This window comes from Streptomyces sp. NBC_01465 (assembly GCF_036227325.1).
In the GTDB taxonomy this organism is placed as follows: Bacteria; Actinomycetota; Actinomycetes; order Streptomycetales; family Streptomycetaceae; genus Streptomyces.
Genome location: NZ_CP109467.1, coordinates 8,566,845 through 8,793,619, shown reverse-complemented (window position 1 = coordinate 8,793,619; position 226,775 = coordinate 8,566,845). Strand labels below are relative to the sequence as shown.

General features: G+C 68.9%; 204 protein-coding genes, 14 pseudogenes and 1 riboswitch (2 of these 219 cut by a window edge). Of the genes and pseudogenes, 116 read left to right on the top strand and 102 right to left on the bottom strand.

All coding sequences use genetic code 11. The features are described from left to right. The 3 genes from OG707_RS40790 to OG707_RS40780 all read right to left on the bottom strand — a co-directional run. Positions 1 to 2,334: the 5' portion of a chitobiase/beta-hexosaminidase C-terminal domain-containing protein gene (locus tag OG707_RS40790; RefSeq protein ID WP_443071457.1), read on the bottom strand. It extends 21 nt beyond the left edge of the window; the window shows 2,334 of its 2,355 coding nt (coding positions 1-2,334); its start codon is at positions 2,332 to 2,334; the stop codon falls past the left edge of the window. A 1,085-nt stretch (positions 2,335 to 3,419) separates the two neighbouring features. Beyond that, entirely contained in the window at positions 3,420 to 3,851 is a 432-nt protein-coding gene (locus OG707_RS40785) for an ester cyclase (protein WP_329127154.1), read from the bottom strand. Between the two features lie 149 nt (positions 3,852 to 4,000). After that, positions 4,001 to 4,927: an oxidoreductase gene (locus tag OG707_RS40780; protein ID WP_329127153.1), complete on the bottom strand. Its 927-nt coding sequence runs from the start codon at positions 4,925 to 4,927 to the stop codon at positions 4,001 to 4,003. A gap of 155 nt (positions 4,928 to 5,082) precedes the next feature. On the opposite strand from OG707_RS40780, the gene OG707_RS40775 reads away from it, so the two are divergent. Beyond that, complete coding sequence (locus OG707_RS40775; protein WP_329127152.1) at positions 5,083 to 5,757, top strand: TetR/AcrR family transcriptional regulator; 675 nt, start codon at positions 5,083 to 5,085, stop codon at positions 5,755 to 5,757. 127 nt (positions 5,758 to 5,884) lie between these two features. On the opposite strand, the gene OG707_RS40770 is transcribed toward OG707_RS40775, so the two are convergent. Then, positions 5,885 to 6,103 carry a hypothetical protein gene (locus tag OG707_RS40770; protein ID WP_329127151.1) on the bottom strand — a complete coding sequence of 73 codons (219 nt, stop codon included), beginning with the start codon at positions 6,101 to 6,103 and terminating at the stop codon, positions 5,885 to 5,887. 24 nt (positions 6,104 to 6,127) lie between these two features. Here OG707_RS40770 and OG707_RS40765 point away from each other — a divergent pair, with 24 nt between their 5' ends. The 4 genes from OG707_RS40765 (at position 6,128) to OG707_RS40750 (ending at position 7,896) form a co-directional block, all read left to right on the top strand. After that, entirely contained in the window at positions 6,128 to 6,532 is a 405-nt protein-coding gene (locus OG707_RS40765) for a YchJ family protein (RefSeq protein ID WP_329127150.1), read from the top strand. Positions 6,533 to 6,632: 100 nt separating this feature from the next. Further along, positions 6,633 to 6,902, top strand: coding sequence for a hypothetical protein (locus OG707_RS40760; RefSeq protein WP_329127149.1), 270 nt, complete (start codon positions 6,633 to 6,635; stop codon positions 6,900 to 6,902). A gap of 68 nt (positions 6,903 to 6,970) precedes the next feature. Continuing rightward, the gene (locus OG707_RS40755; protein WP_329127147.1) at positions 6,971 to 7,585 is read left to right on the top strand and encodes an RNA polymerase sigma factor; all 615 of its coding nucleotides are present in this window, start codon (positions 6,971 to 6,973) and stop codon (positions 7,583 to 7,585) included. Then, positions 7,582 to 7,896, top strand: a complete 315-nt coding sequence (locus tag OG707_RS40750; RefSeq protein WP_329127145.1) for a hypothetical protein — start codon at positions 7,582 to 7,584, stop codon at positions 7,894 to 7,896. The genes OG707_RS40755 and OG707_RS40750 overlap by 4 nt, the downstream gene beginning before the upstream one ends. Here OG707_RS40750 and OG707_RS40745 read toward each other — a convergent pair. From OG707_RS40745 to OG707_RS40710, 8 genes are all read right to left on the bottom strand, one after another. Then, entirely contained in the window at positions 7,886 to 8,839 is a 954-nt protein-coding gene (locus tag OG707_RS40745; protein WP_329127143.1) for a hypothetical protein, read from the bottom strand. The two genes, OG707_RS40750 and OG707_RS40745, sit on opposite strands and share 11 nt — an antisense overlap. A gap of 130 nt (positions 8,840 to 8,969) precedes the next feature. Continuing rightward, positions 8,970 to 9,665: a FadR/GntR family transcriptional regulator gene (locus OG707_RS40740; RefSeq protein WP_329127141.1), complete on the bottom strand. Its 696-nt coding sequence runs from the start codon at positions 9,663 to 9,665 to the stop codon at positions 8,970 to 8,972. 272 nt (positions 9,666 to 9,937) lie between these two features. After that, entirely contained in the window at positions 9,938 to 10,963 is a 1,026-nt protein-coding gene (locus tag OG707_RS40735) for an ABC transporter permease (RefSeq protein ID WP_329127139.1), read from the bottom strand. After that, on the bottom strand, positions 10,960 to 12,531 hold the full coding sequence (locus OG707_RS40730; RefSeq protein WP_329127137.1) for a sugar ABC transporter ATP-binding protein: 1,572 nt from the start codon (positions 12,529 to 12,531) through the stop codon (positions 10,960 to 10,962). Before OG707_RS40730 ends, OG707_RS40735 begins: the two co-directional genes overlap by 4 nt. A 94-nt stretch (positions 12,532 to 12,625) precedes the next feature. After that, positions 12,626 to 13,675 carry a substrate-binding domain-containing protein gene (locus OG707_RS40725; protein WP_329127136.1) on the bottom strand — a complete coding sequence of 350 codons (1,050 nt, stop codon included), beginning with the start codon at positions 13,673 to 13,675 and terminating at the stop codon, positions 12,626 to 12,628. A 74-nt stretch (positions 13,676 to 13,749) separates the two neighbouring features. Beyond that, positions 13,750 to 14,505 (bottom strand): SDR family NAD(P)-dependent oxidoreductase, encoded by a 756-nt coding sequence (locus tag OG707_RS40720; RefSeq protein WP_329127135.1) that lies wholly within the window; start codon positions 14,503 to 14,505, stop codon positions 13,750 to 13,752. Beyond that, positions 14,502 to 15,464 carry a dihydrodipicolinate synthase family protein gene (locus tag OG707_RS40715; protein ID WP_329127133.1) on the bottom strand — a complete coding sequence of 321 codons (963 nt, stop codon included), beginning with the start codon at positions 15,462 to 15,464 and terminating at the stop codon, positions 14,502 to 14,504. Before OG707_RS40715 ends, OG707_RS40720 begins: the two co-directional genes overlap by 4 nt. Next, positions 15,464 to 17,185, bottom strand: a complete 1,722-nt coding sequence (locus tag OG707_RS40710; RefSeq protein ID WP_329127130.1) for an IlvD/Edd family dehydratase — start codon at positions 17,183 to 17,185, stop codon at positions 15,464 to 15,466. The genes OG707_RS40715 and OG707_RS40710 overlap by 1 nt, the downstream gene beginning before the upstream one ends. 263 nt (positions 17,186 to 17,448) lie before the next feature. Here OG707_RS40710 and OG707_RS40705 point away from each other — a divergent pair, with 263 nt between their 5' ends. The 4 genes from OG707_RS40705 (at position 17,449) to OG707_RS40690 (ending at position 23,853) form a co-directional block, all read left to right on the top strand. Then, positions 17,449 to 18,147, top strand: a complete 699-nt coding sequence (locus tag OG707_RS40705) for a FadR/GntR family transcriptional regulator (RefSeq protein ID WP_329127128.1) — start codon at positions 17,449 to 17,451, stop codon at positions 18,145 to 18,147. A gap of 180 nt (positions 18,148 to 18,327) precedes the next feature. Beyond that, positions 18,328 to 18,951, top strand: a complete 624-nt coding sequence (locus OG707_RS40700) for a bifunctional 4-hydroxy-2-oxoglutarate aldolase/2-dehydro-3-deoxy-phosphogluconate aldolase (RefSeq protein ID WP_329127126.1) — start codon at positions 18,328 to 18,330, stop codon at positions 18,949 to 18,951. Continuing rightward, positions 18,948 to 19,913 carry a sugar kinase gene (locus tag OG707_RS40695; protein ID WP_329127124.1) on the top strand — a complete coding sequence of 322 codons (966 nt, stop codon included), beginning with the start codon at positions 18,948 to 18,950 and terminating at the stop codon, positions 19,911 to 19,913. Before OG707_RS40700 ends, OG707_RS40695 begins: the two co-directional genes overlap by 4 nt. A 211-nt stretch (positions 19,914 to 20,124) precedes the next feature. Next, complete coding sequence (locus OG707_RS40690) at positions 20,125 to 23,853, top strand: glycoside hydrolase family 2 TIM barrel-domain containing protein (RefSeq protein WP_329127123.1); 3,729 nt, start codon at positions 20,125 to 20,127, stop codon at positions 23,851 to 23,853. A 417-nt stretch (positions 23,854 to 24,270) separates the two neighbouring features. Here the strand turns inward: OG707_RS40690 and OG707_RS40685 are convergent, their stop codons facing one another. From OG707_RS40685 to OG707_RS40675, 3 genes are read right to left on the bottom strand one after another with little or no spacing between them, the layout of a single operon-like run. Beyond that, positions 24,271 to 25,815 (bottom strand): ABC1 kinase family protein, encoded by a 1,545-nt coding sequence (locus OG707_RS40685; RefSeq protein WP_329127121.1) that lies wholly within the window; start codon positions 25,813 to 25,815, stop codon positions 24,271 to 24,273. Beyond that, entirely contained in the window at positions 25,812 to 26,072 is a 261-nt protein-coding gene (locus tag OG707_RS40680; protein ID WP_329127120.1) for a hypothetical protein, read from the bottom strand. The genes OG707_RS40685 and OG707_RS40680 overlap by 4 nt, the downstream gene beginning before the upstream one ends. Before the next feature lie 27 nt (positions 26,073 to 26,099). Then, a complete protein-coding gene (locus OG707_RS40675) occupies positions 26,100 to 27,536 on the bottom strand; it encodes an oxygenase MpaB family protein (RefSeq protein ID WP_329127118.1) in 1,437 nt (478 codons plus the stop codon). Between the two features lie 202 nt (positions 27,537 to 27,738). Here OG707_RS40675 and OG707_RS40670 point away from each other — a divergent pair, with 202 nt between their 5' ends. The 3 genes from OG707_RS40670 (at position 27,739) to OG707_RS40660 (ending at position 31,497) form a co-directional block, all read left to right on the top strand. Then, the gene (locus OG707_RS40670; protein WP_329127117.1) at positions 27,739 to 28,566 is read left to right on the top strand and encodes a squalene/phytoene synthase family protein; all 828 of its coding nucleotides are present in this window, start codon (positions 27,739 to 27,741) and stop codon (positions 28,564 to 28,566) included. Between the two features lie 1,105 nt (positions 28,567 to 29,671). Then, a complete protein-coding gene (locus OG707_RS40665; protein ID WP_329127116.1) occupies positions 29,672 to 30,406 on the top strand; it encodes a TauD/TfdA family dioxygenase in 735 nt (244 codons plus the stop codon). A gap of 125 nt (positions 30,407 to 30,531) precedes the next feature. Then, entirely contained in the window at positions 30,532 to 31,497 is a 966-nt protein-coding gene (locus OG707_RS40660) for a phytanoyl-CoA dioxygenase family protein (RefSeq protein ID WP_329127114.1), read from the top strand. 209 nt (positions 31,498 to 31,706) lie between these two features. Here OG707_RS40660 and OG707_RS40655 read toward each other — a convergent pair. Further along, positions 31,707 to 31,913, bottom strand: a pseudogene (locus tag OG707_RS40655) (ISKra4 family transposase); the annotation flags it as partial. Between the two features lie 526 nt (positions 31,914 to 32,439). Between OG707_RS40655 and OG707_RS40650 the strand changes: the two are divergent. Continuing rightward, positions 32,440 to 33,423 carry an Ig-like domain-containing protein gene (locus OG707_RS40650; RefSeq protein ID WP_329127112.1) on the top strand — a complete coding sequence of 328 codons (984 nt, stop codon included), beginning with the start codon at positions 32,440 to 32,442 and terminating at the stop codon, positions 33,421 to 33,423. A gap of 821 nt (positions 33,424 to 34,244) precedes the next feature. Beyond that, positions 34,245 to 35,000 (top strand): class I SAM-dependent methyltransferase, encoded by a 756-nt coding sequence (locus OG707_RS40645; protein WP_329127111.1) that lies wholly within the window; start codon positions 34,245 to 34,247, stop codon positions 34,998 to 35,000. Between the two features lie 11 nt (positions 35,001 to 35,011). Here OG707_RS40645 and OG707_RS40640 read toward each other — a convergent pair whose 3' ends face one another. After that, positions 35,012 to 35,398, bottom strand: coding sequence for a hypothetical protein (locus OG707_RS40640; protein ID WP_329127109.1), 387 nt, complete (start codon positions 35,396 to 35,398; stop codon positions 35,012 to 35,014). A gap of 76 nt (positions 35,399 to 35,474) precedes the next feature. Here OG707_RS40640 and OG707_RS40635 point away from each other — a divergent pair, with 76 nt between their 5' ends. After that, positions 35,475 to 35,861 carry a histidine phosphatase family protein gene (locus OG707_RS40635; RefSeq protein WP_329128231.1) on the top strand — a complete coding sequence of 129 codons (387 nt, stop codon included), beginning with the start codon at positions 35,475 to 35,477 and terminating at the stop codon, positions 35,859 to 35,861. Between the two features lie 44 nt (positions 35,862 to 35,905). On the opposite strand, the gene OG707_RS40630 is transcribed toward OG707_RS40635, so the two are convergent. Next, on the bottom strand, positions 35,906 to 36,367 hold the full coding sequence (locus tag OG707_RS40630; protein WP_329127108.1) for an RICIN domain-containing protein: 462 nt from the start codon (positions 36,365 to 36,367) through the stop codon (positions 35,906 to 35,908). Between the two features lie 482 nt (positions 36,368 to 36,849). On the opposite strand from OG707_RS40630, the gene OG707_RS40625 reads away from it, so the two are divergent. The 3 genes and pseudogenes from OG707_RS40625 to OG707_RS42515 all read left to right on the top strand — a co-directional run bounded on the left by OG707_RS40625 (position 36,850) and on the right by OG707_RS42515 (position 39,642). Then, the gene (locus OG707_RS40625) at positions 36,850 to 37,311 is read left to right on the top strand and encodes a spore-associated protein A (protein ID WP_329127107.1); all 462 of its coding nucleotides are present in this window, start codon (positions 36,850 to 36,852) and stop codon (positions 37,309 to 37,311) included. A gap of 730 nt (positions 37,312 to 38,041) precedes the next feature. Beyond that, a complete protein-coding gene (locus tag OG707_RS40620) occupies positions 38,042 to 38,674 on the top strand; it encodes an HAD family hydrolase (RefSeq protein WP_329127105.1) in 633 nt (210 codons plus the stop codon). A 518-nt stretch (positions 38,675 to 39,192) separates the two neighbouring features. Continuing rightward, positions 39,193 to 39,642 (top strand): annotated as a pseudogene (locus OG707_RS42515) (hypothetical protein). A gap of 14 nt (positions 39,643 to 39,656) precedes the next feature. Here the strand turns inward: OG707_RS42515 and OG707_RS40615 are convergent. From OG707_RS40615 to OG707_RS40605, 3 genes are all read right to left on the bottom strand, one after another. Beyond that, the gene (locus OG707_RS40615; RefSeq protein ID WP_329127104.1) at positions 39,657 to 40,352 is read right to left on the bottom strand and encodes a hypothetical protein; all 696 of its coding nucleotides are present in this window, start codon (positions 40,350 to 40,352) and stop codon (positions 39,657 to 39,659) included. Positions 40,353 to 41,219: 867 nt separating this feature from the next. Continuing rightward, a protein-coding gene (locus OG707_RS40610; protein WP_329127102.1) for an IS3 family transposase occupies positions 41,220 to 42,382 on the bottom strand; the annotation gives its coding sequence in 2 pieces (ribosomal slippage) (positions 41,220 to 42,095 and positions 42,098 to 42,382; 1,161 coding nt in all). Positions 42,383 to 42,678: 296 nt separating this feature from the next. After that, positions 42,679 to 43,092: an arsenate reductase ArsC gene (locus tag OG707_RS40605; RefSeq protein WP_329127100.1), complete on the bottom strand. Its 414-nt coding sequence runs from the start codon at positions 43,090 to 43,092 to the stop codon at positions 42,679 to 42,681. Between the two features lie 68 nt (positions 43,093 to 43,160). Between OG707_RS40605 and OG707_RS40600 the strand changes: the two genes are divergently transcribed. Next, positions 43,161 to 43,472, top strand: a complete 312-nt coding sequence (locus OG707_RS40600; RefSeq protein WP_329127099.1) for an ArsR/SmtB family transcription factor — start codon at positions 43,161 to 43,163, stop codon at positions 43,470 to 43,472. Beyond that, a complete protein-coding gene (gene arsB / locus OG707_RS40595) occupies positions 43,472 to 44,566 on the top strand; it encodes an ACR3 family arsenite efflux transporter (RefSeq protein ID WP_329127098.1) in 1,095 nt (364 codons plus the stop codon). Before OG707_RS40600 ends, arsB begins: the two co-directional genes overlap by 1 nt. A gap of 41 nt (positions 44,567 to 44,607) precedes the next feature. On the opposite strand, the gene OG707_RS40590 is transcribed toward arsB, so the two are convergent. Next, positions 44,608 to 44,943 (bottom strand): TIGR02391 family protein, encoded by a 336-nt coding sequence (locus tag OG707_RS40590; RefSeq protein ID WP_329127096.1) that lies wholly within the window; start codon positions 44,941 to 44,943, stop codon positions 44,608 to 44,610. Positions 44,944 to 45,307: 364 nt separating this feature from the next. After that, positions 45,308 to 45,688, bottom strand: a complete 381-nt coding sequence (locus OG707_RS40585; RefSeq protein WP_329127094.1) for an ArsR/SmtB family transcription factor — start codon at positions 45,686 to 45,688, stop codon at positions 45,308 to 45,310. A 103-nt stretch (positions 45,689 to 45,791) separates the two neighbouring features. On the opposite strand from OG707_RS40585, the gene OG707_RS40580 reads away from it, so the two are divergent. The 8 genes and pseudogenes from OG707_RS40580 (at position 45,792) to OG707_RS40545 (ending at position 52,368) form a co-directional block, all read left to right on the top strand. Next, the gene (locus tag OG707_RS40580) at positions 45,792 to 47,174 is read left to right on the top strand and encodes an NAD(P)-binding domain-containing protein (protein ID WP_329127092.1); all 1,383 of its coding nucleotides are present in this window, start codon (positions 45,792 to 45,794) and stop codon (positions 47,172 to 47,174) included. A 43-nt stretch (positions 47,175 to 47,217) separates the two neighbouring features. Beyond that, positions 47,218 to 47,667, top strand: coding sequence for an ArsI/CadI family heavy metal resistance metalloenzyme (locus tag OG707_RS40575; RefSeq protein ID WP_329127090.1), 450 nt, complete (start codon positions 47,218 to 47,220; stop codon positions 47,665 to 47,667). An 8-nt stretch (positions 47,668 to 47,675) separates the two neighbouring features. After that, positions 47,676 to 47,912, top strand: a pseudogene (locus tag OG707_RS40570) (MFS transporter); the annotation flags it as partial. A 7-nt stretch (positions 47,913 to 47,919) separates the two neighbouring features. After that, on the top strand, positions 47,920 to 48,207 hold the full coding sequence (locus OG707_RS40565; RefSeq protein ID WP_329128245.1) for a hypothetical protein: 288 nt from the start codon (positions 47,920 to 47,922) through the stop codon (positions 48,205 to 48,207). A 289-nt stretch (positions 48,208 to 48,496) separates the two neighbouring features. Beyond that, a complete protein-coding gene (locus OG707_RS40560; protein WP_329127088.1) occupies positions 48,497 to 49,432 on the top strand; it encodes an ABC transporter ATP-binding protein in 936 nt (311 codons plus the stop codon). Continuing rightward, complete coding sequence (locus OG707_RS40555) at positions 49,432 to 50,280, top strand: ABC transporter permease (RefSeq protein WP_329127086.1); 849 nt, start codon at positions 49,432 to 49,434, stop codon at positions 50,278 to 50,280. Before OG707_RS40560 ends, OG707_RS40555 begins: the two co-directional genes overlap by 1 nt. 88 nt (positions 50,281 to 50,368) lie before the next feature. Then, positions 50,369 to 51,694, top strand: a complete 1,326-nt coding sequence (locus OG707_RS40550; RefSeq protein WP_443071456.1) for a sensor histidine kinase — start codon at positions 50,369 to 50,371, stop codon at positions 51,692 to 51,694. Next, positions 51,691 to 52,368: a response regulator transcription factor gene (locus OG707_RS40545; protein WP_329127085.1), complete on the top strand. Its 678-nt coding sequence runs from the start codon at positions 51,691 to 51,693 to the stop codon at positions 52,366 to 52,368. The genes OG707_RS40550 and OG707_RS40545 overlap by 4 nt, the downstream gene beginning before the upstream one ends. A 20-nt stretch (positions 52,369 to 52,388) precedes the next feature. Here OG707_RS40545 and OG707_RS40540 read toward each other — a convergent pair whose 3' ends face one another. After that, entirely contained in the window at positions 52,389 to 53,225 is an 837-nt protein-coding gene (locus OG707_RS40540; protein WP_329127083.1) for an undecaprenyl-diphosphate phosphatase, read from the bottom strand. A 182-nt stretch (positions 53,226 to 53,407) separates the two neighbouring features. On the opposite strand from OG707_RS40540, the gene OG707_RS40535 reads away from it, so the two are divergent. Then, positions 53,408 to 53,797: a BlaI/MecI/CopY family transcriptional regulator gene (locus tag OG707_RS40535; RefSeq protein WP_329127082.1), complete on the top strand. Its 390-nt coding sequence runs from the start codon at positions 53,408 to 53,410 to the stop codon at positions 53,795 to 53,797. A gap of 16 nt (positions 53,798 to 53,813) precedes the next feature. On the opposite strand, the gene OG707_RS40530 is transcribed toward OG707_RS40535, so the two are convergent. The 4 genes from OG707_RS40530 to OG707_RS40515 are packed head-to-tail and all read right to left on the bottom strand — an operon-like array spanning position 53,814 to position 57,315. Beyond that, complete coding sequence (locus OG707_RS40530; RefSeq protein WP_329127080.1) at positions 53,814 to 54,788, bottom strand: M56 family metallopeptidase; 975 nt, start codon at positions 54,786 to 54,788, stop codon at positions 53,814 to 53,816. 3 nt (positions 54,789 to 54,791) lie between these two features. Then, the gene (locus tag OG707_RS40525) at positions 54,792 to 55,157 is read right to left on the bottom strand and encodes a BlaI/MecI/CopY family transcriptional regulator (RefSeq protein WP_329127078.1); all 366 of its coding nucleotides are present in this window, start codon (positions 55,155 to 55,157) and stop codon (positions 54,792 to 54,794) included. Between the two features lie 44 nt (positions 55,158 to 55,201). Further along, the gene (locus tag OG707_RS40520) at positions 55,202 to 55,921 is read right to left on the bottom strand and encodes a polysaccharide deacetylase family protein (protein ID WP_329127076.1); all 720 of its coding nucleotides are present in this window, start codon (positions 55,919 to 55,921) and stop codon (positions 55,202 to 55,204) included. Then, positions 55,918 to 57,315: a glycosyltransferase gene (locus OG707_RS40515; protein ID WP_329127074.1), complete on the bottom strand. Its 1,398-nt coding sequence runs from the start codon at positions 57,313 to 57,315 to the stop codon at positions 55,918 to 55,920. The genes OG707_RS40520 and OG707_RS40515 overlap by 4 nt, the downstream gene beginning before the upstream one ends. A gap of 260 nt (positions 57,316 to 57,575) precedes the next feature. On the opposite strand from OG707_RS40515, the gene OG707_RS40510 reads away from it, so the two are divergent. Next, the gene (locus OG707_RS40510; RefSeq protein ID WP_329127072.1) at positions 57,576 to 58,496 is read left to right on the top strand and encodes an ATP-binding cassette domain-containing protein; all 921 of its coding nucleotides are present in this window, start codon (positions 57,576 to 57,578) and stop codon (positions 58,494 to 58,496) included. Next, on the top strand, positions 58,493 to 59,347 hold the full coding sequence (locus OG707_RS40505; protein ID WP_329127070.1) for an ABC transporter permease subunit: 855 nt from the start codon (positions 58,493 to 58,495) through the stop codon (positions 59,345 to 59,347). Before OG707_RS40510 ends, OG707_RS40505 begins: the two co-directional genes overlap by 4 nt. A 155-nt stretch (positions 59,348 to 59,502) precedes the next feature. On the opposite strand, the gene OG707_RS40500 is transcribed toward OG707_RS40505, so the two are convergent. Beyond that, positions 59,503 to 60,219 (bottom strand): FadR/GntR family transcriptional regulator, encoded by a 717-nt coding sequence (locus tag OG707_RS40500; protein WP_329127068.1) that lies wholly within the window; start codon positions 60,217 to 60,219, stop codon positions 59,503 to 59,505. A 154-nt stretch (positions 60,220 to 60,373) separates the two neighbouring features. Here OG707_RS40500 and OG707_RS40495 point away from each other — a divergent pair, with 154 nt between their 5' ends. The 5 genes from OG707_RS40495 (at position 60,374) to OG707_RS40475 (ending at position 65,988) form a co-directional block, all read left to right on the top strand. Then, the gene (locus OG707_RS40495) at positions 60,374 to 61,849 is read left to right on the top strand and encodes an MFS transporter (RefSeq protein ID WP_329127067.1); all 1,476 of its coding nucleotides are present in this window, start codon (positions 60,374 to 60,376) and stop codon (positions 61,847 to 61,849) included. Between the two features lie 71 nt (positions 61,850 to 61,920). Beyond that, positions 61,921 to 62,832, top strand: a complete 912-nt coding sequence (locus OG707_RS40490; protein WP_329127066.1) for an ABC transporter substrate-binding protein — start codon at positions 61,921 to 61,923, stop codon at positions 62,830 to 62,832. Next, positions 62,829 to 63,830 (top strand): ornithine cyclodeaminase family protein, encoded by a 1,002-nt coding sequence (locus tag OG707_RS40485; RefSeq protein WP_329127064.1) that lies wholly within the window; start codon positions 62,829 to 62,831, stop codon positions 63,828 to 63,830. Before OG707_RS40490 ends, OG707_RS40485 begins: the two co-directional genes overlap by 4 nt. Before the next feature lie 124 nt (positions 63,831 to 63,954). Then, on the top strand, positions 63,955 to 64,719 hold the full coding sequence (locus OG707_RS40480; protein WP_329127062.1) for an aspartate/glutamate racemase family protein: 765 nt from the start codon (positions 63,955 to 63,957) through the stop codon (positions 64,717 to 64,719). A 513-nt stretch (positions 64,720 to 65,232) separates the two neighbouring features. Next, positions 65,233 to 65,988, top strand: a complete 756-nt coding sequence (locus OG707_RS40475) for a class I SAM-dependent methyltransferase (RefSeq protein ID WP_329128227.1) — start codon at positions 65,233 to 65,235, stop codon at positions 65,986 to 65,988. A 128-nt stretch (positions 65,989 to 66,116) separates the two neighbouring features. On the opposite strand, the gene OG707_RS40470 is transcribed toward OG707_RS40475, so the two are convergent. Next, complete coding sequence (locus OG707_RS40470) at positions 66,117 to 66,689, bottom strand: barstar family protein (protein ID WP_329127059.1); 573 nt, start codon at positions 66,687 to 66,689, stop codon at positions 66,117 to 66,119. A 138-nt stretch (positions 66,690 to 66,827) separates the two neighbouring features. Here OG707_RS40470 and OG707_RS40465 point away from each other — a divergent pair. The 3 genes and pseudogenes from OG707_RS40465 to OG707_RS42510 all read left to right on the top strand — a co-directional run bounded on the left by OG707_RS40465 (position 66,828) and on the right by OG707_RS42510 (position 70,153). Then, positions 66,828 to 67,580, top strand: a pseudogene (locus tag OG707_RS40465) (transposase family protein). Between the two features lie 145 nt (positions 67,581 to 67,725). Then, positions 67,726 to 67,810, top strand: a riboswitch (ZMP/ZTP riboswitch). Between the two features lie 34 nt (positions 67,811 to 67,844). Next, positions 67,845 to 69,005: a phosphoribosylaminoimidazolecarboxamide formyltransferase gene (locus OG707_RS40460; protein ID WP_329127058.1), complete on the top strand. Its 1,161-nt coding sequence runs from the start codon at positions 67,845 to 67,847 to the stop codon at positions 69,003 to 69,005. A 60-nt stretch (positions 69,006 to 69,065) separates the two neighbouring features. Next, a protein-coding gene (locus OG707_RS42510; RefSeq protein ID WP_443071354.1) for an IS630 family transposase occupies positions 69,066 to 70,153 on the top strand; the annotation gives its coding sequence in 2 pieces (ribosomal slippage) (positions 69,066 to 69,524 and positions 69,527 to 70,153; 1,086 coding nt in all). 382 nt (positions 70,154 to 70,535) lie between these two features. Here OG707_RS42510 and OG707_RS40445 read toward each other — a convergent pair. Both OG707_RS40445 and OG707_RS40440 read right to left on the bottom strand, forming a co-directional pair. Beyond that, positions 70,536 to 70,713, bottom strand: a pseudogene (locus OG707_RS40445) (IS5/IS1182 family transposase); the annotation flags it as partial. 42 nt (positions 70,714 to 70,755) lie between these two features. Further along, positions 70,756 to 71,379, bottom strand: coding sequence for a hypothetical protein (locus OG707_RS40440; protein ID WP_329127056.1), 624 nt, complete (start codon positions 71,377 to 71,379; stop codon positions 70,756 to 70,758). A 90-nt stretch (positions 71,380 to 71,469) separates the two neighbouring features. Here OG707_RS40440 and OG707_RS40435 point away from each other — a divergent pair, with 90 nt between their 5' ends. Continuing rightward, a complete protein-coding gene (locus OG707_RS40435) occupies positions 71,470 to 71,889 on the top strand; it encodes a hypothetical protein (RefSeq protein ID WP_329127054.1) in 420 nt (139 codons plus the stop codon). Positions 71,890 to 72,158: 269 nt separating this feature from the next. Here the strand turns inward: OG707_RS40435 and OG707_RS40430 are convergent, their stop codons facing one another. After that, positions 72,159 to 72,644, bottom strand: a complete 486-nt coding sequence (locus tag OG707_RS40430; protein WP_329127053.1) for a TetR/AcrR family transcriptional regulator — start codon at positions 72,642 to 72,644, stop codon at positions 72,159 to 72,161. Between the two features lie 82 nt (positions 72,645 to 72,726). On the opposite strand from OG707_RS40430, the gene OG707_RS40425 reads away from it, so the two are divergent. After that, positions 72,727 to 73,788, top strand: a complete 1,062-nt coding sequence (locus OG707_RS40425) for an FAD-dependent monooxygenase (RefSeq protein ID WP_329127050.1) — start codon at positions 72,727 to 72,729, stop codon at positions 73,786 to 73,788. 78 nt (positions 73,789 to 73,866) lie between these two features. Here OG707_RS40425 and OG707_RS40420 read toward each other — a convergent pair. Continuing rightward, positions 73,867 to 74,142, bottom strand: a pseudogene (locus OG707_RS40420) (FAD-dependent oxidoreductase); the annotation flags it as partial. Positions 74,143 to 74,169: 27 nt separating this feature from the next. Further along, entirely contained in the window at positions 74,170 to 74,460 is a 291-nt protein-coding gene (locus tag OG707_RS40415; protein ID WP_329128225.1) for a WhiB family transcriptional regulator, read from the bottom strand. 273 nt (positions 74,461 to 74,733) lie between these two features. On the opposite strand from OG707_RS40415, the gene OG707_RS40410 reads away from it, so the two are divergent. Beyond that, complete coding sequence (locus tag OG707_RS40410; protein ID WP_329127049.1) at positions 74,734 to 75,411, top strand: DUF4232 domain-containing protein; 678 nt, start codon at positions 74,734 to 74,736, stop codon at positions 75,409 to 75,411. A 364-nt stretch (positions 75,412 to 75,775) separates the two neighbouring features. Here OG707_RS40410 and OG707_RS40405 read toward each other — a convergent pair whose 3' ends face one another. Further along, positions 75,776 to 78,577 carry a GNAT family N-acetyltransferase gene (locus tag OG707_RS40405; protein WP_329127047.1) on the bottom strand — a complete coding sequence of 934 codons (2,802 nt, stop codon included), beginning with the start codon at positions 78,575 to 78,577 and terminating at the stop codon, positions 75,776 to 75,778. 101 nt (positions 78,578 to 78,678) lie between these two features. Between OG707_RS40405 and OG707_RS40400 the strand changes: the two genes are divergently transcribed. Beyond that, positions 78,679 to 79,410 carry a siderophore-interacting protein gene (locus tag OG707_RS40400; RefSeq protein WP_329127046.1) on the top strand — a complete coding sequence of 244 codons (732 nt, stop codon included), beginning with the start codon at positions 78,679 to 78,681 and terminating at the stop codon, positions 79,408 to 79,410. A gap of 128 nt (positions 79,411 to 79,538) precedes the next feature. Here the strand turns inward: OG707_RS40400 and OG707_RS40395 are convergent, their stop codons facing one another. Together OG707_RS40395 and tnpA (OG707_RS40390) are read right to left on the bottom strand one after the other, a co-directional pair. After that, positions 79,539 to 81,200 carry an IS1182 family transposase gene (locus OG707_RS40395; RefSeq protein WP_329126923.1) on the bottom strand — a complete coding sequence of 554 codons (1,662 nt, stop codon included), beginning with the start codon at positions 81,198 to 81,200 and terminating at the stop codon, positions 79,539 to 79,541. Between the two features lie 136 nt (positions 81,201 to 81,336). Beyond that, a complete protein-coding gene (gene tnpA / locus OG707_RS40390; RefSeq protein ID WP_329128224.1) occupies positions 81,337 to 81,735 on the bottom strand; it encodes an IS200/IS605 family transposase in 399 nt (132 codons plus the stop codon). A gap of 38 nt (positions 81,736 to 81,773) precedes the next feature. Between tnpA (OG707_RS40390) and OG707_RS40385 the strand changes: the two genes are divergently transcribed. Next, a complete protein-coding gene (locus OG707_RS40385) occupies positions 81,774 to 82,946 on the top strand; it encodes an RNA-guided endonuclease InsQ/TnpB family protein (protein WP_329128222.1) in 1,173 nt (390 codons plus the stop codon). A gap of 74 nt (positions 82,947 to 83,020) precedes the next feature. Here the strand turns inward: OG707_RS40385 and OG707_RS40380 are convergent, their stop codons facing one another. Then, positions 83,021 to 83,473, bottom strand: coding sequence for a MarR family winged helix-turn-helix transcriptional regulator (locus OG707_RS40380; protein ID WP_329127045.1), 453 nt, complete (start codon positions 83,471 to 83,473; stop codon positions 83,021 to 83,023). Positions 83,474 to 83,582: 109 nt separating this feature from the next. Between OG707_RS40380 and OG707_RS40375 the strand changes: the two genes are divergently transcribed. Then, on the top strand, positions 83,583 to 84,494 hold the full coding sequence (locus tag OG707_RS40375) for an alpha/beta hydrolase (RefSeq protein WP_329127043.1): 912 nt from the start codon (positions 83,583 to 83,585) through the stop codon (positions 84,492 to 84,494). Positions 84,495 to 84,850: 356 nt separating this feature from the next. Here OG707_RS40375 and OG707_RS40370 read toward each other — a convergent pair whose 3' ends face one another. Both OG707_RS40370 and OG707_RS40365 read right to left on the bottom strand, forming a co-directional pair. Further along, positions 84,851 to 85,144 carry a DUF6247 family protein gene (locus OG707_RS40370; protein ID WP_329127042.1) on the bottom strand — a complete coding sequence of 98 codons (294 nt, stop codon included), beginning with the start codon at positions 85,142 to 85,144 and terminating at the stop codon, positions 84,851 to 84,853. A gap of 224 nt (positions 85,145 to 85,368) precedes the next feature. Then, a complete protein-coding gene (locus tag OG707_RS40365; RefSeq protein WP_329127040.1) occupies positions 85,369 to 85,989 on the bottom strand; it encodes a TetR/AcrR family transcriptional regulator in 621 nt (206 codons plus the stop codon). A 70-nt stretch (positions 85,990 to 86,059) separates the two neighbouring features. Between OG707_RS40365 and OG707_RS40360 the strand changes: the two genes are divergently transcribed. After that, positions 86,060 to 86,953: an NADP-dependent oxidoreductase gene (locus tag OG707_RS40360; protein WP_329127039.1), complete on the top strand. Its 894-nt coding sequence runs from the start codon at positions 86,060 to 86,062 to the stop codon at positions 86,951 to 86,953. A 209-nt stretch (positions 86,954 to 87,162) separates the two neighbouring features. Here OG707_RS40360 and OG707_RS40355 read toward each other — a convergent pair whose 3' ends face one another. After that, positions 87,163 to 87,909 (bottom strand): DUF2071 domain-containing protein, encoded by a 747-nt coding sequence (locus OG707_RS40355; RefSeq protein WP_329127038.1) that lies wholly within the window; start codon positions 87,907 to 87,909, stop codon positions 87,163 to 87,165. Beyond that, positions 87,906 to 88,238 (bottom strand): metalloregulator ArsR/SmtB family transcription factor, encoded by a 333-nt coding sequence (locus OG707_RS40350; RefSeq protein WP_329127036.1) that lies wholly within the window; start codon positions 88,236 to 88,238, stop codon positions 87,906 to 87,908. Before OG707_RS40350 ends, OG707_RS40355 begins: the two co-directional genes overlap by 4 nt. Before the next feature lie 553 nt (positions 88,239 to 88,791). Between OG707_RS40350 and OG707_RS40345 the strand changes: the two genes are divergently transcribed. Next, on the top strand, positions 88,792 to 89,241 hold the full coding sequence (locus OG707_RS40345) for a YdeI/OmpD-associated family protein (RefSeq protein WP_329127035.1): 450 nt from the start codon (positions 88,792 to 88,794) through the stop codon (positions 89,239 to 89,241). A gap of 201 nt (positions 89,242 to 89,442) precedes the next feature. Here OG707_RS40345 and OG707_RS40340 read toward each other — a convergent pair. Beyond that, positions 89,443 to 89,583: pseudogene (locus tag OG707_RS40340) on the bottom strand (transposase); the annotation flags it as partial. A 51-nt stretch (positions 89,584 to 89,634) separates the two neighbouring features. On the opposite strand from OG707_RS40340, the gene OG707_RS40335 reads away from it, so the two are divergent. Together OG707_RS40335 and OG707_RS40330 are read left to right on the top strand one after the other, a co-directional pair. Beyond that, a complete protein-coding gene (locus tag OG707_RS40335) occupies positions 89,635 to 90,849 on the top strand; it encodes an RNA-guided endonuclease InsQ/TnpB family protein (RefSeq protein WP_329127033.1) in 1,215 nt (404 codons plus the stop codon). A 61-nt stretch (positions 90,850 to 90,910) separates the two neighbouring features. Continuing rightward, positions 90,911 to 91,261, top strand: a complete 351-nt coding sequence (locus tag OG707_RS40330) for a GNAT family N-acetyltransferase (protein WP_329127032.1) — start codon at positions 90,911 to 90,913, stop codon at positions 91,259 to 91,261. A 183-nt stretch (positions 91,262 to 91,444) separates the two neighbouring features. Here the strand turns inward: OG707_RS40330 and OG707_RS40325 are convergent, their stop codons facing one another. Next, positions 91,445 to 91,840: a nitroreductase/quinone reductase family protein gene (locus OG707_RS40325; protein ID WP_329127031.1), complete on the bottom strand. Its 396-nt coding sequence runs from the start codon at positions 91,838 to 91,840 to the stop codon at positions 91,445 to 91,447. 164 nt (positions 91,841 to 92,004) lie between these two features. Here OG707_RS40325 and OG707_RS40320 point away from each other — a divergent pair, with 164 nt between their 5' ends. After that, on the top strand, positions 92,005 to 93,363 hold the full coding sequence (locus OG707_RS40320) for a S41 family peptidase (protein ID WP_443071455.1): 1,359 nt from the start codon (positions 92,005 to 92,007) through the stop codon (positions 93,361 to 93,363). 16 nt (positions 93,364 to 93,379) lie between these two features. Here the strand turns inward: OG707_RS40320 and OG707_RS40315 are convergent, their stop codons facing one another. Both OG707_RS40315 and OG707_RS40310 read right to left on the bottom strand, forming a co-directional pair. Further along, complete coding sequence (locus OG707_RS40315; protein ID WP_329127029.1) at positions 93,380 to 94,318, bottom strand: zinc-binding dehydrogenase; 939 nt, start codon at positions 94,316 to 94,318, stop codon at positions 93,380 to 93,382. Between the two features lie 53 nt (positions 94,319 to 94,371). Then, complete coding sequence (locus tag OG707_RS40310) at positions 94,372 to 94,785, bottom strand: nuclear transport factor 2 family protein (RefSeq protein WP_329127028.1); 414 nt, start codon at positions 94,783 to 94,785, stop codon at positions 94,372 to 94,374. A 148-nt stretch (positions 94,786 to 94,933) separates the two neighbouring features. Here OG707_RS40310 and OG707_RS40305 point away from each other — a divergent pair, with 148 nt between their 5' ends. Together OG707_RS40305 and OG707_RS40300 are read left to right on the top strand one after the other, a co-directional pair. Further along, a complete protein-coding gene (locus OG707_RS40305) occupies positions 94,934 to 95,845 on the top strand; it encodes a LysR family transcriptional regulator (RefSeq protein ID WP_329127026.1) in 912 nt (303 codons plus the stop codon). A 154-nt stretch (positions 95,846 to 95,999) separates the two neighbouring features. Next, positions 96,000 to 96,410, top strand: coding sequence for a nuclear transport factor 2 family protein (locus OG707_RS40300; RefSeq protein WP_329127024.1), 411 nt, complete (start codon positions 96,000 to 96,002; stop codon positions 96,408 to 96,410). Positions 96,411 to 96,490: 80 nt separating this feature from the next. Here OG707_RS40300 and OG707_RS40295 read toward each other — a convergent pair whose 3' ends face one another. From OG707_RS40295 to OG707_RS40285, 3 genes are all read right to left on the bottom strand, one after another. Beyond that, positions 96,491 to 97,921: a nucleobase:cation symporter-2 family protein gene (locus OG707_RS40295; RefSeq protein ID WP_443071454.1), complete on the bottom strand. Its 1,431-nt coding sequence runs from the start codon at positions 97,919 to 97,921 to the stop codon at positions 96,491 to 96,493. Next, complete coding sequence (locus tag OG707_RS40290; RefSeq protein ID WP_329127023.1) at positions 97,918 to 99,366, bottom strand: amidohydrolase family protein; 1,449 nt, start codon at positions 99,364 to 99,366, stop codon at positions 97,918 to 97,920. Before OG707_RS40290 ends, OG707_RS40295 begins: the two co-directional genes overlap by 4 nt. A gap of 98 nt (positions 99,367 to 99,464) precedes the next feature. Continuing rightward, a complete protein-coding gene (locus OG707_RS40285) occupies positions 99,465 to 100,412 on the bottom strand; it encodes an isopenicillin N synthase family dioxygenase (RefSeq protein ID WP_329128218.1) in 948 nt (315 codons plus the stop codon). 473 nt (positions 100,413 to 100,885) lie between these two features. Between OG707_RS40285 and OG707_RS40280 the strand changes: the two genes are divergently transcribed. Beyond that, entirely contained in the window at positions 100,886 to 101,047 is a 162-nt protein-coding gene (locus OG707_RS40280) for a hypothetical protein (RefSeq protein WP_329127021.1), read from the top strand. Between the two features lie 58 nt (positions 101,048 to 101,105). Here the strand turns inward: OG707_RS40280 and OG707_RS40275 are convergent, their stop codons facing one another. Then, entirely contained in the window at positions 101,106 to 102,530 is a 1,425-nt protein-coding gene (locus OG707_RS40275; protein ID WP_329127019.1) for a sensor histidine kinase, read from the bottom strand. Next, positions 102,527 to 103,261 carry a response regulator transcription factor gene (locus OG707_RS40270; RefSeq protein ID WP_329127017.1) on the bottom strand — a complete coding sequence of 245 codons (735 nt, stop codon included), beginning with the start codon at positions 103,259 to 103,261 and terminating at the stop codon, positions 102,527 to 102,529. The genes OG707_RS40275 and OG707_RS40270 overlap by 4 nt, the downstream gene beginning before the upstream one ends. 168 nt (positions 103,262 to 103,429) lie before the next feature. On the opposite strand from OG707_RS40270, the gene OG707_RS40265 reads away from it, so the two are divergent. From OG707_RS40265 to OG707_RS40255, 3 genes are read left to right on the top strand one after another with little or no spacing between them, the layout of a single operon-like run. Next, entirely contained in the window at positions 103,430 to 104,794 is a 1,365-nt protein-coding gene (locus tag OG707_RS40265; RefSeq protein WP_329127016.1) for a ferredoxin reductase family protein, read from the top strand. Between the two features lie 11 nt (positions 104,795 to 104,805). Continuing rightward, a complete protein-coding gene (locus tag OG707_RS40260; protein ID WP_329127014.1) occupies positions 104,806 to 105,243 on the top strand; it encodes an FMN-binding protein in 438 nt (145 codons plus the stop codon). A 34-nt stretch (positions 105,244 to 105,277) separates the two neighbouring features. Further along, positions 105,278 to 106,003 carry an FAD:protein FMN transferase gene (locus tag OG707_RS40255; RefSeq protein WP_443071517.1) on the top strand — a complete coding sequence of 242 codons (726 nt, stop codon included), beginning with the start codon at positions 105,278 to 105,280 and terminating at the stop codon, positions 106,001 to 106,003. Here the strand turns inward: OG707_RS40255 and OG707_RS40250 are convergent. Together OG707_RS40250 and OG707_RS40245 are read right to left on the bottom strand one after the other, a co-directional pair. After that, positions 105,931 to 106,737, bottom strand: a complete 807-nt coding sequence (locus tag OG707_RS40250; RefSeq protein WP_329127011.1) for a universal stress protein — start codon at positions 106,735 to 106,737, stop codon at positions 105,931 to 105,933. The two genes, OG707_RS40255 and OG707_RS40250, sit on opposite strands and share 73 nt — an antisense overlap. Positions 106,738 to 106,815: 78 nt before the next feature. Continuing rightward, positions 106,816 to 107,877 carry a zinc-dependent alcohol dehydrogenase family protein gene (locus OG707_RS40245; protein WP_329127009.1) on the bottom strand — a complete coding sequence of 354 codons (1,062 nt, stop codon included), beginning with the start codon at positions 107,875 to 107,877 and terminating at the stop codon, positions 106,816 to 106,818. A gap of 232 nt (positions 107,878 to 108,109) precedes the next feature. Between OG707_RS40245 and OG707_RS40240 the strand changes: the two genes are divergently transcribed. After that, positions 108,110 to 109,813 (top strand): sensor histidine kinase, encoded by a 1,704-nt coding sequence (locus OG707_RS40240; RefSeq protein ID WP_329127007.1) that lies wholly within the window; start codon positions 108,110 to 108,112, stop codon positions 109,811 to 109,813. A 38-nt stretch (positions 109,814 to 109,851) separates the two neighbouring features. Here OG707_RS40240 and OG707_RS40235 read toward each other — a convergent pair whose 3' ends face one another. After that, positions 109,852 to 110,850 (bottom strand): Acg family FMN-binding oxidoreductase, encoded by a 999-nt coding sequence (locus OG707_RS40235; protein ID WP_329127005.1) that lies wholly within the window; start codon positions 110,848 to 110,850, stop codon positions 109,852 to 109,854. A 109-nt stretch (positions 110,851 to 110,959) separates the two neighbouring features. Then, positions 110,960 to 111,646 (bottom strand): response regulator transcription factor, encoded by a 687-nt coding sequence (locus tag OG707_RS40230; RefSeq protein WP_329127004.1) that lies wholly within the window; start codon positions 111,644 to 111,646, stop codon positions 110,960 to 110,962. A 195-nt stretch (positions 111,647 to 111,841) separates the two neighbouring features. Here OG707_RS40230 and OG707_RS40225 point away from each other — a divergent pair, with 195 nt between their 5' ends. Continuing rightward, complete coding sequence (locus OG707_RS40225) at positions 111,842 to 112,426, top strand: Rv1733c family protein (RefSeq protein ID WP_329127002.1); 585 nt, start codon at positions 111,842 to 111,844, stop codon at positions 112,424 to 112,426. Between the two features lie 37 nt (positions 112,427 to 112,463). On the opposite strand, the gene OG707_RS40220 is transcribed toward OG707_RS40225, so the two are convergent. The 7 genes from OG707_RS40220 to OG707_RS40190 form a co-directional block, all read right to left on the bottom strand. Next, the gene (locus OG707_RS40220; protein WP_329127000.1) at positions 112,464 to 114,398 is read right to left on the bottom strand and encodes a PAS domain S-box protein; all 1,935 of its coding nucleotides are present in this window, start codon (positions 114,396 to 114,398) and stop codon (positions 112,464 to 112,466) included. Positions 114,399 to 114,523: 125 nt separating this feature from the next. Beyond that, on the bottom strand, positions 114,524 to 115,183 hold the full coding sequence (locus tag OG707_RS40215; RefSeq protein ID WP_329126999.1) for a CBS domain-containing protein: 660 nt from the start codon (positions 115,181 to 115,183) through the stop codon (positions 114,524 to 114,526). A gap of 49 nt (positions 115,184 to 115,232) precedes the next feature. Further along, positions 115,233 to 115,691 (bottom strand): Crp/Fnr family transcriptional regulator, encoded by a 459-nt coding sequence (locus tag OG707_RS40210; RefSeq protein ID WP_329126997.1) that lies wholly within the window; start codon positions 115,689 to 115,691, stop codon positions 115,233 to 115,235. A 152-nt stretch (positions 115,692 to 115,843) separates the two neighbouring features. Next, positions 115,844 to 116,374, bottom strand: a complete 531-nt coding sequence (locus tag OG707_RS40205) for a universal stress protein (protein WP_329126995.1) — start codon at positions 116,372 to 116,374, stop codon at positions 115,844 to 115,846. A 27-nt stretch (positions 116,375 to 116,401) separates the two neighbouring features. Then, complete coding sequence (locus OG707_RS40200; protein WP_329126993.1) at positions 116,402 to 116,908, bottom strand: flavodoxin domain-containing protein; 507 nt, start codon at positions 116,906 to 116,908, stop codon at positions 116,402 to 116,404. Between the two features lie 16 nt (positions 116,909 to 116,924). Next, positions 116,925 to 117,659 carry a CBS domain-containing protein gene (locus tag OG707_RS40195; RefSeq protein WP_329126991.1) on the bottom strand — a complete coding sequence of 245 codons (735 nt, stop codon included), beginning with the start codon at positions 117,657 to 117,659 and terminating at the stop codon, positions 116,925 to 116,927. A gap of 22 nt (positions 117,660 to 117,681) precedes the next feature. After that, on the bottom strand, positions 117,682 to 120,363 hold the full coding sequence (locus OG707_RS40190; RefSeq protein ID WP_329126990.1) for a bifunctional acetate--CoA ligase family protein/GNAT family N-acetyltransferase: 2,682 nt from the start codon (positions 120,361 to 120,363) through the stop codon (positions 117,682 to 117,684). 461 nt (positions 120,364 to 120,824) lie between these two features. Here OG707_RS40190 and OG707_RS40185 point away from each other — a divergent pair, with 461 nt between their 5' ends. Next, complete coding sequence (locus tag OG707_RS40185) at positions 120,825 to 121,664, top strand: universal stress protein (RefSeq protein ID WP_329126988.1); 840 nt, start codon at positions 120,825 to 120,827, stop codon at positions 121,662 to 121,664. A gap of 155 nt (positions 121,665 to 121,819) precedes the next feature. Here the strand turns inward: OG707_RS40185 and ppk2 are convergent, their stop codons facing one another. Then, positions 121,820 to 122,650, bottom strand: a complete 831-nt coding sequence (gene ppk2, locus OG707_RS40180) for a polyphosphate kinase 2 (RefSeq protein ID WP_329126986.1) — start codon at positions 122,648 to 122,650, stop codon at positions 121,820 to 121,822. A gap of 60 nt (positions 122,651 to 122,710) precedes the next feature. On the opposite strand from ppk2, the pseudogene OG707_RS40175 reads away from it, so the two are divergent. From OG707_RS40175 to gap, 3 genes and pseudogenes are all read left to right on the top strand, one after another. Continuing rightward, a pseudogene (locus OG707_RS40175) lies at positions 122,711 to 123,157 on the top strand (phosphoketolase); the annotation flags it as partial. 145 nt (positions 123,158 to 123,302) lie between these two features. Next, positions 123,303 to 123,929, top strand: coding sequence for a hypothetical protein (locus tag OG707_RS40170; protein ID WP_329126983.1), 627 nt, complete (start codon positions 123,303 to 123,305; stop codon positions 123,927 to 123,929). Between the two features lie 111 nt (positions 123,930 to 124,040). Beyond that, positions 124,041 to 125,063 carry a type I glyceraldehyde-3-phosphate dehydrogenase gene (gene gap, locus OG707_RS40165; protein WP_329126982.1) on the top strand — a complete coding sequence of 341 codons (1,023 nt, stop codon included), beginning with the start codon at positions 124,041 to 124,043 and terminating at the stop codon, positions 125,061 to 125,063. Between the two features lie 371 nt (positions 125,064 to 125,434). On the opposite strand, the gene OG707_RS40160 is transcribed toward gap, so the two are convergent. Then, a complete protein-coding gene (locus tag OG707_RS40160; RefSeq protein WP_329128216.1) occupies positions 125,435 to 126,601 on the bottom strand; it encodes an RNA-guided endonuclease InsQ/TnpB family protein in 1,167 nt (388 codons plus the stop codon). An 8-nt stretch (positions 126,602 to 126,609) separates the two neighbouring features. Between OG707_RS40160 and tnpA (OG707_RS40155) the strand changes: the two genes are divergently transcribed. The 3 genes from tnpA (OG707_RS40155) (at position 126,610) to ppdK (ending at position 131,106) form a co-directional block, all read left to right on the top strand. Then, positions 126,610 to 127,038 (top strand): IS200/IS605 family transposase, encoded by a 429-nt coding sequence (gene tnpA, locus OG707_RS40155; RefSeq protein ID WP_329126980.1) that lies wholly within the window; start codon positions 126,610 to 126,612, stop codon positions 127,036 to 127,038. Positions 127,039 to 127,491: 453 nt separating this feature from the next. Continuing rightward, the gene (locus OG707_RS40150) at positions 127,492 to 128,391 is read left to right on the top strand and encodes a universal stress protein (RefSeq protein WP_329126978.1); all 900 of its coding nucleotides are present in this window, start codon (positions 127,492 to 127,494) and stop codon (positions 128,389 to 128,391) included. Positions 128,392 to 128,430: 39 nt separating this feature from the next. After that, positions 128,431 to 131,106, top strand: coding sequence for a pyruvate, phosphate dikinase (gene ppdK, locus OG707_RS40145; protein ID WP_329126976.1), 2,676 nt, complete (start codon positions 128,431 to 128,433; stop codon positions 131,104 to 131,106). A gap of 326 nt (positions 131,107 to 131,432) precedes the next feature. Here the strand turns inward: ppdK and OG707_RS40140 are convergent, their stop codons facing one another. Beyond that, positions 131,433 to 132,629, bottom strand: coding sequence for an MFS transporter (locus OG707_RS40140; protein WP_329126974.1), 1,197 nt, complete (start codon positions 132,627 to 132,629; stop codon positions 131,433 to 131,435). Between the two features lie 469 nt (positions 132,630 to 133,098). On the opposite strand from OG707_RS40140, the pseudogene OG707_RS40135 reads away from it, so the two are divergent. From OG707_RS40135 to OG707_RS40125, 3 genes and pseudogenes are all read left to right on the top strand, one after another. Beyond that, a pseudogene (locus OG707_RS40135) lies at positions 133,099 to 135,282 on the top strand (MMPL family transporter); the annotation flags it as partial. Positions 135,283 to 135,922: 640 nt separating this feature from the next. After that, complete coding sequence (locus OG707_RS40130) at positions 135,923 to 136,573, top strand: sensor histidine kinase (protein ID WP_329126972.1); 651 nt, start codon at positions 135,923 to 135,925, stop codon at positions 136,571 to 136,573. After that, positions 136,570 to 137,226, top strand: a complete 657-nt coding sequence (locus OG707_RS40125) for a response regulator transcription factor (protein ID WP_329126971.1) — start codon at positions 136,570 to 136,572, stop codon at positions 137,224 to 137,226. The genes OG707_RS40130 and OG707_RS40125 overlap by 4 nt, the downstream gene beginning before the upstream one ends. A gap of 15 nt (positions 137,227 to 137,241) precedes the next feature. Here the strand turns inward: OG707_RS40125 and OG707_RS40120 are convergent, their stop codons facing one another. Both OG707_RS40120 and OG707_RS40115 read right to left on the bottom strand, forming a co-directional pair. Beyond that, positions 137,242 to 137,532, bottom strand: coding sequence for a WhiB family transcriptional regulator (locus tag OG707_RS40120; protein WP_329126969.1), 291 nt, complete (start codon positions 137,530 to 137,532; stop codon positions 137,242 to 137,244). Positions 137,533 to 138,197: 665 nt separating this feature from the next. Continuing rightward, complete coding sequence (locus OG707_RS40115; RefSeq protein WP_329126967.1) at positions 138,198 to 138,536, bottom strand: thioredoxin family protein; 339 nt, start codon at positions 138,534 to 138,536, stop codon at positions 138,198 to 138,200. Positions 138,537 to 138,782: 246 nt separating this feature from the next. Between OG707_RS40115 and OG707_RS40110 the strand changes: the two genes are divergently transcribed. Continuing rightward, positions 138,783 to 138,959 (top strand): hypothetical protein, encoded by a 177-nt coding sequence (locus OG707_RS40110; protein ID WP_329126966.1) that lies wholly within the window; start codon positions 138,783 to 138,785, stop codon positions 138,957 to 138,959. A gap of 33 nt (positions 138,960 to 138,992) precedes the next feature. Here the strand turns inward: OG707_RS40110 and OG707_RS40105 are convergent, their stop codons facing one another. The 3 genes and pseudogenes from OG707_RS40105 to OG707_RS40095 form a co-directional block, all read right to left on the bottom strand. Beyond that, a complete protein-coding gene (locus tag OG707_RS40105) occupies positions 138,993 to 139,364 on the bottom strand; it encodes a toxin Doc (RefSeq protein ID WP_329126964.1) in 372 nt (123 codons plus the stop codon). Then, positions 139,364 to 139,597, bottom strand: coding sequence for a hypothetical protein (locus OG707_RS40100; RefSeq protein ID WP_329126963.1), 234 nt, complete (start codon positions 139,595 to 139,597; stop codon positions 139,364 to 139,366). Before OG707_RS40100 ends, OG707_RS40105 begins: the two co-directional genes overlap by 1 nt. Positions 139,598 to 139,644: 47 nt before the next feature. Continuing rightward, a pseudogene (locus tag OG707_RS40095) lies at positions 139,645 to 139,931 on the bottom strand (MmyB family transcriptional regulator); the annotation flags it as partial. On the opposite strand from OG707_RS40095, the pseudogene OG707_RS40090 reads away from it, so the two are divergent. Further along, positions 139,874 to 140,276: pseudogene (locus OG707_RS40090) on the top strand (TetR family transcriptional regulator); the annotation flags it as partial. The pseudogenes OG707_RS40095 and OG707_RS40090 overlap by 58 nt on opposite strands. Before the next feature lie 47 nt (positions 140,277 to 140,323). On the opposite strand, the gene OG707_RS40085 reads toward OG707_RS40090, so the two are convergent. Next, positions 140,324 to 141,205: an alpha/beta fold hydrolase gene (locus OG707_RS40085; RefSeq protein ID WP_329126962.1), complete on the bottom strand. Its 882-nt coding sequence runs from the start codon at positions 141,203 to 141,205 to the stop codon at positions 140,324 to 140,326. A gap of 101 nt (positions 141,206 to 141,306) precedes the next feature. On the opposite strand from OG707_RS40085, the gene OG707_RS40080 reads away from it, so the two are divergent. Further along, positions 141,307 to 141,717, top strand: coding sequence for a winged helix-turn-helix transcriptional regulator (locus OG707_RS40080; RefSeq protein ID WP_329126961.1), 411 nt, complete (start codon positions 141,307 to 141,309; stop codon positions 141,715 to 141,717). 57 nt (positions 141,718 to 141,774) lie between these two features. Here the strand turns inward: OG707_RS40080 and OG707_RS40075 are convergent, their stop codons facing one another. After that, entirely contained in the window at positions 141,775 to 142,506 is a 732-nt protein-coding gene (locus OG707_RS40075; protein WP_329126959.1) for an SDR family NAD(P)-dependent oxidoreductase, read from the bottom strand. Positions 142,507 to 142,601: 95 nt separating this feature from the next. Between OG707_RS40075 and OG707_RS40070 the strand changes: the two genes are divergently transcribed. The 5 genes from OG707_RS40070 to OG707_RS40050 all read left to right on the top strand — a co-directional run bounded on the left by OG707_RS40070 (position 142,602) and on the right by OG707_RS40050 (position 147,261). Continuing rightward, the gene (locus OG707_RS40070; RefSeq protein ID WP_329126958.1) at positions 142,602 to 143,450 is read left to right on the top strand and encodes a LysR family transcriptional regulator; all 849 of its coding nucleotides are present in this window, start codon (positions 142,602 to 142,604) and stop codon (positions 143,448 to 143,450) included. Between the two features lie 261 nt (positions 143,451 to 143,711). Continuing rightward, positions 143,712 to 144,734: a hypothetical protein gene (locus OG707_RS40065; protein WP_329126956.1), complete on the top strand. Its 1,023-nt coding sequence runs from the start codon at positions 143,712 to 143,714 to the stop codon at positions 144,732 to 144,734. 280 nt (positions 144,735 to 145,014) lie between these two features. Further along, the gene (locus OG707_RS40060; RefSeq protein ID WP_329126954.1) at positions 145,015 to 146,022 is read left to right on the top strand and encodes an urea transporter; all 1,008 of its coding nucleotides are present in this window, start codon (positions 145,015 to 145,017) and stop codon (positions 146,020 to 146,022) included. Then, complete coding sequence (locus OG707_RS40055; RefSeq protein ID WP_329126952.1) at positions 146,012 to 146,545, top strand: hypothetical protein; 534 nt, start codon at positions 146,012 to 146,014, stop codon at positions 146,543 to 146,545. The genes OG707_RS40060 and OG707_RS40055 overlap by 11 nt, the downstream gene beginning before the upstream one ends. A gap of 260 nt (positions 146,546 to 146,805) precedes the next feature. Beyond that, a complete protein-coding gene (locus OG707_RS40050) occupies positions 146,806 to 147,261 on the top strand; it encodes a hypothetical protein (RefSeq protein ID WP_329126950.1) in 456 nt (151 codons plus the stop codon). A 157-nt stretch (positions 147,262 to 147,418) separates the two neighbouring features. Here OG707_RS40050 and OG707_RS40045 read toward each other — a convergent pair whose 3' ends face one another. Continuing rightward, a complete protein-coding gene (locus OG707_RS40045; protein WP_329126949.1) occupies positions 147,419 to 148,942 on the bottom strand; it encodes a hypothetical protein in 1,524 nt (507 codons plus the stop codon). A 313-nt stretch (positions 148,943 to 149,255) separates the two neighbouring features. Here OG707_RS40045 and OG707_RS40040 point away from each other — a divergent pair, with 313 nt between their 5' ends. Next, positions 149,256 to 149,750, top strand: a complete 495-nt coding sequence (locus OG707_RS40040; protein WP_329126947.1) for a hypothetical protein — start codon at positions 149,256 to 149,258, stop codon at positions 149,748 to 149,750. Positions 149,751 to 150,083: 333 nt separating this feature from the next. Here OG707_RS40040 and OG707_RS40035 read toward each other — a convergent pair whose 3' ends face one another. Beyond that, positions 150,084 to 150,665, bottom strand: coding sequence for a TetR/AcrR family transcriptional regulator (locus tag OG707_RS40035; protein ID WP_329126945.1), 582 nt, complete (start codon positions 150,663 to 150,665; stop codon positions 150,084 to 150,086). A gap of 101 nt (positions 150,666 to 150,766) precedes the next feature. Between OG707_RS40035 and OG707_RS40030 the strand changes: the two genes are divergently transcribed. Then, positions 150,767 to 151,918, top strand: coding sequence for an agmatine deiminase family protein (locus OG707_RS40030; RefSeq protein ID WP_329126943.1), 1,152 nt, complete (start codon positions 150,767 to 150,769; stop codon positions 151,916 to 151,918). On the opposite strand, the gene OG707_RS40025 is transcribed toward OG707_RS40030, so the two are convergent. Further along, positions 151,915 to 153,360: an extracellular catalytic domain type 1 short-chain-length polyhydroxyalkanoate depolymerase gene (locus OG707_RS40025; protein WP_329126941.1), complete on the bottom strand. Its 1,446-nt coding sequence runs from the start codon at positions 153,358 to 153,360 to the stop codon at positions 151,915 to 151,917. The genes OG707_RS40030 and OG707_RS40025 overlap by 4 nt on opposite strands. A 311-nt stretch (positions 153,361 to 153,671) precedes the next feature. Here OG707_RS40025 and OG707_RS40020 point away from each other — a divergent pair, with 311 nt between their 5' ends. Beyond that, the gene (locus OG707_RS40020; RefSeq protein ID WP_329126940.1) at positions 153,672 to 154,211 is read left to right on the top strand and encodes a hypothetical protein; all 540 of its coding nucleotides are present in this window, start codon (positions 153,672 to 153,674) and stop codon (positions 154,209 to 154,211) included. Positions 154,212 to 154,221: 10 nt separating this feature from the next. Here the strand turns inward: OG707_RS40020 and vanX are convergent, their stop codons facing one another. From vanX to OG707_RS40005, 3 genes are read right to left on the bottom strand one after another with little or no spacing between them, the layout of a single operon-like run. Then, the gene (vanX, locus tag OG707_RS40015) at positions 154,222 to 154,830 is read right to left on the bottom strand and encodes a D-Ala-D-Ala dipeptidase VanX (protein WP_329128215.1); all 609 of its coding nucleotides are present in this window, start codon (positions 154,828 to 154,830) and stop codon (positions 154,222 to 154,224) included. A gap of 14 nt (positions 154,831 to 154,844) precedes the next feature. Then, a complete protein-coding gene (gene vanA-Sc / locus OG707_RS40010; protein WP_329126939.1) occupies positions 154,845 to 155,885 on the bottom strand; it encodes a D-alanine--(R)-lactate ligase VanA-Sc in 1,041 nt (346 codons plus the stop codon). Continuing rightward, entirely contained in the window at positions 155,878 to 156,867 is a 990-nt protein-coding gene (locus OG707_RS40005; RefSeq protein WP_329126937.1) for a D-isomer specific 2-hydroxyacid dehydrogenase family protein, read from the bottom strand. The genes vanA-Sc and OG707_RS40005 overlap by 8 nt, the downstream gene beginning before the upstream one ends. Positions 156,868 to 156,994: 127 nt before the next feature. On the opposite strand from OG707_RS40005, the gene OG707_RS40000 reads away from it, so the two are divergent. Next, positions 156,995 to 158,338: a UDP-N-acetylmuramoyl-tripeptide--D-alanyl-D-alanine ligase gene (locus tag OG707_RS40000; protein ID WP_329126935.1), complete on the top strand. Its 1,344-nt coding sequence runs from the start codon at positions 156,995 to 156,997 to the stop codon at positions 158,336 to 158,338. Here the strand turns inward: OG707_RS40000 and OG707_RS42505 are convergent. Both OG707_RS42505 and OG707_RS39995 read right to left on the bottom strand, forming a co-directional pair. Then, a pseudogene (locus OG707_RS42505) lies at positions 158,286 to 158,543 on the bottom strand (GNAT family N-acetyltransferase); the annotation flags it as partial. The gene OG707_RS40000 and the pseudogene OG707_RS42505 overlap by 53 nt on opposite strands. 10 nt (positions 158,544 to 158,553) lie before the next feature. Beyond that, on the bottom strand, positions 158,554 to 159,714 hold the full coding sequence (locus OG707_RS39995) for a lipid II:glycine glycyltransferase FemX (protein ID WP_329126933.1): 1,161 nt from the start codon (positions 159,712 to 159,714) through the stop codon (positions 158,554 to 158,556). 120 nt (positions 159,715 to 159,834) lie between these two features. Here OG707_RS39995 and OG707_RS42500 point away from each other — a divergent pair. From OG707_RS42500 to OG707_RS39980, 3 genes and pseudogenes are all read left to right on the top strand, one after another. Then, positions 159,835 to 159,981, top strand: a pseudogene (locus OG707_RS42500) (response regulator transcription factor); the annotation flags it as partial. Continuing rightward, positions 159,974 to 161,056: a sensor histidine kinase gene (locus OG707_RS39985; RefSeq protein WP_329126931.1), complete on the top strand. Its 1,083-nt coding sequence runs from the start codon at positions 159,974 to 159,976 to the stop codon at positions 161,054 to 161,056. The pseudogene OG707_RS42500 and the gene OG707_RS39985, both read left to right, overlap by 8 nt. A gap of 212 nt (positions 161,057 to 161,268) precedes the next feature. Further along, a complete protein-coding gene (locus OG707_RS39980) occupies positions 161,269 to 162,360 on the top strand; it encodes an SMI1/KNR4 family protein (RefSeq protein WP_329126930.1) in 1,092 nt (363 codons plus the stop codon). A 28-nt stretch (positions 162,361 to 162,388) separates the two neighbouring features. On the opposite strand, the gene OG707_RS39975 is transcribed toward OG707_RS39980, so the two are convergent. Further along, positions 162,389 to 163,438 (bottom strand): aldo/keto reductase, encoded by a 1,050-nt coding sequence (locus tag OG707_RS39975; RefSeq protein ID WP_329126929.1) that lies wholly within the window; start codon positions 163,436 to 163,438, stop codon positions 162,389 to 162,391. Positions 163,439 to 163,547: 109 nt separating this feature from the next. On the opposite strand from OG707_RS39975, the gene OG707_RS39970 reads away from it, so the two are divergent. Beyond that, on the top strand, positions 163,548 to 163,997 hold the full coding sequence (locus tag OG707_RS39970; RefSeq protein WP_329126928.1) for a MerR family transcriptional regulator: 450 nt from the start codon (positions 163,548 to 163,550) through the stop codon (positions 163,995 to 163,997). Here the strand turns inward: OG707_RS39970 and OG707_RS39965 are convergent. Beyond that, on the bottom strand, positions 163,994 to 164,602 hold the full coding sequence (locus OG707_RS39965) for a DUF2461 family protein (RefSeq protein ID WP_329126926.1): 609 nt from the start codon (positions 164,600 to 164,602) through the stop codon (positions 163,994 to 163,996). The two genes, OG707_RS39970 and OG707_RS39965, sit on opposite strands and share 4 nt — an antisense overlap. A 488-nt stretch (positions 164,603 to 165,090) precedes the next feature. On the opposite strand from OG707_RS39965, the gene OG707_RS39960 reads away from it, so the two are divergent. After that, complete coding sequence (locus OG707_RS39960) at positions 165,091 to 166,245, top strand: RNA-guided endonuclease InsQ/TnpB family protein (RefSeq protein ID WP_329126925.1); 1,155 nt, start codon at positions 165,091 to 165,093, stop codon at positions 166,243 to 166,245. 145 nt (positions 166,246 to 166,390) lie between these two features. Here OG707_RS39960 and OG707_RS39955 read toward each other — a convergent pair whose 3' ends face one another. Further along, the gene (locus OG707_RS39955) at positions 166,391 to 168,052 is read right to left on the bottom strand and encodes an IS1182 family transposase (protein WP_329126923.1); all 1,662 of its coding nucleotides are present in this window, start codon (positions 168,050 to 168,052) and stop codon (positions 166,391 to 166,393) included. 104 nt (positions 168,053 to 168,156) lie between these two features. Here OG707_RS39955 and OG707_RS39950 point away from each other — a divergent pair, with 104 nt between their 5' ends. After that, the gene (locus OG707_RS39950; protein WP_329126922.1) at positions 168,157 to 168,513 is read left to right on the top strand and encodes a GNAT family N-acetyltransferase; all 357 of its coding nucleotides are present in this window, start codon (positions 168,157 to 168,159) and stop codon (positions 168,511 to 168,513) included. Here the strand turns inward: OG707_RS39950 and OG707_RS39945 are convergent. Together OG707_RS39945 and OG707_RS39940 are read right to left on the bottom strand one after the other, a co-directional pair. Then, positions 168,510 to 168,986, bottom strand: a complete 477-nt coding sequence (locus tag OG707_RS39945; protein WP_329126920.1) for a hypothetical protein — start codon at positions 168,984 to 168,986, stop codon at positions 168,510 to 168,512. The genes OG707_RS39950 and OG707_RS39945 overlap by 4 nt on opposite strands. Then, positions 168,980 to 169,573: a TIGR03086 family metal-binding protein gene (locus tag OG707_RS39940; RefSeq protein ID WP_329126919.1), complete on the bottom strand. Its 594-nt coding sequence runs from the start codon at positions 169,571 to 169,573 to the stop codon at positions 168,980 to 168,982. Before OG707_RS39940 ends, OG707_RS39945 begins: the two co-directional genes overlap by 7 nt. A 94-nt stretch (positions 169,574 to 169,667) precedes the next feature. Here OG707_RS39940 and pdxR point away from each other — a divergent pair, with 94 nt between their 5' ends. Then, positions 169,668 to 171,143: a MocR-like pyridoxine biosynthesis transcription factor PdxR gene (pdxR, locus tag OG707_RS39935; protein ID WP_329126917.1), complete on the top strand. Its 1,476-nt coding sequence runs from the start codon at positions 169,668 to 169,670 to the stop codon at positions 171,141 to 171,143. 300 nt (positions 171,144 to 171,443) lie between these two features. Here the strand turns inward: pdxR and OG707_RS39930 are convergent, their stop codons facing one another. The 6 genes from OG707_RS39930 to OG707_RS39905 all read right to left on the bottom strand — a co-directional run bounded on the left by OG707_RS39930 (position 171,444) and on the right by OG707_RS39905 (position 177,133). After that, the gene (locus OG707_RS39930; protein ID WP_329126915.1) at positions 171,444 to 172,328 is read right to left on the bottom strand and encodes a GH25 family lysozyme; all 885 of its coding nucleotides are present in this window, start codon (positions 172,326 to 172,328) and stop codon (positions 171,444 to 171,446) included. Between the two features lie 186 nt (positions 172,329 to 172,514). After that, complete coding sequence (locus OG707_RS39925) at positions 172,515 to 173,030, bottom strand: 2'-5' RNA ligase family protein (RefSeq protein ID WP_329126914.1); 516 nt, start codon at positions 173,028 to 173,030, stop codon at positions 172,515 to 172,517. A 108-nt stretch (positions 173,031 to 173,138) separates the two neighbouring features. Next, entirely contained in the window at positions 173,139 to 174,266 is a 1,128-nt protein-coding gene (locus OG707_RS39920) for an LLM class flavin-dependent oxidoreductase (protein ID WP_329126912.1), read from the bottom strand. 60 nt (positions 174,267 to 174,326) lie between these two features. Further along, positions 174,327 to 175,700 (bottom strand): NtaA/DmoA family FMN-dependent monooxygenase, encoded by a 1,374-nt coding sequence (locus OG707_RS39915; protein ID WP_329126911.1) that lies wholly within the window; start codon positions 175,698 to 175,700, stop codon positions 174,327 to 174,329. A 21-nt stretch (positions 175,701 to 175,721) separates the two neighbouring features. Continuing rightward, positions 175,722 to 176,939, bottom strand: a complete 1,218-nt coding sequence (locus OG707_RS39910; RefSeq protein ID WP_329126910.1) for an LLM class flavin-dependent oxidoreductase — start codon at positions 176,937 to 176,939, stop codon at positions 175,722 to 175,724. 77 nt (positions 176,940 to 177,016) lie between these two features. Further along, on the bottom strand, positions 177,017 to 177,133 hold the full coding sequence (locus tag OG707_RS39905) for a putative leader peptide (RefSeq protein WP_329126909.1): 117 nt from the start codon (positions 177,131 to 177,133) through the stop codon (positions 177,017 to 177,019). Positions 177,134 to 177,567: 434 nt separating this feature from the next. Here OG707_RS39905 and OG707_RS42495 point away from each other — a divergent pair, with 434 nt between their 5' ends. Both OG707_RS42495 and OG707_RS39900 read left to right on the top strand, forming a co-directional pair. Continuing rightward, positions 177,568 to 177,633, top strand: coding sequence for a putative leader peptide (locus tag OG707_RS42495; protein ID WP_362459411.1), 66 nt, complete (start codon positions 177,568 to 177,570; stop codon positions 177,631 to 177,633). 110 nt (positions 177,634 to 177,743) lie between these two features. After that, positions 177,744 to 178,478: a glutathione S-transferase C-terminal domain-containing protein gene (locus OG707_RS39900; RefSeq protein ID WP_329126908.1), complete on the top strand. Its 735-nt coding sequence runs from the start codon at positions 177,744 to 177,746 to the stop codon at positions 178,476 to 178,478. 74 nt (positions 178,479 to 178,552) lie between these two features. Here OG707_RS39900 and OG707_RS39895 read toward each other — a convergent pair whose 3' ends face one another. Next, positions 178,553 to 182,488 (bottom strand): glycoside hydrolase family 2 TIM barrel-domain containing protein, encoded by a 3,936-nt coding sequence (locus tag OG707_RS39895; RefSeq protein WP_329126906.1) that lies wholly within the window; start codon positions 182,486 to 182,488, stop codon positions 178,553 to 178,555. 313 nt (positions 182,489 to 182,801) lie between these two features. On the opposite strand from OG707_RS39895, the gene OG707_RS39890 reads away from it, so the two are divergent. Continuing rightward, the gene (locus tag OG707_RS39890; protein WP_329126905.1) at positions 182,802 to 183,683 is read left to right on the top strand and encodes a pentapeptide repeat-containing protein; all 882 of its coding nucleotides are present in this window, start codon (positions 182,802 to 182,804) and stop codon (positions 183,681 to 183,683) included. A 107-nt stretch (positions 183,684 to 183,790) separates the two neighbouring features. Here OG707_RS39890 and OG707_RS39885 read toward each other — a convergent pair whose 3' ends face one another. From OG707_RS39885 to OG707_RS39875, 3 genes are all read right to left on the bottom strand, one after another. Then, positions 183,791 to 184,327 carry a GNAT family N-acetyltransferase gene (locus OG707_RS39885; protein WP_329126904.1) on the bottom strand — a complete coding sequence of 179 codons (537 nt, stop codon included), beginning with the start codon at positions 184,325 to 184,327 and terminating at the stop codon, positions 183,791 to 183,793. Between the two features lie 61 nt (positions 184,328 to 184,388). Further along, the gene (locus OG707_RS39880) at positions 184,389 to 184,994 is read right to left on the bottom strand and encodes a dihydrofolate reductase family protein (protein WP_329126902.1); all 606 of its coding nucleotides are present in this window, start codon (positions 184,992 to 184,994) and stop codon (positions 184,389 to 184,391) included. A gap of 46 nt (positions 184,995 to 185,040) precedes the next feature. Beyond that, positions 185,041 to 185,784: an alpha/beta fold hydrolase gene (locus tag OG707_RS39875; protein ID WP_329126901.1), complete on the bottom strand. Its 744-nt coding sequence runs from the start codon at positions 185,782 to 185,784 to the stop codon at positions 185,041 to 185,043. Between the two features lie 89 nt (positions 185,785 to 185,873). Between OG707_RS39875 and OG707_RS39870 the strand changes: the two genes are divergently transcribed. Then, complete coding sequence (locus OG707_RS39870) at positions 185,874 to 187,832, top strand: acyl-CoA dehydrogenase family protein (protein WP_329126899.1); 1,959 nt, start codon at positions 185,874 to 185,876, stop codon at positions 187,830 to 187,832. 77 nt (positions 187,833 to 187,909) lie between these two features. Here the strand turns inward: OG707_RS39870 and OG707_RS39865 are convergent, their stop codons facing one another. From OG707_RS39865 to OG707_RS39850, 4 genes are all read right to left on the bottom strand, one after another. Further along, positions 187,910 to 189,325, bottom strand: coding sequence for a YVTN family beta-propeller repeat protein (locus OG707_RS39865; RefSeq protein ID WP_329126898.1), 1,416 nt, complete (start codon positions 189,323 to 189,325; stop codon positions 187,910 to 187,912). Positions 189,326 to 189,549: 224 nt separating this feature from the next. Next, positions 189,550 to 190,017 (bottom strand): hypothetical protein, encoded by a 468-nt coding sequence (locus OG707_RS39860; protein ID WP_329126897.1) that lies wholly within the window; start codon positions 190,015 to 190,017, stop codon positions 189,550 to 189,552. Between the two features lie 10 nt (positions 190,018 to 190,027). Next, positions 190,028 to 191,245, bottom strand: coding sequence for a condensation domain-containing protein (locus OG707_RS39855; RefSeq protein WP_329126895.1), 1,218 nt, complete (start codon positions 191,243 to 191,245; stop codon positions 190,028 to 190,030). 20 nt (positions 191,246 to 191,265) lie between these two features. Continuing rightward, positions 191,266 to 192,612: an MFS transporter gene (locus OG707_RS39850; protein WP_329126894.1), complete on the bottom strand. Its 1,347-nt coding sequence runs from the start codon at positions 192,610 to 192,612 to the stop codon at positions 191,266 to 191,268. A gap of 360 nt (positions 192,613 to 192,972) precedes the next feature. Here OG707_RS39850 and OG707_RS39845 point away from each other — a divergent pair, with 360 nt between their 5' ends. The 23 genes and pseudogenes from OG707_RS39845 to OG707_RS39740 all read left to right on the top strand — a co-directional run bounded on the left by OG707_RS39845 (position 192,973) and on the right by OG707_RS39740 (position 224,021). Further along, on the top strand, positions 192,973 to 194,355 hold the full coding sequence (locus OG707_RS39845) for a hypothetical protein (protein ID WP_329126892.1): 1,383 nt from the start codon (positions 192,973 to 192,975) through the stop codon (positions 194,353 to 194,355). Next, positions 194,352 to 195,407, top strand: coding sequence for a tRNA pseudouridine(13) synthase TruD (gene truD / locus OG707_RS39840; protein WP_329126891.1), 1,056 nt, complete (start codon positions 194,352 to 194,354; stop codon positions 195,405 to 195,407). Before OG707_RS39845 ends, truD begins: the two co-directional genes overlap by 4 nt. A gap of 77 nt (positions 195,408 to 195,484) precedes the next feature. After that, positions 195,485 to 196,105 (top strand): 2OG-Fe(II) oxygenase, encoded by a 621-nt coding sequence (locus OG707_RS39835; RefSeq protein WP_329126889.1) that lies wholly within the window; start codon positions 195,485 to 195,487, stop codon positions 196,103 to 196,105. 45 nt (positions 196,106 to 196,150) lie between these two features. Beyond that, positions 196,151 to 197,344: an ATP-grasp domain-containing protein gene (locus tag OG707_RS39830; RefSeq protein WP_329126888.1), complete on the top strand. Its 1,194-nt coding sequence runs from the start codon at positions 196,151 to 196,153 to the stop codon at positions 197,342 to 197,344. After that, the gene (locus OG707_RS39825; RefSeq protein WP_329126885.1) at positions 197,341 to 198,450 is read left to right on the top strand and encodes a pyridoxal phosphate-dependent aminotransferase; all 1,110 of its coding nucleotides are present in this window, start codon (positions 197,341 to 197,343) and stop codon (positions 198,448 to 198,450) included. Before OG707_RS39830 ends, OG707_RS39825 begins: the two co-directional genes overlap by 4 nt. After that, positions 198,447 to 199,058, top strand: a complete 612-nt coding sequence (locus OG707_RS39820) for a 2OG-Fe(II) oxygenase family protein (RefSeq protein ID WP_329126884.1) — start codon at positions 198,447 to 198,449, stop codon at positions 199,056 to 199,058. The genes OG707_RS39825 and OG707_RS39820 overlap by 4 nt, the downstream gene beginning before the upstream one ends. 4 nt (positions 199,059 to 199,062) lie before the next feature. Further along, positions 199,063 to 199,734, top strand: coding sequence for a hypothetical protein (locus OG707_RS39815; protein WP_329126883.1), 672 nt, complete (start codon positions 199,063 to 199,065; stop codon positions 199,732 to 199,734). Next, the gene (locus tag OG707_RS39810; protein ID WP_329126881.1) at positions 199,731 to 201,065 is read left to right on the top strand and encodes a B12-binding domain-containing radical SAM protein; all 1,335 of its coding nucleotides are present in this window, start codon (positions 199,731 to 199,733) and stop codon (positions 201,063 to 201,065) included. The genes OG707_RS39815 and OG707_RS39810 overlap by 4 nt, the downstream gene beginning before the upstream one ends. Then, positions 201,062 to 201,697 (top strand): tyrosine-protein phosphatase, encoded by a 636-nt coding sequence (locus OG707_RS39805; RefSeq protein ID WP_329126879.1) that lies wholly within the window; start codon positions 201,062 to 201,064, stop codon positions 201,695 to 201,697. The genes OG707_RS39810 and OG707_RS39805 overlap by 4 nt, the downstream gene beginning before the upstream one ends. A 37-nt stretch (positions 201,698 to 201,734) precedes the next feature. Beyond that, on the top strand, positions 201,735 to 202,631 hold the full coding sequence (locus OG707_RS39800; protein WP_329126877.1) for a TauD/TfdA family dioxygenase: 897 nt from the start codon (positions 201,735 to 201,737) through the stop codon (positions 202,629 to 202,631). Continuing rightward, positions 202,628 to 203,836: an aminotransferase class V-fold PLP-dependent enzyme gene (locus OG707_RS39795; protein ID WP_329126875.1), complete on the top strand. Its 1,209-nt coding sequence runs from the start codon at positions 202,628 to 202,630 to the stop codon at positions 203,834 to 203,836. The genes OG707_RS39800 and OG707_RS39795 overlap by 4 nt, the downstream gene beginning before the upstream one ends. Before the next feature lie 11 nt (positions 203,837 to 203,847). Then, entirely contained in the window at positions 203,848 to 205,212 is a 1,365-nt protein-coding gene (locus tag OG707_RS39790; RefSeq protein WP_329126873.1) for a hypothetical protein, read from the top strand. After that, positions 205,209 to 206,426: an acyl-CoA dehydrogenase family protein gene (locus OG707_RS39785; RefSeq protein WP_329126872.1), complete on the top strand. Its 1,218-nt coding sequence runs from the start codon at positions 205,209 to 205,211 to the stop codon at positions 206,424 to 206,426. The genes OG707_RS39790 and OG707_RS39785 overlap by 4 nt, the downstream gene beginning before the upstream one ends. Then, complete coding sequence (locus tag OG707_RS39780) at positions 206,426 to 207,034, top strand: AMP-binding enzyme (RefSeq protein ID WP_329126871.1); 609 nt, start codon at positions 206,426 to 206,428, stop codon at positions 207,032 to 207,034. The genes OG707_RS39785 and OG707_RS39780 overlap by 1 nt, the downstream gene beginning before the upstream one ends. After that, positions 207,031 to 207,882 carry an HAD family hydrolase gene (locus OG707_RS39775; RefSeq protein WP_329126870.1) on the top strand — a complete coding sequence of 284 codons (852 nt, stop codon included), beginning with the start codon at positions 207,031 to 207,033 and terminating at the stop codon, positions 207,880 to 207,882. The genes OG707_RS39780 and OG707_RS39775 overlap by 4 nt, the downstream gene beginning before the upstream one ends. Before the next feature lie 45 nt (positions 207,883 to 207,927). Continuing rightward, positions 207,928 to 209,325 (top strand): aldehyde dehydrogenase family protein, encoded by a 1,398-nt coding sequence (locus tag OG707_RS39770; RefSeq protein WP_329126868.1) that lies wholly within the window; start codon positions 207,928 to 207,930, stop codon positions 209,323 to 209,325. Further along, positions 209,322 to 210,173, top strand: coding sequence for a thioesterase II family protein (locus OG707_RS39765; protein WP_329126867.1), 852 nt, complete (start codon positions 209,322 to 209,324; stop codon positions 210,171 to 210,173). The genes OG707_RS39770 and OG707_RS39765 overlap by 4 nt, the downstream gene beginning before the upstream one ends. A gap of 2 nt (positions 210,174 to 210,175) precedes the next feature. Then, complete coding sequence (locus OG707_RS39760) at positions 210,176 to 212,014, top strand: non-ribosomal peptide synthetase (protein ID WP_329126865.1); 1,839 nt, start codon at positions 210,176 to 210,178, stop codon at positions 212,012 to 212,014. Between the two features lie 36 nt (positions 212,015 to 212,050). Then, entirely contained in the window at positions 212,051 to 213,346 is a 1,296-nt protein-coding gene (locus OG707_RS39755) for an ATP-grasp domain-containing protein (protein WP_329126864.1), read from the top strand. A gap of 34 nt (positions 213,347 to 213,380) precedes the next feature. After that, positions 213,381 to 213,443: pseudogene (locus OG707_RS42490) on the top strand (hypothetical protein); the annotation flags it as partial. A 40-nt stretch (positions 213,444 to 213,483) separates the two neighbouring features. Continuing rightward, the gene (locus OG707_RS39750) at positions 213,484 to 213,786 is read left to right on the top strand and encodes an arabinofuranosidase catalytic domain-containing protein (protein ID WP_443071453.1); all 303 of its coding nucleotides are present in this window, start codon (positions 213,484 to 213,486) and stop codon (positions 213,784 to 213,786) included. A 131-nt stretch (positions 213,787 to 213,917) separates the two neighbouring features. After that, on the top strand, positions 213,918 to 214,796 hold the full coding sequence (locus tag OG707_RS39745) for a YihY/virulence factor BrkB family protein (protein ID WP_443071452.1): 879 nt from the start codon (positions 213,918 to 213,920) through the stop codon (positions 214,794 to 214,796). Between the two features lie 342 nt (positions 214,797 to 215,138). After that, complete coding sequence (locus OG707_RS39740; RefSeq protein ID WP_329126861.1) at positions 215,139 to 224,021, top strand: non-ribosomal peptide synthetase; 8,883 nt, start codon at positions 215,139 to 215,141, stop codon at positions 224,019 to 224,021. Between the two features lie 72 nt (positions 224,022 to 224,093). Here the strand turns inward: OG707_RS39740 and OG707_RS39735 are convergent, their stop codons facing one another. After that, a complete protein-coding gene (locus OG707_RS39735) occupies positions 224,094 to 224,525 on the bottom strand; it encodes a nuclear transport factor 2 family protein (protein WP_329126860.1) in 432 nt (143 codons plus the stop codon). 89 nt (positions 224,526 to 224,614) lie between these two features. Between OG707_RS39735 and OG707_RS39730 the strand changes: the two genes are divergently transcribed. Next, positions 224,615 to 225,202 (top strand): TetR/AcrR family transcriptional regulator, encoded by a 588-nt coding sequence (locus tag OG707_RS39730; RefSeq protein ID WP_329126858.1) that lies wholly within the window; start codon positions 224,615 to 224,617, stop codon positions 225,200 to 225,202. Positions 225,203 to 225,379: 177 nt separating this feature from the next. Then, entirely contained in the window at positions 225,380 to 226,000 is a 621-nt protein-coding gene (locus OG707_RS39725; RefSeq protein WP_329126857.1) for a hypothetical protein, read from the top strand. Here the strand turns inward: OG707_RS39725 and OG707_RS39720 are convergent. Beyond that, positions 225,997 to 226,775: the 3' portion of a Gfo/Idh/MocA family protein gene (locus OG707_RS39720; protein WP_329126855.1), read on the bottom strand. The gene runs 463 nt beyond the window's last position; only the last 779 of its 1,242 coding nucleotides appear in the window; its start codon lies off the right edge, out of view — the gene reads right to left on this strand; it ends in the stop codon at positions 225,997 to 225,999. The genes OG707_RS39725 and OG707_RS39720 overlap by 4 nt on opposite strands.

Genomic DNA, 226,775 nt, shown 5'->3' with positions numbered 1-226,775 from the left:
GCTGGGAGTGGTGTTCGAGGCAGTGACCGCCCCGGTGTCGTTGATGACGTGGGTGATGGTGCCCACGCCGCCGAGTGAGACGGTCAGAGCGTTGTGGAACTTCACGCCCGGAGTGTTGGGCACCTCGAAGGCGTGGTAACTGTTGACCGCCGGGTTGACGTTGAAGTAGCAGTAGCTGCCGAGTCCCCACGCCTCATGGGTGGTGACGCCCGCGCCCACCTTGTAAGCGGCATATCCGTTGACCCCTGCCGCGCTCATCCACGCGCCCTGGTTGGGCACGTCGTACGGCATCTCGTTCTGGAAGAAGATCGTCTTGCCGTTCTGGCCGTTCCAGACGACCTCGTGCTTCTGGTAGTGCTCGACGAAGAGTCCGGTCGCCAGGACGCTGCCGCCGTTGACGATCACGCCGGTGTCCGCCGTGTTGGTCGTCCAGCCGAAGGTGCCCGCCTTGCCGTGGTCGGCTCGCCAGGCCCAGATGTGGTCGATGATCGTGTTGTTGCTGTTGACGATCAGGCTGGTTGTCGCCTTGCCGGCGATCTGGCCGCCGATCCGGAAGAACACGTCCTGGATGGTCGTCGGGTTGCCCGCGTGGCTGGCGGACGATCCGGTCGGGCCGACGGTCAGCAGCGCCGCCGAGTTGGTGGTTCCGGCGTCGATCAGCAGGCCCTTGAGACGGACGCCGTCCACGTCGGCGACCTGCATCGCGTTGACGCCGTTGTCCGGGACGAAGGTCGGGTAGCCGATGCCGAGGACGACGGTGTTGGCCCGGGTGATGTTCAGCGTCTGGTTCAGGTGGTAGACGCCCGGGGTGACGAACAGGTTGCAGCCTTGAGAAAGCGCGTTGTTGATGGTCGCCGCGGTGTCGCCGGCCTTGACCACGTAGAACTGGCTCATCGGCTGGGAAGTCCCGGGGGTGCTGCCGTTCGCCCAGCTCGCGCCCGAGGCGTTGGTCCGCAGCGACGGGAGGAACACACGGTATTTTCCGGCACCGTCGACGTACAGATACGGCACGTCACGGGAGACCGGGGTGGTGGCCAGAGTGGTCTCGGGCGGGTTGGGGAAGGTGTTCGCGGGAGCGCCGGTGGTGCCGGAGAAGACCATGTTCCACACGCCGCCGGCCCAGCTGCCCAGGTTGCTGTCCCGGGTGTACCACTGCTGCTGTGAGATGGACGCCGCCTGGCCGCTGACCTTGGTGTCGGCGATGTAGCCGCCGCTTGCCCAGCCGTAGCTGGCCGGGTAGAGCTGCAGGTCGCCGCGGACGTCGATCCGGCGGAACGGGGCGGCCTGGGCCACGGCCCAGCGGTTGCCGCCCACCGGATTGATGGCCAGGTTCTCGGCCGAGCGCCAGAAGTTCTGCGTCGCGTTGCCCGCGTCGGAGGCGTTGAAGGCGTCCACGGTGACGTGTCCGTTGATCGTCACGTCGTCCGGGTTCTGCCCGAGACCTGCCACCGAGGTGTAGTAGCCGACATTGTCGTCGACGGCGTATGTACCCGGCTTGAAGAGTTGTGCCACCCGGTTCTCGCTGAACTGCGCGGTGGCGGTGTCCTTCATCTGGGCGAACTGCGCGTCGAGCTGCGCCTGGATGGTGGCGCTCGACATGGTCGGGTCGTAGATGTGGACGTTTGGGCCGAAGTTCGGTGTGTCCGACTGGGTGGGGCAGCCGGCCGATGCGCCGATCGTGTACGTCGCGCTGGCAATCGCGGAGTTGGTGAGTCCGGACTTGATGGCGATGGCCTTGATGGTGGTGGTGGACGTGACGCTGATCGACGCGCTGTAGAGGGTGGACGCTGCGGTGGGGGTGGAGCCGTCACGGGTGTAGCGGATGCTCGCGCCCGGGGTCGCGTCGGCGAGCGTCACGCTCTGGGCCGATGCGTAGGTGCCCGCTGCCGGAGTGAAGGTGGGTGTGGCGACGGTGCCTGTTCCGCTGCCGCCCTGGGTGTACGTGAAGTGGGGGGTGTCGTACTGCGGTCCGCTCTTTTCGTAGGTGAACCAGTACTCCAGGACCGTTCCGTTGGCGAGCGAGCCGACGGTCTGAGTCCATGTGCCCGCATTGTTGGTCATACGGACGTTCTGTTGGTTGGCGCTGTTGACGAGGTAGTGCACGTCGACGTAGACCGCGGACGTGGTCGGTGTGAACGAGATCTGTGCCTGCGTCGAGCTCAATTGCGTGACGCTCTGGGTGTAGTCAGGCGCGGCTGCCGAGGCGGGAGCGGCGCTCTGGCTGAGGCCGAGCAGTCCGACGAGCGCGAGGAGGAGCGCACTCAGCAGGGCGATGACGCGATGGTGCGGACCTGGCAGGGGTCTCATGCGGCCGGGCGGGACGGTCGTGCGCATGGGCGGGGATCCTTTCGCCTGGTTTCGTGAAGTGAACACCGGATCAGCGCGGAAGAAGAGTGAAGACGGTCTCGACAATGCGCAGCGCATCGCCTTCCCAGGTCTGCAGACCTTTGAATCAACCTCTTGAGAACGCTCTCAATCTACGGATAGGCGAGGTGCTGGGTCTGTCAAGGCAGTGTTGAGTGACATCGGTGAACCGTCAAGACAATGGGCATACTTCAAGTCTTGAACGCTCATTACGCGCCAAGTCGAGCCGAGTTCGGCCACAAGAAAGGTCAGTTCGCGAGTTGCCGAAACTGACCTCCGGTGTCCGAGCCACCGAAATCTCGACCTCAAGGATCGACTTCCCGGCCGTCGGGACCTGCGCAGATGACGCTCTTCATCGGCATAACCAAACGGAAGACCCACTGGCCCGCTCCCGACGCGTGGGGCGTGAAGATCAAGCCGGTGAACGCCGCAATGCTCAAAGACCATTCCCGTCGCGTTCACCCTCCGGCGGCTCCAGGTGACCGTCCCGATCGCCGACCTGCCAGAACTGACCACGTACCCCACGATCACGTCGCTACCGCTCGATGCCGTCGCCCCCGCCGACTGGACTACCGTCGGCCGCTAAGGCTGTCCCGGAATGCGGTGCCGGGCTGCACGCCGTCACCGGTCAGCCCGAGCCAGGCCCTGCCGCCAGGAGGGCGCCGCCTGTCAGTCCTGCATGCAGACGAGGTATTTCATGCAGTGGAGGTTCCTGTCGGTGATGTTGCACGCCGTCATGGCGGCGGGGAAGATCGTGCTGCCGGGTACGGTCACGACGGATGCGGCAATGACGAGAGTTCGCCCGATACTTGGCAGGCGAACGGCGGGCGTCGGGGGCTATGCGCTCGTATCCCGAGACGTGGACCAGTGCCGGCATGCGTGCTCGAACACGACTCGGTCTGGGACCCAGCGGCGGTGGCGCCCAGCAGATGACATGGCGAGATATCCTCCTGCACCGGCAGCAGAGCGGCAGGTCCGACGCGTGATCACGTAACTTGGAGAATCTCCATGATCTTAGAAGCCGCACCCATCCCACATCTGAGTACTGGGCCGTGTCAGGCTCCGGATGGCAGGCTGGTGATGCCGAGCTGCAGGAGCATGTCGAGGATGTCTTCGACAAAGGTGCCCTCGGCGATCTTGCCGTCGCGGATGCGGTAGATCCCCACGCCGTTCCACTGTGCCGACTTGCCGGTGGCGGGCAGGCCCATGAACGGGCCGGTGTTGGCACCGCTGTTGGTGAAGAGTGCGACCACTGTGTTGCCGTCGGCAAGGAACTGGTGCACTTGCAGATTCATCCCGGAGAACGCACCGGTGGCGTTGGCCTCCGCGAACACCCGGTACTCGTCCAGGCCGTGGTGCTCGCCGAGGCTGCCTCCTCGCCAGATCATGTCCTGGGTCCAGTAGGTGTTGAGGACAGAAAGGTCGCCTTTGTTGACGACGTTGTCGAGGAACCCCTGGACGATGGCGATGTTGTCCTGCGTGCTCATGACGATGCTCCTTGGGTTGAGGATCGGGTGCAGAGGCAAGGGTGGAAGCGGGGCGAGATGAGTCCGACGACGGCGCGGCCTGCAGGGGGCCTGGTTGGAGCCGTGAAGGCTGCCGGACCGGAGACCGAGGGTGGAAAGAGCGCACCTGTTTAGTCGGCGGTCTCGGCTTCGGGGACGAAGGAGACTCCGGTGAGCTGTTCGCTTGCCGACCACAGGCGTTTGCCCTCGGTCGGGTCGTCGGCGCCCTTGGGGAGCTTGGTCGGCTTGGGGGTGCCAGAGGTCTGGTCGCGTCCGGCGGGGCCGATGAACTGGCCCGTACGGGCCTGCGGGCTGGTCGCCGCGTACAGCGAGGGCCAGGCGGCGCCGTCGGCCGATCCCATGAGCAGGCGTGCTGCGAGCGGAGTGAGGATGCGGCCGAGGGCGCCGGTGCCGTGCTGCTGGAGGCCTGTCATCGCCGATCCCGGGTGGACAACGAGCGCCTTGAGGGGACTGTTCGCGGTGCGGCGCGCCAGTTCGAGGGTGTAGACGACGTTGGCGCGCTTGGACTTCGCGTAGGCCCCCATGGCGCGGTAGCGCTGTTCGCTCATGAGGTCGCCGAGCCGGCCGATCGGCCATCGAGCGGCGATGGCACTGACAGTGATCACGCGCGGCGCGGCCGAGCGGCGCACGGCGGGCCAGATCTGGGCATCGAAGGCGAAGTGGCCGAGGTGGTTGGTTCCGACAGTCATCTCAAAGCCGTCGCGTGTGGTCTGCCGCTCGGGCAGGTTCATCACACCTGCGTTGTTGAACAGCAAGTCGATCGTCTCGGTTTCGGCGACCCTGGTGGCGGCCTCACGGACGGAGGCGAGATCGGAGAGGTCGAGGACGAGCGTGTCGACTTTGGCTCCGGGTCCAGACGCGCGCACGGCCTCGGCGGCCTGGTCGAGTTTGGCCTGGCTGCGTCCGGCCAGGATGACCCGGGCGCCGTGCTGGGTGAGTACGCGAGCGGTTTCCAGGCCGATACCGCTGTTGCCGCCGGTAATCAGGGCGGTGCGGCCGGTCTGTTCGGGGATGACATCGGGGGTCCAGTGGCTCATCACTGCCACGCTCCTGTCGGGTTCGTGCCCGGCCGCCGCTTGATGCGGCTCTCAGGCGTATCAGCTTTACAGACCGGGAGTCTCTTATGGCGTACCACCAAGTTAAGGGACCGGCGGTCTGATGTCAAAAGACCGCCAGTCTGTAACATGGCGGGATGACGAACTTCCAGCGCGCACGCAGTGAAGAACAGCGCGAGATCCGGCGTCAGACCGTTCTCGACACCACTGCCGACATGCTCGAGGAGATGCCCGTCGGTGAACTGAGCCTCAATGAGCTGAGCCGACGCGTCGGGCTGGCGAAGTCGAATGTGCTGCGCTATTTCGATTCGCGCGAGGCGATCCTGCTGGAGCTGCTCGACCACGCCTGGCAGCAGTGGACCACCGATCTGCCCGGCCTTCTGAACGCTGGGATCGATGCGGATGCCCCGCTCAGCCGGCGTGGAGAGCAGCTCGCCACCGCCATCGCCGCCTCCCTGGCCGAGCGCCGGATCCTGTGCGACCTCCTGAGCTCCCAGGCGAGCGTGCTGGAACACAACGTTTCCCCAGAGGTGGCCGCCCGCTCCAAGCGCGCGGCCGTGGCCAACGTCATCGCCATCGCCGAACCGGTCCGCCAGCACCTTCCCGAACTGGGCGACAGCGCCCCCCAATTGGTCGCGGCCATGATCATGACCATTGGTGCAGTGTGGACCCACGCACGGCCCTCCCCGGCCATGCTCGCCGCCTACAACGCCGACCCCTCCCTCACCGCGTACAAGCTGGACTTCCCGACCGCCCTGCAGGACATGCTGGCCACACTCACAGCAGGCACTCTCACCCGCATGACCGCCTAACAGGAGCCACGCAGTCGGGGACCCCCCGATTCCGTAGCCGCCGACAGGTGAGTGCTTCCACCACCCGAAACGTCAGCGGGCTCCCCGCCCACAAGCACGAGAAGCCCCAACTGCCCGCCTGTGCCGGTCAACCAGTCATCGCCGTCACGACCAGCGCAACAGCCGCACCGCACAGCAGCACCGCAAGCGGCCATTCCAGCGGGCCGCGCCCGGTACGCCTGCGCCACAGCACCAGCCACGTCTCTCGCGGCACGTGCTCGATGTGATGCTCACGCTGCTGGACGCGGCGCGGGAGGGTGCGGCACTTCCCGTACGGAGCAGCTGCGAACGCCCCGAGCCGGTGCACGCGCGGTAGCCGGGCACCGGCAGAATGACCGCCGTGCCCCGTACCACTGCCACGTCCCCCTGCCCCTGCGGACTCCCCGCCCCGTACGCCTCCTGCTGCGGCCGCTACCACTCCGGTGCGGCCGCGGCCCCCACGGCGGAGGCGCTCATGCGCTCGCGCTACAGCGCCTTCGTCGTCCAGGACGCCGCGTACCTGCTGCGGACCTGGCACCCCACGACCCGGCCGCCCGGCATCGAGTTCGACGCGGGTCAGCGGTGGCAGGGGCTGGAGATCCTGGAGGCGACGGAGGGCACCGCCTTCCACACCAAGGGGACGGTCACCTTCCGCGCGCGCTGGAGCTACCGGGGTGAGGCGGACTCGCTCCATGAGCTCAGTCGCTTCGAGCGGTACGAGGGTGCCTGGGTGTACGTCGACGGGGCCTTCGCATAGGCAATCCCCGACCAGGTCGCAACCTCGACCGGCGACGCACGTCTGGTGGGTTGAAGGCGCCCTTCAGACCCTGTTTCCGTCACCCCCTCGGGAGAACCTCATGTCCATGCACACCCGCCGGCGCACCTACCTGGGCGCCGTCACCGGTGTCGTACTGCTGGTCGGCGGCGGCTTCGCCGTGCAGGCCACCGCCGACTCCGGGGCGAAGGCGTCCCCCGCCGTGCAGCCCGCCGTCCAGCCCGCGGCGAAGCCCGCCGCGCCGGCGGCCACCGGCAGCCCGAAGGTGGTCGAGGCGGGCACGTCCGGCACCGGCACCGGCGCCGGGAACGCACCCCGGGTGATCGACCCCGGCCACGGCGTCAAGAAGTAACAGCGCCACAGGGGGCGGGCCGGTCCCTCCGCGGGCCGGCCCGCCCCTCCCGCAACGGATCGAGGCCCATGCAGTACGCCATACCCGCGGTGCGGCCCTGGTGGTCCCGCCTGCTCGCCCACATGTCCCAGACCGAGGGCGCACCCCCGCGAGGACGCCGCACACGGGTGACCGGCACACCGTACGACGACCGACCGCCGTCCACGCTCACCGAGCTCTACCGTGCGCGCCGCCTCGACATGGTGCGGCTCGCGCTCTTCCTGGTGGACGACCTGCACACCGCCGAGGACGTCGTCCAGGACGCCTTCGCCGCCATGTGCCGCACCTACGGCACATCGCTGCGCGGGCTCGACGATCCCCGGGCCTATCTGCACACCGCCGTGGTCAACGCGGCCCGCTCCGTGCTGCGCAGGCGGCGGACGGCCCGTTCCTACACCCCGCCGCACCAAGGGCACGGACCGCCGGTCGACGAGGCGCTGCTGCTCGCCGAGGAACACCGCCAAGTTCTCGCAGGCCTAGCACAACTGACACAGCGTCAGCGGGAAGTACTGGTGCTGCGCTACTGGTCGGAGCTGACCGAGGCTCAGATCGCGCAGACGCTCAATCTCTCGCGCGGCACGGTGAAGTCCACCGCGAGCCGCGCGCTCGACATGCTGGAGAAGAAGCTGGGGGACGACCGATGACGCCCACTGTCGAAGAGCGGCTGCAGGAGGCTCTTGCGGCCCGGGCCGCGCGCGTCACGTACGGCGGACTGCGCCGCGACGCACCCCCGCAGGGCCGGAGCTGGGGGATGCGCCGGGTGCGCATCGCCGCCTTCGCGGCGCTCGGCGCTGTGGCAGCGGCGGCGGCCGTCTGCCTGCTGGTCCTGCCCGGCGGCCCGCTGGACCCAGCCCCGGTGCCACCCGCCCGCACCCCGGGCGTCAGCGAACCGCCGTCGCCCACGCCCCCGGTCGGCCCCTCCAGCAAGTCCCCCCGCGTGATCGTCAGCCCGTAGGGCTCGTCGTTTGGATCTCCGGTAGTCGGCCAGGGCAACTGACCGGAGAGTCGATCGCGGTGTCGCTTGTGGCATCGGCGCGGAAGGCTACCGCACGAGCCCACTGCAGCAGTTCGAAGTGAGGGTGGTGCGGGGATGCCGGGCAAACGCGGAGCTGCAGGTTGTTGCCACCGGTGATGTCGATCAAGGTGAAGTTGCCATCCCGTGCGCCCAGGGCCGGCGGGCCCGGGGTTGGCCGGTCCTGCTCGGCGATCCAGGTCGCGCTGCCCCCGTCCCATTCCGATGAGGCGATGGTGAGGAGCGGGACCGCCTCGGTGCCGCACTCGGGGCAGGAGCGGTCGACTGGGTCGGTGGGGCTCCAGCGCGTCCAACCGCCGATCTTCCAGCCGGGGGCGGTGCAGAGGTTGTTCAGGTAGAGCTCGCCAAGGTCGTCCGCGTAGGTGTTATACCGCGCGGAGTCGATCGTCTCCCAGCGGCTCATGTCGTCCAGCTGGTCCCGAAGTTCCTTGCTCAGCTCCGAGGGGTTGGGGTATTCGACGACCTGCTCCGGTGAGAACAGGCACGGCTCTGGGAGGTACCAGCCATCCTGGACGATCGGCGGCTCGGGCGGTGCCTCGAGGACGTCGGTGACGGTTACGGAGGACCGCCAGAAGAGGGCGGTCCTCGGGTGTGCCATCTCGTGGTCGAAGGGGCACCAGAGGACTTGGAGCAGGTCCGCGTCGGACGGGCAGGGGAAGGGGATGTCGCGGGCGTACAACTGAGCGACGGGCACGAGAGAGATCGGGCCGTCGAACCACGGGCGGCCCACCCTGATCAGATCCAAGATCTCCTGTTCCTCAGGAGTCCGCTCGGGCGCCCAGGGATCGAGGTCAGGGCGCTCGGGCGCTGCGGTGAGGACTCGGCGCTGGAGCCGGATGTCGTCCGGGAGTGCAGACTCCCGCATCAGAACGCGTTGTGCTCGAGCAACTGACGAGGGGTGTGCAACTCGATCGCCTTCAGCGCGATTTCCGAATCCGCCTTCGCCGATGCCTCGCTCCCGCGCAGGGCATCGGACCGCACCGACCCGAAGCGGTTTAAAGCCCTAGGTCATGGCTGGTCTCGGTGAGGTGGCGGCTCATGGCTTCAGCTGCGGCGTCCGGGTCGCCGGCGACGACCGTATCGAGGATTTCCCGGTGCGCGTCGATGGTCTCCCCGTGGCTGCTGCCGCGCTGCTCCCGGCCCTGGAAGCTGGTGCGTCGAACATCCAGCAGGACGCCGTTCATGGCTGACAGGATGAAGGAGAGGACATTGGAGTTGGCGAGGTCGGCAACGGCCTGATGGAAGGCCAGGTCCGCGGCGATGAAGCCGTCGGGGTCGCCTGTGTGGTCGTGCATGGCGGCCAGCGCCTGCTCGGCCTCGTCGACCGTTCCGTGGCCGGCTGCGACTCGCGAGGCCGCGCGGCGGGCCAGCGCGCCCTCGATCACTTGGCGAGTATCGATCAAGTCGCGCAGGTCCATCGAGTTCTGGTTGAGGCGGAACTCCAGGATCTGCTCCAGGACCGCAGGAGAGGGCACCGCGACCCGGGCCCGCTTCCCCTGGCTGGAGACCAGGACACCTCGGGCTACCAGAGTGCGGATGGCCTCGCGGATCACCAGACGGTTCACCCCGTGCCGCTCGGCGAGTTCGCCCTCGGCCGGGACCTCGTCCCCGGCTTGGAGATCCCGCTGCTTGATCTCTGAGATGATCTCGCGCACGATCTGGTCACTCAGCGTGCTGCGCCCGATCGTCATGCGGCCTGCCCTCCGCGCCTGAAGGGCTGGAGCGCGGTGCAGATCGGCCAACTGCCGCCGTGCGGGGCCTGCGCCACCTGGGACACCTCACCGAGCATGCACGAAGCTCCTCTTCCTGGTACTGAGCGAGCATGACGATAACATTCGCTCCTCAACCTCGCAGCATAGCTTCCAGGTTGGTTCTTGGGCGGGCCTTTTCCCCGTCCGGGGAACCGAACGGGGTCCGGCCCTCTGCGGCAGGAGGGCCGGACCGGTGGGGACGGGTAGAAGGGTCAGCCGGGCAGACCGACGGCGCGTTCACCACTGCGGCGCTGCTGGATGACAACGGCGACGACCAGCAGGGTGCCCTGGGCGACGTTCTGCCAGAAGGCGTTGATGCCCTGGACGGTGAGTCCGTTCTCGAGGCAGCCGAGCAGCGCGACGGCAAGCAGGGTGCCGCCGATGCCGCCTTTGCCGCCCTTGAGGGCGCAGCCGCCGAGCGCGGCGGCGGTGATGGCCTTGAGTTCGAGGCCCTCGCTGCCGGAGGTGGGCTGCCCGCTGCCGGTGCGGGCGGTCAGCAGGATGCCGGCAACGGCGGCGACCGCGCCGATGAGGGCGTAGACGGCGACCAGGTACTTGTTGATGTTGATGCCGGACAGGCGGGCGGCGGTGTCGTTTCCGCCGATCGCGTAGATGTTGCGGCCGATGTCGGTGTACTTCAGGAGCAGGTGGACGGCGACGGCGGCCATGATGAGGATCCACACCATCACAGGCAGTCCGGCGATCTTGCCGCGGCCGAGGAAGATGAAGACGTCGTCGTTGAGGACGTATCCCTGTGCGCGACCGTTGGAGATCAGTTGGGCCAGGCCTTTGTACGCGGCGAGGCCGGCCAGGGTGGCGATGGTGGGGTTGACGCGTCCGTAGACGATGATCACGCCGTTGAGGATGCCGATCAGGATGCCGACGGCTATCGCTGCGGCCATGCCGGCGTAGGGGTTGGCGCCAGAGCTGGTGAAGGCCATGGCGGAGACGACGGAGGCGACTCCTGCCTGGGAGCCGACGGAGATGTCGAGGCCGCCGCAGATGATGACGACGGTCTGCACGATAGCGAGCAGTCCGGTGATGGTGGCGGCTTCGGCGATGACCTGCATGTTGGAGATGCTGAGGTAGTTGTCGTTCAGCACGCCGAACAGGCCGAGGACGATGACCAGGGCACCGATCAGGCTGAGGTTCTGTCCGCCGATGGAGGCCAGGAGGGAACGGGCGGTGCGGCCGGCGGGCTTGGAGGGCGCCGTCGGCCGGGTGGTGGTGATGGTCATGAGGTGGCTCCAGAGGCGGGTGGGATCGTGCTGAGGTCGTCGGCCATGGCGAGGGCGAGGATGGTCTCCTCGGAGGCGGCGTCCCTGCCGAGTTCGCCGGTGATCCGGCCGCCCTGCATGACGACAATGCGGTCGGCAAGGCCGAGGACCTCGGGCAGTTCGGAGGAGATCACCAAGATGGCGACGCCTTCGCGGGCAAGGTCGGCGATGATCTGGTAGATCTCCGCCTTGGCGCCGATGTCGATGCCGCGGGTGGGTTCGTCGAGGATGAGGAGCTTGGGCTTGCGGGCGAGCCAGCGAGCGAGGACGACCTTCTGCTGGTTGCCGCCGGAGAGCTTGCGGACTTCATGTTCGATGGAAGGGGTGCGCACCCGCAGGCGGTCGACGTAGTGCTGGGCGAGTTCCCGCTCGGCGCCGCGGCGTACGAAGCGCCAGCGGCGCAGCCGCTCCAGAACGACAGCGGAGGTGTTGTCGCGGATCGAGCGCTGCAGGAACAGCGCCTGGGCCTTGCGCTCCTCGGGGGCCAGGCCGAGCCCGGCCTTGATGGCCTCGCCGGGCCGTCCGGAGCGCAGTTGCTTGCCGTCGAGGGTGACGGTGCCGGAGCGGACGGGTCGGTCGCCGGCAAGAGCGAGGGCGAGTTCGGAGCGTCCGGCGCCGATCAGGCCGGCCAGGCCGACCACCTCACCGGCCCGGACCTGGAGGTCGATGTCGTGGACGTCGTCGGTGGAGACGCCCTGTACGTCGAGGACCAGTCGGTCGGTGGCGACGTGTTCACGGGAGAACATGGCGGACAGGTCTCGGCCGACCATCAGGCGGACGAGTTCACCGTCATTGGTGGCGTCGGCGTCGAGCACGTCGACCAGGGCGCCGTCACGAAGCACCGCTATCCGGTCGGCGAGGCGGAAGATTTCCTGCATCCGGTGGGAGACATAGATGACGGCTATGCCCTCGTCGCGCAGGCGGCGGATCAGGCCGAAGAGTGCCTCGACCTCGTGGTCGGACAGCGAGGAGGTGGGTTCGTCGAATGCGATCACCTTGGCTTGGCCGGTCAACGCCCGCATGATCTCGACGAGTTGACGCTGGGCCGGGGTGAGCTGGGAGCCGAGCAGGTCCGGGTCGAGGACGTCGGCAAAGCCGAGGCGCTCCAGATCGGCGGTGATGAGTCGGCGCAGTTCGGCACGGTCCAGGCGGCGGCCGGCACGGCGCGGCAGGGAGCCGGCGTAGACGTTCTCCGCGACGGAGACGTGCGGGATGATCTCGGGTTCCTGCGGGATGATCCGGATGCCTGCCCGGCGGGCGTCGGTGGGAGAGCCCAGGTCGATGGGCCGGCCGTGCAGCAGGACCCGGCCCTCGGTGGGCTGGTGGTCGCCGGTGAGGATCTTGAGCAGAGTGGACTTGCCGGCGCCGTTCTCGCCCATCAGGGCGGTGACCCGGCCGGCCGGGAAGTCGAGGGTGACGCCGGTGAGGGCCTGGACGGCGTCGAAGCGTTTGACGAGGTTCTCGACCCCGGCCCCGCTGCCGGGGCTGCCGGTGGCGGGAGAGGGGGGCCTCTCGGCGGGTGTGGTCATGGCAGGCCTCGCTGGAGAGTGTGGACGGTGGCGCGGGAATGGGTGCCGGGCGGCCCGCGAGGGAGGCGCGGTGCCGCACCGGCGGCCGGGGGTGTCAGCTGCAGGTGGCGCCGGCGCTCTTCCAGGTGGAGGCGTCGACCATGGTGGTGGGGGCGAACGCCTCGGCCGGCATCTCCTTGCCGTTCTTGAGCCGGTCGTACATGGTCTGGACGGCGAGCGCGCCCACGTCCTTGCCGTTGATGAACAGGGCGGCCTTCATGCCGGAGGCCTTGGTGCTCTGCCAGTCCTTGCAGGCCAGGTAGGCGCCGAGGCCGACACCGATCACGTCGTCGGCCTTGAAGCCGGCGTTGGCGAGCGCGGTGACGCCGCCCTGGACGTTTTCGTCATTGCAGCCCCAGACGATCCAGTGCTTGACGGCGGGGTTGGCGGTGACGGTCGCGGCGATCTTGTCCTGGGCGCCGGTCGGGGTGTTGTCGGTGGCGACGTCGATCTTCTTGACGCCGGAGCCTGCTGTGGCGGCGAAGGCGGTGTTGGAGGCCTTGACCCGGTCGCCGCAGACGGTGACGTCCTGCTTCCAGGCGGAGATGATCCGGGTGTCGGCCGCGCTCCAGCCTGCTTTCTTGTACTCCTGGGCGGCGCGCTTGCCCACCTCGCCGCCCATCTGCTGCCCGGAGAAGCCGATGCGGGGAATGAGCGCAGCCTTGTCGCAGGCCGCCGGGTCGGGGCCGGTGGCGCAGATCTGGTCGTCGGAGGTGAGCAGCGCGACCTTGGCGTCCTTGGCGATCTGGACGACCTGCGGGCCGGTGGCGGGGTCCGGCACCACGACGATCAGGCCGTTGGTCTTCTGCGCCACAGCGGACTGGACCTCGCTGATGGTCTTGTTGGCGTCATTGCCGAGGTTGACGATCTTCAGGTCGACGCCGAGCTCGGCGGCCTTGGCCTTGGCCCCGTCGGCCTCGCCGATGAAGTACTCCTGGTCGCCCTGCTTCTGCAGGTACGTCATGGAGATCTTCTTGCCGACGGGGGCCACGCTGGCGGAGGAGGACGTGGACTCCTTGCCGGAGGAACAGCCGGTCAGCACGAGGGAGGTGACCAGGGCGGTGGCACCGAGGGCGGCTGCTCTTGGGGAGGGTACGAGGGACATGTTCGGCTCCATGAGGGGTGAGAATCGTGCGGGTGGAAGGTGGTTGTGTGCTCCGGCCTGCGGCGGTGGTGCGCTCAGGCGAAGCGGGCGGACACGCCGCCGTCGACGGGCCAGTCGGCACCGGTGACGAAGCCGGAGGCGTCGGAGAGCAGGAACGCCACCACGGCGGCGACGTCCTCGGGGGTGCCGAGGCGGCCGAGGATGTGCTTGTCCAGGGCGTCCTGGCGGACTTGCGGGGGGTGCTGGGCGAAGTACTCGGCGAGCAGGTCGGTCTCGATGTAGCCGGGGCTGACCGAGTTCACGCGGATGCCCCGGGGTCCGACCTCCAGGGCGAGGCTGCGGGTCAGGCCCACCAGGCCGGACTTGGCGGCCGCGTACGGGAACATGCCGGGGCACGTCAGGGAGGCGTGCATGGAGGCGATGTTGACGATCGAGCCGTGCCCGCGGGCGAGCAGGTCGGGCAGGACCGAGCGCGCGACCAGCCAGGCGCCCTTGAGGTCGACGCCGAACACTTCGTCCCAGTGGTCGACCGTCATTGCGACGGGGTCGGCGTAGGAGTTGCGCCCGGCGTTGTTGACCAGGCCGGTGGCGGGCCCGATGTGGTCGCGAAGGGTGGCCACCGATGCCGCGACCAGAGTCTCGTCGGTGATGTCGCAGGCGGCCGCGGCGGCGTCCGGACCGAGGCGGTCGGCCAACCGTGCAGCCCCCTCGCCGTCGATGTCCAGCAGGCCGACCCGGGCCCCGGCGCCCACCAGGGTGGTTGCGATGGCCGCACCGATGCCCCGGGCGGCGCCGGTGACGAGGACGGTGTGGCCGGAGAGGTCGATCATGGGGTGATTCCGTTCAGGGCGGGGGTCAGGATCTCGTCGAACTCGGCGAGGAACCGGTCGACGCCGGCGATCTCGTGGGAGTCCAGGCCGCGCGCGGGGTGGCGGCAGTACGGGTTGTCGATCAGGCCGCGGCGGTACGAGATGAGCTTCTCCACCGCGATGATCAGCTCGACCTCCTGCATCCAGTACCCGAGGTGGGGCACGAGCCGGGTGTGCAGGTGCAGGGCTTCGTCGGGCGCGCCACCGTGCCAGAGCTCCCATATCCGCTGGTAGACCTCGGTGAAGGAGCAGCCCGGCTGTACCCCGGTGATGCCGCGCCGCAGGCCGTCGGCCAGTTGCAGGCCGGCGTAGCCGACAAAGGACCGCAGGGCGGGCGTGCCGCCGGAGAGGTCCTCGGCGAGGCGGCCGGGCAGCGCGGTCTCGATCTTGACCGCGACCAGGTTCGGGTTCTCCTCGGCCAGTCGTCGCAGCCCGTCCGCAGTGAACGACGAGCCGGTCTGGGCGGGCGCGTACTGAAGGATCACCGGCACGGGTGCGACGGCGGCCAGCACCGCGGTGACGTGGCGGCGAACCTCCTCGGCCGACGGCCCGAGGAAGTGGGGCGGCAAGAGGTTGATCGCGTCCGCGCCGGCCTCGACGGCGGCGGTGGCCCGTCGGACCGCGAGCAGGGTGGCGTGGTCGGGGATGGAAATCACGGCCGCCACGTCGGGCCGGGCACCGGTCAGGTCGAGGAGGCGGTGGGTGAGCAGTTCCCGCTCGGTGTCGTCGAGTTTGTGGAACTCGCTCGCGAAGCCGGGGAACATGACGGCACTCACGCCGGTGTCCAGGACGTGGCGCGCCATCCGGTCGAAGCTGTCGGGGTCGAGGTCGCCGTCGGCGGTGAACGGCACCTCGAGTACGGGCATGACGCCGCGCAGCAGATTCTCGGCCCCGGTCCGGTCGGTGTCGGTCGCACTCATCAGAAGGGGGCCTTTCCGGGCTGGTCGCCGCTGCGGCCGACCAGGAAGTCCAGGTCGACGCCCTCGTCGGCCTGCAGGACGTGGTCGACGTAGAGCCGGGTCCAACCGCGTTCGCCCTGCGGGGGGCGCGGCGGGGACGCCCAGGCCGTGCGGCGGGCCAGCAGTTCGGCGTCCTCTACATCCAGATGCAGGGTGCGGGCAATGACGTCGAGTTCGACGGTGTCGCCGGTGCGCACCAGCGCGAGCGGGCCGCCGACAGCAGCTTCGGGCGCCACGTGAAGGACAACGGTGCCGTAGGCGGTCCCACTCATGCGGGCGTCGGAGATGCGCACCATGTCGGTGACGCCCTGGGCGAGCAGTTTGGTCGGCAGCGGCAGGTTGCCGAGTTCGGGCATGCCTGGGTATCCGCGCGGGCCGAGGTTGCGCACCACCAGAACGGTGTCGGCGTCGACCGCGAGGTCAGGGTCGTCCGCGGCGTGCAGGTAGTCCTCGATGCTGTCGAAGACCAGGGCAGGGCCTCGGTGGTGGAGCAGTTCGGGGGAGGCGGCGGACTGTTTGATGACGGCCCCGCCCGGTGCCAGGTTGCCGCGCAGCACGGCCGTCCCGTTGTCGGCACTCTGGACGGGGTTGTCGAGGGCACGGATCACCTCGCGGTCCCAGATCTGGTGGCCGGCGAGGTTCTCGCCGAGGGTGCGGCCGGTGACGGTCGGCGCGGTGGGGTCCAGCAGGTTGCCGAGCTCGGCCATCAGGGCGGGCAGGCCACCGGCGTAGGCGAAGTCCTCCATCAGGAAGCGGCCGCTGGGCATCAGGTCGGCGAGCAGCGGGACGCGTCGTCCGATCTCGTCGATGTCGTCGAGCGCCAGCGGCACGCCGGCCCGGCCGGCGATGGCCAGCAGGTGCAGGACGGCGTTGGTGGAGCCTCCGATGGCTGCGTTGACGACCACGGCGTTGGTGAACGCCTTGCGGGTGAGGATGTCGGAGGGCCGCAGTCCCTCCCTGGCCAGCTCGACGGCACGGGCGCCGGACTGCTCCGCGAGCTGCGCGCGGCGGGCGTCGGCGGCAGGCAGGGCGGCGGCGGCGGGCAGTGAGAGGCCGAGCGCCTCGGTGAGGCAGCCCATGGTGGACGCCGTCCCCATCGTCATGCAGTGGCCTGCCGAGCGGGCCAGGCAGCCTTCGAATTCGTCGAAGTCGTCCTGGGTGATGCGCTTGGCCCGCAGGTCCTCGCTCATTTTCCAGATGTCGGTGCCGGAGCCGACCGTACGGCCGCGGAAGCGCCCGGTGAGCATGGGGCCGCCGGAGAGCGCGATGGCGGGCAGGTCGACGCTGGCTGCGCCCATCAGCTGGGCGGGCAGGGTCTTGTCGCAGCCGCCGAGCAGGACGACGGCGTCCAGCGGATTGGCCCGGATCGTCTCCTCGACGTCCATGCTCATCAGGTTGCGGAACATCATGGAAGTGGGCCGCATCAGCGGCTCGCCGATGGACATGGTCGGGAACTCCAGGGCCAGCCCGCCTGCCGCGGTGATCCCTCGGCGAACCGATTCGGCGAGGGTACGCAGGTGGGCGTTGCACGGGCTGAGTTCCGACCAGCTGTTGCAGATGCCCACCACGGGCTTGCCTCGCAACTGGTCTCGGGTGAGGCCGAGCTGGCGCATGTGGTGCCGGGCGATGAAGCCGGACTTACCGGGTTCGTCCCACCAGGTGGAACTGCGCAGGGGGCTCATGACTGACCGCCTGGGCGGGGTGCTGCGGCGTGCTGTCGGCGCATCGGTGCGCGCCTCCTCAGGAGTGCTCGGGATCCGGTCCACGAAAAGGAACCGGCGGACGACGAGGCCGACACCCGGAAAACGGGTGAGACGGTGGGCCGCCGGGTGGATGCGGTCGATCGTGGCGCTTAGCAGCTAAGCTGTCAATGCTTCTCTACATAACTTCTTAGCAGCTAAGCTCGGCCCGCTCCGACGCATCCGAACGAAAGGGGAATGGCCGTATGACCATCGCGAGGGGAACCCTGAGCGACCTCGTCGTCCGGGAGATCATCGGGGAGATCGCCCAGCGGCGTCTGCGGGCAGGGGACGAGATCCCCTCCGAGGGCGAGCTCTCCGAACGCCACGAGGTGAACCGGCTCGCCGTGCGGGAGGCCATCCGCATCCTGGTGGCCCGCGGGGTGCTGGCCTCCAGTCAGGGCAGACGGGCTCGTGTCGCCGTCCCCAGCCCGGAGGTCCTTGGGCAGATCCTGGAGTTCCGGCTCAATCAGAACTCCCTGGACGTACGGGACCTGCTGGACACCCGCCGGGTGATCGAGGGCGAGCTCGCCCGGCGCGCCGCGACGCGGATCAGCGTAGGCCAGGGCTCCGCCACCGGCGCGAAGCGCGCACTGGAGACCATGCGCGAGTCGGTCGCGGACAGCGAGGCCTTCGTCGTCGCCGACCTGGCCTTCCACGAGGCGGTGGCCGAACTCGCCTCCTCCGAGGTCTTCTCCTTCATCCTGGCGGCCATGAACGGCGCCCTGCTGGAAGCCCGGCGCGCCAGCTACCGCGGCCGGGAACGGCGCGGCAGCGGCCAGGGCGACACGATCGAGGCCCACCGGCGCATCCTCGACGCCATCATTTCGGGCGACGCCGAACGAGCCGCGGCCGCCATGACCGGCCACCTGGAGGAAACCAGCCGGGATCTCGGGCTCCTGTGAAGCCCCCGGATGGGCACTATCGCAAGACCCTTGGCAACTAGGCTGCTAAGAAGCTATAAGTGGACGGCCGGGGGCCCGTCGCGCCTTCGCCCCGGCGGGCCCGGTGACACCGCTGCCGGCATCCGCCGCCCCGCCGTGTCCGCCCCGGCCGCCGCCACGCCATCACCCAAGGAATCCGCCATGCTCACCGACCTGCCGTACCGGACGATCGCCATCGTGCGCGGGAACGACCGCCTTGCCGCACTGCGCACGGTCGTCGCCCTCGCCGAGGAGGGCATCACCGCCGCCGAAGTCTCACTCACCACACCCGACGCCCTCTGGGTGATCGAACAGGCCCGTCGCGAACTCGGCGCCGACGCCGCCCTCGGCGCGGGAACCGTACTGACCGCCGCCGACGCCGCCCGCGCCGCTGATGCCGGGGCGAGCTTCCTCGTCTCCCCCGGCCTCGGCACGGACCTGCGCCGCGCTGCACCCTTCGCGCTGCCCATACTGATCGGCGCCCTCACCGCCAGCGAGGTCATGGACGCCATCGAACACGGCGCCCTCGCCGTCAAGCTCTTCCCCGCCTCGCTCGGCGGCCCCGGATACCTCTCCGCCCTGCGGGACCCCTTCCCCCATGTCCCGTTCGTCCCCGTGGGCGGAGTCGACGCGAACATGGCCCGCGCCTACCTGGCCGCAGGGGCAACCGCCGTCGGTGTCGGCTCTCCCCTGATAGGCGACGCCGCCACCACCGGCGACCTCGCCCCGCTGCGCGCCAGGGTCGCGGCCTGGCGCACAGCGCTCACCGAGGAGACGGTGGCATGAGCGGCGCCGCCGCACCCGAGGTGGTGGTTGTAGGGGAGGCCATGGCCGCACTGCGGTCCACCGGCCCGATCAGGCTCGGCCCCACCATGGAAATGTCCGTCGCCGGCGCGGAGTCCAACGTCGCGATCGGCCTATCCCGCCTCGGCCACCGGGCCGCCTGGGTCGGCGCGGTGGGCAACGACGCGTTCGGCGCGCTGATCCTGCGCACCCTGCGCGCCGAGGGCGTCGACACCGCCCACGCTCGCACCGACCGGTGTGGGCGGCCCACCGGCCTGCTGATCCGCGAGAACTGCATCGGCGACGTGGCCAGGGTCGGCTACTACCGCACCGGCTCCGCCGGGTCCGCGATTCACGCCCGCGACGTCCTACCAGCGCTCGACCCTGCCGTACGGATCCTGCACCTGACCGGCATCACCCCGGCGCTGAGCGGGTCAGCCGCCGAATCGGCCCTCGCCGCCGCAAAGCGGGCCCGCTCGCTCGGCATCCTGGTCTGCCTGGACATCAACTACCGGGCCCGGCTGTGGAGTCCCGAACAGGCCGGGGAGGTCCTGCGGGACCTGTGCCGGTCCGCCGACGTCCTCGTCGCCTCCGCCGACGAACTGCACCTGGTCTGCGACGAGCCCGGTCTGAGCGAGGGCGACGCCGTCGCCGCGCTGCTCGCCCAGGGCTGTCGCGAGGTGGTGATCACCCGCGGCGCAGACGGCGCCGGCGTCACCACCGCCCTCGGCAGTGTCACCGTCGAGGCACGTCGGGTGCCCGTCGTCGACGTGATCGGCGCCGGCGACGCCTTCGTATCGGGCTACCTCTCCGGCATCCTCGACGGGCTCGACGCCGAGGCCCGCCTTCACCGAGCCGCTGCCACGGCCGCCTTCGCTGTCGCCACCCGAGGCGACTGGGAGGGCCTGCCCGTCCGGGACGACCTCGAACTCCTGGACCGGCCCGCCGGCACCACGCTGCGCTGACTGCCCCCTCCCCCAGGGAGCTCCACCGCCGACCACCGCCGCAGAACTTGCCGCGGTGGTCGGCGGCATGCTCGCGCACGTTCCGGCCAGGGCGTGCGGCGCCTGCGGCCGCCGAACCCCCGCAAAGAAACCTGCTGTGCGAGGTATTGCCGACGAGTACTCGCGTCCCTTATATCTGCTTAGAAGCTTAGCTGCTAAGAAAGGCATGTAGGTGACACCACCCCGCCGCACCACCACCCCGTCCGACTCCGACTCCGCCAGAGGTCTCCTCTCGCGGCGCGCCGCGCTGAAGGGCCTCGCCGCCGCAGGAATGCTCACCGCGGTCGGAAGCGGTGGCCTGTTCCTCGCCGCTCCCGCCGCAGCGGCAACAACCGCCCCCGAGATCCCGCCCCTGCCCGACACCGTGTCCGGTGTCGCTACCCCACAGGTGCCCGTCACCTCGGGCTGGCGCTACACCACGAACCCGCCCTCCTCGTTCTGGACAGTGGGCACCGACACCTCGGCCTGGAAGCAGATCAACGTGCCGGGCGAGCCAGCCCTCCAGGGCCAGACCGTCCCGTCCGGCACCGAATGCGCCTACTCCGTCAAGGTGACCGTCCCCGCTGACTACGCCGGCCGGCGCGTCATGCTGCGCTTCGACGGCGTCTACAACTACGCCCGGCTCTGGGTGAACGGCACCCTGGTCCGCAGCCACGACGGCGGCTTCACCACCTGGTACGCCGACATCACCTCACTGGTCACCCCCGGTCAGCAGGCCACCGTCACCCTCGGCGTCACCGACAAGCCCACCAGCATCGCCGGGCAATCCGACTACGCGCACCACATCATCGGCGGCATCCTGCGCGACGTGACACTGGTGGCCCTGCCCGCCGCCTACCTCACCCGGCTGCACGCCGACACCACGTTCGACTCCTCCTACGCCAACGCCACCCTCACCGTCACCGCCGCTGCCGCACTTCTACCGGCCGGCGCCAGCGGCAAGGTCGCCCTGACCCTGACCGCACCCGACGGCCAGCAGGTCGCCCTCTCGCCCGCCACCCTGACCCTCAGCGACACCGCGCCGCAGGCCTCAGTGGCGATCCCGGTGACCGCCCCGCGCAAGTGGGACGCCGAACACCCCAACCTCTACACCCTGAAAGCCACCTTCCAGGCCCAGGGGCAGAGCCAGACCGTCACCCGGCAGATCGGCTTCCGGCAGGTCAAGGTCCAGGGCAACCAGTTGCTCATCAACGGCAAGCCGGTGCACCTGCTCGGCGCCTGCCACCACAGCATCACCGAGACCCTGGGGCGCTCCACCACCCCCGCCCAGGAAGAACAGGCCGCCCGCCTCTACAAGGAGGCAAACTGCAACTTCATCCGTACCTCGCACTACCCGCCGACGCCGGCCCTGCTGGAGTGGGCCGACCGGCTGGGCCTGTACGTCGAGGTCGAGGCGCCCGTCTGCTTCCAGTACAGCACCGTCGACGACAGCGCCTACACCGATCAGTACATGGCGCAGTACGCCGAGATGCTGGAACGCGACCGCAGTCACGCCTGCGTCGTGGAGTGGTCGGTCGGCAACGAAAGCGGGATGGGCACCAACTTCGCCCAGGAGAACACCTACTCCCACCAGACCGACCCCTCCCGTCCCACCGTCTTCGAGGACGTCAGCCAGGCGAACGGCGGCAACCAGACCGACGTCTACAGCGGCCACTATCCGACCCTGACCAACTCCAACGGCAACGCCAACCAGCCCATCCAGTACGGCGAGTTCGCCCACGTGCCGTGCTACAACACCGGCACGCTGCGGGCCGACCCCGGCGCCCGGGACTTCTGGGGCCACAGCATCGCCAAACACGCCGCCAAGTTCCGTACCACCAACGGCGTGGTCGGCGGTGCGATCTGGGCTGCCATCGACGAGGTGTTCCACCTCCCCTCGGGGCCGGTCGGCTACGGCGAGTGGGGCATCATCGACCTGTGGCGCCGCCGCAAGCCGGAGTTCTGGCTGACCAAGAAGGCCTTCTCACCGGTGCGGATCGCCGACGGCGTGCTCACCGGACTCACCCCCGGCGCAGCGATCCCGGTGGCGGTCACCAACTGGTACGACCACACCGACCTCGCCGAACTGGCCATCAGCTGGCAGATCGGCAACAGGTCAGGCACCCTCACCGGCGTCAGCATCCCCGCGCGGCAGAGCGGGACGCTCACCGTCCCGGCCGGCGCCTGGTCCGCAGGCGACGTGCTACAGCTGACCTTCAAGCGCTCCGGGGCCCTCGTCGACGACTACAGCCTGTGGCTCAACACCCGCACCACACCCGACTTCCCTGCGGCCGGCGGCACGACCCCCACCGTCCAGGACACTACCGGCCGCATCACGGTCACCGGCGTCGACACCCCTTTCACTGTCGTCTTCGACAAAACCACCGCCCGCCTCGTCCAGGCCACCGCCGACAGCGCCCAGATCCTCACCGGCGGCCCCGACCTGGTCATCTCCCGCACCGTCCCCGGCGAGTGGGCGGGCAGTTCGGCGAGCGTCACCACCACAGGCGGTCAGGCGGTGGTCACCCTCACCGGCCGGTTCGGCCCCGTCAACACCACCATCAAAATCTCCATCGACGGCAGCGGCCTGCTCACCACCACGTACACCGTCGCCAACCCGCCCACCGGCTCACCCAGCGACATCGGCATCCGCTACACCCTCGCCGACGGCACCGACACCCTGGCCTGGCAACGCGATGCCCAGTGGACGGTCTACCCCAGCGACCACATCGGACGGACCACCGGAACGGCCACCAAGACCCGCGCCTCCGGCACCGACGGCTACCGCACCGAGCCGACCTGGCCGTGGTCCCAGGACACCCACAGCTATTTCCTGTTCGGCAAAAACAGCACCGCCCACTGGACCAACGACTTCCGCAGCACCAAGGCAAACATTCGACTCGCCAAGGCCACCGCCGGAACCTCCGGACCCGGCGCCCAGGTCGAATCCGACGGCAGCGACTCGGTCCGCCTCGAACCCGTCGAACCGATCGTCATCGACGACTCCTCGTCCCAGATCGTCTACACAGGAGCCTGGACCCACGCCGACGCGTCAAGCGGATACACCAGCGGGGACCTCTTCTCCACCGAGTCCTTCAGCAACTCCGCCGGGGCGACCGCCGAACTCACCTTCACCGGCACCGGCGTCGGTCTCTACTCCGCCCTGGCCGACAACCTCGGCATCGTCAAGATTTCCATCGACGGCGCCCAAGCCGCCACAGTCGACCTCTACGGCCCCGGTAAGGCCGCCGGCACGCTGGTCTTCCGCAGCACGGCCCTCACCTATGGACAGCACACCGTCAAGGTTGAGTGCACCGGCACCAAAAACAGTGCCTCCAAGGGCACTTACGCCCTGGTCGACGCGTTCAAGGTGGTCAGCTCGATCATCGACGACGCCTCGGGCCAGATCACCTACACCGGCACCTGGAGCCACGGCGACTCCTCCCAGTCCTGGACCTCCGGCGACCTGGGCCGCACCGAATCGTTCAGCCGGATCGAAGGCGACAGCGCCACCGCCACCTTCCGAGGCACCGGCATCCGGGTGATCGCCCCCAAGAGCTACAACCAAGGCATCGCCAAGATCTCCGTAGATGGCGACACCCCCACCCAGATCGACCTGTACGCCGCCACCAAGCAGTTCGTCCAGACGGTCTACGAGAAGACCGGTCTCGACGACGGCCTGCATACGGTGACGATCCAGGTCACCGGCACCAAGAACGCCTCGTCCTCCGACTCCTATGTCGTGCTCGACGCCTTCGACGTCATCACCGCCGACCCGTTCACCGGAGCCGTTCCCGGCGTCAACCTCGTCATCAGCTCCAAGCTCAACTACCCCGACCTCGCCTGGGGCAACTACACCGACCCGGCGATCACCCTGCCCACCAACTACAGCGCCACTGCCAAGCTGCGACTGCTCGGCTGACGAACCATCCGGGCATCTCCCACCTCAGGCCGAGGCTGCGGCCGGTCCCACGAGGCGACCGGCCGCGGTCCGCCCCTCCGCCCCTAACACCCTGTGTCGTCGGCCCCAACACCAGTCGGCGGACGGCAGTCGGCGGAGTGTGGGGCAGGAGGCCCTAGGAGACTAGGCGGTACATGATCTGCCGGAGCGACATCGGGAGCAGCTGCGCGTAGCGGGCCCCTTCCTGTAATGCGTGGCTCCTTGCCCCCGAGCCGATCGAGGCCGACGGGAGCCGTATCGCCGACAACACCGCTCCCGCCACTTGTCCTCACGGCCGTTCGAGACAGAGGGGAACTCCCGCTCTCCCTCTGTGGGTCGTTGAGGACAGCGAGCGTGGGGGTGACACCCGGGGGGCGCCGTCGTCAGGTTGGCGCGACGCTATGCGGGCCCGCGCAGTCTCGTCGCTCCTCGTACTCCGGAAGCGGTCACCCGACGCACTCCCCACACCGCGAGTCCCGCTGCCACCAGCGGTGCGATTCTCCGGCTGAGGATCCCGTTGCCGTCGGTGCCGATGCCGTGCCCGGGGAGCAGGCCGACCCGCATGGTCAGTTCGCGGTTTGACGCGTCCCGTAGCAGCGAGCGGAGCTGGTCGACGGTCGAGTTTCCCGCGACGATGAGTTCCAGAGCGCGGCGCGCTGTCTGCTCGCGGGAGAAGACATCGCGGGCCAGCTCCACCATTACGTCGGTGAGGGCGTCCTCGAAGACGTCCAGGGCCGAGAGTTCAGGGGCGATGCGGCGGACCGAGCCCTCGATGTTGGTGATCGATTTGCCGAGCATGCCGACCATCGGGCTGGTGCGGATGCCGCGGTGGGCGGCGCAGCGCAGGACGTTCGTGATGGCGATGCCGAAGTCGAGGTCCTCCAGGGCTGCCGAGGCGATGAGCGGGACGAGGCGTGCCAGGTCCTGCTGGAAGCCGGGCAGGTCGGCGAAGGGGGTGGTGCGGCCCATCTCGGTCCAGGCGGAGGCGAGACCGCGGGCATCGTTCTGGGCGAGGCTGGTGAGGGCCATGACGCCGAGCGAGCCGAGGTTGCGGTCGATGCGGCCGACCATGCCCCAGTCGATGAGGGTGGCGCCGTGGTCGGGGTGGACGAAGATGTTGCCGGGGTGCGGGTCCGCGTGGAACATCCGCTCCACGAAGTAGCCCCGGTACATGAAGGAGAGCAGGTCGCTGCCGATCCTGCGGCGCTGCTTGAGCGAGTACGCCGACAGGTCCGTATGGTTGAGGGACGTGCCCGGGGCCAGGGACTGGAGCAGGATCTGCGGTGTCGCCCGATGGACTTCTGGGACGTGGATGCCTTTGAAGTCCCGTGCCATACGCCGCCCTTGGGCCATGTGGCGGGCCTCGGCGGTGAAGTCGAGTTCGGGCTGCATGCAGTCGAAGACGACCTGGAGTGTGGCTTCCACGTCCAGGACCGAGTCGATACGGGGAACGGCGCGGCCCACGATCCTTGCCGCGCGCCGCAGTTGGGTCATGTCGGCGTAGACCCGGGCACGCGTGCCGGGGCGTTGGATCTTCAGCACCGCCACCCGGCCGTCGGCCAGGACGACCCGGTAGACCTGGGCGAGCGAGGCGGATCCCAGCGGCGTATCGGTGTCGATGTCCCGGAAGAGCGAGCGCCAGTGCGTCCCCAGCTCCTCGCGCAGCACCGGCTCGAAGACGGTGAACGGTTCCGTACGGACCGCGTCCTGGAGGTGCGCCAGTTCGCCGAGTACCGCATCGGAGACGACGTCCGAGCGGGTCGCCAGGACCTGGCCGACCTTCACCCAGAACGGGCCGAGTTGCTCGATCGTCTCCCGGATGCGGCGGGCCCTGCGCCGCTGGCCGGCCAGCGCCACCCGGTCGACGTCGATGCGTTCGCGCGAGGCGAGCACGTCGGAGACGAGGAGGGTCATCAACCGGGCGACCAGGAGATTGCGGTTCATGGAGCCGCCTGCTCCCCCGGTGCCCCGAACAGGCCGCGCTGCACCGGCAGGAACGCTGCGATCACCTGGGCCACCGTATCGAGCGTGCAGTCGGCGCCCGTGGACTCGTGCCGCACCCGCAACCGCTCGCCCGCCTGCAGCCGGGCCCTGAATTCCTCGGGGCTCACGAACTGGCCGCTCCCCCCGGTGTCCTTGAGCCGCCCGTCGCGGGTGCGCAGCAGTACGCGCAGAGGGCGGGGGTCATCAACATGTGCCATGGGGTCCTCCTGTCGGTGCGATGCGCCTCAGCGACCGAACAGGCGTGCGCCTGCTTCGAAGTCGGCCCGGACGGTGAAGAACTGCGTGAGGGCGTCGAGGAACTCGGGTTTGGTGATCTGCCCGTCCCCGTCGCTGTCGAGTTCGTGAAAGGCTCGGTTGAGGTCGGCCGAGTGCAGCTTGGGGCCGAAGACTGTTCGGTATTCGGCCATGTCCAGGTGCCCGTTGCCGTCGCTGTCCGCTGCGTCGAAGACTGCCGCCATCGCCGGCAACAGACCCTGTTGTACGTAAGGGGAGGCGGTGCCTGCGACCGGAAGGGTGGCTGTGAGGAACTCGGTCCGCGAGACGCGGCCATCGCCGTCGGCGTCGAGTGCGGACAGCTGTGTCCACCAGGCGTCGAAGGCTTCGTACACGCGCTGTTCCGCAGTGTCGCTCAGGTCGAGTGGCCAGCAGACGCTGCGAGCCATCGCGTAAAGGTCCTCGCGGGTGATGAAGTTGTCGCCGGTCTGGTCGAGGACGTCGTCGAAGAAGGTGGCCACGCGCGCGGATCGTACGTCGCGGGGTGTGCGGCGCGGTGTGGGCAGAGGGCGGCGGGCCGTGTGCGGCTGGAGCTGGCCACCACCGAGGGCAGTGGCGGCCAGCGGGAGGTAGCGTCGGCGCGCCGGCTGTCCGACCAGGGCCCAGCGGGCGCTGTGATGCACGAGCCACGACACCGCACGGTCATGGCCGTTCGCGCGCAGCCCGAGCCGACGGCGGTAGGTGTCCGGCAGGTCGGCCCGCAGGACGGAGCCCATGACCGCCCCGGCGGCGCGGGTGGCCAGATGCCACAGCGGCTTCGGGCAGCGGGCGAGCCAGTCCGGGGCGGGCACCGTGGCGTACAGCGCGCCCATCAGATGGCGGACCTCCGCGTTGTCTTCCAACTCCTCGGCGACCACCGCGTCCCAGTGGGCGCGGCACGCTGCCAGATCGCGTGGTACGACTTCGTCGGCGATGCCGAAGGCGACGGTGATCGTGCGCCACTCCGCCCACAGTTGCGACTCGGCGGCCGGGGAGAGCGGCCGGCCGCCGAGTCGCTCCATCTCCACCATCGCGTCGAAGAGGGTGAGGGCGATCCACAGGCGGCTCTCGTCATGCAGCCCGCTGTAGGAACGGCCCTGTTCATCGGTGCCGTTGATGTGCCGGTGCACACGGCGGATGCGGGCGAATTCCTTCTCCCGGGTGTCCTCGTCGCCGTAGGTGAGGCGCTGGAGGCTGTCCAGGGTCAGTTCGAGGCGGCGCAGCGGGCGGGTGCGGTACGTGGAGTGCTGGGCCAGGGCCGCTCCCCCGGCGGGCAGTGCCGCCTCCAGGACCAGGGCTCGGCCGGTGACCAGCAGCATCCGCCGCTGTCCGAGCAGCCTCCAGCACAGGGAGCCGGGGCCGGGCAGGGATTCGGGGTCTTCTTCAGGAAGTTCGGGGCGTTCGCTCACGCCGTGCAGGCTCCCTTCACTCCGCTCTCCACAAACACAGAAATACCAACTCTCCAGCTTTTTAACTCTATAGAGGTACAGAACACCAAAATTCTCTTTTGTTCGTCTCTGTACGCTTGCCCACAAATCAGCCAGGGTACAACCGAGTTGTCCACGTGCCCGCTGCTCACCGACTGGACAGGTATTGATCGACACCCGTGTCATGGAAACCCTGAAGAGCACGAGCAGGACGTTCTTCCTTCCGATCATGCGCCTCGACGGGGAGCTGAGAGAGACCGTCGCGGCCTACTACCTCGCCAACCGCGCTCTCGACGAGATCGAGGACCATCCCTGCCTGCCGCCGCACGCCAAGACCCGCCTACTGCGCGGCGTAAGCCGCCTCCTCCAGCAGGAATCCTTCACACCGGATGACCTCGATGAGTTGTTCCACCCGCACCTCGACCACCTGCCACCCGTCACCCGCCGCTTCCACGAGTGGGCCGTCACCCTCCCTCCCGCCGACGTGGCACCACGCCTGTGGGACTCCCTGGCCGCGCTCGCCGACCGCATGGCGGTCTGGGTGGATTCCGGATTCAGGATCCACGACGAGGCCGACCTGGACCGCTACACCTTCGCCGTGGCAAGCTCCATCGGCATCACACTCGCCGACCTGTGGACCCGGTACGCCGGAATCGTCACCTCACAGTCCGGGGCCGTCGCCTTCGGCCGCGCCGTGCAAGCGGCGAACATCGCCTGGAACCACGACGACGACCTGACCCGCGGCGTCGACTTCTTGCCGCCCGGCTGGACCGCCACCGACATGAGCCATTACGCGCACCGTCATCTCCCTGCCGCCCGCGCCTACACCGACTCCATCGCGGCCGGGCCGATCAGGGACTTCTGCGCACTCACCCTCGACATCTGCGACACCACACTCACCGCCCTCCAAGAGGGCACCCCCCTGGACCGGGAGACCATCACCTCACTCGCGGCCCGGTACGCGATCCGCGTACCGGAGACAACTGCGGAAACCGTCGCGAGGAAACGATGACCCGCGCCACAGCGCTCAGCACAGCTTTCCGCCGCCGGTCGCCGTGATGACGCGCAAAATGACCGAAGCGCCCATCGCTCCGCAGCCTGTCCCGATATGGCGGGTCGCCCGGGCCGGAGCCGCCCAAAGGGAGCCCTGGTTTCAGCGCAGCGGGTTGTGGTCCCGGATCTCGCTCAGCAGCGCAGCCCAACAACCTCGGCAGCCGCAGCCGCAGCGCGCAGGACGCGCCCCCACCAGATGCCGAGGATGCATCGCGTCCGCGTGAGCGAACACGACCTCTAAGGGGTTCGAATTCTCACGGGCAAAGGGCTACAACCTGGTTCGCCGGGGGCAGTTCCCGTGCCGCGTGCTCCGCATCGGCCGCAGCACGCGCGTCGTCACCGCTTCTCCACTCCGAGTCCTCGAAAGCGGCGAGCCGGAGTACAACAGCGCCCACAGCTGACACCGCACAGGATGGCGTCCCGCTGAGTGGTATAGCCGGTCTGTTTCTTGGAATGCGCGGGTGTCTGCCCGGGGCATGCACCCGCTGGTGGTGACTGCTTCCTGGCCAAGGGGCAGGCCATCGCGTAAGTCTCCCTTGGCCGCGGCCTCAACTTCCTGACGTGCTGCTGGATTCGGTCAGCTGACTCCGGCGCACTGGGCATACGTTCACTTTTCGCTGCCGGTGGAGTCAGATCGAGGAGCGCTACGGAGGCAGGTATCTTCCCTGTCACCCCCGAGGTGGGTCTGCGGGCGACCCTCGGCATTCTCGGAGCGAAACGTCGAGTGACGAACGTGTTGTCCGGCGCCGCCCTCCAGACCGCACCGGACAGACTCCTGTGATGGCGGAGCCTGGTTTGCATCCCGACGCCCAACGTCGCAGCCGGACGAGGGCGGGCGATGCGACGAACACTTATGCGTCCCGTTGGCGGGGAGTGGACGGGTGGACGCGCGCGAAAGATGGAAGAGATGTGACACCGTGGAGTGGGGAGAGCTCGTGAGCGGATCGAAGGCTGTCCGTGGCTCGGCCCTGTGGACGTGCGAAACACTGCGCCCCCAAGACTGGCTCCTGCCGACCATCCCGTCCCGAACGCCTCCAGGGCGCGTGTGGCCGGAAGCCCTCGCCATGGACGTGGACCGACGTCTTCGAACAGGGCCCGGCGTGGTGGTGCTGCGGGGACTGGACCTCGACGGACGCACCAATGAGCAGTGCGTCGAGCTGTGCCACCAGTTCCTCGCAACGATCGGGACGCCCTGGCCACGTTCAGGACGCAGCGCGGACGAACTACTGACCGCGGAGACGGCACCAGCCGCGCCGGTATCCCCGGCGTCGAGTCCTCGGGCTTCAGCGGGTGACACCCAGATGCTGGCCTTGCACACCGACCGGGCCACCCGCACCTACCAGCCCCGACTGCTCGCCGTGCTCTGTATCCAGCCTGCGGCTCATGGTGGGGAGACGATCCTGGCAAGCGGAGCAACGGTGCACGACCGAATCCTGGAACGGGATCCTGGGACAGTTCATCAGCTGACACACGACTTTCAGTTCGGCCGGGAAGACACTTTCGCACGGTGCTACCCGGTCTTCCAACGTGACTCCACAGGTCTACAGGTTCACTTCAACCGCTACTGGATCAGCCGCGGGCACCTGGAGGCGGACCTTCCGCTGACCCCCGCACAGGTAGCGGCTCTCGACTTCTTCGATCACCAACTCGCCGATGACCGGCTGCGCGTCCACATCCCATTACGCAGAGGAGATCTCCTGATCGTCGACAACTGGACCGTTCTCCACGGCCGCGCCCCATTTGTTGATCATCAGGGTTCCGGGCTGCGCCGCTGTTTGGCCCGCGCGTGGGCAGACTGACCCGCCAGGCCACTCCGCCCGCCCCCTCCGTCTCACGCAGTCGATGGATTGCGTGAGCAGAGCCAGTGACGAAGAGAGCCCACGGAACTCGATCAGTCGGCGATTGCGGCAAAGGAGCAGGTATTTTGGAACCCATCCCCACAGGCGAGCTTCGGATCGCGAACGGGTGCCTGTCGGACCCGGACCAGCTGCGTGCCCGGCTCGACGAGGACGGTTACCTCTACTTCACGGGGGTTCTCAACCGAGCAGCGATCCGCACCACAAGGACGGAGGTCCTGAGGGTCCTTATCGAGCAGAAGTTGGCCCACCCTTCCTTGCTCGAGCCGGTGTGGGCGGGGCCGGTCACGGCAGAATTCATGGAACACCACGAAGGGCCGCTCCAACGCCGCTTAGGTGAGCTGAGGTTGTGGGAGAACCTGGTCGCCTGCCCACCGATCGAGGTGTTCTTCGCGCGGCTCACCGGAGGGCCGACCGCATTCATCCCACTGGCGCGCTACAGGGTCGCACCGCCAGGCGGACTCACTGCCATCCATCGGGACGTGACCCTCAACCCGGGATTCAATATGGTCACGGCGTGGATTCCGCTGATGCGAACTGATCTGACGCTGGGGGGTCTTGCCCTCGTGCCGGGCAGCCATCGCGAAGGGATTGTGCACTCGGGGCTGGCAGCGCCGGCCGCAGCGTCTCAGGATTGTGCAGGGCAAACCCCTTCGCCGACCCCGCCAGGTCCATGGCTGCGGGCCTCGTACAAGCCGGGTGATGTGGTCCTCATGCACGAGGCGCTCCTGCACACCGGTCTGGCGAATCGGTCCCGCAAAAGCATCCGTCTCTCCGTCGACGTACGATTTCAGAACCCGGCCGCGCCAAAAGCCGTCATCGGCCGGATCACACGCCTCGAGACGGACCTGATCTACGTCCGCTGCGACGATGGGGACATGGCGATCCTCGCAGTCGACAGCTCAACCCTGCTTCGAGGTAAGGACGGGCGGTCCATTCCCCGCTCGGATCTGGCGAAATCGGATCTCCAGCCCGGTCTGCGTGTGCTGGCTGCACGCCGCGAGACAACCGCTGTCGTCGTCCGACCTCTCTAGTGTCGAGATCGAGCTCTACCTGGACAGCGAACCCCGCGAGGTCACCATTCCCGCCGACCTCGCCGCTGCCTTGGACCGCGAACCGGCGACGCAACTCTTCTTCGAATCCCTGTTCGTCCGCTGCCCCGGCCTCAGCCCGCTGCCGGGAGGCCTCCCTCAGCAGCTAGATCCGGGTTGAGCCCGGATCCTCTGAAGTGACGGTGTGGGGATCAAGCGGTGAGGCTGTAGTTCCGCTGATCGGGGCTGGGGTACAGGCGTTCGTGTTCGCGGGCCGCGTGGAAGTTCCAGTAGTCCTCGAAGTCGCCGTTCGTGATCAGTCCGCGAAGTCGGAGAACGGCTTCGGCGCCGTCGAGTCCCCAGCGGGCGCCGGTGATGTCGAGGCGGTCGGCGATCAGGTGGCGGCAGGCCCCTTCGACAGAGTGTCGGCATACGACGTGTTCGAGCAGACCTGGAGCCCGCCCATGCCGTTTCTGTTCCAACGCCGGTACGGCACCGAGGACCGGCCGCTGACCCGCAGCTACATCCGCGAGTGCCTGGTCGCGACCTCTCAGTCCGCTCAGATCACCGTGACCGGCGATCCACTCGAATGGCGCCCCCACGACTTCAGAAGAATCTTCGTGACCGACGCCATTCGCTCCGGACTGCCCGCGCACATCGCCGCGACCACTCCGCGCCCCTCTGAGTCGTCCGGGACTCCGGAGGAGAAGGCGCAGGACCCCAAGACGTCCGAGAACAAGAAGCCGGCTTCCAAGAAGTCTGCTTCCGGGGCGTCCGCCGCCGAGGCGCCCAACACGAAGGTCAGCGCGGACCTGGACGCTCCGGTGATCACGGAGGCGGTACGGCGTCGAGGCGCCGGTCGTCGAGACGGCCACGAAGAACTGGGCCGAGGAAGCAACCGCCTACTCCGCCACCGGCACGGGCACGCCCGACGCCGAGATCCAGGTGTGGGACGCGGCCAGCGACAGCGGGAAGGCCCCGGGCGGGGGCGTCACCGTCGACAAGCAGGGCCAGTGGTCCATCCCGCGTACCAGCCTCACCTCGGACGCAAAGGGCATGAAGGTCCGTCAGGTCCTCGACGGCGGTGAGTCGGACGCATCCGCGCTCCAGCAGTACACGCTCACCGCGCCCGTCGTCGACTCTCCCACCGAAGGCTCCGAAGCGACGGACCGCAAGCCGGAGTTCAAGGGCAAGGGCGCCAAGGGCGGCACCGTCACCATCGCCGACGACCAGGGTGCGACCCTGGCCACCGGCGCCATCGGCACCGACGGCACCTGGTCCGTCAAGGCGAAGAAGGACCTCCCACTGGGCGACCACACCATCACCGTCACCCACACCGCCGACGGCCTGACCTCCAAGGAGACGAAGCGCTCCTTCACCGTCAAGACCGACTCCGAGACGCCGGTCATCACGAAGGCGACGAAGAACTGGTCCGGCTCCGGCTCCTACTCCGCCTCCGGTACGGGCACGCCCGGTGCCACCATCGAGGTGAAGTGGAACGACCCTTGGGTCTCCCCGGGCGGCGGCACCACGGTCGACGGTGAGGGCAACTGGTCCTACCGGAACGCCTCCTACACCACTGACGGCGAAGGTGTGAAGGTCCGTCAGGTGACCAACGGCGAGGCTTCGGACGCGAGCAAGTACATGCAGTACACCCTCGCCGCGCCCACCGTCCTCACCCCCGGGAACGGCTCCGAAGTGACCGACCGCAAGCCGCAGATCACGGGCAGGGGCGCCAAGGGCGAATCCGTCGAGATCAAGGACCAGGACGGCAAGCTCCTGGCGACCGCGCTGGTCGGCGACAACGGTCTCTGGGCTACCGTCCCCGACGAGGAGCTCCCCCTCGGCACCATCACGATCACCGTCGCCCACTCCGCGGGCGGCCTGATCTCCGAGACGACCCAGCGGACCTTCACCGTCACGGAGTAATCAGCTCCGGGAACCAGGTCTGACGGAGTGCGCCGCCGGTAGTTCCGGCGGCGCACTCCGCGTCTGGCCCGAACCGTCGGCGCGTACGTCACACAGCCCGGCCTTGAAGGCGTGCTGACCAGTTGCGGCCGCAATGCAGACGTACCTACCGCTGACGGTGTCTCGCTGCGTCGACTCTCCGCGCACCACAAACCGGCTCTTGAGGGAGGCCCACAGCACCGTGCCCCAGCCGTGCCTCCCGTTTCGGGGCGGGCTCTTCAAAGTTCGCCCTCGCCGGTTTGCCCGATTCGCCCTTGAGTGGTGTGCATCGTGAAGTCGCAGGTCACGGGTCTGGGGCGGCAGCGGATCACCGCCCGCCGGAGTGAACTGGGCGCTCTCGCCGAGGAGTTGGGCAGCAACTCCAGGCGGCAGACCGAGCGGCACGAACTGGCGATCGCGGAGCGGAGTGTTGAACCGCCCGGCCGAGTAGGCCCGGGCCGATGCCGGGCTGTCGCTTCGGCATCGGCGAAGGTGGCCGGGCGGGCAGTCCTGCTCATCCCGCACCGCGGCGACGCGGTCGACGAGGGCGGGCGGCCCGGTGCAGGTCAGGGCGGTCGGCGAGCGGCTGGGGCTGGACGCCTCGGTACACAGCAAGCTGGAACCTTTGCGGGCGAAGATGACCAAGCTCGCCGCCTGGAGCGGGCCTGTCCTGATCTTGGGTCTTCCAAGAATCAGACACTGCCCCGTCAGAGCCATCCTTGCGAAAATCATTGGTGCCCGGCTTGCTCCGCTGATGGACTGACGTCCTACCGTGAGTCTGCCGCGTGACGGAGGTAGTGGTTGTGACAGGCTATGACGTGCTTGCCGAGGTGTACGAATGGCTCATCTCGGATGCAAAGTTGCCTCCAGCCGAGTTCGCCGCGTCGTTCGACGACGTGCTCAATCTCCTGCCGTCGAACGCTCACGTCCTCGACTGTTCGTGCGGAACCGGACAGTTGGCGGTTGGCCTCGCCGGTCGTGGCATGCAGGTTGTCGGAACTGACGCCAGCGAGGCGATGGTCCGTCGGACTGCAGAGTTGTCTGAGGAGTTCGGGGCATCCGTCCGGGCCGTACGGGCGAACTGGGAAGAGTTGCCCGACCATTTCCAGGACAACACGTTCGACATGGTGTTCTGCGTTGGCAACTCGCTTCACCATTCCGCGGGCGCGACAGGCAGGGGTGCTGCTCTGGAGTCAATGTCACGGCTTCTGCGCCCCGGCGGGCGCTTGGTACTCACATCCCGCACTTGGGAACTCGTAAGGGCCAGAGGTTCCCGGCTGGAGATCAGTGACCGACTCGTCCGCCGGAACGGTCGCGATGCCGTCGTGGTCTACCGCTGGGAAATTGCGCCGCATTGGGAGGAGGAGCACCGAATCGAGATTGCGATCGCGCAAGTTGATGCGACCGGGTTGGTTCTTGTCCGCTCGGAACTGCTGTCCTGCTGGCCCTACCAGTACGAGGAACTCGAAGTCGACCTGCACCGGGTCGGACTCCAAACGGAACTGAGCACGTTCGATCTTGAGGCCGAAAACTACATGGTGGTCGCGAGCAAGGTATAGACACCGGACTCTCAGTCCCTGGCCGAACCGCGCGGTTGCTCACAGGACGCTTGCGCCCTCTCATCGGTGCGGGTCCAAGTGGTCAACGCAACGCCTCGGACGAGGAGTGCTCGTCGATCAGACGGCGGTGGATCCGGGGTGACGGTGTGGCGCTGTTTCCTGGTCGCATCCAGATCAATGAGCAGGATCTCGTCAATCAGCAGCGTGAACAAATCCACCTTCGACAACCGCGCCGAAGCGGTTGTCGTGCGCGGCTGCGGCCAAGCCGCGGTCAGGGCCTTGTTGACCGTGCTCCAGGTGACGCCGTACTCGCACTGCAACGCCCGGTTCGACATGCCATCGCGCGAATCGCGCCGCAGCGCGGCGTACAACTCGACCTTCGACTGGCCAGGCGGCATCGGGGGTGCTCCTTTACCCAGCTTGACACCGCAACCCCGATGGTGACGTCAGAATTCGCGAACACCTTTCTGGGCCATCACCTGGTGCCGTCAGCTTTCACTGGTTCACGAAGCCTTCCTCAAGCTCGTCTTCGGCTGGCCCACCGACTCCACCACTCGCGTGCCCAGAGGCGAGAGCGGCCAGGAGGTACCGGAACGCTTCGACGTCGTCTACGAAGCCGTCCGCAGCGGCGCAGACACCGTGGCCATGGTCAGCCACGGAGTCGCGATCCGCGTCTGGCTCGCCGCCCGCGCCACAAACGTCCCCACGCACGACCTGGCAGACCGCGAACTCGACAACACCGGCATCGCCATCGCCGAACATGACGGCACCACCTGGCGCATCACCTCACGGGCCGGGAAGCGCCTGGGACCGTCTGGTAACGAGCCACACGGCAGTGGGCCAGGAGGCCGCCGGCTGTAGGGTGCCCGGCCCGCAGTGTTCTCCCAGCTCCCTGCCGTGCCTGCTCAGGCGTCTTGTTCCTCCCACTGCTGGGAGGAACCGCCCGAGCACGGGACGAGCTTGACGAGGTGCTTGGCCGTGTTCCCCTCGCCAAGACAGGTGTCGGTCACGTTGTTGACCAGCTGGAAGCCGACAGTGGTGGGGCTGATGATCCACAGGGCGGCCGGGTCATCGGCCAGGCACGGCTTCATGGTGGCGGCGCCGTTCCGGGCGACCAGGCACAGCCGGTCGCCCGCGTTCTGGCGCATCGCGGACAGCTGGAACGACGCTTCGTTGACGAGCCAGGTCTGGTAGCCGCCCTGGTTGCAGTCGGTGGCGTAGACGCCGTAGTCGGCTCGGTAATCCAGGCAGCGGCCCGTGAGCTTGTTCTTGAAGTGCACGTAGATGGATGTCGCGTTCGCGTCCGTCGTGCCCAGGCCCCATGCCAGAACCGCGGCCGCGCCCACTGCGGCAGCTCTCTTCAGCACAGCTGTCTCCTTTGCCCTCGTCGAGTGCGCAGAATGCGGTGCTCAGTAAACCAGTGACGGTGGCCGCCGGGTGGGGACCACGGCCGATCCGAGCGCTCGCGGCCCCTCCCCTGCTCCAACCGGCAATGGCATACAACAGCACAAGGCAGCAATGGCGTGCCGGTTCATTCATTGCGGCGGGCAAGACGCTGGGCCCAGCCGTGCCTCGCCGAGGTACGACACACGAGGAGTTGTGTCCCATGGTGATCATGCACATCGACACCCTTCGCCACGTCCTCGACGGCCGGCTCCCCACCCTGCACACCGTCCGCGCCCTCGCCCACTGCCGCTCTCTCGACCGCTTCGCACTAACTGTCCCGGTTCTGTCACAGCGGCGTCCCCCGGGGCAACGCCACGCCTCGGTGCCGGGTCTGACGACACATGGTGCGGGTGACTCGCCCGCGCCCTTCGGGGACAGCATTGAGGTACGGGGGAACAGAGAAATGAACGCTCTTGGACGGATCATGGCCGTGGCCACTGCGGGACTGGGCGCGGCCTGGCTCGCCGGCGGCACTGCTGCAGCCACCACACCGCTCACCGCGCCCACCGCGACCGTCAAGGCCGCAGCCGCCGTGGCGGCCTACAACAGGTCCTGCGGTGCGGGATACGCCGTCGTCAACTCCGCCGACATCGGCAAACTCGGCACTGTGTACCTCACCTACAGCGCCACCACCGGAGAGAACTGCGTCGTCACCGTGCGCGCGGTCAAAGGCGCCGCAGTGCACATGATCGCTTCGTTGGGGCTGGGCACCAATACCGCAGACGTCATCGACGACGGCTACTACACCAGCTACGCCGGGCCCGTCTTCCTCGACGGCCGCGGGATGTGCATGAGCTGGCGCGGCGAGATCAACGGTGAGGTCGCGGGGAAGAACTGGACCAACTGCGAAGCGCGCATCCGTTAGGCCTTGGCGGCCCGGGGAGCCTGGGGGCAGCCGAATGCCGTACGGCGCGCGTTGTCGACAGAGGCTCTCGGCACCCTTCCGACGAGGGGGGACGCTGGGCCGGCCCGGGAGTTGTTGACGTTCTCCACGCCCCGTGACCCGATCGAACTCGCACGGTTCGTGAGGCTGCGGGTACTGGACTCGGAGAAAGAAGTACTGGCTCAGCGGCCTCACAGCCGCGACCCGGTGGGTCAGGAGGAAGCTGGGGGGTGTTGCGAGTGGCGCACGACGTCGTCACCCCGGCTCATCTGACGCCTGCCAGCTTCCCGCTGGGCCCACCCGGGCGCGGGAACTCGACGCGCTGGGGATGGTGTGGTCGCACCAGGACCTGGCGTTCGAGGAATGCTTCAGCGCTGCCCGCAACTCGGCCAAGGTGGACGGGCGCTTTCCCCCCGGGTTGACGCCGGAATGATGGTCTCCACCCCGCCGGGAAGCAGGTCCAGCGGTCGGCACCACTCCGCCAGCGCCTCCGCGCCGACCTCGTCCGCGATCAGCTTCGTGGCATGCCGCTCAAGGGGCGACGCGACGAACACGTGGATGACGCAGCCACCCCCGAACCCGCAGTGTAGACAGCGGCGGTCGACGAAGGCGGTGCGATTCAGGAGGCGTGCACGCCGGTGGCCACAAGTCCTCGGCTGTGAGGCGGTCGTGGCGGCAGCAGCCGGCGCAGGGGCCGCCCTACGGTGTGGGGATGCGTGTTGTGGCGTTCGACATCGGCGAGACCCTCACCCGTGACGACCGGTACTGGAATGCGTGGGCGGACTGGCTGGGTGTTCCCCCGCACACGGTGTCCGCGCTCGTCGGTGCTGTTGTCGCGCAGGGCCGGGACAACGCGGACGCCCTGCGGTTGATCTCCCCGGGGATCGACCTGCCGGCGGCGTATGCGGCCAGAGAGGCGGCCGGCCGGGGCGAGTACCTCAACGAGAGCGACCTCTACCCCGACGTACGACCCGCTCTGGCCGGGCTCCGGGAGCGAGGTCTGCGGGTGATCGTGGCCGGCAACCAGACCGTGAAGGCCGGGAAGTTGCTGGAGGCCTTGGATCTGCCGGTCGATGTGCTCGCCACGTCCGCCGACTGGGGGTTCGCGAAGCCCGACCCAGCGTTCTTTGACCGGCTCATCGAGGAGGCCGCGGTCGACCCGCAGGACATCGTGTACGTCGGCGACCACCCGCACAACGACGTCTTCCCCGCCCACACGACAGGCCTGCGCACCGCACACCTGCGCCGCGGCCCCTGGGGCCACCTGTGGGCCAACGACCCCAAGGTGGTCGAGACCGCCGACTGGCGGATCAACTCCCTGACAGAACTCCTCGACCTGTTCTGACTCTCCGCCCACACGTACCGGCCACCACCCCCGACCACCCGTGGGTCGATGTACGCCCCCTGAGCCGCCCCACACCCGCCCAGGCCGCCAACTTCCCCACCCGTCACGCCCGATCCGCCCCTGTACCCGCCCACGAGCCCGCGCGCACGCTTCGAGGATGGGCGCTGGGGAGCAGCTCAATGCGTGTGACAACTGCGATGGGGACGGTGGACGCCTCGGAGTACACGACTGCGGGCTGAGCACCGGGCCGTACGCGCTGTGCGGTGACTGCCTCGATGGGGTCGTTGCGCACTGGCTCCGGCAGCGCTCCCACCCGCTGATGACGACCAGCACCATCGATCTGGCCCGCGGTCTCGGGATGGACCCACGGATGCTGAAGCGGCGTCTGGACGTCGCCGGCGAAGACGACACCGGCTGAGAACGGTCAGTCGACGAAGGAGCCGGCCTGGCTCCCTTGGTGTGTTGTCTTCTGAGGAAATTGGTTGCGGCAGGCTGTGCGGATGCGGGGATACTCCGTCATGAGTAGAGATGCCGAGGCCATCGTGCTTGCCCGTGGATCGAACGAGGTCATGCAACCGCTGACCCAGGACGACCCGGAACGCACGTGGCGAGGCCGCTTCGTCCCGATAGCGGGGCACTAGGGCTATGAGTTCGGATGGGCTCTGGAGCTCGAGAAGGAGCGTGCCCGCAAGGGCTTGCTCAAGCATCTGGAGTCGCTTCCGTGGCCGTATCCGCACACGGTGCAAGTCCTGCTTCGAGACCAGGACGACGACTGCTTCGGCCTGTGGACGTTCCAGGAGGGCCGGCTAGCGGAAGTCGCCATCCCGCGGACCGAGCGTTTCCACCAACCAGCACCGCCCAACGAGGACTTCGAACCCGACCCGGGCATGCTGCTGCGCACCGGCCAAGACACGAACCTGCCCGACCAGACCCCGGAATCCCTCCGCGACACCCGCCCACCTTGGTAGACCGCAGGCCCGACCTACAACGATGCATTCATAATGACCGCCGAGGAGGGGAAAAGATCCAGGAGGACCTTCAACAAGGCCCGGGTGGGAGGCCCTCGCTTGAGGGGGGGCGGAAACCGGGCCGCGGACACCCCTTGGAAGTAACTCAGACCCGCGTCGGCCGCACCGCCGAGGTCTGCGTCGGCAAAGGGCGCTGAGTCGGCGGTCAGCGCCTGAGTATGTAGTGCAGCACCCGGGTGCTGGCGTCCCGCTCCAGCAACCCCAGCGCTGTCGAGCAGTTCTATGACGTCCCTGGGGACGTAGACCGTGCGCGGCCGGTTGCATTTCGCGCACTCCGCCAGATCGACCTCCGTTGCGGGAGGGCACCGTCCGTCCTCCAAACCGAGCTCGGGCAGCAGCAACGTGGACCACTCCTGGATCCGCATGCCAGTCATCAGCGCGGGTTCGCTCGTCTCCCTGTTGCGGTGCGGACACCAACCGCCGAACGACTCATCCAGGACCGCGTCCGGCGTCAGCCCGCCGAATCCGACATCCCGCAGGAACGGGTACTGAACCAGCTCCATGTGACGGACCCGCAGGTCACGGCTGATCCCGCTGCCCAGCGCAGTGCTCTTCCCCGATGACCGCCAGGGCCTGTGGGCGACAGAGCCGTTGTCGTTCAGGAACCTGTAGAAGGTGCCGAGCGCCGCCGAGTCACGGTCCCAGGACACCTCCTCGACCGTCTCCTCGTCCTCGTCCGGGCGCTACTGCCGGAACTGCTTGATGTCCGCCTCCGTGGCCGACAGCAGGTCCGACCCCCTGGCCATCAGGAAGTGGAGCAGCATCAACAGGGTGAGCGCGTACGACTTCATCGTCTTCCGCGTCCATGCGGTCCAGAGCCATCGACCGGAACCACGTCGACAGCGGCTCGACCGGACGCATCGCGTCATCTAGCAAGATCGACGTACCCCGGGGAAGGCGATACCGCTCAAACAGCCGGGCCAGCTCCGCGCACCCCAGGCCCGCGACCTCTCCGGCCTTCCAGACCTTCCGCGTATCGGCGTAGAACAGCTGCACTTGATCTCCGGGGCGTCGGCAACGTTCCCAGGAACCTTCCGGTCGACCAACCGGATAATCACCCAACTGGCCACGGGGAGCCCACGGGACTCACCCGAAGGAGGCACCTTTCAAGTGTCTGGAGAACCATTGTTCTCCAGACTTTGACGTGACTCATGAGGCGTCGCGAGCACGAACGAGGCAGTTCCGGAGAGCGGCTTGAGCGAGATGAGACAGGTCCTCGCCGAGAAGGCGCGTGCGCGATCGCAGCAGCGAGGTACCGCGGCTACAAACTCACCCACTACCTGGTTGAGCCGCGCAGGCGAAGTAGGCGGCTGACGCCGCCATTGCCGTTCTTTCCGTTCCAAATCACGGCCCCAAACCAGAGAGGGAACCAGCGAATCGACTCCGGCAGGGGATACGTGAGGACGAGCCACACGCGGAACAGCGCGTTACCCACCACATAGCCGCCACGCTCTGCCTTCGAGCTGGCAGCCTGCCGCATCGATTGGGTCTGCTGCAGGGTTGGGTGACAGGTGTGGTCACGCGGCCCGGAGGGCCGGTGCAGTCATGACGATCTCGAACTCGACGGGGGTCAGCCGGCCGAGCGAGGTTTGTCTGCGGCGTCGGTGGTAGGTCCTCTCGATCCAGGTCACGATCGCGATCCGCAGTTCCTCGCGGGTGGCCCACTGCCGGCGGTCGAGGACGTTCTTCTGCAGCAGACTGAAGAACGACTCCATAGCCGCGTTGTCGCCCGCCGCCCCGACCCTCCCTATCGAACCGGCCAGCTGGTGGCCGGCGAGCGCCCGGACGAACTTCCGTGACCGGAACTGCGATCCGCGATCGCTGTGGACAATGCACCCGGCCACGTTGTCGCGGCGGGCAACGGCGTTGTCCAGGGCCGCGACGGCCAGCCGGGACTTCATCCGATCGTCGATGGAGTAGCCCACAATCCTCTTGCTGAAGCAGTCCTTGATCGCGCAGAGATACAACTTCCCTTCCCTGGTGGGATGTTCGGTGATATCGGTGAGCCACAGCCGGTTCGGGCCGTCCGTCGTGAAGTCGCGGCGGACAAGGTCGTCATGGACCGGCGGCCCCGCCCTCTTGGTCCGCCCGCGCCTCTTCCCGAACACGCTCCACCAGCGGTTGTCCCGGCAAATCCGCCAAGCGGTCCGGTCGCACATGCCAGATCCCACACTCCGGGCCTCGTCGGCCAGGAAGCGGTAGCCGAACTCGGGGTCGTCACGGTGGGCAGCGAACAACGCGTTCGCGCGGGCGGCCTCCTCGAACTCATCATGGGTCACCGGCTCCTCGAGCCAGCGGTAGTAGGGCTGCCTGGCGAGCTTCAGAACCCGGCACGTCACCGTGACGGGCACCCCGTCTCCGGCCAGCTCTTTCACGAGCGGGTAGATCCTTTTCCCGGCAGATTCGCCTGGGACAGGTAGGCCGCGGCCCGGCGCAGGACCTCGTTCTCCTGCTCCAGCAGCTTGATCCGCCGACGCGCTTCCCGTAGTTCCGCGCTCTCCTGGCTGGACGTTCCGGGCTTTGTCCCGTCGTCGATGTCCGCGCGGCGCATCCACTTCCACAGCGTCATCGCGTGGACCCCGAAGTCGGCGGCCACCTGCTCGACCGTTACGCCCGGGCCGCGGTTCCTCGCGACGCGCACGACATCCTCGCGGAACTCCTGGGGATAAGGCTTGGGCACAGCGACATCCTTCCCACCTGCCCTACAGGGCAAGCCAGTTCAGATGTCACCCGATCGTGCGGCAGACCCATTTCATGGCCATCCTGCGACGGTATGCGGCACCCCCACCATGCGCCTGAGTACGCCTACTCAACGGGCTTGCAGGTTGGGTGTGGTCGCCCCCTCAAGGGAGCACTCATCGGCTCCCTCATGCTCAGGACCACCCAGCCCGAAGCCCCCTGCTCGTGGCCGCCGTGATCCTCGCGGGCATCGCCGCCTTGACCGCTGTGCGGTGGGGGTGGTCTCGCCGTGGGCGTCTACCGTTGCGCGTCGATCTCCGTGACCAGCGACTCGATACGTGTGCGGATTTCGTCGCGGATGGGGCGTACGGCTTCGACTCCCTGTCCGGCGGGGTCGTCGAGCTGCCAGTCGAGGTACTTCTTGCCGGGGAAGATCGGGCAGGCGTCGCCGCAGCCCATGGTGATGACGTAGTCGGATGCCTGGACGGCCTCGGTGGTCAGCACCTTCGGCTTCTGGCCGGAGATGTCGATGCCGATCTCGCTCATCGCTTCCTCGGCGGCCGGGTTGACCTGGTCGCCGGGGAGGGAGCCGGCGGATCGGACCTCGATGCGGTCGCCTGCGAGGTGGGTGAGGAATCCGGCGGCCATCTGGGAGCGCCCGGCGTTGTGGATGCAGACGAACAGCACGGAGGTGAGCGGTGCGGGGTTCATGGCGGCCCTTCAGGGAGGAGGTCAGGGTGGACTGGTATCAGTCGAGGATGATGTGAAAGTATCAGCCCATGCTGACATCAGTCGATACTGACCTGATGCGGGTGCTGGCCGACCCGCTCAGGCTCCAGATCGTGACCCTGCTCGCCCACGAGACGCTGTGCACCACGCACCTGGTCGCCGAGACCGGAGCCAAGCAGACCAACCTCTCCAACCACATGAAGGTGCTGCGCGAGGCAGGTGTGGTGGACACCGAGCCGTGCGGCCGGTTCATCTACTACACGCTGAAGCCCGAGGTCATCGACGCGCTGGCCGGCTCTTTCGCCGCACTGGCTGCTGCCGCCCGGCAGACCGTGGAGACCGGCAGGAAGCGGGCCTGCTGATGACCTCCACCGAACCCGCCACGACCCGCACCACGAGCGGCGAGGAGGACGGGGGCGTCGCGAAGCTCTCCGCCCTGGACCGCTTCCTCGCCGTATGGATCCTGCTCGCCATGGCCCTCGGCCTCGGTCTCGGGCGCCTGATCCCCGGTTTGAACGACGCGCTCGCGAAGGTCGAGATCGGCGGGATCTCCCTGCCGATCGCCGTCGGTCTGCTGGTGATGATGTATCCGGTGCTGGCCAAGGTCCGTTACGACAAGCTCGACGCCGTCACCGGCGACACGAGGCTGATGGTGTCCTCGCTGGTCATCAACTGGATCGTCGGCCCTGCGGTGATGTTCGCGCTGGCGTGGATCTTCCTGGCGGATCTGCCCGAGTACCGCACCGGGTTGATCATCGTCGGGCTCGCCCGCTGCATCGCGATGGTCATCATCTGGAACGACCTGGCGTGCGGCGACCGCGAGGCAGCCGCCGTGCTGGTCGCGCTCAACTCGGTGTTCCAGGTCCTGGCGTTCGGCCTGCTCGGCTGGTTCTACCTCGACCTGCTGCCCGGCTGGCTCGGCCTGGGCAACGGCGAGCACCTCGACATCTCCCTGTGGAAGATCGCCCTGAACGTTGTCATCTTCCTCGGCGTACCCCTCCTGGCCGGGTTCCTGACCCGCCGGATCGGCGAGCAGAAGCTGGGCCGCGAGCGCTACGAGTCCAACTTCCTTCCCAAGATCGGGCCTTGGGCGCTGTACGGGCTCCTGTTCACGATCGTCATCCTCTTCGCCCTGCAGGGAAAGACGATCGCCTCGAAGCCGTGGGATGTCGCACGGATCGCACTGCCGCTGCTCGTGTACTTCGCGGTGATGTGGTTCGGGACCTTCGCGCTCGGCAAGGCGATCGGCCTCGCCTACGACCGCACCGCCACGCTCGCCTTCACCGCGGCCGGCAACAACTTCGAGCTGGCCATCGCGGTCGCCATCGCCACCTTCGGCGTCACCTCCGGCCAGGCGCTGTCCGGTGTGGTCGGCCCGCTGATCGAGGTCCCCGTGCTGGTGGCGCTGGTGTACGTCTCGCTGGCCTGGCGACGCCGGTTCAGGGTCTCCGCCTGACACTGTCGTCGGCCCGTCGCAAGGACGGGCCGACGACAGTGTCAGGGCAGTTCGACGGTGGCGGCGTCCACCCACGGGGCCAGAACACTGAAGGCGGCGAGCTGTTCCAGCGCCTCGTGCTCGGGAAGTTCGGGCAGGTCGGCCTCGTGGCTGTTGGGGTTACGGATCCCGGCGAAGCACCCCTCCCCAAAGGCCATCGCGCCGCGGTGGATGCTGCGGAAGGCGTCTCGGCGTCGACCTTCCTGGCGGCCGCCGTGACGGCCTCCCGGAAATGACCGCTCTGCCACAAAGACCGGGCACCCTCCCACACCCACGAAGTGGGGCGGCCGCACTGAGCTGCGGGGCCATGTCGCCCAGGTGCTCGCGGATCTCCGCATCGCGCCGCAGCACGGCCTCCGCGCGCTGGGCGGCCTCACGGTGCTGACACCAGCGATTGACCTTCTTGTTCCGCTCAACGCTGATCTGGGTGCGCCGGTTGGGCAACACCCGCGCCAGGATCAACTCCGCCACGTGCGCCCGCTCCGCGATCTCGGATGCCGGGCCACGGTTGGCGCGCTTGCTGGTGAGGACGCTCACTCCCGGCGGATCCGGGGGCCGGCACAGCTGCGTCAGGTCGAGGAACATCTTCAACTCGTTGCGCGCCCAGGCGACATCGATGCTCACGCCCCCAACATCGCGGCGGTCACTGACAGCCGAGCCCCTTTCCGCAGCGTCCCTGCAGCGGCTCCTCGTCGCGGGCGGTCAGACCCCAGCGCCCGAAACGGCGAGAATCTGGCCCATCGCGGCCAGCACGGACGGTTCGATGCGGTAGTACACCCAGGTCCCGCGCCGCTCGGAGGAAAGCAGTCCGGCGTCCTTGAGCTTCTTCAGGTGGTGGGAGACGGTCGGCTGCGAGACGCCGACGTCGGAGATGTCGCACACGCACGCCTCGCCGCCCTCGTGCGAGGCAACCAGGGAGAACAGCCGCAGCCGCACCGGATCGCCGAGCGCCTTGAACATCGCAGCCGTACGGACCGCCTCCTCGGCGCTCAAAGGCCGCTCGTTCAGCGGCGGGCAGCACGGCGCTACCGCCTCGTCCGGCTGGTTCAGGACCGGCAGCTCCACCACACTCGAATTCGACATGCATCAATATTGACATCCGTCGATGTCGCATGGCAACCTTCCTCATATCGACAGACGTCGAAACAGAAGATCGACGCCTCCTGACCTGCCCCTGGAGAACGTGATGAGCCAGAGCACTCCCGACGCCCTGCCGACCGTGGTCATCGGCGCCGGCCCCATCGGCCTGGCCGCCGCCGCCCACCTTCTCGAGCGCGGCATCGAACCGCTCGTCCTGGAAGCCGGACCGACTCCGGCCAGCGCGGTACGCGACTGGTCGCACGTCCGCCTCTTCTCCACCTGGGCCGAAGTCGTCGACCCGACCGCCGAGAAGCTCCTCGCTCCCACCGGCTGGACCCGCCCCGACCCCGACACCTACCCCACGGGCGGCGACTGGGCCGACGCCTACCTGCAGCCGCTCGCCGAAGCCCTCAGCGACAAGGTGCGCACCGGCACACGGGTCACCGGCGTCTCCCGCTCCGGGCGCGACCGCATCGTCGACGCCGACCGCGAGGCCCAGCCGTTCGTCGTCCACGTCGCTCACGCCGACGGCCGCGAGGAGCGGATCTTCGCCCGCGCCGTCATCGACGCCTCCGGCACCTGGGACACCCCGTCCCCGGCGGGCGGCAGCGGACTGCCCGCCCTCGGCGAGAAGGCCGCAAGCGACCACATCGCCTACCGCGTGCCCGACCTCAACACTCCTGCCGTACGCGCCCGTTACGCGGGCAGGCGCACCGCCGTCATCGGCTCCGGCGCCTCCGCCTTCACCGCCCTCGCCTCCCTGGCCGACCTCGCGAAGGCCGACGACGGCTCGGGCACCAAAGGGGTGTGGATCCTGCGGCGCGGCATCAGCAGCTCCACCTTCGGCGGTGGCGAGGTCGACGAGCTGCCCGCCCGCGGCGCGCTCGGCCTGGCCGCGAAGGCGGCCGTCGACGAGGGGCACGCGCATGCGGTGACCGGCTTCCGCACCGACGCGATCGAGCGGGATGCGGAAGGCCGCCTGGTCCTGGTCGCCGAGGACGGCCGCCGCCTCGATGCGGTGGACGAGGTCATCGTGCTCACCGGCTTCCGCCCCGACCTGACCTTCCTCGACGAACTCCGCCTCGGCCTCGACGAGCGCCTGCAGGCCCCCGTCGAGCTGGCCCCGCTGATCGACCCCAACCAGCACTCCTGCGGCACCGTCTACCCGCACGGCCACCGCGAACTGTCCCACCCCGAACAGGGCATCTACCTGGTCGGCATGAAGTCCTACGGCCGCGCCCCGACCTTCCTCGCCATGACCGGCTACGAGCAGGTCCGCTCGGTCGTCGCAGCCCTCGCCGGAGACACGGAGTCCGCCGACCGCGTCGAACTCACCCTCCCCGAGACCGGGGTGTGCGGCGGCGCCGGCCTCTTCGACACCCCCTACACCGAGGGGGCCGACGGCGGCGGCTGCTGCGCCCCGGCCCCCGCCCTGATCCAGCTCGGCGCTCCCGGCTCCGCCCAGAGCTCCGCCTCCGGCGGTTGCTGAACCGCACCTCGCACACGCCACCCACCACAACAGGAGGACTGTCATGTCCCGAGTGCAACTGGCTCTGCGCGTATCCGACCTCGACGCCTCGATCGCCTTCTACAGCAAGCTGTTCAACACCGAGCCGGCCAAACTCCGCGACGGCTACGCCAACTTCGCCATCGCCGAGCCCCCGCTCAAGCTCGTCCTCGTCCAGGGGGAGACCGGGCAGGACACCCGCATGGACCACCTCGGCGTAGAAGTCGCCTCCTCCGAAGACGTCCACGCCGCCACCACCCGCCTCGCCGGCCAGGGCATGGACACCACGGTGGAGAACGACACCACCTGCTGCTACGCGCTCCAGGACAAGGTCTGGGTCCACGGCCCCGGCCAGGAACCCTGGGAGGTCTACGTCGTCAAAGCCGACGCTGACACCCTCACCAAGCAGCCGCAGAGCACCTGTTGCACCACCACGACCGAACCCGCGGTGGCCGAGGCCGGCACCTGCTGCTGATCACCTCGATGACCGCCCTGCACACCGGCCAGGCCGTGCCCGGCACTCGGCGTCGGGCACGGCCGCGCGCCGCACTCCCCGCTCTGCGTGCCACCCAGATCACCAGCTGGGGCATCGTCTACTACGCCTTCCCCGTCCTCAACCCTCAGATCACCGCCGACACGCACCGACCCACGGGCGCGATCACCGCGGCGTTCTCCCTCGCCCTGATCGTCTCCGCCTTCGCCGGCATCGCCGTCGGCCGGACCCACCGTGACACTCAAGGAAGACCTCTTCTGGTCTGTCTCAGCCGACGAGCTGTTCAGCGTTGGCGCCGAGCCCCAGGCCCTCACGATCGTGCAGCTTTCGGAGTCGTGGCAACACCTTGAGGATCTACTTGCTCACGAGGACCGGGCCGTGGGTTACCACTTGGTGTGGCTTGCCAACGTGATCCGGGCGATCGGCCAGGACATTCCTAAACAGGGCTGCCGCGTCACAAACAGAGCATCAGGCGAAGCGCGCTTCATCCCAACCGACGGGCGGCGCCGGGCAGGGCGATGACGCTCATGCACACCGAGCGTGACCTCGGCGCTCACGACGACGCCAGCCTGCACGGTCACCGGATCGCGCCGGTGACTGTCCCTCTCGAACCGGTTCACCCTTCCCGATCCCGTACCCCAAGGTGTCCGCACCCCTGCCGCATGTCGCAGCGAGTAGGGCGCGTAGTACGCCGGTACCACCCTCGCGAGCACTGGTTCCATCCCTGGTAGCACGAGTCTCGACGCCTGCGCCCGTAGCGTTTCGACCGAGAGGCCGGGACGGTTCGGCCGCCACGACGTGAGGGTGAGCAATGATCGAGGCACACGGTCTGACGAAACGGTACGGGGAGAAGACCGCGGTCGACGGGCTGGAGTTCACCGTCCGGCCGGGGACCGTCACCGGGTTCCTCGGCCCGAACGGCGCGGGCAAGTCCACGACGATGCGCATGATCGTGGGACTGGACGCTCCCACGAGCGGCAGCGTGACCGTCAACGGCAAGCAGTACGCCCAGCACTCCGCCCCGCTGCAGGAAGTCGGCGCTCTGCTGGAGGCCAAGTCGATCCATCCCGGGCGCTCCGCGTTCAACCATCTCAACGCCCTCGCCCTCTCGCACGGGATTCCGCGCAGCCGGGTGGAGCAGGTGATCGAGCTGACCGGTCTGCAGTCGGTGGCCAAGCGGCGCGCGGGCGCCTTCTCGCTCGGCATGGGCCAGCGGCTGGGCATCGCGGCCGCGCTGCTCGGCGATCCCGCCACGGTCATGCTCGACGAGCCGGTCAACGGTCTCGACCCCGAGGGCGTGCTGTGGATCCGCAACCTGCTCACCGGGCTCGCCGCCGAGGGACGCACGGTCTTCGTCTCTTCCCATCTGATGAGCGAGATGGCTCTGGTTGCCGATCACCTCATCGTCGTGGGACGCGGTCGCCTGCTGGCCGACACCACAGTCAAGGACCTGGTCCGTGAAGCGGGCGGCGACTCGGTACGGGTGGCCACCGACGACCCCGCCCGTCTGCGAGAGCTCCTCGCGGGACCTGGCATCGCAATATCTGGGCAGGCGGGTTCCGAAGAGCTGAACGTTATCGGCATGACCGCCCGGGCCATCGGCTACAAGGCCGCCGAACACGGCATCGCCCTCTTCGAACTCACCGATCGCACGGTCTCACTCGAGCAGGCGTTCATGGACCTCACACGCGACGCTGTCGAGTACCACGCAACCACCGGCCTCGACCTCACCGGGAGTGCCGCCTGATGTCCTCCGCAACTGTCACCGATACCACCACAGTTCCCGCGCCGCCGACTGCCCATCCCGCGTACAAGGTCACCGGCCCCCGTGTCGTGCGCTCGGAGTGGGCCAAACTCTGGACGCTCCGCTCCACCTGGATCACCCTCGGCCTGGGACTGGTGTTCCTGGTGGCCTTCGGTCTCATCGCGGCCGCCCAGTACAAGTCGCGCATCGACTCCGGTCGGCACATGGACCCGGACTTCGCGTCGTCCACAGCATTGAGCCTTTCCCTGTTCGGCACCAACTTCGCTCAGCTCGCCCTCGGCGTCCTGGGTGTCCTGGTCACCGCGGGCGAGTACTCCACCGGGATGATCCGCTCCACCCTGGCCGCTGTCCCGCGCCGTCTTCCGGTGCTCTGGGCGAAGGCCGCGGTCTTCGGCGGAGTCGCTTTCCTCATGGCGTTGGTGGGTGTTTTCGCCACCTTTCTGATCGGTAGTGGCATCGTCGACGGCACGCCCGCAGCGCTCACGATCTCCGGCGGCGGCGTGGTGCGCGCTCTGCTGGGTGCCGGTCTCTACCTTGGCCTCGTCGGGGTGATCGGTACCGCACTGGGGGCATTGCTGCGGTCGGTGGCCGGCGGGATCTCCGTACTGGTCGCCTCGTTGATGCTGGTTCCCGGTCTGGTCTCCCTGCTGCCCACCTCCTGGCAGGACAACATCAGCCCCTACCTGCCGAGCAACGCGGGCGAGGCCATGTTCACCCTGCACCACGGCACCGACGTACTCTCGCCTGGAGCGGGACTCACGGTCTTCTTCGGCTGGACCGTGCTGGCGCTGGCCGGTGCCGCATGGCGCCTGGTACGCACGGACGCCTGACATTGCAGTTCTGAGGTGCCGTACCGCGGGGCTGTCCTCCGGGCAGGCCCGCGGCGGCAGTCGCCCCCTCACAGAAGACAGAGTCACCTTGACGAACGACGCCGCCGTCCACGCCGGAACGCATGGCGATCAGCCGTACGCGGATGCGGACCTCCTCGCGGGCCATCCGCTGGTCGCGTGGGGATCCCGCGCCGCTCAGCGGCTGCGCCGCGTCGATCGCAGGTGCCCGTGGGGCCTCGACACGGCGGTCGTGGTCTGCGCGTTCCTGGTGCTGTGCGTGCCCGATCTCGTCGGACATCCCGGCGGCCCGGACGAAATCCGCATCGACTTCACCCACCTCCCGCTGGCCGGGACCCTGGCGCTGCAAGCCGGGCTCGTACTGCCGCTGCTCTACCGACGCAGGAACCCCACAGTGGCATTCACCGCCATCTTGGCGGTGTTCCTGCTCCAGTGGTCGCTGGGAGTCTGGTTGCGCGCGGATGCAGCCCTGCTCGTCGCCCTCTACAGCCTGGTGCTGCACGGTCGTCTGCGTCACCTGCCCTGGGCGTGCGCCGGTATGGCAGGCGCCCTGGGTCTGGTCGCCTGGCGTTTCGCCGGCGCCGTATCCACGCCGGACGCTCTGTTCTTCCTGTGCAGCACCGCGGTCGCCGCCATCGCGCTGGGTTTTGCCGTACGGATCCGCCGTGCACAGCTGGCCGGACTCCGTGAGCGCGCGGCGCGTCTGGAGATCGAGCGCGACCAGCGCAGCAGGCTGGCTGCCATCACCGAACGTGCCCGGGTCGCCCGGGAGATGCACGACATCGTCGGTCACAACCTGTCCGTCATCATCACGCTGGCCGACGGTGGCGCGTACGCGGTCGAAGCCGCCCCCGAACAAGGCAAACAAGCCCTGGTCCTCATCGGTGACACCGGCCGCACGGCCCTGGGAGAACTGCGCCGTATGCTCGGTGCGCTGCGCGAGCGTACGGATTCCCTTCAGCTTGCCCCACAGCCCGGAGTCAGCGACCTCGAAGAGCTGTTCAGCCGTATCCGTGCAGCTGGACCGCATGTTGAATACCGCTTCAACGGCGACCCGGGAGCCCTGGACCGGGGCTTGCAGTTGATGGCCTACCGGATCGTTCAGGAAGCCCTCACCAACACTCTCAAACATGCCGGCCCCCACGCACAAGCGCAGGTCAGCGTCAGCGTCGAGCCCGGTCAACTGCGCATCCGTGTCGAGGACTCAGGCCCTCCTGGTGGGGCCGGCCGACTCCGGCCACCGCAAGCCGAGGGGCACGGGCTGGCCGGGATGACCGAACGTGCTGCCCTGTACGGGGGCACGCTCAACGCAGGACCCGGCCCCGGCACCGGGTGGACCGTGGAGGCCGTTCTCGATCTCACCCCGCTCCCCGAACCGTCAGGCACCACCACATGACCACTGTTCTGATCGTCGATGACCACCCACTGCAGCGTCTCGGCTTCCGCATGCTCCTGGAGAACGCGCCCGAGACCGACGTGGTAGGTGAGGCCGCTCACGGAGCCGAAGCCGTACGTCGCACCGCCGAGTTGTGCCCCGAGGTCGTCCTCATGGACATCCGTATGCCGGGGATGGACGGTATCGAAGCCACCCGCCGCATCGTCGCCGAAGGAGGGCCGTCCAAGGTCCTCGTGCTCACCACTTTCGACTTGGACGAATACGCGCACGCAGCACTGCGCGCGGGCGCCAGCGGTTTCCTGCTCAAGGACGCCCGTCCGGAGGAGCTGTTGGCCGGGATCCGATCCGTCGCCAAGGGGGATGCGGTCATCGCGCCGGCCCTGACACGGCGTCTCCTGGACACCTACGCCGACGGCCTGCTGGCTGGGCCCGAAGGACGGCAGGCCGAGGCAGACCCGCGATACCGGGCCCTCACCGAACGGGAACGGGAGATCCTGGTCGCCGTCGGTCAGGGCTGGACCAACGGCGAGATCGCCGAGCGTCTGGTGCTCGCCGAGTCCACGGTCAAGACACACGTCGGTCGCGTACTTGCCAAGGTAGGAGCGCGAGATCGCATCCAGGCCGTGATCCTTGCGTACGATCTCGGCCTCACACGGCCCCAGCCGCCCGATTAGGACGCGTACGCGTCCATCGGTCAGGCGTTGAGGACGCCGGTGCCCAGCAGAGCGAGCAGCAGGGCGCCAATGATGATCCGGTAGATGACGAAGGCGTTGAAGCTGTGCCGTGCGACGAACTTCAGGAGCCAGGCGATCGACGCATAGGCGACGACGAACGACACCACGGTGCCGACGATGAGTGGTGTGACGTCCATGCCGGCGCCGACTGCGTCCTTGAGTTCGTACAGGCCCGCACCGGTCAGGGAGGGAATGCCGAGGAAGAAGGAGAGCCGGGTGGCGGCCACGCGGTCCAGGTCGAGGATGAGGCCGGTGGACATGGTGGCCCCGGAGCGGGAGAAGCCGGGGAAGAGCAGGGCCAGGATCTGTGAGGAGCCGACCAGCATGGAGTCCTTGAAGGTGATGTCCTGCTCGCCGCGCTTGTGCCGGCCCATCTGGTCGGCCGCCCACATCAGTATGCTCCCGACGATCAACGAGGCGGCCACCACCCAGAGGGAGGCCAGCGGCCCGTCGATCAACGGCTTCGCCGCGAGGCCGACGATCACGATGGGGATGGTGGCGTAGATGACCCACCAGGCGAACTTGTAGTCGTGGTGCTGACGTTCGGAGCGGTTCGCCAGCCCTCGGCCCCAGGCGGAGACGATCCGCACGATGTCCTTGAAGAAGTACAGCAGGACTGCGGCGATGGCTCCGACCTGGATCACGGCGGTGAAAGCGACCACCGACGTGTCATCCACCTGGATGCCCATCAGCCCCTCGGTGATCTTGAGATGTCCGGTCGAGGAGACCGGCAGGAACTCGGTCACCCCCTCCACCACACCGAGGATCGCGGCCTGACCCACATTGATCGCGCTCATGCGCCGACACCTTCACTTGACGTAGCCATGGCGGACTTCTGATGCCGGAGACGATGGGTTCGAAATCGAGCGGCCCCGCCGACCGACCAGCGTGCGCGGCACGCCGGACGCACAGCGTATCTTCGATTCGCGAATAGAAGTCCAGTGGGTACGGTGAAGACCGCTCATGCAGGGAGGGCACCGTGAACGCCAGCCATCGACCGCCGGGCACAGGCGGCAAACGCCGCGCCAACGGGGCGCTGGAGGCGGAAATCCTCACGCTGCTGCAGACCTCCGAAGTGGCTCTGACCCCCGGCGAAGTGACGGAACGCCTGACCACCCCGCTGGCTCACACCACGGTGGCCACCACCCTCGCCCGTCTCTTCAACCGCGGAGTGCTGAAGCGCACTCCGCTCGGGCGCGGCTACACCTACACACCCGTCACCGATGAGTCCGGTCTGACCGCCAAACACATGCACCAAGTCCTGCGGAGCGGAAACGACCGGACATCCGTCCTGGCCCACTTCGTGGACGAACTCTCCGACGACGACGAGGAACTGCTGCGCCGGCTGCTGGACTCCACCGAGTCGTAGGTGAAGGGTGCCGCACCTACTCCTGGTGACACCAGTGAGGGCGCTGCGCGTGGGATCGGGGTTCTTGCTGCGAGGTGGTGACGTGGCAGGGGTGTTCCGGTGAGGCCGTGTCGAAGACCTGGTCGATGTCGCTGCCCGCGTGGGCGAGCGCGAGGCAGCAGATCGCCATCAGGGCGGCCAGGGATGTGACCACTCCGCGGCGCAGCGGGGCCGGCGGGGTGAGCAGGGCCTGGACGCGCTGCGGGACCGGGCCGCCGACCGCTGCCAGGGCTGCCGTGGGGGCGCGTTTGGCAGCCAGGGCGGCTCGGGCGACGGCGTGCGCCACGAGTTTGCGGCTGCCGACCGTGGTCGCGGCGGACTCGTCCGCCCAGCGCTCCATGACGTACGTCCCGGTGCGGGTCAGTGGACGGAGCAGCGGGTTGAGCGCCGCCGCCAGTTGCAGGACGAGGAGGAAGAGGTGGTGGCGGTGGCGGAGATGGGCACGTTCGTGGGCGAGCAGGGCGCGGCGTTCGTCGGCGTCGAGCGCCCGGAGCATCCCGGAGGAGACCACGACGCGGCCCGGGGCTCCGGGCAGGGCGAAGGCGGTGGGCACCGGATCGTCGACGACGGCCAGGTCGCCGGCAGCGGGCAGGGCGCGGCACTCGCGCCAGGCGTCGAGGAGGACGCGGACGTTGCGCCAGGAGACGACGGTGAGGGTGATCGCGCAGGCCAGCACCGCGCCCGCGCAGGCGGCGGCGACCGGCCGGTCGACCGGGGTGGCCCGGGCGAGGGCGCTCGGTGACCACTCCCCCTCGGCGGCGATCAGCGGGATCTGCCCGATCAGGGTCAGCGCGAGCATCGTGAGGACCGTCGCCCAAGCGCCGGCCGCGACCACGGCCGCACAGGTCAGGGACCAGGCGGCGGTGCGGGGCGGCAGTCTGCGGGCGGCCGCGGGGGCGGCGAGCGCGAGGGCAGCGCTGCCCAGGAGGGGCAGGGTGAGGCTGATCAGCACGGGTCAGTCCTCGCTCTGGCCGCGCAGCAACTGCTCCAGCAACTGCTCGTCCTCGGCGGGGAGTTCGGAGACGAAGCGGGCCAGTACGGCGGCCCGGTCGCCGCCGCGCTCCAGGAGGTCGCGCATCCCGGCGGCGGCGTGTCCGGCCTCGTCGCGTACGGGGGTGTAGAGGTAGCCCCGGCCTGCGCGCTCGCGGGTGACCAGCCCCTTGTCGTACAGCCTGGAAAGGATGGTGAGCACGGTGGTGTACGCGGGGTCGCCGGCCACCTTCTCCCGTACGACCCCCGCGCCGACCGGCTCCCCCGCGTCCCACAGCGCGGCAAGGACTTCGCTCTCCAGCTCGCCGGGCGCTCGTCGTCCTGTCTCCATGGGTCCGCTCCCCTGTGTTCTCGCGGTCGTCACCGCCAAAACTACTACGCCGTGTAGTGCTCTCGGAGCGGGCCGACCTCCCAGCCGCGCTCCGCGCAGGTGTCGAGAAGGCGGGGCAGCGCGGCGAGGGTGGTGCGCCAGGAGCCTGTCGTCGAGGTGCAGTCCGAGTCGTGGAGGAGGATCGTGCCGCCGCCGCGCAGATCGCGGACGACCGTGTCGTAGACGGAGCGCGGGGTGGCTTTGGCCCGCCAGTCCTCGCCCCAGGTGGTCCACAGGACGGGGGTGAGATCCAGGCGGCGTACGGCGAGATGGGCTGGGCCGGTGAGGATTCCGTACGGCGGCCGGAACAGGCGGGACGGGGTACCGGTGAGGTCACCGATGAGGCCGTCGGCGCGGGCGAGGTCTTCGTACGTGGCGCGGGGACCACGGAGCAGGAGGGGCTTGTGGGCCCAGCCGTGCAGGGCGATCTCGTGACCCGCCGCGGACATCTCCTGCACGAGGCCCGGTGAGCGCACCGCCATGGAACCGAGCAGGAAGAAGGTGGCGCGGATGTCCCGGGCGGCGAGCAGGCGCAGGAAGTGCGGGGTGGAGAGGTGGTCGGGTCCGTCGTCGAAGGTGAGGGCGACGTGCCCGGGGCGCCCGCGGCCGGAGAGGCCGGGCATGAGGCGGTTGCGCAGGGGGCCGAAGGTGGAGATCAGCGGACCGGCGTGCAGGGCGGTGGCGGCGAGGGCCGTCGTGGCCAGGAGGCGGCGGGCGGTGGTCATCGTACGTGTCCTTGAGGTCCTTCGTGATCGTCGTGATCTTCCAGGAAGCGCGTCACCGCGGCGAAGTGGGAGGGTGCGTCGGCGTAGGCCTCGGCCAGTGGAGCGCCGATCCCGAGGAGCGCGGTGAAGGCGAGTGCGGCAACCACGAGGGCGGGGCGTCGGAAGGTGCGGCGCGACGGAACAGGCACCGGTGCGGTAGCTGTGGCGGGGCGCGTCCTTCTGGTGCGCAGCCGATTCATGTACTCGGCCGCGAACACCGTTGCCCTCTCCGGGCTTGTTGCGGGGATCGGGGATGCGACGGTCGCGGCGGGGCGGAGGCAGTGCCTGGCTATGGTCTCGGCGGGGCCGCGCATTCCGGTGAACAGGGCCAGCCCCTGGGCCCGTTGGCGTTGTCCCGCCTCGCCTTCGTGGAGGTCGAGGAGTACGGACTTGAGGTCGGCCGGGTCTCGTATCCAGGCCGCAAGTCCCGCTTCCTGCAAGGCTGCCGCGTTGGTCCGGCCGTGGCCCGGTATGCAGCGGTAACTCGCGGTGGGGAGGCCGGCGGCGAAGGCTTCGAGCGAGGTGAGGCCGCCTGCGTTCTGAACCAGGACGTCGCAGGCATGCATCAGTTCGGGCATGTCCCGGATCCAGCCGAAGGCGTGGTCGATGCCGTCGGAGCGCAGCCGCTCGGCCAGGGCCTCGTTGCGGCCGCAGACCACGACGGGCACGGCGACACCGCTCTCGCGTATCTCCGCGGCCGCCTGCCGAATCGCGCCGACACCCCAGGAACCCGCCACCAGCAGGGCAAGCGAAGTGTGCGCGGGCAGGCCGAAACGAAGGCGGGCCAGGCGCCGGGTCTCCGCATCGCCGGGAACGAACCGCGGGTCGACCACCGGGCCGGACACCCGCACGCCCGCCGCACCGAGGGCGTGCGCCTGTGCTGCGGGGATCGGGTGAGCGGCCAGGTGGGCGTCGATGCCGGGGGCGACCCAGAGGCCGTGCACGGAGAAGTCGGTGAGGTACGTGAGCGCGGGTACGTCGAGCAGACCGCGCCGCCGCAGGGCACCGAGGACCTGGCTGGCGCCGGGGTACGTGGAGATCACCGCGACCGTGTCGGAGGTGATGGCACGCAGTGTGCGGCGCTCGGCGGCGCGCAGCAGGGGGCGGATCGCGGGGCCGGGACGGCCTGTGGACCCGGTGGCCGCGTAGATCCGCTGATAGCCGGAGGGTGCCCAGGTCAGGAGGTGGTGGTAGCTCCCGGCCAACAGAGCACCGAGGCGGGCGGGAAGCAGGTCGAGGAAGTCATGCCGGTCGACTTCGTACCCCAACAACCCGAGCCTGTCGGCGAGTTGGGCCGCAGCACCGTCGTGCCCCGCCCCCACACTCGCCGAGATGATGACGATACGTCCGTGCACAGCGGATCAGCCTCCGGGGGTTTTCGGCCTCGCAGGCAAGGAACAGGCAGGAGCGTGGGCCGTCCACCTGAAACTACTACACGTTGTAGAGCTAATGGAATACGCACCCCCCTGACGCATCGCCAGACCTGGGACGACGCAGAAGCACTTCGGCTCCGCCGCGATCAGCCTGTGGACGTACGCCTACGGGCGAAGGCTGCCGCGCGATTGCCGCCCACAGCCCCATGACCGGACGGGGCCCTCCCGGCAGGGTTGTCCCTGTGATCGAAGTCAACGAACTCACCAAGCGCTACGGCGGCAAAACCGCCGTCGACCAACTCTCCTTCGCCGTGCGACCGGGCCAGGTCACCGGATTTCTCGGCCCCAACGGAGCCGGAAAGACCACCACCCTGCGGATGATCCTCGGCCTCGACGCGCCCACCGGCGGACACACCAGCGTCAGCGGCGTTCCCTTTCGCAGCCACCCGCGCGGGCTGCGGCACGTCGGCGCCCTCCTCGACGCCGGCCAGGTACACGGCGGACGCACCGCCACGGCCCACCTGTCCGCACTGGCTCACAGCAACGGGATTCCACGACGCCGGGTGGACGAAGTTCTGCACGAGGTGGGCCTGGCCGAAGCCGCACCCCGCCGCATCAGCGGATTCTCGCTCGGCATGAAGCAGCGGCTCGGCATTGCCACCGCGCTGCTCGGCGACCCGCCGGTGCTGATGTTCGACGAGCCGGTCAACGGCATGGACCCAGAAGGCGTCCTGTGGATGCGCCGCCTCTTCCGGCGCCTGGCAGCCGAGGGCCGTACGGTCTTCCTCTCCAGCCACCTGATGTCGGAGATGGAACACACTGCCGACCAGCTCGTCGTCATCGGTCGGGGCCGGCTCATCGCCGCCGAGTCGGTACGGGACTTCGCCGCGCGCAGCACCCGCCTCAGCGTCGTGGTAGGCACGCGGCAGACCGCCGTGCTGACGGAAGTGCTGACCGCCGCAGGAGCAGAGGTCAAGCCGGAGGGGCCGGCGGACGCGGAGAAGCTCACCGTGACCGGTCTGTTGGCGGACCGGATCGGGGCACTCGCCTTCGAGAACCGGATCCAGCTCAGCGAGCTGACCACACGGACCGCCTCCCTGGAGGCGGCCTTCATGGAACTCACCACCAACAGCGTCGAATACCAGGCAGGACAGCCCCGATGACCACACCATCCTCGGCCGCCCCGCACATCTCGGCCATGGCTGCCGCCGAGCCGGCCGTCCGGTTCCGCCACCTGCTCGTCTCCGAATGGATCAAGGTACGGTCCCTGCGTTCCACCCCGTGGACCCTCGTACTGACCACCCTGTTCGTCATCGGATCCGCCGCTGTAGCGGCGCTGGCGGAAGCCGACAACCTACGGTCGCTGAGCCCGGCCGCGAGGGCCGATCAGGGATTCCAGGTGTTCGATGCTTTCCCGGCCCCCGGCTACATGACTCTGATGCTGGTTGCCGGCAGCGTCGGCGCCCTCAGTATCGTGAGCGAGTACAGCAGCGGCCTGATGCGCACCACCACCGTGGCCGTCCCCGCCCGTGGCGCGGTCGTACTGGCCAAGGCAGTCGTCACCGCCGCACTCTGGACCGCAGTCGGCACTCTCGTCTCCACCGGTTGCTTCCTGATCTCCCAAGCCATCCTCAACAGGCAGCAGGCGGGGGTTGCCCTCACTCATCCCGGAGTGCTCCGAGCGCTGGTGGCGTCCGCCCTGCTGGCCCCGGTCTGCGCACTGATCGGCCTGGGCTTCGGAGCTCTGATCAGACACAGCGCCACCACCATGGTCACCAGCGCCTTCATCCTGGTGATGCTGCCGACGATCTTCTCGGAGCGCACACGCTGGTCCGCCGCGATGCGTCACGCGATGCCGGCCACAGCCTGGAAGCGCTTGGTTCAGAACTGGCCGCCGGATCCCCATTCGCTCGCCCACAGCGCTTCCGTCCCCGGTTCGTGGGCCGTGTACGCGCTCTGGCCGCTCATCGCGGTCGTACTCGCTGTGGTCGTCGTGCGGCACCGCGACGTCTGAAGACGCTCAGGATGTGTTCAGGTTCGCGATGACAGGAATCGCCCCCCTCCCGAACTGGGTCCGAGTCGAACCTCCGCCAATTGTCTGCCGTGCCCTCTGTAGCCGCAGAACCTACGCACGAGGGGCGACGCACCGTTTTCGGACGCGGGCGGCGCCTACCTCCCGGACTGCTGCATCGCCGCGACGTCGGAAGACGACACACCTGGCACCTGCTGAGCAGTGCTGTCCAGCAGGCCGAGTGCCGCGGAGACGGCGGCCGTTGCGTCGCCCGTCTCGATCGCACTGGCGAGCGCGTCGTGTTCCGAGGCGCCGTCGGACGCGAAGTTGTGCAGGCGGCGGTCGTCGCGGACGCTCTCGGCGAGTGCGCGGCTGAAGCTCGCGTACATGTCGATCAGCAGGTCGTTGTGGGAGGCACGGGCGACGCCCAGGTGGAAGTCGACGTCCGCCGCGACGAACGCGGCCTGATCCCGGACCGCACTCGCCTCGGAGCGCTCGGTGAGCGCGCGCCGCAGCTCGGCGATATCCCCTGAAGTGCGGCGTTCCGCCGCCAGGTTGGCCGCGATGACGTCGAGGCCACGGCGGACCTCCAGCACGTCGCGTTCGCTCGCGTCGGTCAGCCGGCGGCGGAGGGCGACGTCCGCGGGGTCCGTAGCCACGACGAAGGTGCCGTCTCCCTGGCGGGTGGCGAGCAGGCCCGCGTGGACGAGGCCGCGCACGGCTTCACGGACCGACGCCCTGCTGACGCCCAGCCGTGTGACCAACTCCGCCTCGGTCGGGATGCGATGGCCGAGAGCCCAGTTTCCGCTGGAGATCTCCTCGCGCAGTTCCTGGGTGACTGTCTCGACCAGCGAGACGCGCTCCACTTTTTTCATCCCCGACCCCTCCCGGAAACATCAGACGACTGATAATCATACCTCCAGGCGGCCGAATTGAGGCCGCGCACCGCCCCGCGAACTACGGGTGGTGAGGACCGAGATCCCGGCTCGGCTGTCATGTCTGCGCATCCTCTCGAAGGGGGTCGGTCCGATGCATGATGCCTCGGAACCTGCAACGCACAGCCCGGCGGACCACGCCACAGCCGTGGACACCCGCCCCGCCCCGGTCACAGCGGACGCACTCTCGTCCGTCGGCCGGGCCCTTGACACGATCGGTCTGAACCGGGCCCACAAGCTCATCCTCGTGATGGTGCTGCTCGGCGCCTTCTTCGATGTCATGGAGGAGAACTCCCTCGGCGCGGTCGGCCCGGCGCTCAAGGACGTCTGGCACATCTCCACCACCGAGCTCGCCTTCCTGCAGACGGTCACGATCACAGCCATGATCGTCGGAAAGGTGGCCACCGGCGTCATCGGGGACTACAAGGGCAGGCGCTTCGCCCTGGCATTCAACCTCTTCCTCTACTGTCTGGGCGCCCTGCTCTGCGCTCTCGCCCCGAACTACGCGGTGCTCGCCGTCGGCCGGTTCGTGGTGGGCGTCGGCCTCGGCGGGGAGATCGCCGCCGGCATGACACTGCTGAGCGAGCTGGTGCCGACCCGCTTCCGCGGCGCGGTGGTGGCCTCCCTCAACGTCGGCGCCGGAGGCCTGGGCAACATGCTCTCCTTCGGCTTCGCCGCCCTCGTGCTCGGCCCGCTCGGCACCTTCTTCGGCGGCCCGGACAACAGCTGGCGGTGGATGTTCGGCCTCCTCGTGCTGCCCGCGGTCCTGGTGGTCTTCTACCGCCGCTACCTTCCGGAGACCCCCCGCTACCTGGCCTCGCGCGGCCGCATCGACGAGGCGAACCAGGTACTGACACGGCTGGCCTCCGGACGCCTGAAGGACACCGGTGCCAAGGTCATCGAGTATGTGCCGCAATCCGCCGTCGGGTCCGCGAAGCCGGAGAAGGTGCGGCTCGCGGAGGTCTTCCAGGGACGCTTGCTACGCCGTACCGCGGCGCTCGGGGTGGCGTCCTGGATGAGCTTCGGCGCGCAGATCACCGTACTCGTCCTGATGCCCACCATCCTGGTCGACCAGGGCTACTCGATCACCAAGAGCCTCACCTTCACGATGGTCATGAATGTCGGCAGCCTCCTCGGTGCCGCCGCCGCCACCTACGCCGCCGCGCACTGGCCGCGCCGCCTTGTGACGACGAGCGGAGCGGTCGCGGCCTGCCTGACCGCGCTCGCCTTCGGCTTCCTGGCACATGGCACGGCCTTGATCCTGCTGCTCGGCGGGCTGTTCCAGTTCTTCGTCCTGATGCTGAACAGCACGATCTTCGCCTGGGCACCTGAGCTGTACCCGACCCGGGTGCGCGCCTTCGGGACCTCCATGGTCGCCGTGCAGGGCAACATCGCCGGCGCCCTGGTCCCACTCGGGGCGGGTCTGCTCCTGGACAGCTCCGGCGTCGTCGCGGTCTTCATGGTCATCGGCGTGATGTACGCGGTGATGGCCGTCGCGACCCGGTTCGCTCCTGAGACCCATGGCAGGCCCCTCGAAGACATCAACTCCGACGCCGTACGCGCGACATGACAGTCCCAACAGTCCCGCGTGCCGGCCTGACGACCACTCCACACCAACCCGCACACCGAAAAGGAACACCGATGGAACGCTTCCATGTCTCCGCCACCTCGCACTGGGCCAACTACCTGCCCGAGTACATCGCCCGCGAGTTCGGCTACTACGAGGACGAAGGACTCGACTTCTCGCGCTCGGCCCCGGACGACTGGACCCAGGTCCTGACCGACCTCGCGGACGGGAGCGCCGACGTGGTGCTCGGCGGGCTGTGGGTGCCGGCGATGTACCACGGGCGCGGGCGCGAGTACGTCCCGTTCGCCCAGCTCAACGGCCGTAACCCCAAAGTGCTCGTAGTCCGCGAACCAGTAACGGACTTCGATTTCAAGGACCTTGAGGGCAAGACCGTGATCGCCCCCGGCGCCGGCGGCACCGCGCCCTATGTCCACACCGCGGGCCTGATGCGCCGCGCCGGCGCCGACGTCTCCATGATGCGCTGGGTGCGGGATCTGTCCGGCTCCATGCTCACCGAGCTGTTCCTGGGCGGGATGGGCGATGCCCTGGTCACTGATGCCATCAACGGTGCATTCCTGGAGCGGACGGGCAAGGCGCACATCGCCGTCCGCCACCACGAGGTGGGCGGCGCGATGCCCAACAGCGTCTACTACACGACCCGGCAGGTACTGGAGCGCGACGACAAGATCGTGTGGCGGTTCTGCCGGGCGCTGCAGCGCGCATACGACTGGCTCAAGGAGCACGAGGCCGCCGAACTCTCGGACCTGCTGAGGCGCGAATGGCCGCAACTGGACACCCCGTTCCTCGCCACGGTCATCGACGAGCTGCGGGCCGGCGGCATCTGGGACGACATCCAAATCGACGAGCAGGGCTACGCCGAGTGGATGCAGATCCTGGCAGAGGACGGGCTGATCGACGAGCCCATCCCGTACGCCGACCTGGTCGACCCGCGGCCGGCCGCGGAAGCCGCGGTGGCGCGCTCATGACCACGCTGTTGGCGCTGAACACGGCCGAGATCCGCGACACCCTCGACATGGCGCAGGTGGTCACCGCCGTGGAACAGGCACACGCAGCCTTGTCATCGGGCACCGCGGTGCAGCCCGAGCGCTCCGTCGCCGAGGTGCCGGGCACCTCGACGCTGCTGGTGCCGATGCTCGCGGCGATCGGCCCGCAGTCCGCCGCCGGCGTCAAGCTGCTCGCCGACACCCCGGACAACAGGGCGCGTTCGCTGCCCACCCAGCAGTCGCTGATCCTCCTTGTCGACCCGGTCACCGGGTCCGCCGAGGCGCTGCTGCACGGCGCGGCCATCACCCAGTTCCGCACCGCTGCCGCCTCGGCGGTTGCGACCCGCCACCTGGCCGACCCGTCCGCACCGGCTCGTACCCTCGGCCTGGTGGGGGCCGGCAACCAGGCGCGTACGCATCTGGCGGCCATCCGCTGCGTATGCGACATCGAACGTGTCGTGGTGTGGAGCCGCAGCCCGCAGACGGTCGCGGCATTCCGTGAGCACGCCCAGGAGCACGCGCCAGGTGTCGAGATCGTCATCGGTGCTTCTCCGGAGGAGGTGGTGCGCAGCGCGGACATCGTGTGCACGCTCACCCCGTCGCACACGCCGCTGGTGAAGGGGGCGTGGTTCCGGCCGGGTCAGCACATCAACGCCGTCGGGGCACCGCCGCGCCCCGAGTACCGCGAGATCGACACCGAGGGGATCGTCCGCAGCAAGGTCGTGGTCGACAGCTACGGCACGGCGCTCGCGGAGTCCGGCGACGTACTGATCCCGGTGGCCGAAGGGGCCATCACCGCCGAGCACTTCCGCACCGAGCTGGGTGACGTGATCACCGGCGCCGCGGCCGGCCGACAACGGGCGGACGACATCACCCTCTACAACTCGGTCGGCGTCGGCATCCAGGACATCGCCACCGCCCGCCTGGTGGTCGACATCGCCCGGAGCAAGGGACTCGGCACCGAGCTGAAGCTGTCCTGACCGCGCGGCGCCGCGAGGCGCCTGCCCCCTGAACGTGCTGCCCGCCGCTCGCCGGGATCGAGTCGGCGGGCAGCACACACCTCAGCGTTCGCCCCAGCTCCACGACCACCCTGCGGAGGCAGCCGTGAAAGTCCTCGTCGTCAACGTGAACACCACCCAATCCATGACCGAGGCCATAGCCGCCCGGGCACGGCAGGCAGCCGCACCAGGCACGGAAATCGAGGCGCTGACACCGCACTTCGGACCCGCGTCCGTGGAGGGCAACATGGAGAGCTACCTCTCCGCGGTGGCCGTCATGGACCGGGTGCTCGCCTACGACGGCCCGTACGACGCCGTGATCCAGGCAGGCTTCGGCGAACACGGACGCGAAGGTCTGCAGGAACTGCTCGACGTCCCAGTGGTCGACATCACCGAGGCGGCCGCCCACCTGGCCATGCTCATCGGCCGTACGTACTCCGTGATCACCACACTGGATCGGGCCGTCCCGCAGATCGAGGACCGTCTCGCGCTGGCCGGCCTGCTCGGCCGCTGCGCCTCGGTCCGCGCCAGCGGCCTGCCCGTTCTGGAGCTCGAACAGAACCCGGACCGCGCGGTGAAGGAGATCGCGGAACAGGCCGTCCGCGCGGTCCGCGACGACCGGGCCGAGGTGATCGTGCTCGGCTGCGGCGGCATGGCAGGTCTGGAGGAAGCGGTACGCGAACGCGCCGGCGTCCCCGTCCTCGACGGAACGGCCGCCGCCGTGAAGCTGGCAGAGTCACTGACAGGCCTCGGCCTGTCCACGAGCAAGATCCGCACCTACGCTCCGCCCCGCCCGAAGCCCATGACGGCCTGGCCACTCGGCGCCCAACTCGGCCTGTGGCACCCTCGCGAGGCGCGAACCCGCTCCTGATCCTTTCGGTTCGAGGTGACGATGCCCCTGACGGTGGACGTATCCCGGTGGCATGAGGGATGCCGATGGGTTGGCCCGCCCCCGATCGAGCGGGCCCGCCGGGAGCGTGTGCGGGTTCCAGGCTGCTGAGATGTTCGCGGCGGGGGCGCGTCCGCGTACTTCCCTGCTTTGGCCCACAACTGCCCCAGTCACGAGGTGACCCATAACGGCACCGGCATCACATTGACCCGCTCTCCGATCACGTCATAAGCCACCAGCCACCCAACCCTGCATCAGACCCGACCGCCATCGCGTGGCTCCGAATATCTGACTCTCCGTGACAACTGCACGGAATGTGAGCCAGAACCACTTCTCACGAACAACTTCCCAGCCAACCAGCCGGTGACATCCACTCAGACGGACAACTGACAAACACCGTCAGAGCCATCCTTGCGAAAACCATTGGTGCCAGGCTTGCTCCGCTGATGGACTGACGTCCTGCCGTGAGTCTGCCGCGTGACGGAGGTAGTGGTGGTGACGGGCTATGACGTGCTTGCCGAGGTGTACGAATGGCTCATCTCGGATGCAAAGTTGCCTCCAGCCGAGTTCGCTGCGTCGTTCGACGACGTCCTCAATCTCCTGCCGTCGAACGCTCACGTCCTCGACTGTTCGTGCGGAACCGGACAGCTGGCGGTTGGCCTCTCCGATCGTGGCATGCAGGTTGTCGCAACTGACGCCAGCGAGGCGATGGTTCGTCGGACCGCAGAGTTGTCCGAGGAGTTCGGGGCATCCGTCCGGGCCGTACGGGCGAACTGGGAAGAGTTGCCCGACCATTTCCAGGACAACACGTTCGACATGGTGTTCTGCGTTGGCAACTCGCTTCACCATGCCACGGGCGCGACAGGCAGGGGTGCTGCTCTGGAGTCGATGTCACGGCTTCTGCGCCCCGGCGGGCGCTTGGTACTCACATCCCGCACTTGGGAACTCGTGAGGGCCAGAGGTTCCCGGCTGGAGATCAGTGACCGACTCGTCCGCCGGAACGGTCGCGATGCCGTCGTGGTCTACCGCTGGGAGATTGCGCCGCATTGGGAGGAGGAGCACCACATCGAGATTGCGATCGCGCGAGTTGATGCGACCGGGTTGGTTCTTGTCCGCTCGGAACTGCTGTCCTGCTGGCCCTACCGGTACGAGGAACTCGAAGACGAGCTGCACCGGGCCGGACTCCAAACGGAACTGAGCACGTTCGACCTTGAGGCCGAGAACTACATGGTGGTCGCGCGCAAGGTATAAACACCGGACTCTCAGTGAGCCTTTTCCAACCTCCTGGTTGGGTCCGTGGCGGCATGCACGCAGACATGCCAGCAGCCCAGTTGCTGGGCTGGACCGAGGAATCAAACGAGGTCCCGCACGGTCCGGAATCAGGAGACCTTCGGGCGCCCGGCCGCCTCGGGTCGCCAGACATCAAGGTCCAGGGCCACCGTGAGGAAGTCACTCTCCACACGGACGACAACGTCGGGATCCTTGATCCCCGCGGCGAACTCCTCGGCCCGGGCATCGTCGAGCAGGAAGACGAAGTGCTCGATCACCACGGGCTGATTCCTGAGGTCACCATCCGGATCCACCGCGGTGTTCGCACGGTCTGCTGCGAGGCAGAGCACCATCATGAACACCTTGAGGTGATCCGCTCCGAGCAGCAGATCGGCTCCGTGGACAACCATGACGATGCCCACCCCGCCCGTGACGGCCTCGTGGAGGTCATCGTGGCAGTCGACCAGAGCATCCCAATTCCAGCCGAAATAGCCGGGGACTCCGACCGCCCGAGCAAAGGCGTCAAGCACACCGGCCTCATCTGTCAGATCGCGAGCATGCACCTCGTACACCCGACCACCCGCAGCTCGTAGAGCCGCGATCTGCTCTTCGAATTCAACCGCCTCGCGAGGCCCGAAGATGACCCAGGGCGTCTCCGGCTTGGCTACATCGAACGAGGCCACATCTGACCCTTCCTGGCGCATTCGCGTGCAACCTGACAGCGACGTCCGCCTGTTCGGGGTCGAGGGCTGTACGTAGCGATGAAGCTCCTGGTAGACGCGTTCTCGACCAAGATCGCCCGTGCCCGCCAGGAGCTTCCTGTGCTTACTTACCCCTCGTCGATCGATCTGTCCAGCCGTGGCCTGCAGCTCCTGACTGAGCGGCTCGCTGTTCGGCGACGGGAGCTCGGTACCCGGTGGCGATGACTACCTACCGACCGCCAGGGCCTGCTCGCCCTGGCCACCTCTGGTGCGGTGACACCTGTGCCCAGCTTGCCGCTGGGTTCGGAATTGGTATCGCGATCGCCTACCGGTACATACGCGAGGCCATCGAAGTCTCGGCCGCTCTTGCACCGACCCTGGCGGAGGTGATGGAGACGGCCCGGGCGAAGGCGTTCGTGATCCTGGACGGCACGTTGCTGCCGATCGATCGGGTCGCCGCCGACACCCCCTAATATTCGGGAAAACACAAGCGGCACGGCATGAACATCCAGGTCCTCACCGACCCGTTCGGCCGACTGCTCTGGGTATCGCCAGCCCTGCCCGGAGCCACCCACGACCTGACCGCTGCCCGAAGCCATGGCATCGTCGACGCGCTCGCCGCCGCGGGACTGAAGTGCTGGGCGGACAAGGGCGTACCAAGGCACTGGCCAGCACATCCGAGTCCCCTACCAGGGCCGCCGACGCAACCGCTGGAAGCGGCGGCACAACAGCCGTCACGCCAAGATCCGCTGCGTCGGCGAGCAGGCCATTGCCGTGCTGAAGGGCTGACGACTCTTGCGGAAGCTCCGCTGCAGCACCAACCTGATCACCGGCATCGTGAAGGCAGTCGTCCCCCACCAATTTTCAACGTGAGCTTGGAAAAGGCTCCCTACGCTTTCCTGCGGGATGTGGTGAGCCATCAGCAGCCTCTATCACCTGGTCGTCACCCGCGCCCGCACCGAAGCAACTGCCGCGAGTTGACAGCGCACCCCGACCCGGCGCGATGCCGAGTAGGATCCTGCCCGGCCGCAACTGGCGAAGGTGGACAACCACCGGGGAGCGGCCGTTTTCTCGCGTAAGCGTCGACCGCCTGGGCGCCAGCGTCAGTGATGTCCAGCTGACCCAGGAGGCTATGACGTGGATCTACGTTACGGAATCAACCCGCAGCAACACACTGCCTATGTCGCACCAGTACGCCCTGGGCAGTGGCCGGTTCGCGTGCTGCAGGGCAGCCCGTCCTACATCAACATGCTGGACGCGCTGAACAGCTGGCAACTGGTCTTGGAGGCCGCCCGAGCTCTGCACCGGCCTGCCGCCGCCTCCTTCAAGCATGTCTCGCCGGCCGGCGCGGCGGTGGCCGGGCCCGTCGATGACGTCACGGCTGAGCTCTACAGCATCGACCGCGACGGTGTCGGAGCGCTCACCAGCGCTTACCTGCGTGCCCGCGATGCCGATCCGAGATCCTCCTACGGCGATTTCGCCGCAGTCTCGCACCCGGTCGACACCGAACTCGCCGAGCTGCTGACGGGTGTGGTCTGCGACGGCATCATCGCCCCTGGCTACGCTCCCGGCACCGTCGCGGCGCTCAGCCGGAAGAAGAACGGCCGTTTCCTGATCATGGAAGCAGATGAGGCGCTCATGCCCCCTCAACATGAGACACGGGAGATGTTCGGCCTGCGGCTAACCCAGCAACGCGACGAGGTGACGCTCTCCACCGAGCTGCTGGACAACGTCGTGTGCGGTTCGCTGCCCGCGACGGCAGCGGAGGATCTCCTGCTGGGCTTGGCCGTCCTGCGCTACACCCAGTCCAACTCCGTGTGCTTCTTGCGCGGCGGGACAACCCTGGGGATCGGCGCAGGCCAGCAGTCCCGCGTGGACTGCACCCGCCTGGCCGGCGCGAAAACCGACACCTGGTGGCTGCGACGCCACCCGGCGGCCCGCACGCTCACCTTCCAGCCGCACATCCGGCGCCAGGACCGGATCAACTGGCAGATCCGCTTCATCGAGGGCGACCTCACCCCGGACGAGAACGTTCGGCTGGCGAAAGCACTCTCCGCACCCGCACCCGAGCTGACTGACGACCAGCGCAGGCAATGGCTGACTGGTTTGAGAGAAGTCGCGTTCGTGTCGGACGGCGCCTTGCCGTTCCGCGACAACGTCGACCATGCCCACCGGCATGGCGTCGGCTACATCGCCGAGCCGGGTGGATCGATCCGTTCCAGCGAGGTCGAGGACGCCTGCCGCGAGCATCGGATCGCTCTCACCCGCACCGGGCTCCGGTTGTTCCACCACTACTGAGCCTGAACTCGTGGTGTCGTAGCTGCTGACAGGGGTTGATCCTCGCGGTATGCCGTTGTCATGAGGTACGCGCAGGGCGGTGGTCTGACGGACGAGCGGCGAGAGTTCCGCGAGGGCATCCGGAAGGTGGCGGCCGGGCGGTTCGCCCGTGGCGAGCCGAGCCTGGTCATCGCGAAAGATCTGCGGGTCAGTGTCCGGTCGGTGCAGCGGTGGCGGAGGTCGTGGGCCAAGGGCGGCCCGCGGGCCCTGCGCTCGGTCGGATCGGCCTCCCCGCCACGCTTAAGCGAGGCCCAATTTCTGCAGCTGGAGGCGGAGTTGGCCAAGGGGCCCATGGCTCACGGCTGGCCGGACCAGCGGTGGACGCTGACCCGCGTGAAGACCGTGATCGGCCGCCGTTTCCACAAGAGCTACACCATCCAGGGTGTGCGCAAGCTACTGATCCGCCACGGTTTCTCCTGTCAGATTCCGGCCAGACGGGCCCTTGAGCGTGACGATGAGGCGATCACTGGCTGGGTGAAGGAGACCTGGCCGCTGGTGGAAACACCGCGGCGGCGCTCGACGCCTGGATCGTCTTCGAGGACGAGTCCGGCTTCTCGATGACGCCGCCGATCGCCCGCACGTGGGCCCGACGCGGGCACACCCCCGTCATCCGGGTCCGTGGCCGCTCCCGCCGACGCGTCTCCATCGCCGCCCTGACCTGCTACAAACCAGGCGAACGCTCCCGCCTGATCTACCGGCCCCGCCGCGACGACGGCCGGCGCGACGGGCGCAAGTCCTTCGCCTGGACCGACTACCGCGACCTGCTACAGGTCGCTCACCAACAACTCGGCGGCCCGATCGTGCTCATCTGGGACAACCTGAACGTGCACCTCGACGTTCGGCTCCGCAGGTGGACCGCCGATCGGGACTGGCTGACCGTCTACCAACTGCCGTCCTACGCACCGGATCTCAACCCGGTCGAGGGCATCTGGTCCCTGCTGCGGCGCGGCTGGCTCAGCAACGTTGCTTTCACCAGCCCAGACCACCTGGTCCAGACCGTCCGGCGCGGCCTGCGCACGATCCAGTACCGCAGCGACCTCATCGACGGATGCCTTGCCGGAACCGGCCTATCCCTCAACCCGACGACTTCACGAGTTCAAGCTCAGTAATGTCATCGAGGCCCCCGCACCAACCAGCGGTGGGGGACCTTAAAGCCGGTGAACCCACAATTCATGAAGTGCGGACGGATGAACGGGAATCTGTCGCTGGCCTTGTGACGAAGTTGGGTCAGGTTCTCATGAAAATTCCGATGCGTGTCGTTTTCTCCGGGTATCGCGGTGGGCCGGGGTGCGCCCCCGGTACGAGCTCGTACTGCCTATCCTTGAAAGCCCGCACCGGAGGCCACGGTTCGGGCCTAGTCGGCGAGCTGGACCTGGAAGACGGCCTGGTTGAAGTACGCCTTGGCGTCCTGGATGAGGCCGTCCTCGCCGAGTTCGTAGATGTTGATGCCTGACCCGGAGCCATCTGACGCATCGTCAAGTTCGTTCGTCAGTAAACCGTGACGAGCAGAATGCGATCCTCAAGCAGGAGCCCCCAGGGCCGACCGCGGTGGAGCCCGGCCGCGGTCTCACGCCTCACAGCGGCCACCAATTTGCCGAAGCAGCGCGGGGCTCAGCCCGCTGAACGGGCCTATCCAAGACGGCTCAGACGCCGTGATCACACCAGCCACGCGAAGATCATCTCGGTCGTGGTCGGCCGTCCGGGGGCAGGTTCAACTACCGCTCAGGGGTGAACCCCATGTGGGATCGTGCCACGATCTGTCCGTCAGGCGAGCGAGTAGGTAGTCCGCCGTGTTGGACGCGGCGCCTTGCGGGACTCCGACTGCGGCAAGGGCGGCGCTCACCCGCCCAGAGGCACCGTCCGGAACGTCGGGATCGCCTAGGAGGGGCAGGACCAGAAGGAGGCGGGCGGCGCAGTCCTCGACCCCGACCGCCCCGGGTGCTGGATTGTCCGCCATGTTCACCAGGTCTTGCCACATCAGCCCTGTTCCCGACAATTCCCCCTCCCAGCCGGTGATCCGTTGTACGCCGCTCTGACCTTCGGGGACGAGCAGGAAGTCGGTGCGGTAGTCGCCGACCAAGTTGCGGTACACCACGACGATTCCGGGACCAGCCGAGGCAGGCACCCGGAACACAGGCCACCATTCGGGGTCCATGAGGGTCTCGGACAAGGCTTCGGTATCAGCGCCGTCATCGCCGAACCACTCCGGGGCAGCACGCTCAACATCCGTCCCGCCAGCGCAAAACTCCAGCAGGTAATTCGACCAGAACCCGGGGCGAGTCAGCAGACACTCCCCGGCAGCCAACGGGCCGTCGTCGTATCCCTCGATCAGCATCCCGCAAGCCTGTCACCTGCCGCTCACCAGGCGCGCACCAGGGACAGGCGAAGGGAACCACCAGTCACGGAAAGCCCCTAGTGTTGCGACGTGCAATACCTGGCAGGGCCATTCCTCCTCAGTGTCCTCAAGCGGGGACGTGCCATCGAGCAGCTCCTCGGGCCATCCGAATCTCCCGACCGGATTGGTGTCTCCTACGTCGAGGTACGGCCCGCCGAGGGCAACTACGAGATCTACCTCCACGCCGTTCTCGACACCGAACCCCAGACCTACGACCTGGTTTCTCTTCCTCCGCTGTTCGATGCGGAGGAAGAGGACTTCGGCCTCCTGGTCGCAACCACTAGCGACCCAGCTGCCGCACTGGACGCTGCCGCAGACCGAACTGGAGCCGTGCGCGAACGCTGGGTGAACCAGTCCATGGCTGGCGACGGCTACCGCGACTACGTCCTCGCCGGCCGCCCCGGCCAGGCACCTGACGGCCGACCCTGGCCTACTCCGCAAAGCTCCTGACACCACCGACTTCACGGAGGTACGGACAGAACCCGTCAGCCTGAGTAGTCCAGAGCAGTGCCCGCCGCTGCCCGGCATTCTGCTGGTGTCCTCTGTGTGACTTCTCCGCGCATGGGTGAGTATCCGCTTGAGGCACGGTCCAACCCTCGCTCAGATTGCCTTGCCTGTCAGGCGAGTTGGCGTCGGGTGCGGTGGTGGCGCGACCCCGGATGAGGTCGCCGGTTGCGGAGTCTGTGTTCGCGGGTGGTGTGCACCGTGTGGTTCTCGCATCACTGGGTGAGGTCGCGGAGGCCGTCGATGACTTGCGTGCCGGTGGGGGCGTTGTCGGGGTCGACCAGCCATTGCAGCATGAGGCCGCCGAGAAGGGCGAGGGGGACTGATCCGCCGAGGCCTTCGCGCGCCCGTCGTTGGCCCTCGGCGAGGTGCTCGCGCACTGTCTGGGAGCGTTCGGCCTGGACGACGGCCTCCAGTTGGGCGACCCATAGTGCCCGGTGGGTGGTGAAGCTGTCGATCAGTGCCTGCCAGCGTTCTTGCGGGTCGGTCGCGCCGGGGCTGGCGGCGAGGGCGGCGTCGAGTTCGTCGACCGCCTCGACCAGTGCCTGGGTGAGTAGGGCTTCGCGTGAGCCGAAGTGGTAGCCAATGGCGGCGTGGCTGACGCCGGCGGCGGTTGCGATGTCACGGACGGTGGTTCGTGCCCAGCCGCGCTCGATGAGGCACTGCTTGGCGCCGTCGAGCAGGTCCTGCTTGTTTCCCATCATCCAAGCATAGCGTCGAGTTGACCATTTGGTTCAGACACTCGACTAGACCGTTTGGGCAATTAGGCGTACGGTCCTTGCCATGACAAAGAAGACGGTCCTCATCTCGGGTGCCGGTGTGGCGGGTGCCGCCCTCGGACACTTCCTCCACGCCGACGGCTACCAGGTCACGGTCGTCGAGCGGGCTCCCGGCCTGCGCGGCAGCGGCTACGCCGTCGACTTCCGCGGCGCCGCCTTCGACGTCCTCGACGAACTCGGCGTCCTGGACGAGATCCGCGGTCACGACACCGCGATGCGCGGCACCACACTCGTCGACGCGGACGGAGGCGAGATCGGCAGGCTGCCTGCCGAGACGTTCGCCGGGGAACTCGAGGTCCCCAAGCCCGAGTTGACGAAGATCTTGCACCGTCTGACCGAGTCTGAACTCACTTACGTCTTCGGTGACTCCCTCACCTCGCTCACCCAGCACGACGACGGTGTCGCGGTCGAGTTCGAACACGGCGCGCCCCGGTCCTTCGACTTGGTGGTCGGCGCGGACGGGCTCTTCTCCAAGGTCCGCCAACTGGCCTTCCGCCCCCACGAGCAGACACTGCGTCACCTGGGCATGTCGGGCGCCGGGTTCACGGCCGACAACGTCCTCGGGCTCGACCACACAGGGGTTCTGCAGAGCGGCGAGGGCACCGCGGTGTACGCCTTCAGCGCCGCCGATCCCGGCCGGATGTCGGTCAGCCTGTCGTTCGCGACCGCGGCACCCGTCCTGGACCGTCGGCCGCGGACCGAGCAGGAGCAGGCGCTGCGCGACGCGTTCGCCGGAGTCGGCTGGATTGCACCCGACCTGCTCAAAGCGATGACGGCCGCCGACGACTTCTACTTCTCCTCCTCCGCCCAGGTACACCTGGACGCCTGGTCGACCGGCCGGGTCGTCCTCGTGGGAGACGCCGGATACTGCGCCGCACCGACCGCCGGCATGGGCACCTCACAAGCCCTGATCGGGGCCCGCACCCTGGCCCGCCAGTTGACCGCCGCAAACGGCGACCACACCGCCGCATTCACCGCCTACGAAGCCGAGCTGCGCGAGTACGTGACGGAGAACCAGATCAAGGGGCAGGAGGGCGCTGCTGCTTTCGGCGGCAGCACCCAGTGACTCCAAGGCCCCGGCCCGAGCAGTCCTCGGCAACGAACGGCGAGCAGGTGGAACACCTGAACACCGGGCTGAAGTAGATCACTTCAGCGAAGGCGGGACCCAGGCGTAGTGACGCAGGATCATACGGGTGGCGACCCGGGACGGGGTCAGTCGCATCGCCGTGTTCCGCAGGGGGACGGCCAGCGGGTGGGACAGTGGCTGGCCCATTCTCCCGGGCTGCCGGGCGGCTGCTGCGACGACCTGGCTCCGCGGTCGGCGCTCGGCCTCGTATCGAGCGAGCGCAGCCTCGACGGTGGACTCCGAACCGAGGGCGGCCGCCAGAGTGACCGCGTCCTCCAGTGCCTGGCAGCGCCCAGTATGTTCGCGCGCTGCCAAACCGGCTTACCCAGCCGCGACACTGTGCGCGGCACCGGCGGCCTGGAGGACTCGCGCCCACGACCGGACGCCAGGGCGGCGGCGCAGCAGGGCCCGCCGCTCTCGTTCCGTCATGCCGCCCCAGACCCCGAACTCCACCCGTGCGTCCAGGGCTTCGGTCAGGCACTCGACGCGCACCGGGCACCCGTTGCAGAGCGCCTTCGCCCGCTTCTGCTGAACTGAGTCCGCGAAGAGCTGCTCCGCATCAGTCCCCCGGCAGGCAGCCTTCTCCCGCCAGGACGGCGTCTCGTCCACCATCATCATTTTCTCTCCCCGTTTGTATCTTCCCTGATCACGACGCTAGTTCCCCCGACACCGGGTGGCCAGCCCGTTTCCTCAGGATTCACCTCGCACTCCTTGGAGGCGGCTTTGCCATCGGGCGTCGCGGGATCACATCCTGCCGACAGTCGACTGGGCCGAAGTGCCTGTGACAGAACGAAGACCTCGCGGAGAACCGCCCGTAACTCGGTGCGAGATACAAATACTTCAGACCGCAAACGCACCGCACCGCACCGCATACGGGGGAACACCATGAACAACAGCCGCATCGCCGCTCTCGCCGCCATCAGCCTCGCCGCCACCCTCTCCCTCACCGCCTGCAGCAGCGACGGCTCCGGCAAGGACTCCGCCGCCCAGAACGCCTCCACCCCGGCCTCGGCCTCTCCGTCCTCGGACAGCGGCTCGACGTCTGGAGGCAGCTCGGACTCCGGCGCCTCCACCGCCAACAACACGAAGCCGGACTCCGCCGGCCAGGACACCCAGACCGGCACCAGCACGAGCGGCGCCACGCAGACCGGCAGCAAGGTCACGTTCTGCAAGACCCAGGACCTGGCCATCGACGCCGAGTACGCCGCTGCCGGCACGGACGAGGGCCGGATCAACATCACCATGATCAACCGAGGTTCGACCACCTGCTCCGCCACCGGCTTCGCCGGCGTCGACATCAAGGACGCCGACCACACCTCCAGCCCCATCGCGCGCGGCCAGGCCCAGCCGCGCATCACCGTCCTCAAGCCCGGCGACGCCGCGGTCTTCGACCTCGCCTACACCATCGACTCCACCGGCCACAGCCTCGCGTCCCCGACCAACATCCTGGTCACACCCCCGAACGAGACGCACACCATCAGCCTGGAGTGGCCTTCCACCGCCGGTCAGATCAAGGGCGCCTACACCGACGTCCGGGTCTACCCCACCCACACCACCAAGTAGGAAACAGTGACTGCCAGTCAGCCACGTTCAACGGCAGCCTGGTTAGGGACTTGTGCACGGGCCCCGTTCGTCTCTCGGTTCTGGCCGCCCCACCTCCCTGTGATCAAGGAGGTTTGTGTTCCTCGGTTCTGGCCCCATCTCCGGAGGATGTGATGACGTATCGAGGTGGGTGATCCGCGGTCCGGTGGGAGGTGCGTTCCGTATCTCGCTGGGACTGTCGGGCTCGTGCCTGGGTGAAGCGGTAGGGATTCGGTGCCGGTCTCGCCACCGTCGCCGCAGCGGTCGGCACGACGGCCGTCGCAGGCGTCGGAGTCCTCACGCGTGACGCCAACGCCGAGTCAAAGAACCGAGCGGCGGCGTCCAGCTATCCCTTCGCGGCGGCGGCCTCGCGGCTCAAGAACGCGAGGCGGGCCCGCTTCTCCGGCTTGTCGATCTCCGGGCCGAGCACGAACCCGGCTCTGAGCATGCGCGTGAGCGCCTTCTCGTTACTGACGTCGGGCTCGACGACGACGCGCAGGTTGGCCGGGTCGCTGAAGACGTAGGCGATCAGGACCGAGAGCAAGGCCCCGGTGAAACCCGGTTCGGGCACCGCGCCCCGGTGCGGGGCAATCAGCAGATGGACGCCGTAGTCGCCACGACGCACCTCGTAGCACTCGCCGACCGGGTCGGCGGCCGGGTCGTATGTCTGGAACAGGGCGACAGGGACACCGTCCCTCACTGCAAGCAGAGCATGGTGCGTGGCCAGCGAGTCGAGGAACTCATAGGTCTCCAGGACCTGTTCGCGGCTCTCCTGCCCCATTCCCCAGAACCGGGCGCGCTCCTCGGTGACCCACGAGTACAACAGGTCCAGGTCGGTAGCCGGGTGGACGGGTACGAGGACGATCGTTCCAAATCCGTCGATCTTCTGTTCGTGCAGGGGGGTGCGCCGGGCGGGCGGGAGCGCAGCGGGGGCGGGCGACATGGGAGTTTTCTCCTCGGTTCGATGCAGCAGATTCCAGTCGGTGGTCACGGGGACGAGGGCGCCCTCCACCCAGAGCGGGAGCTGGTCGCGGTGGTGGGCGTCACCGGGGACGCCGGATGCTCCCAGTGGGACGATCCAGAGGCTGTCCTCGCGTCGCGCCAGGTCCCAGACGTAACGGGCGGCGGGGCCGCGGGTGCTGTGGTGGGTGATGCCCGGGGTGCTGGAGGTGGACAGTACGCAGTCGTGGTCGCCGGCCAGTCCTGCCGAAGCGGGTGCAGCGCTGCTGCCCGCCGTGCCGGGCAGGGCCTGCCAGGTGACGAGCTGATGTGCTGAGGCCCACGGCCCTGGGCCGCTCTTGTGCGGTTCCGCGAGGGATCTGGCGATGCTCTCTGCGGCGGCTGCCACCATGGCGATGCGTTCGCCGTGCGGGACAGGTCCGCCGTCCAGCAGGAACTCCAGGGCGAACCCGATGCGCGGCAGCGCCGCCAGCCAGGGAAGGAACAGCCCTGGGTAGGCGCCGGGCCTGGCGGGCCGTCCGGGACCGACCAGTGGAGCCAGCGAGGGGTGTGCCGCGAGCCGGTGCACGACGTGCGCGCGCACGGCCGCGTACAGGGAGGCGTCGGTGGACGCGGCGTCCATGTGCCGGTCCCAGGTCAACAGCCGGTCGCGCAGTCGTACGGCATCGGGGCTGAGGCCGGGGGCCGCCGCGAGGAGGCCCAGCAGAGGGCCCGCCGAGGCCAGGAGCGTGTCGGTGTGGATGGCGGCCATGTCCGTGGCCGTCCAGTCTGTGGAGGTGGCCAGAAGTTCGCCGATGCGGTCCGCTCGGTGCGGTGGCGCGAACTCGACGCCGAGCGGGGCGGCGAGACCGCGCTCGTTGGCCATCACAGCGAGGCCTTCGATCCGCTTCCTGGGAGTCGGTGCACGGCCGGCACGCCAGCCGTGCACCGACTCCCAGGCGGGCACCGGCCGCAGGCTGTTGACGTAGGGACGCCGGGGGACGTAACCGGCGACACGGTACAGGGTGGCGCCACTGGTGTCCGCCGCGAGTACGACGTTGACGGGCTCCACCCAGCGGTCGAGCGCGGCATCCACGTCGGCGACGGTACGGGCGCGGAGCAGGGCCGGGAGCGCGTCGAAGCCAAGCTCGCCTGTGACGCGGGGCAGTTGACGCAGGCTCAGCGTTTGGACGGATCCGAACGGCTGCGCGGCGTGCTGCGGATTCTGGTCGTCGTCGCCCGCCGTCTCGACCATGTCCCGCCGATCGCTCGGGGCGGAGGGCTCCTGTGGCCCTCCGGCGATGACGGGGCCCCGGTCGGTCTCGATGATCTCGACGGTTACGGGTGCGGCGCCCGCGACGTCAATGGTCTCGGTGTGTGCGGCGGCGGGACGCCAGCCGTCGGGGCCCAGTGCTTCGACACGGCCGTCGCCGGTGCGCCGCAGCTGTTCGCGGTACAGGTCCTGGTAGTCCGCCATGGCGTTGGTGATCGCCCAGGCGACGCCGCCGGTGTGCGCGAAGTGGGCGATGCCTGGTACCCCCGGGACGGCGAGTCCGACGACGTCGAACTCGGGGCAGGCGAGCCGGATCTGCTGGTAGACGCCCGGGTCCTCGATGTACCGGTGCGGGTCACCCGCGATGATCGGGGCGCCGGTCGCGGTGCGTTCTCCCTCGACGAGCCAGCCGTTGCTTCCGGTGGTGCCTGGGCCGTCCGTGGCGAAGAGCCCGATCGCCTCCTCACCCAGCAGCCGGGCGACTTCGTCGCGCCAGATCTTGGTGGGGAAACCGGCGAACAGGATGTGGGTGGCGAGCCAGACCCCCAAGGGGGTCCAGGGTCTCCAGGTGCCGGGAGCGAGTCCCATGGCGGTGAATTCCGGTGCTTGCGAGGCGCCTTCGGCCAGCGCGGCGTTGACGCCGTCGGTGTAGGCCGTCACCCAGGCCGCGGTCTCCGGCTCCAGAGTCCGGAAGCAGCGCTGTGCGGTGTCGTCGAGCCGGGACTGTCGCGCGAACCGGTCCCAGTCGACTGCTTCCTCTCCGAGGAACGCGGCCGTGGTGCCCTGCACTCGGTGCCGGTCGAACTCCAGCTGCCAGGCGCGGTCCAGAGCCGTGGCGTGCCCTTGGCCGTAGGCCAGCGCAAGCGCGTCGTCCGCCCGGAGGTGAGGTATCCCCCAGTCGTCCCGCATGTGCTCGTACCGCGCCTTGAATGTCATCCCGCTCCCCTACTCCGGTGCACGTCAATAACCGGCCACTCCCCCAGCAACCACATTTAGGTTAGCCTACCCTTACTTGCACTTCTGGAGAGGAGACAGCTGTGGGCCATGGCTGGGAGGGCGTTGTCCTCAAGCTCATGCGGGGACGCGATTTCACGTTCACCGTGACCGGCGTCGAACAGGTCACCGAGCACTTCCGTCGGGTGCACTTCTCCGACGGAGGACTGCTCGCCGCGACAGGCGGCGCGCACCCGACCATGTGGGTGAGGGTCTGGTTCGAGCGGGCGGGAAAACCTCACCAGCGCGCGTACACACTGGTCGACCCGGACCCGTCCGCGGGGACGTTCAGCCTGGAGTTCGCCCTGCACGACGGCACGGCGAGCGACTGGGCCCGCGCCGCTCAGCCGGGCGACAGCATCGACGCGACGCTCCAGGGAACGGAATTCGCCCTGCCAAAACCGGCGCCCGCACGGCTCTTCATCATCGGCGACGCGGCGTCCGCGCCGGCGATCAACTCGCTACTGGACGCCGTCCCGCGGACTCCGGCCACCATCTGGTGCGAGACGACGCACACCTCCGACAAGAAACTGCCGTTCCGCCTGGACCCTGCCCACCACACCCTGCGTCATGTGGAACGCCGGGAAGCCGGACAGCACCTGGTCGAGGACGTCAAGGCCGAACTGCCGGGTCTTCTGGGTGAGGACACGTCCGATGCGTACATCTGGATCGCCTGCGACACGGCAACCACACGCGCCTTGGCCGCGTACGCGCGCAAAGAGTTGAACGTGCCGAAAGATCGGGTGAGCGCGCTGGGTTACTGGCGCAGCAGCTGACCTGCAGACGCCCGAAGCGGGACTGCTGGCTCCGTTCACCCAGTGAACGTCTTCAGCTTGATCTAGCGAGGAACCCCGGGCCTTCAGGACTCCGTTGGGAAATCCGTAAATCGGCTCTCGGGTTCGGGTCATGCCGCGAGGGTGAGGCGTGCGAGGTGGGAGACGCGGGTGGCGCCGAGTGGGGTGCCGTTCAGCCAGGCGTCGACTCGGGCGATGTTGAGGGCGGTGGCGGAGAGGACATTGGCGAGGTGCGTCTTGCTCTGGCCCCGGTAGGGGGTGCGTCGCAGGTGAGTGCGGCGGACGGCCTGGGAGATGGTGCCCTCCACCCCGGCGCGCACGTCGTAGCGTTCCTTCCACGCGTCGGTCTGCTGCTCAGCGCGTCGTTCTTCGAGGATCTGCTGCTGCTCGCGAGGCAGCAGGGTCAGGCTGCGGCCCCACTTGCCGTTGGCTGCCTTGGTGCACCTCTGCCTCAGTGGGCATGGGTCGCAGTCGGCGAGTGCGAAGTGCACCCGGACGAGCGGGGTCCCGCTGGCCTTGCGCTGCTGGGACCAGCTGATGCTGGATGCTCCCTGGGGGCAGACGACCTTCCTGGCCTCCCAGTCCGTTTTGAATGCGGCCTGGGTCAGGTCCGGTGCCTGCGTATCGCGTCCGCTGTGGTGGGTGTCGAGGCCGACGGGGCCGACCAGGTCGATGCCGTGGTTCTCGCGGGCGGCCAGGATGTGGGCGGCGGTGACATATCCGGCGTCGACCACATGCTCACACGGTTTCAACTCCCGCTCTGCCAGGTGCTGGTGGACCTCTGCGGTGACCTCGGTGTCGTTGACGGTGGCGTTCGTGGTCTCCACGTTGGTGATCAGATGCGGTGCGTCCGGCTCGCAGGTCTCACTCAGGTGGACCTTGTAACCGCACCAGCCCGAGCCGCGTTTGATGCCGTAGTGGGCGTCGGTGTCATATGGCGAGGACAGCCGGTCTCTAGCCGGCGGGAGGTCCTTGCCCTCCCGCCAGCACACCTCCTGCCCATCCCGGTGATACTGCTCCGACCAGGCCCGGCGCAGAATGCGGACCGCGGGGACCTCACACAGCCAGGCCGGAGCGGTCGCCGCATCGACGGCGTCAAGGAGAGCGAACCCGTCCCGGCCAACCTGCTCGGCCCACTCCCGGCGGACGTTCTCCCCTTTCGGGAAGCGGTAGTTGTCCACCTTGGCCCCGTAACGCTCCACCCACGCTGGGCTGATCAGCGGCGTCAGCCAGTTAGGGGCGGCCGCGGCCAGCACCTCCAGCGCCGCCCGCAGCGTCTCGCCGACGAACTCCATCCGGTTCAGCGTGCGCACCGCGGCCAGCACGTGCGTGGAGTCGGTGCGCTGCCGGCCGCCAGCCCGCAGGAGTGCGGCCTCCGAGAGTCGGGCCAGCACCACCTGAAAGACTCGCTCTTCCAGCCCGTGCGTGATGAGACGGGAGCGGAAGTCTCCCAGGACGGTGAAGTCGAACCCTGGATCGTCCAACTCCAGTCCCAGCAGATACTTCCAGTCCATCCTGGCCCGCACCTGGTCAGCGGCCTGCCGGTCGGACAGTCCCTCGGCATACTGCAGCACTGACACCAACGCCAGAGACCCCGGCGAGATCGCGGGCCGACCTCGACCGGAGAAGGCCTCGGCGAAGTCCTCATCCGTGAACAGCGCACCGAGGACTTCCCGGATCCGGATGGCCAGGGTCCCCTTGGGGAACGAGGCCCTCACCACCCGGGCCGTCAGCTCAGGCACCCCATCATCGGCCCGCGATTCCAGCGACATCCCGCTCTCCCCACCCCGCCAACGACCATAGCCATCAACAAGGCAAACGACATGGACCTGCTCGAATCACGAGTTCCCCAACGGAGTCCTTCAGGCCCGGGAGGAATCGCTTCTCTGGATTGTTCTGATGTGCAGGTCAGTTCGGGCGTTTTTGCTGCTCGATGTAGTCCTTGATGATGCTCAGTGGGGCGCCGCCGCAGGACGGGGCGAAGTAGGAGGGTGACCAGAAGTGGGCGTCCCACAGATATGTACGGACGTGGTCGGGGTACTCCTGGCGGAGTCTGCGGGCGGAGACACCCTTGAGGGAGCCGACGAGTCGGGACAGGGCGATCTTCGGCGGGTAGCGCACGCGGAGGTGGACGTGGTCGCGTTCGCCGTTGAATTCGACTAGCTCGGTCTCGAAGTCGGCACAGACGGTCCGCGTGATTTCTTCGCAGCGGTTGAGGATCTCGTCGGTGAAGGGTCCACGTCGGTATGTGGGTGTGAAGACCAAGTGGGCGTGGAGGGTGTGGACGACGCTACGACCCCTGTGAATGTTGGGGTTTGGCTCCCATCAAGGTGACATAGATCAATATAATCAGCTACGTGAAGATCGTGACGCAGGTGAAGCTGATGCCGGAGGCCGACCAGGCCGCCGCGCTCCGCTCCACGCTGCGAACGGTAAATGAGGCGGCGTGCTGGGTTTCCAAAGTGGCGTTCGAGCGTGGGGTTCCGCGTGAGTACGAGCTGCGGAAGCACGCCTACGCCGAGCTGAAGGCCCGTGGGCTCGGCGCTCAGGCCGCGCAGCACGTGATCAAGAAGACGCGGGATGCCTACACGACGTTGAAGGCGAACATCCGGGCCGGGAATCTCGGCGGGGAGGGCTCGAAGAGGCGGGTGAAAGCGGAGTCGAAGCCGATCACGTTTCGGCCAAAGGCGGCGCAGCCGTTCGATGACCGGTCTCTGTCATGGCAGTTGGATGCCCAGACAGTGTCGATATGGACGACGGCCGGGCGACTCAAGAACGTCGGGTTCGTCTGCTCCCCGGATGCTCTCAAGGTGCTTCGTGAGCATCGCAGGGGTGAGTCCGATCTGGTCGAACGTGAGGGGGTGTTCTACCTGATCGCGGTCTGTGAGGTCCCCGAGAAGCCGGTCAACGAGAACCCGGCCGACTGGATTGGCGTCGACCTCGGGCTCGTCAACATCGCCACCACTTCCACCGGCTACCGGGCCGCCGGGCGCGGTCTGAACCGGCACCGGAAGCGGCAGCTGGACCTGCGGGCCAAGTTGCAGGCCAAGGGAACCCAGTCCGCAAGACGACGGCTCAAGCAGCGCTCCCGCAAGGAAGCCCGTCACACCGCCAACGTCAACCACATCGTCTCCAAGACCATCGTCACCATCGCTGAACGCACCGGACGCGGCCTGGCTCTCGAAGAGCTGACCGGCATCCGTGACCGGGTACGGCTCCGTAAAGGACAGCGTGCACAACTGCATTCGTGGAGCTTCCACCAGCTCGGCTCCTTCCTTGCATACAAGGCACGCCGGGTTGGGGTGCCGCTGGTGTATGTCGATCCGGCATACACCAGCCAGCAATGCTCCGAGTGCTACCACATCGACCGGAAGAACCGGATCGATCAAGCAACGTTCGCGTGCAGGGCCTGCGGGTTTCTCGCCAACGCGGACGACAACGCATCCCACAACATCGGCCGCAGGGCCGAGCCCGTGTGGATCGCGGGGCGTGAGTCACGCGTCCCTGACAGCCCATAGGGGTGTCTGAACGGAGGGATCACCCAGCAGCCAGTTGGGACGACCACCTCCAAGCCTGGCCCTTTAGGGCCAGGTCAAGTTGACCCCGGTTGGCCTTGGTTGTCCGCCTCGAGGACCGCTCGGAGGGAATGCAGAGTGGCGGCGAGGCGTCTCAGGTCGGCAGCGGGAACCGTCTGCGTCAGTGAAGCGAGCGTGCTCTCGACCACCGGGCGGGCAGCCGCCAGTACTTCCTCGCCCTTGGGTGTGAGGCGCAGTACGGAGGAGCGGCGGTCCTGAGGGTGCGCGATCCGTGCGCACCAGTGTGCGGCCACCAGTCGGTCGACGGCCTTGCTGACGGCCCCCACGGTGATGGCCAACTCGCCGGCGATGTCGAGCACGCGGCATCCGTCCGACTGGTCGATGATCTGCAGGAACTCGAACTGACCCAACGACAGGCCTTGTTCTGTGCGCAGGCGGGCGCCGACCGCGTTGTAGAGCCGGGTCTCCACGCGGACGAGATCGAGGAAGACTGATGTGGTGTGGCTCACAAAACCTCCAGTAGATTCCTGGGAATCATCTTCCCTGGAAGGTAGTTGGATGCGAACAGATAGATTCCTTGGAATGCATCCTTGCACGTCAACTTGATGGAGGCTCACCATGTCCCAACAGCAGCGCCAAGCTCTGGACGCCCTGCTCCGTTCCGCCCCGCGCAGTGAGACGCCGCCCACCCCCGCGCAGCAGCGGGCCTTGTTCGCCACGGTCATGACGCGACCGGCACCGGAGGGCGTGGTCACCCGTAAGACCGTCCTGGGCGGGCGGCCCGCCCTGGATCTGGCACCGGCCAAGGCGGCAGACCGCGGGCGGCTGCTCTACTTCCACGGTGGTGGCTACGTCATCGGCGCTCCGGACACCCACGTCGGCATAGCGGGCGAACTCGCCGCCCGTGCCGGGATCCGGGCGACATCGGTGGACTACCGGCTGGCTCCCGAGCACCCCTTTCCCGCGGCCGTCGACGACGGGCTCGCCGCCTACCGTGACCTGCTGGACACCGGAGCAGACCCGCGCGAGGTCGTCGTGGCCGGTGACTCCGCCGGTGGCGGCCTGACCATCGCCACTCTGCTCGCCGCCCGCGAGGCGGGACTGCCTCAGCCGGCCGCCGCCGTCGTTTTCTCCCCGTGGGTCGACCTCACCCTCTCCGGAGCGAGCATGCGCACCAAGGAGGACGCTGACCCGATCTTCACCGCGGCCGACGTGCGCGCGTACGCGGATCTCTACGTCGGGGCGGGCGACCGGAGTCACCCCCTGGCGAGCCCGGTGTTCGCCGACCTCTCCGGCCTGCCCCCGCTGCTCGTACAGGTCGGGGCGAACGAGGTGCTGCTCGACGACGCGGTCCGCCTGGCCGGCCGTGCGGGCGCCGCCGACGTCGAGACCACACTGGAGATCGGGCCGGGTCTCCCGCACGTGTACCAGAGCGAGCACGGGCGTCTCGACGAGGCAGATGCCGCCCTCGACCGCGCCGCCCGCTTCCTCGCAAGCCGCCTCAACGCCTCCGCTGCACAGCAGCGCTGACCGGATGTTCCCAACGCCAGGCGTATGTGGCTGCTCCCCGCACCTCCAGGGCGGGGAGCAGGAAGAAGGTCCAGAATGCTCACCCAGAAGCGGTCTTCGGTCGCTGCCCCGCCGCCGACCGCCCCGAAGGTCTGGGATGGGCAGGAGCGTGCGCAATCGCAGATCAATTTCGGATGCGTGCGGGCGGTACGGACGTCCTCGCCTTCGGGGTCGCCCGTGTTCCACTGGGGCCAGCCCCACGGTGAGCGCACCGCGATGTCGAGCACGTCGCGGACCATCTCCCGGGCGGGCGAGGGGAGTTCGCCGAGGGTCTTCACGGCCTGCTAGGACAGCTGCAGCGTCCCGGGGGCCACCGCTCACGGGCGGGCGCCGAGCACGCCGTCCGGGTCGACGAAGCCAGTCTCGTCCCGGCCGGAGTCCAGATAGGCGTCGACAGCCGGGGCCGCCGCGGCAACACGTAACTGCCAGCTGCGGACGGTGTCGTGGAGCGGGGTGAGGCTGAAGCTGTGACGGGAGTCCTCCAACACCCTCGCCCAGTCCCGCTCGAAGGCCAGCACCCAGGCCTCGGCCGGACAGTCCGGCCGCCGCCACAGTTGCCGCACGATCACCGCCCCGACCTGCTGCAGGGTGCAGAAGGTTTTGAGCCCCACAACGTGTAGGGTCTCGCGGCTCGTGTCGGACACCGGTCCCGAAAGCAGCGGGTCTGTCCGCTGTCTCACGTCGTGTCGGACGCTCGGTGTCTCTGCTTCGTATCGTTACCCCGGCGGCGCTTGGGCCACCACCGCGCCATAGGCCGATAACGAGTTCGGGCAGTTCTCGTCGCTTCCCGTGGCGATGCCCAACTTCGTGCCTCGCCGTGGTAAGTGACGCCGTCTCATACCCGCGGCCGCGGCCCATCGGGACCAGGGTGACCACTTACAGAGGGGCAGGTGACCTCCCACGCCGCCTCGATCATTTGGAAGATCTCGTCCAGGGCGGCCTGCGGGTCGGCGGCTTCGCGGGCCAGCGAGTAGGCGTCGATCACGAACCTCGCGATGGTGCGGGTGGCGGTTTCGCTCAGCGTCAGGTCGGGATCGGCGGCGATGGCTGCGGCCAGGGCGTCCGCGTGGCGTAGGCGGAGCGACTCGTCGTACTTCCGCAGGGTGGGAGATCCGTCGATCATGCGCCAGATCGGTGCGGCGCTGTCCGCTGTGCAGTGCCGCACCAGGGCCAGGATCTCGCGGCGCAGCGCGGGGATGAGCGGCTCGTGCGGCGCCCGGCCGGTGACCGCCTGCGTGAGGCGCTGCTCGAAGTCCTCGTCCTGCTCGAACACCAGGGCCTCTTTCGAGGCGAAGTGTGAGAAGAGCGTGGTGACGGCCACGTCGGCCTCGGCTGCCACGTCACGGATGCCCACCGCGTCGTAACCGCGTTCCAGGAAGAGCCGCAGCGCGGTGTCGGCGATCTTCTGGCGGGTCGCGGCCTTCTTGCGCTCACGGCGTCCGGACTGCACGGTCATGCTCGTAGGCTATCAGGTATGAAAGAGTAACCGTTATGGAAAGCTATCTGGTAGTGCTACGTTCGGCGGCATGAAGAAGGTGAGCTTCGCCGAGTTCGGCGGTCCGGACGTTCTGCAACTCGTTGATGCCGATGAGCCCCACGCGGGTGCCGGCCGCATACGCATCGCCGTGCGGGCGGCGGGCGTGAATCCCGTCGACTGGAGGATTCGTGAAGGCCAGGTGCTGGGGGCCCATCCGATCGAGTTGCCCTCCGGCGTCGGGCTGGACGCCGCCGGGGTGGTGGACGAGGTAGGCGAGGGAGTCGTAGGCGTTGAGGTCGGTGATCGGGTGTTCGGCGAGGGCGCCAGCACCTACGCCGAGTTCGCCGTACTGTCGGCCTGGGCCCGGATGCCCGAAGGGCTGACGTTCGAGGAGGCGGCCGGGTACCCCTCCGTGGTGGAGACGGCGCTGCGCGTCATCCACGAGGTCGGTGTGCGGCCCGGGCAGACGCTCCTGGTCAGCGGCGCGTCCGGAGGAGTCGGATCGGCCGTGCTACAGATCGCCCGCGACCGCGGCATCACGGTGATCGGCACCGCCGGTGCCGCGAACCAGGAGTATCTGCGCAGCCTTGGCGCCCTCGCCACGACGTACGACGAGGGCTGGGGCGAGCGGGTTCAGCGGCTCGGCGACGTCGACGCGGCTCTCGATCTGGCTGGTTCGGGCGTGATCCGCGAGCTCGTCGAGCTGACCGGGAGTCCGCAGAAGGTCGTCTCCATCGCCGATCTCGGTGCGCCGGAGTTCGGTGTCCGGTTCTCCGGCGCGGCCGGAAGCGTGTCGGCGGCGCTCACCGAGGCCGTTGACCTGATCACGCGGGGCCGCCTCCACATCCCGGTCGAGAAGTCGTACTCGCTGGCCGAGGCCGCGGCGGCCCACGTCGACAGCTACGCCGGTCACACGCGCGGGCGCCGAGTCTTGGTCATCTGAGCCGCCTCCGGCGCCGTCACACGGCACGGCAAGCCGAATTCCTTGCAGCGCTTCTGTCGGGGCCCACCCGGAACCTGCGCACCAACCCGCACCCTCGGCACACACCGGGCCCCCGAAGACACCCTCGACTGCGCCTGCGACTTCACCTCACCGCCGCCGACACCCGACGAGGCAACACGCCACCGGAACCGAAGCTACGACTGCGCGCTTCAGCAGGTCAGTTGAGCACTTTGCTCCGAAGCCATGGCCGGGAGCGGCCACCAACTGGCGAGGACGTCGCGCATGACCAGAGCGCAGTCCAGGGTCGCGCTCCCTGACGGGAAGCGGTCCGGGTCTTCGAAGAAGGACGAGGCAACGGAGCGAACCCGGCCGGCTTCCACATGCCATGCATTGGTCCGCAGCTCCATGCCGTCCAGGTGACGGCCGGAGCTGGTGGCCGAGAAGCCCTTCGTCCCGCCTCGAAAGAAGCGGGAAGCCTCGGCAAGATCGGCGAAGAGCTCGCTGCCTCGCAGCTCGTCGGCCAGCTCGACGGTGGCATCCACTCGGGTGTCGCCATCCCATGTCGCCAGCGCGACGCGCATCTGACTGGGTGTCTCGTGCACCTCGAAGTCGGCTCGGCCGTGTTCGCCGGGGAAGAAGCGTCCTCCTGCCCAGACGTTGAGTCGCGAGGCGGAGTCGCGCCGTGGAATATAGACGCCGGTCTCCACGCCGTCCGGCCCGTCCCACTCGACGGCGATCCGATGTGCCGCGTTCTCGCTCCGCAGTCCGAACGCCTTGGGCGCCCAGGCCGGCCGGACACTTCCCAGGCGCAGCAAGCAGATGCCCGCGACCGCGTAGCCATGCACCAGTTGCGGGCGCAGTGGCCCGGGGAGCAGGCGTGCCGCGACATCCGACGCGACTCGGTAGTTCACCAGTAGCCGTCGTTCAACGACACTGGACAGTCGCGGCTGCCTCATGATCCCTCGCTCTGCACCCCAGGGCGCCATTTGGTGTGGCGAAGCACGAACTGCTCGGGGCAGACGGCGCTGAGGAACCGACCGATGCAGGTGGCCAGGCGGTCCTCGGCGAGCGCGTAGACAATCCGGTTGCCCTCCCGTCGCTCGGTGACCAGTCCGGCTCCCTTGAGCACACCGAGATGTCGTGAGATGGAAGGTGCGCTGATCGCGAATCTGGCGGCGATGACGCCAGCCGCGAGCTCACCGCCTCTAAGGTCCTCGAGGATCTGGCGCCTCGTCGGATCGGCGAGAGCACGGAAGGCTCCTGCCTCGTCCTGAGCTTCTGTCATGCCTTTTATTTAGCATCTTAGCTAAACATCTAACAAGGGCCCCGCGACCTCCGCCGGCAGTTAACGCTGGATCTCACCACCGCCGAGCCACGCACCACTACCATCCGCGAGGTACAGGCCCTGGAGAGTGCGATGGGCTGAACTGCCCGACCATGTGGTCCTGCGCTACGGCACCTTGTACGGCCCCGGCACCTGGTACGCGCGGAACGCCCCAATGGCCACCAAACTGCGTGCCGGGGAGGTGGCCGCGAACGACGCTGCGAATTCCTTCACCCAGGGAGAATGCCGCTCCCTCCACCTGGAGGTGTGCGTGTTCTCCTACCTGGCGGCCGAACTGCGGTCGGGCGATATCGCGGCGGCCGGGGCACGTCGACCCTGCGGTCGTCGACGAGATCGCAACCTGGCTAACCAGACGAACCCAGTTACTCGACGGCATGCGCGGCCCGGGGGCGATGAGTTCTGCTGTACAGCACCGTCTGAACTGGTGAACGGCACACGCAGAACCCTTCACCCGAAGAGGTCGTCGCTTTCCCCATGAACAGGGAGATCCGCCATGAAGTTCCAGACCACCGTCCTGCTCGCCGGAAAGACCGCGACCGGTGTCGCCGTCCCGCCCGAGGTCGTCGAGGCACTCGGCGGCGGAAAGCGACCGAAGGTCCGCGTCACCATCGGGGACCACACCTTCCGGAACTCAGTGGCCCCGATGAACGGCACCTACATGCTCGGCCTGAACGCCGATGTCCGCCAGCAGACCGGCATCAGCGGCGGGGACGTCATCGAGATCGAGCTCCACCTGGACACCGAACCCCGCCAAGTCACCGTCCCCGCCGACTTCGCCGCAGCTCTGGACGCCGAACCGGCGGCCCGACGCTTCTTCGACGCCCTTTCCTACAGCAACCGCCGCGCGCACGTCCTGTCGATCGAAGGCGCCAAAACCGAAGCAACACGCCAGCGGCGCATCCAAAAGTCCGTCGCCACCCTCGCCGCCGGCAACGCCCGTTAGCAGAGTGCCGGGCCGGCCCGAAGAAGCGAGTCCCACGCGCAGCTGCGTCAACCGACGCAACGGGTGGGAATCGAGTAGCCGGGCTGTCCACGGTAACGACGACAATGCCTACGAAAATCTTGGAACCCTCTCCTCCGGACAGTTCCTCACCTGAGTCACGGTTCAGGTGCAGGTCGGTTTACCTTCTCCGTCAGGTGAGCTGATGGCGGTGCAGCGGGTCAGCATCTCGTCGTTGAAGACCTCGCGCCGGTACTTGGTCACGAAAACCAAGTGAACGTGGAGGGTGGAGACGACGTGACGGCCCCGGCGGATATCGGTATTTTGTTCCCAGCGTGGTGACATACACCACGCGCAGTATGGCCAACGAAACAACTGCGGGAAGGGGTGGGCCAGATGATCCGTGCGTACAAATTCCTCATGCGGCCCACCGTGCGCCAGACGATCGCGCTGGGCGAGATGCTGCGCGATCACTGCGGCCTCTACAACGGCGCACTCCAAGAGCGTCGCGACGCCTACCGGCACGTCTCCAGGACGAGCATCACGTACGGACAGCAGTCCGCGCAGCTCAAGGAGATCCGCGCCTTCGACCCCGAGCGTCACGGCCGCTGGTCATTCAGCTCGCAGCAGGCCACCTTGCGCCGCCTGGACAAGGCATTCGCCGCGTTCTTCCGCCGGATCAAGGCCGGTGATGCACCGGGCTATCCGCGCTTTCGTGGCGCAATGTGGTTCGACACGGTGGACTTCCCCAAGGACGGCGACGGCTGCCGGTGGGATGCCACCGCGCACGACCCCGTCACCCGCGTCCGCTTCCAAGGCGTCGGTCACGTCAAGGTCAACCAGCACAGGCCGGTGGTCGGCAAGGTCAAGACCGTCTCGGTCAAGCGCGAGGGCCGGAAATGGTTCGTCGTGCTCACCGCCGAACAGGCCCGGCCCCAACCGCTGCCCACGACAGGCAGCGTGGTCGGCATCGACATGGGCATCGCCTCGTTCCTGACCGACTCCAACGGCGCGCACATCAAAAACCCGCGTCATGCCCGCAATGCAGCCGCGAAGCTCCAAGCAGCACAACGGGCGCTGAGCCGCTACCCGCGTTGCAGGGCGCACCACCGCACCCGCAACCACCAACGGGCCGTCGAACGCGTCGCAGCCCTGCACGGCAAGGTGCGACGCCAGCGACTCGACCACGCGCACAAGACCGCGCTCGACCTGGTCCGTGAGCACGACGTCATCGCGCACGAAGACCTCAAGATCCGCAACATGAGCAAGACCGCCCAGCCGAAACCCGACCCCGACCATCCGGGCGCGTTCCTGCCTAACGGGGCCGCAGCCAAGTCCGGGCTCAACCGGGCGATAGCCGACGCCGGTTGGGGGGTGTTCCTGACGATCCTGCACGCCAAGGCTGAAAGCGCCGGACGAGAAGCAATCGCCGTGGACCCCCGCAACACCTCCCGCCAGTGCCCCCAATGCGGGCACACCGCGAAGGAGAACCGGCCCACACAGGAAAAGTTCCACTGCGTCTCGTGCGACCATCAGGCGCACGCCGACGAAGTCGGAGCAACCAACGTTCTACGGGCCGGGCTGGTCCATCGCAATGCCAACCAGGCATAGCGAGAAGCCACCCCCTTCAGGGGGTGGAGGAGTCACAGAACCGGGCTCCCTGAAAAGGCAGTTGCTCTGCGTCCGTCTGGACGACGGCAGATATGCGGGGAGCGCGGGGATCGACACCGACACTGGGGAGATCGGCGGGCAGCTGGCGCCCCATGCGCGAGGACAGGGGCTCGGCGCGGAGCTGTTCTGGGCCGCGACGGTCCTCGGTCACCAGCATCTGGGCCTGCGCACCGTGCGAGCCGGGCACGAGTCGGCGAACATCGCTTCGGCACGGTCGCTGGCCCGCGTCGGTTTCGTCCCTGCCGACGGGCCGGCCCGGCACATGCTCCCCAACGGACGTGAGATCGAGGCCCGTTGGATGAGCCACACCGCGACGGAGCGTGTCTCCCGGTGCGCCGGGCACAGCGGTTAGGCCGCGTTCTGGAAGTGAACCCTATGTCTCATCAATGCTGCGGCGGCCCAGGAGATCCGTCGAGCCCTCACTCCGGCGGGGTGTTCTCCTTCTCTGTCCCCGGCCCGGTCGCGGACGGACCGGAGTGGGAGTGGCGTGGCCGTCGGTCCCACCGCCCTCCGGCACTGCCCGTCGGGAGGTTGCTCAGTCGGTCAAGTCGATCCGGATCGTCAGGAGTTGGGTACCGAAGACGCGCACTGCGGCGCTGTTGTAGCGGGGAAGCTGCTTGAGCCGGGCTCGGGCATCGTCCTCGGGGAGCAGGTGCGCGGTGCCATGGTGCCAGCGGCCGCGCAGGCGGATGCGGACCGTCGGATCGGCCTGGATGTTGCGCACGTACTGCGACGTGAAGCCGAACTCCGAGACGAGCCAGAAAGTGTCGCCGACGCGGCGCCCGCCGACCGGGGTGCGGCGCGGCAGGCCGGAGGTGCGGCCGGTGGTCTCGACAACCGCTTGGCCCGGCAAGCGGGTCGACAGCGGGTTGGCGACCCGGCGCTGGAACGTCGTGACGATACGGTGCTTGGTCTCTCGGGGGCGCGACATGGCGGCACCTTAGCCGCTCTACCGGTCCGTACCCCGTCTGCGCCGTACGGGCGGTCGGGTTAACCCCCCTGTCGATCAACCGGGCCGCCGGATGGTTCCCTGACGTCCCATCGGCCATCGTCGGAGGCGTCAGGCAGTGATGCGTACGGGGAGAGGACACCGCGGTGCGACACAGGACTTCCAGGGCTGCGACGGCGATCGTGACACTCGCGCTGATCGGGGGAACAGTCGCCGTGACGCCCGCGGCGGCGACCGGGACCACGGGTTCCGAGGGCGTCTGGCGTGTGGACGGCTACGGCACGGTGCTGTCGATCGCGGACGGGCGGCTGCGGGAGTACCAGACGTCCCGGGCCGGCTGTGTGCTGGGCGACACCGCACGGCGCACCGGCCCCGGCACCTACACCGACTCCGAAGGGACCGTTCTCACCGTACGCCCGGGGACACTGAGCCTGTCCGGCTCGCCCGGCCACCGCGAACTGCACCGGCTGGCGCATCTGCCGGAGGTCTGCACGCGGCCGCTGCCGAACGACCCGGTGACGGCGTTCGACGTCTTCTGGCAGTCCTTCGAAGAGAACTACCCGTTCTTCGCCGCCAAGGGCATCGACTGGCACGCGGTCCGGGACACATACCGACCCCGAGTGCACGCCGACACCACGCGCGACGAACTCTTCGCCCTGTTCACCGGGATGGTGAAGCCGCTGTACGACGCGCACGTCGCGGTCATCGACGGCGACCGGCACTTCGGGCAGGGCCGCCCCGGCACGGTCGTGCCAGGACCCGAACTGGACGCCAAAGTGCAGGAGTTCGTGGAACGCCGCGACCTCGGCGGCCGCGAACTGCGCCGGTTCGCGGACGGCCGTATCGGCTACGCGGACCTGCCCGGCGGGCAGGGGTATCTGCGAATCTCCGGATTCGCCGGATACGCGGGCGACGAGCGGTCGTACGCCGTCCACCTCGCGGAGCTCGACAAGGCGCTGAACGCCGTGCTGACCGAGCGCCGGACACACTCCCTCAAGGGCCTGGTCATCGATCTGCGGATCAACGGCGGCGGCTACGACTCGCTCGGCCTGCACATCGCGGAGCGCCTCACGGACACCCCGTACACCGCGTACCGCAAGCGCACGCAGTACACGCGCCCGCAGCCCATCGCTGTGCGGCCCGCACACGGCGTACCGCGCTACACGGGCCCGATCGCCGTGCTCACCGGCGGGTCGACGGTCAGTGCGGGCGAGACGTTCACCCAGGCGCTCATCGACCGGCCCGGCACCACGGTGCGCATCGGGCAGCCCACGCAGGGCGTCTTCTCCGACACCCTCACGCGCACGCTCCCCAACGGCATGGAGGTCTGGCTGCCGAACGAGCTGTTCCTCAACCGCTCGGGGACGACGTACGACGGCACGGGCATCCCGCCGAACGTCCGCACGCCCGTCTTCACCGACGAGGAGTTCGCGAAGGACCGCGACTCGGCCTTCGACGCGGCCCTCGCCCTGCTGCGTCAGTCCTCGTCGCCGGTCGGCACTTGAACTGATCGCCGCCGCATCAGCCGACGGTAAGGACTGCGTTGCCGCGGATCCTCCGGCCGCGCAGTTCGGTGATGACGTCGGCGGTGCGGCTCCAGTCGCGTACGGTGCCGATCTCGGGGTGCAGGCGGCCTGCGGCCACCAGGCGGACCAGCGCTGTCAGGTCCTGGCCGTACGTCGTGTCCGCTGCCGTGTAGTCGAAGTGCGCGATGCGCGCCTGGTTCGGCCCCTTGAAGAAGTCGAAGAAGTCGAGCGTCACGGGCTCGCGGCTGGCCTGGCCGAACCAGACCAGCAGCCCGCCCGGCTCCAGGCGGGCCAGCGCGGCGGGCAGGGAGGCCCCGCCGACCGATTCCAGCACCACGTCGTACAGGCCTGTCGCGTCGGCCGCCGACGTGACCAGTTCGGTGGCGCCGAGCTGGAGGAGTTGCGCGCCGCGTTCCGCCGTGGCGGTGACTGCGGTGAGGTCCGCGCCGGAGGCGGCGACCAGTTCGGTCACGTAGTGGCCTACTCCCCCGCTGGCCCCGGTGAGCAGGACGCGGCGGCCGGCGAGCGGGCCGGCGGCGCGCAGCAGCCGCAGTGCGGTGATCCCGGCGAGCGGGAGGGCCGCGGCGGTCACGGCGTCGACGCTGTTGGGGAGTTCGGCCAGGTTCGCGGTGGGCACGGTGACGCGCTCGGCCCAGCCGTACGCCGGCGGGTGGGCCACCACGCGGGTTCCGGTCGCTGGTCCTGTGCCGTCGGCGGCCGCCCGTACGACGGTGCCTGCGACGTCCTTGCCGGGGCGCCATCCTGCCCAGCGGCGGTCGAGGCCGCCGTCGAGCTGGAAGGTCTCGCCCCGGTTCACGGAGTACGCCTCCACCGCGACGACGGCCTCGCCGGCGGCGGGCTCGGGCTCGGCGACTTCACCGAGTACGACGGGCTTGTCGGCATCGGCGGCGGATCCGGGCAGCATGGCCTTCATGGTTCACAGCTCCTGTTGAAGTACGCGGGTGTTCAGGGGACTCGGGGTGCGGCTCAGGCGAAGACGACGGTCTTGGCGTGGAGGGTGTCGAAGTGCTCACGCACGGCGGTGATCCGGCCTTCCCGGACCGTGAAGATCGCCAGGCAGTGCTGGTCGTAGCGGCCGCCTGCCCGCGCCAGGCCCCGGGTGTTCCATTCGGCGAGGACCCGCTCGCCCTCCGCGATCAGTCCCTCGAACTCGAACTCCATCGACTCCGGCACCAGCCGGGCCACCATCGCCGGCACGAACGTGCCGAGGATCTCGTCCGGGCCCGTCCACGTTCCCGACAGCGGCAGATCGCCGGCGAGCGTCCAGGTCGCGTCGGGCGTGAAGAAGTCACGCAGCGCGTCCATGTCGCCCGTCATCAGTGTGTCCATGTACGCCTGGACAACTGTCTTGCTCGCTCGGGTGATTTCCTGCTGGTTCATGGTGAGTCCCTTCTCCGTGTTCGAGGCGTCGGCTTTCCGACGCCTCGAACACTAGGAATCCCCCACCGTGGAAGGGAAAGACCTGTTCGCACCGGGTCCAGAACAGACCGGCATAAGTCCAGTTCAGGGCGGTTGTAGGGTGCGTGGCATGGCAGATCTTCGACGTCTCCGTTACTTCCTCGCCGTAGCCGAGGAGCGGAATTTCACCCGGGCCGCCGAGCGCCTGCACATCGCCCAGCCCGCCCTGAGTCGCCAAATACGCCAACTGGAACAGGAGTTGGGCGTACGACTGCTGGAGCGCACCACTCAGCAGGTGGAGCCCACCGAGGCCGGCCGGCTCATGATGGAGCGCGGGGCGCCCCTCTGCGAGGAGGCCGACCGGCTGTGGCGGGACGTGCGCGGCTTCGCGTCGGGCGAGTGCGGCAGCGTGTCGGTGGGCTACAGCGCGAGCACCGGATACGAGACCGCGCCCACCCTGCTCGCCGCGCTCGCCGAGGCCCATCCCGGTATCAGCGTCAGCACGCGGTTGCTGCCCACCGCCGAGATCCTGGCGGGCGTCGCCGACGGCACACTCGACGCCGGCCTGGTCCGGTGCCCGCCGCCGACCCCGCAACTGGTCCGCACCCTGGTGCGCCTGGAACCCCAGGGCGTACTCATGGCCGAGGACCACCCCCTCGCCGCCGATCCGGACGAGATCGCCGTCACCGCGCTCGCCGACAAGACAGTGCTCGTCCACAGCCGCAGCGACAACCCTGGCCACTACGACGCGATCACCGGCATCTTCGAACGCGCCGGAATCTCACCGAGGCTGCTCGAGCGCCAACTGTCCTTCGACGCCTCCTACATGCCCGTCGCCCGGGGCGAGGCCGTCTCTGTCGTCGGCGAGTCCGCCCTGCCCGGCCTTCCTGCCGGGCTGGTGTGGTGGCCGCTGTCCCCGGCGGCGACCATCGAGATCCACCTGCTCACGCGCGGCGGCACCGGCCGCCCCGCCACGGCCCGGCTGCTGCAGGTCGCCTCCCGCACCACCCGCGACCACGGCTGGCTCCGCCCACCGGCGTGAGTCCCGCGCACCGGGCCCTCGTACGTACGACTCCCGGCCTGCAGCTATGCCGGTTCGTTCTGAACCGATCCGGAACAGGTCTTTCCCCTGCCGCACCGGCCCTTCCTAGGGTCGGGGGTGTCCACAATCACCCCCCGAACAGGAGCACTTCACCATGACCACCTCCGAGACGCGGCAGGTCGTACTCCGCTACTTCGATGCCCTGGCCGCAGGCGATCAGCAGACCATCCGCGACAGCTGGGCGGAGGACGGCTCCTGCTGGTACGGCGGCGACCTCCCGATCTCCAGCACCTGGCAGGGCCGGGATCAGGTGATCGACGGCTTCCTGGCGACGGCGTTCGCCCACCTGGACGGGGAGAAGGAGATCGGACTGAAGGTCACCAACGTCTTCGGCGAGGGCGAGCAGTTGCTCGTCGAATGGGACTCCTGGGCGACCGGCAAGACCGGTCGCCCGTACCACGAGAAGAACATCGGGGTCTTCGTCGTACGTGCCGGGAAGATCCGCACGATGCGCGAGTACGCCGACACCCAGCACTGGGAGCGCGCCCTCGTCGCACCCGCGTAGCGGACTTGCCGCGGACCACACCTGGCGGCCCCTGCGGGGCGTTCGGGCCCCGCCGTGCGTCGGGTGGGCAGCGAGATGGGTCAAATGGCCTTTTCGCTCGTGCCGGACGGTGAGGCGGCGGTGTGCGCAGGGCGGGCGGAAGTCCGGCCCAGATGGTGGAAGAACAGGTTGAGCAGGACGGCCGAGAGTGTGCCGAGCATGATGCCGCTCTCGAAGAGCACTTGGAGCTGCCGCGTGGGCATGTGCTCCGCGAACTGCGGATAGGCGGTGGGGAGGAATCCGATGCCGAGGCTCGCCGCGACCAGCACGGTGTTGCGGGCATCGGAGAGGTCGGCCTTGACGAGGATCTGTACGCCGACGACAGCGATCGTGGAGAACAGGACGATGGTCGCGCCGCCCAGCACGTCGGCCGGCATGGCGGCAACCACCGCACCCACCTTGGGCATCAGGCCGAGGACCAGCATGAGGACGCCGGCCGCCGCGACGATCCAGCGGGAGGTGACGCGGGTCAGCCGCAGCAGTCCGACATTCTGCGAGTAGACCGTGGTCGGGAAGGAGTTGATCAGCCCGGCCAGGACGGTCGCCAGTCCGTCGGCGCGCAGTGCACGGGTGATGTCCCGTTCGCCGACCTCCCGTCCGGCGATGTCTCCGACAGCGAAGAACTGGCCGATGGACTCCACTGCGATGATCACGAGTACGAGGACGATCGCGAGGACGGCCATCACGTCGAAGCGCGGTGCGCCGTAGTGCAGCGGGGCCTGCATGCCGACCCAGTCGGCCTTGCCTATCCCGGAGAAGTCCGTACGTCCCACGGTCGCAGCCAGTGCCGTTCCGGCGGCGAGGCCCACGAGCACGGCGACGGACGCGAGGAAACCCTTGGCGAACCGGGACAGCACCACGATCACCGCCAGCGTGGCACCGGCCAGGCCGAGATGCGCAGGGGTGCCGAAGTCGGGTGCGGAGGAGTCGCCACCGCCGACTTGCCGCGCCGCAACACCCATGAGGGTCACGCCGACGATGATCACGATGGTGCCGGTGACCAGCGGAGGGAAGAAGCGTATGAGTCGGCCGAAAACCGGTGCGACGAGGAAGAGAACCGCTCCCGCCGCGATCACCGCTCCGAAGACCGTGGGCAGTCCGGCCTTCCCGCCGCCCGCGACAACACCGACCGACACCAAGGAGGGCACGGCTGCGGTCGACATGCCCTGGACCACGGGCAGTCGGATTCCGATGCCCGGCAGGCCGACCGCCTGCAGAAGCGTCGCAGCCCCGCAGGCCACCAGCGCGGTGTTGATCAGGGCCGCCGTATCAGCAGCGGTCAACCCCATCCCCTGAGCCACCAAAAGCGGCATGACCACCGCACCCGCGTAGAACGCGAGGACGTGCTGCAGGCCCAGCGCACCCAGTCGCCACCATCGCGGCACTGCTTCGACCGGGTCGACGGCAGGGCCTCCGGCGCTTGTCCTGTCCTGCACCTGCACCTGCGCCGCTTGCGTGCGTGTGTCGGTCACGATGTCGCCACCCTTGTCCGCCGGTCCTGATTCCCGTTGCCGTTACGCCATGGCTCTGTCAGGGCCCCGAATCCCGCCCGCCGCACCAAGTGCTCCGCCCGCTCCCGCGCGTGCGCGACCAGAGCTTCCTCGTCGACGCCCGGGCAGTGGCCGTTTTCGTACACGATGCGCCCGCCCACGAGCGTCATCGCGACGTCCGCCGCACGGGCGGAGTAGACGAGTGCGGACACCGCCCGGTGCAGGGGCTGTACGGCTGTTCCCTTCAGGTCCACCACCACCAGATCGGCCAACGCGCCCGGCCGGATCACCCCGCCGCCTTCGACACCCGCGTACCGGGCACCGTCGCGCGTCGCGGCTTCAATAACCTCCTCGCACCGCACGGCAGTTGGATCGAGCCTGCTCAGGCGCTGCCCGAAGAGGGTCTGCTTCATCACCTCGAACATGTCCTGGCGACCGCCGGCGCTGGGGCCGTCCGTACCGAGCGCCACCATCGCGCCCGCGTCGCGCAGGCCGCGCCAGGGCATCGCGCCGGAGGCCAGGTACGCGTTGGAGCAGGGGCAGTGCGCCACTCCCGCCCCGTACGCACCGACCGCCTCGGTCTCCTCCTCGTCGAGCCACACCGCATGGGCCAGCGTGGCGTGTTCGTCCAGCAGGTTCTCGGCCGCCAGCCAGGCCACCGGCCGTTCCCCGTACCGGCCCAGGAAGCTCTGCGGGTCCTTGGGCCCCTCGCTGCAGTGGGTGTGCCAGCGCACCCCGTGCTCACGGGCAAGGGCGACGGCTCCGCGCACCAGATCCCGGTCACCGTAGGAGAGGTTGAGAGGGGCGGGCCAGACGCGCACCATGGATTCGGCGCCACGCGCGGACATGCACTGCCGGGTGAGGTCGAGTTCCTGCTCGGTGCTGTAGCGGTAAAGGGCTGTGGGCAGGCCCCGTGCGTCGGCGACGGCAGTACGGTCACCGAGCATGCCGCGGGCGACTGCCCCGCGCAGCCCGATCTCCTCGATCGCGTCGGCGACGGCCAGGACGGTCTCGGGGTCGCTGGGCGCGTAGTGGTGGTCGACGACCGTGGTGATGCCGGCCCGGGCGGCCTCCACGGCACCGAGTCGGGCGGCGATCCGGGCATCCTCGGAGTCGAGGTGAATGGCGTACGGCCACATGAACTCGTTCAGCCACCGCCCGATGGCGAGACCATCGCCGATGCCGCGGGCCAGGCTCTGGAACAGGTGTGTGTGAGCGTCGGTGAATCCGGGCAGGACGGCGCTGCCGCGGCAGTCGACGGTGCGGAGCGGCCGCCAGCGGGCGACCAGGTCGGTGGTGGGGCCGACGTCGACGATGCGATCGCCGTCGACGGCCACCGCGCCGTCGGGGTGAACAGTGCGCGCGTCATCGACGGTGACCACTTGGGCACCGGACAACAACAGCGTGCACGGACGTGGTTCGGACATGAGGGACCCCGCTTTCGTGCGTGGGTGTAGGAGAAGGGCCGCCGTGACCGCTCGCGCGGCCACGGCGGCAGAAGCCACCCCCGAGGGCGGCTTGCCGGTCAGCCGGCGAAGTTGGCAGCGATGCGCTGCCGCAGGTACTCCTCGGCGGTGATGGGTGCGTGGCGCCCGTCCGGCGCGGCGATCACCGCGTCCCGGTCAGCCTGCGCGAAGTAGGCGATGGAGTAGCGCGGACCCTGGTCGTCCTGCGGACCGGGCGCGGCGACCCGGTGGAAGTTGGACGGCAGGAGATCGCCGCTCCACCGCATGAGCATGTCGCCGATGTTGCAGGTGATGAGGTCGGCGCGAGCCGGTACGGGCGTCCAGGCGCGGCTGTCGGCCTCCTTGCCCGGGCACACCTGGAGACCGTCCTGCCCATCGCGCTGGAAGAGGAGAGTCAGGCAGTCGAAGTCGGTGTGAGCTCCGGCGCGCCACCCGCCCTCCGCTGTGCCGCGTGCCTTCTCGGGGACGGCGTAGTAGTGCAGCAGCCGCAGGGTGCTCTGGTGCAGGGGGCTCGCCGGATCATGCCGCCGGGCGAAGAAGTCACGGGCGAGGCCGAGACGTTCGGCGAAGCAGGACAGCACCTGGTGGGCGAGCGTGTGACAGCGGCGCTCGAAATCCAGCAAGGTCTCACGGAATCCCGGCAGTTCCCCCTCGTCCGGCCACAGCCCGTCCATGTGCGGCCGGGTGAGCTGGTAGGACTCCTTCTCGTCCGGGGTACCGGTGGAGGGGCGTACCTGACTGCGGTACTCCCAGCCCGTGTTCAGACCCTTCTTGAGCGCGTGGCCGCTCTTGATGCCGACGGGCAGATCGAAGTACGCCTCGGCTGCGGCGAACGCCTCGTCGATCTCGGCCGGGTCGAGGCCGTGCCCGGAGAGCTGGAAGAAACCGATCTCGGTGGCGGCCTGCCACAACTCCTCGGTGATGTCGTCGCGCCGGGCTTCGAAGTCGGTCAGATCGACGACCCGGATGTCCCGGGTGACGGTCGCTGTCCCGGGCGCGGCACCCATCCGCCGCTCCCGGTCGAGCTCCTGCTCAGCCCCGGGCTCTCGCTCGACGGGTATGTCGTACGGCTGTGTGGTCAACGTGGTTCTCCCTGGTCACTACGTACGCGGCCGCTGAGCCCGTACGCGGGGGAACGAAGCGCGGTCACCGCCCCCGGCGCTTCCACCGTCCCGCACGCGGCGGGCCGGGCACGCACGCACCGGCCTTGCTGCCGGACGCGTCGTGAGCTTGCAGCCCCGGCGGGCGGATGAGCCCGTCGATCCCGGGAGCTGCGCGATGGCGAGAGTCTTGCGCCCAGGTGTTACGTGAGTGCTACGGAAGGTGTCTCCTGCGTTAAAGCCGGTCGGTGAACGACGGTGAGCATGCTGGGCAACTGGGCCCTGATGCCGCTCGACGCCACGATTGAGGTCCACCGGTTGCAGATGCGGTTCCAGGAGGAACTGGAACGCGACGTTGCCTCCGCGCTCGGCGGCACGTCATGGTCCAGCCCGGCCGCAACCTGGCACCGGACTCATGGCCGATCCTCGCGGTGGCTGGGCGGCGGGCGGGCCGTGACGCCCGCGATCATGAGGTCGACGCCGACCGGGAACTGTGCACGGTCGTCGTGGTCGAGTCCCAGGTCGGCGACAGCTCGGGATGAAGGGGGAATCCTCGGGGCTGCGGGCGCGAGGCGTTCTGGATGCATCCGATCGAGCGCGTCAACTGGGGAGTGTGAGGCGGAAGGCGGTGTGCCCGTGGCTGCTGGTGACGGTGGCGGTTCCACCGTGGGCCGTGATGACTGCCTGGACGATGGCGAGGCCCAGTCCGGTGCTGCCGGTGCTGCGTGAGCGGGCATGGTCGGCTCGGACAAAGCGGCCGAAGACCTGGGGTTGGAGATCTTCGGGGATGCCAGGGCCGTTGTCGCTCACGTCCACTCCTACGCCGGTTGGACCGACGGCCAGCGTGATGGTCACCTCGGTGCCGGGTGGGGTGTGGATGCGGGCATTGGCGAGGAGGTTGCCGATGGCCTGCTGGAGACGGTGTGCGTCGCCGGTGACAGTGACGGGTTCTTCGGGGAGGTCGAGGAGCCAGTGGTGGTCGGGGCCCGCGGCGCGTGCGTCGTCGGTCGCGTTCAGGATCAGCAGGGTCAGGTCGAGCGGCTCGTGGTCGAGGGGGCGTCCGGCGTCGAGGCGGGCGAGGAGAAGCAGGTCGTCGACGAGGCGGGTCATGCGCTGGGACTCGCCGTTGATGCGTTCCAGAGCGTGGCGTACGTCGCCCGGGACGGGGCCGTTGTGGCGCAGGGCGAGTTCGGCGTGGCCCCGGATGTTCGCGACGGGGGTGCGCAGTTCGTGGCTTGCGTCGGCGGCGAAGTGGCGGAGTCGTTCCTCGCTGGCCTGGCGGCGGGTGAGGGCGTCTTCGACGTGTCCGAGCATGTGGTTGAGGGCGGTGCCGACCTGGCCGACCTCCGTGCGCGGGTCGGTGTCGGAAAGGGGGCCGGGCATCGCGACTTCGCCGCTGGCGAGGGGCAGTGCGGCGACCTCGGCCGCTCGGGAGGTGACGCGCTGGAGGGGGCGCAGGGAGAGGCGTACCCACAAGGCGCCGGCGATGCCAGTGGCGAGCAGCGCGGCGCCGAAGACGACGGTTTCGACGGCTTCGAGGCGGTGGACGGTCTCTTCGACAGGGTGCAGGGGCAGACCGGTGATGAGGATGTCCTGGTCGTCGCCCCGGACGGCCGTGACCCGATACTTGCCCAGCGTGGACAGGCAGATGCTGCGCCCGTTTCCGTCCGCGGGGACTCCGGCCAGGGCGTGGCGGTCATCGGCGGTGAGCCGGAGGGGGCGGTCGGTCGAGTCGTCGACCACGGCGGCCTGGGTGACGGTGCCGTCGAGGAGCCGGGCGCCGAAGGTCGTTTCGGACTGGCCGCGGGTGTCGGGGCGGTTGTCGGCGTCGGGTTTGGCTTCGTGTTCGAGGCTTGCGGCGAACCGGCCGCCGGATGCGGTGAGTTGTTGGTCGAGTCGTCCCATGAGGAATCCGCGCAGGGCGAGGGCGGTGGTGATGCCGACGGCGAGGCAGGCCAGGGCGAGCAGCGTGACGAGTCCTGCGGTGAGCTGGCCCCGCAGCGTACGGGGTCCCAGGCGTCTCACGATGCTTCCGGCTTGAGGACGTAGCCGACACCGCGCACGGTGTGGATCATCGGAGTGCGGCCGGCGTCGATCTTTTTGCGCAGGTAGCTGATGTAGAGCTCGACGACATGAGCGCGGCCGCCGAAGTCGTAGGCCCAGACCCGGTCGAGGATCTGGTCCTTGGACAGCACCCGGCGCGGGTTGCGCATGAGGAAACGCAGGAGTTCGAACTCCGTACGGGAGAGTTCGACGACGGCACCGCTGCGCCGGACTTCCCTGGCTTCTTCGTCCATGGTCAGGTCCCCGACGGTCAGCCAGTGCTGGCCCGGTTCGGTCGCCATTCCCGCCCGCCGCAGGAGGCCGCGCAGGCGGGCGAGGACTTCTTCCAGGCTGTAGGGCTTGGTGACGTAGTCGTCGCCGCCTGCCGTGATGCCCGCGATGCGATCCTCGACCGCGTCGCGGGCGGTCAGGAACAGCACGCACACCCGGGGCGCCTCGCGTCTCAGCGCGCGCAGGACCTGCAGCCCGTCGAGGTCGGGGAGCATCCAGTCCAGAACCACCGCGTCGGGCCGGAAGTCACGCGCTGCGGTGAGCGCGCTCGAGCCGTCGGATGCTGTACGGACCTGCCAGCCCTCGGTGGTCATGACACCGGCCAGGACGTCAGTGACGTCGGGTTCGTCGTCGACCACGAGGATCCGTACGGGGCCTCCGTCGGGGCGGTGCAGAAGCGATGTGGTGCGCGGCTCGTCCATGGTCCTTTCAGCATCCCCTGCCGTGGGCCGCGACCGGACGTCCCGTGCCTCTGAGTTTCCTCTCAATCGGCACAGAGGCCGACGGGTGGGGCGGATTCAGAAGGTACACAGAGCTCGGGCTGTGAGGCTGACCGCCCCGTACGGGATTGAGCAGTCGCCGGAGGAGCCATGACCACCACGTTCAGCCGCACCGCCTATGCGGGCCGCGGGATGCGCCACCGGCGCCCGCACCGCAGCGTCGTGCCCCTGCTGGCACCCCTGGTGATCTGGGCCGGTGCCGCGGGGGTGCTCGCCCTCTGGTGGGCCGACACGACCTCGGTGGTCGGTCCTGCAGGCTGGCTCACCGGCGCGGGGCGCATCACCGGCCTGCTGGCGGGGTACGCCTGCGCGGTCCTTCTGGCGCTGATGGCGCGCATACCGATCCTGGACCACACCATCGGCACGGACCGGCTCGCCCGCTGGCACGCGTGGGGCGGCCGCTGCACGGTGTCGCTGGCGCTCGCCCACACCCTCCTGATCATCTGGGGCTACTCCCTGTCTTCCCGTACGGGCGTGGTCAGCCAGACAGCCACGCTCGTCCTGCACTACCCCGACCTGTTGAAGGGCACGGCCGGCTTCCTGCTGTTCGTGGCCACGGGAGTGGTATCGGCTCGCGCGGCCCGGCGGAGAATGAGTTACGAGACCTGGCACTACCTGCACTTCGCCACCTACCTGGCCGTCTTTCTCACCTTCGGGCACCAGCTCTCCAACGGGGCGGACTTCGTCGGCAACCGGCTCGCCCAGACTGCCTGGTACACCCTGTTCCTCGGTGTCTCGGCGCTGCTCGCCTGGTACCGGTTCGCCCTCCCTGTACGGCGCGGCCTGCGCCACCGGCTGCGCGTCGCGGCCGTGCATCCCGAGGCGCCCGGTGTGGTCTCCGTCCATCTGACCGGTGAGCGCCTGGACGAACTGGGCGGTGAACCGGGGCAGTTCCTGCGCTGGCGGTTCCTTGCCCGCGGGTTGTGGTGGACGGCGAACCCGTACTCCCTCTCGGCTCCCGCGCGCCCCGGCCACCTGCGCATCACGGTGAAGACCGCGGGCGGGCACAGCGCCGCCCTGGCCCGTCTGGCGGTCGGCACCCGGGTGTGGGCCGAGGGGCCCTACGGGGGTTTCACCGCGAGCCGCCGTTCCACCTCCCGGGTCCTGCTCCTGGCCGGCGGTGTCGGCATCACCCCGCTGCGGACGCTGTTCGAGACGCTGCCGGGCGACGTGACCCTGATCTACCGGGCGCGCCGCGCCCAGGACCTCGCGCTGCGCGGTGAGCTCGACGCGATAGCGGCCCGCCGGCGGGCGACCGTGCACTACGTCGTCGACGAACCCGCCGCGTACTCCTCTCCCCTCACTGCCCGTGGTCTCAGCTCCCTGGTCCCGGACCTGGCCGCGCACGACGTCTACCTGTGCGGTCCGCCCGGCATGACGCACGCCGCGATCCGGGCCCTGCGCGAAGCCGGCGTCCCGGCACGGCGCATCCACCACGAGTCGTTCGCGTTCTGAGGAGAACCCCTATGCGCCGTGCCGTCCTCGCGACCACAGGGATCAGTGCCCTCGTCGTCGCGCTGCTCGCCCTCAAGCCCCACCAGCTCCCCGCTCTCGCCGGGGTGGGCCCGCGTACTCCCGCTTCCTCGCCAGACACCTCGTCGGGCACTACAACCGGTTCGGGCACGGGGACGGGCACGTTCACCGGCGATCCGATCGACACCCAGTACGGAACCGTGCAGGTCGCCGCCACCCTCTCGAAGGGGAAGATCACCGGCATCAAGGTTCTCCAGGCCCCGGACCAGAACGGCCGCGACCAGCAGATCGCCTCGTACGCACTGCCCCGCCTCACCCAGGAGGCGCTCGGCGCCCAGAGCGCGCACATCGACGCCGTCTCCGGAGCCAGCTACACCAGCCAGGGCTACATCCAGTCCCTGCAGAGCGCTCTCGACCAGGCCCGTGCCTGACACCGCGCGCGGACTTCGCCACGTCGAGCACGTCATGGGCACCGTGTTCTCCTTCGACATCCGCGACGAGCCGACCTCAGCGATCCGCAGCGCGCTCGCGGAGGCCGTACGGCAACTCCACCGGGTCGACGCCGTGTTCTCCACCTACCGGCACGACAGCCACATCAGCCGACTCGACCGGGGGGAGATCCGCCTCGGCGACTGCCCGTCCGAAGTACGTGAGGTGCTGTCCCTGTGCGCCGAAGCCGCCCATGTCAGCGACGGCTGGTTCAGCGTCGTCCCCGCGGGAACCCTCGACCCTTCTGGGCTCGTGAAGGGCTGGGCCACCGAAACGGCGTCCCAACTCCTCTACGAGGCAGGCGCCCACCACACCTGCATCAACGGCGGAGGCGACCTCCAGCTCCGCGGGCAGGCCGCCCGCGGCACACCGTGGCGCATCGGCATCGCCCACCCGCTGCACCCCGGGGAGCTGCTCACCGTCGTCACCGCCCCGCACGACCTGGCCGTCGCCACCTCCGGCACGGCCGAACGCGGTGCCCACATCCTCGATCCGCACCGCGGCACACCCGCCACCGCCTTCGCCTCTCTCACCCTCGTCGGCCCCCGGCTCACCTTCACCGACACCTACGCCACCGCGGCCTTCGCCCGGGGCGAGGGTGCACAGGACTGGGTGGAAGGTCTCGCCGGCTACGAAGCGCTGGCCGTGCTGCCCGACGGCCGCCAGTGGAGCACATCGGGATTCCACCGGTACGAAGCCTGAGAGGTGGGAACCACGACAACGGGGCAACAGCTGTGCCTGATCAGGAGGTCCCGCGTCGTGGGACGGGGGTGGAAACGCTGGAGCGGCGCGTGGTGCTGCCGCATGACCAACAGGCCGGCGCTGCCCGTCGCGTCGAGCAGCCTGCGCATGCGGTCCGTGCGGGTGCTCCGTCGCACGGCCCCGAGCAGTGCGGAGCCGTCGGCCGAACGTGCGGGGGTGCCGTCCGCGCGGAAGCAGAGCAGTGCCACATCGCGGCGGGCCGCCTCGGTGAAGGCGAACAGGGCCGCGTCGGCGTCTTGTTCGTCCTCGTGACCCAGGAGAAGGATCACCGGGCCCGGCGCGGTCGGCGGGCGGGTGTGCGGGGTGTTGGCCAGCATCAGCGGAGTGCGGGTGCGGGCCGCGGTGCGGCGGGTCACCGAGGGCAGCACAGCGCCGGTGAAGCGGCCGGTGCGGCGGGGACCGACCACGATGAGCGCCGCTCCGGCCCCATGGCGTACGAGCGCCGCGGCCGGGCCCTCCCTCACCGCGGTGGCGTGGACCTCGAGGCCCGGGTGGCGGGCGCGCACCCGTGCTGCACACGCGGTCAGAATCGGGGGTGCCTCGTCCGGATCGGGTACGGCGTAGAGCAGTTCCAGCGGGACTCCGCGCAACACGGCCTCGACGGCTGCCGCGTCCTGTGCCTGAACGGCTGCCGGAGATCCGTCGACGCCCGCGATGACGTGTCCGCGCAGCATGACTGGTGTCCTTTCTCGCGCGACGGCCTGCCGGTGCGGTGCTGTCGCGCGCTGGCGTGTGGGGCAGGGCCCGTGGGTTCAGCGGGCGGGGGCGAAGGTGTGTGCGCCGTTGAGGAGGACCTTGAGGGCGCCGGTCTCCGCCGCCCGGTGGAAGGTGTCGTACGCCTCCTCGATCTGGCCCAGGGCGAAACGGTGGGTGGCGAGTTCGGCTGCGGGCAGGCGCCCGGCGGCGAGCATGTCGAGCAGGACGGGCGTCGAGTAGGTGTCGACCAGTCCGGTCGTAATCGTCACGTTCTTGATCCAAAGGTCTTCGAGGTGGAGCCGGGCGGGCTTGCCGTGCACGCCGACGTTGGCCACGTGTCCGCCGGGGCGGACCATGCGGGTGCACATCTCGAAGGTTTCCGGGACGCCGACGGCTTCGATGACGACCTGGGCCCCCAGTCCGCCGGTGAGGTCCTTGACCACGTCCACGGGCTGTTCGACGGCGTTGACCACGATGTCGGCGCCGAGCCGGGCGGCTGCCCGGAGGCGTGCGTCGGCGAGGTCGACCGCGACGATCTTCCCGGGGGAGAAGAGTTTCGCCGTCGCGACGGCGGCCAGTCCGATGGGGCCCGCGCCGACCACGACGACGGTGTCGCCGGGCTGGACACGGCCGTTGAGGACGCCGACCTCGTAGGCGGTGGGGAAGATGTCGGAGAGCAGGACGGCGTCGTTGCTCTGCACGGTCTCGGGCAGACGGTGCACGGACAGGTCCGCGAAGGGAATACGGACGTATTCGGCCTGGGTGCCGTCGATCAGGTGGCCCAGGATCCAGCCGCCACTGCCCAGGCACTGGCCGTACGCCTGCCGCCGGCAGTAGTGGCAGCGTCCGCAGGAGGAGATGCACGAGACGAGGACCCGGTCGCCGCGGTGCACGGTGCGCACGTCGGCGCCGGTCTCGACGACTTCGCCGACCGCCTCGTGGCCCAGCACGGTTCCGGGGCGTACCTCGGGGACGTCGCCTTTGAGGATGTGCAGGTCGGTGCCGCAGATGGTGGTCGTGTCGACACGCACGATGATGTCGGTGGCCTGCTCGATGCCCGGGTCGGGGACCTTGTCCCAGGACGACTGGCCGGGGCCGTGGAACACGAGTGCCTGCATGGCGAACGCTCCTCGTCTGTACGCCGGTTGGTCTCTGTGCCCACCGTGCGCCGGGCCGGGGGGCGGCGCCCAGGGGCCGGTCGGTCCCCCTTCGCCGCTGCTGGTCCCCGTTGCGCGAACTCAACCTCGTACGCTTGCCTAAGAGTTGGCCGGAGGCGGGCGCAGGTATTGCCTCACGCTCTACGGTGAACCGAGGTACGCATCGCTGGTGCGTCCGAGGGTGGAGGATCCGTTGAAGCAGGACAACGAGCGGAACCCGGAGGCACTTCCCAAACTGCGCCTGGATGAACTGCTGGAGGAGCTCCAGGTCCGTATCAACACGGTGCGCGGCACGCGTGATCGTGTACAGGGGCTGCTGGAGGCGGTGTTGTCGGTGGGGCGGGAGCTGGATCTGCCCCAGGTGCTGCACGGCATAGTGGAGGCCGCGGTCGTGCTGGTGGATGCCGAGTACGGGGCTCTGGGGGTCATCAGCCACGACCGCAGGCTCGCCCAGTTCCTGCCCGTCGGCATCGCGGAGGAACTGCAGTCCCGGATCGGAGACCTGCCCAGCGGGCACGGCCTGCTGGGCGAACTCATCCGCCACCCCGAGCCCTTGCGCCTGGCGGAACTCGCCGAGCACCCCTCATCCTCGGGCTTTCCCGACAACCATCCGCCCATGCATTCCTTCCTGGGTGTCCCGATCCGGGTGCGCGACGAGGTCTTCGGCAACCTCTACCTCACCGAGAAACGCAGCGCGAAGGAGTTCGACGCCGAGGACGAGGCGGTCCTCGCGACGCTGGCCGTCGCGGCGGGAGTCGCGATCGAGAATGCCCGGCTGTACGAGGAGGCCAGGCGCCGCGAGCTGTGGATGGCCGCGAGCGCCGAGGTGACCCAGAGCCTGCTGTCGGGCGTGGCGCAGAAGCAGGTGCTGGCCCTGGTCGTCGACCATGCACGGCAGTTGCTCACTGCCGACCTGGGGCTCGTGGCCGTCCCTGAATCGGGGCGCCTGCGCGTGGAGTTGGCGCTCGGCCGCGGCGCGGAGGCGCACCTCGGGCTGCTGGTTCCGGACGGTGAGAACTTCCTGTCGGCGGCGTTCCGTACGGGCGAGCCGGTCCTGAGCCAGGACATCGCCGCCGACGCGCGTACGGAGGCGAAGGAGCGGTGGGCGGGCATGGGTCCGGCGGTGGCGGTTCCGCTGGGTTCGGGGACGGGGGTGCGCGGGGTGCTCCTGCTCGTAAGGGCTACGGGGCGGGCCGCGTTCGGTGTCGCGGAGTCACAGCCTCTGCTGGGGTTCGCGGGACAGGCGGCACTGGCTCTGGAGCTGGCCGAGCGCCGCAGTGACGCCGAGCAGATCGCCCTGCTGGAGGACCGCGACCGCATCGCCCGCGATCTGCACGACCTGGCGATCCAGCGGCTGTTCGCGACCGGGATGACCCTGCAGAGCACCCAGCGGTTCGTACAGCATCCGGAGGCGTCCGAGCGGCTGGAACGGGCTGTCGGTGATCTCGACGACACCATCAAGATCATCCGCTCCACCATCTTCGGGCTGCGGTCGCACGAGTCCGGTCCCGGGCAGGGCGGTCTGCGCCAGCGGCTGACGGTCACCGCGGCGTCAGCAGCCGCGTCCCTTGGATTCAGCCCGTCACTCCGCCTCGATGGTCTGATCGACACCGATGTCCCCGCCCCGCTGGCCGACCATGTCGTGGCCGTGGTCGGTGAAGCGCTGAGCAACACCGCCCGCCACGCCCGCGCCCGGCACGCGGACGTGCATGTGGTGGTGGCCGCGGGCGAGTTGACGCTGACGGTCGGCGACGACGGTGTGGGGTTCTCGGCGGGCTCCGAGCGCAGCGGGCTGAAGAACATCGCCGAGCGGGCGAGTGCGGTCGGCGGGGACTTCCGTCACGAGGGCCGCCCCGGCGGGGGCACTCTGCTCGTATGGAGTGCCCCCGTGCCGTGAGCCGGGGGTCGGGGGTCGGGGCAGCACTGTCCGCCGCCCTACGTGGTGGCGGGCCGTTGGTGGATGCGCAGCACCTGGGAGGGGTCCCGGCGCGGGGTGGGGCTGCCCGGCGGGCCGTAGCCCAGACGGATGAGCATCTGGACCTGAGAGTGCAGGTCCGCCGGGCCGCGCAGGGAGCGGCGCAGGTGGGACCATTCCAGCGGCTGATGGAGGAGCGAGGCACGTACGTCGTGCACGGTGGCGACCAGCAGGACGTGTTCCAGAGCTTGTCCGGCCCTCAGCCAGTCCACCCGGCGGTCGTGCGCGGTCGCCAGGACGGCGATCAGGGGGTGCTGCTCGAACGCGGCTGTTTTCAGGGCGCGGCTCCGGCACAAGCCGGTGAAGGTGCGCATGGGCAGACGGCTGGTGGCATCCTGCCGGCCGAAGGCCGTCTGCGGGAGGCCGTCCGTACGACCGGCCCCGGCGGGAGCCCAGTTGAGGTTCTCGGCGGCGCGTTGTCCGTCGTGGGCATTGCGGAACTCGGCCTCGGCTGCCAGTCGCAGGAGGCGTTCGGTCTCCTCCACGCCGGGGTAGCTGAGGGTGGCGCCTTCGGCGTGGGCGGCTTCGACCAGTTCCGCGCGTACGACGGGCGGTGGCCAGCGGTCGGCGAAGGGGAATCGGCTGGTGTGCCGGCGTTCGATGCCGGCATAGAGGTCCGGCCGGTGGGCCGCGGCCTGCTTCGCGGTGGCTGCCAGTTGCACGGTGGCCAGCAGAGCCGGATCGGCCGGGGACGGCAGGAGCCGGGTCAGGGGCCGCCAGCCGAAGTGGGTGACGGCGACGCGCAGGTTGAACAGAGCGGCCCCGACGGAGAGATGGAGGGCGCGCCCATGCGGATCACTGTGGTGCAGGGCACGTTCGGGGGCGGCACTGATGGTGAAGGTCAGGGTCTGCGGGTCCAGGCCGAACCGCCAGGGCTGGGTGTTGTGGATCGAGGGCGCTGCGGAAGCAGCGGTGATCAGCGCTTCGACGGTTGCGCCGTCGAGGGTCGCAGGGGGCATGACTCCCACCTCCAGGTTGCCTTTCGAGCCTGACCGGTGACCGGGCAGGGATCGAAGGGGCCGGGCGGTTCACCCCAAGGGGCCGAACAGGCCTTTCCTGGGCGGCCGTTCAGGGGGTGCGGCGCTCGAGCTGGGAAGCGAGCACGGCGGCCTGGACGCGCCGGTGGACCCCGAGTTTCGCCAAGAGGCGGGAGATGTTGTTCTTGACGGTCTTCTCCGACAGGAACAGCTGCTCGCCGATCTGCCGGTTGGTGAGTCCTCCGCCAATGAGCTCAAGGATGTCGCGTTCGCGCGCCGTGAGACCGGCGAGTTCGGGCGGCTGGGCGCCCTCGGGCGCCGGTTCGGTGCGCAGGCTGTTCATCAGCCGGGCCGTGGTCGCGGGGTCCAGCATGGACTGCCCTGCGGCCACCGTACGCACCGCCGAGAGCAGGTCGGCCCCGCGGATCTGCTTCAGCACGTATCCGGATGCGCCCGCCATGATCGCGTCGAGGAGGGCGTCGTCGTCGTCGAACGAGGTGAGCATCAGGCAGGCCAGCTCCGGCATGTCCGAGCGCAACTCCCTGCAGACGGTGATGCCGTCCCCGTCGGGCAGACGTACGTCGAGGACGGCGACATCGGGGCGCAGCGCCTTGCCGCGGTTCACGGCGTGTTCGACCGAGCCCGCATCTCCGACGACCGCGATGTCGGGTTCGGCGTCCAGCAGGTCGATCAGACCGCGCCGGACGACTTCGTGGTCGTCGACGAGGAAGACCCTGATCGGGTGCTCGTCGGAGAACTTGTGGGCTGATGCGGTCATGGCCGTCCCTCACTGGAGCGATGTGCTTCGTCCTGAAGGAATCCTCGCCCGCGTACAGCCCCGTCGGCCAGGGCCTAACAGCCCATTGTCCGGGGCGCGTTGAGACCTTTCGGCCCCGTGGGGGCGGCGTATCGGCCCCTGCCGGAGCGTGTGCATGCCTGGCACGGTCGAAGGATCCCGAGGAGGCGTTCCACGATGGCATTCACGAAGCGGACCGCTGTGCGGCTGTGGCGCTGGCGGAACAATCCGCTGAAGCGGCGCAGCGACATACTGGAGGCCTGGGTCGTGGCCGCGACCTGGGCGCTGGTCGCGGTGGCCGTTGTCGCGGTCGGCGCGGCCACGGCCGGTTGGGTCTCCAGCAGCATCTCCGCACAGCAGAGCGACCGACATCGCGTCCCTGCCGTGCTGACACAGGCGGCACCGCCGGCCGTGGCCGCGGTGTCGGGCGCCGGCTCCGAGCAGGTGATGGCGCGGGTCCGCTGGGTCGACGCGCGGGGCGCCACCCGCACAGGCACGACCCGGGTGCCGGCCGGGGCCGCCGCGGGCACTTCGGTGACCGCGTGGGCGGGTCCGCACAACTCCCTGGTGAGCCCGCCTCCTTCGGACTCCGACCGCATCGTTCGGGCGGGCTACTCCGCGGTTCTGGCCGGATCGGGGGCCGGTGCGCTGGTGTTCCTGGTCGGCCTCGGCCTGAGGGCCCACATCGAGGTGCTGCGGATGCGCGGCTGGGACGCAGAGTGGCAAGAGGTGGCACTCGTGTGGCGGCGCCAGATTCTTTGAAGGACCGTTCCCGTGCCGCAGCGGCACAGTTGACAGGTCAGCGGGCCGTACCCGTTTCCAGGGGCGACCCGCTGTGCGATGGGGGCAGGAGGACGGAGAACCATACGGCTTTGCCGTCCTGGGTGGGCAGCGTGCCCCAGGTGGCGGCCAGTTGGTCGAGCAGTGCCAGTCCGCGGCCCGACTCCTCGTCGAGCGCGGCCGTTCTGGCCCGGGGCAGGACCGGGCTGCCGTCGCAGACTTCGATGGTGAGGTCGTCGCGTGTGCGGCGCAGCCGCAGCCTGAGCGGGTCGCACGCATGGCGGACCGCGTTCGTCAGAAGTTCGGAGGCGAGCAGGCAGGCGGTGTCGGTGAGGTCCTCACATCCCCAGTCCTCCAGAGTGCGGCGCAGGAAGCGCCGCCCCTCCCCCACGCTGACGGGCAGGGCGGGCAGCTCTGCGGATACGGCGGTGAGCGGGGCGAGCGGGATCCGGGCGAGGAGCAGGGTCACGTCGTCGGCGTAGCCCACCGGGTCGGGCAGCAGTGCGGCGAGGATGGAGTCTGCCGCCAGGTCCAGGCAGGGTGAATCCGCGATGGCCTTCTCCAGGGCGACGGTCAGGGCGTCGATCTGCTCCTCGATGTCGCTGGTGGGGGTCTCCACCAGACCGTCGGTGTAGAGGGCCAGCACGGAGGACGGCGGGACGGTGAGCCGGATTTCCTGGTGGGGTACTTCGCCGACGCCCAGGGGCACGCTGACGGGTACCGGGAGTCGGCGGACCTGACCGGTGGGGTCCACCAGCAGGACCGGCAGATGTCCGGCGGAGCACACGGTCAGGGCGCTCTCGTCCGGGTCGAGGATCAGGTAGCAGCAGGTGACGAGTTGGTCGGGCAGTTCACTGACGACCGCGTCCAGGGCCCGCATGAGCTGCCACGGCGGCATGCCGGTCTTGGCCAGGGCGTGGGAGGCCGAGCGGAGCTGTCCCATGACGGCTGCGGCCTCCAGGCCGCGGCCCATGACGTCGCCCATCAGTACGCCCACCCGGCCGCCGCCCAGGGCGATCAGGTCGAACCAGTCGCCGCCCACACCCGGGCCCTGACGTGCGGGGAAGTAGCGGCTGGAGGCGTCCATGCCGGGCAGTGGGGCGGGCGAGCCCATCAGGCTGCGTTGCAGGGTGAGGGCGACGTGGCGCTGCTGTTCGTAGAGTTCGGCGAGCTGGATCTCGGCAGCCTTGCGTTCGCTGACGTCGCGGATCGCGGCGGAGATCAGCGTGCCGTCCGGGGTCTCCAGGGGGCTGAGGCTGATCTCGACGGGGAACTCGCCGCCGTCCTTGCGCAGCCCGTGCAGGTCCAGGCCGGCGCCCATCGGGCGCACACGGTGGTTGTCCACGTAGCCGTGGCGGTGGGACGGGTGGTGATGGTGGAAGCGCTGGGGCACCAGAACTTCCACCTGGCGTCCCAGGAGCTCCTCACGTCGGTAGCCGAATAGAGTCTCGGTCTGCGCGTTGACGAGCTGGATGGTGCCGGCGTCGTCCACGATGACGATGGCGTCGGGGGCGGCTTCCAGCAGGGCGCGGAAGCGAGCCTCGGCGGCCTGGCGCTCACTGATGTCGCGCACGGCCGCCGAAATCAGCAGCCCGTCGGGGGTCTGCAGGGGGCTGATGCTGATCTCGACGGGGAACTCACCGCCGTCCCGCCGCAGTCCGTAGAGCTCGAGGTTGGCGCCCATCGGGCGGACCTGCTGATTGGCGGAGTAGTCCAGGCGGTGGCCCGGATGCTGGGAACGGAAGCGCTGCGGGACCAGGATCTCGATGGGACGCCCCAGCAGTTCATTGCGGGGGTACCCGAAGAGCGCCTCCGTCTGGGCATTGACGAGCCTGATCACGCCGGTGTCGTCCACGATCACCATCGCGTCGGGAGCCGCCTCCAGCAGGGCACGGAACGGCTCCTCGGCCGTGGCGTGCCTGCGGGGTTCTGTGTTGTTCCGGCCCGTATGCATGGAACATCTCAGCATCGGCGCAAGGGGACGAGGGGGACTTGTCACCAAGTGACCGTTGCTGCACCTTCTCTGCCCCCTTGAGGTGCGCGCGTGTCGTGTCGGCGGCCCTGGTCCGGCGGAGCGGTTCAGTGGGCTGTGGGGTGGCCGTTGGTGAGAGCGCTCCGTACGTCCACGATGCCCTCGACAGCGCGGGCCAGGCGGGTGGCGAGAGGGATCAGATTGGTGTCCTGCACGGTTCCTGTCAGGTAGGCGATGCCGTCGTGGACATCCACGACGATCGGTGTGGTGGTGTGCGGAGCGAGGGCGGAGAGGACCGAGTGCCGGATCTCCTCGGCGAGTTCCTCGTCGGAGCGCAGGAAGACGGTGAGCAGGTCGCTGCGGCTGACGATGCCTTCGAGGAGTGCCTCGGAGTTGACGACAGGGAGCCGCTTGACGGCGCGGCGGGCCATCACCCGGGCGGCCTGGGCGAGGGTTGCCGAGGCGTGGATGGTGGTGGCCGGGGCGGTCATCAGCTGTCCCGCGGTGAGCCCGTCGGCCTTGGTGAGATCAGTGAGGCTGCGGAGTTCGCCGAGGCGTCCGGGGTCACTGTCGTGGAAGGCCTCTTTGGGGATCAGATCGGCCTCGGAGACCACGCCGATCACGCGTCCTTCGCCCTCCAGGACGGGCAGCGCGCTGATCTTCCACTGCTGGAGTCTGTGGACGATGTCCTTGAAGGTGGCCTCGCGGCCTACGGCGATGACGGTGTGGGTCATCACGTCGCTGACCGTCTGCGGTCCGGGGTACACGGTGTCCTCCGTACGGGGTGTCGGGGCAGGCAGGGGTGGGCGGGCGCGGTCAGCGGGGCAGGCCGCTGCCGTAAGGGGCGTAGAGGTCGAGCAGTCGGGTCCGGGCGGCGAGCAGCCTGCGGGAGAGGACACGGCCGACCCACAGGGCGACGGCGGTTCCGAGGACGGGGTCCTGCCGGCACAGGGTGCGGACCGTCTCCGCGTCCAGTTCGTAGGCGCGGACCGGAGAGACCGCTTCGGCGCCCATCTGCCAGGTGTAGGGGGCGTACAGCCAGGACCAGCCGAGGAGTTCGCCGTGGCCGAGCGTCTCGATGATCGCGGGGCGGCGCCCGGGCACGTGCAGGTCCAGGGCGACGGTGCCGGTGCGAATGACCCAGAACCGGTCGGCGTGCTGGCCCTCGGAGAACAGACGCTCGCCCTGGGCGAAGGACACCTCACGGGCGCCCTGCATCAGTCGCTCACGGTAGGGGGCGGTCAGTGCGCTGGTCATCCGGGTGGTCGCGTTCATCACAGAACCTCCTTGTGCGGGGCCCCGGAAGGGAAAGGGGCCTTCCTCTGCCAGCGTGCTCGGACGGCCGCCCGTCCGGTACGGGCCGCGCGGTCCAGGCACGAGGTCCGTCCGGCCCCGGCCGGGTGCCGGGTGCCGGGCGGACGGTGCAGTCATCCGGCCCGGAGGGCGGCATGGGCTGCGTGGGCTGTTCGCCGGTGTGGCCCGGGGTCGGCGGGGATGCTCACGACAGGGACGGTGGCCGCGCTCAGACAACCCCTCGCGACGGCTCCGACCGCCGGTGCCGCAGTGCCGGCGTGCGGGCGGTGGCCCAGGGCCAGCAGCAGGGCTGTGCGGGCGTGTTCCAGCAGGACCGCGACGGCGGGTCCTTCGGCGACGACCGTACGCACGGGCACCGGGGGTCTCTCGCCCAGGGCGCCACGGACCACGTGGTCGAGCAGCTGTTCAGCGTACCGGCGCTCTTCGCCGGGCGTGGGGTGGGCGGGTACGTGGGCGTAGGGGGCCAGTTGGCAGGTGGCCGGCTGCCACGCGTGGACAGCGATGATCTGTGCGTGCAGTGCGGCGGCCTGGGCGGCGGCCCAGCGCAGTGCGGCAGTTGATGCGACGGAGGTGTCGATGCCGACGACGATGCGCGGCGGGGCGGGGCGGGCATGGTATTTCCTTTCCGGGCGGGCGGCGGTCATCGGTGAGGGCGGCCGCCGCGGAGGGAGTCAGGGGTGGGTCGCCGGGCTGAGAGCGCCGGCGATCCGGGTTGCGAAGGTGCGGATCTGCTCCGGGTCGCGGAAGTCGCCGCCGCGGCCTTGGGCCAGGAGCATGCGGGCCATGCGGCCGGTGGCCCCTGCTTGCAGGGCGCCGCCGATCGTGATGTGGCCGCGGGCCCGCAGACGTCGTGCGGTGCGGGCCACGCCTGCCACCGGCGGGATGGAGCGGGTGGTGGCGGAGTCGTCCAGGGGGCCGCTGCTGAAGAGCCACAGGGGCAGTTCGGCCAGGGCGCGGCGGTGGATGCGGGCGAAGGTTCGGGCGTCCTTGAGCCAGCGCCCGGCGTAGAGGGCGCTGCCCAGGACGACGGCGTCGCAGCCGTGGAGGTCCTGGACGTCGGCGGCGGCCGTCACCCGGGTGTGCAGGCCGTGTTCGTCCAGAGCCGCCGCCAGCGTACGGGCGATTCCGACAGTGGCGCCTTCCCTGGAGGCGTAGGCGATCAGGACGGTGGCAGTCATCGAGGGCCCGCCTTCCTCAGAGTTTCCGCAGCCAGGATTCGGTCACACCGTGGACTGCCAGTTCGGCGGGCTGCAGGTGTGAGTCGTCCAGGCGGTAGGTGAGCCGGTCGACGACCGCGACGACGCCGTCGACGAGACTCGTCATGTGCAGGGCGATGGGCTTCTCGCTGAGTCGTTCGACCTGCCCGTGCAGGGTGACGACCCCGTTGTGAACACTCACGTTGATGGTCTGGGGGGCCAGCCAGAGAGCGCCGACCACGACGTCCTGGAGAACGGCGGTGCGGATCTCCTCGTCCGGGCGCAGGAAGACCTGCAGGATGTCGCGGCGGGCGACGATGCCGACCATGCGGTCCTCCGCGTCGAGGACGGGGAGGCGCTCGATGTGGTGCTCGGCCATGGTGCGGGCCGCTTCGGCAATGCTGTCGTCGGCGTGCACCGTGACCGCCGGGGTGGACATCAGTGATCCGGCGTTGGTCGCCCGGGACTTGGCGAGCCGGCGGCGGGCCGTGCCCGACACGAGGAGCTTCCACCGGCGCAGCGCGGGGTGCCGTACGGGGCCGGGATCGCCAGCCTGGTGCTGCATGAGGTCGGTCTCGGAGACGACGCCGATGACGTGCTCGTCGTCGTCGAGGACGGGCAGGCCGCTGATGCGGCTCTCCTCCAGCAAACGGGCGACCTTCTTGAAGGGGGTGCTTTCGCGGACGGTGACGACGTCACGAGTCATCACGGTGCCGACCTTGGTGTGTTTCATCTGGGGCCTCCTTGGAGGGTGTTCAGCGCAGTCGGCGCAGGTAGGGGTCGTGGGCGGCGCGGGGAATCAGGCGGACACGGGCATCGAGAACGGTGACTCCGCGAGGTCCGGCAAGGACTGGATTGAGGTCGGCCTCGGCGAGCTGCGGCAGGTCGAATGCCATGCTCGACAGGCCCAGCAGCAGCTGTTCCAGGGCGTTCAGGTCGACGGGCCCGCTGCCGCGGTGGCCGAACAGCAGCGGGGCGCAGCGGGGCGAGGTGATGAGGTCGTGGACGTCGCCGGCGGTGAGGGGGGCGAGGCGCGCCGCGTGGTCGGTGAGAAGTTCGGTGGCGGTGCCGCCGAGTCCGAACAGGACCAAGGGGCCGAATACCTCGTCCTGGGTCACGCCGGCGAACAGTTCGGTGCCGCGCTCGGCGAGCGGCTGGATGACCACTCCGGTCATCAGATCGCCGAAGCGGGTGGCGAGGTCCCGGTGAGCGGCCCTGACTTGCGCTTCGTTCTGCAGGTCGAGCAGGACGGCGCGCTGCTCGCTCTTGTGGATCAGCCCGGGCCAGTACGCCTTCATCACGACCCGGCCGTCGGGACCGGCCAGCCGGGCGGCCGCGTCGGCCGCTTCGTCCTCCGTGGTGGCCCACGCCCAGGGAAGCTGCGGAATGCGGTAGTGGGTGAGGAGTTCGGCGGTGGTGCGGGGGTCGAGCCAGCCGCCTTCGGGGTGGGTCTGGAGGTAGCGGCGCACCGTGGTGGCGGCCGCCTCGGTGTCGGCGTCGAAGGGCGGAAGCGGGGCCTGTGCCGGGCGGGCGCGCCACTGGGCGTAGGTCGCCGCGTGGGCGAGCGCCGCGGCGGCGTCCTGGGCGTCGGCGTAGGAGGGAACGGCCCTGCCGCCGTGGGCGGGGAGCAGTTCCGTGCGGGTCGCCTGGGCGGGCAGCACCAGGGCGACCGGGCGCGCGGGGCGGGCGATGTGGGTGAGGGCCCGGGTCAGCTCGTCGCCGGTGGCCAGGGCCACGGCGGTGGGGACGAGGGCCACCAGGACGGCGTCCACCGCGCCGTGTGCGCTCAGCCGGTCGATGCAGGCGGCGAGTTGGCTCTCACCGACCGCCGGGGTCACGTCGACGGGGTTGGTTGCGGTCGCCCCGGCGGGGAGCAGGGCCAGCAGGTCCGCAATCAGGTCGGCTCCGAGGACGGGCAGAGTGAGTCCGGCCTCGGTGAGTGCGTCGGCGGCCAGTACTCCGGCGCCGCCCGCGTTGGTGACCACCGCGACGCGGGCGCCCTGCGGGAGGGGCTGGGAGTGCAGGAAGGCCGCGGTGTCCAGGAGTTCGCCGATGGTGCGGGTGGCAATGATCCCGGCCTGGGTGAAGAGCGCCTGGCGGGTGAGGGTGGGGGTGGCCGCGGCGGCGGAGTGCGTGGCGGCGGCCCGGCGGCCGGCGGAGGTGCGCCCGGCGTCGACGGTCAGGACTGGCATGGTGCGGGCCAGGCGCCGTGCTGTGCGGGAGAAGGCGCGGGGGTTGCCGAAGGACTCCAGGTGGAGGATGGCCAGGTCGGTGACCTGGTCCTGCTCCCACCACTGCAGCATGTCGTTGCCGCTGACATCGCGCTTGTCGCCGAGGGAGACGAACGTGGACACGCCGATTCCCAGCCGGCCCAGGCCCTCCAGGACGGCGATGCCCACTCCCCCGGACTGCACCGCGACACCGGCGGTCCCCGGCAGCAGGCGTCCGGCGGCGAAGGTCGCGTTGAGTTTGAGTGCGGGGTCGGTGTTGGCGACGCCCAGGCAATTGGGTCCCACCAGGCGCATTCCGTAGCGCCGGCACGCGGCGAGCAGGTCGTCGGACTCCTGCGGACTGAGCCCGGCGGAGACGACGACCAGGGCGCGTATCCCCTTGGCGCCGCACTCGCGTGCCGTCCGGGAAATCGCTGCGGCCGGAACGGCGAGCACGGCGAGGTCGGGCACCTCACTCAAAGCCTGCACGTCCGGGTGGCAGCCGACCCATTCAATCGCTGCCGCGCTGGGATTGACCGCCTGCAGGAGACCGGTGAACGCGCCGGTGCGCAGGTTGCGCAGCACGGCCCGCCCTACGGATCCGGCGCTGCGACCTGCGCCGATGACCGCCACGGAGCGGGGCGCGAGGAGCGCGCGCAGGCTTGCCACGTCCGCGACGGCGGACCGCGCGTCCACGGCCGCCAAGTACTCCTCGCCGGGCTCGAGTTCCACGGTGCACTGCACGTCGGGCCCCTTGAACCGGCGGCGGGAGTGCAGGCCCAGATCAGCGAACACCTTCAGCATCTCGTGGTTCTCCGCCAGGGCGTCCGCCGTGAAGGAAGAGACCTTCTCGGTGCGGGCGGCGTCGATGAGATGCTCCAGCAGAAGAGTGCCGATGCCCTGATGGTGGTGGTCGTCGGCGACGGCCAGGGCGATCTCCGCCGTCCCCGCCTCGACGAGCTGGTACTCGGCCAATCCGATCAGGCTCCCCTCGCTCTCGGCGATCAGCGCGCAATAGCCCTCGTGCGCAGGGGCGGCGACCCTCTCGGCCGCCTGCTCCCCCGAGCGATGGCTAAGCCCGAAGAACCGCAGTCGCAGGTTCTGCGGCGACATCGCCTCGTAAAGGTGGAGCACAGCTGCACGGTCACCGGGACCGCCGCGACGAATGTGAGCGGTGGTCCCGTCCATGAGCAGCGTGTGCACCCCGTCGTGCCGGGTCTCGGTCATCTCTGAAGCCCTTCTCGAAGCGTGCGGGTCCGATCTCAGCGTCGGCCCGCGCACCGGCCCGGACGAAGGGGCTGCCCGGGTCCGTTACAGGGGCCGACCGGCCCTCACCGGGGCGGTTCACAGGTGATGCGGTGGCTGGAGAGTTCCTGCGGCCGGCGCGGGAGTTCCGGCCGCAGGAACTCGCGGGGACCCGCTCCCCCACGGATGAGCCTCGCCACCCGGGCCTCGCGCCGGGTGTCCAGAGGTCCGGGTGCTCCGGCGGACGGACATTGCTTCGTCCCGTACGGAAACACCCTTTGCGGTATCGCTCTTTGATACGCGGGCCGGTGAACTCCCCGACAGAGCCACTGGGTCATACCCCGGGGGCCGAAGGGCCCCTGCCTGCGCAACCCGGCAGGTGGGAGTTTGCAAGTGCCCCGATACGAGGATCAGGGAAGGCGGCGCACACCATGGAACTGCCCGTGGTCGTTGGGACAGACGGATCCGATGCGAGCCTGCGTGCGGTCGACTGGGCCGTGGACGCGGCCGCCCGCCACCACCTGAAGGTCCGTCTGGTGTACGGATCGCTGTGGGAGCGCTACGAAGGTCCGCTGCTGCAGTACAACGCGGGGCGCTCCTTCGAACAGCGGCTCGCCGAGGAGATCGTGGCCGCCGCCGTGGAGCATGCGCACCGGCGGAACAGCAACGTCGAGGTCACCGGCGAGGTGCAGGGGCAGGATGCGGTGGGTGCGCTGGTGCGCGCGAGCAACTCTGCGTGGGCGGTGGTCACTGGCAGCCGCGGGCGCGGTGCGCTCGCCGCCACACTGCTCGGCTCGGTGAGTCTGATGCTCGCGGCCCGGGCCCACTGCCCGGTCGTCGTGGTGCGTACGTCGCCCGCGCGCGGGCCGGGGGCAAACCGGCGGATCGTGCTGGGTGTTGGCGAGGAGGCGGGAACCCGTGCCGCAGCATTCGCGTTCCGGGAGGCCGCGGTGCGCGGCTGCTCGCTGGAGGCGGTACGCAGTTGGCGGTGCCCGGCCTATGAGGCCGCCGATGTCCCGGTGCTGGTGGAAACGCCGGCCCATGCCCACGAGCAGCTCGCAGCCGAGCTGATCGAGCAGACCGTCCAGCGGGCTTCGAAGGACGAGCCGTCGGTGGTCGTGGAGCGCTCCACGGTCGAGGGGGCGGCGCACAAGGTGTTGCTGGACCGTGCGGCCGCGGCGGATCTGGTGGTCGTGGGTGTGACGCGGCGCAGCCACCGACCGGGGCGTGTGGCGCACGCGTTGTTGCATCACGCCGACTGCCCCGTCGCTGTCGTCCCGTAGCGCGGGTGGGCCGGTAGGCCCGGAACAGGACCCAATTGCCCCTGCCGGTCCTGCCCCTGGGGGGGGCGGGACCGTTCGCGGGTGTCACGCCGACGGCGGGGCACCCGGGGAGGGCGGTGAGGAGCGTGGGCCGGGCAGGGGCGGAGAGGTGTGCTTCAGCCACGCAGGTGTGCGGCGTGGTCGGGGACGTACGTCTGCAGTTCGCGCGGCGGACGCTGGTAGCCGGTGGCGGGCGGTCGCGGAGGGAGCGTGAGCCGCGGCGTCTCCTGGGCCTGGTAGGGCACGCTGGACAGCAGGTGGGCGATCATGTTGAGGCGGGCGGAGCGTTTGTCGTCGCTCTCCACCACCCACCACGGTGCCTCCGACGTGTCGGTGTGGACGAACATCTCGTCCTTGGCCCGGGAATAGGCTTCCCAGCGGGTGATCGACTCCAGGTCCATCGCGGAGAGTTTCCACCGCCGGGTGGGGTCGCTCAGCCGGCGGGCGAAGCGCTGTTCCTGGACGGCGTCGCTCACCGAGAACCAGTACTTGCGCAACAGAATGCGGTCCTCGACCAGCATGCGTTCGAACTGCGGGCACTGGTGGAGGAACCGCTGGTGTTCCTCCTTGGTGCAGAAACCCATGACGTGCTCGACACCGGCCCGGTTGTACCAGCTGCGGTCGAAGAGAACGATCTCCCCGGCGGCGGGCAGGTGCTCGACGTAACGCTGGAAGTACCACTGGGTGCGTTCGCGCCCGGTGGGTTTGGGCAGGGCGACGATGCGGGCGATCCGCGGGTTGAGATGTTCGGCGACCCGCTTGATCGTGCTGCCCTTGCCCGCCGCGTCCCGTCCCTCGAAGACCACCACCAGCCGGGCCCCTTCGGCGCGCACCCACTCCTGCAGGGTGATCAATTCCTGCTGCAGGCGCGCCAGTTCACTCTCGTAGAGCGCACGCGGCAGCCCCCGGGCACCACCCGGATCCTCCGTGGTCTTCCTGCCGGCCATCGCTTCAGTCCCGCCGTTCGGTGAACACCCCCATCTCACAACGACGTTACGGAGAAAGCCATGCGCACGACCGACCCCTTCACGAGCGACGCACTCGACGCCCAGGAGCTCCGGGAGCTGGACGCCCACTGGCGCGCGGCGAACTACCTGGCCGTCGGGCAGATCTATCTGATGGGCAACGCACTGCTGGAGCGGCCTCTGGAGGCCGGCGACATCAAGCCGCGGCTGCTGGGGCACTGGGGCACCTCGCCGGGCCTCAACCTGATCCACACGCACCTCAACCGCATCATCTCCGCGCACGATCTGCCGGCCCTGTGCATCTGGGGCCCCGGGCACGGGGGTCCTGCTGTGCTGGCGAACTCCTGGCTGGAGGGTACGTACAGCGAGATCTATCCGAGCATCGGCCGGGACGCGGTGGGGATGGCGAAGCTGACGCGCGGACCCGTCACCACGCCTGGATCCTCCGGCACGGCACCGACCTCCCCGAGGTCGCCGACTGGAGGTGGGAGTCCTGAGCACACCCGGTCCGTGCGGCCCGCGAATTGAGGGCCGTTCGGCCCCCTACGAGGGCCCCGCGCCCCCAGCCGGGGCCGCCGCACACGCGGGATGGTGAACCTGCAACCACACCGGGCCAGTTGAAGGGATGAGCACCATGGCAATCCACGAGCATCCGCACCGGACCTTTGGCTTCGGTCACCGCTCGCGCAGGAACGGGGCCGCAGCCACCACCGCCACGACGACCGCAGCCCCCGCCGTGGCCAGCACCGCCCTGGGCCGCACGCTCGCCGTCGTACGGGTACTGACCGGCGGGATCTTCCTGTGGGCGTTCTTCGACAAGACCTTCGGCTGGGGGTACGCGACCCCGGCGGGCAAGGGCTGGATCGACGGTGGCTCGCCCACCAAGGGCTTCCTGAGCAGCGTGTCGTCCGGACCCCTGCAGTCGACGTTCCACGACTGGGCAGGCGCCCCCTGGGCGAACTGGCTGTTCATGCTCGGCCTGTTGGGGATCGGCGTCGCCCTCGTCGCCGGAGTGGCGATGCGTTTCGCCGCCGTGGCGGGCACCGTGATGATGGCGCTGATGTGGACGGCCGAGTGGCCGCCTGCCAAGCACGTGTCCGGCGGTGCGCCGAGCATGTCGTCGAATCCGCTCATCGACTACCACGTCATCTACGCGGTGATCATCATCGCGCTCGCGGTCGCCGGCGCCGGCCTCACCTGGGGCCTGGGAACGCTCTGGCAGCGACTCCCCTTCGTACGTGACCACCGCTGGCTCCACTGATCCGACACGCACGATCCCGAGGACGGGGGCCAGGACACACGCCGTGTCCCGGCCCCCGTCCTCTGCCCGTTCACCGCACTCTCCACAGTCTCCACAACGGAAAGGATTGCCATGACAGTCCGTGTGGGCATCAACGGATTCGGCCGGATCGGCCGCAACTACCTGCGCGCCGTACTGGAGCGCGCAGAGTCCGGCCGGGACCAAGTCGGCCTGGAGGTGGTGGCCGTCAACGACATCGCCCCGCCCGCGACCCTGGCTCATCTGCTGGAGTACGACTCCACCTACGGCCGTCTGCACCGCAGGGTCTCCTTCGACCACGAGTCGCTGACCGTGGACGGACACCGCATCGCCGTCACCGCGCAGCGCGACCCGGCCGCGCTCGACTGGAGCACCGGCGGAACCGACGTGGTGATCGAGTCGACGGGACGCTTCCGGGAGCGCGAGGCGGCTGCCGTGCACCTCAAGAACGGCGCCCGCAAGGTCCTGCTCTCGGCGCCGGGCAAGAACGCGGACGCCACCATCGTCATGGGCGTCAACGACGACACGTACGACCCGGCCCTGCACCAGGTCGTCTCCGCGGCGTCCTGCACCACCAACTGCGTGGCCCCGATGGTGAAGATCCTGCACGAGCAGTTCGGGATCGAGCGCGGGCTGATGACCACCATCCACGGCTACACCAACGACCAGGCACTGCTGGACGGCCCCCACAAGGACCTGCGCCGGGCCCGCTCCGCCGCCCTGAGCATCATCCCCACCAGCACCGGCGCGGCCCGGGCGGTGGGCATGGTGCTGCCCGAACTGGACGGGGTGCTCGACGGCATCGCGGTACGCGTACCGGTGGAGGACGGCTCGCTCACGGACCTGGCCGTGGTGCTGCACCGCGAGACGAGCGCCGAGGCGGTCAACGACGCGTTCCTCACGGCGTCCGAGGGATCTCTGCGCGGCATCCTGCGGGTGACCGGGGCACCGATCGTCTCCCGCGACGTCATCGGCGATCCGTCCTCGTGCATCTTCGACCCGGCGCTGACCCTGGCCCACGGGCCGCTGGTCAAGGTGTTCGGCTGGTACGACAACGAGTGGGGCTACACCCAGCGCCTGCTGGACCTCACCGCCCTGGTGGCCAAGGACCTTTAGGCGCACCGGTGTTCAGCAGGAAACGACGGCCACCGGGCAGGTGCTGTACGCGAGTACGGCCTCCCCGGTGGCACGCAGTCGTGTCCCTGATCGCCCCACCACCAGCAGGTCCGAGCCGGCCGAGGCGCGCACGAGAGCGCCGGCCGGCTGTCCCAGGCGTGTGCTGCGCCCTGCCGGCGGGCTCGTGCGGCACGAGGACGACTGGCCCCCGGCCGGTGACCCTCTGCCTGGTGCGCTTGAGGGACGGGTACAGGACGGTGAGGGCCTGGTACAGCCGGTTCAGCTGCCGTCAACTTGACCCGGCCCTAAAAGACCGGGTTTGGAGGTAGGGCGTCACTGGCTGTGACGTGGCCTCCTCCGTCCAGACACCCCTAGGGTGCAGGGACGCGTGACTCACGCCCCGCATTCCACACGGTCTCGCCACGAGTGGCGATGTTGTGGGAAGCATTCCGGTCGGCGTGGGTAACGACCCCGCACCCCCGGCAGATGAAAAGCCCCTGGTCGACACGGTTGCGCTTGTCGACGTGGCCGCACTCGGCGCACGCCTGCGACGTGTACGCGGGATCAACGAAGACCAGGGGCACGCCTGCCCGCTTGGCCTTGTAGACGATGAAGTCTCCGAGCTGGGCGAAGGCCCAGGAGTGAAGTGCGACCCGTTGGGGCTTGCGGAGCCGTACCCTCTGCCGGATTCCCTTGAGTTCTTCCAGGGAGATCCCGGCCGAGGTGCGTTCAGCCTCGGTCACGATCGTCTTGGCGATGATGTGGTTGGTGTTCTTGACGTGCCGCTGTTCGCGGCGAGAACGCTCCTTCAACCGGCGCTTCGCGCTCTTGGTGTGCTTCTTCTGGAGCTTGGCCCGCAGGGCAAGCTGACGCTTACGGTAGCGGTTGAGGCCGCGCCCGGCGGCCTGGTAGCCGGTGGACGTGGTGGCGATGTTGACGATGCCGAGGTCGACGCCGATGAAGCCGTCCGGCTCGTACGTCTCGGCCTCGGGGACATCGCAGGTGGCGACCAGGTAGAAAACGCCGTCACGCTCGATCAGATCCGACTCGCCTTTGCGGTACTGCTGGAGCACCTCGAGCGCGTCGGCGGAGCAGGCGAAGCGAACGTTCTTGATGCGCCCGGCCGTCGTCCAGATCGACACGGTCTGGGCATCCAACTGCCATGACAGAGACCGGTCATCGAACGGCTGCGCCGCCTTTGGCCGAAACGTGATCGGCTTCGACTCCGCTTTCACCCGCCTCTTGGAGCCCTCCTTGCCGAGATTCCCGGCCCGGATGTTGGCGTGCAGCGTCGTGTAGGCATCCCGCGCCTTCTTGATCACGTGTTGCGCCGCCTGCGCCCCGAGCCCTTCGGCCTTGAGGCGCGGGTAGGTGTGCTTGCGCAGCTCGTACTCACGCGGAACCCCACGCTCGAACGCCACTTTGGAAACCCAGCACGCCGCCTCATTGACCGTTCGCAGCGTGGAGCGGAGCGCGGCGGCCTGGTCGACCTCCGGCATCAGCTTCACCTGCGTCACGATCTTCACGCGGCTGATTATATTGACCTATGTCACCACGCTGGGAACCAAACCCCAACATTCACAGGGGTCGTAGCGTCGTCCACACCCTCCACGCCCACTTGGTCTTCACCCCCAAGTACCGGCGCGGACCGTTCACCGACGAGATCCTTACGCGCTGCGAAGAGATCATGCGGGCTGTGTGCGCGGACTTCGAAACCGAACTGGTGGAGTTCAACGGCGAGCGTGATCACGTCCATCTGCTCGTGCACTACCCGCCAAAGGTCGCCATCTCCCGGCTGGTCGGCTCCCTCAAGGGCGTCTCAGCCCGCAGACTCCGCCAGGAGTTTCCCGACCACATCCGCCGGTACCTGTGGGGCGCGCACTTCTGGTCGCCGTCCTACCTCGCCGCGTCCTGCGGCAGCGCCCCGCTGTCGATCATCAAGGAGTACATCGAGAACCAGAAACATCCCGGCTGAGACCAACAGGGCAGACCCGTGCTCCGGTGCGGGTCACCCCTATCTTGAGAAGCGATTCCTCCCGGGCCTGAACGCCCGGGGTTCCTCGCTAGATCACGCTGAAAGCAGGTCTGCACCGTACGTGCCAGCCGTGGCGGGCGGCACGGCGCACAGCACCTGCAGCGGGACATCGCGTACGAGTGCCACTGCCGCGGCCCAGTGAGCGGCCCGCGCGCCGGCCGGTGACCCGTCGCACCCGGCGACCACATGGTCCTGCATGAGTGCCCCACCTCCCCGGTGGCGAATGCCGGTCTCCACCGTCGCCGGTCGGCCTGCCCGTGCGCAGGGGCCGTTCGGACCCGCACCCAGGCCTGGCGGCCCCTGCTGCGGCAGGAGCTGCGGGCGCAGGGTGAGTGGTGAGACCCAACAGTTCGTGGACACGCCGCCGCGGCGGCGTTCGGGAGGTGGCTGTTCATGCTTCGACCGGTGATCGTGGGAGTGGACGGTTCCGCCGAGAGTCTGGCCGCGGCCGGATGGGCCGCGCGGGAGGCTCGGCTCAGGCAGACCACCTTGCAGGTGGTGCACGCATGGTCGTGGCAGCCGCACCCCGGTGCCACGGAGGCCGACCGGGCAGTCCAGCGGCACTGGGCCGGGCGGATCCTGCGGGAGGCCGAGGACCATCTCAGGGCCAGGTATCCCCAGGTTCCCCTGGTGAGCAGGCAGGCCGACCGGCCCGCTCTGGAGACTTTGCTGCGCTGCGCGGACGAGGCACAGGTCCTGGTACTCGGTTCGCTGGGGCTGGGAGGGCTGTCCGGATTCCTGATGGGCTCCCTGGCCCTGCAGGTGGTGGCCCGCGCCCGGTGTCCGGTGATTCTCGTACGGGCCGGGGAGCAGGAGACCGACGAGCATCTGCCCGATCCCCGGGGCCACTCGTCGACCAGCACGGGATTGCGTGATGTCGTCCTGGGCCTGGATCTCGACCAGCCGTGCGACGAGGTGATCGCCTTCGCCTACGAGGCGGCCGCGTTGCGCGGTGCCCCGCTGCGCATCGTGCACGTCTACCGGCCGCCGTCCCCCTACGCCATGGCTGCCGGTGCGGACCTGACGTCGGGATACGACCTGGCTGCCGAGCGGGAGAAAGCCCTGTCGGCCGTGGTGCGGCAGTGGCAGGAGAAGTACCCGCAACTGGCGCTCAGCGCGCAGGCGGTGGAGGGCCGGGTCGCGTACCGCCTGGTCCACGGCGCAGCGCAGGCCGGGCTGTTGGTCGTCGGCCGCAGGCACCGGGCGGCGTCCGTCGGCCCGCGCATCGGAGCCGTCGCCCACGCGGCGCTGCACCACGCCAAGTGCCCCGTCGCCGTCGTGTCCCACTCCTGAACCCCACACTCCGCCCGCACACCGAAGAAGAGGCCGACCATGACCAGTTACGTCTCCGCATTCGCCCGGGGCAGCCGCGATATGGCCGGCCTGCTCGGTGGGAAGGGGGCCGGCCTGGCCGAGATGACCCGCCTCGGTCTGCCCGTGCCGCCCGGGATGACCGTCACCACCGAGGCCTGCCGCGTCTATCTGGACTCCGGTACGGAACCGCCGGAGATGGCCGGGGAGCTCGAAGAGGGCCTGCTCGCCCTGGAGAAGGAGACCGGACGCACCCTGGGCTCCAACCAGGATCCGCTGCTGGTGTCGGTCCGCTCGGGCAGCAGGTTCTCCATGCCCGGCATGATGGACACCGTCCTGGACATCGGCCTCAACAACGTGAGCGTCCTCGGGCTGGCCGCCGCCTCGGGCAAGGAACGGTTCGCCTGGGACTCCTACCGCAGGCTGTTGCAGATGTACGGCCGCACCGTGATGGGCGTGGACGGCCAGCACTTCGAGGACGCTCTCGCTCACCTCAAGCACGACCGTTCCCTGAAGCAGGACCAGCAGCTGGACGTGGCCGATCTGCAGGAGATCGTCGGGAGATACCAGGCGATCATTCTCCGGGAGAGCGGCGAGGAGTTCCCGCAGGATCCCCGCGCCCAACTGCGGTGCGCCGTACGGGCGGTGTTCTCCTCCTGGAACGCGGAGCGGGCCCGCCTGTACCGCCGCCGTGAGCACATCTCCGACGCGCTGGGCACCGCGGTGAACATCCAGGCGATGGTCTTCGGGAATCTGGGGGCCGACTCCGGAACCGGAGTGGCCTTCACCCGCGATCCGGCGACCGGCAGTGCCGGTGCCTACGGCGAGTACCTGAGCGATGCGCAGGGCGAGGATGTGGTCGCCGGCATCCGCGATGCCGTGCCGCTGGCCGAACTCGAGCGTCTCTCCCCCGCTTGCTACCGGCAGTTGCTGGGGCACCTGCAGACCTTGGAGGGACACTACCGGGATCTGTGCGACGTGGAGTTCACCATCGAGCGCGGCCGGCTGTGGCTCCTGCAGACCCGTGTCGGCAAGCGGACCGCCGAGGCGTCATTCCGTATCGCCTACGCGCTCGTGGACGAGAAGGTGATCAGCGACAGGACGGCGCTGGAGCGGGTCGACGGTGAGGAGTTGACACGGCTGATGTTCCCGCAGTTCGCCGCGGACCCCGCCCGCGCTCCCCTGGCCCGCGGCCTCGCGGCATCGCCGGGCGCCGCAGTGGGGCGGGCCGTCTTCGACTCCGCCGCCGCGGTACGCAGTGCAGGCCGCGGCGAGGCATGCGTCCTGATCCGCCGGGAGACCACCCCCGACGACCTGCCGGGCATGGTGGCCGCCGAGGCCGTGGTGACCAGTCGCGGAGGAAAGACCAGCCATGCGGCCGTCGTCGCCCGGGGGATGGGCAAGGTATGCGTATGCGGTGCGGAGAACCTCACCGTCGACGCTGCCGGGCGGCGGGCGACCACCGGAGCGGGCACCGTGGTCGCCGAGGGCGACCTTCTGTCGGTCGACGGAACCACCGGCGCCGTCCACCTCGGGGCGCTGCCCTTGGAGTCTTCCCCGGTCGGGTCCTTCCTGGAGAACGGACGCAGCACCGGGGCGCTCACCGATGCCGTGGCCCGCTCGCTGCGGCACGCCGACTCCGCCCGGCGTCTGAAGGTCTACGCGAACGCCGACACTCCTCACGACGCCGCTCTGGCCCGACGGCTCGGCGCCGAGGGCATTGGGCTCTGCCGCACCGAGCACATGTTCCTGGGCACCCGGCGCCCCCTGGTGGAAGCGATGATCCTGGCCGCCGACGAGGCAGCCCGCGCCAAGGCCCTCGATGCGCTGCTGCCGCTGCAGCGCCAGGACTTCGTGGGCATTCTGGAGGCCATGGACGGACTGCCCGTCACCATCCGGCTCCTGGACCCGCCGCTCCACGAGTTCCTGCCCGACCGCACCGCGCTGAGTCTGCGCCTGGCCGCCACCCCTTCCCCCGCCGCGCACGACGTGGAACTGCTGGCAGCGGTCGAGAGGATGCACGAAACCAACCCCATGCTGGGGCTGCGAGGCGTACGCCTGGCCCTGACCGTGCCCGGCCTCATCACCATGCAGGTACGTGCGGTCGCCGAAGCCGTCGCCGAGCGCCTGCGCGCAGGGGGCCGTCCGCGCGCCGAGATCATGGTGCCCCTCGTCGGGGCGGTGGAGGAACTGCGCCTGGTCCGCGACCGGGTCGAGCAGGTCCTGGCCGAGGTCGCGGCAGAGACCGGAACACGGATCGACTGCCCGATCGGCACCATGATCGAACTGCCGCGCGCCGCGCTGACCGCAGACCGCATTGCGGAGGCCGCCGACTTCTTCTCCTTCGGCACCAACGACCTCACCCAGACCACCTGGGGCTGCTCGCGCGACGACGCCGAAGCCGCGTTCTTCCCCCTGTACTTCAAGAACCACATCTTCGAGACGTCGCCGTTCACCAGCCTCGACACCGAGGGGGTGGGCCTGCTCATCACGATGGCGCTGGAAAAGGGGCTGGCCTCCCGCCCGGGCCTGACCACCGGTGTCTGCGGGGAGCACGGCGGCGATGCCCGCTCCATCCACTTCTTCCACCGGGCCGGCCTCGACTACGTCTCCTGCTCCCCCTACCGCGTCCCGGCCGCCCGCCTCGAAGCGGGGCGCGCCACGCTCCGCCCCGCCGAACACTCCGACAGCCGCTGACGGCGGTTCAGTCGCGGCCTCGATCACCGTGATGGTGGCGGTATCCGTCACCGATGTAGTGCCGCTCCTCGACGACCGACCCGGTTTCGCCGGGCTGCCGGTGACCTGCGCCGGTGGTGCCGAGGAAGACGATCAGCCCCAGGATCCCGAATGCCAGGAGCCGGGCGTTCGTCGCTGTCGCCGAGCCGGTCTCGAGGCGGGGCTGAGGACGCGCACCCTCATGGGCGAACGCATGCCGGCCTGGACTGTCAGCTGTCGCGCCGTGCCCACTGCGCGGACCGGACCGATCCCTCCTTAAAGTCTTGGCCCGCTCCCCCGAGGGAGCGTCAGGAGCGGCGGGCGAGGGTGCTGAGGAAAAGGGCCAGGGCGAGGGCCTGTATCGCGGCAACCACCGCCACCAGAACCGGAATCGAGTACGCGTACAACCACCCGACGAGCGCCCCGCCGGCCAGACTCGCGCCGCCGACGACGCCCGCGAAAATGCCGTACGCGGTAGCCCTCCTGCCGGGAGGGACGAGGTCGGCGACGGTGGCGCGCAGGATGGATTCCTGGATTCCCGTGGCCGCCCCCCACACCACCGCCCCGAGCGCGGCCGTCGTGAGGGTACGGGTGAAGGCCAGCGCGGGCACGGCGGCGGCAAGCAGCGGCAGCACCGCCAGCACACGTGGCCCGATGCGGTCGTACGCCCAGCCCGTGGCCAGCGCCGCCAGCGCGTCGACTGCCATGGCACCCGCGTAGAGGACCGGAACCCAGGCCGCCGCCAGCATCCCGCGCTCCACCAGATGGAAGGAGAGCATGCCGAATGTCGCGAATCCGGACATGGTGGCCGCGGTGAAGGCCGCGTATCTCCAGAACGCGGCCGGCATGGGCCCGGCGGACCGCCCGCCCGGCGTCAGCTCCCCAGACGCGTCCGCCTCCGCGCGCTCGTACAGCGCCGGCTCCGGCACCCGTCGGCGCAGCCACACCAGCAGGCCGAGGACGGCGATGCCGGGGAGGGCGAGCACGCCGAGCGCGGGCGCGTAGTTGTCCCCGGTGAGCGCCAGGATCCCGGCCACGGTCAGCGGCCCGACAAGGGCGCCGATCTGGTCCATCGCCTCGTGTACAGCGAAGCCGCGCCCACGTCCGGTCGCGGCGGTGGCGTACGAGAGGAGGGTGTCCTTGGCCGGCGACCGGACTGCTTTGCCCACCCGTTCGGCGACAACCAGCGCACAGGCCGCCCACACCACGCCGACCAGGCCCAGCACGGGGACGGTGGCCACGGTCAGGGCGTAACCGGCGATCGCCCACGCCCAGAACCGGCCCGACCGGTCCGCCAGCGGCCCGGAAACCAGGCGCAGGCCGAGGGCGGCCGCCTCCCCCGCGCCGGTGACCACGCCGACCACCAGGGCCGAGGCGCCCAGCGAGGCGAGGAGCGGTCCGGTGACCGAACGTGCGCCCTCGTACACAAAGTCCGCGAGCAGACTGACGGTCCCGAACCAAAGAACGAAGCGCCACGGCCGCATTCCCGCCTCTGACGGCCTCACGCCCACGGAACCTCCGCGATGCGGTCGTAAAGCATCAAAGTTCGATCACGAGCGCGAGGGATGGAGAAGGCCGTGGCAAGGGGATCGCTGGGTCCTGCAAACAGGGCTGGTCGAGGCATCGATCTTCCCCCCGCTGAGATTGAACGTACGGCTCGTGCCACGTTATCCGGGTCCACACCCTCAGCACCTCGTATCGATAATCGAGCGTGCTACGGCTCAGTGGAATGGGGTCCACGGTGGGAGTTCCAGCCCGTTGCCCCGGACCGCGCCGCCTGGGGACTTGACCAGGAAGAGGTACACCTGGCGGATGACAAGCGGCTAGCACTTTGGTGCCAACCGCAGAGACGCATTCACCTCCCTGGTGCGAACGTCCGGCGAGAAAGCGGTCCTAGCGTGAAGCCAAGGGGCCTCGAAGCCCCGTCACGCGTTCTGCGTTCTCACCCTCTTTTTTGCTTCCCGGGAGTTTCCCTTGGCCACCTTCCTCTATCGCCTGGGCCGGTTCTCCTTCCGGCGACGACGGCTCGTCCTGATGCTGTGGATCGCCATGCTGGCTGCTGTCGGAATAGGTGCCGCTGGTGTGTCCGCGAGTTCATCGGAGTCCTCCGGCATCCCCGGCACCCAGTCCCAGCGGGCGATCGACCTGCTGGCGAAGGAGTTCCCGCAGGCATCGGCCGACGGTGCCACGGCCAGGGTGGTGTTCGAGGCGCCGACCGGGCGGACGTTGACGTCCGCGTCCCAGAAGGCCGAAGTCGAATCCCTCGTCACCGCGTTGAAGTCGGGGACGCAGGTAGCGAGCATCACCGACCCGTACGCCGGCGGCACCGTCAGCAAGGACGGCACCATCGCCTATGCCCAGGTGACCTACAAGGTGCCGCAGTCCGAGGTCAGCAACGCCTCGCACGACGCGCTGAAGGACATCTCGGCACAGGGCGAGAAGGCCGGTCTCGCGGTGAGCATGGGCGGCAGCGCCGTCGCCGAAGAGGCCGGGCAGAGCGCGACCGAGCTCATCGGCATCGGCATCGCCGCAGTGGTCCTGGTCATCACGTTCGGCTCGCTGGTCGCGGCGGGACTGCCGCTGTTGACCGCGCTGTTCGGCGTCGGCACAGCGATCGGCGCGATCTCCGTCGCAAGCTCGGTCATGAACCTCAGCTCCAGCACCTCCACACTGGCGCTGATGCTCGGACTCGCGGTGGCCATCGACTACGCCCTGTTCATCGTCTCCCGCTACCGCGGTGAGCTGGCGGAGGGCCGCACACCGGAGGAAGCCGCCGGGCGGGCCCTCGGCACGGCCGGGTCGGCGGTGGTGTTCGCCGGGTTGACGGTGGTCATCGCCCTGGCCGGGCTGAGCGTCATCGGCATCGGCATGCTGACCGAGATCGGTCTCGGCGCCGCGTTCGCGGTGATCGTCGCCGTGGTCATCGCCCTCACGCTGCTCCCCGCGATGCTCGGATTCGCCGGTACGCGGATCACCGGCAGCAAGGCCAGGGCGCGTCGCGGGCGGTCGTCGCGAGACCGGGGGGAGGGCGAGCCCGCCGGGGTGCGCTGGGCCCAGTTCGTGCTGCGCAACCCGGTCAAGGTCCTCGCGGTCTCCGTGTCCGGGCTGCTTCTGCTCGCGATCCCGGCCCTGTCACTCGAACTCGGCATGCCCAGTGACGCGACGGCTGCTCCCTCCAGCACCCAGCGCGCTGCGTACGACACGGTCACCGACGGTTTCGGCGCCGGCTACAACGGACCGCTCAGCGTGGTCGTCGACGCCCGCGGCAGCGACGATCCCAAGGCCGCGGCGGCCGACGCGGTCGCCCTGCTCGACAAGCTGCCCGACGTTGCCTCGGTGAGCCCGGTGGTCTTCAACGCGACCGGCGACGTGGCCATGATCAGTGCCGTTCCGAAGAGCTCCCCCGACAGCAGGCAGACCGTCGACCTGGTCTCCGACATTCGCGACGGAAGCGCCACCCTGCACGGTGACACCGGCGCCGAGTTGATGGTCACCGGGACGACCGCGGTCAACATCGATCTGTCGAACAAGCTCAACGACGCCCTGATCCCGTACCTGTGCGTCGTCGTGGGCCTGGCCCTGGTCCTGCTGATGCTGGTCTTCCGCTCGATCCTCGTCCCCCTCAAGGCCGCCGCCGGATTCCTCCTCACCATCCTCGCCACCCTCGGCATCGTGGTAGCCGTCTTCCAGTGGGGATGGTTCGCGGGCCTCCTGGGTGTCGACCAGACCTCGCCCATCGTGAGCATTCTGCCGATCTTCATGGTCGGCGTCGTGTTCGGCCTCGCCATGGGCTACCAGGTCTTCCTGGTGACCAGGATGCGGGAGGAGTACGTCCACGGGGCCGAACCGCAACAGGCGGTAGTCGCCGGGTTCCGCCACGGGGCCCGAGTGGTCACGGCGGCTGCGATCATCATGATCGCCGTGTTCTCCGGGTTCATCTTCAGCGACACCGCACTGATCAAGTCGATCGGCCTGGGTCTCGCCGCCGCCGTGTTCCTCGACGCGTTCGTCGTCCGGATGACCATCGTCCCGGCGGTGATGGCCCTGCTCGGCCGCCGCGCCTGGACGCTGCCGGGCCGGCTCGACCGGATCCTGCCCCACGTGGACGTGGAGGGCGAGAAGCTCCGCCATCTGCTCGACCGGTCGAAGGACACCGAAGACGCCGCCGGGCTGGGCGCAGCACCGCTCGGACGTCGCGGTCCTGGAGTGGCTCTCCCGGGTGCGGCAGGCCGACCTGGCTCATCCGTGGATGCGACGATGGGCCGCCCCACTGCTCTGCACGGCGTTCGGCTCCCCGGCCCTGCGCAATGCCAGGGACGGCATCGGTCCCGGGGTCCTCGTCGTGCTGGCACTGACCGTCGCCTTCTGTCTGCCGCTCCTGTGGCGGCAGAAGCGACCCGTCCTGGTCTTCGCCCTCACGTCCGCCGTCTCCGCTGTCGCCCTCGCCATGAACGTCGAGACGGGCGCCGAGGCCGCGCGGGCAGTGGCGCTCCTCAACGTGGGCCGCAGCGTCAGGCCCGCGCAACTGGTGATCTGTACGGCGATCGCCGCCCTGCAGACGGCCGTATCGGTCTTCGTCCGCGCCGACGGCCCACCGTCCGATCTGTTTCTGCAGACCCTTGTGCTGGCGATCGTGCAAGCGGCGCTCGTGGCAGCGGTCGCGCTGGCGGGCCTGGTCGGCCGCGTCGTGAACGCGTACATCGCGGCCCTGCACGAGCGTGCCGCACGTCTGGAGGTCGAGAGGGACCAGCGCACCCGTCTCGCAGCCGCCGCCGAACGGGCCCGCGTCGCCCGGGAGATGCACGACATCCTCGGCCACACCCTCTCCGTCATCGTCAGCCTCGCCGGCGGTGCGGCCGGACTCACCGAGGCGAAGCCGAAGCGGGGGGCCGAGACCCTGCGCATCATCGCCGACAGCGGTCGCGGCGCCCTCGCCGAACTGCGCCGCCTCCTCGCGGTCGTCGGTGAGGAGCCCGGCTCCGCGGACGACACCCCGCTCGCCCCCCAACCGGGCCTGGCGGACCTCGAACCTCTTCTGGACCGCGTCCGAGGCGCGGGCCCCCGCATCGCCCTGCGTACCGAGGGTGACCTGACGCCCCTCGCCCCCGGCCTCCAACTCGCCGTCTACCGCATCGTCCAGGAGGCGCTGACCAACATCCTCAAACACGCTGCCCCAGACACCACCGCCCAGGTCACAGTCATGGCGGTCGAGTCCGCTGGACCGACCGCCGACGACGACACCGTGCACGTCACCGTCGAGGACACCGGCCCACCACGCAGCCACACGGCCGCTTTCAGGAGCGACGACGGGCGCGGCCTGGTCGGCATGCGCCAACGGGCCGCCCTGTACGAAGGCAGCGTCGCCGCAGGGCCCAATGCCCGAGGCGGCTGGACCGTCCACGCCCGCCTCCGGACCACCTTGTCGCACAGGGAGACACACACCGCATGACCACTGTCCTCGTCGTCGACGACCAGCCGCTGCAACGTCTCGGGCTGAGCATGCTGCTGGAGCAGTACCCCGACCTGACCCTGCTCGGCGAAGCCACGCACGGGGCCGAGGCCGTCCGTATGACCGCCGAACTCCGGCCCGACGTCGTCCTGATGGACATCCGTATGCCCGGCATGGACGGCATCGAGGCCACCCGGCGCATCGTCGAGTCGGGCGAGCGCTCCCGCGTGCTCCTGCTCACGACCTTCGACCTCGACGAGTACGCATACGCCGCCTTGCGGGTCGGTGCCATCGGCTTCCTGCTGAAGGATGCGGATACCGGCGAACTGGTCGCCGGTATCCGCGCGGTCGCCGCCGGAGACGCAGTGATCGCCCCGAGTCTCACCCGCAAACTCATCTCGTCCTTCACCGACCGCCACGTGGACCGCACGCCCGAACAGGCCCGCCGGCTGGCCGGCTTGACCCCGCGCGAACGCGAAGTGCTCACAGCGATCGCCACCGGCAGCAGCAACGCCGAGATCGCCGAGAACTTCCACCTGGCCGAGTCCACGGTCAAGTCCCACGTCAGCCGCGTGCTCGCGAAGATCGGGGCGCGGGACCGGGTGCAGGCAGTGATCTTCGCGTACGACACGGGCCTGGTCACACCGGGCTGATACCCGGCGTCCTCCTCAGCGCGACTGCACAGAGCGGGCGGATCGGGCTCTCTCCAGAGCGTGCTTCCACGACGTCACATCGGGTCGGCGACGCCGGAGTGCACGCCGCTCCCTCTCCGTCATGCCGCCCCAGACGCCGAACTCCACCCGCTCGTCCAGGGCTTCAGCCAGGCAGGCCAGACGGACCGGGCACTGGTTGCAGACGACTTTCGCCCTCTTCTGTTGTGCGGACTCGGCGAACATCGGCTCCGCATCAGCGCCCCGGCAGGCAGCCACTGCCCGCCAGTTGGATCTCTCGTTCTCCATCGCCGTACCCCCCGTTGGCCTCGTGCTCTGTCCCGGAGCCCATTGTCCTTCGGCGGAGTACCGGATTCCTCCCCGCCTGCATATCCACGCGTGTGGTCAGGTCGCGGTTCCCGACCAATCCCAGTGGCCCGGATCGGCGGGACGCGCGGCGTACCGTGCCCGGCCCTCGGGGCCGGTTTGCCCGAGCACCGTCATCAGGACAGCGCCGGAATCGATCTCTTCCTGAGTCCAGTTCATGACGTCCAGGAGTGAGCCGTCCAGCCGCCACCGACAATGCCCGGTTGGCTGGGCCGCTCCGGCGGTGACACGTACCTCCGCCGATAGCGCCGCACCGTGTGATCAGACGTCGGCGGCACCTTCACCGTCGTCCGCAGTACCCTGTGCACTGAGCGCGAGCAGCCCCGTCGGCGCCGGCGCACCGGGGACCGATCCCGAACACGAAGCACTGACAGAGCGGTTCATCGACCGACCAGCGCATCACCCCACTGCTGGCCGTGCCGTGATGCTCCTCCCGCGCCAGGTCGTCAGTGACTACGCCAACCGGTCCGACCAGTGGGACCAAGATTGTGTCCGCTACCACTGGCGCAACGGCGGGGCCCTCATCCCCCAAGACTGGATCGAGACGTGACGGTGTCGCGACCGCGTGCCGCAGCAACGGCTCAGAGTCAGAGGTGGCCGTCCAGGAGCTTCCGCACCTCGGCGATGCCCATGGGCCCCGTGTCGTGCGCCACCGCCTCTCCCTCCTTCAGCAGGACGTAGGACGGGGCTCCGGTGATCCCGTATCGCTCGGTTGCCGCCGGACAACGCGTGATGTCGGCGCGGACGACCGTCAGGCGGCCCGCGTAGTCGTCGGCGATGCCGTCCACGACGAGATCCATCACCCGGCAGGCCTCGATCGCCTTGGGCCATGTCCCGGTGAAGTACGCGAGGACTGGAACTCCGCTCATCCCAAGGATGAAATTGAACTCCGCGTCCTCACGGGGTCGGTGAACCCGCTTCGCCATTGCAGCTCCTGACCTCACGTTCCACCATGTCATCCCCATCATCCTTCGCGATCATCCTTCGCGCAGTGGGCCAGGCCGGCTCGGTCGGCCGTCCGGCTGGCCTGCCAGAAGGAACGCACGGGGACGTCGCTGAACCACGGCGGTCCCCCCGCGAGCGGCCCGCCCTCCCCTGGCGTCGTCCCCGCCGACGCCCGAGTCCGTCCTGGGCAAGTACGCAGTCACCGTCGGCGGCGAAAGACCAAGGCGGTGAACGGTCTCGCGCTCGGCCTGCTGCCGAAGGGTTCCAGCGCCTGTACGACCGGCACGCCGATATCCAAGGGCGGGGCATACAACCTCTGCGGTCACAGCAGTTCGGATTGGAAGGGAATCACGTACAAGGGCATCCGCGGCTGGATTCCCTACTACTGCACGCGCGGCGTGTAGGAGGCACGAGGCCGGCGCATCGGCCGGGTCAGGTCACATGCGCCAGGAGCGGAGGCGGTCCGCGATCTCAAAGATGTCGGCTCGCTTCGCGTCCACATCCTTCGCGAGTTCCACAAGCGCTCCGTAAGGAGGATCGACCACTTCCCCGGAGTCCTGCATGTAAGCGAGCGCCAGCACGCATCCGAACAGCCGGTTTCCCCGGGTCAGAGGTTCCAGACGGACCACGGTGTGGAGCAGTGCGGCTGCCCGCCAGGCAGCATCCGGTTCATGGTCGAGGTTGACCGGGTCGAAGCAGTGCCTGGCCACGGCGGCACCGAGCGCCGAATAGTCCCGGATTTCCAGCAGGTCATGGAGTTTCCGGGCCTGGATGTCGAGGATCCATTCCAGGTCGATGCGCAGGATCATCAGGCAGCGGCCTGTCCCTGCTGGGGCGCGCCCAGGTCTTCGGGGTCGAGGTCGAGGAATTCCGGGCGGAGGCGGTCGTACGCCTTGAGCGCGGTACTCACGAAGTGGCGCCGCTGGTGGTCACGGACCGCGGCGGCCGCGATGTAGGCGCCGAGGGACTGGCCGGCGGCAGCGGCCTGGGTTCGGACGGTGTCGAGTTCTTCCTCACTGAACTTCACATTCACGGCTGGCATGAGCCCACCGTACTCGCCACCAGTACTAGATCGGTACTGAATCGGTGCTAAGGCGTCGGGCGACTCAATGCCTGCGTTCCTATGACGGACAACAGCTGCAGCTTTTCGTAGCTGTCGCTGCCCGGAATTTCGGTGTAGACGAGCAGGTAGTGCGACTGGATCGGGCCGAGCAGTGTCTGGCAGGTGAGCTCCAGGGCGCTGAGCTCGGCGTGGGCGAAAGCTTCACCTCGTGGGGACGAATGCCGACCTCATGGGCGTTCCACACCTCCCGGAACTCTCCGCTCTGAGCGAGAAGCAGGTCGGCTCGGCCGCACAGGAGAGCGGCGGAGCCCGGGCGACAAGGTGCGCGCGGTCGGCCGCGCCATCGCTGAGGGCATCAGGTCGGAGGGCTTTCCGCGGCTGCGCCTTCCTCAACGCCGCGGCCGAGTATCCCGATGCGGCGCACCCGATCCACCAGGCCGTACTCACGCACCGGCAGTGATTCCTCGACACGGTCACGGACCTGCTGGCACAGGTCGGAGACGCGCCCGCCGAAGCGGCGGGACGGCACTTCGTCATGCTCCGGGACGGAGCCATGGCCGCAGGATGCCTCTCCGATCCCTGGCTGATCACCGAGACGTTCCTGGAGGGCATCGAAGGGATCCTGCAGGGGCGATCCACGGCACCTTCGGCAGGCTGAGTCCGACCAAAGTGCCATCGCCTCGTTCCATGAGCCTGACCGCGGGCTCATGCGTTCGGCGCCGCGTCGGCTCGCTTCTGCAGATCGACGCAGAGGAAGGGCTCAAGGAGCGCGAACAATGCGTCGGGGCGGTCGAGGGGGATGATGTGGCCGCAGTCCTGGAGGTGATGTCCGATCAGGTCATCAGCAATGGGGCGAAGTTGGTGTTCGAGCCCGGGGCCGACGGGGTGAGAGCCGATAGCCATGGTGGGCATGGTCAGTCGAGCCGTCGCGGCGGCGTCCTGGAGCTGCTGCGCGCTGGTGGGCAGGGCCCGGTAATAGGAGAACGCGCAGCGCAGGGCCTCGCTCCCGGTGTACGCGTGGACGAAGGCTGCGCGGATGTCGTCGGGTACTCCTCGCCCGAGCGTTCCCGAGTCGAGGAAGAAGTCGATGTACGGGGCCTCATTGCCGGCCAGGACGGTCTCGGCGAGGCCGGGGACGGCGTGGAATCCGAACCACCACGGGGCGCCGGTTGCGACGGTGTGTTCTGCTCCGGGCAGGCGGCCGAGCAGTGCTTCCATCACGACCAGGCGCCGGACGAGGCCGGGGCGGCGCAGCGCGAGCAGGACGGCGGGGGCGGTGCCCGCGTCGATGCCGACCACCGCTGCGGAGGGCTCGCCGAGGGCGTCGAGCAACCCTTCGGCGTCGGCGGCGAGGGTACCTGCGTCGTAACCTTCGGCGGCTCGCGTACTGGCACCGAAGCCTCGCAGGTCCGGGGCGATGACCCGGTACTGCCCGGCCAGTTGCCCCATGATGCCGCTCCAGAGTTGCCAGGTGTGCGGGAAGCCGTGCAGCAGGAGTACTGCAGGCCCCTCCCCGGCGATGGCGACGTTGAGCTGGACGCCGTTCGTCGCGATGCGACGCAGTTGATGTGCGGCGGTGGCGGGCATGACAGCTCCCCCGAGTTGGTTACCATTGGTGACCACCAAACGATAGGTAACTGCTCGGTCGATGCCTAGACGGCACTTTCAGGGAAGGTGGTGAGCCACAGGTGACCACCCCAGGAGCCCGGGCCAAAGGCCGTGGGGCACGCGGTGATCTCTTCGACCCCTGCTGCCCGACGCGGCAGTTGCTGGACCGCATCGGTACGAAGTGGACGTCCATGGCCGTCAAGACGCTCGCCGATGCCGCACCGGACGAGGTGCGCTTCGCGGAGCTGAGACGCCGGATGCCCGGCGTCTCGCAGAAGATGCTGTCCGTGACCCTGCGCAGCCTGACCCGCGACGGGCTGGTGTCCCGGCGGGTCGAACCGACCGTGCCACCGCGGGTCTTCTACCGACTCACCGGACTCGGACTGTCGTTGGAGGTCGCGCTTGCGGGGCTGCGGACCTGGGCGGAGGAGCATATGACCGAGATCAACCGCGCCAACGAAGCCAACGACCAGGAGGTCGATGACCTTTGAGCAGGCCGGTCTCGACGACTGCTGAGTCGCCGGCGGCCCTTTGGGCCGCCGGGTGCTTCACCAGGGCACTACGCCGGCGTCCTCGAAGAACTCGCCGGTCGGACCGCCGTCGGGCAGGGTCGCGAGTTTGATGGCGATCGCCGCGCCCTGTTCGGGGGTACGCACGCCGTGGAAGCCGTTGAGGTCGGTCGCGACGTAGCCGGGGCAGCCGGCGTTGATCAAAATGTTCGTGCCGCTCAGTTCCCGGGCGTACTGGAGGGTGACGGCGTTCAGGAACGTCTTCGACGGTGCGTACGCCGCGGCTATCGGCCCCGTCGTCTGCTCAGCGGCGGTTCCAGACTGCCGGGTGAGGGAGCCGACACTGCTGGACATGTTCACGATCCGTGGTGAGGCAGAGCGGCGCAGCAGCGACATCATCGCGTTGGTGACGCGGATGACGCCGATCACGTTGGTCTCCACGACCGTTCGGATGGTGACGGGATCGACCCGGGTGGGCTCCTGCGGCATCCTGCCGGCGATGGCGGCGTTGTTGACGAGCACGTCGAGGTGCCCCGCCCGTTTCTCGATCAGCCCGGCGGCGGCGGTTGCGCTCGCGTCGTCGGTCACGTCCAGTGGTACGCCGAACGCGTCGACGCCGGCCGCGCGCAGTTGCTCCACCGCTGTCTCACGGCGCCGATCGTCTCGGGCGCCGACGCCGACGCTCCAGCCGAGGGCGCCCAGGCCCACAGCGATCTCGTAGCCAATTCCCTTGTTCGCACCGGTGACCAGCGCAATCGTTTGTTCGCTCATAGGGGCCATGCTGCTCTTGGACCCCGCCTGGGGTCCAAGACCGATCGAGTGGGCGGCGATACCGTCAGGGTATTGATCCGGAGTACCGTAGCGGGATGGAGACCCGGGAACTGCGCTACTTCGTCGCTGTCGCTGAAGAGCTGCACTTCGGGCGTGCCGCGCAGCGGCTCGGGATCGCGCAGCCGCCCTTGTCGCGGGCGATCCAGCAGCTCGAACGCCGCCTCGGGGCAGCGTTGTTGGACCGGACCAGCCGCACGGTCACGCTGACCGAGGCCGGCTCGGTGCTCTTGGTCGAGGGCCGGGCGGCCCTCGACGCGGTCGACGCCGCCGAGCGCCGGACCCGCCGCGCCGCCCTTTCCGTGACCGGCGGCCCCGGCCTGGTCCTGGTCACGAAGGCCAGTGCGTCCCGCGAACTGCTGGCGAAACTGCTCGACGCGTATGCCGCCGAACCCGGCGCGGTCCCCGTCGACGTCATCCTGTGCGGCCCGGCCGAGCAGCAGCAACTCCTTCGCGAGGGCCGGGCCGACGTGGCGCTGCTGCACCGGCCGTTCGACTCGACGGCCGGGTTCGACGCAGAAGAGCTCGGCACGGAGGGCCAGGTCGTGGTCCTGCCGTCCGGACATCCGCTCACCGCCCGGGCCCATGTGCGCATGGCCGACATCGCCGAGCTGCCAGGCCTGCCCCTGCCGCGCTGGCCCGACCCCGACGGCACCTATCCGCCCGGCCCCGGCCCGCAGGTCCGCGACCAGGCGCAGTTGTTGCAGCTCGTTGCGCTCGGCCGTGCTTGCGCGGTCTCACCGGAGTCGTGCCGAGGCCAACTGCACAGTGACCTCGCGGCCGTGCCCGTACTGGACGCGCCGGCAGTCACCACCGTGATCGCCTGGTCACCGCACAGCCGGTCCAGAGCCGTCGCCGACCTTGTCCGGACTGCGACACGCCTCTGACTTGCAGGGGCTGACTGTCTTTGGTGTGACGGGAGATAGCCGAGTGACGGAACAGTCCTCGGATGGCCGAAACCATATTCCCCGACAGGTCATCTGGCGCATCTACGCGTTGACCGCGTCGCTCTGTGACGCTTGCATGTCGATGGTTCTCCGAACGGGGTACTGAGGCGGAAGTTGTCTGGGGGAGACATGCAGCGGATTTCGAACCGGGTTACAGCCAGACGTGGGCGGGTCGTTCTGTGCGCAGCGGCCGTGGTCTGCGTGATCACGGCGGTCACGCCTGGAGCGGCCTGGGCCGGGCCCGTCGACGGCGCGGATGGTGTCGAGAGGGTCAGTGTCGCGGCCGACGGCACTCAAGCCAACGATGATTCCGCCCAGGCGTCGATCACTCCAGCCGGCGACCGCGTCGTCTTCTCCTCGTACGCGAACAACCTCACCCCCGGTAACACGGGCAGGAACGACCGGGTGTTCGTTCGCGATCTGGCGACGGGACAGAACCGGCAGTTCGACGGGTCGCCGGTGGGGCCTCCCATGCTCAGTAGCGACGGGCAGGTCCTTGCCTATCTGGGGCCCAGGTTCGACCATATGGCCCTCTATCAGAACCATTTGAGCCTGGGATGGTCAACCTCCTACACCTGCTCGCTCCTCCGCTGCGAGGCTTCCATGGGCGCGAGCGAGCGCCAGCAGGCGTTTGGTGTCAGCTTCAGGTATCCGGAGCAGAATCAGCGCGTCGAGGTCCGCAGCCCGGACACCGGCGAGCTGCAGACCGTGGACATCATCCACAACACCGCATCGATCCGGCCGTCCCTCAGCGGCGACGGGACCCGTCTCGCCTACCAGGACGGCGGCGAGCAGGACATCCTCCTGTGGGACTGGGCAGACAACACCGTCGTCTACCCGATCGAGGGTCCCGGCAAGGCGGCCGAGCTCGTCCAGCTCAGTGACGACGGCAGCAAGGTCGTGTACCTCTCGGGCCCCGACACCTACGTCTACGACGTCGCCTCCGGCACAGCCCTGCAGGTACCCGGGGCCAAGGGCATCGCCATCGACCCCACCGGCCGCTACCTTCTGCACACCCCCTCCGGTACGACCGGGCCGGCACCGCTCACACTGCGCGACCTGGAGACGGGCACCGACGAGACCGTCACCGACCGCCCCGCCACGGCCGGGATCGACACGGTCAGCGCCGGCGGGCGCCAGGTGATCTTCCAGTCCACAGCCGAGGACCTCGTCCCCGAAGACACCAACGGCAAAGCGGATATTTTTGTCCGCACCCTCCGCTGACCACCCCGACTGCCGCAGGCACCGGAGTATCGGGGTCACCGACCCGTCAGTCGTACGCACGGCCGCCCGCAGCCCGGTCCGTCACGCTGTTGTCCCGGCCTGCACCAGCGCCCCCTCCTCAACAACACCGCCAACCTGTGCGCAGGTGCTCGCCGTCGGGCGCGGACTTTCTACCGCTCCCGAATGCATGCCTGCCGGCCGGAGCCGGTCGCGCGTTGCCCCGCAAACCAGGGGCTACTCTTGCCCAGTTGCGAAACATGACCGTAACGGGGGGTGGGGTGTGGCGCAGGTCGTCGACGTGTCCGTAACAGCAGGAAACGGGCATCAATGGGGCGTCGATTGCAGGCAGTTCGGGGTGCGCGTGCTGCGCGGGATCGGGCAGGTGACCTTCGTGTCCCGCGCGCTCACCGGGGTGCTGTTCGCGTGTGCCCTGTTCACCGGCGGGTGGGGGTCCGGGGTGTACGGGGTCGGGGGCGCGGCCCTCGGCACCGGTCTCGCCCGGGTGCTCGGGGTGGAACGCGAGCGGCTGGCCCAGGGCCTGGAGGGTTTCAACTCCTGCCTGGTGGGCGTGGGGTGTGCGGCCCTGCTCGGTCCGGCCCGGGTGTCGACGGTGCTCGTGGCACTGCTCGCGTGTGCCGTGGTGACCGTGGCGACAGCCGCGGCCGGGCGGGTGCTCGGGGCGTGCGGGCTGCCCGCGCTGACGTCGCCGTTCTGCGCCGTGGTGACGATGGTCGCGCTGATCCGGCCGCACGGTTCCGGTGCCGGGTACACCGCGGGTGCTCCGGGCCTCGGCGGTCTTGGGCGCGGGTTCCTCGCCGGGTTCGGGCAGATCTTCCTGCTGCCGCACTGGTACGCGGGCGCGTTCGTGCTGGCCGGGCTGGCGGTGGCGGGGCTGCGGGTGGCCGGGGTCGCGTGTCTGGGCAACGCGGTCGGCATGGCGGTGGCGTGGGGCCTGGGCGCGGCGGTCCATGACGGGACGGGCGGGTACAACGCCGTGCTCGTGTCCGTCGCCCTGTGCGGGGTGTTCCTGCCGTTCGGCGGGCGCACGTTGGCCTACGCGCTGGTGGGGGCGGTGGCTGCGACCGCGCTCGCGCCCGTGTTCGGTACGACCGTCTTCACCTGGCCGTTCGTGGTGACAACGCTCGTGTTCCTGGGCGCGGCCCGCTCGTTTCCGGCCCTGTCCCGGCCAACCCCCGCGACTGGCTCACCGAACGGGTCCCCCCGCCTCGCACTGTCACATGACCAGCCCAGGGGCCGTCGCGAGGAGGCGGGTCGAGTTGTCGCATGAGGATGTCCACGCCGGTGAGTACGGTGCTCGCACGCGATGCCTGCCCGAGCCGTGGATGTGCGAGGTCTTTTATCTCGACGGCAGTCTGAGGGACATCCGGGTCCTCGACGTGACCCGGGTGGAGTGGATCGCGGTCCTCGAGCACCTGCTTGTCGTGTCCGACGAGAGTGAGGTGGAGCACCCGTACCCTCAGCTCGATCCCGTACGGCCGGGCGTTTCCGACCTCTTCCGCGTCTGGGCGGACGAGCCGGAGGGCCAGGGGACGAGTTTCGCCTTCCGGGCCCGCTTTGGCACCGTGTGGTTCTTCGCCCTGCCCTGTGACGAGGAGGAGATCGAGTTCTCCGTCTGGCCCGAGGACGTGCGTGACGGGGCGGGGGTGGCTGCCGTGCTGCGGTTCCTGGTCGAGGTTGCGACAGCCAGTCAACGACCGGCGCTGCTGACCGCCGAGGTCGTCCGGTATGACCTGGGGCTGCCGACGCTGATCTCCCACGACCCTGCCACCGGCCTCACTTCCCACATCTGAAGCGGGGCGGCACAGAGAGTGGTGCCGGTGAACCCGGAGAACTTCCCGCTCAACGTCTCCTACGGCGATCCCGAGCAGCGGCAGTTGGGGCCGGTGGACCCGCTCGCGGGTGACGATGCCGTCGGACACCTCGTGGACGTCGGCGACCTCCGTGACGGTCCAGTACTGGGGGTCGTCCCACTCCAAAGCGGAACCACGGGCCACAGAGGCGCGTCGTTGAACGTATTCAAATAGGCACCGCTGGAAGGTTGTTCTGGCCCATGCCACGAGGTCAGCGCATCGCCATCTGGCTCGCGATCACATCGGTGGCAGCAGTATTGGCACTCGGCGGCTGGTTCGCCTTCCAAGTGATGTCGGCCTTCAACGGCACCCTCGGCGTGTCGTGCGACGAGGCAGCTCGGTTCTTCCGGGCCGCCGAACTGCCCGCAGGGGCACGCGACCGAAAGTGCACCACGGGTCAGTGGATGAGCATCTCGTACGAGCTGGACTTTCGGGCGCAGAAGGAGGAGGCGGAGGCATGGCTGCGCACCTCGTATCCCGGCACAGAGCTCTCCCGGGGCTTCTGCGGTCACGCCGACGCGTGCGCGGACCCGAAGCAGGACCCTGTCCCGTTCACGGATCAGGACGGCCACCGGCTCGCAGACTCGGTGGCTGTCCAACTCACCTACGAGGAAAGCGGTGTTGCGCACGTACGGATGTCCGGGTCGACCGTCTGAGGGCGACGCACGGGGGGCCTACGTGATCCGATCGGGAGCAGGCGGCGTTCTTCGGGACGTCGCTGCGCCGACGTCCCGAAGAACTGTGGGCAGTCCCACTCTTCTGCCCGCGTCTCAGTGTGCGGGGCTGACGCCCTGCCGCGCCGGGGCGCCCACGTCAGCGGACGCCCTGCGACCGCGACCTTCGCACAGCCAGGAACACCAGCGCGCCGCCCGCCGCCACCACCAGGACGGCGGTGCCCGCCCGCAGCAGGACTCCGTCCGTGCCCGTGGCGGCGAGCCCGCCACCAGTTGTCGTCCCGCTGCTGGTTCCCGCCCCGGAGCCGGACGGGCTCGCGGTGGCCGTGGCCGATGAGGACGCGGAGGCGCTGGGCGACGAGTTGGACGTCGCCGAGCCGGTGGCCTTCACCGCAATCGCCGTGGTGTCGTTCGCCGCGTCGTCGTCACGATTGGGGTACTTGGGGTTCTGCACCGCCCGCACGCTGCCCTGTGCGCCAGGGACGACCCGGTCGATCCGCACCGTGAACTCCTGGGACACGGAGTCGCCCGGCCGGAAGTCCGTGCTGCCGATGTCGCAGGTGTACTTCTTCGCGCCGGCCTTGCCCGGTGTGCAGTTCCACCGCGGCCCGGGGTCGCCCTGCTCGCCGGGGCCGGGGGCTCCGGTGATGGTGGTGCCGGCGGGCGGGGTCACCACGAACGTGCCGGAGTTGTCGGCGTCCGTCCACTGGAAGCCCATCCGGCCCGGCCCGTTGTTCCGCACGCCCACGGTGATACTCACCGTCTCGCCGACCTTGCCCTCGACCGTGTCACCGAGCGCCTGGAAGTCAGCGTGCTGGGCGGTGGCAAAGGTGCCGTAGCCAGGGCCGGTGAATCCGGAGCCGGAGGCGACGGACTCCAGACCGAGAGGCGTGCCGGTGCCGGTCTCGGGGAACTCCGACGGGTCGAAGGAGTCGGGCGCCGTGCCGCCGACCGGCCACGCAATGTAGGTGTTGTAGCCGTACATCGTGTCCTTGGTGGCGGTGTAGCGCAGCGGCACGTCTGTCTCGTAGGCCGCACCGGGCGCAATCTTGGTGTCGAACCGGCACCAGGCGCCGACGTCGGGCCGGGCCGAGTAGTGACAGTTGGAGTGGTCACGGGCCAGAGAGACGCCGTCTGAGTCCTGCACCAGCAGCATGACGCCCTTGTCCGCGGGGGCTGCGCCGGCATTGACGAAGGCCGGGGTGCGCTCGAAGACGGCGCCGGGCGCGATGCCCGTCAGCGCCGGGTAGGGCCGGGCGGCAAGCTTCGGCCCGCCCACCAGGACATCCGTCTTCCCCGTCACGGTGGCTGCGTCGGAAGCGGTGGCGGAGTAGGTGATGGCACCGGTGTCGCCCGCCTTCGCGGCCGCGGTGGGCTTGAGGAAGAACGGGTCGATCGACTCCCCGCCCGACAGCGGGCCCACGTCGCACCTCACCTTCAGGGTGCCGGTGCTCACGCAGTCCCCCGTGACCACCATCGTCGCCTTCCCGGCGAGGGACGACGCGTCGACCGCGATCGAGACGTCATGGGCGTCCCCGCCCGAGGCGGTGATGCCGAGGCCCAGGCTCGGGCCCTCGCCCGCGGTGGGGAGGTAGTAGTTCTCCTGGGAGTTCAGGACGAGCGTCGTTCCGGCGGCGTGCGCGGCCGGCGTTGCGAGCGCCATAGCGGCGGTCGCGACAGCGGCGGCCGCCGCTGTCCTCCATGTTCTGCGTATCGTCAGCACACTACGTGGACACGCCAGAACACTGGAAGGTTGCATCCGAGCGTCCGTCATCTGACGTACGGGTTCCGCTCTGGGAACCTCTCTGGAGCAGCAGGTGTCGGCGTCCACCTGAACGTGGCCCTGGCCGTGCACCGTCGCGATCGGGACCGGGCACTCCTCTGCGCGCAGCACCGCCGAGGGCAAGTACGGTCATCTCCGACGCTGCGATCCTGCCGGCCGCTGAGGTCTGCTGGAAGTACACGGAGACCACCTCATGACCTCTCGCACCACCCGCTTCCTGCTGACCGTAGGATGCCTGCCCGCCCTTGCGGTGGTCGGCTGCACGTCCACCACGCACACCAGCAGCACTCCGAAGGCGCCTGCCTCGTCATCACCGGCGAAGGAGCAGGCAGCCCAGGAGAAGAAGCACGGCGATGCCGCCGAGGCGGCCGTCTCGGGGGCCTCTCCCAGCGACGAGGCGAAGCTGGTCGCCGCGAGTGTGGAGGCCCGCGGCGGTGACACCGCCACCGATCTCGGGGTGCTGAAGAAGGGCACCGAGTACCGGCTCCTGCTGGCCTGTTCGGGCGGGACCGGCAGCGTCACCGCGACAATCAGATCCGCTGCCCCGGCGGCAAAGCCACTCTCGGCCGACTGCGATGCCGGTGTGCAGAGTCTGCGGTTCACTGCGGCGAACGACAGCGGCATGCTGGAGTTCTCCTCCAGCGGCGGTGGCACCGGCGCCTACGCCTGGCGCGTGACCCGCCTGTAGAACACTTTGGTGGACGACGCGGGTGGAGCACTGTCATCACCACGGCGCCGGTATCGATCTCGTCCTGGGGCCAGCTCGTGACATCCAGGAGTGAGCCGTACACGATCGCGGCCGCCCGTACGCCGACGACCTTGCCGGGTGCGGCGAACGCGCAGACCCCGTCGACGTGTCCGTCGGTCTCGGTGTCGAGCAGACCGCCGTACGGAAGCCCTCGCTCAGGGAAGTGCGGCAGGCAGCGACTACAGTGCCACACTGACTGATTTTTCAGCCAAGAGTCTGGGAACAAAGAAACCCACCCGTCGAGAAAGCCGGATGGGACAAGGGCAGCTGGGGCTACTTCGCCCGCAGCAGCGCGAGTTCGGCCTCGATGGCGCCGCGCATCAGGTCACGCGCGTGACCGAGCTGCAGCCCGCCACTGAGCCAGCGCATGCTGAGCCCCTCCAGCAGGGCGGTGAGCCGCTCGCCGGCCGCGGCGAGGGCGGGCGCCGGGGCCGTCGGGTACACCTGGCCGATGAGGCCGGCCATCTCCTGTACCCAGGTCAGGGTGGCCCTGGCGAGGTCCTCGCGCAGCACTTCGTCGAAGACGGCGCTCGCCCGCAGCTCGCCCCAGGCGGAGCTGTTCTCCCTCACCTCCGCGGTGTCCTGCAGTTCCAGGAGGAGGACCTCTTCCAGCTCCTCCTCCACGGAGAGCGGTTCGGCGTCCGACGCGGCGCCGGTGGTGTAGCGCTCGGCGCGGTCGTTGATGAACTCGAGTGTCTGCCGCAGGATCCCGGTGCGGTCCTTGAAGTGGTAGTAGATCAGCCCGGTCGACACACCGGCCTCGGCTGCGAGCTCTTCGACGCGCAGGCCGCGGACGCCGCGACGGGCGATGAGCCGTGCGGCTGCCTGGAGGATCTGAGTATTGCGGGACGCCATGGATCTGAACCCTACCGCCTCCATCTTTGACTGAATTTTCAGTTTGTGCGAAAGTCGAGATCGAGATCACCTTGGTCTTGTCGCGATGATCGGAGTTCGCCGTGTCCCCGCTCCTCCCCTCCCGCCGCTCGGCCCTGCACACGCTCGCCGGAATGGGCGCGGTCGTCCTCGGCGCCTCGGCGTGCGGAGCTGTAGGCGACGAGGAGACCCCGAAGACCAAGAAGACCGCGCAGACCGCGGTCGAGGGGCTGCGCATGGGGGCCGAGTGGGAGAGTCACACGCGCACCTTCATGTCGTGGCCCGCCCTCGCGTCGGTGTGGGAAGGAGACCTCCCCTACGTCCGCGAGGACATCGCCCGCCTCGCCCGCGCCATCGGCAGGTACGAGTACGTGGTGATGATGGCCAGGCCCGACCAGCAGGCCGCCGCCCAGAAGGCGTGCGGACGCGACGTCGAGGTCATCCCCCTGGCCGTCGACGACCTCTGGGCCCGCGACACCGTGCCGGTCTTCGTGGAACAGGACGGCGAGGTCACCGGCGTCGACTTCAACTTCAGCGGCTGGGGCAACAAGCAGGAGCACACCCACGACGCCCTGGTGGGCCGCACCCTCCTGGCGAAGTACGGGATCCCCCGCCGAAAAGCCCCTCTGGTCGCCGAGGGCGGATCCTTCGAGACCGACGGCGAGGGCACCCTCCTCGTCACCGAGAGCTCGATCGTCAACGACAACCGCAACCCCGGAAAGACCCGCGACCAGATCGAGGCCGAGCTCAAGCAGACCCTGGGCCTGAGGAAGGTCATCTGGCTGGCCGGCGTACGCGGCCAGGACATCACCGACGCACATGTCGACAGCCTCGTACGGTTCGCCGCGCCCGGTGTGGTGCTCCTGGACCGGGCGCATCCGAACACGCCCGCGGACTCCTGGTCGCGCGCAGCCGACCAGGCGAAAGCCGTGCTCAGCAAAGCGACCGATGCCAAGGGGCGCCCCTTCGAGATCGTCGATCTGCCACAGCCGGACCTGGACCTGATCACCGGTGAGGGCGACGACTTCGTGTCGACGTACGCGAACTTCTACGTCGCCAACGACTCCGTGTTCATGCCCAGGTTCGGCGACCGCAAGGCCGACGACCACGCCCGGGGAATCCTGCAGGAGCACTTCCCCGAGCGCGACGTCGTGCAGGTACGGATCGACACCATCGCCTCCGGGGGCGGCGGCATCCACTGCTCCACCCACGACGAACCGGGCAAGCCCGCCTAGGCGGCGCAGCCGGAGTCGGCGATCACAAAGGTGCCGGCGGCGGTCTCCTTCAGGGTGTGGGTGACGAAGGTGTTGTACAGGCCCATGTTCTGGTTGGAGCCGTTCGCGTACGTGATGCCGCCGGTCTGATGGGCGCGGCCAGCGGCGACCTGCTGGTAGTTGTTGTCGGTGAAGCACTGCGGCTGGAAGCCGGTGGTGGTCGCGGACACGGCGGCGGAGACGGTGCCGGCTCTGCCGGACGCGTCGACGGCCGCGACGGTGTAGCTGTACGCGGTGCCGGAGGCGAGTCCGGTGTCCGTGTACGAAGGGGTGGACGCCGAGCCCGTCTTCGTACCGCCGCGGTAGATGTTGTACGACGCGGCGCCGCTGACTGCGGTCCATGACAGTGACGCGCTGGTGTCCGTGGTGGCGGTGACCTTCAGCCCGGCGGGCGCGGGAAGGCTGCCTGTGCCGCCGCCCGAAGTGCCGTCCAGGCCCCAGAACTTGGCGGTGTAGTAGCTGGAGCAGATGTAGTTGAGGTAGTACGTGCCGGTCGTGCCGCACTGGTCGGCGCCGGAGCCGGGGCTCACTGCGAGGCCGTGCGCCATGCCGGAAATGGTGAACGTCTCGACGGCAGGTGCGCCGTTCGCGCCGTTGTAGACGGCCTGGGTGGTGCCGCCGGGGAGCGTGGTGGTCGACGACGGGGTCTGGCTGATGCCGTGGAGGTTCGTCCACTGGTCGCGGGATTCGGTGGCGTTGGCCGGATTGACGGTCGAGTCGCCGGTTCCCTGCCAGACGGCGACCCGGGGCCAGGGACCGGTCCAGCCGCCCGATGCGCTGCGCGCCGCATCGCCCCACTGCTGCGGAGTCTTGCTGACAGGGTTGTACTCGCAGGTGAGCCCGGAGCTGAGGTCGGTGGCGCAGCCCATCGGTATCCCGGAGTCGATGGATCCGCCCGCGAAGACGTCTGGATAGTCGGCGAGCATCACGGAGGTCATCGCGCCGCCGGCCGAGAGCCCTGTGATGTACACGCGGCTGGGGTCGCTGCCGTACTGCGACCTGGCGTAGTCGACCATCTGCTTGATGGACAGCGCCTCGCCCTGCCCGCGGGTGTAGTCCCCCGACTGGTACCAGTTGAAGCAGGAGTTGGCGTTGTTGGCGCTCGTGGTCTGCGGCAGGACGAGCGCGAACCCGTAGGCGTCGGCGAACTTGGCCCAGCCCGAGTGGCTGTAGTAGTCGCTCGCACTCTGGGTGCAGCCGTGCAGCGCCACCACGAGGGGCGCGCCGGTGGGCAGGTTGTCGGGCACGTACGAATACATCGACAGGCTGCCCGGGTTGGAGCCGAAGCCGGTGACCTGGGTGAGCGAGGCCGCCGACGCGTTCTGCGGCGCGGTGAACAGGGCGAGCAGCAGGGCAAGCAGTGCGGCCCAGCAGGCGTTTCGGGTGCGGTCACGAACCGGCATGTGGTCCTCCCGTGGTGAAGGGGGTGGGGGGCGGACCGCCGCGCCGGCTGTCCCTCCGGAGCGGGCGGTCGGCTGCACCGTAGAACCGCGGGGACCGCCCGCCAGCGGAGGCGGACCACACTTCCCGATCACCTCAGGTGTCGGCCGCGTCCACGGATGGGTCACGGACAGCGGTGAGTGACGGCTCGTCCGGCACGGCCATCGGATCTCCCTGTCCCGCAGTAGTTCCCTTGTCCAGATCTCCGGGCCGGCGACGGGCTACCGTGCGGATACGCCGCGACTTCTGTCCGCGGCCGCACGAGGAGGCCCCTGTGACATCACCCTGTGACCCTCAGAACGCACCCGTCGGCGACGTCGCGACAGCAATCATGATCATCGACTCGAAGATCGCAGCCGTCCACAGTGACACCCCAGGACCTGATCCTGAACTCGGCGCGCTGGCCGACCAGTTCACCGCCTCCGTAAGCGCCGAGGAAGCCGAAGACGTCCTTGACGGCGCCTGCACGCTCATCTACGTGTTCATGAAGTGGCTGCGCGAGTGCTACGAAGCCCACGACCAGGAGGTCATCGAGGCCGTTGTCCCCCACCTCGTCGCCACGATGCGCAGGATGCCCAAGAGCGTCCCGCCCGAGGCCATCCCGACCATGGCCGGCCTGGTCATCGCCGCCGGCAACGGCCTGAGCCCCGGCCTGTGGCGCGCGCAGTACGGAGAGTGGACCGAGGCAGAAATGACGCCGCTGGAGGCCACCGCGTTCCTCCTCGCGGAGCACATCAACCGGATCGCAGACGACGACCACACCTTCGCCACCCGCATGGTCACCGACGCCCTGACCTCCCTCGAAGAAGCGTGAGCCCGGCGTCCTATGTGATGGGGAAATTGAAATAGGTGTCCGGATAGGGTTCGCCGTCGAGCGTGTAGTGCCACCACTCGCACTCGTACGCACTGAAACCGCACGTCTCCATGAGGGAACGCAGGTGCTGCCGGTTCCGTGCTTCGGTTGGTGTGATTCCTTGTGCGCCATGGTGCGAGATGGAATCCATCAGGTCATGGTCGCCACCCATGGGAACGAGCTCACCGGTGGCCAAGTCGTAGAGGGTGAGGTCGACGGTGCTGCCCCGGCTGTGGCCCGACCTGGCAGCCACATACCCCTTCTCGAACATCTCGGCCCTGACAATATTGGGATAGTGCCGCGACTTGGTCCGGCCGTCCTCCGGCTGCTGCGACCAGCGCAAAAAGCAGTCGACTGCGTGCTGCGGGCGATAGCCGTCCCAGAGCAGCAGGCCGAACCCCAGTGTCTCGGCCTGCTCTCTGGCCCGATCCAGGGCCGCGCACAGAGCCCTCGTACCGACGACTCGATTCGCCAGATATCCGTCCACCGGCTTCCCCGTGAAGTTGTCCCACGTGGCGTACTTGGCGTCCCAGCGTATTCCGGACGCCAGCTCGTCCACAAAGACAAAGTCGCCCTTCACGGACTCCACCGGCCTCATCGGATTTTCCCCGTCAGGGCGAGGGACACCGTCCGGTCGATCACTTCTGGAAGCAGCAGTCCCGCCGCGGCCATCATCCTCGGATAACGGCTGTACGACGTCATGCCGGGGAAGGTGTTGACCTCGTTGAGGACTACTTTTCCGTCCTCCTTGAGGAACATGTCCACTCGCGAAAGACCGCTGCATCCCAAGGCGCGGTACACGGCTTTGGCCGTCTCCTGGACGAGTAGCCGTGACTCTTCCGGAATGTCGGCGGGAACGATTGCCATGGAGTTCTCGGAACCGGTCTCAGGGGCGTCCTCCTGGTGGATCCTGAAGAATCCGTGCGAGAGCGCGATCCGGTCAACCTCGCCCGCGATCAGATCCGAGTCGTTCCCGAGGATGGCGCAGCCGATCTCGCTGCCGACGACCGCCTCTTCGATCAGCACCTTCGTGTCGTACTGTCGTGCCGTTTCCACCGCACTCGGAAGTTCCTCTTCCCGGGACACCTTGGTCACGCCGAACGACGATCCGGATCGGGCCGGCTTCACGAAGACCGGATAGGCGAACCGGGCGGGATCGACGGTTTCGTCCGCCGTGAGGGTCCAGAAGTTCGGCGTGGCGATTCCCTCGCTTCGCGCGACCACGTAGGCGAGGGATTTGTCCATGCACAGAGCGGAACTCTGGATGTCGCAGCCGATGTAGGGGATGCCGGAGAGTTCCAGCAGTCCCTGCATCGCGCCGTCCTCGCCGAGCGTGCCGTGCAGCACCGGTAGTACGACGTCCAGGCGGATCGTTCCGTAGCTCCCCTGCCCCAGGACGAGCAGTCCGTGCACGTTGCTGTCCGGCGACAGGACGACGGGGCGGCAGTTCCTGTTCTCCCACTCCGCTTCGGGGCTGTCACAGAGCTTCCACGTGCCGCTCTTCGTGATCCCGATGTAGAAGGGTTCGTACTTCTCGAGATCGAGGTTCCGGGCCACTTCACGCGCCGACTTGACGGAGACGAGGTGCTCCTCGGAACGGCCACCGAAGATGATGCCGAGCTTCAGCTTAGCCATGGTGATTCCTGCTTTCGAATGTCAGACAGTTGGTGAGGGAGTTCTCCACGGTGTCGCGCAGGGCGTGGTCCGTGTAGTAGGCGGTGTGCGGACTGATGAGCGCATTCGGCAGCTCCTGAAGTCGCAACAGCCCTTTGCTTTCTATGGGTTTGTCTCTGCAGTCGGCGTAGAAGATGCCTTCCTCCCCTTCGACGACATCCAGCGCTGCGCCGCCCAGCCTGCCGTTCTCCAATTGCTGCACCAGTGCCTCGGTGTCAATGAGCGCACCACGTGCGGTGTTGACGATCAGGGCGCCGTTCTTCAGCTGTGACAGGCGCTGCCGATTCAGCAGATGGTGCGTCTGCGCGGTGAGCGGCGCGTGCAGCGTGACCAGGTCGCTTCGCCGCAGCAGTTCATCGAGCGAAACGAGCTCGACAGCGGCACCGGGGCGGTCCACGGGACGATTGTCATGCGCCAGGATGCGGCAGCCGAAACCCCGCAGCCGATCCATGACCGCCGCGCCGATACGGCCCGTCCCGATCACTCCGACCGTCAGATCACGCAATTCCCTCCCGCGCGCATCGCTCAGCCGGTAATCGTGCATGTCGGTGCGACGGACGATGTCTTTCGCATCCCGTACCGCCATCAACATGAGCATCAGCGTGTAGTCGGCCACGCTGTCCGGCGAGTAGGAGACGTTTTCTACGAAAATGCCGATGCTCTCCGCGTATTCCACGTCGATGTGGTTGTAGCCGATGCTCCGCGTGGAGATATAGCCCACGCCGGCTCCACCGAGCGCACGCAAAGTGGCGTGAGTGATGGGCGTCTTGTGGCCGACGCTGATACATCGGCTGCCGGTGGCCAGTTCGGTATTGGCTTCGGACACTGGTGCGTCGGTGATGGCCGGCTGTATACCGAAGCTGGGCGCCAGCTCGCGGAACAGAACGGCTTCGTCCGGGCCGCACCCGTACATGGTGATGCGGGTCGTTTCGCTGTGGGTCATGCCTCTAGTCAAGGCGGCGTGCTGTTGCCGGAACGTATGTGGTTTTCGATATGCCCGCGATACGTCCCAATGCCTTGACTGGAGCCATGACTTACAAAACACCAGGCAAGACGTCCAGGGAATCGACATGATCCCGCTCAGCCTCGGCCGGATCGCCGAAATCGTCGGCGGGACCGTTGAGGGTGACAGTGCCGTGACCGTGACCGCGCCCGCCGTGCTCGACAACCGGCAGGCCGAGCAGGGCGGCCTCTTCGTCGCCTTCACCGGCGAGCACGCCGACGGCCACGACTACGCGGAACAGGCCGGGCGGGCCGGCGCGGTTGCCGTACTCGGCTCGCGGCCGACGCCGCTCCCCACCGTCATGGTCGAGGACACCCAGGCCGCGCTGCAGTCCCTCGCCGCCCACGTCGTGGCCCGGCTGCGCAACAACCTGACCGTCGTCGGGCTGACCGGTTCGCAGGGCAAGACCAGCACCAAGGACCTGCTGGCGGCGGTACTTTCACACACCGCGCCGACGATCGCCACCATCGGCTCGCTCAACAACGAGCTCGGCGTGCCGCTCACCATGCTGCGCGCCGACGCCGCCACCCGATTCCTGGTCCTCGAGATGGGAGCCCGCCACGTCGGCGACATCGCCGAGCTCACCGGCCTGGTCGCACCCGACATCGCCGTCGTACTCAACGTCGGCCAGGCCCACCTCGGCGAGTTCGGCTCACGCGCGGCCATCGCAACGGGCAAAGGCGAGTTGGTGCAGGGGCTGGCGTCCGGCGGCACCGCCATCCTCAATGCCGACGACCCCCGGGTGGTCGCGATGCGCGCGCTCACCGACGGCCCGGTGCTGACCTTCGGCAAGGCGGTCCACGCCGACGTACGGGCGCTCGACCTGGAATTGGACCGGCTCGGCCGGCCTTCCTTCACGCTACGTATCGCCGGCGCCTCGGCCCCCGTGGCGCTGCCGCTCCTGGGCGCGCACCAGGCGCTCAATGCGTCGGCCGCCGCGGCGGCGGGGCTGGCGGCCGGCGTAGCCCTCGACGCGTCCGCGGCGGCGCTGGCCGCCACTTCGCTGTCGAAGTGGCGCTTGGAGCTGCGCACCCTCGCAGGCGGCGCGACGCTGCTCAACGACTCCTACAACGCCAACCCCGACTCGACCCGCGCCGCCCTGGACGCGCTGGCGGCGATCGAGGGCGGCCGCCGTATCGCCGTCCTCGGCGAGATGCTCGAACTCGGCGCCGAGAGCGTGGCCGAGCACCGCGCCGTCGGGGAGTACGCCGCCTCCAGGGCAGATGTGGTGATCGCGGTCGGCGAGGGCGCCCGGCCGATCGCCGACGGCGCGGGAGAGCGGGCGGTGATGCTGGCCGGCAACGACGCGGCCGTCGACTGGCTGCGCGACCACATCACTGCAGGCGTTGTGGTGCTCGTCAAGGCCTCCCGAGGGGCGCGCCTCGACGAAGTCGCCGCCGCGCTCGCGTAGTTCGGACGCATCTGCCGGTGGCGGCGAAGGACTCCGCGGCCACAACGAGTTGAGAGCCGACACCGCGGCCGCGCGCCCGACCGCAGACGACCAGGGCTACGGTCCGGCCCCAGGAGCCGTCACATTCGAAGAGCGGGCAGACATGGACGGCGATGACCCCAAGGAGGTCTTCGCCGGCCTCAGCCACATAGGCCGCGCTGGACGGATCCTCATGCTCATCGCGCGCGCCGCCTCATGTAGAGGTCGAAGGCCCGGTAGATCATCGGCCGCAGCGGCAGGTCCCACTCGCCGACGTATCTCACTGCCTGGCCGCCGGTGCCGACCTTGAACTGGACCAGCCCGACATGCGCGTCGTCCGCATCGAGGGTGGGGGTGATGCCGCGCAGGTCATAGACGTCGCAGCCGGCCGCGAGCGAGTCGCGGATCATCGCCCACTGGCAGGCGTTGGAGCCGCGCACCTCGCGCTTCTCGGTGGCGGAGGCCCCGTAGGAGTACCACGCGTGGGCGCCGACGCGGATCAGGACGGCAGCGGCCACCAAATCGCCCTGGTGGCGGGCCAGGTAGAGCTTGATCCGCTCGGGATCCTCGGCCCGCATCTCCGCGAACATCGTCTCGAAGTAGCGCAGCGGCCGGGGCGTGAAGCGGTCGCGCTCGGCGGTGTGGACGTAGAGGTCGTGGAACGCCTTCAGGTCCTCGCCGAGCGTCACCTCGCCGACCGCGACCTCGACCCTCGCCCTGGCCGCCTTCTTGATGTTGCGGCGCCACTGCTGGTTCATGCCCCTGAGTACGTCGTCCTCGGTCCTGCCCGTCAGCGGAATCTCGTACTTGAACTGCGGATGTCCGACCCCGAAGCCGCCCTCGGGACTCTGCGGAAGCCAGCCGCCGCCGCTGAGCCGACCGGTCACCTGCGCGCCGACCGGGTCGCCCCACTGTCCTGGCAGGTCGGTCAGCCGACGGATGTCCGGGGCGGCGATGCCCTCCTTGACCTGGGCGGCGCTCCAAGTGTCCGTTACCACCGGCGGGCCGAGCCGGATCGCGAACGCCCCGTGCTCCTTGAGGTACGCCGCCAGGGGGTCGAGCCACACACCGATCTCACCGCTCCAGTCGATGACCGGGCCCTCGGGCAGATACGCCAGCGTGAAGCGGTCGAGCCGCGGCACCGGTCGGTGCAGGACGAGTCCCGCACCGACCAGGCGCCGGCCGTCGAACCAGCCGAGGGACTCGCTGCGCCACTCGGTCTTGACGCGGCCCCACGCCGGTGTCTGCAGAAAGCTGACCGACCGCTGGGCCCGTACGAACGCCAGATGCTCGGCGGCGTTGATCGGCCTGACGACCGGATTCCCGGCTGCTGCTCGTACTGGTTGGCTGAAGGACATGCCACCAGCCAAGGCGGCGAAGAGTTGCCCGAGCGTATGCAGATCTCGATACGCCGACGATATGTGCCGACTCATAGCCTTAAGAACATGCGTGTCTTGATCGTCGGGGACGAGCCCTGTATTGAAGGCGGTGTCGTCAGCGCCGCAGAGCTTCTGGAACGGGCGAGGGACAAGAACGCCGATCCGTTCACCAACGTCGTTCCAAGCGCCGGCTGCCGTATCGGCACAAGGCCCGTCACCCGGCATCGGGGCGGTGACCGTGGATAGACGGCCCGGCCTGAGCATCCGCCTCAAATTCACCCTCAGCTACGCCGGACTCCTCATGCTCGCGGGGGCCTTGCTGCTCGTCGCCGTGGGATTGTTCCTCCTTCGATCGGGGTGGTTGAGCACCAACGAATCGGGGGCGGTGCAAGCGAATCCGGTCATCCAATTCGTGCGCGCCTTCGCCCCAACGGCAGCCGCGGTCATGGTGTTCCTCCTGGTGTTCGGCCTCCTGGGAGGATGGATCCTCGCCGGACGCATGCTCGCCCCTCTGGACCGAATCACCCGCGCCACCCGCACGGCCGCGGCCGGATCGCTGTCCCACCGGATCCGACTGCCGGGCCGCAAGGACGAGTTCCGCGAACTCGCCGACGCCTTCGACATGATGCTCACCCAGCTCGAAGCACACGTCGCGGAACAGCAGAGATTCGCCGCCAACGCCTCGCACGAGCTCCGTACCCCGCTGGCGATCTCGAAGACGCTCATCGACGTCGCCCGCGCCGATCCTGACCACGACACCGGCGAGCTCGTCGATCGCCTCCACATCATCAACACCCGGGCCATCGACCTCACCCAGGCACTGCTCCTGCTCAGCCGCGCCCAGCGGTCGTTCACCCGAGAACGCGTCGACCTGTCACTCGTCGCAGAGGAAGCAGTCGAAACGCTCCACCCGCTCGCGGAAAAGCACGGTGTCACCCTCGAAACCAGCGGCGACTTCGCCCCCACGAGCGGTTCGCCCGCGCTCCTGCTGCAGCTCACCACGAACCTCGTCCACAACGCGATCGTCCACAACCTGACGCAACAGGGCAGCGTTCGGGTTCACGCCGGCATCCGCCCCCGGTCCGTGGTGCTCACCGTCGAGAACACCGGCGAACAGCTCACCCCCGAGCTGGTCGCGACCCTCACCGAACCCTTTCAGCGCGGCACCGAGCGCATCCACACCGACCAGGCAGGCGTCGGCCTGGGCCTGGCCATCGTCAAGACCATCACCGAGGCACACGACGGCACCCTCACGCTCACCCCACGCCCTGCCGGCGGTCTCCGCATCACGGTGGAACTGCCCGCGGCATCAGGGGGGTGAGCCGAACATCGGGGTCTTCGTCGTACGTGCCGGGAAGATCCGCACGATGCGCGAGTACGCCGACACGCAGCAATGGGAGCGCGCCCTCGTCACACCCCCGTGACGGATGGGCCGGCCAGCATGCCGGCACCGCCACTCATCCCACGCGGGAGGCTCCCCGACTGAGCGCCCCGCTGTGTGTTGGGTCGGGGCACCATGCGAGCGTGGTCGTCATGAGCACTGACACACCAGCAGATGCGCGAGTCACCCGGGTATGGAGCCGGAGCGTGGAGTGGCTGGCCGAGTACGCCCCGCCGTCGTACGCGGCCCTCATGCCCGGCGCCTCCGACGACGAGATCGTGGCTCTGGAAGAGGCCCTCGGCGTGAGCGTTCCGGAGGAGTTGAAGGCGCTGTGGCGGCTGTCCGCCGGTGAGGACGGCGTAGCCGGTTCGGGGCTCATGATGGGCAGTTGGGCGCTGATGCCGCTCGACGCCGTGATCGAGGTCCACCGGCTGCAGATGCGGTTCCAGGAGGAGAGCGGCGAGGACTCCTTGGTGCTGTGGGGGCCGTCTTGGATACCGTTCTGCTCCCTCAGCCCCGACGACACCGTCTACGGCCTCTACTTGAACGGTGAGACCGGGGAAGTCTGCCGGTGGACCAGGTACGGGGATCGCGAGCGGGAGTACGAGTCGCTGCCCGCCTACCTGGAACTGATGGCGGTCAGCCTGGAAGCCCCCTTGGCGACGGCGGGCCCGGAGAAGCCCGGCATGATGGGCGGCGCCCTGGTGTGGGGACCCCCTCCTGACGAGGAGCGCAAGGACCAGTGGGTGCGCCACCTCGGCCAGGCCCCGCCGCGCCATCCCGCGAAGACTCTCGGTGCGATCCGGGAAGCCCTGCCCGGCGATGAGCGTGCGGAGTTGGACGAGCAGCGCGATGCCCTCGACCTGGCCGACCCCGAGGCCGTCGCCGCCTTCCGGGACCACTGGTGGGAGCGTGCGGTGCAGGCCCAGGAGGAACTGGAACGCGACGTCGCCTCCGCGCTCGGCGGGCACGTCATGGTGCAGCCCGGCCGCAAGCTGGCGCCGGAGTACGAGGCCACGCTGCCGCCCGCCATCCGCCACCGTCCGCCGTCCATGGACGACATCCGCGCCGCCCTGCGCCATGAGAGCGTCCGCGCGCGGTTCGACCGGGAGTTCATGGACGCGATCCCGCCGCACTATCCGGCGCTGCAGCTGCGCTGGTGGGACATCGCCCGCCTGATGGCCGATCCTCGCGGCGATCGGGCCGTACGCGCGGTTGTCAACGGCCGCCGCACCTCTGGCTAGGCCGGGCCAAAGGGCACAACCATCGGCCTCAGGATGCGGCGCGTTCGGCGAGTGGGCGGCGCCGCAGGGTGGTCTCGGTCAGGGAGCGCGCGGGGAACGAGGCGGCGGGGTTGTACAGGTTCGTGCCGGGCGGCACGATTTCGTCGATCCGGTCGAGAGTCGCATCGTCCAGGGTGAGTGCGGCGCCCTTGAGCAGGTCTTCCAACTGCTGCATGGTGCGCGGTCCGATGATGGCCGAGGTGACGGCGGGGTGGGCCACGGTGAAGGCCACGGCGAGCTGCGGGAGGGTGCAGCCGATGCTTTCCGCGAGTTCGGCGAGCTGTTCCACGGCGTCGAACTTGGCGGCGTTCGCGGCGATCGTGGGATCGAAGTTCGCCGGCCGCATCGCTGCACGGCCCGTGTTCAGGTCGGCGGGCTTGTCCTTGCGGTGCTTTCCGGTGAGGAAGCCGAAGGCCAGCGGGCTCCAGACCAGTACACCCATGCCGTAACGCTCGCAGACCGGAAGGAGCGAGGACTCGATGCCACGGGCCAGGATCGAGTAGGGCGGCTGGTCGGTGCGGAAGCGTCCCAGGCCGCGGCGCTCGGAGACGTGGTGCGCCTCGACGATCTCCTCGGCCTGGTAGTTCGAGCAGCCGAAGGAGCGGATCTTCCCCTGGCGCACGAGGTCGTCGAGGACGGAGAGCGTCTCCTCGATGTCGGTGGTGTGGTCGGGGAAGTGGATCTGGTAGAGGTCGATCCAGTCGGTGTTCAGGCGCCGGAGGCTGTCCTCGACCGCCTTGAGAATCCAACGCCGGGAGTTGCCACCGCGGTTGGGCCCCTCCCCCATCGGAAAGTGGACCTTGGTGGCGAGTACGACGTCGTCACGGCGCCCCCGCAGCGCCTTGCCCACGATCTCCTCGGACTCGCCCTGCCCGTACATGTCGGCGGTGTCGACGAAGTTGATGCCCTGGTCGAGGGCGGTATGGATGATACGGGCACAGTCGTCATGGTCGGAGTTGCATCCGGCCTGGAACATCATGGTGCCGAGGCAGTGGACGCTGACCTCGATGCCGGTTCTGCCGAGAGTGCGATAGCGCATGGTGGTCTTCCCTTACATTCCGATCACGCGGGGCGACTGGAGCGTCGGCCGCACGAGGCACCCTAGGAACTAGAGTCCCCTCTAGATCAACCCCGTTACTCTGAGCGGCATGGTCGAGGTCCCGGAAAGTCTGAGCATCGGACAGGTCGCCGAGCGCTCCGGTCTGAGCGTTCACGCGCTGCGCTTCTACGAGCAGGAGGGCCTCTTCGTCAACGCCGTGCGGCGCGGGCCCGGCGGGCGCCGCGTCTACGGTCAGGACGACGTGGACTGGCTGACCGTTTGCATCATTCTCCGCGCCTCCGGCATGCCCCTGACCGTGCTGCGGCGATACACCGACCTCGTCAGGGAAGGCGCGGACAACGCGGAGGAGCGTCTCGCGCTCATGCGCGAGCACCAGGAGCGGGTCACCGTCCAAATCGGCCGGCTCACCGAGTCCCTGGACCTGATCAGGTTCAAGGTCGGGGTGTACGAGGACCTTGTCGGCCAGGGCGACGCGGCCGTCCAGCACTGCCACGGCCCGTCCCTTTCGCCTGACGAAACGTCGCGTGCAAATACCTAGGCGGCGTGGTTCGCGGCGCGCTTCACGTGGCGGACCAGCCACATCAGCAGGGCGTCCAGGTCGGCAGCGGCCGCGAGGACGCGGTCGACCGCTTCAGGGGTGTGCAGCCACTCCTCGCAGCCGAGGGGTCGGGCGGCGATCAGCGAACGGTGGCGCAGCAGGTGCGTACGGGGATGGTCCGTCGGATAGCCGCGTGGAGGGCGTTTCATCATGTCCCCGGAGATGTCGTAGCCCTTCGTCCTCAGGTCCTCGACGATGGCGGACAGTTCGCGGCCGCTTCCCTCGGAGGCCACGGCTTTGCGGAACATGTCCACCTGGCCGGGATCGGGGTACCACCAGGCGCCCTGGATCCGCAGGCCGTCAAGATCGAACCGGAGACCGATCTCAATCTTGCGGCCGAGCCGGATGACCGCGCTCTGGTGCTGCCACCACCAGGAGTTGGTGCGGTAGTGCCAGACGGAGAAGTCCTCGTACCGGGGGTCGGCGTCCGCGACCTCGTTGAGGAGGGCGATCATCGGCTGCCGGACCAGGCGTTCGCGGTCCGCGCGACAGCGCTCGCGGGTCTCGTGGCTCGGCTCGCCCTGGAGTTGCCACAACACTTCCATGGCCTGCTCTGTCCAGCCTGTGAACCCTCCGCGCATGCGCGCAGGATAGTTCAACCCTCGAGCGTGTAGGCCGGATGGCAGACTGAACAGATGATCGACGATCTTCCCGCCAGCTTGACGGCTCGGCACCTTGCCGACGAAGACCATCTCCGGGTGCTCGCCGTACTGGACACTTGGTGGGGTGGGCTGAAAGGGAGGGCAGGGTCGACGGAACGGGCACTGCTTCTGCCACGGCTGTATTTTCAGCATTTCACCGGATCTGTCGAGGAGGCCCCGGCGTTCACGCCGGGGAGGAATCGACTCCTGGTCGGGTGACGCGGAGCGTCACCGTATCTGGTCTGTTCTGGGAGGGCGCGGAGCGGTCTGGAATACAGCATCTCCCTGCGGAGCAGGGAGGATACGGGCCATCACCCCTGCTGTCTCGGGTTTGTGCGCAGAGGTCGGAAAGATTGTGGTGCGCACGGGTTTTGGTCGTAGCGTCGGTCGTGATGAAGCTGGTGGTGCGGGTGAAGCTGCTGCCGTCGCCCGTACAGGCCACGGCGCTTGAGGCGACTCTGCAGGCCTGTAACCGGGCCGCGAACCATGTTTCCAGGGTGGCGTTCGAGCGGGGTATCAAGGACCGCAACGGTCTGCAGAGACTCCTGTACGCGGACGTGAAGAGCGTGTTCGGGCTGTCCGCGCAGCCCACGGTTCGGGCAATCAAGAAGGTCGCCGACGCCTACACCGCCCTCAACGCGCAGGTCAGGAAGGGTCTGTTGGGCCCCACCACCAAGCGCTACAACGCAGCGATGTCCCACCCGATTGCCTTCCGACCGGAGGCGGCGCAACCCTTCGACGACCGGTGCCTGTCGTGGCAGCACGATGCGCGGACGGTGTCGATCTGGACCGTGGGCGGCCGGATGAAAGGCATCCGCTACACCGGTTCCGCGGACCAGTTGAAGATGCTGGACCAGTACCGCAAGGGCGAGTCGGACCTCGTGCACGAGGGCGGGAAGTGGTTTTTGATCGCGACCTGCGACGTCCCCGACCCCGATGTGGCCGAGCCGGTGGACTTCATCGGGGTCGACCGGGGCATCGTCAACCTTGCCACCACCTCCGACGGCACCAACTACCAAGGGCGGGGCCTGCGCCGCTACCGCAACTGGTGCGCCCGCAAGCGGGCCGAGCTGCAGAAGAAGCAGACCCGCTCGGCCAAACGCCGCCTCGCCCGCAGGGCGAAGAAGGAGCAGCGCCATGCCACCCACCTGAACCACAAAATAGCCAAGGAGATCGTGTCGGTCGCACAACGCACCGGTCGCGGAATCGCCGTCGAGCAGTTGGACGGCATCCGGGACCGGGTACGGCTTCGACGTGACCAGCGCGGCACGCTCTCCTCCTGGCCCTTCCATCAACTCGGACAGCACCTCGCCTACAAAGCACGCCAGGCCGGGGTCGCGTTTATGGAAGTGGATCCGGCCTACACCTCGCAGCGCTGCCCGCGCTGCGGGCACACCGAGAAGGCCAACCGGCCGACCCGGGATGAGTTCTGTTGTCGTCGGTGCGGTCTCGCTGGACCTGCCGACGTCGTCGCCGGGGTCAACGTGCGCAACCGCGCACGCTCGGCGTGGGCATTCGTCACCATGCCCGTCCCCAGCACAGCGTAGCCACGCAGAGCCGGGGAGATGCGACCCGTGACCGCCCCTTCGTAGCGGGCAGTCGGGAGCGCGACAAGGCGTGAACAACCGAGCCCCCAAGCTCGGCCGTTCACGACTCCGTTGGGAAATCCGTAAATCGGCTCTCGGGTTCGGGTCATGCCGCGAGGGTGAGGCGTGCGAGGTGGGAGACGCGGGTGGCGCCGAGTGGGGTGCCGTTCAGCCAGGCGTCGACTCGGGCGATGTTGAGGGCGGTGGCGGAGAGGACATTGGCGAGGTGCGTCTTGCTCTGGCCCCGGTAGGGGGTGCGTCGCAGGTGAGTGCGGCGGACGGCCTGGGAGATGGTGCCCTCCACCCCGGCGCGCACGTCGTAGCGTTCCTTCCACGCGTCGGTCTGCTGCTCAGCGCGTCGTTCTTCGAGGATCTGCTGCTGCTCGCGAGGCAGCAGGGTCAGGCTGCGGCCCCACTTGCCGTTGGCTGCCTTGGTGCACCTCTGCCTCAGTGGGCATGGGTCGCAGTCGGCGAGTGCGAAGTGCACCCGGACGAGCGGGGTCCCGCTGGCCTTGCGCTGCTGGGACCAGCTGATGCTGGATGCTCCCTGGGGGCAGACGACCTTCCTGGCCTCCCAGTCCGTTTTGAATGCGGCCTGGGTCAGGTCCGGTGCCTGCGTATCGCGTCCGCTGTGGTGGGTGTCGAGGCCGACGGGGCCGACCAGGTCGATGCCGTGGTTCTCGCGGGCGGCCAGGATGTGGGCGGCGGTGACATATCCGGCGTCGACCACATGCTCACACGGTTTCAACTCCCGCTCTGCCAGGTGCTGGTGGACCTCTGCGGTGACCTCGGTGTCGTTGACGGTGGCGTTCGTGGTCTCCACGTTGGTGATCAGATGCGGTGCGTCCGGCTCGCAGGTCTCACTCAGGTGGACCTTGTAACCGCACCAGCCCGAGCCGCGTTTGATGCCGTAGTGGGCGTCGGTGTCATATGGCGAGGACAGCCGGTCTCTAGCCGGCGGGAGGTCCTTGCCCTCCCGCCAGCACACCTCCTGCCCATCCCGGTGATACTGCTCCGACCAGGCCCGGCGCAGAATGCGGACCGCGGGGACCTCACACAGCCAGGCCGGAGCGGTCGCCGCATCGACGGCGTCAAGGAGAGCGAACCCGTCCCGGCCAACCTGCTCGGCCCACTCCCGGCGGACGTTCTCCCCTTTCGGGAAGCGGTAGTTGTCCACCTTGGCCCCGTAACGCTCCACCCACGCTGGGCTGATCAGCGGCGTCAGCCAGTTAGGGGCGGCCGCGGCCAGCACCTCCAGCGCCGCCCGCAGCGTCTCGCCGACGAACTCCATCCGGTTCAGCGTGCGCACCGCGGCCAGCACGTGCGTGGAGTCGGTGCGCTGCCGGCCGCCAGCCCGCAGGAGTGCGGCCTCCGAGAGTCGGGCCAGCACCACCTGAAAGACTCGCTCTTCCAGCCCGTGCGTGATGAGACGGGAGCGGAAGTCTCCCAGGACGGTGAAGTCGAACCCTGGATCGTCCAACTCCAGTCCCAGCAGATACTTCCAGTCCATCCTGGCCCGCACCTGGTCAGCGGCCTGCCGGTCGGACAGTCCCTCGGCATACTGCAGCACTGACACCAACGCCAGAGACCCCGGCGAGATCGCGGGCCGACCTCGACCGGAGAAGGCCTCGGCGAAGTCCTCATCCGTGAACAGCGCACCGAGGACTTCCCGGATCCGGATGGCCAGGGTCCCCTTGGGGAACGAGGCCCTCACCACCCGGGCCGTCAGCTCAGGCACCCCATCATCGGCCCGCGATTCCAGCGACATCCCGCTCTCCCCACCCCGCCAACGACCATAGCCATCAACAAGGCAAACGACATGGACCTGCTCGAATCACGAGTTCCCCAACGGAGTCGTTCACGGCCGAGAAGGTGACCACCACCAGTTTCCTGGTCGAACAAGACAGTGGAGAGGTCGCCGCCTTCCTGGTCGGCTTCATGTCACCGACACAGTCCGACACCGCCTATGTGCACTTCGTCGGCGTAGACCCGGCACTGCACGGTCAAGGCATCGGGCGCTCCCTCTACCGGGCCTTCTTCGCTCTCGCCCGGTCCCATGGGCGTCGCTACGTGCACTGCATCACCAGTCCGGAGAACGCCGCGTCTCGGGCGTTTCACACTCGGCTCGGATTCGCGTCCTCAACCGTGAAGCCGGACTACGACGGCCCCGGACTCGATCGGGTGGCGTTCACCATCGACCTCACCGCGGATCCGGCGGCCGCCCCCTAGCGGGACGATGCCCCAGTGCGCCTCCGTCGATCGTCCGACATCAGCCACGCCTCCGCGTCCCGTCGGATCCGCGCCGCGTCGAAGTTCTCGTACTCCCGGATCACCGACCTGGTCGTGCCTCGGTCGCGGTACTCGTCCATGATCGCGACATGCTCCGGCAGGCGTACGAACGCGGCCAGGGCCCGCCGCTCGGTCCACACCGAGACCGATCCGCAGCGCCGTGCCAAGGGCGCGGCCCACAGCCACATGCCCACCGCTCCGTCGAGATGCGGCCAGTGGCGCCGCAGTGCGAAGCCGTGACGCGCGATGCCGGGCAGGTCTCGGTACGCGTCGCTGGTGAAGTCGGTGACGCTGACGATCAGCGGCCCGCTCCGGCCACCGCGTATGCCGCTGTCGACACCGACGCCATGCGCTGCGACGCGGTCGTCAAGGGAGTCCCCGGCCGGGCCCTCGCACCAACGGGTCCTCAGCATGGCGCCGGCGTCCATGACGGGTCGCGGCCCAGCAGGGCGAGTAACCGGTCGCCCTGCGGGGCGTCGTCGGGGACGGCGATCCGTCGACGGAACGCGGCACCGGCCCCGCGGCCCTCGTCCGGGATCAGGGCGGCGAAGTGCAGCGCGGCGTCGGTGAGTTCGGCCGCCGGCTCCCACGGAGCGCCGATCGTCACCGCGACATCCCAGGCGTGCGCCACGTAGTCGAGCAGGTGGAAGCCGATCGCGATCTGTCCGGGGACGGCGAAGCCCTCACTCACCTCTGGCAGCGCGAACCGCCGCTCCAGCACGTCGTCTTCCGCGAACGCCGCGGTGACCTCGCCCACCGACGTCTCGTACGTTTCGGCCGGGTCATCACCGAAGTCGCCGTCGCGCCATACGGCCCACGGCTCGCCCGCGCCGCGGGCGGAGGCGGCGAACCCCTCGTTTTGGCTGACCAGATGGCGGACCAGGCCGTACAGGGTCCAGTCCGCGCACGGTGTCGCCGACCTCAAGTGATCGGTCTTCACCTGGGAGATCACCTCCCCGGTCAGCAACAGCGCCTGGCGGTCCAGTTGTCGAATGTCCATGGCAGGAGCCTAAAATCCCACAGTGGTTCAGCCCTAGTGCCAATAAGCTGCCAAATGATTGAGCCAATTGCCGGACCGAAAGCGGAAAGCCGAGATGGACGTCCACGTCAGGCTCGACGGGCAGCGCGACCTGTCCGGCCAGATCTACCGCCAGCTCCGCACCGCGATCCACGAGGGACTGCTGAGGCCCGGCGATACGCTGCCCCCGACCCGGGAGTTGGCCCGCCGCCTCGCGGTGGCCCGCAACACCGTCGCCGTCGCCTACGAGCGGCTCGTCGCCGAGGGCTACGCGGACAGCAGGGCCGGCTCAGGGACCTATGTGAGTACGACGGGCCTGCCCACGCCCGGGCCCGCGACCGCCGCCGACACCACCGGCCCGGGACTGCGCCCCCGTGCCCTGTGGGCGGGCTTGTCCCCATGGGCCGCCCGGAAGACCACGGAACCGACCACGTCGGCCCACGACTTCCGGGTCGGCCTGCCGGACGCCCGACTCTTCCCGTACGACGCCTGGCGTCCACTGATCGCCCGGGAACTACGCCTCTCAGCAGCCGGGTCGGTCGGGTACGGCGATCCATCCGGCCACGCCGGGCTGCGGGCCGCACTCGCCCGGCACATCGGACTCTCGCGCGGCGTGCGGACCGGCCCGGACGACGTCCTCGTGACCACCAGCACGCAGCAGGCCCTGGACCTCATCGGGCGGGTACTGCTCGAACCGGGCGACCGCGTAGCCGTAGAAGAGCCCGGATACCCGCCGGCCCGGCTGCCATTCCTGACGCAGGGCGCCGAGGTCACGGGCATACCGGTGGACTCCGAGGGCCTGATCGTGGACGCCCTCCCGCCGGACACCCGCGCCGTGTACGTCACCCCTGCCCACCAGTTCCCGCTCGGCATGCCGATGTCCCTGCGGCGCAGAACGGCACTGCTGCGGTGGGCACGGCAGCACGGCACGGCAGTGATCGAGGACGACTACGACAGCGAATTCCGGTTCGGCGGGCGGCCGGTCGAGACGCTGCACAGTCTGGACCGGGACGGACACGTCATCTATGTGGGGTCGTTCTCCAAGGTGATGCTGCCCTCCCTGCGCGTCGGCTTCCTGGTGGCGCCCGCCCCGCTGCGCAGCGCACTGCGCACCGCCAAATACACCGCGGACTGGCACACTTCGGTCCCCACACAGGCGGCGCTCGCCCGCTTCGTCGACGACGGGTTGCTCGCCCGGCACATCCGCCGCATGCAGCACACGTACGCGGCCCGGCACCAAGCCATCACCCGCACGCTCACCGATCACTTCGCGGACCTGGTCGAGCTGGTGCCGTCCGCCGCGGGCCTGCACGTGACGGCGTTCACCCGAGGCCACCTCGCCGACCCCGATGCCCTCGCGGACCGAGCCGGCCGGGCGCGGGTATCCGGCGTGGCGGTCCACACCCTGGCGGAGGTCGCCGCGAACCGCTCCGCGCGCCCGGGCTTCGTTTTCGGGTACGGCTCGATCAGTGCCCCGGACATCGAGGCGGGCCTGCACTGCGTACTCGGGAGCTCATCCGGCCGCGAATCCACTGGCCGGGCAGGTGGTTGACGCAGGCTCCGCATCACGGCTGCTCAATGTGGGCACGGACCTGTGCGTGCGAGCGATGTCAGACCCGGAGGGCCCGACCACTACCAGCCGCTCCTGGCCCACCTCGGCGCCAACCTCGATCTCCTGCAACAGAGCATCAAGGTTCGCGGCGTTCCTGAGAAGTTTGCTCGCCTGACCCAACCGCCCACACCACGCAGCCAACGAGCGCGGAATTCCGGGGCGGAGCAGCTCGACCGGCCCGCTCCGCCCCGTGGTCCCGCTCCTACCGGGAGCACACGCATCATCCCGGCATTGGCACGATCAGGGGGTGTTGTTGGCCAGGGCCAGCAGGCGTGAGCGGTCTCCGCTGAATCGGTCGCGGTCGACGTTTCCGGAGATGCCGCTCACCGAACCGGTGGACGTGTACTGCCACACGGTCCAGTAGGGGAAGCCCTTCGGGATGCTGGGGCTGCTCGCGGAGGTCCAGTGGGCCACCCACAGCGGGCTCCTGGCGGACATGCCCGTCCAGCCGCCGGTGCAGGAGTTCCACCAGCTCGCACTGGTGTAGATCACGACGTCACGGCCGGTGCGGGCCTTGTAGGTGTTGTAGAAGTCGAGGATCCAGGACTGCATCGCCGCGGCCGTCTTGCCGTAGCAGCTTCCCTCGATGTCCAGGACGCCGGGGAGCGTCAGGTTGTCGCGGGACCAGGCGCCACCACTGCTCGCGAAGAAGTTCGCCTGTGCCGCGCCACCGGACAGATCGGGCCGCGCGAAGTGGTACGCGCCCCTGATGACGCCGGCGTTGTAGGCGCCCAGGTAGTTGGCGCTGAAGCGAGGGTCCTTGTACGTGGTGCCCTCGGTCGCCTTCATCCAGCTGAACTCGATGCCCGCGCCGCGGACCGAACCCCAGTTGATGGCACCCTGCCAGTTGGAGACGTCCACACCCACGGGGTTGGCCAGCAGGTTCGCGTCCGGCGTCGCGTCGAGGCGCAGCTGCCGGGTGTCCGGCTTGAAGTCCTTGCTGTCCTGCACGTAGCCCACGCCCATATAGCCCTGGCCCAGCGGGACGCCGCGGTCCGATGGCGCCGGCGCTGCGGAGGCGGTACCTGACACCAGGGTGAGGGTCAGTGCGATGCTCGTGGCGGCGACGCCGGTGGCGGCGAGTCTTCGCTTGGCGGATCCGAGAGTGAGGCTCCTGAGGGACATGGCTTCCTCCTGCGTGGTGGGGGTGAGGTAGCTGCAGTGGGGTCTACGCGCGTCCGCTTGTCGAGAACACGACACAGTGAGCCATAGATGGAGCCCTGCGGGAATGCCTTTCCGGTTCATTAGAGGTCTAGACCGTTCGGCGTGCGGGTGATCTGCGGAAACCGGGCGCCGACGACAGAACTTTCTTCAGCTGATGGCCGAAAGGGGAAGCTCCGCAAGCTCCCGCCATCCAGCGGGAGTCAGAGTGACCACGGACAGCGCCGTCACCTCGGCATCGATCGGCAGGAGTACAGCCGTTCGCTCGGCGATGGCTGTCGCGGTGTGCGCGTCGGCGTCGAGGGCCACGGTCAGATGCACCGGCGGGTCCTGCCCGAACCGGCCGCCGTAGGGGACGTGTGCCGGATACAGCGCGCGCAAGGCAGTGGCTACGGCCCGCAGTTCGGGTAGTGCGACCGCAACGAATCCGTCCCGCCGCTCCACCGCGGTCAGTCGCAGCCGCACCGGGCCCGTCGGCACTGCGGCGCGCAGTCTTTCCAGTTCCCGATCGTCGACGTCGTCGGCGGGCAGCCACGGGTAGAGCAGCGCGGCGTGCGCGGGTACGCCGGACCGCACCACGCGTGGATCCGCTTCTGCGGCCATCTTCAGCAGCGGTCCCGCCTCCGGCACCACCGCCAGCACTGCCGTGGTTCCCAGCTGGGCCATGGACCGTCCCTTCGAGCGTGATTCAGGCGCCGGGCACGCTGACCGGTGAAGCAGCGGGCACCGGGCCGAGGTCACCTGCAGCGCCTGTGACCTCGGCCCGGCGGTCCCTCACCTCTTGCGCCACTCCTCGGCCAGCAGCTCGTAGGACCGTACCCGGTCCTCATGGCCGTGAGTGATCGTGGTGATCAGCAACTCATCGGCCCCTGTTGCCTCCTGCAACTGGGCGAGTCGGTCGGCAACCCGGTCCGGGGAGCCTACGAACTGGGTGTCGGTCCGGTCCTGCACCAGCGCCCGGTCCTCATCCGACCAGGTGTGGGCGCGCGCCTCGTCCGGCGTCGGAAACGGGATGGCCCCCTCCGCCGTACGGATACTGCGGACCCAGAGGCCGTAGCCGGTTGCCAGCTCGCGGGCGGTCTCGTCGTCCTCGGCGACGACGACGTCGGCCGACACGCTGACGTAGGGCTTGTCCAGTACGTCGGACGGCTGGAAAGCGGCGCGGTAGCCCTCTGCCGCCTCCAGCACCGTGCCCGGGCTGACGTGGTAGTTCGCTGCGAACCGGAGCCCATTGCGGCCTGCGACCTCCGCGCTCTCCCCACCGCTGCTCCCCAGGATCCAGACCTGCACGTCGGCGCCTTCGCCCGGCACCACGTGGGCCTCGATGCCGTCCTCGGAGCGGTACGTGCCCGCCAGCAGCGCCAGGATGTCGTCGATCTGCTTCCCGTACTCCTGTGACTGGGCGTCCGGCAGCAGGAGCAGTCTCCGCTGGAGCGCGACGCGGGGTGAGCCGAGGAGATACGCGAAGGAGAACCGGGGCGGGATGCGGAGCCCGTTCGGGGCCCGGTTGTCGATGACCGGGGTGGCACCCGGGAGCGGTGCGGCGGGGGCTCCTGGCGGGCGGCCGCCGGAGCGGCCCAGTCCCAGATCGAGGCGTCCGGGGTGCAGTGCGTCGATCAGGCCGAACTCCTCGACCGTCGACAGGGCGGTGCGGTGGCCGAGTTGGACCGCACCGGACCCGATCCGGATGGTCGAGGTCGCGGCAGCGGTCAGCGCGAGGACGACGGCTGGAGAGGTGCCGGCCACTCCTGGGTTGAGGTGGTGCTCGGCGTACCAGTAGCGGTCGTACCCGAAGCTCTCGGCCCGTCGGGCCAGGTCGATGGTGTTGAGCAGCGCCTCGGTGGCCGTGGAACCGGACGATATCGGGACCAGGTCGAGGATCCCGAGAGGGATGTCGGACATGTGCGGTGGCTCCTCAGTGGTCGTCCAAGGCGTGCACGATCAGGGTGGTGGCCAGGTGCTTCATGACGCCGTCCGTACGCCGTTCCGGTCGTCGGGGTGGGCCAGGCCCAGGTGGTCGCGCAGTGTGGTGCCTTCGTACTCCGTGCGGTACACCCCCTGCTCCTGGAGCAGCGGGACGACCTGGTCGGCGAAGGTGTCCAGGCCGCTGGGGGTGATGTGCGGGACGAGGATGAAGCCGTCGCTGGCATCGGACTGGACGAAGTGGTTGATCGTCTCGGCCACGGTGGCGGGTGATCCGACGAAGGTCTGCCGGTTGCCGGTCTCGATGACCAGGTCGCGGATCGACCACTTGTTGGCGGCGGCGCGTTCGCGCCACTCGCGGGCGGTGGCCAACGGGTCGCGGTACATGCGCACTTGGGCCCGGCCGCGGGCGAGGGTGTGTTCGCCGAGGTCGGGGTCGATGTCCGGGAGAGGGCCCTCTGGGTCGTACGCGGACAGGTCCCGGTTCCAGACGAATTCCAGGTGCTTGATGGCGGTGGCCCCGCTCACCTGCTGCCTGCGGACCTCGCGGGCGGTCTCCTCGGCCTCGGCGTCGGTGTCACCGAGTACGAAGCTCGCGGCGGGCAGGATCAGCAGTTGGTCACGGCTGCGGCCGTATCGGGCCAGACGCCCCTTGACGTCGGTGTAGAACTCCTGGCCCTCCTTGAGGGTTGCGTATCGGCTGAAGATGGCGTCGGCGCTCGATGCGGCGAATTCACGTCCCTCGTCGGAGTCTCCCGCCTGGAAGATGACCGGTCGGCCTTGCGGTGAGCGCGGCACGTTGAACTGGCCGTGGATGTCGAAGTGTTGGCCGGTGTGAACGAAGGAGCCGGCCTTGGCGTCGCTCAGGAAGGTGCCGGCGGACTGGTCGGCGACGACCTCGTCCCCGCGCCAGGAGTCGAGGAGCTCGTTGGTGGTCTCCAGGAATTCCTTGGCCCGCGAGTAGCGCTCCTCCTTCGGCAGGAAGCCGCCGCGCCGGAAGTTCTCCCCGGTGAAGGCGTCCCAGGAGGTGACGACGTTCCAGGCGGAGCGGCCGCCGGAGAGGTGGTCGAGGCTGGCGAACTGGCGGGCCACCTCGTAGGGCTCGTTGAAGGTGGAGTTGATGGTGCCGGTCAGGCCGAGGCGGTCGGTGACGGCGGCGAGGGCGGCCAGTACGGCGAAGGTGTCGGGGCGTCCCACCACGTCCAAGTCGTAGATTTCTCCGCCCTGTTCGCGCAGGCGCAGCCCCTCGGCGAGGAACAGGAAGTCGAACTTGGCACGTTCGGCGGTCTGCGCGAAGTGCGCGAACGAGCTGAACTCGATGTGGCTGCCGGCGGCCGGATCGCTCCACACGGTCGTGTTGTTGACGCCGGGGAAATGGGCGGCCAGATGGATCTGCTTCAGCGGCTTGCTCATGGTGTGCGGTCTCCGTCCGGCTCAGGCAGTGGCGGTGGCGGTGGCGTAGCGGTTGGCGGGGCGGGCGAGCCCGAGCAGGCCGCGCAGGGTGTCGGCCTCGTAGGCGGTTCGGAAGGCGCCTCGGCGCTGGAGCTCGGGGACCAGGCCTCGGGTGATCGCCGGGAGGTCGTGGCCCACGACGGCCGGGCGCAGGCGGAAGCCGGACAGTCCCGACTGCTGCAACTCCTGGAGGAGGTCTGCGAGTTGTGATGGAGTGCCGGCGAAGATGCGGGCGTCGCTGGTGTACTCCTGTCCCGCGAGTGCGTCGAGGCGCTCCCTGCGGGCGGCGGCCTCGGCGGGCTCCTCGTCGAGGAAGACCACCAGGTCGCCGAAGAGGTGCACGGTCTCGTCCGCGCGGCCTGCCGCCGCCTGTTCGGCCCGGATCTCGTCCACGATCGCGCGGGCCTGCTCGGCGTCGTGCGGGGTGACGTAACCGATGTCGGCAGCCCTGGCCACCAGGCGGTACGGGAAGGTCGCATGGGCGAGCGCGCTGACGACCGGCTGCCCCTGCGGCGGGCGGGGGGTGATCGAGGGGCCCTTCACGCTGAAGTGCTCGCCCTCGAAGTCGATGTAGTGCAGCTTCTCGCGGTCGATGAACCGCCCGGTGGCCGCGTCCCGGATCTCCGCGCCGTCCTCCCAGCTGTCCCAGAGCCTGCGCACCACTTCCACGTAGTCGGCCGCCTCGTCGAAGTGCGCGCGCACCGCTTCCTGCCCGGCCGGGGTGTTGTAGCCACCGGCGGGCAGCGGCGCGATCGTTCGGCGCCCGAAGTGCGCGGCCTCGTTGGGGCGTGCGTCGATCTGTACGCGTACGCCCGCACGGCCCGTGCTCACGTAGTCGAGCGTGGCGATCGCCTTCGAGATGTGGAACGGCTCGGTGTGTGTGGTCACCACGGTCGGCACCACACCTATGTGCCGGGTCAGCGGCGCGATGCGCGCGGCGATGAGCACCGCGTCGAGCCGGCCGCGCACCTGATCGGTACGGTCGTCGGGGTCGGTGAGGAGCGAGGACTGCAGTCCCAGCCCGTCCTCGATGGTCACGAGGTCGAGCAGCCCGCGTTCGGCCTCCGCGACGAGGTCGGCCCAGTACGCGGCGGTGAGCAGGTCCCGGGGCCGGGCCACCGGTTCGCGCCAGGACGCCGGGTGCCAGCCGGTGCCGTCGAGAGCGACCGCGAGGTGCAGAGGTGAGGGTGTTGAGGTCACGGCAGTGACGCCTTCCTGAAGATTCCGTATCGGCAGAAAGCCCGCCCGTACGAGGGGCGCGGCTGCGAAGGAACGGGTCAGGGGCGACAGAGCGCGCCGGCGACGCGCAGCAGGTCGATGTGGTGGCGGGAGTACAGGTTCAGGCGGCGGGGCGGCACCGGGCTCAGGGGGTGTCGACGGGTCAGCGGACGCATTCGCCTCACCTTCCCTTCCCCTCCAGCGGTACCAACAACACAACTACGTCTTGTCTTCCGTACCCCTGCGGTGACGATCGGAAAGCCGTCAGCCTCGGCAGGGAGCGCAGGGAGCGCTGCAGGCGGCCGTACACAGCGCGCTGCTGACGCGCAGCAGGTCGACGGAGCGGTCCGTGCACAGCAGGACGCAGCCGGGGTGCCGCCGAGCGGCCGTCCCGTCAGCTGCGCGCATCGCTGTCACCGTCACTTCTCCGGCCCCTGGGGATCACGTTGTTGGCGAAAGGTAGGCAGGCGCCGAAGGGAATGTCAACGCGCCGGACCACTGGATGAGACCACCCGCCCGGACGTCTTGACGGCGTTACCGAGCCTGCTCAGACTGACGTGGACAAGCGTGGCCTCGCGTCCCGCGAGCCCCGACGGTGAGACGGGTGGACATGCCCAGGAGCGGCTTGACCAGGCGCCTGCACATCGATCTTCTGCGCGTCTCCAGCGCTTACTGATCCGCGACCGGTCCGCGCGATCCGGCCGGTCTCCGGCCAGCGCATCCACCCAGCTTCCGGCCACCGGCGCGCCCCAGACCGCAGTGGCCTCTCATCTGACCGGGAGAGTCATGCCCAAAACAGCTTCACGCAGTTCCAGCACGGCCACCTCCATCACAGCGTCCCCGCACCCGCACCGTCTCCACAGCCGCATCGGCGTCGGTGCAGCCGGGGGCTTCTATCCCGCGCCCGGCCGCTACGACCTTTTCCTGTCGCAGAGTTGTCCCCGCTCCCTGCGCATCTCGCTCACGCTCGACCTCCTCGGCCTGCGCGACACCGTCGCCACCACGGTCCTGGCCTCCCCCGGCGAAAGCCCCGCCGCCTACGCGTCCCTGCGCCGTGCCTACGAAGCGACGGTGCACCATTTCGACGGGCCGCTCACGGTGCCCGCGCTGCGCGACCGCTGGAGCGGACGCATCGTCAGCAACCACACTCCCGACATCCTCAGCAGCCTCGCGGGCCCGCTCTCCGGGGACGGCGAGGGCCGGTCATGCACGCTCCGACCGCCGCACCTCGCAGCGGACATCGATGCCCTGTGCGAGGTGCTGGACCGGGATGTCGCACCCACCGCACGGCCCTCGGCGCGACGTTCGGCACTGAACCTGCTGGACCGCCGGCTCAGCCGGCACCCCTTCGCACTGGGAGAGTCGCTGACGGCCGCGGACGTAGACCTGTGGGTGGCGCTCGTCCACCTCGACCGGTCCGAGACGCTCTGCGCGTTCCCCCGGCTCAGCGCATACGTACAGCGCTTGGGCGGCCTCCCTGCTTTCCGCGGTGCGGTCGGGGCGGTTCCGGACGCGGCGTAGACCCGCGCCTGGAGCGCACAGCGCCTCGGCGGTGGAGTGCCACCGCCGAGGCGCCGCACATCGGTCGGCCGCGTCTACTCGGCTGCCGTCGGCCGGCGGGAGAGCGCCGTCGCCTGCCGCACGTCCGTGAGTGGGCGCAGCCGGTAGGTGTACGAGTAGTCGCGGTCGGCCGGCAGTTTGTACGCGTCGTGTGTCTGCGCACCCCAGCTGTCGTCGCCGCCGATGCCCATCTGCCGGTGGTTGACCCGAAGGATCACTTCGTCGCGTGGCGTGAGCTGGTAGTCGTGGCGTGCGCCCACGGACAGGTCCTCCGGTGTGAAGTGCGAGGCGTTGACCTCAAGGAGTCCGTCACCGCTGACGAGCAGGCCGTGGCCGCGGCTGTCCGTCAGGGCCGCCCAGCGGACATCGGTCTTGTTCCCGTTCTCCTGCGGTCGCAGGTAGGGAGACCACTGCTCGGCTACGGTGCCGGACCAACGCCCCACATCTGTACCGTCGTTGCGGTCCCAGTGGTTCTCCTCCGGGCCGCGCCCGTAGTAGTGGAGCCGGTCCAGAGCCGCGGGCAGGTGCAGGATCGTACCGATCTCCGGGAGGTAAGGCAGCGTTGTCGCGCCCGGGCTCAGCGTGTTGTCGACTTTGATCTCTCCGTTGCCGAAGACAGTGCAGGTCGTGGTGTACGCCGAGGTGGTGGCTGTCGGCAGCGTCCCCTTGACCGTGATCTCGACTGCGTGACCGTCCAGTTCGCGCACGGTCACGCCCGTCACCTCGCGTCGTGCACCCGCGTCCCGCCATGTCTGGTTGCGGGTGTGCTGGCCGCTGCCGCGGTCGTTGTCGGTGGGTGCGCGCCAGAAGTTGGGAATCGGTCCTGAGGTGAGGAGCTTGGTGCCGGCCGCCTCGTAGGAGCTGATGAGGCCGGTCGCGGTGTCGATGATCACCTCGAAGCCGCGGCCGGTGACGGTGACGGCGGTGTCGCTCCTGCGGTACGTGAGCTCCGGCACGCTCGTGAGCGGTGCCGGCACGACTTCGGGGCTGCCGGCGTCGAGTGGCAGCTGGATTCGCGCCACCTCGAAGCCCGCGTCGGCCCAGGGTGTGCGTTCCTTTGTCGTGAAGGACAGTTGGAGGAAGTACTCGGCTCCGGGTGCGGGGTCGCGGGGCAGTTCTATGGGCAGCGTGATGCGTTTGCCGGTCATCGGCGGCACGTCGAGTTGCGCGCGGCTGAGCTTGCCGTGCGCCGTGATTTCGCCGTCCAGCGAGACTTCCCAGTGCCCTTCGTAGGCTCGAAGACCGGTGAAGAGGTTGTCGTTGGTGAGGGTGATCTCTCCGGGTGCCGCGCCCTCCTGCCGAGTGGCGGTGACCGGCTGGTAGATCCGCTTGACCTCGGCGGACTTGCCGGTGAGGCGGCGGTCGGGCAGGACGATGCCGTCGCCGCTGAACGCACCGTCGTTGGGGTTGTCGCCCCAGTCGCCTCCGTAGGCGTGGAAGGTCTTCGTCCGGGCCTTCTTCTGCGTGTAGCGGGCTGTCTTCGCGTCGAACCAGAACAGCACGCCGTCGTCACCGGGGCCGCGCTTGTCGTCGGCGAGTTCGGCGGCCTTCAGGGCACGTGCGTACACCCGGGCCCGGCGGACGGTGCCGCTGAACTCCCGGGTGGGGTTGTCCACTTCACCGGCGAGCGAGAGGGGGGCGGTGTTGCTGCTGGGGCCGTGGGCACTGGCCTTCGTGGCCTTGGCCTCGCCGTCCACGTAAAGGGTCAGTGTCCCCGCGTCCGCGTCGTAGACGCCCGCGATGTGGTGTTCCTTGTCCGTCCAGCCGTCGTCCGGGGTGGTCCAGGAGGCGGCGCTCCACTGGCCGGCTGTGTAGATGTAGAACTCCAGGCCGTTGTCCGCCTGCTTCAGCGCGTACTGGGTGTCGCCCTTTGCCAGGATCGGCTGGTGGGAGCCCCGGATGTGCGGGGTCATCCAGGCCTCGAGGGTGAGCGACCCGGTCAGGTCGTCGAGCTGCTGGTCGCGGGCGAAGACAGTTGCTCCGCTCACGCCGTGCTCGGCATCGTACGAGCCCGAGGGATTGATGACCTCGCCCTTCAGGCCGGCGGGTCCTGTCTCGGTGAGCAGCTTGCGCGTGGGTGTCGGCCAGGTGAGCGCCTGGTCGACGAAGTCCCAGATCCAGCCGCCCTGCAGGACGTCGTAGCGCCGGATGACGTCCCAGTACTCCTTGAAGTTGCCGGTCGAGTTCCCCATCGAGTGGGCGTACTCGATCATCACGTACGGCCGGGTGTCGGAGGTGTCCTTGGCCCGCGCCTCGACCCTGCTCGGCGGCTCGTACATCTTGGAGCGGATGTCGCTGGTGCCCGGGGAGTTGTCGCCTTCGTACTGGATGACGCGCGTCGGGTCGTAGGAGCGGATCCATTCGTGCATGGCTCGGAAGGAGGAGCCGGAGCCGGCCTCGTTGCCGAGCGACCAGATGACGACGCTCGCGTGGTTCTTGTCGCGGTGGACCATGTTCTGCGCGCGGTCCACGCACGCTGTCGTCCAGTCGGCGTGGCTGCCGGGGTACTGGCCGTTCACGCCGTGTGTCTCCAGGTTGGTCTCGCCGACGAGGTAGAGACCGTATTCGTCGGCGAGTTCGAGCCAGAGGGGGTTGTTGGGATAGTGCGAGGTGCGGACCGAGTTGATGTTCAGCCGCTTGATGAGCGTGATGTCGTCGACCAGGTCGGCGCGGCTGAGGGCCGAGCCGCGGTCGGGGTGCATCTCATGGCGGTTGGTGCCGCGGAAGGTGACGGGCTGTCCGTTGATGCGCATCAGGCCGTCGGTGAGTGCGAACTCCCGCAGTCCGATCCGGTGCGAGAGCGTCTCCACGATCTTGCCGGCCGGGTCGCGCAGCTGCAGGACGGCGGTGTACAGGTACGGGTCCTCGGCGGACCACAGGCGAGGTGAGGGAACGGACCTTGAGGCTTCGACGGTCACCTCGCTGTCGGTGGGCGTCGCGCGCTGGGCCAGGGGACGCGCCCACACCGCGTGCCCGTCGGCGTCGTACAACTGGGTTTCCACCGTGTACGACGCCCCGGCGGCGTCGCCCGCATAGTCCCGCACGTGCGCGGTGACCGACAGTGCGGCGCTGGTGAAGTCGTCCCCGAGCGGGGTGTCGAGCTTGAAGTCCCGGATGTGGACGCCGGGCGTGGAGTACAGGTAGACGGACCGGAAGATGCCGCTGAGGCGGATCATGTCCTGGTCCTGGAGCCAGTCGCCGTCGGAGTAGCGGTAGACCTCGACGGCGATCTGGTTGGTGCCGTCCTTGAGGTAGGGGGTGATGTCGTACTCGGCGGGTGTGTAGGAGTCCTCGTGGTATCCGGCCAAGTGGCCGTTGATCCAGACGTAGTGGGCTGCCTTGACGCCCTCGAAGTGCAGGAAGGTACGCCGGTCCGCCCAGCCCCTGGGCGCGGTGAAAGTGCGCCGGTACTGGCCGACGGGGTTGTAGCGGGTCGGCGCTGCGGGCGGCTGGGCGTTCTCGCCGAGGCCGTTGGGGCCCCACCACGGGTAGGTGATGTTGATGTAGATCGGGTAGTCGTGGCCGTGCAGTTGCCAGGCCGACGGGACCGGTGTGGTCTCCCAGCCGGAGTCGTCGAGGTCCGTGCGGTAGAAATCCTCGTTCTTGTCGGCGGGACGGTCCACGTACGCGAACTTCCAGTCGCCGTCGAGGCTCTGGCGCCATGGGGAGGTGGTGCGGTCGGCGGCGAGGGCTTGTTTGAGGTTCGCGTACGGCATGAGCGTGGTGTGCGGCGGTTCGGTGCCGAGCCGGACGACGTCGATGCGGCCGTTCCACTCGTTGCCGTCGGCGTTGATGCCGCCAACGCTGCCGGCGGGGCCGGCGGCCAGCGCGCGGGTCCCCGGAAGAGCGCCGGCCAGGGCGAGCCCGCCGAGTGCGGCAGCGCTCGCCTGCAGGAGGCGGCGGCGGCTCACGGGGCCGTGGTGCGGGGGCAGTTGTGGGTTCGGGGCCGAGTTCGGATGCGAGTGTGCCATGCGGGGGCCTTCCTCGTGTGCCGATATGTGTCACTGGTGGGGCAGGAAACACCTCAAGAGCCGCGGCCACCCTAGGTATGGAACACAACCGCCCACAATGATGGCGTCAGATTTTGTTGATTTCTGGTTCAGGGGGTTCTGGGGCAGACGTTCGCTTGCTATGACCGGCAGACACTGAAACGTTCCATCGCATCTGAAGGATCACGCCCTCCCGCGGCAGTGAGGTCGCGAATATCACGCATGCGGCCACTCCTGTGAGGACATGCTCGTGCGTATGAGTCGGAGCCGTACTCGCGCCCTGGTGCTAGCACTGATGGTCGTCGCCTTCTTCGCCTACGCCCTGTTGTTGTGGCAGGGCCCGTGGTGGCTGGACGGCGATCGGCTCCGCCGTCAGGACCTCCAGCCGGCCGCCGGGGTAGTGATCACAGGGTTCCGCACGACGCTGGTGGCCGTCGGCGCCGGTGCGCTCGCCGGGGCCGGCCTCTACTACACCGACCGCACGTTGCGACACACGCGTGACCGGGACCGCGAACAGGCCGAGATCGCTCGTGACGGCCAGGTGACCGGCCGCTACGTGGAGGCCATCAAACTGCTCGCATCGGAGCGTACGGTCGAGCGCCTGGGCGGCCTCTACGCGTTGGAGCGGATCATGCGGGACTCCGCCAAGGACCACCTCACCGTGGTCGAGGTCCTGGCCGCATTCGTCCGAGACCAGACCGTGGTGGCACCCGACGCGGAGCCAGACCCCACCGTGCCGCTGGAAGAGTCCGTCCAGGCCGCTTTGACGGTTCTGGGGAGACGGCCACCGTTGAATGAGCCGTTCCGCATCGACCTACGGCGTACGAATCTGCGTGCAGCGGACCTTCAGGACGCCCGGCTGGAGCGCGTGCGTCTCGCCGGTGCCTGTCTCGAAGGAGCCAACCTGATCGGCGCACACCTGGAGGAGGCCTGGCTCAAGGAGGCCCGCCTCGGTGGTGCGTGGCTCGACCGCGCCCACCTTGAAGGGGCCTTCCTGCGCGGGGCCGATCTCCACGGCGCCAGCCTCAAGGAGACTCACCTCAAGGGAACCCGCCTGTACAACGCCGACCTGTCGACAGCAGTCGGTCTCAATCCGGATCAAGTGAGAGAGGCAGTACTCAACGCAGAGACGAAGCTGCCTCCCGCGGTGGCGAGCACGGTGGGCGCAATCACGTGATCACTTCTGTCACCCAACCCTGCATCAGGCCCGGGTTGCGACATTTCGTGGCGGCTCCGTCTGTCGGCAATCCGTGTCGGTTGAGCATCAACACCATGTCAGGTGTGTCAGAGCTGTCTCGTAGTGAAGAGGTTGGTCCCGTGCACCGGGTCCACTTCCTTGCGCTCGGTCTCGGTGAACCCGACCTTGGCCAGCACACGGCGCGAAGCGGTGTTCCAGTCCCAGACCGTGGCCCACAGCCGTTCGTACCCGGACGACCTTGCCCATTCCAGGACCGCCAACGCGGCTTCGGTCGCGTAGCCCTGACACCACACTCGGCGCAGCAGCTCGAATGCCAGTTCCGGTTCTCCAGCCGATTCCCGCCCGCTGTCGACCAGCCCGCAGTAGCCGATGACGTCGCGGGAGTCCTTCCGCTCGACCGCCAGCAATCCGGTCGACCACAGCTGGTTGGTGCGGATCGAGTCCTCGAGCTCCGCGACGGTCGGGTGTCCGTCTGCGTCGATCCGGCGATGCGGCGGCACGCGTGGATCGCGTTCGGTCCACAGCTCACGTTGGACGACAGCCTCGGCCACCCGCCAGGGCCTGAGCAGCAGGCGACTCGTCTCGAGTACAACTTCGCTGCCTGGAGTCGCGCCATCTGTCATGACAGCAACCATCGCACGGGCGAACGCGCTGTCCTGGTACGGGGGGGCGCGGTCGGTCCTGCTAGTAACTGTCGTACCCGGGCTTCCCGCTCGGCCGGTAGACGCCGACGACGGTGCCGCCCTTCGTCGTCGAGACGCTGACCGGCTCCAGCGCGGTGGGGATCGCTCCGTCGGCGAACAGCCGCTTGCCGGTGCCGATGATCACCGGGTGGATGGTCAGCCGGTACTCGTCGACAAGGCCGTGGCGCATGAGGGTCTGGGCGAGGTCGCCGCTGCCGACGACGTTGATGTTGCCGCCGCCGGACGCCTTCAGTGTGCGTAGGGCATCGACGATGTCGCCCTCCAGCAGCGTGGAGTTCTGCCACTCGACGGACGTCAGGGTCCGCGACGCCACGTACTTGTGCGTGCTGTTCATCCGATCGGTGAACGGGTTGGCTGGATCAGCGGCCGGCCAGTACGACGCGAAGATCTCGTACGTCTTGCGGCCGAGCAGCATCGCGTCGGAGTGCTGGTACCAACCGGCGATGGCCGTTCCGACCTCGTCGTCGGCCACCGGCTTCTGCCAGCCGCCGTAGTTGAAGCCGCCGCCCGCATCCTCGTCCGGGCCTCCCGGCGCCTGCATGACACCGTCGAGCGTCAGGAACGTGCAAATGATGATCTTGCGCATGGTGTGCTCCCTTCATCGAGGGGTGGACCGCACCACCGCCGGAAACTCATCGACGGAACGTGTTTTTGCGCAGGAAGGTCTCGAGTCGTTCGGCGAAGCCCGGTGCTGCGGCGACGAAGTGGCCGGCGCCCGGGTGCACGCTGCGCTCGCCGCAGAGCGCGGCCGCGAGGGCGTCGCAGATCCTCTCGAACGTGGCCGCGTGGTCTCCGGACACGACGAGCACCGGGACGCCGGCATCACGGATCACGTCGAGCTGCGGGCGCGCCTCGCTGGTCGGCCGGCCACCGTGCGCCCGTCGTACGCCGGCGACCACTTCCTCGGGGAGGGGGCCGTCGCCGATGGGCGCTCCCGCGAGGCGCAGGAACTCGCGCAGTTGGGCCGGGGGCGTATCCATTCCGTGGGCGAGGACCGTGTCGCCCAGGCGCTCGAGCCGTGCCACCTCGGCGTCTTCGGGGACAAGGTGGTTGAGCGGCGGCTCGATCAGGGTGAGTGAGCGCACGCTGCCCGGTGCGGCAGCGGCTGCGATCAGCGTTCCGAGGACGCCGTAGGAGTGGGCGACAACGTGCGGGCGGCCGGTGAGCAGCGGTGCCAGGTCCAGGGCGTCCACGGCGAAATCTTGACGCTCTTGCGGTGGTGGGCTCGGCGGATAGCCGCGGCGGTGGACGTATGCCAGCGTCCACCGCTCGGCCAGCGGAGCGAGAGCGCCCCACGTCGTCCGCGGGCCCGCCCCACCGTGCACGAGCAGGACTTCCGGCCCGGAGCCATTTCGTACCACCACGATCTCGCCCACGAGGCGAGCGTAGTGCCGCACTGCGCCATCGGCGGGACAGCCGGCTTGCACCTCGCTTGATCGCTTCGGGCACGGGGTAGCAGGGCACCATGGTCACCGACTCCCCCACTCCCCAGGACGGCTCCGTGCAGCCCGACATCGATGTCCCGGCCCTGCGCGCGGTGCTCGACGGCGAGTACGCGCAGATCCGCGATCTGGTGCGCACGAATCTGGCCGCACACGCCTCCGTCCTCGACGCGGCCGAACAACTGGGTATCGACGAGTTCCGCGAGCACGTGCGGGAGTTGGTCGTCGAACTGGCGGCGACGGGGCAGACCGGGATGGGTTTCCCCAAGGAGTACGGCGGTGGCGGCGACATCGGCGCCTCCATCGCCGCGTTCGAGACGCTCGCCTTCGGCGACCTGTCGGTGCTGGTGAAGGTCGGTGTGCAGTTCGGTCTCTTCGGCGGTGCGATCCTGCAGCTCGGCACTGAGCGCCACCACGCGCTCTACCTGCCGGACCTGATCACCGGGGAGCTGATGGGCTGCTTCGCCATGACCGAGACCGGCCACGGATCCAACGTGCAGTCGCTCGGCACGGTGGCGACGTACGACGTCGACTCCCAGGAGTTCGTCATCACCACCCACGGCGACCAGGCGCGCAAGGACTACATCGGCAACGCCGCCCGGCACGCCGAACTCGCGGTCGTCTTCGCCCAGTTGGAGGTGGGAGGCAGGTCCGAGGGCGTGCACGCCTTCGTCGTACCCATCCGCGTCGACGGTGCGCCGGCACCTGGCGTCCGGATCGAGGACGACGGCCGCAAGATGGGACTCAACGGTGTGGACAATGGCCGGATCTGGTTCGACGACGTGCGCGTTCCCCGTGAGGCGCTGCTCAACCGGTTCGCCGACGTCACCCCGCAGGGCGACTACGAGAGCTCGATCGAGAGTCCCAGCCGTCGCTTCTTCACCATGCTCGGCACCCTGGTCCAGGGAAGGGTCAGTGTCGGCGGTGGCGCCATCAACGCCGCCAAGGTGGCCCTGACCATCGCCACGAAGTACGCCTTGCGCCGGCGGCAGTTCTCGGCGACCTCCGAAACCGAGGAGCAGTTGCTGCTCGACTACGGCATGCACCAGCGCCGCCTCCTTCCGCTCCTCGCCCGCACCTACGCGCTGCACTTCGCCCAGGACGTGGTGCGCACGGACCTGCACGAGGTCCTCTCGGGGAACAAGGACGACGCCCAGTCGCGCAGGGAACTGGAGTCGCGGGCCGCCGGCACCAAGGCGCTCGGCACCTGGCACGCCACCCACGTGATCCAGGAGTGCCGCGAGGCGTGCGGGGGCGCCGGATATCTCGCCGTGAACCGGTTCGCCGCGCTCAAGGCCGACAGCGACATCTTCACGACATTCGAGGGCGACAACCACGTCCTGCTCCAGCTCGTGGCCAAGGGCCTGCTCACGGACTACGCCAGCGAGTTCGAGGACCTCGACCAGCTCGGCATGGTCCGATTCGTGACCGGTCTGGCTGTCGAGACGGTCATTGAGAAGACATCGGCCCACAAGCTCCTCGAACGCGTCCGGGATCTGCTGCCGGGCGGCGACTCCTGGGACCAGCAGGCGGGCCTGCTCGATGCGGAGTACCACCTGGCCATGCTGCGTTTCCGCGAGGAGCACATGCTCGCGGGGGTCGCCCGGCGGCTCAAGCGCGGTGTTGAGCTGGACGGGAATCCCGGAGCCGTCTTCTCCCAGGTGCAGGACCATGTCATTGCGGTGGCCCGCGCGCACGTCGAGCGGCTGGTGCTCGAGGCGTTCGTCGACAAGGTGCGGACGATTCCGGACGGGGGCAACAAGGTCGCGCTGGAGCTGCTGTGCGGTCTCTTCGCCCTCTCGTCGATCGAGGCAGACCGTGCGTGGTTCATGGAGCACGGCCGGCTGACGGTCCAGCGCTCCAAGGCGATTACGCGTGAGGTCAACGATCTCTGCCGCCGGATCCGGCCGATCGCGGACGATCTCGTCGACGCCTGGGGCATCCCGCCTCAGATGCTTCGCTCGCCGGACCTGTTGGGGTAGCGCACGGGCGCGGGAAGTGCCGCTGCCCTCCACCGGCTTGTGGGCCGGTGGAGGGCAGCTGTGCCCGTGGCGCATGGTCAGGGGCAGGTGACGAGGATGACGGAGACGGCAGTGCAGGTGGCAGTCGCGCTGTCGTTGGCGGGGTTGGGGTCGGCGGGTGCGGAGGTCGTACGCAATCCGGTGACCGTGACCTTGCCGAGGGTCAGCAGATGCAACGGGACGCGGAAGGTCTTGCTGGCGCTCGCGTTCTTGGCGATGGCCCCGTACGTGCAGGTCACTGTGGGAGCGGCCAGCGTGCATCCGGCGGCCAGGGTGGTGGCGGAGGCGCCCGGCGGGAGCGTCGCGGTCAGGGTCGCGGAAGTGACGGCGCCGGGGCCCGTGTTGTGAGCGGTGAGGGTGTACGTCAGGTAGGGCACGAGGATGCTCAGATGCGGCTGAGCGGTGAGATCGACGTCGATGTCCGCGCCTGCCGGTGGCGACAGGGGGGCGAAGGCGACGCTGAAGGGGTCGTTGAACCCGTTGATCGTGTTGGTGACGGTGTTGGTCGTCGTGTCGATCACCGAGACGGATCCGCCGGCCCGGTTGGCGGCGTAGACGGCAGTGCCGGACGGGTTGACCGCCACCTTGCCCGGGAGGGAACCGATCGGGACGGTCGTGGTCACGGTGCTTGTCGCCGTGTTGATCACCGACATGCTGTTGCCGCTGCTGTTGGTGACGTAGGCCGTCGTACCGGACGGGTTGATCGCGACGCCGTTCGGGCCGGTTCCGACGGGGATGGTGGCGCTGACCGTGTTGGTCGCGGTGCTGATGACCGAGACCGTGGCTCCGCTGTTGTTCGTGAGGTACACGGAGGTTCCGGAGGGGCTCACCGTCACATCGGTGGGGCCGCTCCCGACCGGGATGGTGGCCGTCACCGAGTTGGTCGCGGTGTCGATCACCGACACCGTGTCGTCGACGTTGTTCGCCACGTAGGCGGTGGTGCCCGACGGGTTCACCGCCAGCCCGTACGGGCCGCTCCCCACGGGGATGGTGACGCCGACCGTGTTGGTCGCGGTGTCGATCACCGAGACCGTGTTGGCCACGTTGTTCGTGACGTACGCGCTGTTCCCGGATGGGGTGAGCGCCACCTTGAGGGGATTCCCGCCGACCGGGACGGTCGCGGCCACGGTGTCGGTCGCGGTGTCGATCACCGAGACGTTGTCATCGGCGTTGTTGGTGACGTAGGCGCGCGGTTGAACCGGGTTGACCGCCACAGAGGTTGGACTGTTGCCGACGTTGATGGTGCCGGTGATGGCGTTGGTGCTCGTGTCGACCACTGAGACGTCACTGCCGCCGAAGTTGGCCACGTAGGCCGGCGGGCCGGCCGCGGCGTGGGCAGGCACGGTGAGCGCCACCAAGCCCGTCAGCGCCAAGGCGCCACCAGCGGCCAGTGACGTCAGCCGCCGCCCCCAGCGGGACAGGGAGCGGCGGGGTCTGGAAAAGGCAGATGTCAAGGAACTTCCCCCTCTGTCGGTTCCGCACCCTGTCGTTGGATCCGGAAGACCTGGAGGCGAACGCCGGCCGAGCCGGCGACCCGCGCAGACATCAGAAGCATCCCGCTCCCCCACCGCCCCCGACACGGAACCTCCGCAGTTGTCCGCATTCAGTCAAAAGCTGACTGTCCGGCACCTTGACACTCTCAAAATCCCGCAATTCCGGGGGCTCTCGGGGTGACGCGCTAGATCAGCTCCATCGACACCGCTTCGTCCACGGGATGCATCCGCGTGTAGCAGTACGAGGCACGGCGAGTCGAGAGCATGGGAAGTTCATTGGTGCGGGCGAGGAGCCGTGCGGAACACGCCGCCAGGACCTCCGGCCCGACGACCCGGTGGTCCGTCAGCGCGCTGTAGAGCCTGGCTGCGGCAACCGACTCTGCCACCGTCGGCTGAATCACCCCGAATCCGTGTTGTTCGTAGAACTCATGGATGCGCCGTCCGGCGACGTCCGGGTGGCCTCTGTCGCAGTCCTCGTCCCAGCAGCTGCGCATTGCGCAGGCGACGGTGAAGGCGAGAGTTGAGACGAGAATCTCCAGCCGGCCCTCCACCGCGGCACGGCGCATCGCGGTGCCCCTGCGGGTGTGACCGGTGGATATCTGGTAAAGGGCAAAGGAGTCGGCGACTACTGTGCGCTGCTTGTCGACTTCCACTCTGCATCCTTCATCGATGAGGTTCTTGGAGAATGGACATGATGCGCTGCAGGAATTGCTCGATGTCCTGGCTTGCGAATCTGACGGGGTGATAGGAGCACTCGAGCGTCAGGGCCTGGGGAGTCTGGCTGAGCTGGAGGTGCAGACCCTCCTCGGGGAGGAATTCGGGTACGTCGAGTACCGCTGCCTCCTCGCCGAAAGCCGATGCGGCCGTGGGCGTACTGAACGAGTTCAACGTGACGATCACCGGACGGAACGGAAGTGCGGATCCGCCGGCGGCCTGCCGTACACATCGGTAGGGAGTGAACTTGTGGTCACCGAGTTCGTCCCAGGCGTGCCGCGTGGATGCGAGCGCGTCGGCCAGAGCCACCTGGTGTGTGGGAAGTCGCAGGGTGACGTCCTGACCGAAGCAGCCGATCGTCCTCTCGAAGCCCGAAGGCCGTCCGTGGAAGGTGGCACGGACCAGATTCTCCGGTGCCTCCGTCGCCTCGCCCAGTGCCACCGAGAGCGCGGCGAGAACCTGCATGAACAGGGAGACACCATGCCGACGGCCCCATCGCAGGACCTGCCATGTCGCGACGCCCGCGAGCCGGACCGCATGGTGGCGGCACGAGTTGTCCAGCGGCTGGTCGAGGTTCTTCGCGAAGCCGAGCGGGACGTGCTGGTTGTGCGCCCACCCCTTCAGATAGTCGCGCCAGAAGCGCATGTCCTCGCCGTCCGCGGTGAAGCGCTCCCGCTGCCAGTGCGCGAACTCGGCGTACGGAGCAGCGCTGTTGGCGGAGTTCGCATGTGCGGCGGACGCAAGGGATCTGAGGAAGAGCCCGCGTGAGACTCCGTCGAAGACGAGGTGGTGGAAGTTGAGCGACAGGGTGGTGGTCCGGTCGGCCGTTCGGAGCAGATGGGCTCTCCACAAAGGTTCGCCCGCCGCGAAGACGTGCTGGGTGTCGTGCTGCACCTGTTCCCCGACGACGGCGGGATCCAGGCCGTCGGTCACCGAGAGCGGTACGCGCGGACGATCGTGAATCGTCAGCGTCGCCGGCTCTGCCAGGTCCAGGGACGCGCGCAGCAACGGCTCGCGCGAACAGATCGCCCTCAGGTGTTGCTCGATCAGCTCGGAGGGCGGGTCGTCCAGGCCGAGAGCGAGGGTGACGTTCACCGGGCGCTCGTCGAGTCCGCGCAACCGTGTGGAGTAGCTCTCCTGCGTCAGGCTCAGCGGCCACCGGTCCATCGTTCCTCGCCCCTTCCGGATTACGCGTCCTGCTCTTGCATCGGGCTGTGGCTCTTCACGGGGTCGGCGGAGAGAACCCCGGCGGGAAGCCGGCTGCGCAGGCGCATCAACACCGGTGCGGTGGCCAGGGTCAGGGCGGCGAGCGTCAGCCAGAGCACCTCGTTGCCGACGCCCAGAAGGGTCGTGTAGACGAGGGGGCCCAGAACGTTGGCCAGTCCCCAACCGGTCTGGAAGGCAGCGCTGTACCGCCCCTCGTGTCCCTCGGGGGCGCTCGCGTTCGCCGCGGAGATCATGAGAGGTGTGGAGATCAGCTCGCCCATGGCGGCAAGAGCCGCGGCACCGAGGACCACCGGTACGACGAGGCGGTGCCCCATGGCATCTCCCGGAGCGAGCAGCAGGAGCGCCGGTACGTAGAAGAGGACGCTGACCGCGAGCATGCGCGCCCGGGGTCGTTTCGTCGTCCAGGCCAGTACCGGGTGCTGCAGCGCGGCCAGGACGACGTTGCCCACGACGATGGAGATTCCGGCGAGCCACGTCGGTCCGTCGAGTTCATCGCTGATGACCAGCGGAAGGATCACCACGAAGGCGGATGCCGCAAGGACGAACACGATCTGCAGCAAGCAGAGTTGAAGATAGGGCCGGTCCCTCCACACCGACACGTCTCGGTCGGGGCGTACCGAAGCGTCCGGGGCCTCTGCCTCGGTCGTACCCGGGGAGGTGCTGCGGGGGGCGAAGAAAGCCGGCCCGAGTGCGGTGACGAGAAGTGCCCCGGCCGCGGCGAAGGTGATGGCGTTGCAGTACGCGACCAGGTGCAGCCCCGCAGTGCTCTGGCCGAAGGCGCCGGCCGCTGCGGATCCGATGCCGAGCCCGATCACCCGGGCCATGCCAGTGGTCCCGAGGAATCTGTCCACTTCCCGCGCCTGGACCACCTTCGCGATCAGGGGTGCGTTCGCCGTCCAGAAGGCCCGGTCCGCCGCCGACGTCAGACCGACCAGAAGCATCACTGCCCAGAGGGAGTGCGCGAAGGGATAGAGCGCAAAACTGACCGCTCGCCCCGCGTTGCTCACCACCACGGCCGGACCGGGACCGTACCGGTCGACGAGACCGCCGCTGATCTGTCCCACGCCGAGGCCCAGCAGGGAACCCACCGTGAGTGCCATGCCGATGGTGCCCAACGACTGCCCTTGGGCCCGGACGAAGAACAGCAGGCTGAACGGCATCCACAGGCCGCTGCCCAGCGAGTCCACCAGCATCGCTCCGAGGACGACGCGACGCTTCGCCTGTTGCCGCGTCCCGGGGCGATCGTCGGTGTCCTGGGTTCCTTCGCTGCCCGGTTGGGCGGAGTCGCTCGTGTCGTCGTCAAGCATGAGAGCCCCTTTTGCCGCTGGAGAGCAGGAGGACACCCCTCCGTAATTCACTTGGATTCCAGCGCTGATTTCCAGCGGGCGATCGCTACCCCCATGGAAGGTACGCACGGCCCGCGCAGGGGCCGACACGGCACACTCCCACTGGGGGTAGGCGATCGCTGTCTGAGAGACAAAGGTAGGGGCTTCTCAATCCATTGACAATGCCTGGCCGTTGAATTCATCGTTCGAGTTGGGCTCCGTTGCGGCTCTAGTTTCGAATGCTTGGATACCGGACGGAGTTGTTGCTCCAACCTTTCATCGAAACTCCGGTCCGATTCTGCGTACCTTATTGATGGGGCAAGCAATGGAACGCTTCTTCCGATGCAGCAGTCCGATTCAATGACGACAGCCGGCTACAAGGCGACGTTCCACGACCGGTTGGTCGTGGACGGGAAGAACGACTTGTCGGGAACGGTCGAAGTCGGCGGGTTCAAACACAGTCTGGTGACGGTGACCGCGGCCGCAGCGGTGGCGCAGGCACCCGTGACCCTCCGCAACGTACCGATGATCGCCGAGACCGAAGGCCTGACCGGTTTCCTCACGGCTTGCGGAGCATCGGTGACGCGTACGGAGGGAGCGCTGACCATCGACGCGTCATCCCTCGCCCACCATGCCGACGCCACCTTGGCCCTGGAGGCCATTCACGGCGGTGTCTACCTTCTGCCGGGGCTGCTGGCCAAGACGGGCAGGGCGAGCCTTCCGGTGGCGGGCGGCTGCCAGATCGGCGACGACGCCGTGCAACAGCGCCCCGTTCAGCAGTACATCGACGTACTCAGGCGCTTCGGCGCCGAAGAAGGGGTGGCAGCCGACGGGTGGCTCACCGTACGGGCCCCAGAGCTGCGTGGCTGCGACATCGACCTGCTGGACTACTGCACGGACCGGCGACTCAAGACAGGTCCGCTGTACTCCGGGGCCACCAAGATCGCCCTGCTTGCCGCTGCCGTGGCCAAGGGCCGTACCAGGCTGTCGCATCTGTATCCGAAGCCGGACGTGCTCGACCTGATCGAAGTGCTGCGCCGGTCGGGGGCGGACATCACCACGGATTCCGAGGGCGTGGTGACCATCGCGGGGCAAGGCGGGAACGATCTGACACGTCCCGCCGAATTCACGCTGCCCGCCGACCTGATCGAGATCGTCACCTGGATCTGCGCCGGCGCACTCGCCGCCGAGTCGTCGATCACGGTCCGGGGCACAGGCTTGGACCGGGCGCTCGCAGGTCTCGCGCCGGAGCTGCAGCTGCTCGGCGAGATGGGCGTCGACCTCGCGGCACGTCCCGGCACACTCACAGTCCGCCGCGCCGAAACGCTCAAGCCCTTCCACCTCACGGTCAGTTCGCACGGGGTGTACAGCGACAGCCAACCGTTCCTCGCTCTGCTCGCGGGGCGGGCCGACGGTCGCTCCGTCCTCGTCGAGACCGTGTGGAAGCGGCGATTCAGTTACGCCGAGGAGCTGCGCAAGCTCGGCATGCGGACCACCTGCTCGAACGGAGAACTGGCCGTCAGCGGAGGCCACATGCCGAACCGACCGGGCCGCACGGTGTTCGGCTCCGACCTGCGCGCCGCCGCGGTCCTCACCCTCGCGGCACTGGGTGTCGAGGGACGTACCACCGTGCTCGGCGCCTCACACCTGCGACGCGGATATGCCGATTTTGACGGAAGCCTCCGACGGCTCGGTGCCCGAGTGACACAAGGAGATGCAGCATGACCGACGACAGTCCGGTCCTCAAACACCGGCCGGCCGACTTCCTGGTCCGGGAGAACCTCCTGGTCCCGCTGACGCAGGAGGGGGACGCGTCCTACCGCTACCTGCTGCTGCGCAAGAGCGGATACACCACGTTCGAGGCGCTGGCGCTGCTCGCCGAACACCTCGACTGCCCGGTACAGCAGGTCACTTACTCGGGGCTGAAGGACGAGGACGGCATCACTGAGCAATTGGTCGCGGTCCCCCTCGCGGCCGGCGGTGCTCTCCCTGGTGACGGCTGCGCACGTCTGTCCGGGCCGGGCGACCCGCGTACGTTGTCCGTACTGCACTACGGATACGGTGCGGAGCCCCTGGAGGTGGGACGGCTCGAGGGAAACAGCTTCCGCATCGTGGTGCGGAACCTCGCGCCCACGGTGGCCGAACGCCTCCGTTCGATGCGCAAGATCTCCTTCTACGCTCTGAACTACTACGACACCCAGCGCTTCGGCGTGCCCGGCGGCCCCAAGCTGACACACGTGCTCGGCGGGCAGGTGCTCAAGGGAGACTGGGGCGCGGCGTTTTCGACCCTGCTGCAGCTCCAGGCGCCGGAAACCTCCCTGGCCCGCGACTGGGACGGGTCGCCCGAAGAGTTCTTCAGGCACAAGCTCGACACCCGCGTGGTCAATTTCTACCTTTCGGCCTGGGCCTCGCACGAGTGGAACCAGACGCTCGCTCTCATCGTGAGCGACGCTGCCGCCGGCGCGTCGTACGTCCAGACCGTCGACGGGATCGATTTCCGATACCTGGAACACGCCGATGCGACGGCCCAGGTCCTCAACATGTGCCCCTCGCTGCCCTATCGCCGTCACTCCTTCGACCCGAGGGTGCCCGAGACGTCCTCGCGCCGGGCCACCGCCGTGCAGATCCAGATCATCACCGAGGCCGTCCAGGAGGACGAGTTCCATCCGGGCCGCTCGAGCGCCGCGGTGCGGTTCGCGCTTCCGTCGGGCTGCTACGCCACCTCGGTGCTGCGCCAGTTGCTCACACCGATGACGGCACTCTGCCAGGTCGCCTGAGAGTCGTCGGGTCGCTACGCCCCAGCGCGCCGCACCACCAGCCAGACACTGCCACGGCACGACTCAGAGGAGTGGACATGCTCGACACCGCCCAGGACATGACCGAGGTCACGGATCCCTTCACCTATCACGTCATCTCCGATGTGCTGACCCCACAGGATGTGGCGCTGCTCGAGACCACGGCTCCCGTCGACGGCGCCGAGCCCGCCGTGGCGCTCCAACCGGGGCGGGAGAAGAACTACCGCATGAACATCCTCTACCTGATGTACCAGGACGAGACCCGGCCCGCCGCCGATGCACTGACCGGCCCCTGGGAGACCCTGTACGACGAGTTGACGGGTGACGCCTTCCTCGACTGGCTCACGGACAACACCCGCCTCCCGCTGCGCGAGGCGAAACTGGATCTGGCCGTCTACCGGCATGTCGAGGGCGACTTCATCTCCGTGCACAAGGACAAGACCGAGAAGCTCCTGACGGCCATCGTCTATCTCAACTCCTCCTGGCCCACCGACGGCGGCGGCGCCTACGAGGTGCGCAGCTGCTCCGATCCCGCGGTGCCGCCCGCCCGTTCGCTGCCGCCGCGCGGCGGCAGCATGCTCGCCTTCCCTCCCTCCGAGCGGTCCTGGCACAGCGTGGGGAAGGTGAAGGCGGGGACCCCGACCCGACTGACGGTCCAACTGGAGTTCTGGAAGCCGTAGGCGGACGACTGTTTCGGCCTTGGGGATCTCGTGCGACAACTACTGGTGAACAGACGCCCCTTGCTCACCGAGCTCGGTGGCTGGGCGGACCGGAGCCCGGACGACGTCGGCCTGCTGACGGCCGCGTCCAGCGTGACCTGCGAGGCGGCACTCGCCCGGGCACGCGAGCAGTTCCTCTTCGTAGAGGTCGTCGAGGACTACGCATCCACGGAGGTGGAGGCCCTCATCCTCGACCTGTGCCGCCGATGGGACATGGCCGGCCTGGTCTCGACCGCGGAGATCGACGTACTGCGTTGCGCACGCGTACGGGAGCGACTGGGAATCCCCGGCCAGCGCGTGGCGAGTGCCGAGGCCTACCGCAACAAGTACGTGATGAAACAGCACGCCGCACGACAGGGCGTCGCAGTGGCCGACATGGCCCTGCTGACGGACTCGCGGCAGCTCGCACGGTTCATCGCCGACGACCCCTTCCCCGTCCTGCTCAAGCCGCTCCGGGGTGCCGCGTCGATCGGCATCGTGAAAGTCGGCTCGGCCGCCGAGTGGGACCGGGCGCTGGCAGGGCGGGCGCCCGCGACGGAGTACCTCGTGGAGAAGTTCGTCGTCGGCGAGATGTACCACGTCGACGGACTCATGCGGGACGGACGCGTCGTGCAGAGCTGGCCCTCGCGCTACCTCTACACCCAGTGGGAGACGATGTACGAGTCCCGCCCCAATCTCAGCGCCATGCTGGCACCACCGGACCCGCGCACGCCCCTCCTGTGCGACGCGGCGGCCTCGGTGGTACGTGGACTGCCCGCCGCTCCCGAACTGCTTCCGTTCCACGCCGAGTTCTTCATCGATGCGGGCGGCCGTCCGGTGCTGTGCGAGATCGCCTGTCGCGCGGGCGGCGCCGGCATCACGGACGCCTACGAGCTGTCGTACGGCCTGGGGATGAACGAAGCCTCGGTCAGTGACCGGCTCGGGATGCCCGTGGAGCCGACGCAGAGTCCGCCCGGGCTTCTGCACGGATGGGGCTGGTTCCCGCCGCGCCGGGGAGTGCTCGCGCGGTGCCCCGACACATGTGGACTCCCCGGAGCTCGACGTTATGCACGCAAGGGGCGGATCGGGCAGCAGTACGCGGGCCCGACCGCTGTGACGCACTCCGTCGCCGAACTGGTCTTCGCACTGGACGACGGCGATGTCGAGAAGCAACTGAGGGAGGTCGACAACTGGTGGGCAGAGGAATGCATCTACGCGTGAGCACCCCGGCCGCGGCGGACCACCGGGGAGCCGGGCCCCTCCCGTCCCCCGCTGCCGGACTGCGGCAGCGCAAGGCCCCCGATCCGCGCATCAACCTGAGCAGCAACGAACTCGGACACCCTCTCGTACTGGACGTGTTGGGCGACGCGTGGTCGTCGCTGTCGCCGGACCAGGCGCGCCGCTATCCGCGCGGTGCTCAGGACGTCGAGGAGATCGGCCGTCACTTCGGCCTGGACAGCAGCGAGTTCCAGCTGACTCCCGGCTCGGACTGCGCGCTCCGCCTCATCTGCGCACGGGCCAAGGACCTCTTCCCCGACGGGCCCCGGCTGATCCTGCAGTACCCCAACTACCCTGCCTGGGAGGAGGCGGCCCAGCACCACGGGATCCCCGTCCACCGGATCGGGCCGCTGCGCGGTGACGTCACCCAGCAGGTGGAGCTCCTCGTCAGCGCCGCACGTTTCGCGCCACCCGGTCTGATCGCGGTGAGCGTGCCCAACGGCCCGGTGGGCTGGGGGATGGACTCCGACGCGCTCGACGCCCTGCAGGCCGTGGCGCGCGACCGGGGGCACCTGCTGGTGATCGACGCGTGCTACCAGGTGTTCGCCGGCCCCTTGGGTTCGGCGCTCGCACGGCGCGGCGACCATGTGGCCGTCGTGCAGACCTTGTCGAAGTCCCATGGGCTGGCCGGCGCACGGGTCGCGTTGCTCGCGACATCCGCCGATCGCCTGGCCGTCATCGGCTCCGCCTCGCTGGAACAGGCGGTATCGGGCCCTTCGCTGGCATTGGCCACAGCCGTACTGCGCCGTGAGGACGCCCTGGCGACGGTGTGGAGCGAAATCGTACGAGCGCGCACCGAGGCTGCGGAGCGGGTCTCCGCGATGGGGTTCGAGCCACTGCCCTCGCAGGCCAACTTCCTGTCCGTGCGCATCGGACCCGATGTGGACGGAGTGATCGGCCGACTCGACGCGCGCGGATACCGGGTGAGGTCCATGCAGGGCCTCGGGAGCTACCTCGACGGATGCCTGCGCTTCACCGTCACGTCCGAACAGGAGTGCCGGGAATTCCTCGAGGCGCTGGAGCAGGTCGCCCGAAGGGTGCCCGCATGATGTCCGTCCTCGCCCCCGGGTGGCATGAAGTCGCCAGAAACGACAGGCCGTTCCCCTGGACGCTCACCCCTCCCGGCCAGGTCTTCGCAAGCGCCGTGCAGTCGGAGCTCGCGACGACGTTCCCCGACGGTGGCCTTGCCAGGCGGGACACCAGCACCCGCACGTCCGGCAAGACGTACCGCAACTGGTCGCGTCCGGCAGCCCCGGACGACGCGCCCAACGGCACATGGGCCGGACTGCTCACGGACCTGCTGTCCCGGGAGTACCGGCAGCAGGTGGCGGCGCTGCTGGGGCAGCCACAGGCCGCCGACGTGGAACTGCGCTTCGTCCAGCACGCGCGCGGGGACTGGCTGGATGCCCATGTCGACTCCGCCGACAAGGTGTTCAGTCACATCTTCTACTTCGCCGACGGCTGGTCCCCGGAATGGGGCGGGTGCCTGGAACTGCTCAACTCCGCGGACCCGCAGGACGTGGCCTTCAGCATCCCGCCGGTCACCGGTCAGAGCGTGCTGATGGCCCGGACGGACCACGCCTGGCACCAGGTGTCACCGGTGGGGCCCGACGCCTCTGCCGGCAGGTCGTCGTTGCTGGTCCACGGGTGGAGGTGACCCGGTGACCCAGGACGCCCCTCTTCCCGGCGAGCTGCCACCGAGCCTGCGCACAGCCCGGCGCATCGCCGTCGTCGGCAGCCCCGGAGCGGGAAAGACCACGCTGGCCCGGCAGTTGGCCGGCGTGACGGGCCTGCCGCTCGTCCACCTGGACGACCTGCACTGGCTGCCCGACTGGCGCCGCCCCGACCGTGCACGGTGGCAGCGGATCCAGGCCGAAGCGGCCGCAGCCGACCGGTGGATCATCGACGGCCACTACGAGAACGACCTCTCCATCCGGCTTCGGCACGCCGACGTCGCGGTCGTGGTCGACAGCGGCCGGCTCCGTTGCCTGTTGCGTGTGTTGTGGCGTGGGGGGCGGATCCGGACCGGCTCCCGGGAACTGCTGCCCCTCCGGATACGGCAACAGGCCAAGGACGGTGTGCGGGTCGCCGCGCACGCCGACCTGTCCCGCCTGGTGCGCACCGTCCTCGCGTACCGAATGGACCGCTGCCTGCGGACCGTCACCGCGGCGCGAACGCACGACGGATCCCCCCTCGCCGTCGTGGTGGTACGGCCGCACACCCCGACGCGTCGCCGCCTCGTGCGGCGCGCCGCACGGAGTCACTTCACGTTCACCGTCGTGGTCGCGACGCCCGCAGCATCATCCGCCGCACCGAAGGAGCCCGCCCCATGAAGGTACTTGTCGCCTGGCCGCCCCACGTTCCCAGCTACTTCAATGCCGGACATCACCTGCCCGTGTTCAGCATCGCCGCGTATCTGCGGGCGCAGGGACACGACGTACGGGCGCTCGATGCCGGAGCGCTCAACAACACATGGCGGGAATTCGGGCAGATACTCGTGGACCACCACTACGACGCGGTGGTCCTGGTCAACGATTTCGACGTGGTGGAGGGCATCCGCCGGGCCGCCGAATACACGCGGGCCCTGAGCCCCTCCACCTTCCTCATGACGGTGGGCAGACTCAGCTATCAGAACCCCGGCTACTTCCGCACCCTGCCGCTGGACGCGATCGGTGTCAGCGGCGACTACGAGTCGGGCGTGGCCCAGGCCCTGTCGCTCCTCGACGGCGACCGGGGACCGCGGCCCGGCGTGGAGGTCAGGAGCGAGGAGGGCTGGCTCCCCGCCGGCCCCGGGGAGCGCCTGCCGGTACAGGAGTGGGTGCTGCCCGACGTCACGGAGATCCCGTACGCGGCGTACGACAACCTGTACGCGGACGACAGCAACAAGTTCTGCGGACTCCCCGGCAGCCGTGAACTGGTCGTGCCCGTCGCCCGCGGCTGCCCCGTCAACTGCTCGTTCTGCGACGTCCCCGTCATGCAGGGTCTTGCCGAGCGCAGGATGTCCGTCGACCGCACGGTCGCCTACATCGAAGAGTCCTTCCGCAAACTGCCCTTCGAGTACGTGTCGTTCTACGCCCCGACCTTCACCCTGCAGAAGAAGTGGGTCCACGAACTGTGCGACAGGCTTCGCACCGGCAGCCGCCGCTACCCGTGGAAGTGCGCGACCACCCTGAACCACCTCGACGAACAGCTCGTCCGGGCAATGGGCGAAGCGGGCTGCGTACGGGTGAGCGTGGGCGTGGAGACCTTCGCCCCCACATCCGGCGGCGTACTGCCCCGCATCAAACAGGACGCCCGGGCCCGGTTCGAGCAGGTGCTGGAGTGGTGCCGGGCAGCCCGGATCGAACTGAACTGCTTTGTCATCGTGGGACTTCCGGGAACCTCTGCCGACGACGCCGCCGCGACCATCGCCCATATCGCCGCCGCGGGGGCACGCCCGAGGCCCACTCTGTACACCCCTTACGAGCAGATGACGGCCACGATGACCGAGCGTGAGCTGAGCGGGTTCAACCGGCAGACATTCGTCGACCCGGAGCCGGTCGCCGCCGGGGGCGACGATCCGGTCGACCATCTGCACCTGGTGTTCGGGCGCGACGGCTATGCGACGTCCAGCAGGAGCGCCGTCGGGCGGGTGGCGCGGCAGAGCGTGCTCACCACGCCATGAGCGGTCCCACGGCGCTGCGGCCACGACCCGTCAACCTCCGTCCGCTGGTGCCGGGCTGCGCACCGGGCCCAGGCCCGATGTTCCGGTCCGCAGCGGTACTGGCCACCTCACCGGAGGGTGTCGGGGCGGAGCTGGCATCCCTGCCTGCGGGGCGCTACCTGGACCTGCGTACCGAACGCGAAGTCCGGCGGGACGGGCCTCCCGACGGACTGCTGTCCTTGGGCTGGCGGTGGGTCCGGTTCCCCATCGACGACACGGGCAACGCCTACGGGACGGTGCGGATGCTCGAGCGCACGCGGCAGGCGGCCCGTCTGGCCTGGGCCGGCGGCCGCGCCGGCCCGCTGGTCGTCGCCTGCAGCCTGGGCAAGGACCGCACCGGGCGCGTCGCGGCGGTGGTCCAGCACTGGTACGGACTGCCTGCGGCGGCGCTGGTCGCCGACTACCTGTACAGCAACGTCGAGTTGACGCGCTCCAGGGACGAACTGCCCGAGCGCTGGAGAGCACCGGGAGCTGTCACCGAGGCGCACGAGCCCGATCTCGGCCGGCTCCTCGATCTGCTCCGCAACGACTCCACGTGGGCCGCGCCGTCCACCGCGGCCGGACAACACGGCTCCATGAAGACAGACGAGTGAAGAGAGACCTTCGGTGAGAATTTCGCAGGCGTCGGCCATGGCGCTTCCCCGTTCGACCGTGGACCGGGAGCAATGGCGCGATTTCGGCAGCGCCCTGGCAGGAATGCTGACAGCGGCCGGTGACGAGGGCCATGTGGTGCTGCCGGGGCTGCTGTCCCCCCTGCTGCCGCCGCAGGGCACACCCACGCCCGAGGCCTGGCAGCACGCGGATGCCTCCACCCCCGAACTCGACCACACCCTGCAGGTGATGGGGGAATCGCTGGGATCCGTACTGACCTGGAAGAACCAGCAGGACGGTGCCGTCGTCCACAACATCGTGCCCACCGCGGGCTCCGAGCTGTCGCAGACGGGCGCGGGCAGCGCCAGCGAGCTGGTCCTGCACACCGAGGACGCGTTCCACCCCGACCGGGCGGACCTGGTCGTCCTGGCGTGCGTGCGCAATCCCGGCCACGTGCCGACGCAATTGGCGAGTGTGCGCAATGTGACCCTGCCGCCGGAGCAATGGCTGCAGTTGGCACGGCGCGAAGTGGCCATAGCCGTCGACACTTCCTACGGGCAGCCGGCGGATGCGCACTCCACCGCGCCCGCCGTCGCGACGGTCTGGAACCGCGAGGACGGACGGGTACTGCGCTTCGACCCCGCCTACAGCGCCCTCCCCGACGACGAGGAGTTCCGGGCGGCCTACCGCTCGCTGGAGCAGGGCCTGGGCGCAGCCCGCAAGGACGTCGCCCTCGACCCCGGTGACGTGCTGGTCATCGACAACAACTGCGTCGTCCACGGCCGGTCGGCCTTCAGTCCCCGTTTCAACGGCCACGACCGATGGCTCAAACGTGTCCTCGTGGGCACCGGAGCGGAACGCCACCCGGCCGAACGCTGGGAGCCGGCGCACGAGCAGACACCCGTGGTGGCCTCCAGGACCGGAGGCACGTCATGACCCCCTTGGACGATCTCCTTCCGTACGACGTGGCAGCATTCCTCAAGCGCCCCGCGCCCGAGCAGTTTCCCGGCCGCCGCCCGCAGCAGCACCGCTTCGACGCCCCGGGGGGCACCTTGGTGCACGCCGCCGTCGGCGATGCCATGAGCGCCTATCTGCGCGGTGGTGAAGTGGCCAACGACGGAGGGGCGTTCCCGCAGAGCCGTTACACCGACGCACTCGCGGAGTGGGCACACTCGGAGGTACTGCAACTCCTGGGGGCCGAGTCCGGCAGCACGGTGTTCGGCGCCAACATGACCACTCTCACCGCACTGTTCGTCCGAGCCGTAGGGCCGACGCTGCGTCCCGGGGACGAGATCGTCTGCACGGGGCTGGACCATGAGGCCAACCGGCAGCCGTGGGGCACCCTCGCCGATTCCGCGGGCGCCCGGATCCGGATCGCCGAACCGCGCTCCGACGGCGAGCTGGACACCGAGGAGCTGATCGCCCAACTGGGGCCGCGCACCCGGTGGGTGGCGGTGACCGCGGCGTCCAACGCACTCGGCGTCGTCCCCGATCTGCGGGCGATCACGCAGGCTGCCCACGCGGTCGGTGCGCGGGTCTTCGTCGACGCGGTACAGGCAACGGCACACCAGCGGGTCGACGTGGCCGCCATCGGATGCGACGCGGTCGTCACCTCCGCCTACAAGTGGTACGGCCCGCACCTGAGCGTGCTGTGGCTGTCCGAGGGGCTCTCCCCCGACCTGCTGCACCTGGCCGAGCAAGTGCCGAGCGCAGGGACCACCGGTGGCGCGCAGCTGACCCTCGGCACACAGAACCACGAGGGAATCGTCGGTCTGGCCACTGCGGCGTACGTCCTGCGCACCTGGCCCTTCGAGGCCATCCATGCCGAGGAGCAGCGGTTGTTGCGGCTGCTCGTCGACGGTCTGCGCGCCCGCCCCGGAGTACGCCTCCTCGCCGATCCGACGACCGCCGCACGCCGTGTCCCCCTGGTCGCCTTCCAGCTCGTGGACCAGCCCGTGCACCGTACGGCTCGCGAACTGGCAGAGCAGCACATCAGCGTGTGGCACGGCTCTTTCTACGCCTCCACGGCACTGCGCGCCGTCGCCCCTGCCCGGCCCGAAGCCGTGCGCGCGGGCATCGCCGCCTACACCACACAGGATGACGTGCAGGCTCTCCTGGCAGGCATCGACTCGTGTCTGTGACGCGGAGCGGCATGCCTGCCGCCGCCCGGGCCTGGGCATCCGATCTCACCCGGCTGTGGTCGGGCCGGGCGCTGGTCCTCCTCGTCGAACGCCTCGGCGCTACGACGGATGCGCTGCTCAAGGAGGCGACGGCGGTCGGTGCCCGCGTACTCGGAGTCGTGGCCGCCCACGGAACCGGCGCCGGCGGTGCGGTGCCCGTCTTCCGGGTGCTGGGCGGGGCCGACTTCGATCGTGTGGCCTACGCCCGGGCGTTGGCGTCGCCGTCACCGCAGCTGCGCGAGTGGTTCGACCATGTCGACCCCGACAACCGTGCGCTCGTCCTCGGGACCAATCAGACGGAGTCCATCACGGTGTGCGGCCGTCCCGTGCACGGACGCAGGCTTCCGGCGTGGGCCGTGTGGGAGGACAAGACCCTCATCCACCACCTGTGGGAGGAGGCCGGTGTCGCGACAGCGCCCTCCCATGTGACCTCCCTGGACGGGGAACGGATCCGCGCCCGTGCGCAGGACGTGGACACGGGTGCCGGAGTGGTGCTGGCCATGGATTCGAGTACGGGCCACCGTGGAGACTCCCACGGCCTGGCCTGGCTGCACCATGCCGAACAGATCGCGCCGACACTGCACACCTGGCAGGGCCTCACCCACAAGGTGCGGGTGGCGCCCTTCATGCCCGGGGTGCCCTACAGCGTGCTGGGCATGGTGACGGCGTCCGGTGTCGCCGTCTTCGACCCCATGGAGATCGTCACTCTGAGGTCGGACAAGGACCGGCGGTTTCTCTTCTGCGGCTCGTCCACGGCCTGGCGTCCCGCGCGCGACGTCGTCGACTCCATCCGTGGGCAGGCCCGGAGGGTCGGCAGCGTGCTCGCGGGCCGCAACGGCTACCGCGGCATGTTCAGCGTCGACGGCATCAGCACCGCGGACGGCTGTTTCCCCACCGAGGTGAACCCGCGCCAGGCGTCCGGCCTCGGCCTGCGGGCCGCCTGGCCGGACTTCCCCCTCTATCTCTTCAACCGGGCCGTCCAGTCGCAGGCTCCGGCGTTCGAGTCCCTCGACCCGGCCACCGTCGAGCACCTCGTCCGGCAGGCCACGGGAACCTGCCCCTCGCTGTCGGTACGCCTGCGGCTGCCCACAGGGGCTGCCACGTCGCGCCGTGGCGGAGTCCGCACGTACCACTTCGCCGGCACGACCCACTGGGCCGAATGGGACGCCGCGGACGACGTGTTGACCCTGCGGGCCGTGGGCGGCGATGCGGGGACGGACGCGACGGCCGGTCCCCTTCTCGCACGGCTCGGCAGGACCTTCGGCCTGGACCTGCACAGCCACGACACCCGTCCGGTGCTGGAGCGCTCATCACTCCTCAGGAGGAACATGCGATGAATTCGATCATCAGGCGGCTGGAGCCCACGACCCAGGCCGGCGCCGCGCTGTGTGCGGCGGTCGACGCCGGCGGCGGGTTCCTGGCAGCCAGGGCAAGAGAACACGACCTGCACGGCACGTTCGCCGCCACCAGCGTCGACCACCTGCGGGAACTGGGCGTGTTCGGCGCCTGTGCCCCCGTGGAGCACGGCGGCCACGACCTGTACGCGCTCTACGACGTGACCCTTCTGGTGAGCCGCATCGCCGCCCATGACGCCTCGCTCGCGACGGCTGTGTCCATGCATCTGGCGCTGTCGTGGTACTTCGCGCGCTCCGTTCGATGTGCACGGCCGGACCAGGCGGCCACGCTCCCGGAGGCACGCTGGCTGGAGGCCCTGGGCCGGGAAGGCATGCTCGTCGCCTCCACCGTGGCCGAACCCGGTGTGCCCGCCTGGAAACCGGAGACCGAGGCCACCGATGACGGCTCGGGATGGGCTGTGCGCGGCCGTAAGGCGATGGTCTCGCTCTCGCCTGCGGCCACTCACCTGTACACCCGGATGAAGGTGCTCACACCGACCGGGCCGATGCTCGCAAGCGCCATGATCCCGGTGAAGTCGGCCGGAGTCACCGTGATCGACGACTGGGACGGACTGGGGCTGAGGGGCTCCGGAAGCGGTCGCGTCGTCTTCGACGACGTCCATCTCGACCGGGACGCCCTGCGCATCCGCGGGTCCTGGGGAGAGCGGGAGCCTGCGGGTTTCGAGGGCCGTGCTGCGTCCTCCGCGCCTCTCGCCGGAATCTATCTGGGCATAGCCGAAGCCGCGGCCGCGACGGCAGTGCGGCGGTACGCGACGATCAGCACCCCCTCCGCGGGAATGCAGGGTCAGATGGCCGACCTCCGCCTGGCGCTCGCCACGCTGCGCGGAACGCTCCACACGGCCCTGGGCGAACTCGGTGAGGGTCTCGGCGCCCGAGCCCCCCGCACCATCGACGCCGAGGAAGGCAGCCGGCTGCTCGAGGCGTGTGTCCTGGCCTCCATGGTCACCGAGCAGCAGGCCGCCGTCGTCGTGGATCGCGCCATGCAGATCTGCGGGGGCAGGTCGTTCACCGCGGGAAGCGAACTGGCACGGATGTACCGGGACGTACGAGCCGCCGGGTTCATGCGGCCGTACGCGCCGCCGGAGGAATGGGTTGACTTCATCGCGCGCACCGCGACGACCGTTGGGGAGAAGTAATGGAGAAGCGGACTGTCACGGTTCGGGGGTTCGACGTCGAACCGGCGGAGATCGAGCGGGCGTTGGAGGCCTGGCCCCTGTGTGCGGAAGCCGCGGTGCTGCCGCGTCGGTCTGCCGATGGCCCACCCGTACTGGCAGGGTACGTCGTCCTGACGCAGCAGCCCGCGCCGTCTTCGTGGGCTGCCGAACTCGCAGCGTTCTTGCGGGAGATGCTCCCCGCGCACATGATTCCGACGGCCTGCTTCGCGGTGGAGCGGTTGCCCCGTACGGCGAGCGGTGAGATCGATGCCGCGGCTCTGCCGGTTCCGGACGTCCCCGAGAACTCCGTGTCCGCGCCGGAAGCCCTGCTGGCCGGGGTGGTGACCCAGCTGATCGGCCATCTCCGGGCACCGCTGGGGCCGGACGACGACTACTTCCTGCTCGGCCTGGACTCCGTGGGCGTGATCCAGATCCTGGCGCTGGTCGACGTGTGGACCGGTCACGAAGTGGACATTGCCCAGATGTTCGAGATCAGTACGGTGCGTCAACTGCGGGAATTCCTCGACTCCTTCGCCCCGGACTGGTTCCGTGCCGCAGCGGAGCTGAACCCGCAGGGGGCCCTGCGATGACACCGGCTGTCGGCACGGACCACCGTACGGAATCGGCTTCGTGGGTCCCGCGTTTCATCGCTCTCGACCTCGACGGGACGATCGTCGACCGGCAGGGGCATGTCTCCCGCCCGGTCATAGAGGTCTTGCGGGAAGCTTCGGCGCAGGGCTGGGTGGTGACACTGGCCACCGGACGCTCATGGGCCCGCACCGTCAAAGTGCTCGACGCCCATCCGGATCTGAGCTGGCACTGGGTGGTGTGCAGCAACGGCGCCGAATTGCGCGAGCGGGGGTCGGCAGAGCCGGTCATGACGCGCGGCGTCGGCTGCGACGCCTCGGTGGCCGCGTTGAAGGACACGGTCTCCGATCTGATCGTGGTGGCCGAGCACGTCTCCGGTACGTATCTGACGACCCATGTGCTGCCCGCAGGGGAATTCGACGGGCCACAGCAGCAGACCAGTTGGTCCGAGCTGGCCGTCACCCGCTGCATACGGTGGTTCCTCACCTCGCAGACCGCCAGTTGTGAACAGTTCGAGTCGTCTCTGGGCCACTCGGACGCGTACGACCGCCTCGTCTACCGGCTGCGGGAACGTACGTGGGCCGACCTCCAGGCGGCGAACGTCTCCAAGGCGGACACGCTCGAGCAACTGCGCCGGCGGGTCGGCGTCGGCATCGACCGCACGCTCTGCGTCGGCGACAGCTGGAACGACATCGGCATGCTCTCGTGGGCCGCCGTGGGGGCGGCCACCGAGGATGCCCCCGAAGAGGTCACTTCTGTGGCCGACCTCCTCATCCCGACCTGCACCGAGGACGGGGTGGCCCAGCTGCTGCGGCGCTACCTCGACCGGGCGGCCTCTCTCTCGCTCTGACACACCGTCGCGGCCCATCGGTCCCTCGACAGGAAGTGACCTTCCATGCAGATCAGTTCACTGAATCCCGCAACCGGCGAAATCCTGGAGGAGTTCGCGAACACCGGCCCCGCCGACGTGGAGCGCGCGGTCGCACGGGCCGCGCGTGCCCAGACGTCATGGGCGAAGGACAAGACGGCCAGGAAACAGGGCATCAAGGATCTCGGGGCCGTACTCAGTGACCGTGCCGGAGAGATCGCCGCACTGATCACACTCGAGACCGGCAAGGTGACGGCGGATGCCGAAGCCGAGGTCGCCGAGGTGATCGACGCCGTGGACCACTACCTCGCCTGCCTCGAGGAGACGACCGCGCGCCCCATCGCCGTACCCGCCGATGTCTTCCCGGCCACGGACGTGTCGTACGAAGCAAGGCCGGTGGGCGTCATCGGCATGATCATGCCGTGGAACTTCCCCTTCTACACGCCGATGATGTGCCTCATTCCCTGCCTGCTCGCGGGCAACGCGGCGGTCCTCAAACCGTCGGAGTACGCCACCCTGTGCGGCCGCCTCATCCTCGAACTGACGGAGGCTGCCGGTCTGCCGCAGGACCTGGTCCAGCTCGTTCCCGGAGACGGCGACACCGGGCAGGCGCTCGTACGGTCGCACGTGGACAGGGTGTTCTTCGTCGGATCACGCACCACGGGGCGCAGCGTCGTCGCCCACGCCGGGCTGACGCCAGTCCACTACGAGCTGGGGGGAAACAGTGCGGCGGTCGTGCTCTCCGACGCCGACCTCGACCTCACCGCAGCGGCCATCGCCTGGGGAGCCGCGTACCACTCCGGGCAGGACTGCGCGGCCGTCAAGCGCGTCTACGCGGAAGCAGGGGTGGCAGAGGCCCTGATCGACCGGCTCGCCGCCGTCCTGGGCACGCTCACGCCCGGCGTGGACTACGGCCCCTACATTCGCCGCCCCTTCCTCGACTTGGCCCAGAGGCGGACCGCGGACGCGGTCGCGTCGGGCAGCCGGCTGGTGACCGGGGGCCAGCGGCTTTCCGAGCCTCACCCGAACGGCAACTGGCTCGCGCCCGCGCTCGTCGAACTCCACGCCGACACCGTGCCCCTCGTCATGGAGGAGACCTTCGGCAACGTGATCCCGGTACTCGCCGTCCCGGACGCCGACTCCGCCGTGCGCCACGCGAATTCCTCGCGCCAGTCGCTCTCGGCCTCCGTGTTCACCTCCGACACCGGGCGCGCACGGTCCCTGGCCGAGGAGCTGGAAGCCGCGATGGTGTTCGTCAACGACCCGTTCGTGAACCTCCCAGGAGCCGACCACTGGACCGGCTGGAACGACTCCGGAAGCGGATCCATGGAGTCGAGGTGGCAGCAGTGCCACCGCAAACGCGTGCTCTCGGTCCACTCCTCGAGCCGCCCCCGCGACTTCTGGTTCGGGGGCGCGGGCACATGAGCGAGCGCACATCCGGGACACCACGCAGGCCCTCGTCGCGGGCCGCACTCACCAAAGTCTGGAAGCCGTCACCGGCACCTGCCGCCAGGGGCTACGCCTTTGCGCACGCCGGAGCAGGAGCTCTGAAACTACGGTCCCTGGCCCTGGCCGCGCCGGACTGGATGGAGATCGTCGCCATCCGACTGCCCGGCCGGGAGGGACGTCTGCACGAACCGCCCCTGGTCGACCTCGACCATGCGGTGGGAACCGTCGGGCACGCGATCGCGGCAGCGGACGACGGCGGATGCCCGATCTTCTTGTTCGGCGCCTGCGCGGGCGCCGTCCTCGCATTCGAGACCGCAACCCTCCTTGCGCGCGAAGGGCGTGCCGCGGGCCTGATCGTCACCTCGCGCAGTGCTCCGCACCTGCCGGTGGCTGCCGCACCGCCGGACGACGAGACCGCGCTCGAGGAACTGGTGGCCCTGGGCGGGATCCCGTCCGCGCTCCTCTCCTCGCCGCCGGCGCTCGCCCTGCTGACGTCCGCGCTCAGGGCCGACCAGAAGTTGGTGGACGGCTACCACAGGCCCGCGCAGGCGCGTTGCCACCTTCCGGTCCTCGCCCTGTACGGAGCCGACGATCCCCTGCTGTCCGCGGAGCAGCTGCAACCGTGGCAGGAGCACACCACGGCGGTCACCCAGGTGACCGAGGTGCCGGGCGGACACTTCCTCCTCGACGACTCGCCGCAGCAACTGGCCGCGGCGATCGGTGCGTTCACCGCACCCCTGCTGTCCGGAGCCGGTGCCCGCAGAACCACCGGTGATCATCAAGAACGTCTCTCCGCGACCCGCGGCACCCCAAGGAGCTCCTGACGATGAGGACCATCTCCCACGCCCCCGCGCAGACCGTGGACACCCTGCTGCGTGAGACCTGGTCGGCCGCGGGGGACCGTATCGCCGTGGAATCGGAGGACGTCACCCTTTCGTACGCCGAACTGCTCGACGCAGTGGACCGATTCGCCGCCGCGCTCACCCGCAACGGCGTCCGCCGCGAGCAGCGCGTGGCCATCCTTCTGGACCGCTCGGCCGACCTGGTCGTCGCACAACTGGCGGTCGTCTTCGCCGGAGGAACTCAGCTGGCAATCGACCCCGACGACCCGGACGAGCGGGTTCTCTTCATGGTCGAGGACAGCCGACCGGCGGTCGTGATCACCTCCGGCGCCCACCGTTCCCGCATCGGAGACCCGCCCTGCCCGGTGCTGCTGATCGAAGAACTCGACACCTCCGAACCAGCCCCCGCCGGCCCGCTCCCGGGGCGGAACACCGCGGACACCACGGCCTACGCGATCTACACTTCCGGTTCGACCGGCCGCCCCAAAGCGTCACTGGTCCCCCACCGGGCTCTCGTCAGCCGGCTGCGGTGGCTGCAACGGACCTACGGCCTCACCCCCTCCGACCGCGTTCTGTACAAGACAGCGTGCGGGTTCGACGTCTCCGTCGCCGAGCTCTACTGGCCGTTGTCCGCCGGCGCCCAGCTGGTTGTCGCGGCACCCGGCGGCCAGCGCGACCCGGACTATCTGGCGGACGCCGTTCTCCACCGGGGAATCACCACCCTGCACTTCGTACCCTCGCTGCTGGATCTCTTCCTCAACTGCCGTCCCCCTCACGAGCAGTACCCCGGACTCCGGCTCCTGCTGGCCGGCGGTGAAGCGCTCTCACCCGACCTCGTGCGCCGCTTCCATGCCAGGACCCCGGCCGCGCTGCACAACATGTACGGGCCCAGCGAATGCGCCGTCTACACGACATCCTGGGAATGCCCGCGCGACCCTGCGCCGGACCTGGTGCTCATCGGCTCGGCGGTCGACGACACGGAACTCCTCGTCCTCGACGGCATGGGCCGGGAGGTGCCGCCGGGCGAGACCGGGGAGCTGTACATAGGCGGCGCCGGGTTGGCACGCGCCTATCTCAACCGGCCCGCGCTGACCGCCGAGCGCTTCGTCCCTCACCCGCAGAAGGGCAACGGCCACCGGCTGTACCGGTCCGGCGACCTGGTGCGCGAACACCACGACGGCGGCATGGAGTTCATGGGGCGAAGCGACACCCAGGTCAAGGTCCGGGGCAACCGGGTCGAGCCGGACGAAGTGCGGAACGCACTGCTCCAACTGCCCGGCGTCGCGCAGGCTGCGGTCATCGCGGTCACCGAGGGGGAACGCACCGAGCTGGCCGGCTTCTTCGTCCCGGCGGACGACGTCCGTCCGGCCGTGGACGCCCTGCGAGCGGCACTGCGCAAGATCCTGCCCGGCTACATGGTGCCTGCCACCCTGACCTCTCTCGACGTACTCCCCCTGACATCCAACGGGAAGCTGGACCGCGCCGCTCTCGCGCAGCTGACACGGGACCTGATCGCCGCGGCCGCGTGCCTGCCCGACGCGCCCGAGACGGTCGGCGACCCTCCGCAGGGCCAGTGGGAAGAGGCGATCGCCGAGGTCTGGCAGGAAGTGCTCGCGGCCCCGCCGCTCGGGCGCGAGGACGACTTCTTCGACGTGGGCGGAGACTCACTGACCGCCGTCACGGCAAGTCAACGCCTCGGCCACCGGCTCGGCCACCGCATACCGCTGGAGATGATCTACGAAGAGTCGACCGTCCGGTACTACGCCGAAGACCTCGCAGCGCTGCTCGCGGGCGAAGCGGTCGCGGACGGCCGGGCCGGCTGACCGACGGCCGTAGGGAAAGGTAAAGGACCACCCACAATGCCGCATACACCACGCATAGTTGTCGTCTACGATCTCAGCGCCGCGAGTCCTGTCGACATCGTCTCAGGCCTCCAGCCGCTGGCCGACATCACCTTCGCAGTCAACCCCTCACCCTTCACCCTGCCGCTGCTGCCCCACCTCGAAGAGCTCGCGGACGTCGTGATGCTGGGCGAGCCGGACAGTCTTCAGCTGCTGAAGGCCTCATCGCCCGACGCCGTCGTGACCTTCAGCGACCGGGTCGTGCGCGCGACCGCACAGCTGGCGGAGGAACTCGGGCTCCCCTACCACTCCCGCGCATGCGCGCAGTTGCTGACCGACAAGTACCTCCAGCGCAAGCGGCTCTTCGAACAGGGCGTCGGAACCACCAGAAGCGCCCTGGTGGCAAAGGCTTCGCAGCTGTCCGAGGCAGTGAGACGCGTCGGCCTGCCCGCGGTTCTCAAACCCGTACACGGGGAGGCGAGCCGCAACACGTACAAGATCGAGGACGAAGCCACGGCGCGCCTGCTCGTCGAAGACCTGCTCCGCGAGCGGAATCCGGCCGACGAACCGCCCCTGGCAGCAGGTACGGAGACCGAGCTCGTCCTCGAATCGTTCATCCCCGGCAAGGAGACCGCTCCGTTCGCCGACTACGTCTCGGTCGAGAGCGTCGTCAGCCACGGAGCGGTGTCGCACCTCGCCGTCACCGGCAAGTTCCGCCAGCCCCCACCGTTTCGCGAAGTCGGACAGTTCTGGCCGGCACTGCTCGATCCCGGCAGCAAGGCGGACGTCATCGACCTCACCGACCGGGCCATTGCCGCGCTCGGTGTCCGGACCGGCGTGCTGCACACCGAGATCAAGCTCAGCGAGCACGGTCCCGAGGTCATCGAGGTCAACGGCCGGCTCGGCGGCATGATCGACAAACTGTGCTCCACCGCCACCGGCGTCAACCTCATCGAAGCAGCCGGTCGGCTCGCGCTCGGGGAACACCTCGCGATGGCTGAACTCGCCCTCGACAGCGTGACGTTCCAGCACTGCACGCTGACGCCGACCGAGGGCTTTCGCCTCGAACGCGTCCACGGAGCGGGCACAGTCCGCCGAACCCTCGGAATCAGTGCCTACCGTGCGCGCGTGGGCGCCGGAAAGGAACTCGGGGCGAGCGTCGGAACGCGCTACCTGGACTACCTGTGCGGCACCGCGCCCGACCACGAGGCCATGCTCGAACTGCTCGACCGCGTCCTGCACGAGCTCTCGTTCACCTTCACGCTCGCTTCGGGGCGCACGACTCTGACCGCGTGGGACCTGACCGCAGGGTGAGCCGTGCGGGGCTTCCGACGGCGCGACCAAGGACGTGGGACTGCTCGCGCCCGGCGGATACGCCGACGCCGCCGCCCAGGACACGTTCTGCCAGAACTCCACCTGCGCGATCTCGAAGGTCTACCGGCAACGGACACATGGATGCCGTCTCCATCGCCACCACCTGCTACTTCGCCCCGTGCACGGGGTCGGGTCCCTGGGTCGAGGCGGACCTGGGGAACGGCATGTTCCAGGGAGCCAACGGCTCCAACACCGCCAACCTCGCCAACAGCACCCCGTACGTCACAGCGATGCTGAAGAACAACGGGGGCCCTGCCCAACCGCGGTGGCTACCAGCCGATGCAGCAGGAGGGCGGCATCACCGCTGTGGGTTATTCGGGCCAGAACCAAAGTCGAGCTCTGGGACTGCAACGGGTCCGCCGCCCAGAAATCCAAGCTGAACTGACGACGCCGTACCGGACCTTCTCCTTGTGACACCGGGAACACCGCAGGCAGAAGGTCCGACACCGAGTGGAATCAGCCGCTGCGGGCACACGTCCACAGGATGTCCGCAGATGAGAAAAGAGCCACCGTGTCCGTTTCCTCCCACCCCTTCGACAAGGAAAGCCGCCGCGACCGCACGACCGGCCTGCTCCTGAGGCTCCGTACTCAGCTGCGCAAGACCGCTGCCTCTCTGTGGAACGACAACATCTCCGACTACGCCGCCGCTCTCACCTACTACGCGGTGCTCGCGCTGGTCCCGGCCCTCCTCGTCACCGTTTCGGCCATCGGCCTCGCCGCACCCCAGGCGACCGGCCGGCTCATCGACGACCTCACCTCCTACGCGCCGGCGGAGTCCGCGAGCGCGCTGCGCGGCGCGCTGCGGGAGATGACACAGGACCGGTCCACGGTGTGGGTGCTGGTGGTGACCGGCAGCGTGAGCGCGCTGTGGTCCGCGTCCAGCTACCTGGCGGTCTTCCGCCGAGCCCTGCACGCCATGCACCGCATGCCGGACGCCCGCCCCGCGCTGCGCACTGCCCACACGATCGTGCTCACGGCGACGCTGCTGCTGGTCCTGCTCGTGACCGGTTCGGCCGCGATCGTCGCATCGGGCCCGCTGGCACGCCGGGCCGACGTGCTGGGAGGGAACGAAAGCGCGGCGATGCTGAGTGGGCTGCGGTGGCCGGCGATGCTGTGCGTCGTCGTCGTGCTGCTCATGGTGCTCTTCCGTACGGGCCCATCCCAGGCCCGCGGTATCCGCCGGGGACTGCCGGGAGGGGTGCTCGCGGTGCTGCTGTGGTCGATTGCGACGGCGGGCTTCGCGCTCTACTCGGACACCTTCGGGTCCTACAGCCGCCTGTACGGCTCACTCGCCGGGACGGTGGTCTTTCTCGTCTGGCTGTGGCTCACCAATCTTTCGCTGCTCGCGGGCGCTCAGTTCAATGCCGTGCTGAACCGTCGACCGCAGTGACACTTGCTGCCTCCTTTCTTCACCATTCCTTCGCAGGGGAGAGTCCGTGTCCCGCCGGCGGGACACGGAAAGCCACCGCCCAGGCTCGTGCCCCCCGCAATGACTCGCCGCCGGTTCTGCGGCCTTAGCCGCTGCGGCGGATTCCTGGAACCAATCTTCAGCGGCCGGACCGGAATTGCGCGCACCCGGCGATATCTCTCGTTGCGCCCGTCAGCATGGCTCTGATCTGGGAGAACTGCCGCCCGGTTCCGCACACCATTTGATTCCCGAGCCGATTGGTATGGGAAGGGCCGAAATCCACCCCCCGCAGCTCAACAAGATGACCGTGTAGGAGTAGCTTCAATGATTCCTTTGTCCTTCGCTCAGCGTCGGTTGTGGTTCCTGCACCGTCTGGAGGGGCCGTCCGCGACGTACAATATTCCGTTCGTGCTGCGCCTGGACGGGCTGCTGGACACCGCGGCCCTGGCGGCGGCGGTGACGGATGTCGTCACCCGGCACGAGAGCCTGCGCACGCTGCTGGTCGAGAACGCGGACGGCACGCCGGAGCAGCGGATCCTTCCGGCCGAAGAGGCAGAGATCCCGTTCCGGGTGGTCGACGCGGCCGCCGACACCGTGGACGCGGCGATGAGCGAGTTCGTGGACCTGGGGTTCGCGCTGGACAGCGATCTGCCTTTGCGTACGCGGGTGTTCCGCGTGGGGCAGCAAGAGCATGTACTGGTCTTCGTCTTCCACCATGTCGCCTCGGACGGGGCGTCGATGGGCCCGTTCATGCGGGATCTGCTGACCGCGTACGCCGCACGGCAGAAGGGTGGGGCGCCGGGCTGGGAACCCCTTTCCGTGCAGTACAAGGACTACACGGTGTGGCAGCGCCAGATGCTCGGTGACGAGGACGACGCAGAGAGCATCGTGGCGGAGCAACTCGACTTCTGGCGAGGCGAGTTGGCCGGTGTTCCACAGCCGGTACAACTGCCGCTGGACCGGCCCCGGCCCACGCTCGCCAGCCACCGCGGGGGCCATGTCGACCTGGAGCTGGAGCCCGAGCTGGTCGCCGGGATCGGAAAGCTGGCTGGGGAGTGCGGGGGTACTGCGCCAATGGTGGCGCAGGCTGCTCTGGCTGTGCTGCTGCACCACTTCGGTGCGGGCAACGATCTGACGATCGGCAGTCCGATCGAAGGTCGGGGCGACGAGCAGTTGGAGGACCTGATCGGGTTCTTCGCCAACACCTGGGTGCTGCGGGTCGACCTGTCGCAGAACCCGACGTTCAGTGATCTGCTGCTGCAGGTACGCAACCGGGCGCTCGGTGCGTACGACAACCAGGACGTGCCCTTCGAGCACCTGGTGGACCTGCTCAACCCGGATCGCACGACGGCCTATCAGCCGCTGTTCCAGGTGATGCTGGCCTGGCAGTTCGCCTGGTCGCAGATCGAGGTCCCGGGCCTGGAGGTCACTCCTGTTCCGCTGGGCACCGAGACCGCCAAGTTCGACCTCTTCTTCAACATCGTCCCGGACCCGTCCGGGCGCGCGTACGGGCGTCTGGAGTACGCGACCGAGCTCTTCGACCACACCACCGCCGTCAGCCTGGTCGAGCGGTACGTCCGCGTCCTGCGCCAGGTCGTCGCCGACCCCAAAACGCGACTGGGCGCGGTGGACGTCCTCACGCGTGCCGAACACGACGGCCTGACGCAGCTGAACGCGACGGCCTCGAACGTGCAGGCTGGGTCGGTGCCCGAGCTGGTCGCCGCGCAGGCGGCACGCGACCCCGAGGCGACGGCTGTCGTGTGCGGTCAGGCGTCCTTGACCTACGGGGAGCTCGACGCCCGGTCGGGCCGATTGGCCGCCGTGCTGCGCGAGCGCGGGGTGGGCCCCGACGTCCTGGTGGCTGTCGCGCTGCCACGCTCGGCCGACCTCGTCGTCGCCCTCCTCGCCGTGCTGAAAGCGGGCGGCGCCTATCTGCCGATCGATCCCGGCTTCCCGTCCGCGCGCGTGGATCTGTTATTGAGCACCGCTGATCCGGCTCTGGTACTCACCGACCGCAACACGGCGCAGACCGTGGCCGGTTGTCTGCCTCCCGTCGTGCATCTGGACGCCCTGGAGCTGGACGGGCCCGCACCGGAGGCCCCTGATGCCCGCATCGAGCAGGACAATCTCGCCTACGTGATGTTCACGTCCGGCTCGACCGGCACGCCCAAGGGCGTCGCCATCACCCACGCCAGTGTCGTCAACGGCGTGCAGGACCTGCGCCGGCGGACCGGAGTCGAGGCGGGATCGCGGATGCTGGCCGCGACGTCGGTCAACTTCGACGTCTCCGTCTTCGAGATCTTCACCGCACTGACCGCCGGTGCCAGCGTCGAGATCGTCCGCGACGTCCTGGAACTCGGCGAACGCGAACAGTGGTCGGGCACCACCATCAGCGCCGTCCCGTCGGTGTTCTCCGCCTTGCTCAATGATCCGGGATCTGTCGACCTCGATGTGGAGACGGTCGTCTTCGCCGGCGAGGCGCTCTCCTCCGACCTGGTCCGCAAGGTGCACGAGGCTCTTCCCGGAACCCGGGTGATGAACGCCTACGGCCAGACGGAGAGCTTCTACGCCGCCGCCTTCACCGTCCCCGAACCGTGGTCCGAGTCCGGTGCCGTGCCGGTCGGAACGCCTCTCGCCAATATGCGGGCCTACGTTCTGGGTCCTGAGCTCGCACCGGTTCCGCAGGGAGTGATCGGCGAGCTGTACGTCGCCGGCCGTATCGCCCGCGGCTACTACCGAAACGGCGCAGCCACCGCTGAGCGCTTCGTCGCCTGCCCCTTCGGCGAACCCGGAACCCGGATGTACCGCACCGGAGACCTGGCCCAGTGGGACAGGAACGGACAGCTCAAGTACGCGGGACGGGCCGACCACCAGGTCAAGGTCAACGGCATCCGCGTCGAGCCCACCGAGATCGAAACGGTCCTGGCCCAGCATCCGGCGATCAGCCGGGCCGCGGTCACGGTCTGCGAGGACCCGTCCGGCACGATGCGTCTCGTCGGCTATGTCGCACCGGTGGGTTCCGGTGCCGGAGACGGCGACGTCGCTCTGGACGCCAGTGTCTCGGTGGCGGATCTACGGCGCTTCGTGGCCAAGCGGCTGCCCGACTACATGGTGCCCGCCCAACTCGTCGTCCTCGACGAACTGCCCCTGACCGCGAGCGGGAAGCTGGACCGGGCGGCGCTGCCCGAGCCCGAGTTCGCCGGGGCAGAGTACCGGGCGCCGCGGGGCGAGACGGAGAAGGTTCTGGCCGCGGTGTACGCCGATGTACTGAGCACCGAGCAGGTGGGCGTCGACGACGACTTCTTCGCTGCCGGCGGCGACAGCATCCGCTCCATCCAGGTCGTCGCCCGCGCCAAGGCACGCGGCGTCGTCGTCAGTACGCGCGAGATCTTCGAGCACCGTACGGTCGCCCGCCTCGCGGAGCTGGTCGAGGGCCGGGCCGAGGAAGAGCGGGTCGTCCTGGCCGAGCTCCCCGGTGGCGGCGTCGGCTGGGCACCACTGCCACCGACGGCGGCGCACGTACTCGCCCTGGGCGGCGGCATCGGCCGGTTCTGCATGTCCGCACTGCTGACCCTGCCCGCCGACATCGACCGCACCGGACTGGTCGCCACCCTGCAGGCGGTACTGGACCGGCACGATGTGCTGCGCGCCCGCCTCGACCGGGAGCGCCCGGGCCTACGGATGGAGCCGGTCGGCAGCGTGGACGTGGATGCTCTGGTGCGGGAAGTCGCGTACGACGGGGCGGATGCACAGGCTGAGCTGGATGCGGCCGCCGACCGCCTCGACCCGGACGCGGGCGTCATGGCGCAGTTCGTCCGGTTCACCTCCGACACCGAGGCCGACCGGCTGCTCATCGTGCTCCACCACCTGGTCGTCGACGGGGTCTCCTGGCGGATCCTCGTACCGGACCTGGTGTCCGCCTGGAAGCAGATCAGTAGCGGGCGCACCGCCGAGCCGGTGCAGCCCGGAACCTCGTTGCGGCGCTGGGTACATGCTCTGTCGGACGAGGCGACCCGCCCCGAGCGCGTGGCGGAACTGCCGCTCTGGCAGCAGATCCTCGCCGACGACGAACCCGTACTGGGCGCTCGGGAAGTGGACCCGTCGCGCGATGTCACGGCCACCGTCGACACCGTCCGCATCCGGATACCCGCCGACGTCACCGGCACCCTCCTCAACACACTGCCCACCGTGTTCCGCGGCGGCGTCGACGACGGTCTCCTCACCGGTCTCGCACTGGCCGTGGCGGGCTGGCGCCACGCCCGTGGCGTCCCCGGGGCCTCTACGCTCGTCCGGCTCGAGGGACACGGCCGGGAGGACCATCTGGTGCCCGGCGCGGACCTCTCCGGCACCATCGGCTGGTTCACCGCGATGTACCCCGTCCGTCTCGACCTGGCAGGCATCGACGTTGCCGACGCCCTAGCCGGAGGCCCCGCCGCCGGGAAGGCGATCAAGGCCGTCAAGGAACAGCTCCGGGCGATTCCCGACAACGGAATGGGCTACGGCCTGCTGCGCCACCTCAACACCCGGACCGCCGAAGCCCTTTCAGGGGCCGGCCGCCCGCAGATCGGCTTCAACTACCTCGGCAAGGCCTCCGCCGCCGACATCCCCGAGGAACTCCGCGGCCTGGGCTGGGCCCCCGACACCACCCACCCCGACCTGATCGCAGCACCCGACGCAGACATGCCGGTGCTCTCCGCACTGGAGATCAACGCGGTGGCCACCGACACCGGCAACGGTGACGAACTGACCGCCTACTTCGGCTTCCCCACCGGCATCCTCACCCGCGAAGAGGTCACCGAACTGGCCGGACTCTGGGTCCAGGCACTCACCGCCCTCGCCGACCACGCCACCACCCCGGACGCCGGCGGGCTGACGCCCAGCGACGCTCCCTTGATCCCCGTGGTGCAGCACGAGATCGAGGCCTGGGAGACCCGCTTCGGCAAGCTGACAAAGATCTGGCCCGCGACCCCCGCCCAGTCCGGACTGCTGTTCCACACCATGCTGGTCGGGTCGTCCTTCAACGCCTACCACATGCAGTTGGTGTTCCATCTGTCCGGCGAGGTCGACCCGGGGCGGATGCACCGGGCCGGGCAGGCTCTCCTCGACAGGCTACCCGCGCTGCGCGCCGCGTTCGTCGACCGGGCCGACGGCGACGTGGTGCAGCTCGTACCCGAGACTGTGGCCCTGCCCTGGCAGCATCTCGACCTGACCGCGGTCGACGAACCCGAGCGCACCGAGCAGTTCGAGCGGTTCCTCGAGCAGGACCGGACCGCCCACTTCGCGATGGAGACCCCGCCGCTGATCCGGCTGACGCTCGTCACCCTCGAGCCCGGCCGCGCGGAACTCGTACTGACCGCCCATCACATCCTGTTCGACGGCTGGTCCACGCCTCTGCTCATGCGGGATCTGCTCCTGCTGTACGCATCCGACGGCGACGCCTCCGGCCTGCCCCCGAGCCGCGACTACGACGACTTCCTCGCCCTGCACGCCGCCCAGGACCACGAGGAGTCCGCGCGGGCCTGGGCGACCGAGCTCGAAGGCTTCGAGGAGCCCACGCTGCTCGTACCGGACACGGAGTCCCGGCACGCCGCCGCGGGCATCGGAAACCTGGAGATCGCCTTCGAGGACAAGCACGGCCTCTCCCGCCGAGCCGCACAGCTCGGTGTCACGCTCAACACCCTTCTGCAGGGCGCCTGGGCCGTCCTGCTCGCCAACCTCACCGGGCGTTCCGACATCGTGTTCGGTGCGATCGTCTCCGGGCGACCGCCTGCGGTGAAGGACGTCGACGACATGGTCGGGCTGTTCATCAACACCATCCCCGTCCGGGTCAGCTGCGATCCGCAGGCCACCTTCTCGGATCTGATCACCGAGCTGCAGAACCGGCAGGCCGCTCTCCTCGACCATCACCAGCACAGCCTCGCGGAGATCCAGCAGGCCACCGGTCTGAACACCCTCTTCGACACGATGGTCGTATTCGAGTCGTTCCCCGTCGACCGGGAAGCCCTCGGCGAGGCCAACTCCTCGGCCGGTGTCGCCATCACCGGGCTGCGCCCGTTCGCGGGCTCGCACTACCCGGTGATGCTGGCCGCCGCGGCGGACCCGCAGCTCCAGCTCGCCCTCCAGTACCAGCAGGACCTGCTGGACCAGGGCGCGGCGACGGACATCGTCGACCGGTTCGTACGCGTGCTGCGTCATGTGGTCGCCGATCCGTCGGTGCCCCTCGGCGCGATCGACGTGCTCGGTGCGGACGAGCGGGACTGGCTGATGCGGGGGGTCAACAACACCGCCCGTCCGGTGACCGTGGACACGCTGCCGGGAGCCTTCGAGGCGCAGGCGGAGCGGACCCCGGACGCGGTCGCACTGATCGGCGAGAGCGAGACGCTGAGCTACGGGGAGTTCAACCGGCGCGCCAACCAACTGGCGCACTGGCTGGCCGAACAGGGCGCAGGACCCGAGCAGTTGATCGCGGTGAAGATCCCCCGCTCGGTGGAGCTGATGGTGGCCATCTACGCGGTGGTCAAGGCCGGCGCCGCGTACGTGCCGATCGACCCGGAGCAGCCCGAGGACCGCGTACGGCACGTACTGGACAGCGCGAAGCCCCTGCTGATCCTCGACGAACAGCTTCCCGACGTAGCGGGGTATCCGGAGACGGATCCCCAGCGGACTCTGGTGGCGGACAATGCCGCGTACGTCATCTTCACCTCGGGTTCCACCGGCGGCCCCAAGGGCGTCCCGGTGTCGCACAGGTCGATCATGAACCGGCTGAAGTGGGGCCTGGCGCAATTCGGCGTCACCGACCAGGACCGGGTGATGCTGTCCACGACGGCGAGCTTCGACGTATCGGTGCCGGAGCTGTTCGGACCGCTGCAGGTGGGTGCGACCGTCGTCATCGCCCGACCGGACGGGCGCCGCGACCCCGCCTATCTGGCGGAACTGATCCAGCGCGAGCAGGTCACCGGAGCGGACTTCGTACCGTCCCTGCTGGAGGCGTTCGTCGCCGAGCCCTCGGCGAGGGGGTGCACCAGCCTGCGGTGGATCGAGGTCGGAGGAGAGGCGTTCCCACCCGCACTGGCCAACCGCTTCGTCGAACTGCTGCCGCAGTGCTCCGCCAACAACATGTACGGCCCCACCGAAGCCGCGGTCGAAGTCACCGCCTCCCAGTACGTCCCCGGAGCGGACCGCCTCCCGATCGGCGCACCGGTCTGGAACACCCAGGTGTACGTACTCGACGGCGCACTCCGTCCCGTCGCACCCGGAGTCACCGGCGAGCTGTACCTGGCCGGAGTACAGCTCGCGAGGGGCTACTTGGGGCAGACCGCGATGACCGCGCACCGGTTCGTCGCGTCCCCCTTCGGCGAGCCGGGATCCCGCATGTACCGCACCGGTGACGTCGCGCGCTGGGGCAAGGACGGCCAGGTCGAGTACATCGGCCGCTCCGACCACCAGGTCAAGGTCCGCGGATTCCGCATCGAGCTCGGCGAGATCGAACAAGCCCTCACCGCGCACCCCGGAGTGGTGCAGGCGGCCGTCGTGGTACGCGAGGACCAGAAGGGCGATCAACGCCTCGTGGCCTACGTCGCGCCCGACCCGGAAGCCGCGGTGGCCGATGCCGTCGCACAGGTCGACGAATGGCGCGACGTCTACGACGACACCTACGCCGAGGCCGGCGCCGAAACCCTCGGCGAGGACTTCCAGGGCTGGAACTCCACCTACACCGGCGAGCCGATCCCGCTCGAGCAGATGACCGAGTGGCAGGACGCGGCGGTGGCCCAGGTGCTGCGGTTCGCTCCCCGGCGGGTGCTGGAGATCGGGGTGGGCTCCGGCCTGCTCCTCGCGAAGATCGTCGACAAGGTCGACGAGTACTGGGGCACCGACCTCTCCCCCACCGTCGTCGACCGCGTACGGCAGCAGGCGGACCAGGCCGGCCACGGGAAGCGGGTCCGGCTCAGCGCCCAGGCGGCGGACGACATCACAGGGCTGCCCCGGGGCGGGTTCGACACCGTACTGCTCAACTCGGTGGCGCAGTACTTCCCGAGCATCGACTACCTGGGCCAGGTGATGCACCAGGCCATGGAGCTCCTCGCGCCGGGCGGACGCCTCGTCCTCGGAGACATCCGCAACGCCGCCACCCACCGGATCCTGACGACCGCGGTGCAGCGAGCGACCCATCCCCATGCGTCTCATGACGAGCTACGGGCGCTGGTGGAGCAGGCGCTGCTCGCGGAACGGGAACTGGTGGTCGGACCGGACTGGTTCACCGAGTGGGCGCGTGACAACGCCTGTGCCGTGGACATCCGGCTCAAGTCGGGGCAGGCGCACAACGAACTGACCCGCCACCGCTACGAAGTCGTCCTGCACAAGCAGCCGTCCGATGTCCTCGACCTGGCCGCAGTGCCGTCGGTGACCTGGGGCCGGGAGGTGTCCGCCCTCGCTCAGCTGCACCGCCACCTCGAGAAGGCGGGCGACAGCCCGGTGCGCATCACTGGGATACCCAACGCGCGACTGGTGGAGGAGGCCGCGGCGGCTTCCACCGGCGTACGCGGTACGGCCGACCCCTCCGGCAAGCCGCTCGACCCGGACGAGGTCGCCGTGTGGGCGCGGGAGCAGGGCCGGAACGCGGTGCTCACGTGGTCGGGCGACGCCGTGCACGGCTTCGACGCGGTCCTCCTGCCCGAACAGGCCGTCGGCCGGCGAGCTCTCACCGGAGGCTTCGTTCCCGGCACGGCGGCCGGACGGATCCGGGCGAACGCCCCCGCTCTCTCCAAGGTGATCGGGCCCCTGCTGGCCGAGCTGCCCGAGTTCCTGCGGACGCGTCTGCCGGACTACATGGTTCCGGCCGCGGTCGTCCCGCTGTCGCGCCTGCCCCTCAACCAGGCGGGCAAGATCGACCGACGGGCGCTGCCCGCGAAGCACACCACCACCGTGAGCAGCCGCAAGCCGCGCAACTCCAAGGAAGAGACGCTCTGCGCACTCTTCGGCGAGTTGGTCGGCCTGCCACGCGTCGGCATCGACGACGACTTCTTCGAACTCGGCGGACACTCGCTCCTGGCCACCCGCCTGATCAACCGCGCCCGCGCCGAGGCGGGCATGGAGATACCGCTCCGCAAGCTCTTCGACCTGCGGACGGTGGCCGCGCTCGTGGAATGGTCCGAGGAGTCGGCCGCTCCCCTCCGGCCGGCTCTGCGCAGGATGGTCGCAGCGGAGTAGAGCCAGGGAATCTCGTACGTGGGCGGCACCGTCGCGTGTCGCCCACGTACGAGGAGCTGAGCCCTGACGCGTTCACTGGTGGTCGAGTCCCTCGCCTCCCAGAGGCTTCCGGCGAGCCAGCATCTTGCGATGGCTGATCCTCCATCCCCGGTCCTCACGCCGGAAGGTGTCTTCGTAGACCACGCTGCCGCTCGTGCCGTCGGCGTTGATTCCGATTCCCTTGGACCGGCCGTGCACCACGTCGTCGTCCACGGCGGTGAGGACGATGTTCGTGACGTGGTGACCAACGGGATTCGCGTCCCCCAGGGTGAGCGCCGCGTCCTGGATCGCGGGGATGCCCTGCAACGAGCCGAAGCCGAAGTCTGCAACGTCGTAGATGACGTCCGTGGTGAACAACTCGTCGTACCGGTCGAGGGCGCCGTCGTCGGTCAGGTGTCCGTGCATGGCGATCAACTCGCTGATGGCGGAATGGTCTTCGGGGGTGATCCGTCGGCGGGCCGGCATGGTGACTCCCTTACGGCAAAGTGGGGTGTTCCCCGTTTAGCTGCGCCAGTAGAGTAAACGGGGAGTTCCTCACTTAGCAAGGGAGAGTCATGCCATCGCGGGACACCACCGCGTCGCGCGACGCTGCACGGCCGCGCCGACGCGCCGACGCGCAGCGCAACTACGATCTGGTCCTGGCCGCGGCCAAGGAGGTTTTCGAGGAGCAGGGCGTGAGTGCCCCTCTTGACGAAATCGCTCGCCGGGCCGGAGTCGGCAACGCCACCATGTACCGCCATTTCCCCGCACGCAGAGACCTCGTCATCGCTGTCTACGCCGACGAGGTGACGGAACTGTGCACGCTGGGTGAGTCTCTTCTGGACGAGGAATCCCCCGGCGACGCCCTGTTCACCTGGCTACGGGCATTCACCCTCCACATCGCCACCAAACGAGAGCTGCCGCTGGCACTCACCGATGATCCACAGGGTCAGCGTTCCGAACTCTTCGACAGCTGGCACCAGGCCATGCGTTCAACGGCGTTCGCACTGCTCGCCAGTGCTCAGCAGTCCACAGACATCCGTGCCGATCTCGATGTGTCCGACCTCCTCGCCCTGGTGCACGGGGCAGCCCTCACCGGCGCAGACGCCGGACAGCGCGAGCGCCTCCTGATGCTCATCAGAAACGGCGTCGAGCCACGCTGATCAGTTCCGGATCTGCCAGGAGGGAACCAGCGCCCGGCGCCGGATCGTGTCCTGGTACGGGCGGTCAGAATGTCGGGCGAGGAGCGCGGGGGGACCATGCAAATCGTCGAGGTAACCGGTTATGCCATCAGATCTGCTGTGATCACTATGCGGCGGAAAGAGACACCACTTGAGTTCGTGATCTTCCCGATGCTGCATGTGGCTTCGCCGACCTTCTACTCCCAGGTCCGCCTCAGGCTCCGGGAGTGCGACCTCATCGTCCTCGAGGGAATCCGAGGGAAATCGGCCGGAGTGAGTGCCCTCACGCTGGCCTACCGGTTCGCACCCCGCCGAAGACGCAATGGCCTCCAGGAACAGCGCGACGAACTGCTGCTTCCCAAAGATGTGCCGGTGATCAACCCGGATGTGACCGCGGCGGAGGCGATCTCGGACCTGAAGGCGCTTCCGCGATGGACGTACATACTCCTCATGGTCGCTGCCCCGGTCATGGGCCTGGTGTTCGCGCTGCGCGGCCCGCGCGCCTTCTTCCACGAGGACCAGGTCGTCGAGGATCTGCCCTCGACGCTGCGGGCGGAGGAGATGGCCGACAACCCGGTGGAGCACGCGATGACCGACCGGCGCGACCGGCGGTTGCTCGACGCGCTCAGTGAGATCCACGCGGAGCGCAGCAGCGAACCGATCCGGGTGGCCGTCGTCTACGGAGCCGGCCATGTCGCGGCGATCGTGTCCGGGCTGAGGGACCGTAACGGATACCGGGCGCGTGAAGCGGAATGGCTTACCGTCCTCGTCTCGGACTAGGTGTGTTGCCCCGCAGGGTTGTTGGCGCGGCTGATGGGGCGGTCGAAGTAGCGCACGAGTTCCGGATCGAGTTCGGGGACCTCGACGGTTGTGCCGTTCGAGCGCAGCGATGTCGTTGCCGCCGCGGCAGTGGCGACCGCCTCGCGTGCGGCCACTGGTGAGGTCTCGGTCGGGCCTCCGGTGGCGGCGAAACGCAGGAACTCGTCGACGAGAGCCGCGTCTGCGCCTCCGTGCAGTCCGTCCGGTGGTGTGGGGATGGAGACGGAGAGGTCGGCGTCGCGGCGGTAGCCGGAGCGGTGGTGGTTCCAGACGTTGATCGTCGCGGGGTCGCCGTCGACGCCGTCGCCGAAGTTCTCCAGGCGGCCCTCGTCGCCTATGACGGTGTAGTTGCGCCAGTAGTCGGGGGTGAAATGGCACTGCTGGTAGCTGGTGAGCACTCCGTTGTCGAGCCGGCCGAGCATCATGCTGAGGTCTTCGACGTCGATGACGGGGTTCAGGTCGCGCAGTGCGGAGGGTGGCCAGATGGCAGGGTCGAACCAGTCGGGCATCCGCTGGTCCGGCGGGGCCGGCGCTGTGCGGCGCGGGTTGTTGCCGTAGACCGCGAGGGTGCCCTGCGCGGAGACGCTGCGTGTGTAGCCTCCGGCGAGCCAGTGGATGGCGTCGAGATCGTGTGCGCCTTTCTGCAGCAGCAGTCCGGTGGTGTTGGCCCGCTCCGCGTGCCAGTCCTTGAAGTAGAAGTCCCCGCCGTGGCCGACGAAGTGGCGGCACCACACGG

Bases quoted from the DNA above. Each gene is read 5' to 3' on its own strand.
- OG707_RS39740 (WP_329126861.1), top strand. From the start codon at position 215,139: ATGATTCCTTTGTCCTTCGCTCAGCGTCGGTTGTGGTTCCTGCACCGT.
- OG707_RS40190 (WP_329126990.1), bottom strand. From the start codon at position 120,363: ATGACCGAGACCCGGCACGACGGGGTGCACACGCTGCTCATGGACGGG.
- OG707_RS39930 (WP_329126915.1), bottom strand. From the start codon at position 172,328: ATGTCCCTCAGGAGCCTCACTCTCGGATCCGCCAAGCGAAGACTCGCC.
- OG707_RS40540 (WP_329127083.1), bottom strand. From the start codon at position 53,225: ATGAGCGCGATCAATGTGGGTCAGGCCGCGATCCTCGGTGTGGTGGAG.
- OG707_RS40760 (WP_329127149.1), top strand. From the start codon at position 6,633: ATGTCCATGCACACCCGCCGGCGCACCTACCTGGGCGCCGTCACCGGT.
- OG707_RS40640 (WP_329127109.1), bottom strand. From the start codon at position 35,398: ATGCCGCCTGGCCAGTCGAAGGTCGAGTTGTACGCCGCGCTGCGGCGC.
- OG707_RS40780 (WP_329127153.1), bottom strand. From the start codon at position 4,927: ATGAGCCACTGGACCCCCGATGTCATCCCCGAACAGACCGGCCGCACC.
- OG707_RS40415 (WP_329128225.1), bottom strand. From the start codon at position 74,460: ATGGTGGACGAGACGCCGTCCTGGCGGGAGAAGGCTGCCTGCCGGGGG.
- OG707_RS40315 (WP_329127029.1), bottom strand. From the start codon at position 94,318: ATGAAGGCCATGCTGCCCGGATCCGCCGCCGATGCCGACAAGCCCGTC.
- OG707_RS39855 (WP_329126895.1), bottom strand. From the start codon at position 191,245: ATGGACCGGTGGCCGCTGAGCCTGACGCAGGAGAGCTACTCCACACGG.
- OG707_RS40210 (WP_329126997.1), bottom strand. From the start codon at position 115,691: ATGAACGCGACCACCCGGATGACCAGCGCACTGACCGCCCCCTACCGT.
- OG707_RS39920 (WP_329126912.1), bottom strand. From the start codon at position 174,266: ATGTCCGACATCCCTCTCGGGATCCTCGACCTGGTCCCGATATCGTCC.
- OG707_RS40395 (WP_329126923.1), bottom strand. From the start codon at position 81,200: ATGTCGCTGGAATCGCGGGCCGATGATGGGGTGCCTGAGCTGACGGCC.
- OG707_RS40225 (WP_329127002.1), top strand. From the start codon at position 111,842: ATGGCATTCACGAAGCGGACCGCTGTGCGGCTGTGGCGCTGGCGGAAC.
- OG707_RS40485 (WP_329127064.1), top strand. From the start codon at position 62,829: ATGACCACGCTGTTGGCGCTGAACACGGCCGAGATCCGCGACACCCTC.
- OG707_RS39800 (WP_329126877.1), top strand. From the start codon at position 201,735: ATGGCGCTTCCCCGTTCGACCGTGGACCGGGAGCAATGGCGCGATTTC.
- OG707_RS39955 (WP_329126923.1), bottom strand. From the start codon at position 168,052: ATGTCGCTGGAATCGCGGGCCGATGATGGGGTGCCTGAGCTGACGGCC.
- OG707_RS39925 (WP_329126914.1), bottom strand. From the start codon at position 173,030: ATGGCCCAGCTGGGAACCACGGCAGTGCTGGCGGTGGTGCCGGAGGCG.
- OG707_RS40120 (WP_329126969.1), bottom strand. From the start codon at position 137,532: ATGGAGAACGAGAGATCCAACTGGCGGGCAGTGGCTGCCTGCCGGGGC.
- OG707_RS39890 (WP_329126905.1), top strand. From the start codon at position 182,802: ATGGTCGTCGCCTTCTTCGCCTACGCCCTGTTGTTGTGGCAGGGCCCG.
- OG707_RS39980 (WP_329126930.1), top strand. From the start codon at position 161,269: ATGAGCACTGACACACCAGCAGATGCGCGAGTCACCCGGGTATGGAGC.
- OG707_RS39820 (WP_329126884.1), top strand. From the start codon at position 198,447: ATGATGTCCGTCCTCGCCCCCGGGTGGCATGAAGTCGCCAGAAACGAC.
- OG707_RS40670 (WP_329127117.1), top strand. From the start codon at position 27,739: ATGGAAACCCTGAAGAGCACGAGCAGGACGTTCTTCCTTCCGATCATG.
- OG707_RS40220 (WP_329127000.1), bottom strand. From the start codon at position 114,398: ATGCATACGGGCCGGAACAACACAGAACCCCGCAGGCACGCCACGGCC.
- OG707_RS40350 (WP_329127036.1), bottom strand. From the start codon at position 88,238: ATGACAGAAGCTCAGGACGAGGCAGGAGCCTTCCGTGCTCTCGCCGAT.
- OG707_RS40785 (WP_329127154.1), bottom strand. From the start codon at position 3,851: ATGAGCACGCAGGACAACATCGCCATCGTCCAGGGGTTCCTCGACAAC.
- OG707_RS39810 (WP_329126881.1), top strand. From the start codon at position 199,731: ATGAAGGTACTTGTCGCCTGGCCGCCCCACGTTCCCAGCTACTTCAAT.
- OG707_RS40440 (WP_329127056.1), bottom strand. From the start codon at position 71,379: ATGCTGATCGAGGGATACGACGACGGCCCGTTGGCTGCCGGGGAGTGT.
- OG707_RS40050 (WP_329126950.1), top strand. From the start codon at position 146,806: ATGCCACGAGGTCAGCGCATCGCCATCTGGCTCGCGATCACATCGGTG.
- OG707_RS40230 (WP_329127004.1), bottom strand. From the start codon at position 111,646: ATGACCGCATCAGCCCACAAGTTCTCCGACGAGCACCCGATCAGGGTC.
- OG707_RS40715 (WP_329127133.1), bottom strand. From the start codon at position 15,464: ATGAGTGCGACCGACACCGACCGGACCGGGGCCGAGAATCTGCTGCGC.
- gap (WP_329126982.1), top strand. From the start codon at position 124,041: ATGACAGTCCGTGTGGGCATCAACGGATTCGGCCGGATCGGCCGCAAC.
- OG707_RS39750 (WP_443071453.1), top strand. From the start codon at position 213,484: ATGGATGCCGTCTCCATCGCCACCACCTGCTACTTCGCCCCGTGCACG.
- truD (WP_329126891.1), top strand. From the start codon at position 194,352: ATGACCGACGACAGTCCGGTCCTCAAACACCGGCCGGCCGACTTCCTG.
- OG707_RS40105 (WP_329126964.1), bottom strand. From the start codon at position 139,364: ATGATCCTGCGCATCGACCTGGAATGGATCCTCGACATCCAGGCCCGG.
- OG707_RS39755 (WP_329126864.1), top strand. From the start codon at position 212,051: ATGCCGCATACACCACGCATAGTTGTCGTCTACGATCTCAGCGCCGCG.
- OG707_RS39845 (WP_329126892.1), top strand. From the start codon at position 192,973: ATGCAGCAGTCCGATTCAATGACGACAGCCGGCTACAAGGCGACGTTC.
- OG707_RS40070 (WP_329126958.1), top strand. From the start codon at position 142,602: ATGGAGACCCGGGAACTGCGCTACTTCGTCGCTGTCGCTGAAGAGCTG.
- OG707_RS40520 (WP_329127076.1), bottom strand. From the start codon at position 55,921: ATGACCACCGCCCGCCGCCTCCTGGCCACGACGGCCCTCGCCGCCACC.
- OG707_RS40255 (WP_443071517.1), top strand. From the start codon at position 105,278: ATGGGCACCGTGTTCTCCTTCGACATCCGCGACGAGCCGACCTCAGCG.
- OG707_RS40345 (WP_329127035.1), top strand. From the start codon at position 88,792: ATGAAGTTCCAGACCACCGTCCTGCTCGCCGGAAAGACCGCGACCGGT.
- OG707_RS40045 (WP_329126949.1), bottom strand. From the start codon at position 148,942: ATGGCGCTCGCAACGCCGGCCGCGCACGCCGCCGGAACGACGCTCGTC.
- OG707_RS39970 (WP_329126928.1), top strand. From the start codon at position 163,548: ATGGTCGAGGTCCCGGAAAGTCTGAGCATCGGACAGGTCGCCGAGCGC.
- OG707_RS40755 (WP_329127147.1), top strand. From the start codon at position 6,971: ATGCAGTACGCCATACCCGCGGTGCGGCCCTGGTGGTCCCGCCTGCTC.
- OG707_RS39975 (WP_329126929.1), bottom strand. From the start codon at position 163,438: ATGCGCTATCGCACTCTCGGCAGAACCGGCATCGAGGTCAGCGTCCAC.
- OG707_RS40305 (WP_329127026.1), top strand. From the start codon at position 94,934: ATGGCAGATCTTCGACGTCTCCGTTACTTCCTCGCCGTAGCCGAGGAG.
- OG707_RS40025 (WP_329126941.1), bottom strand. From the start codon at position 153,360: ATGCCGGTTCGTGACCGCACCCGAAACGCCTGCTGGGCCGCACTGCTT.
- OG707_RS40695 (WP_329127124.1), top strand. From the start codon at position 18,948: ATGAGCGGCGCCGCCGCACCCGAGGTGGTGGTTGTAGGGGAGGCCATG.
- OG707_RS40325 (WP_329127031.1), bottom strand. From the start codon at position 91,840: ATGTCGCGCCCCCGAGAGACCAAGCACCGTATCGTCACGACGTTCCAG.
- OG707_RS40725 (WP_329127136.1), bottom strand. From the start codon at position 13,675: ATGTCCCTCGTACCCTCCCCAAGAGCAGCCGCCCTCGGTGCCACCGCC.
- OG707_RS40365 (WP_329127040.1), bottom strand. From the start codon at position 85,989: ATGACCGTGCAGTCCGGACGCCGTGAGCGCAAGAAGGCCGCGACCCGC.
- OG707_RS40665 (WP_329127116.1), top strand. From the start codon at position 29,672: ATGGACGTGGACCGACGTCTTCGAACAGGGCCCGGCGTGGTGGTGCTG.
- OG707_RS40125 (WP_329126971.1), top strand. From the start codon at position 136,570: ATGACCACTGTCCTCGTCGTCGACGACCAGCCGCTGCAACGTCTCGGG.
- OG707_RS40335 (WP_329127033.1), top strand. From the start codon at position 89,635: ATGATCCGTGCGTACAAATTCCTCATGCGGCCCACCGTGCGCCAGACG.
- OG707_RS40600 (WP_329127099.1), top strand. From the start codon at position 43,161: ATGCTGACATCAGTCGATACTGACCTGATGCGGGTGCTGGCCGACCCG.
- OG707_RS40280 (WP_329127021.1), top strand. From the start codon at position 100,886: ATGGTCCAGCCCGGCCGCAACCTGGCACCGGACTCATGGCCGATCCTC.
- OG707_RS40130 (WP_329126972.1), top strand. From the start codon at position 135,923: ATGCACGACATCCTCGGCCACACCCTCTCCGTCATCGTCAGCCTCGCC.
- OG707_RS40505 (WP_329127070.1), top strand. From the start codon at position 58,493: ATGACCACACCATCCTCGGCCGCCCCGCACATCTCGGCCATGGCTGCC.
- OG707_RS40265 (WP_329127016.1), top strand. From the start codon at position 103,430: ATGACCACCACGTTCAGCCGCACCGCCTATGCGGGCCGCGGGATGCGC.
- OG707_RS40700 (WP_329127126.1), top strand. From the start codon at position 18,328: ATGCTCACCGACCTGCCGTACCGGACGATCGCCATCGTGCGCGGGAAC.
- OG707_RS40590 (WP_329127096.1), bottom strand. From the start codon at position 44,943: ATGCGGAGATCCGCGAGCACCTGGGCGACATGGCCCCGCAGCTCAGTG.
- OG707_RS40605 (WP_329127100.1), bottom strand. From the start codon at position 43,092: ATGAACCCCGCACCGCTCACCTCCGTGCTGTTCGTCTGCATCCACAAC.
- OG707_RS40170 (WP_329126983.1), top strand. From the start codon at position 123,303: ATGGCAATCCACGAGCATCCGCACCGGACCTTTGGCTTCGGTCACCGC.
- OG707_RS40740 (WP_329127141.1), bottom strand. From the start codon at position 9,665: ATGACGATCGGGCGCAGCACGCTGAGTGACCAGATCGTGCGCGAGATC.
- OG707_RS40235 (WP_329127005.1), bottom strand. From the start codon at position 110,850: ATGCCCCCTGCGACCCTCGACGGCGCAACCGTCGAAGCGCTGATCACC.
- OG707_RS40680 (WP_329127120.1), bottom strand. From the start codon at position 26,072: ATGGCACATGTTGATGACCCCCGCCCTCTGCGCGTACTGCTGCGCACC.
- OG707_RS39870 (WP_329126899.1), top strand. From the start codon at position 185,874: ATGGTCACCGACTCCCCCACTCCCCAGGACGGCTCCGTGCAGCCCGAC.
- OG707_RS40410 (WP_329127049.1), top strand. From the start codon at position 74,734: ATGAACAACAGCCGCATCGCCGCTCTCGCCGCCATCAGCCTCGCCGCC.
- OG707_RS40425 (WP_329127050.1), top strand. From the start codon at position 72,727: ATGACAAAGAAGACGGTCCTCATCTCGGGTGCCGGTGTGGCGGGTGCC.
- OG707_RS39960 (WP_329126925.1), top strand. From the start codon at position 165,091: ATGAAGCTGGTGGTGCGGGTGAAGCTGCTGCCGTCGCCCGTACAGGCC.
- OG707_RS40310 (WP_329127028.1), bottom strand. From the start codon at position 94,785: ATGAACCAGCAGGAAATCACCCGAGCGAGCAAGACAGTTGTCCAGGCG.
- OG707_RS40430 (WP_329127053.1), bottom strand. From the start codon at position 72,644: ATGGGAAACAAGCAGGACCTGCTCGACGGCGCCAAGCAGTGCCTCATC.
- tnpA (WP_329126980.1), top strand. From the start codon at position 126,610: ATGTCACCACGCTGGGAACCAAACCCCAACATTCACAGGGGTCGTAGC.
- OG707_RS39940 (WP_329126919.1), bottom strand. From the start codon at position 169,573: ATGGACATTCGACAACTGGACCGCCAGGCGCTGTTGCTGACCGGGGAG.
- arsB (WP_329127098.1), top strand. From the start codon at position 43,472: ATGACCTCCACCGAACCCGCCACGACCCGCACCACGAGCGGCGAGGAG.
- OG707_RS40195 (WP_329126991.1), bottom strand. From the start codon at position 117,659: ATGAAACACACCAAGGTCGGCACCGTGATGACTCGTGACGTCGTCACC.
- OG707_RS40405 (WP_329127047.1), bottom strand. From the start codon at position 78,577: ATGACATTCAAGGCGCGGTACGAGCACATGCGGGACGACTGGGGGATA.
- OG707_RS40000 (WP_329126935.1), top strand. From the start codon at position 156,995: ATGATCCCGCTCAGCCTCGGCCGGATCGCCGAAATCGTCGGCGGGACC.
- OG707_RS40075 (WP_329126959.1), bottom strand. From the start codon at position 142,506: ATGAGCGAACAAACGATTGCGCTGGTCACCGGTGCGAACAAGGGAATT.
- OG707_RS40720 (WP_329127135.1), bottom strand. From the start codon at position 14,505: ATGATCGACCTCTCCGGCCACACCGTCCTCGTCACCGGCGCCGCCCGG.
- OG707_RS40585 (WP_329127094.1), bottom strand. From the start codon at position 45,688: ATGTCGAATTCGAGTGTGGTGGAGCTGCCGGTCCTGAACCAGCCGGAC.
- OG707_RS39885 (WP_329126904.1), bottom strand. From the start codon at position 184,327: ATGACAGATGGCGCGACTCCAGGCAGCGAAGTTGTACTCGAGACGAGT.
- OG707_RS39775 (WP_329126870.1), top strand. From the start codon at position 207,031: ATGACACCGGCTGTCGGCACGGACCACCGTACGGAATCGGCTTCGTGG.
- ppk2 (WP_329126986.1), bottom strand. From the start codon at position 122,650: ATGGCCGGCAGGAAGACCACGGAGGATCCGGGTGGTGCCCGGGGGCTG.
- OG707_RS39795 (WP_329126875.1), top strand. From the start codon at position 202,628: ATGACCCCCTTGGACGATCTCCTTCCGTACGACGTGGCAGCATTCCTC.
- OG707_RS39995 (WP_329126933.1), bottom strand. From the start codon at position 159,714: ATGTCCTTCAGCCAACCAGTACGAGCAGCAGCCGGGAATCCGGTCGTC.
- OG707_RS40625 (WP_329127107.1), top strand. From the start codon at position 36,850: ATGAACGCTCTTGGACGGATCATGGCCGTGGCCACTGCGGGACTGGGC.
- OG707_RS40290 (WP_329127023.1), bottom strand. From the start codon at position 99,366: ATGTCCGAACCACGTCCGTGCACGCTGTTGTTGTCCGGTGCCCAAGTG.
- OG707_RS40765 (WP_329127150.1), top strand. From the start codon at position 6,128: ATGACCGCCGTGCCCCGTACCACTGCCACGTCCCCCTGCCCCTGCGGA.
- OG707_RS40560 (WP_329127088.1), top strand. From the start codon at position 48,497: ATGATCGAGGCACACGGTCTGACGAAACGGTACGGGGAGAAGACCGCG.
- OG707_RS40300 (WP_329127024.1), top strand. From the start codon at position 96,000: ATGACCACCTCCGAGACGCGGCAGGTCGTACTCCGCTACTTCGATGCC.
- OG707_RS40355 (WP_329127038.1), bottom strand. From the start codon at position 87,909: ATGAGGCAGCCGCGACTGTCCAGTGTCGTTGAACGACGGCTACTGGTG.
- OG707_RS40545 (WP_329127085.1), top strand. From the start codon at position 51,691: ATGACCACTGTTCTGATCGTCGATGACCACCCACTGCAGCGTCTCGGC.
- OG707_RS40495 (WP_329127067.1), top strand. From the start codon at position 60,374: ATGCATGATGCCTCGGAACCTGCAACGCACAGCCCGGCGGACCACGCC.
- pdxR (WP_329126917.1), top strand. From the start codon at position 169,668: ATGGACGTCCACGTCAGGCTCGACGGGCAGCGCGACCTGTCCGGCCAG.
- OG707_RS39880 (WP_329126902.1), bottom strand. From the start codon at position 184,994: ATGCGCAAGATCATCATTTGCACGTTCCTGACGCTCGACGGTGTCATG.
- OG707_RS40525 (WP_329127078.1), bottom strand. From the start codon at position 55,157: ATGGAGACAGGACGACGAGCGCCCGGCGAGCTGGAGAGCGAAGTCCTT.
- OG707_RS40620 (WP_329127105.1), top strand. From the start codon at position 38,042: ATGCGTGTTGTGGCGTTCGACATCGGCGAGACCCTCACCCGTGACGAC.
- OG707_RS39900 (WP_329126908.1), top strand. From the start codon at position 177,744: ATGCCCAAAACAGCTTCACGCAGTTCCAGCACGGCCACCTCCATCACA.
- OG707_RS39765 (WP_329126867.1), top strand. From the start codon at position 209,322: ATGAGCGAGCGCACATCCGGGACACCACGCAGGCCCTCGTCGCGGGCC.
- OG707_RS40730 (WP_329127137.1), bottom strand. From the start codon at position 12,531: ATGACCACACCCGCCGAGAGGCCCCCCTCTCCCGCCACCGGCAGCCCC.
- OG707_RS40260 (WP_329127014.1), top strand. From the start codon at position 104,806: ATGCGCCGTGCCGTCCTCGCGACCACAGGGATCAGTGCCCTCGTCGTC.
- OG707_RS40735 (WP_329127139.1), bottom strand. From the start codon at position 10,963: ATGACCATCACCACCACCCGGCCGACGGCGCCCTCCAAGCCCGCCGGC.
- OG707_RS40205 (WP_329126995.1), bottom strand. From the start codon at position 116,374: ATGACCGCCGCCCGCCCGGAAAGGAAATACCATGCCCGCCCCGCCCCG.
- OG707_RS40270 (WP_329127017.1), bottom strand. From the start codon at position 103,261: ATGGACGAGCCGCGCACCACATCGCTTCTGCACCGCCCCGACGGAGGC.
- OG707_RS39730 (WP_329126858.1), top strand. From the start codon at position 224,615: ATGCCATCGCGGGACACCACCGCGTCGCGCGACGCTGCACGGCCGCGC.
- OG707_RS40575 (WP_329127090.1), top strand. From the start codon at position 47,218: ATGTCCCGAGTGCAACTGGCTCTGCGCGTATCCGACCTCGACGCCTCG.
- OG707_RS39760 (WP_329126865.1), top strand. From the start codon at position 210,176: ATGAGGACCATCTCCCACGCCCCCGCGCAGACCGTGGACACCCTGCTG.
- OG707_RS39915 (WP_329126911.1), bottom strand. From the start codon at position 175,700: ATGAGCAAGCCGCTGAAGCAGATCCATCTGGCCGCCCATTTCCCCGGC.
- OG707_RS40100 (WP_329126963.1), bottom strand. From the start codon at position 139,597: ATGCCAGCCGTGAATGTGAAGTTCAGTGAGGAAGAACTCGACACCGTC.
- OG707_RS40745 (WP_329127143.1), bottom strand. From the start codon at position 8,839: ATGCGGGAGTCTGCACTCCCGGACGACATCCGGCTCCAGCGCCGAGTC.
- OG707_RS39770 (WP_329126868.1), top strand. From the start codon at position 207,928: ATGCAGATCAGTTCACTGAATCCCGCAACCGGCGAAATCCTGGAGGAG.
- OG707_RS40085 (WP_329126962.1), bottom strand. From the start codon at position 141,205: ATGCCCGCCACCGCCGCACATCAACTGCGTCGCATCGCGACGAACGGC.
- OG707_RS40040 (WP_329126947.1), top strand. From the start codon at position 149,256: ATGACCTCTCGCACCACCCGCTTCCTGCTGACCGTAGGATGCCTGCCC.
- OG707_RS40580 (WP_329127092.1), top strand. From the start codon at position 45,792: ATGAGCCAGAGCACTCCCGACGCCCTGCCGACCGTGGTCATCGGCGCC.
- OG707_RS40685 (WP_329127121.1), bottom strand. From the start codon at position 25,815: ATGAACCGCAATCTCCTGGTCGCCCGGTTGATGACCCTCCTCGTCTCC.
- OG707_RS39850 (WP_329126894.1), bottom strand. From the start codon at position 192,612: ATGCTTGACGACGACACGAGCGACTCCGCCCAACCGGGCAGCGAAGGA.
- OG707_RS39895 (WP_329126906.1), bottom strand. From the start codon at position 182,488: ATGGCACACTCGCATCCGAACTCGGCCCCGAACCCACAACTGCCCCCG.
- OG707_RS39785 (WP_329126872.1), top strand. From the start codon at position 205,209: ATGAATTCGATCATCAGGCGGCTGGAGCCCACGACCCAGGCCGGCGCC.
- OG707_RS39835 (WP_329126889.1), top strand. From the start codon at position 195,485: ATGCTCGACACCGCCCAGGACATGACCGAGGTCACGGATCCCTTCACC.
- OG707_RS39965 (WP_329126926.1), bottom strand. From the start codon at position 164,602: ATGGAAGTGTTGTGGCAACTCCAGGGCGAGCCGAGCCACGAGACCCGC.
- OG707_RS40250 (WP_329127011.1), bottom strand. From the start codon at position 106,737: ATGCTGCGCGGACACGTCATCGCGGGCGTCGACGGATCTCCGGCAGCC.
- OG707_RS39790 (WP_329126873.1), top strand. From the start codon at position 203,848: ATGCCTGCCGCCGCCCGGGCCTGGGCATCCGATCTCACCCGGCTGTGG.
- OG707_RS40035 (WP_329126945.1), bottom strand. From the start codon at position 150,665: ATGGCGTCCCGCAATACTCAGATCCTCCAGGCAGCCGCACGGCTCATC.
- OG707_RS39805 (WP_329126879.1), top strand. From the start codon at position 201,062: ATGAGCGGTCCCACGGCGCTGCGGCCACGACCCGTCAACCTCCGTCCG.
- OG707_RS40115 (WP_329126967.1), bottom strand. From the start codon at position 138,536: ATGGCGAAGCGGGTTCACCGACCCCGTGAGGACGCGGAGTTCAATTTC.
- OG707_RS40705 (WP_329127128.1), top strand. From the start codon at position 17,449: ATGACCATCGCGAGGGGAACCCTGAGCGACCTCGTCGTCCGGGAGATC.
- OG707_RS40200 (WP_329126993.1), bottom strand. From the start codon at position 116,908: ATGACTGCCACCGTCCTGATCGCCTACGCCTCCAGGGAAGGCGCCACT.
- OG707_RS40500 (WP_329127068.1), bottom strand. From the start codon at position 60,219: ATGAAAAAAGTGGAGCGCGTCTCGCTGGTCGAGACAGTCACCCAGGAA.
- OG707_RS39945 (WP_329126920.1), bottom strand. From the start codon at position 168,986: ATGCTGAGGACCCGTTGGTGCGAGGGCCCGGCCGGGGACTCCCTTGAC.
- ppdK (WP_329126976.1), top strand. From the start codon at position 128,431: ATGACCAGTTACGTCTCCGCATTCGCCCGGGGCAGCCGCGATATGGCC.
- OG707_RS40555 (WP_329127086.1), top strand. From the start codon at position 49,432: ATGTCCTCCGCAACTGTCACCGATACCACCACAGTTCCCGCGCCGCCG.
- OG707_RS39905 (WP_329126909.1), bottom strand. From the start codon at position 177,133: ATGCGTCCGCTGACCCGTCGACACCCCCTGAGCCCGGTGCCGCCCCGC.
- OG707_RS40750 (WP_329127145.1), top strand. From the start codon at position 7,582: ATGACGCCCACTGTCGAAGAGCGGCTGCAGGAGGCTCTTGCGGCCCGG.
- OG707_RS40710 (WP_329127130.1), bottom strand. From the start codon at position 17,185: ATGAGCCCCCTGCGCAGTTCCACCTGGTGGGACGAACCCGGTAAGTCC.
- vanA-Sc (WP_329126939.1), bottom strand. From the start codon at position 155,885: ATGGCTAAGCTGAAGCTCGGCATCATCTTCGGTGGCCGTTCCGAGGAG.
- OG707_RS40775 (WP_329127152.1), top strand. From the start codon at position 5,083: ATGACGAACTTCCAGCGCGCACGCAGTGAAGAACAGCGCGAGATCCGG.
- OG707_RS40245 (WP_329127009.1), bottom strand. From the start codon at position 107,877: ATGCAGGCACTCGTGTTCCACGGCCCCGGCCAGTCGTCCTGGGACAAG.
- OG707_RS40285 (WP_329128218.1), bottom strand. From the start codon at position 100,412: ATGGGTGCCGCGCCCGGGACAGCGACCGTCACCCGGGACATCCGGGTC.
- OG707_RS40005 (WP_329126937.1), bottom strand. From the start codon at position 156,867: ATGACCCACAGCGAAACGACCCGCATCACCATGTACGGGTGCGGCCCG.
- OG707_RS40360 (WP_329127039.1), top strand. From the start codon at position 86,060: ATGAAGAAGGTGAGCTTCGCCGAGTTCGGCGGTCCGGACGTTCTGCAA.
- OG707_RS40150 (WP_329126978.1), top strand. From the start codon at position 127,492: ATGCTTCGACCGGTGATCGTGGGAGTGGACGGTTCCGCCGAGAGTCTG.
- OG707_RS40490 (WP_329127066.1), top strand. From the start codon at position 61,921: ATGGAACGCTTCCATGTCTCCGCCACCTCGCACTGGGCCAACTACCTG.
- OG707_RS39780 (WP_329126871.1), top strand. From the start codon at position 206,426: ATGGAGAAGCGGACTGTCACGGTTCGGGGGTTCGACGTCGAACCGGCG.
- OG707_RS40375 (WP_329127043.1), top strand. From the start codon at position 83,583: ATGTCCCAACAGCAGCGCCAAGCTCTGGACGCCCTGCTCCGTTCCGCC.
- OG707_RS39735 (WP_329126860.1), bottom strand. From the start codon at position 224,525: ATGCCGGCCCGCCGACGGATCACCCCCGAAGACCATTCCGCCATCAGC.